This is a genomic window from Janthinobacterium sp. Bl 1 (assembly GCF_058215535.1).
Window position 1 is genome coordinate 1655013 of record NZ_CM177086.1, and the last position, 226281, is coordinate 1881293.

The window sequence follows — 226281 nt, forward strand, 5'->3', positions numbered from 1 at the left end:
TCAAACTGTTGCCGGGCGACCCGCGCGAGGACGCGGCCCTGAACCTGGCCGACGAATTGACGGGTATCACGGCCATGGTGGCCGAGAAGTTCACGAATGAACGCACGGCCGACGGCATCCAGAAAGCGCTGTACCTGACGGTGGGTGGCGTGTCCCTGGGCCTGGAACAGGCCGTCACGCATGAAGGCGACCAGGCCGCGCTCGATTTCCTCGTCGAGCACGGCGCCGAGCACGCGTTCCAGGTGGGCTTTCGCCTGATCAAGGAACTGTCGCAGCTGCCCGAAGACGCCCTCGTCGGCGAATACGACCAGGATCCCGTCTATCTGCAGCGGCGCCTGCGCGAGCTGTTCATCGATATTTGCCAGGCCGACCCGAACCAGAACTGGGCCGGCTATGAAAAGTATGCAGTGCAGTTACAACAGCGCAAGGAAGTGCAAGCCGTCGTGCGCCTGGCAAGCTGGCTGCGCCGCCACCACGACAACGGCCCCGTCAGCGACAGCGACTTGAATGCCGAGGGCGTCATCGCCCTGGCCATCATCTTCGCCATCGAAGGCGGCGGGCGCATCATCGCGCGCACGGGTCAAAAGGAATTCGAGCGCTTCGTGCGTTCCGTGCGCAAGAACAAGCCCGACTTCGAGGAAGGCTGGGCCGCCCTGGTGGCCAAGGTTCCCGTGCAGCACCATCCGGTATTGCTCGACCGTATAGAGTCGTACCGCCGCAGCTGCACCGTCGTGCATAAAATCCTCACGCGGGCCAGCATGAAAAGCCTGTTCGAGGACCTGGAAAATTATGCGGGTTCGGAGCTGGACGCGGATTATTCGTGACCGCTGGTGTCGGATTACGCCCTACGGGCTAATCCGACCTGCGACTTGACGCATGCGATTGTCAGATTACGGCCTGCGGCCTAATCCGACCTACGCCGACCTACGCAGACCTACGCCGGCCTCATCCGGCCTATTCTTTCCTTCCCAGACCTACGCCGGCCTCATCGGCCTATTCTTTCTCTTCCATGGCCGCTTCCTCGGCCAGTTTCACAAACGCCGCGACCAGCGGCGACGTCTCTTCTTCCCGTTGTGCAAGCAATAAACTGGTCGTCGCCTGCGGGTCGGCGATCGGGCGGTAGCACACGCCATCCATGCGGATGCGGTCGAACGATGCGGGCAGCACGGAAATGCCGCAGCCGGCCGCCACCAGGCCGATGATGGTCGACGCCTCGCCCGCTTCCTGCGCCACCTGGGGCACGAAGCCGGCCGCCTTGCACAGGCGGAATATCTGCGGATAAATCCCCGTGCCCGCATCCTTGGGGTACATGACAAAGCCTTCGCCCGCCATATCGGCAATGGCAATCGCGTCCTTGGCTGCCAGCGCGTGGGCGACGGGCAAGACGAGGAACAGCGGGTCCTGGCGCAGTTGCGTCAGCTTGATATCGGATGGGTACGTCGTTTCCGGCGGGCGCACGAAGCCCAGATCCATCGTCCTGCCCGAGATCGCTTCGAGTTGATGCAATGTCGCCATTTCATGCAGGGTCAAGGTGACGTGCGGAAATTGCTGGCGGTAGCGGTTGATGACGGTGGCGAAGTAGGGCGTGAACGGCGTGGAAAAGGTAAAGCCGATGCGCAATTCGCCTGCTTCGCCCCGCTGGGCCCGGCGCGCCGTGACGGCCGCCTCTTCCGACAGGGCCAGGATGCGCCGCGCATCGTCGAGGAAAAGACGGCCTGCTTCCGTCAGCCGCACGGAGCGCTTGTTGCGCTCGAACAACTGCGCCCCCAACTCCGCTTCCAGCGCCTGGATTTGCTGGCTCAGTGGCGGCTGGCCGATGTGCAGGCGCTCGGCCGCGCGCGTGAAGTGCAATTCCTCGGCGACGGCGACAAAGTAACGGAGGTGGCGCAGTTCCATATTTGTCCAGTAATCGTTTTAAAGTATGAGTTGGGCCTTGAATATATATTGGACGATATGAGTTGGCAATCCTAAGATGAAGACTCGCTCCTCTTTGAAACATGGCCATGTCTGATTCATCGCTTGCTTACGCCTCTGCCGCCACCCCGGCCGTTCCTGTTCCCCCTCCCGCGCCCCGCACGGCCATCGCCAAAGGTACGGCGGAATTCAAGCGCAGCAACCGCGCCCTGTTCTTTGGCGGCTTTTCCACCTTCAGCTTGCTGTACTGTATCCAGCCACTGTTTCCGCTGCTGTCGCACCAGTTCCATCTGACGCCCGCGCAAAGCAGCTGGTCGCTCTCCGTGTCGAGCGGCTTGCTGGCCATCTCGCTGGTACTGCTCAGCGCCGTCTCGGACCGTGTCGGCCGCAAGCCCTTGATGGTGGCGTCGATGTTTTCCGCCGCAATCCTCACGATTTTGTCCGCGTTCGCCCAGGATTATGCACAGTTGCTGGCCATCCGCGCGGCGCTCGGCATTGCCCTGGGCGGCATGCCGGCAGTGGCCATGGCTTACCTGGGCGAGGAAATCGAGGGCCCGTCCTTGGGCCTGTCGATGGGACTGTATATTGCCGGCAGTGCGTTTGGCGGCATGTCGGGACGGCTGGTCGCTTCCATGCTCAGCGATTTCCTGTCGTGGCGCTGGGCCTTGGGCGTGCTGGGCGTGGCTGGCGTGCTGGCGGCGGCGGAGTTCTGGCGCAGCCTGCCTGCGTCGAAAAATTTCGTGCCCAGTACAAAGGGTTGGAACGCCTTGCCGCACGCCATCCGCCAGCATTTTTCCGACCGGGGCTTGCCGTGGCTGTTCTGCCTCGCGTTCGTGCTGATGGGCTGTTTCGTCAGTCTGTATAACTACATCGGCTACCGCCTGCTGGCTGCGCCATTCGGCTTGCGCCAGAGCACGGTCGGCTTGCTGGCCTTTTTGTACCTGATCGGCATCTTCAGCTCCGTCTGGGCGGGCCGCCTGGTGGACCGGCTGGGGCGCCGGGGCGTGCTGTGGATCATGCTGTCGGTGATGCTGTCCGGCATTTTATTGACCCTGTTCGATTCGCTGCCGCTGATCGTCATCGGCATGGCGCTGGCCACCTTCGGTTTCTTCGCCTCGCACTCGATCGCCAGCAGCTGGGTCAGCCGCCGCGCCCGCGCGCCGCAGGCCCTGGCCTCGGCCTTCTACCTGTTGTTCTATTACCTGGGTTCGAGCCTGATCGGTTCCGCCTCGGGTATGATGTGGGGCTTCGACGGCTGGACGGGCGTGGTCATCATGCTGGGTCTGTGCCTGGGCGGCGGCGTGCTGATCGCCTTGCGCCTGCGCCATTTGCAGCCGCTGGGGGCGCGCGAAGCGGCGGGCTGAGTCCGGCTATTTGGGACATATGCCGATCATCGTTTCCCCCTGCTTGCCGGCGCCCGTGGTCACGCACAAGCTGCCCAGCGCGCTGGTGATTTTATACGTGCGGCTGCCCCTGGCCTCATTGGCACCGATTTCCTCGATCTTTGACGCCTCGTACCATTTCGGCGGCACGGCCGCGTAGGCTTCGGCAAAGCCCTGCTGCATGCGCTTGTAGCCCGTGTCGTCGAATTTCTCCCCACCCCGTTGCGGGAATTCTTTGCGTAAATCCTTGTCGATCTTGCCCACGTCGCGCTTGGCTTGCGCCAGGATATCGGCCGCGCTCGGTGGCGGGACGAGCGTGATCGCTTCCGGCGTTACTGGCGTTGGCGGCTGCTCGATGGCGGGAGCGGGCAGGGGGCGGCTGACGGGAACTGGCATTGGCAGGCGCGGCACTCTTGCTGCCGCTGGTTTTGGGCCGGGCAACGGTGCGGGTACGGGCTTGGGCGGCGCCGGGGCGGTGTAGCGCAGCCAAGTGATGGCCGGGCCCTGCGGCAGGTTCTCGTCCGTGACGGCGTGGGGCCGCGACTGCAAGACGATATACGCGAAGCCCAGGTGCAGCAGGACGATCAGCAGCAGGCCTGGAGCGCGGCGGGGCAGGGACGGCAACGAGGTCATGGGTGGCGTGATGGTTCAGGTACGCCAATGTATCTGAAGGATTTGATAATTATCTAAAATGTCACAAGCGCTTACAAAAAAGTGCCGCATGGAAATTTCGACCTTGTCGCGGCCAGCGGGGAACCCTGTGCCGGCTTGACGATCCAACTACAGACACTGTGGGAGGAGACATCATGATGCAGGTTAAGGAAGTGGCACGGCGCTTTGGCCCCCTCGAACACCCMACCGCCCAGGCCGCCCACCTGTGCGGCCAGCAGCAGGGCATGCCGATGGACTTGAAGGATTGTATCAACCAGCTGGACCAGCAAAAGAGCGCCGTGCGGCAAGCCATCGACACGCAAGACGATGCGCGCATCCGGCAAGCAGTCGATCAGATGGAATCGCTGGGCGACCGCGCCAAGCGGGCGTGCGGCACGGCGACCAGCGTGACGCCGGAAATGAAGAGCGCCGTGCTCAAGGTGCACGATGAGTTGTCTGACTTGAAGCACCAGATGCACTAGGCATTGGCTCTTGCGCGTCTTGTCTTGTCTTACATCTGGCGGAACAGATGCGCATATAAAGGGCTGACGCGCAGTTGCGCGGGGTGCTGGCGCAGGGTCAGCGACAGCTTGCCGGCTTCGTCACGCACGGCCGTGGCGATGGCGCTGGCGTTGACGATGGTGCCCCGGTGGATTTGCCAGAATTGTTGCGGGTCCAGCTGGGGCAGCAGCTCCTTCAGGCTCGTGCGTATCAGCGCTTCGCTGTCCTGGCACACGACATTGATGTATTTGTCCAGCGCTTCAAAATACACGATGTCGGCCAAGGCGATCATGCGCACGCTGTTGCCGACGGCCGCCCGTATCATCTGCAGGCGCGGCGCGGGCGGCAGCATGGCTTGCAACTGGCTCAGCAGGCGGGCCATGTTGTCGTCGCTGGCGGACTGGGCTGCCCGCGTTGCCGTGGCGGTCGTCGCTGGCGCTGAGGCTGCTGCTGTTGCTGTTACTGCAGCGTTGCCGCTGCCGTTGCCAACACCTTTGCCAACGCCGCTGTCGCGCAAGCGCTGCTGCAAGCGTTCCACCGTCTTGCCCAGGCGCGCATCGTTGACGGGTTTTAAGACGTAGTCGGCGGCCGCATGCTCGAAGGCGGCCAGCGCATATTCATCGTAGGCGGTCACAAACACGATGTGGGGGAACGCGATGCCGTCCGGCCATTGCTCTGCCAGTTCTTCGGCCGCTTCCAGGCCCGTCTTGCCTGGCATTTTGATGTCGAGAAAGAGGATGTCTGGCTGCAGCGCCAGGCCTTGCCGCAAGGCTTCCACGCCGTTGGGGCAGGTGGCAACAATATCGAGTTCCGGCCACAGCCGCTGCAAGGCGTGTGCGAGGGCGGCGGCGAGTATGGGTTCGTCTTCGGCGATCAGGGCGCGCGGGGTGGGGCTGGTCATGGCGTGGGGCTCGCGGTGGTGGAGTGAATCGGTAATTGAAGGCGGGCGATGACGCCTGCCGGCGTGTCGGCGTCCAGTGACAGGCTGGCGGTATCGCCATGCATGCCGCGCAGGCGTTCGCGGATATTCGCCACGCCCAGCTGCGTGCCTTTGGTCTGGCCCGGATGGTCGAGGCCCAGGCCATCGTCGCTGACGGTGAGCAGCAGCACGCCGCCATCCGTGGACGCCTGCACGTGGATGTGGCCGCCTTCGATCTTTGGTTCCAGGCCATGCTGGATGGCGTTTTCCACCAGCGGCTGCAACAGCATGGGCGGCACCTTGATTTGGCGCAAGGCTGCGGGCAAGTCCAGCGTAAAGCGCAGGCGCGCGCCCATGCGTATCGACATCAGGCCCAGGTAGGCTTGCATCAGGGAAAACTCCTGTTCCAGGGTGGTGGACTCGGCGCGCGAGGAAGAGAGGGTGGCGCGCAAGTACTGGATCAGCTGGTCGAGCAGCAACTGGGCGCGGTCGGGGTCAAAGCTGATCAGGCCCTGCAGGTTGGCCAAGGTGTTGAACAGCATGTGCGGTTCGATCTGCGCCTGTAGCAATTGTAGTTGCGCCTGCATGGCCTGGCGCGCCACGGATTCGGCGCGGGCTTTTTCCTCGGCAGCCGCCATTTGCAGGCGGGCAATCTTTTCTCGGCTGGAGAAAAACAGCACGGCGCCGCCCGTGGCCAGCAGGGTGAATACGAGTGTGCCCATCATTTGCGTGGGCAGCAGGTTTTCGAAGCCGCCCACGTCCACACCCGTCAGCCAGCCGAACAGGAGCAAACCCAGCATTTGCGCAACGGGCACGGACAGCAGGATGATGAGCATGAAGGGCAGGAATCTGGGCCGCTGGCCTGCACCCCATAATGTCAGGCGCATGCCGTCGATCAGCAGGAAGGCGATCGTGCCGATGCACATCGAGGCGACCAGGTTTTGTCCAAAATGGCTGCCTGGATTGAGCATGAACGTAATGACCAGCGCGCAGATCACGTTCAGCACCACCGCGTAGCGCGCGTCGAGCAGCATGCGGTAGTAGGGGAAGCGGCGCCTGGCGGGGGCTTCGGCGAAAGGGACGTCGGATTTCATGGAAGTGTCTGCTGGTAGCGATGGGGCATTGTGTGCCAGCGCAGGCCAGCGCGCAACCGGGCTGCGACGAAACGGGGCTGGCGGGGCGCCAATCGCTGCGGCGGGCCGTCAAACGGCGGCCGCTTTACTTTTCAGCATTGGCACGCGATAGTATGGCAAGACTGTCTTGACTCGACAGACCTCCTTAAAGGAATACCATGTGGCCTTACCCACGCACCCTCGCCCACCGCGGCGGCGGCACCCTGGCGCCTGAAAATACCGTGGCCGCCTTGCGCTGCGGCCTGGCCTACGGCTACCGCGCCGTGGAATTTGACGTCATGCTGGCGTCCGACGGCGTGCCCGTCGTCGTGCACGACCCCGAGCTGGGCCGCACCGTGGCGGGCAGCGGCCATATCAGCGATTACACGGCCGCGCAGCTGGGGACGATGGAAGCGGGCGCCTGGTTTGGCGCCAAATTCGCGGGCGAAGGCGTGCCCACGTTCGAGGCCGTGGTGGCGTATTGCAAGGCCCAGCACATCTGGATGAATATCGAAATCAAGCCGGCGCCCGGTTTCGACGCCCAGACAGGGATGGTGGTGGCGCGCGCCACGCGTGGCTATTTTGCAGAGGAAATCGCCGCTGGCGAATTGCTGCCGCTGCTGTCGTCGTTCAGCATTGGCGCGCTGGAAGCGGCGCGCCAGGCGGCGCCGGAACTGGCGCGCGGCTGGCTGGTCGAAGAAATACCTTCTGATTGGGCGAAAAAGGCAAAGGAACTGGACGTCGTGGCCATCCATTGCGACCACCAGCCACTGACGCCGGAACTGGCGCGAGAGGTCAAGGAGGCGGGATACGGGCTGTTCTGCTACACCGTCAACACGCCCGAACGGGCCAGCGAGCTGCTGGCCTGGGGCGTGGATGGGTTTTGCACGGACAGGATCGATATTATTCCATCCATGGCGTAGGTCGGATTAGGCGCGCAGCGCCGTAATCCGACAACATTGTTGGCGCCGCTGGTGTTGTCGGCTTACGCGCTTGCGCGCTAAGCCGACCTACATTTCAAGCAGCTTAGAAAGTCACGCGCATACCGATGGTCACATTACGCCCCATCAACGGCGCCGCATTCTTGATGAACGAGGTGTGGCTGTACGCCAGTTCATTCGTCAGGTTGTTCGCCTTGATATAGAACTGGGCTGGCGTCGTGCCGATGCGCGTGTCGTAGTTGGCGGAGAGGTTCAGCATGTTGTAGCCCGGCGTTGCCGTCTCGAACGCGGCCACTTTATCCTGCTTGCCCACGCGGTAGAACTCGGCCACGCCGCTCCATGCCTGCCAGTTGGCGTCGAACTTCACGCCGAAACGCTGGGCCGGGATGCGCGGCAAATTGCCACCGCCGTCGGCCAGCTTGGCCCGCACGTAGTCGCCGAACACGCTGGCGCCGAACATGGGGTTCAGCTGCTGGCGGATCTGCCCTTCCACGCCCGTAAACGTGGCGTCGCGCTGGGCGTACTGGATCAGCTGGAAGCCTTCGTGGCTGTCCAGGGTGGAGCCGAAGATGTAGTTATCGACCTTGTTGCGGTAGGCGCTGGCCGAGAACGTCGTGGCGCCTGCATATTTGCGCAAGGTCAAGTCGATATTGTTCGACGTTTCCTTGCCCAGGTTTTCATTGCCCAGCTCATACGTGGCCGTGGCCATGTGCACGCCGTGCGCATACAGTTCCTCGGCGCTGGGCAAACGGTGCGTGCGCGAGATGGTCGAACCGAGCGAATACTGGGGCGCAAATTTCCACACGGCACCCAGGGAGACCGAGGTGCCCTTGGCGCTGCGGTCTTGCAAGGTGGCGCTGTCGACCGTGATGTCTTGCCATTCGTGGCGCAAGCCCGCCTCGAAGCGCCATTGGTCGAGCTTGTATTCCTCGACCAGGAAAGCCGCGTGTTTCTTCGTGACCGTCGGCGCCACGTACGCTTCTTCGCCCAGGGCGGAGAAATCGCGCTTCGACGTTTGCAGGCCGACCACGCCGCGCCAGCCGAAGACGGGATGGTGTTCCATTTCCAGGCGCGCATCGTGGCCCTTGTTCTTGAAGGTGGTGGCGATTTCCGTGCCTTCGATTTCATCGTGCTTGTAATCGGTGAACGAAGCACGCAGGCGCAGCTTGGCGAAGCCGGGCACGGGATCACGCAATTCGCCGCGCACGTCCCAGCGTTCGCTCTTCAGCTTCACGTAGGGAACGGCACGCTCTTCGCTTTCGTGGTCATGTTCTTCTTCATCACCGTGGTCATGGCCTTCGTGGCCGCCGCAATGCAGGTGCGTGCCGTGCGGGTGGCAGCTTTCGAATTCATGGTTGTGGCCAGGCAAGCCGTATTCCGCGTGCTGGCTGGTGAAGGCCAGGCCCAGGAAGCCCCGCTCGCCCACCCACGACACGCCCACGCTGCCCGTGTCCGTCTTGTTGTAGCTGCCGCCTACTTTCGAGCCGCCTTCCCAGCCGCTGCCGACCTTGTATTCTTTTGCATCGCGCTTGACGCCTTCCGCGTGGAAGGCGATGTTGCCGGAGCCGCCGGTCACCTCAAAGGCGCCCGCCTTTTCGCGCGCGGCCGAGTTGGCGCGCACTTCCGCGCTGCCTTCAAAACCTTTCGCCGGCACGCGCGTGGGGATTTTCTTGTCGATCACATTGACGACACCGCCGACGGCACCACCGCCGTAGGCCAGCGCGGACGGGCCGCGCAAGACTTCAATCTGTTCCGACAGCATCGGCTCGGCCGCGACGGCATGGTCGGGGCTGATGGTCGACGCATCCTGCACTTCGGCGCCATCGGACAGCACCTTGACGCGCGGGCCATCCATGCCGCGGATGATGGGACGGCTGGCGCCGGCGCCGAAATGGCTGGACGTGATGCCGGGCTGGCCGGCCAAGGTTTCGCCCAGGGTCGCTTCGCGGGCGCGCACCAGTTCCTCGCCTTCGAGTACGGTAACGGGCGTGCTCATGTCGTCGCTGCCCAGGGCCAGGGCGCTGGCCGAGACGGTGACGGCGGGCAAGGTTGTCGCCTGCTGCGCCAGTGCGCTGGCGGGAGCGGCAAAGGCCAGCATGATGGCCAGCGCGAGGGGAGTGGGTTGGTGAGGGCGGACGGACATGGGCAAGAGTTCCTTATCGGCTATCGGTGTTGGCAGGGTTGGGGCAGCGCGTGAAAAGGAAATGCCTGCCCTAAGTTGATAATGATAACCCATTATCATTACCGTGTGACAGTTTTTCCGGACAGTAGATACAGGTGGATGGTGTATTCTGTCGGCTATGGAACGCACAACACGTCAAAAAACCGCAATTCAAGCCGCCATCGAGTCGGCCCAGCGCCCCTTGTCGGCGCAGGAAATCCTCGAACAGGCCAGCTTGCAAGTGACGCAGCTGGGCATCGCCACCGTTTACCGCAACTTGAAGTCCCTGGTGCTGGAAGAAAAGGTGCACGTGGTGACCTTGCCGGGCGAAAACCCTCGCTACGAGTCGAACACGGCGGCCAATCACCACCACCACCATTTCCAGTGCACCACGTGCCAGCGCGTGTTCGACGTGCATGATTGCCCGGGCGACTTGAAACGCATGGCGCCGCAAGGCTTTGTTGTCGAGCGCCACGAACTGACCCTGTACGGCCGCTGCGCCGACTGCAATGCCGCCGCTGGCGTCACGGGGGCCGCGGCCGCCAAGGCCAAGCCCGCGCCACACGCCTGCGCCAGCCACCACGACCCGGCCTGAGCGGGCGGGGCGGCATGCGTGGGCAGGCTTGCAACAATGCTGGCTGCCCGGCGCCAATTCCCGTACCTAGATCACGTATAATCTTCCCTTTAAAGCTGCCGCCACTCTTTGCCAAAAAAACATGAAATCAACTGAAATCCGCGACAAGTTCCTCAAATTTTTCGAGTCCAAGGGCCATTCCATCGTCCGTTCCAGCTCTCTGGTGCCAGGCAACGATCCGACCTTGCTGTTGACGAACAGCGGCATGGTGCAATTCAAGGATGTGTTTACGGGCACGGACAGCCGTCCCTACACGCGCGCCACCTCGGTGCAGCGCTGCGTGCGCGCCGGCGGCAAGCACAACGATCTGGAAAACGTCGGCTACACGGCGCGCCATCATACTTTCTTTGAAATGCTGGGCAACTTCAGCTTCGGCGACTATTTCAAGCGCGATGCGATTCAATACGCGTGGGAACTGCTGACCAAAGTCTATGGCTTGCCGGCTGACAAGCTGACCGTCACCGTCTACATCGAAGATGACGAAGCCTACGATATCTGGGCGAAAGAAATTGGCGTGCCGCTTGATCGCATCATCCGCATCGGCGACAACAAGGGTTCGCGCTACGCATCGGACAATTTCTGGCAGATGGCGGACACGGGCCCATGCGGTCCGTGCACGGAAATCTTCTACGACCACGGCGCCGACATTCCTGGCGGCCCACCGGGCTCGCCTGACGAAGACGGCGACCGCTTCATTGAAATCTGGAACCTCGTGTTCATGCAGTTCAACCGCGACGAAGCGGGTGTCATGCACAAGCTGCCGAAGCCTTGCGTCGACACGGGCATGGGCATGGAGCGCCTGGCCGCCGTGCTGCAGCACGTGCATTCGAACTATGAAATCGATCTGTTCCAGCACCTGATCCGCGCCGCCGCGCGCGAAACGGGCGCCACGGACCTGGAAAACAAGTCGCTGCGCGTGATCGCCGACCACATCCGCGCCGCCGCCTTCATGATCGTCGACGGCATCATCCCGGGCAGCGAAGGCCGCGCGTATGTTCTGCGCCGCATCATCCGCCGTGCCTTGCGCCATGGCCACAAGCTGGGTCAGACGAAACCGTTCTTCTACAAGCTGGTGGCCGATCTGGCCATCGAGATGGGCGGCGCCTATCCCGAGCTGGAAGAAGCGAAAGACAACGTCGCCAACATGCTGAAGGCCGAAGAAGAGCGTTTCGGCGAAACCCTGGAAACGGGCATGAAAGTGCTGGAAGCGCAGCTGGCCAAGGATGCCACGGGCATCGATGGCGCCACCGCTTTTACCTTGTACGAAACCTACGGCTTCCCGCCGGACCTGACGGCCGACATCTGCCGCGAACGCAACATCACCTTCGACCAGGCCGGCTACGACGCGGCCCTGAAGGAAAGCCAGGAACTGTCACGCAAGGGCGGCAAGACGCACAAGGACAGCAAGGTCGAGTACACGGGCGAGAAAAACACCTTCGTCGGCTACGATCAATTGACGTTCAGCGGCAAGGTCGTCGCGCTGTACGCGGCCGGCACGCAGGTCACGGAATTGAAGGCGGGCCAGGAAGGCATCGTCGTGCTCGACACGACGCCGTTCTACGCGGAATCGGGCGGCCAGGTGGGCGACCAGGGCGTGATCGCCTCGGGCGCTGGCAGCTTTGCCGTCAGCGACACCCTGAAAATCCAGGCTGACGTGTTCGGCCACCACGGCGTGCTCGAATCGGGCGTGCTGAAAGTGGGGGATGCCGTCTCGGCGCAAGTCGATACGGCCAAGCGCGCGCGCACCATCCGCAACCACTCGGCCACGCACTTGATGCACAAGGCCTTGCGCGAAGTGCTGGGTAGCCACGTGGCGCAAAAGGGTTCGCTGGTCGACCCGGACAAGACCCGTTTCGACTTCAGCCACAATGCACCGATGACGGCGGAACAGATCGCCGCCGTGGAAACCATCGTCAATAAAGAGATCCTGGAAAACCGCGCCACGCAAGCCCACTTGATGTCGTTTGACGATGCCGTCAAGCATGGTGCGATGGCCCTGTTCGGCGAGAAATACGGCGATGAAGTGCGCGTGCTCGACATCGGCAGCTCGAAAGAGCTGTGCGGTGGCGTCCACGTGCAGCGCACGGGCGACATCGGCCTGTTCAAGATCATCGGCGAAAGCGGCGTTGCCGCCGGTATCCGCCGCGTGGAAGCCGTGACGGGCGAGGGCGCGCTGGCGCTGGTGCAAACCATCAACCGCCGTCTGGTCGAAGCGGCCAATGCCCTGAAGGCGCAGCCGGAAGAACTGACTGCCCGCATCGGCCAGGTGCAGGACCACGTGAAGGCGCTGGAGAAGGAACTGGCCGCGCTGAAATCGAAACTGGCTTCGGGCCAGGGCGATGAACTGGTCACGCAAGCCGTCGATGTCAACGGCATCAAGGTGTTGGCGGCCGTGCTGGACGGCGCCGACGTGGCCCGTTTGCGCGAAACCATGGACAAGCTGAAGGACAAGCTGAAAACGGCCGCCATCGTGCTGGCCAGCGTGGCGGACGGCAAGGTCAGCCTGATCGCCGGCGTGACGGCGGACGCGACTTCCAAGGTCAAAGCGGGCGAGCTGGTGAACTTCGTTGCACAGCAAGTGGGCGGAAAAGGCGGCGGACGCCCCGATATGGCGCAGGCTGGCGGTACCGATCCGAGCGGTCTGGCGAACGCCCTGGCTGGCGTGCCGGCCTGGGTCGGCGAGCGCGTGAAATAAAGCGTAAGCTAGCAGGCATGCGGGGTTTTCGCCCCACAGCCCCTTGAAAACGGCCCGCAGACGGTGTTTGCGGGCCGTTTTGCCGTGTGGAATCTCGTTGTGACACCACAACAGCCGATGAACTATTTTGGTGCAGCGCGTCAATGCCCCTGATTTAGAGTAGTATGTCGAAAATCAGTACAACAAAACAATGGTGGGATATTGATGATGAGCGACACACTACTTGATACCGAGATTATGGAATTTCACAAAGAACTCGACGCGCGAGGCTTGAATTGCCCGTTGCCGATTCTGAAGGCGAAAAAGGCTTTGTCAGAGCTGCAGAGCGGGGAAGTGCTGCGCATCATGGCAACCGATCCCGGTTCCGTGCGCGACTTCCAGGCTTTCGCCAAGCAAACGGGCAATGCCCTGCTGTCGCATGTGCAGACGGGTACCGAATTCGTCTTCCTGATGCAACGCAAATAATTCTGCCAGCCGGGGCCGCCGTGGCGCGGCCTGGTTTTCCTTCCCGAGCCAGCCCTTTTGCTGCCCTGCAGCGTAGCGGCGGACACCCCTGAAATACCCGAAGCTGGATAGTTTAGATGGATTGCTCTAACAAAAAATCGCACGATCGTGCTTAAATTCGGTTCAAGATTCAAATTTCTCTTATAATCGAACGCACAATCAGCACTTGATCCGTCATTTTTATAATTTCCCAAAGGCATAGCTATGAAAGTCTTGGTACCCGTCAAACGCGTGGTCGACTATAACGTCAAAGTCCGCGTCAAGAGTGACGGCACTGGCGTCGATACCGCCAACGTCAAAATGTCGATGAACCCTTTCGATGAGATCGCGCTGGAAGAAGCGATGCGCCTGAAAGAAGCCGGCAAGGTCACTGAAGTGGTCGCCATCTCCTGCGGCGTGACGCAGTGCCAGGAAACCCTGCGCACGGCCATGGCCATCGGCGCCGACCGCGGCATCCTGGTGGAAACGACGACCGAACTGGAACCGCTGGCCGTGGCCAAGCTGGTGAAATCCCTGGCCGAGAAAGAACAGCCGCAACTGATCATCCTGGGCAAGCAAGCCATCGATGACGACAGCAACCAGACCGGCCAGATGCTGGCAGCCCTGCTGGGTTGGCCGCAAGCCACGTTCGCCTCGAAAGTCGTGCTGGAAGACGGCAAAGTCACCGTCACCCGCGAAGTCGACGGCGGCCTGGAAACCCTGGCATTGACCTTGCCAGCGATCATCACCACCGACCTGCGTTTGAACGAGCCACGCTATGTGACCTTGCCGAACATCATGAAGGCAAAGAAAAAGCCGCTCGAGACCGTCAAGCCGGAAGACCTGGGCGTCGACGTTGCGCCACGCCTGAAGACCCTGAAAGTTGTCGAGCCAGCCAAGCGCTCGGCCGGCATCAAGGTCCCGGACGTCGCTACCCTGGTCGCCAAGCTGCGTACCGAAGCCAAAGTCATCTAAGCGGTTTGCCGTCTATCCAGAAAATTACAGGACATACATGGCGATTGTTATTGCTGAACTTACCAATTATCAGGAATAATCATGGTCGCATTAGTTATTGCTGAACACGACAACGCTACCTTAAAGGGCAGCACCCACCACACCGTGACCGCGGCTGCCCAGTGCGGCGGCGACGTGCACGTACTGGTCGCAGGTTCGAACGCATCGGCCGCTGCCGCTGCCGCCGCGCAAATCGCCGGCGTGACGAAAGTCATTGTGGCCGACGCGCCATACTTTGCCGACGGCCTGGCCGAAAACGTGGCCGAGCAAGTGCTGGCCATTGCCGGCAACTACAGCCACATCCTGGCGCCAGCCACCGCCTACGGCAAGAACATCCTGCCGCGCGTGGCCGCCAAGCTGGACGTGGCGCAAATCTCGGAAATCACCAAGATCGATTCCCCTGACACCTTCGAGCGCCCGATCTACGCCGGTAACGCGATTGCCACCGTGCAATCTGGCGACAAGATCAAGGTCATCACCGTGCGCACGACCGGTTTCGACGCCGCCGCCGCCACCGGCGGTTCGGCTGCCACCGAAACCGTCGCCGCCGTTGCCGATGCCGGCAAATCGGCCTTCGTGGGCCGCGAACTGGCCAAGTCCGACCGTCCTGAACTGACCGCCGCGAAAATCATCGTGTCGGGCGGCCGTGGCATGGGTTCGGCCGAAAACTTCCACATCCTGGAACCGCTGGCCGACAAGCTGGGCGCCGCCATGGGTGCTTCGCGCGCCGCCGTCGACGCCGGCTTCGTGCCGAACGACTGGCAAGTGGGCCAGACGGGCAAGATCGTCGCGCCATCGCTGTACATCGCCGTCGGTATCTCGGGCGCGATCCAGCATCTGGCCGGCATGAAAGACTCGAAAACCATCGTCGCCATCAACAAGGATCCGGAAGCGCCGATCTTTGCCGTGGCCGACTACGGCATCGTGGGCGATCTGTTCGAGATCGTGCCGCAACTGGTCAAAGAACTGGGTTAAGTCACACCCCTTCCGGTTTTGTTACTGACAAAGCCACGCCGGCCCGCCCCACACGGCGAGCCGCGCGTGGCTTTTTTCTTGGAGAAAAGAAGATGAGCTATCAAGCCCCGCTGAAAGACATGTTGTTCGTGATGAACGAACTGGCCGGCCTGGCCGAAATCCACACCTTGCCGGGTTGCGAAGACGCCACGCCCGACACGGCCGAAGCCGTGCTGGAAGAGAACGCCAAGTTCTGCGGCGGCGTGGTGGCCCCCTTGAACGGCCCCAGCGACAAGGAGCCGAGCTTCTGGCACGACGGGCAAGTGACGACCTCGAAAGGCTTCAAGGAAGCGTTCAAGGCCTATGGCGAAGCGGGCTGGCAGGGTGTGCAGCATCCGACCGAGTTCGGCGGCCAGGGCTTGCCCAAGCTCCTGGCCACGCCGTGCATCGAAATGCTCAACTCGGCCAGCATCTCGTTCGCCCTCGTCGCCCTGCTGTCGGACGGCGCCATCGAAGCGCTGCTGACGGCCGGCAGTGACGAACAGAAAGCTGTCTACCTGGAAAACCTGGTCTCCGGCAAGTGGACGGGTACCATGAATCTGACGGAGCCGCAGGCCGGCTCCGACCTGGCCGCCGTGCGCACGCGCGCCGTGCCGCAGGAAGACGGCACCTATAAAGTATTCGGCACGAAGATTTTCATCACGTACGGCGAGCACGACATGGCGGAAAACATCGTCCACCTGGTGCTGGCCCGCACGCCGGACGCGCCCGCCGGCGTGAAAGGCATCTCGCTGTTCATCGTGCCGAAGTTCCTCGTCAATGCCGACGGCAGCCTGGGCGCGCGCAACGACGCGCACTGCGTCTCGATCGAGCACAAGCTGGGCATCAAGGCCAGCCCGACGGCCGTGCTGCAATTCGGCGACCACGGTGGCGCCATCGGCACCCTGGTGGGCGAGGAAAACCGCGGCCTCGAGTACATGTTCATCATGATGAACGCGGCCCGCTTCGGCGTGGGCTTGCAAGGCATCGGCCTGGCCGAGCGCGCCTACCAGCAGGCCGTGGCGTTCGCCAAGGACCGCGTGCAGTCGCGCGACCTGGCCGGTCCAGCTGGCCCCGTTTCCATCATCCACCACCCGGACGTGCGCCGCATGCTCATGTCGATGCGTTCGCAAACGGAGGCGGCGCGCGCGCTGGCCTACGTGGGCGCGGCCATCAGCGACGTGGCGCACCACCATCCCGATGCGGATGTGCGCGCGGAAAGCCTGGCAACGTATGAATACCTGGTGCCCGTGATCAAGGGCTGGGCCACGGAAATGTCGCAGGACGTCACGCGCGATGGCGTGCAAGTGCATGGCGGCATGGGTTTCATCGAAGAAACGGGCGCCGCCCAGCATTACCGCGACGCCAAGATTCTCACCATCTACGAAGGCACGACGGCCATCCAGGCGAACGACCTCGTGGGCCGCAAGACGGTGCGCGACGGCGGCGCCGTGGCGAAGGCCATCATCGCCCAGGTGCGCGCCACGGAAGCTCAGTTGGGCGAGCTGACGGGCGCCGACTTCCAGGCCATGCAGCGCCACCTGGCCGAAGGCAGTGCCGCGTTGGAAGCCGTGGTCGAGTACGTGGTGGCGAACATGAAGACGGACATCAAGGCCGTGTTTGCAGGCAGCGTGCCGTACCTGAAACTGGCCGGGATCGTGCTGGGCGGCTGGCAAATGGCGCGCGCGGCCGTGGTGGCGCAGCAAAAGCTGGGCGAAGGCAGCGGCGACGCCGCGTTCTACAAGGCGAAAATCGCCACGGCCCGCTTCTTTGCCGACCACATCCTGTCGCAAGCGCCAGGACTGCGCGCCACCATCATCGACGGCAGCGCCGGCGTGATGGCGCTGTCGGAAGAGCAGTTTTAAGTTGCATCCTTGCCGATGACTGCCGGCTGAATGCAAAAAGCGCTGGAGATCACTCTCCAGCGCTTTTTTTAACCCCAAAAGCAAATTCCGGGGTCGTACCCTCAGGGTACGACCCCAGGCCTTGCTCTTGGGTTCAGCTTACCTTCTGGCAATGCCATTACCCGAATTGCGCACCAAGTCGCCAGCCGCCAGCCCTGGATCCTGGTCAAACGCGAAGTCAGCCTTGGCGCCCGTTTCGTATTGCACGGTGACGGTCCACGTCTTGGCGTTCTTCATGTGGCCTTCGACTTGCTTGCCTGCGTAAGCGCCGCCAGCGGCGCCGGCCAGGGTGGCCAGGTCCTTGCCGCGTCCGCCGCCGACCTGGCGGCCCAGCAGGGCGCCGGCCACACCGCCGCCGATCATGCCCAGCGCGCCGCCTTCGCCGGCTTTTTCAGTGACGTTGACTGCCAGCACCTTGCCGCACTCGGCGCAGATCTGCTGGGCTGGCTTGCTGTTCTGGCCTGCATACGAGTTGCCGGCCTTTTGCGCGGCCTTGGCGTTGATGATGGCCTGGTCGTATTCGCCCTTGGCGTCGCGCAGGCATTGCATGCGGGCTTTCGAGCTGGTTTCTTCTGCACACAATTTCTTGTCGTCCGCGTAGCGGGTGCTGGCTTGCTTCGTGTCGTACGCGTATTGCGCCTTCGGCGACAGGTTTTGCGCGAAGGCGGAGGTGCTGAACAGGGCCGTGATGGCGACTGCGAGGATGAGTGGGCGACGAATCATGATCTTCTCCTAGGGGGTGTTAAATGAACCAGTAATGTCGGCATTGTGAATGCAGTATAGAGGAAAATCATGATTGCTTACCAACACTTACATGTGCGTGCTGTGCGCCTTGATGGTGGCGGTTGCCACATGGAAATTAACCGTAGGCGCCGCCTGTGTACAGCAGGTCGAACAGGCGCGCCATGGTGGCGATCAGCACGCCCGCGCCTAGCATCAAGGTAGCGACCAGCACGACGGCCAGGGGCCAGCCCGTGTCGGACGCACGGCCGGAGGCGGCGTTGTAGCGCGCATCCCATTTGTCGTCCGGCATCAGGCCCAGCACCAGCGCTTCCAGGAAGCCGCCCAAGGCGGACAGGGTCAGCGGCAATATCTGGTAAAACCAGTCCGCGTCGGGAAACAGCTGGCGCAGCAGCAAGCTGGCGGGCAGGGCGGCCAGGTGTAGCCAGCCCCAGCGGTCCTTGGCGCCGTGCAGGTAGAAGCGGTGGGCGCCCAGGCAGCCCAGCAAAAAAGCCAGCAGGCTGGTGAATGCCTTGTTCTTGTGCGACTGTTGCAAAATGGTAGCGGTGGTCATGGGACTCCAGAGTTGCTCATCGGTAAAGATTGTCAGTATCGGTCATTCCCTGCCGCAACGATAGCACTTTCGTGCCGTGTTCAGGCGATGCCGTCGCCGCCTGGACGTGGCATCGGCGGCACGATACACGCACGCGCCTATTGCGTCTTCGGCCATGACTGGTCATAATGTTTGATTAGCCCAAATTACACGCCCGTCATCATAACGCTTGCTGCCTGGCGGTAAAGCGCGCTATAATTTGCGGCTTTTTCCGCCTCAGCACACTTTTTGGAAATATTATGGTCGTTATTCGTTTAGCTCGTGGAGGCGCCAAGAAGCGCCCGTTCTTCAACATCGTCGCTACTGATTCGCGCAATCGCCGCGATGGTCGCTTCATTGAGCGTATCGGTTTTTACAACCCGATGGCGCAAGGTGGCGAAGTTCCACTGCGTATCACCGCAGACCGTCTGGCCTACTGGCAAGGCGTTGGCGCACAATTGTCGCCAACCGTTGCTCGCCTGGTAGCTAGCAACAACAAAGCAGCAGCTTAATTAGATCACTGGTTTGACGGTCAAGACTGCATCCGGGGTGAAAGTCCCCGATGACCTGGTACAGGTAGGCTATGTCTCCGGTGCTTATGGCATTGCTGGCGGAGTCAGGATCACTCCTTTCTCCGCCGACGCGGATGCATTATTAAGCGTCAAAACCTGGTGGTTTGATAAACCGACCTTGCATGATGTTCAAGTCAGGCAAGCGAAGTTACACGGCGGCGACGTCGTGGCCCAGCTGGTGGGTGTGGTCGGGCGGGATGCCGCAGAAGCGCTGAAAGGCGTCTCTGTGCAAATTCCGCGTAGCCATTTCCCGACGCTGACGGCCGATGAATTTTATTGGTCCGATCTGATCGGACTGACAGTCGAGAATTTGCAAGGCGAGTGCCTCGGCACAGTGCACGACATGATGAGCAATGGTCCGCAGTCGATCTTGCGCGTTACGCCCGTCGCCACTGCTGATGAGACCGTTGAAAAGGCGCCTGAGCGCCTGATCCCGTTTGTTGGCCAGTTTGTCATTAACGTTGACAAGGCCGCCAGCAAGATCACGGTCGACTGGGGCCTCGATTATTAAACCGCCTGCGCTTAACAATGCGCCGGGCAAACTTTGCAGGATGGTGAACGATGCAATTTGATGTCGTGACCCTGTTCCCGGAAATGTTTGCCGCGCTGACGCAGTCGGGTGTGACCCGGCGCGCCTTCGAGCAGGGGAAATGTGGCTTGTCGCTGTGGAATCCCCGTGATTTCACGACCGACAATCACCGTACCGTGGATGACCGCCCGTATGGCGGCGGCCCCGGCATGGTGATGATGGCCCGTCCCCTCGAAGCGACAATTACTGCCGCGAAGCAACGCCAGACCGCATTGGGACTGGCGGCGCCCCGCGTGGTGTTCATGTCGCCGCAAGGCCGTCCGTTGACGCACGAGCGCGTCACGCAGCTGAAAGCCGAACCTGGTTTGGTGATCCTGTGTGGCCGCTATGAAGCCGTGGACCAGCGTTTGCTGGACCGTTGCGTCGACGAGGAAATCAGCGTCGGCGACTTCGTTTTGTCGGGCGGTGAATTGCCTGCCATGGCGCTGATGGATGCGGTGATCCGCCTGTTGCCGGGTGTCTTGAACACCGAGGCATCGGCCATCGAGGACAGCTTCGTCAATGGCTTGCTCGATTCGCCGCACTACACGCGGCCGGAAACATATGAAGGCATGGCCGTGCCGCCCGTCTTGATGGGTGGCAATCATGCCGAGATCGTCAAGTGGCGCCGCCAGCGCATGCTGGAAGCGACCGCGACAAAGCGGCCTGACCTCTTGGTCAGTGCGCGCGCCGCCGGCTTGCTCAGCAAGACCGACGAAAAATTCTTGGCCAGCCTGTAAGCCGTCTCCGGACGGCCAGCAGGGTGGCCAGTAGTGCCGGGCATGTTGCCCATATTGTGTTACCCATCCTCTACCGGGCGGATACTTGCTATCCACAGTGCGCCGGCATGATGGTTTTCGGAGTGTTAAAAATGGACTTGATTCAACAATTAGAGCAGGAAGAAATTGCTCGTCTGGGTAAAACCATTCCTGAATTCGCACCAGGCGATACCGTTATCGTCAGCGTCAACGTAGTCGAAGGTACGCGCAAGCGCGCCCAGGCTTACGAAGGCGTCGTTATCTCCCGTCGTAACCGTGGCCTGAACTCGAACTTCATCGTTCGCAAGATCTCGTCCGGCGAAGGCGTTGAGCGTACGTTCCAACTGTACTCGCCGCTGATCGCTTCGATCGAAGTGAAACGCCGTGGTGATGTTCGCCGCGCCAAGCTGTACTATCTGCGTGAGCGTTCGGGTAAATCGGCGCGTATCAAAGAAAAATTGCCAAATCGCCGCGTTGTGGCGAAAGCAAGCGCGTAATATCAGCGTCTGCGTTGGGAAAAGGGTACCGTATGGTGCCCTTTTTTTTATGGTGACACCTCGCCAAACCTGCTGCGCGTCGGTATAGGCAGCCTGCGATGCTCACTGTGCTAGAGCACGGTTGCGCGTCTCGGCTACCTCTTCCTTCCGCTCGCGACGGTTTTGCCAGGTGCTTTTAATCATGAGGGAGGGGCCATGGCCACCATCGCATTTGATCCCAAACAACTTGCCATCGATTCGATCGCCGGCGAGGCGGCGCTGGACGCCGTGCGCCTGACGCCGGACTGGCTGCGCCAGCGCCTGGCCGAACAGCCCGACTGGCAGCCCGAGATTACCCAGGATTTCCTTTCCGCCCGCGCCGTGCCCGTGCGCGCCGCCGTACTCATTCCCCTCGTGCAACGCCCGCAAGGCTTGACCATCTTGCTGACCATGCGCACGGACCACCTGAGCAGCCATGCGGGGCAGGTCAGCTTTCCCGGCGGGCGCAGCGAAGCCTTCGATGCGTCGCCTATCGCCACGGCCCTGCGCGAAACGGAAGAAGAAGTGGGCCTGGCGCGCGAGCACATCGAAGTGCTCGGCTGTTTGCCCGACTACCTGACGGGCACCGGCTACCAGGTCACGCCCGTGGTGGGCCTGGTGACGCCGCCGTTCGAGCTGCGCGCCGATCCGTCGGAAGTGGCGGAAATCTTCGAAGTGCCGCTGGCTTTCCTCATGGATGGCATCAACCATCAGCGCCTGTCGGTGGAATTGCCCGGCGGACGGCGCTCGTTCTACGCCATGCCGTACGAGCGCTTCTACATCTGGGGCGCCACCGCCGGCATGCTGCGCAATCTGTTTCACCTCTTGCGCGCGTAAAATGGCGTCCCGCACGTAATAAGTTTGATTCCAGCACTGCACTGCGCTATCGTAGCGGGCATTGCGGTATTGCTGAAAAAGACAAAAAGGACGTTTGATGACATTTCTCTCCATACTTTGCGCATTGCTGATCGAGCAGCTCAAACCTTTGCGCGCGGACAATCCGATCTACGCCGAAATCAAGAGCCTGGCAATGCGCATGGAGACCTGGTTCAATGCCGGCCACGCCAACCACGGCCGCATGGGCTGGTTCCTCATGATCGGCGTGCTGATGGTGCCGACGGCAGGCATTTACTGGCTCTTGCAGCATTATCAGCTGACCCTGCTGGCCTTTGCCTGGAACGTCCTCATCGTCTACCTGACCCTGGGCTTTCGTCACTACAGCCATTACTTTACGTCCATCCAGCTGGCCCTGAGCGCCGGCGACGAAGCGACCGCGCGCACCTTGCTGGCCGAGTGGACCAAGCTCGACACGGTGGGCATGGAAGCGAGCGAAATCGCCCGCATCGCCGTGGAAAAAGCCCTGGTCACCACGCACCGCAACGTGTTTGGCGTGTTCTTCTGGTTCCTCATGCCGCTGGGCCCTGCCTGCGCCGTGATGTACCGCGTGGCCGAATACCTGGCGCGCGCCTGGAACGAGCCCGAGCACATGCGCAATGAAGCATTCGGCCAGTTCGCCGCGCGCGCCTTTTACTGGATCGACTGGATCCCCGTGCGCCTGACGGCCGTGGCGTTTGCCGTGGTCGGCAATTTCGAGGATGCCATCTATGCCTGGCGCAATTTCGCCCAGCGCTGGCAGGACGAGGCCATCGGCATCATCCTGACGGCAGGCGGCGGCGCCATGGGCGTACGCCTGGGCACGCCAGCGGAAACGGCGGCCCGCGTGTTCGTCACGCCGGACATGGCCGTCGATGACAGCGACAGCGAAAGCGATATCCTGCCAGGCGAAGAGCCGGGTGCACGCGCCTTGCAGAGCACGGTGGGCCTCGTCTGGCGCGCCTTGCTGCTGTGGATGCTGCTGCTGTTGCTGATGTCGGGCGCCGTTTTCCTCGGCTGACGCGGGCGCACACGCGCCATCCATGCGCCTTGCGCGTGGAACAAGGTTAAAATAGGGGCTGGCGCGTGATGCGTGCCGGCCCCTGTTTGCATCGTCAGGGCAGATCGAGGTAGAACCCAAGTCTTCTATAAGATATAATACTGGCTTACCGCAGCAAACGTAGTTGAATTACCAGCCCGGCCTACCCGCCGGGGCCATTCACGCAATCCAGTCCCGACAAGCCACATGGCCGAGTTATCTCAAAAAACAGGGGAACTCTCAGACGAGTTCTTCATCCTTGGTCTCACCAGCAATGGCAAGCAATTCCGACCCAGCGATTGGGCCGAGCGCCTTTGTGGAGTGATGTCCTGTTTCAATCCCGAAGGCGGCGGGCGCAATGCGCACCTCCAGTATTCGCCCTACGTGCGCCCGACCGTCGTCAATGGCGTCAAGTCGGTGGTGGTCAACACCAAGCTGCGCGAGATCGAGCCGATGGCGTTTCACTTCGTGCGCGAATTTGCCAAGGATAACGACCTGCAAATCGTCGAAGCCTGCTTCCTGCCGCCCCCCGAAGAAAAGTAAGTCGTTTCAATTGATGTGCCTCAAACCCGCCACGGCGGGCTGGCGTAGCGTGGCCACTCTGCCTCAAACGGAGTGGCGACATGCGTATCGGCGACATCTGTACCCTGCACACCATCCATTGCCAGCGTGACACCAGCGTGCAGGACGCGGCGCTGCTGATGCGCCAGCACCATGTGGGCGACCTGATCGTGGCCGAACAGCCAAACGGTGAACGCGTGCCCATCGGCATCCTCACCGACCGCGACATCGTCATTTCCGTCATCGCCCTGGGCCTCGACCCGGCCAGCCTGCTGGTGGGCGACATCATGAGCGCGCAGCTGCTCACGGCCAGCGAAGACGAAGACGTCTACGACATCATCGAACGCATGCGCATCAACGGCATCCGCCGCCTGCCTGTAGTCAACAGCCTGGGCGCGCTCTCGGGTGTCGTCAGCATCGACGACCTGCTGGCCTTCCTGGCCGAAGAGATGGCCGAGCTGGCGCGCATCAGCAGCGGCCAGCTCGTACATGAAAAGCGCACGCGCAAATAAGTCCGCATTGCGCAATTCCAATCAAATCCTCGTTACTGGAAAATGCTACAGTCGCTGCTCGTTCAACGGGAAGCGTTCATGCATTATCTGGCCAAGGCACTCTGGTATATCGAATCGCATTATGCGCAGAATCTCTCGCTCGGTGACATCGCCCGCGTGGGCGGCGCTTCGCCATACCACCTGACGCGTGCGTTTGGCCTGGCCACGGGCCACTCCGTGATGCGCTATGTGCGGGCGCGCCGGCTCAGCGAGGCGGCGCACGCGCTGGCCCAAGGCGCGCAAGACATCCTCGCCGTCGCCCTGGAAGCAGGCTACAGTTCCCATGAAGCATTTACGCGGGCCTTTCGCGACCAGTTCCATGTCACGCCCGAAAAAGTGCGGGCCCAGCGCCACGTCGCCAACCTCGCGCTGGTGGACGCCATCAAAATGGATGTGGCGCCAGGTGTACCCCTGGAAGCGCCCCGTTTCGAGCAGGGACCCGCCTTGCTGGTGGCGGGACTCGTCGAACGCTATCGCGCAGAAACGGCTGCCGGCATCCCCGCCCTGTGGCAGCGCTTTCTGCCCCATGTGGCGCCCGGCCAGCTGGTGTATGGCGTGTGCTGCAACAATGACGACGCGGGCAATTTCGATTACCTGTGCGCCATGCGGGTCAGTGACTTTTCCCAGGCACCCGATGGCTGGACGCGGCTGCGCATCGCCCCGCGGCGCTATGCCGTGTTTCATCACCGCGGGCATATTTCCACCATCCGCGCCACCTGGCGCACGGTGTGGAACGAGTGGCTGCCCCAGTCGGGGCTGGAAGTGGCCGACGCGCCCGACTTCGAACGCTACGACCGGCAATTCGATCCCGCCAGCGGTGTTGGTGGCGTGGAAATCTGGCTCCCCTTGAAAGCATGAGCATGCTCAATACCTTGTCTGCACCAGCCCTGTTCGCCGGTGGCGCCGCGCTGCGCCAGCGCCTGCTGCAAATTGCCGCCGCGCTGGCTGCGGGTCTGCCTTTGTATTGGGTGCTGGGGCCGCAGCCGCTGGGCTGGCTGGCCTGGTGCGCGCCGCTGCCCGTGCTGTGGCTGGCCCTGCGTTCGTCGCGCCGCGATGCGGCCTGGATGACGTTGCTGGCCGCCATGCTGGGCTTGTCATCGAACCTTACTTATTTCCGCCTGCTGATGCCCTTGCCGGCCGTGCTGGCCACGATCACTGTCAATGCACTGCTGTGGCTGCTGGTGGTGCTGGCCACGCGGCGCCTCGTGCTGCGCTATCGGGCAAGCTGGACCGTGCTGGCGTATCCCGTGCTGTGGGTGGCCGTCGATACCCTGATGGCGGCCTTGCTGCCCGATGGTAACTGGGGCAGCCTCGCGTATTCGCAGGCGGATAACCTTGCCGTGCTGCAGGTGGCGGCCCTGGCGGGCGTGCCTGGCCTGCTGTTTTTATTGTGCCTGGCGCCGTCCGCGCTGGCCTTGTTGCTGGCCGGTGGCCGCGCGTATGCGCCAGCGGCGGGCGTGACCGTGTTGCTGCTGGCGGCCGCATTCGCCGGTGGCGCCTGGCGCGTGCAGGCGCTCCCGGTATCTGGCGGGCCGCTGGCGGGGCTGGTGGCCATCGATGACTTTATCGGCCCGGCCACGCCGCCGGCGCGCGCGCAAGCCATCTGGGACCAGTACGCGCGCCACGTCGAACAGTTGGCCGGGCAGGGCGCCAGGCTGGTGCTGTTGCCGGAAAAGATAGCGGTGCTGGCGCCTGCGCAGGCGGATGCCGTGCAGCAGCGTTTCCAGGCGCTGGCGCGCAACACGGGCGCGTGGATCACCGTGGGTGTCGGCGTGCAGGACGCTGCCGGCCGGCGCAACCTGGCCTGGTTGTTCGCGCCCGATGGTGCCGCGCCCGTCAGCTATCAGAAACATCATCTGGCGCCGCCCGAGCGCGAGTTTCTTGCCGGCGGCGCGTTTGCCGTGCAGCCGGTGGCTGGTCTAGCCATGGGCCTGGCCATCTGTAAAGATATGCATTTCGCGCCCCTGGGGCACGCGTATGGCGCGGCCGGGGCGCAAACGATGCTGGTGCCGGCCTGGGACTTCCAGCTCGACGCCTGGATGGGCGCGCGCATGACGGTCGTGCGCGGCGTGGAAAACGGTTATGCCGTGCTGCGCGCGGCGCGCGAGGGCGTGCTGACGGTCAGCGATGCGTATGGCCGCGTGCTGGCGGAGCGCGCCAGCAGCGCCATGCCGGGCAGCACCTTGCTGGTGCCGCTGCCGGCGCACCCGTCCGTCTCTACCTGGGCTCGATGGCTGGGACCGTTGTTCGGCTGGCTGTGCGTGGCGTTGGGTGCGATGTTGCTGTGCGTGGGCCGCCGCGCCGCGTCCGCCGTCTGACGGTTAACGCCACGTTTTGCTGCAATGCGCAAAACCGCATTGCGCAGCCTTCTTTTATATTCCGCGCAGGCTGCTACATAATCGCCGACTATGATTGCACCATTGCCGTGCATATTGAAACGCGATGCCGGCATATATATTGCACCGCAATAAGTGGTGTTATCTGGTATTGCTGAAATGGCGCGGCTGGTATTAATTGGTACTTAATTCAGCCACGAAGTCATACATATCGCCGCGGAAGTAGGAGCGGCAAAATTCCACGGCGCGGCCATCGCGTAAAAAGCCCAGCCTTTCCACCGACAAGCCCGCGTCGCCTTCCTCCGCCTGCAGCAGGCTGGCCTGCTCCCCCGTCAATAAAAGCGCGCTCAGCCGCTGCAAGGCGCGCACGGGCCGGTTGCCCGCCTGTTCCAGCGCGTCGTACATCGATACGTCGACGGCGTCGAGCGCCGGCAGGCAACTGGCGACGATGGTCGCGTATTCGAGGCACATCGGCACCTCGTCCGCATAGCGGATGCGGTGGAAACGGTACACGGGCGCGCCCGGCGACAGCCGCAGGCGCAAGGCCTCTTCCGGCGTCACGGTGCCCTCTGCGCGTTTGAGCCACACGCTGCGCGGCGTGCGTCCGCGCGCGCGCATGTCTTCGGAAAACGAGGTCAGCTTGGCGAAGTTCTTCTCGATGCGCGTATTGATGAAATTGCCCGAGCCGGGACGGCGCACCAGCAAGCCCTCGTTGACGAGGCCATCGATGGCCTTGCGCACGGTGATGCGCGAAACGGCCAGGTCGCTGGCCAGCTGGCGCTCGGCCGGCAGGGCTTCGTCGGGGCCGAGGATGCGCTTGTCGATCGCTTCGCGCAGCGCGCGCTGCAGTTGCTGATACAGGGGCAGGCTACTCGTCTGCCCCAGGCCTTGCATGATGTGAGCCAGGGTTGTCATACGCTGAGGGTCTCCGTTACGGCGCGTTGCAGACGCGCTCTGTATCTGTTTTGTGTCGCTGGATAATACCAAAAAAGACCGTTCTAAAACCAATTTCAATTATCAGGCCGGCAATTTATGCGTGATCCCGCTGGTATTTAACGCGCCCATACGGGCTACAAATTGATTTCGGTGAAGTGGTCTGTGTGATTCAAACAACGTTATAAAAAAAAAGTTGCAACTGGTAGTGTTCTGGTATTGGATAGTAGTATATTGGCGTTGAATTGGTTTTGTAAGTGGTTGTGCCGAAGGGTCTGCAGCATGCCGCGAGAGTAGGCGGGCTGGAAAGAAGACCTACGTTAAAAATGAAAAGGTTCCAATCCTGGGGCCTAAATCAAGGGGGAGTACATGAAACGCAATTTGACACCTGCAGCTGCCGTCGTGAAATCGGGCTCGCGTAGCCGTACGCCGATCGCTGCGGCCGTTGCCGTGATGGTCGCCGGTCTGTCCTTTTCGGCGCAGGCGCAGGAAGCGCCCGCCGAAGACGTGGCCACCGTGGTGACGGTGACCGGCGTGCGTGCCTCGCTGGAAAAATCGCTGAAGCAAAAACGTAATGCGGATTCCGTGGTGGAAGTGGTCACAGCCGAAGATATCGGCAAGATGCCAGACCGTAACGTGGCTGACGCGATCCAGCGCCTGCCAGGTGTGAATACCCAATCGTCTGCCGGTGGTGAAGGCGGCTTCGGCGAAAACGACCGCGTCAGCCTGCGCGGCACCAGCCCCAGCTTCCAGCAAACCCTGTTCAACGGCCACGCCATCAGCACGGGCGACTGGTTCGTGCTGAACCAGTTCGGCGGCAACGTCGGCCGCAGCAGCAGCTTTTCCTTGCTGCCTTCGGAACTGGTGAGCTCGGTTGTCGTGCACAAGAGCGCCACCGCCGACCTGCCTGAAGGCGGCGTCTCGGGCGTGATCGACGTGATTACCCGCCGTCCGCTGGAATTCAAGAACCGGATCACGGCAGAAGGCTCGATCCAGGCTTTCCACAATGACCTGGCCGGCAAGACCGACCCGCAGTTCTCCGGCCTGGTGAACTGGAAAAATGACACGAATACCCTGGGCATCATGGTGCAAGGTTTTTCGCAAAAATCGACCGTGCGCCGCGATGGTCAGGAAATCCTTGGCTACACGCCGATTGCCGCAGGCAGCAATGCGGCCAAGGCCCATCCTGAACTGGCTGGCGTGAAAGTGCCGACCTTTATCGGCGCCAGCCTGTTCGAGCAAAAGAAAACCCGCGAAGGCGGCGCATTCGACATCGAATTCAAGCCCAGCAAGGACTTGACCCTGGATGTGAACGGCTTCTACTCGCAATTGAAAGCACCGCATCAAAACACCAACTGGCTGGCTGCGCCTGCCAACTCGATCAACAGCACGGACGACGGCGTGTCGACCGGCCAGGTGCCGACCAATTACACGGTCAAGAATGGCACGCTGACGGGCGCCACCTTCGCCAGGAACTCGGGCGAAGTCGATAATATCTACCGTCCTGACGCTGGCGGCGAATCGTACTATCTCGATTTCAACTTCAAGTACCGCGCCACCAAGGACCTGACACTGACGGGTAAACTGGGCAAGACCCATGGCGTCGGCTATGACCGCGACGATGTGTACTACCAGAACAACGTCGATGGCGGCATGGTGTATCAATTGAATGGCTTGAGCCCGGCCAGCGTTTCCTATCCTGGCGGCACTACCAACAAGCCAGGCTCGACGGCATGGGCCGGCGGCGGCGAATCGCGTTCCGTCGATCAGGAAAAATATGCCCAGATCGATGCGGAGCTGCGCCTGTCTTCCGGTATCTGGGATTCGGTCAAGTTCGGTGGCCGTTTGACCGATCACAAGCGCGATGCAGAGCATCCGTTTGAAACCCGTCCGGGCGCCCTGGGCTTCTCGAATCCGGGCCCAGCGTGGAATGGCTCGATGTACCCGAGCGACTTCGCCAACAACCTGGGCGGCAACCTGTCGAGCAACTACTTCAAGTACGACGGTTCGGCACTGGGCGCGTGGGGGCCGCATCCTGGCAACCGCCTGTTCGATCGTGCGAATCGCCATAACTGGACCGACGAATTCAAGCTGAAGGAAAAAACCTCGGCTGTCTACGCCATGGCTAACTTGACGGGCGACAACTGGAGCGGTAACTTCGGCCTGCGCGCCGTCCACACCAAGCAGTCGACCCTGGTAAATCAGGCCGGTGGCCCGATCACCGGTTCCGACTGGGGCCCATACTCGCAGCATCTGTATGAGCGCAGCTACAACGACTACCTGCCGAGCGCCAACATCAAGTTCGATGTGCGCAATGACCTGGTCGTGCGCGCCGCCGTGGCCCGCACCATCGCCCGTCCCGACTACAGCGCGCTGGGCGGTTCGGTATCGCTGAACGACGACGCCTTGAGTGGCAGCGGCGGCAACGTCAACCTGAACCCGGTCAAGTCGGACAACGCCGAGGTCAGCGCCGAATGGTATTTCGCACCGAGGTCGGCTTTCTCGGTGGGCCTGTTCTACATGGACCTGAAATCGGTCGTGTCGAACGGTACCGTCAACGCCACGTACTTCAACAGCAAGCGCAACGCCAATGCCGTGTACCAGATCACGTCGCCATTCAATACCAGCGGCAAGAACAAGGGCGCGGAATTCAGCTACCAGCAACCGCTGTTCGGCGACTTCGGCATCCTGGCCAACTACACCTATGCCGACGGCAAGCTGGACAATGGTGATGAACTGGTCAATGCATCGCGCAGCACGTACAACCTGACGGCCTTTTATGAAGCCAACGCCCTCAGCGCACGCCTGGCCTACAACTACCGTTCTGCTTACAAGGCGGGCGTGGACCGTGGCGCCAGCCAGCACGTTGCCGGCGCGGGCGGCCTGGCCGGTTCGCTCAACTACAAGATCAACGAACACTTCACGATCACGTTCGATGCGCTTAATTTGACGAACACGACCATCAAGATGTACGCGGAAAACAAGGATCAGCCACGCGCTTTCTATAGCAACGGCCGCACCTTCTACCTGGGCCTGCGCGCCAAGCTGTAAGCAAGACGATCCGGCCTGATGCGATCGTGTCAGGCCTGGTCTTCCTCGGTCTTTTCAAGGCAAGTTCCTGTTTCGGGAGCTTGCCTTTTTTTTCGACGCCCACTGACAGGGCACCTGCCGTCTGTACTCATATAAAACCGTTCCGCTACCGTGGCGGACATCTATAACGAGGAGTCTATGAACAGTCGTTTGCAACCCGTATTGCACCCCATCGCCGCCGCTGCCGCCTTGCTGTCCATGAGCATGGCGGCTCAGGCGCAGCAGGCCCATCCCGCCGCTCCGCCGATGCAGGAAGTCGTCGTCACCGGCATCCGCGCCTCGCTGGAGCAGTCGCTGAGCCAGAAGCGCAACAGCGATTCCGTGATCGACGTCGTCAGCGCGGAAGACATCGGCAAGCTGCCCGACAAGAACGTAGCCGACGCCGTGCAGCGCGTGCCGGGCGTAAATATTTCCTCGTCGGCCGGCGGCGAGGGCGGCTTCTCGGAAAATGACCGGGTCAGCATCCGCGGCACCAGCCCCAGCCTGACGCAAACCCTGATCAACGGCCATGCCGTGGGCACGGGCGACTGGTTCGTCACGGACCAGGTGGGCACCGTGGGGCGCAGCGTCAGCTTTGCCTTGCTGCCGTCGGAAATCGTCAGCCGCGTCACCGTGCAAAAGAGCGCGCAGGCGGACCTGGTGGAAGGGGGCGTGGCCGGCTCCATCAATATCGAGACGCGCAAGCCACTCAGCTTCAAGCAGCCATTTACGGCCGAGCTGGCCGTGCAGGCCATCTATGCGGACTTGCCGGGCAAGACGGATCCGCAAATGAATGCCCTGTTCAACTGGAAGAACGAAGCGAAGACCATGGGCGTGCTGTTCCAGGTGTTTTCCGAAAAACGCCACGAGCGCCGCGATGGCCAGGAATTTTTCGGCTATGGTGCCATCGACGCCAACAGCCCGGCCGCGCAGAAATATCCGGAACTGGCCGGCGTGCTGGCGCCGCTGGGCATCAACTCGGCCCTGTTCGAACAAGTGCGCAAGCGCCAGGGCGGCAGCGTCGACCTGCAATTCAAGCCGACTTCCGATCTGATGCTGGACGTCAACGGTTTCTATTCCAAACTGGATGCGGCCAATTACAACCGCAGCTTTTATAACCAGCCCGGCGCCAACCTGAATGCCGTCGACAATGACGGCAAGCACGTGGGCGTGATTCCCAGCAAGTTTACGGTCAAGAACAATACCCTGGTGGTGGCCGATTTTCCCGCGTCGCAGTTTCCTGCTGCCACTGCCACCACGCCCTATAACGGCCAGCTGTATCCGGCCCTGGTCGACCAGATATACCGCCCCGGTTCGAACTCGTCGACCGCCTACATCGACTTCAATGGCAGCTACCGCGCCAGCGAGCGCTTGCGCATCACGGGCAGCCTCGGCTACACGCGCGGCATTGGCGAGACGCCCGTCGACCTCGGCTATGAGGCGGGCTTGACGGGCGTGGGCGTGTCGTACCAGCTGAACGGCCTGTCGCCGGCCAGACTGAATTTTCCGGGTCTTGATATTTCCAAGTTTTCCAACGTGGTCACGGCATCGGCCTGGGGTTCGCATGTGGAAACCCTGGATACGGAAAAATATGGCCAGGCCGATGGCGAGCTGAGCATGGATTATGGCGTGCTGGAGTCATTGAAGTTCGGCGCGCGCTACGCGGAACACCACCGCAATGTGTCCTGGCCGGAAAACCGCAGCTGCGCCGTGTGCGATGGCACGACGAATGCGCCCTTGCCGAAGTGGAATGGCGGCACCTATCCCGGCGATTACGGCAAGGGCCTGGGTAGCAGCGCGCAGGGCCGATACTGGCAGCTCGACCCGGCCGATCTGGTGGCGTGGGCCAACAAGTACGACAATTCGGGCGGGCCGAATTCGCGCAACTGGCCGGCCGAGCTGGACGTGAAGGAAAAGGATAGCGCGGCCTACATCATGGCCAACCTGGCAGGCAACAAGTGGCGCGGTAATGTGGGCGTGCGCGTCGTGCGCACGCAGCAGACGACGGTGACGAACGTGCCAGGCGGCGAAAATCCTATCGGCCAGGAAAACATCTTCGGTACCTACACGCCCACCGTCGTCAAGCACAGCTACACGGATGTACTGCCGAGCGCGAATATCAAGTTTGACTTGAGCAAGGACCTGGTGGCCCGCGCGGCTGTGGCGAAAACCATGGCGCGTGCCGATTACAGCGCACTGGTGGGCGCCGTCAACCTGAACGACCAGCTGCTGACGGGCACGGGCGGCAATCCGGACTTGAAACCGATACGCTCGACCAACTACGACGCCACCCTGGAATGGTATTTCGCGCCGAAGGCCATGCTGTCCGTGGGCGCTTTTTACATGGACATGAAATCGTACGTGACGTTTGGTACGGCGCCCGTGAGCTACTACAATAATACCTTCAAGAAATTCAACACCTATGTGATCCAGTCGCCGACGAATATCGGCGCCAAGAACAAGGGTGTGGAACTCAGTTACCAGCAGGGCTTGTGGGGCGGTTTCGGCGTGGTGGGCAATTACACCTATACGAATGGCAAGGCGGACGATGGGGCCGCAGTCGTGGGCAGCTCGCGCGGCACCTACAACCTCGAAGGCTATTACGAGGATGAGCGCCTGAGTGCGCGCCTGGCCTACACCTACCGCTCCAGCTTCCTGGCCGGCCTGTTCAGCAGCTCTCCCCAGTATGTGCATGGCGTGGGCAACCTGGCCGCGTCGATCAACTACAAGATTGACGAGCGCTATTCGTTGACCTTCGACGTGCTGAACCTGAATAACCCGGTGCTCAAGTATTACGGCGCCAACCAGGACCAGCCGACGGCCCTGTACTCGAATGGACGTCAATTTTATTTTGGCTTGCGCGCCAAGTTATAGGTTTTTTTACCGGCTTTCCGCCACAAGCGGGGAGCCGATTTTTATCTTTTGGAATTGTTTGACCATGACTATTGTTTCTCAACGCTACCTCGCCCTCGACGTCCTGCGCGGCCTGACCGTCGCCCTGATGATCGTCGTCAATACACCGGGCGACTGGGGCAGCGTGTATGCGCCGTTCCTGCATGCCGAATGGCATGGCTTTACGCTCACGGACCTCGTCTTTCCCAGCTTTCTGTTTGTCGTCGGCAATGCGCTGGCCTTTGCGCTGAATAAATATGAAAACCTCGGCCATGGCGCCGTGCTGGGCAAGCTGTGCCAGCGCAGCGCACTGATCTTTTTACTGGGCTTCTTGCTGTACTGGTTTCCCTTCTTCAAGATCGACGATGCGGGCCAGTTCGCCTGGTCTCCGCTGTCGCACACGCGCATTCCCGGCGTGCTGCAGCGCATCGCCGTGTGCTACCTGGCCGCGGCCCTGATCCTCCATTACTGGAAGACGCGGGGCGCGCTCGTCTTCAGCGCCTGTGCCTTGCTCGGCTACTGGGCCATCCTCGCGGCTTGGGGCGACTACAGCTTGCACGGCAACGCGCCGGCCAAGCTCGATTTGATCTTGCTGGGTGACAGCCATTTGTACCACGGCGAAGGCATCGCCTTCGATCCGGAAGGCATCCTCTGCACCTTGCCGGCTATCGTCAATGTGATTGCCGGCTACCTGGCGGGCAGCTTCGTGCGCCGGACGGCTCCGGCGCAACTGCGTGCCGCGCTGTATCGGCTGGTGGTGGCCGGCGTCATCTGCGTGGCCGTGGCCCTGTGCTGGAACGAGGTATTCCCGATCAACAAAAAGCTGTGGACCAGCTCTTACGTGATGCTCGGTATCGGCCTGGACTTGCTGCTGCTGGCGCTGCTGATGTTCTTCATCGACGTGCGCAAGGTCACGGGCTGGACCTACTTTTTTGAAGTCTTCGGCAAGAACACGCTGTTCATTTACCTGGTGTCGGAAGTGCTGGTGATCATCGCGTTTACCGTGCGCACCGGTGGCGGCAATCTGTACCAGTGGCTGTACCAGCAGTGGTTTACGGGCTGGGCGCCGGCACGCGTGGGCTCCTTGCTGTTTGCCGTCAGCTTCATGCTGCTGTGCTGGCTGATCGCCTATTTCATGGACAAGCGCAAGATCTACATCAAGGTCTAGAATTTCAATTTCAGGCCGTAGCGCGTGGCCACGGCCGTCAACAGCAGCATCAGGGCGGTGACGGCGGCCGCGTTCCACAGGCCGGCCGCGCCGCCCGTTCCCAGATACGGCCACCAGAAGCGCGGCAGGTGCAGCACGGCCGCCAGTTGCTGCCACAGGTCGGGCACGACGTAGGCGAACAGGGCATTGGTGCCAGCGGGCAAGAGCACCACGGCCCAGGCACGCCAGCGCCACACGTCGATGACGACATAAAACACGAGGAACAGGGCCAGGATGAGGGCGCTGCACACGAGCGTGTAGGATTCCGTCGCCGCGATCTTGTTGATGTGGTGATACGGCCGCAGCAGCATGCCGGCCGCGAACATGCCCAGCGCGAACCACGCCATGAAGCGGATGCGCTGCCCATGGCTCAGGGCGGCGCCCCGCAGGAACAGCTGGCCGACCAGGGTGCCGGCCAGCACGTTGGCCGCCGTCGAACCGAGCACTTGCGGCACGTTGACGAAGGTGTTGATGCCTGCCGGCAGGAAATCGAGGCTGCCCGCCGTGCCGCCCATGTACAGCGCGAGCAGCAGGGCAAACATGCCCATCAGGGCCATGCCGTTGCCCCGGCACGCCAGGTACAGCAAGCTGCACAGCAAATAGGACCAGCCTATCATGCCGAGGATGCCCCACCACGACGGTTGCAGCCAGGTGCTGGAAAATTCCGCGTTCAGTTCGCCGCGGAACGTCGCCAGCAGGAACAGCATCAGGACGCCGCCCACAGCCAGCTCCAGCTTGCCCGCGCCCTGGCGCCACAGCAGGATCATGGCCACATAAAACAGCAGGAAGTACAAAGCCTGCGGCAGCGGCGCCGCCTGCGCATCGTAGCGGTAGGCGTTGGCCAGCACGACGCCGGCCAGCATCAGGCTGGCGGAGCGCCACAGCAGGCGCCCCAGCAAGGCCGGCGTGACGTGGCCGCAATGGCGCTGCAAGGCCAGCGGTATGGCCATGCCGACCATGAACAGAAAGCCGGGAAAGACCAGGTCGGGCATGGTGATGCCGTCAGCGCGGGGACCCGCATGTTCGAGCCACCAGGCAATGCCGGGCATGCCGGCCAGGTAGTTGACCCAGATCATGATGACGATCACGCAGCCGCGGAAGGCGTCCAGGCTGGTCAAGCGTTCGGCGGCGGTGGCAGCGGCTGGCGGCATGGAAGAATGAAAAAGGTCGAAAAAAAAGCAGCCCCGGCGTGAGCCGGGAACTGCCTTGCGCATGCTGGCGGGAGCGGGAATTACTGTGCCGCTGCTGCCGGTGCCGCCGCTGCCGTGGCAGGACGGTTCAGCCACAGGATCCAGTAGCGGGCCAGGTCGCCCACGCCGTCGCCGCCCTTGACTGTTTCCAGTACCTTTATGGCATCGTCTTTCTTGCCAGCCATGGCGTAGGAATAACCGAGGCGCAGCTTGGCGTCTTCTGGACGCTTCAGGCCGCCCTTGGCGATGCCTTTCTCGATCAGGTCGATACCTTTGTCGAACTGGTCCATCGTCACGAAGGCGTAACCGAGGTTGATCAAGCCCGTGCCATCCTTGCTCTTCATGGCCGATGCTTCGCCGCTGGCGATGTTTTTCGCATCGTCCGCGGCAGCCTTGCTGGCCTGGTCACGCAGCTTCTTGTGCTTGGCGGCACTCGCGCCCGTACCCAGCACGCCTTTGGCAAAGCCCGCGTCCAGCACTTTTTTCGCTTCCGTCGGGAAGGCGTTTTGCAAGGCGATTTCAGCCATGTCGCTGTAATCTTGCGGCGGCATGGTGCCCACGGCCTTGAATTGCAGGCGCAGCACGTCGAGTGCGAAGCGGTCGGAATAGCCGGCCTTGCCTTGCAAGCGGCCCAGCAGGTCGCTCCAGTAGTCGTCCGACGGGTAGTAGCGCACCAGGTTTTCCATGGCGATCAGATAGGTGGCCGGATCCTTGCTTTTCGAGCCCGTGTTGGCCAGCAATTGCAGTTCTTCGATGGTCGGCGTCTTGCCCGCTTGCTGCTTGGCCGTCACGTCAGCCATCAGTTCCTGTTTCGCGCGCGCGAAATCATTGCTGAAGTAATAGGCGCGGATGATGTAGGGACGCACGGTGGCTACGTCGCCTGTTGCCGTTTGGTAACGGGTGAACCATTTGATGGCGTTCGGGTAATCCTTGGCGTTGTAGTGATAGTTGGCCAGCGCCTGGATGAAGTCGCCTTCCGATTTCTTGTCCAGCTTGCCCGATTCGATGACCGCTTCCAGCGCCGTCATGGCCATAGGCGCATTGTTGGTGGTCGAGGCCAGCGCCACGCGCAGGCGGTTCAGCACGAACGTTTCATACGGCGTCAGGGCCGGAATGGCGGCCGCCTGGTCGATGCGGCTTTGCACGTCGGCGTAGTTTTTGGCATCCATCGATGCCTTCACGGCGGTCGGATCAAGCAGCTTGAACACTTCAGGGCGTACCGAATCGGCCGGGGCGGCAGCAGCGGCGGCGGCTGGCTTGGCATCCTGCGCGTGCGACAGGGATGGCAGGACATTGAGGCCGATGGCGGCCAGGAGCAGGCTAAGGCGTGCAAGACGGAATTGGGACATGGGTTATCCTTCAATCAATAACAAAAATACGCACCGGCACTGGCAGCCGCAACATCGTGTAGTAGCATTGCCAGAGGGGCAAGGAAGCTCGAAAAAAATACATTCTGCCAGTCTGTCTGCACAAGTCAAACAGAAGCGGCATGATACAAAACGGCTATTGTCACATAAACGGCTGAGCGGGTGCGGCAAACGTGCGCGCCAGGGCTTGCCCTTTGGCATCGAACAGCAGGCAGCGCTGTGGCGGCAGGTGCAGGCGCATGGCGTCGCCCGCGTGGCGCAAGCCTTCTTCGGCCGGCAGCTTGACGGCCAGCATCTCGTTCACGCCCGGCATGCTGGCGTAAACGATGGCCACGTCGCCCAGGTATTCCACATGGCTGACGGCCGCGTCGACGACGTTGCTGCCCGGAGTGCCCCCGTGCTGCAGGCTGACATGCTCGGCGCGCACGCCCAGGGTCAGCTGGTCGCCCGGCGCCACGCCATTGCCCTGCGCCTCGACGTCGATGACGGCGCCGCCGGGCAGGCGCACGGCCACGGAACCGGGGCCGCTGGCGACGGCCTCGCAAGCGATGAAGTTCATCTTCGGCGCGCCGAGGAAGCCGGCCACGAACAGGTTGCCGGGATTGTTATACAGTTCGTGCGGACTGCCCACCTGTTCGATGCGTCCGCCGTTGAAGACGACGATGCGCTCGCCCAGGGTCATGGCCTCGACCTGGTCGTGCGTGACGTAGATCATGGTGGTTTTCAGTTCCTGATGCAGGCGCGAAATCTCCACGCGCATCTGCACGCGCAACGAGGCATCGAGGTTCGACAGCGGTTCGTCGAAGAGAAAAACCTTGGGCTTGCGCACGATGGCGCGGCCGATGGCCACGCGCTGGCGCTGGCCGCCCGACAGGTCTTTCGGCTTGCGTTTCAACAGCGGTGTGATCTGCAGGATGTCGGCCGCGCGCTCGACGGCGGCGCGCACCTCGGCCTTTTTATGCCCGGCCAGGGAGAGGGCGAAGGCCATGTTCTCGTACACCGTCATGTGCGGGTACAGGGCGTAACTCTGGAAGACCATGGCCAGGCCCCGCTCGGCCGGCGCGATGTCGTTGGCCAGCTGGCCGCCGATATGCAGCTCGCCATCCGTGATGTCTTCCAGCCCCGCGATCATGCGCAGCAGCGTCGATTTGCCGCAGCCGGACGGTCCCACGAAGACGACGAATTCGCCGTCGCGGATATCGAGGTCGATGCCGTGGATGACGGGGTGCTTGTCGTCGTACAGCTTGACGATATTTTTTAATGCGATATGTGCCATGAAGTGCTTCTATCCTAGCTTGCGCTGGCCGGTGCAGAGGTGGTACCGGCGTCAGATGGGTCGGATGTATCCTTCGGGCCGATGCGCATGAAGCGCGACAGGATCAGCACGGGCACGGCCGACACCAGCACCCACAGGAAAAAGGTCTTGTAGCCGAGCGCCGTCTGGATGTCGCCGCTGATCATTTTGAACAGCACGAAGCCGAGCTGCATCACGCCGGTGGCGAACGCATAGTGGGCCGTCTGGTACTTGCCCACGGAGACCACCTGCATCATGAACAGGATCAGGCCGACGAAGCCGAAGCCATAGCCGAACATCTCGACGCTGAGCGCGACCGTGATCAGGGTCAGGTCGGTCGGCATGCTGTGGCTCAGGTAGTAGAACACCAGGTTCGGCAAGTTCATGGCCAGGATCAGGAAGAACATGGCGCGCTTGAGGCCCAGCCACGACGTGAAGTAGCCGCCGCCGATGCTGCCCAGCAGGAAGGCGACGGTGCCGGCCGTGCCGTACACGGCGCCCACTTCCGTCGTCGACAGGCCCAGTCCTCCAAGCTCGCGCGCTTCGCGCAGGAACAGCGGGCCGATGGTCTGCACTTGCGCTTCGCCCGCGCGGAACAGGATGATGAAGGCGATCATGCCCCAGATGCCGGGCTTTTTCAGGAAGTCGACCAGCACGTCCCACAGGGTGCGGCTGATGCCAGCCACGCTCTTGTCGGCCACGGTCGCGTTGCGCACCTGCGGCAGCGCCCACAGGTGGTAGGCGGCCAGCGACAGCATCATGGCGCCGATGATCAGGAAGATCACCGACCAGGCGGGCTTGATACCGATTTTCTTCTCCAGGTAGCCGGCCAGGATCACCAGGCCGCCCAGCGAGATGAACTTGCCCGCATTGAAGAAGGCGCCTTGCCAGCCCGCGTAGGCCGCCTGCTGCTTGTCCGACAGGCTGGCGATATACAGGCCGTCGCAGACGATGTCGTGCGTGGACGAGGCCAACGCGGCGGCGAACAGCACGGCGATGCAGGCGGCGAACCACAGCGGCGTTTGCAGCGCCAGCGCGATCAGGCCCAGGCTCAGGCCGCCAAGGAACTGGAACAGCACCACCATGGTCTTCTTGCTCGACGCCAGTTCCAGGAAGGGACTCCACAGCGACTTGAAGACCCAGGCAAAGCCGATCAGGCCCGTCCAGCGGGCGATCTGGTCGTTCGGCACGCCCATGCTCTTGAACATCAGGCCGGCCACTAGGGCCACGGCGTAGAACGGCAAGCCCTGGGCGAAGTACAAGGTGGGCACCCAGGTGATCGGGCTGCGTGCTTTTTTACTGATGCTGATGCGCTGGTCGTGCATGGAGGCTTCCTTATCGAGAGACGTTTTCATTTGACTGCGCCGTCCATGCCGCGCATGAAGAAGCGTTGGGTAAACAGGAAGGCGAGCAGCGTCGGCACGATGGTGATCAGGGTGCCGGCCGCGATCACGCGCGTGCTGCTGCCGAAGGTGCCGCGCAAGTACAGCACGCCCACCGACAGGGGGAATTCATCGGGTTTGCTCATGACGATGGAAGGCCAGATGTATTCATTCCACGATTCGACGGCCGTCAGGATGCCGACGGTGGCCAGCCATGGCGTGATCAAAGGCAGCATGATGCGGCTGAAGATCACCCACTCGGATGCGCCGTCGACACGCGCCGCATCGATCAGGTCTTGCGGCACTTCCTCGAACGCCTGCTTGAGCAGCAAGATGGCTACGGCCGTCACCACGTTGGGCAGGATTACGCCCGTGTAGGTATCGACCAGGCTCATTTGCGTGATGGTGATGAAGTTGACGAGGAAGTTGACCTCGGACGGCAGCACCAGGGTGGCCAGGATCAGGCCGAACACGAGTTTGCGGCCGCGGAATTTCAGGCGCGCCAGCGGATACGCGGCCAGTGAACACAGCAGCAGTTTCCAGAACACGGTGAATACGGCGATCAGCACGGAGTTTTTGAAGAACGACCAGATCGGGATGGCATTGAACACTTCGATGAAGTTGTCCAAGGACGGCGCCTTCGGCCAGAAGGTGGGCGGGAAGGCGAAGATATTACCTTCCGTGGAAATGGCTGTCACCAGGGTCCACCAGAAAGGGAAGACGCAGACGACGGCGATTGCGCACAGCACGGCATAGTGGCCAGCGTATTGGCCAATGAGCTGCAGGCGCGTTTTCAGGGGGCGGGAACGGAGTTTCATGGTCATTCCCGGTTAGCGGTGCTTCGGTTTCAGATAGCGCAGGCACAGCAGGGCGATGGCGATGCAGCACAGCGAGACGACGAAACTGGCCGCCAGCGCGCGCGGCAGTTTCAAGTGTTTGAGGCCCTGGTCATACGCGTAGTACAGCGCCGTGAAGGTGGAATTCATCGGGCCGCCCTGGGTCAGTACGTCGACTTCCTGGTACGCCTTCAGGGCCGCCAGCACGGACAGGATGGAGCACAGCATGATGGTGGGGCGCAGCATCGGCACGGTGATTTTCCAGAAACGCTGCCAGCGGTTGGCACCATCGAGCATGGCCGCTTCCTGCATGTCCGACGGTATCGATTGCAGGGCCGCCAGATACATCACCATGTACCAGCCCAGGCCGCGCCACAGGGTGACGAACATGACGGCAAACAGGGCCAGACTGTCGTTCGACAGCCAGCCCACGGGCGCGTTCACCAGTTTCAACGTCATCATTACGTAGTTCAAGGCGCCCTGTTCATGGAACATGAAGCCCCACATGATGCCGACCACGGAAACGGTGGTCACCACGGGCACGTAGAAGGCGGCGCGGAACAAACGGATGCCGGGCAGGCGGTTGTTTACCAGCACGGCCAGCACGATGGCGCCCACCTGCACGAAGGGCACCATCAGCAAAAACATCAGCGAGTTTTTCAGGCCCGAGACGAACATCTCGTTGTTGAAGATGTAGCGGAAGTTGTCGAGGCCGACGAAGCGCGTCTCGCGTATCAGGCTGTAGTCGGTAAACGCCAGCACGGAGCCATAGCCGACGGGCCAGAAGGAAAAGGCGGCCAGCAGCAGCAGGGCGGGAGTCAGGAACAGCCAGGCTTGCACGGTGTGGCGGTGGGCGAGTTTCATGATGTCCTCAGTGGCGCGGCAGGGTGGCCAGCTTGCGGTTCCAGATGGCGACGGCCTGGTCCAGCGCCTGCTTCACATCCTGCTTGCCCGTGACCCCGGCTTCGACGGCTTTCACGAGCGAGCGGCGCAACTCGTCGTAGTCGTCGATGCCGGCCACGTACAGGGTGCGCGAGTGATTCATCGACAGGGCGCCGGCAGCCACCGCATTTTCGGCCGCATCCGCGTTTTTCGGCGTGGACAGGAAGAACGGATCGGCCGCCGCTTTCACGGTGGTGGGAAAGACGCTGGCCTGGCGCGCGAAGGCCAGCTGGTTCTCGTCGTTCGTCAGGAAGCGCGCGAACTTGCCGACCGACGGCAACTGGCGCGCAGGCACGCCTTTCGGGATGGCGAAGTGCACGAGCCAGCCGCCGTCGGCGATGCCGGTGGGGCCCAGCGGCGCGGGCGCCACGTCGGTGATGGCGTAGATGTCTTTCGCGTCGCCGCGGATGCGCTGCATGGCCGTCGGCGGCGCCAGCAGCATGCCCAGGCGGCCGCCCTTGTAGGCGTCGATCACGGCCGGGAAATTGTCTTCGGCGAACAGGCTTTCTTTCAATAAGCCACCGACCTTGTACGTGTCGGCCAGTTTCTGCACCAGCGCCACGTGCTGCGGCGAATTGAAGACGGCACGGTTGTCGGTGATGACCGCCAGGCCCTGCTGCATGAACAGGCCGTCGATCTTGGACAGGGCGGGGGCGATGCCGGCCTTGCCCGTGCGTTGCGCGATCTGGCGTGCGTACGCCAGCTGTTCATCGAGGCTGGCGGGGCCACGCTTAAGGCCCGCCTGCTTGAAGATGGCGGTATTGAAGGCGATCACCGCGACATTGCTGTACATGGGAAAACCGTAGGTGCGGCCCTTGAAGCGCAAGTCGTCCAGGGCGCTGGGAATGTAGCTGGCGCGCGCTTCCCCGATCAGGCCATCGACGGGGGTGAGCAAGCCATCGCGCGCAAATTCGTCGGCCCAGGGCACGTTCAGGCTGACCAGCGCGGGCGGCGTGCCGGACACGATGCGCGTGACCAGCTTGGTCTGGATGATGTCCCAAGGGAAGTCGATCCATTCGATCTTGACGCCGGGATTCTGCGCCTCATAGCGCGCCACCACCGCATTGAAATACGGCGTGAACTTGGGCTTCATGCTGAAGGTCCAGAATTCGATTTTCTCGGCAGCCCATGCCTGCGGCGCGAGCAGGCCCGCGCAGGCAACAACCGCCAACAGTCTCTTGATCGTCATTTTTATCCTGGAGCGTGGCGCTCCAATGTCCATGAGTCCGCGGCGCGGGTACATGCCCTTGCCATCGCTTATATTCGGGTGCTTCTGACGGCAGCCGCGCCCCGTGCCGGGGGCGTAGCTGCCGGGTAGTGACTAGTTGGTCTTGGTGACCTTGCTCAAGTGACGCGGCGCGTCCGGGTCCATGCCGCGCGCGGCCGACAGTTTTGCCGCCATCACGTAGAAGGATTGGATGGCGACGATCGGATCGAGGTCCGGCGTGGCCGCCACGGGCAGGGTCAGGTCGCGCTCGGCCACGTCGGCGGGCGCCGCCAGCAAGACCTTGGCGCCGCGGCCGCGCATCTCTGTGGCCAGCTGCAGCAGGCCGGCCTGGGTCGGGCCGCGCGTGGCGAAAATCAGCAGCGGGTAGCCGTCTTCGATCAGGGCCATCGGGCCGTGCTTGATTTCGGCGCCGCTGAACGCCTCCGCCTGCAGGGCCGAGGTTTCCTTGAATTTCAGGGCCGACTCCAGCGCCACGGGGAAGCTGATGCCGCGTCCGACGACCATGATGTTGCGGGCCGGGGCCAGCACGTCGATCGCCGGCGACCAGTCGACGCGGGTCGCTTCGAGCAGCGCCTCGGGCAGCGCTTCCAGGCCGCCCAGCAGCTCGGGATCGTTCTGCCACTGCGCCACCATGCGGGCACCGGCGACCAGGCTGGTAATAAAACTCTTGGTGGCGGCGACGCTTTGTTCCTTGCCGGCGCGCAGGGGCATGGCCCACTCGGCGGCGTGCGCCAGCGGCGAATCGATGTCGTTGACGAGGGCCACGGTGGTGGCGCCGCCGTCGCGGAAGTAGCGGATCGGCTCGACCACGTCAGGGCTCTGGCCCGATTGCGAGATCGAGATGGCCAAGGTGTCGCGCGTCACCAGCGGCGACTTGTTCAGGGTCACCAGCGACATCGGCAACGAGGCGACGACACGGCCAAGGCGCGCCATGATCAGGTAGGCGACGTAGTTGCAGGCGTGGTCGGAGCTGCCGCGCGCGATGGTCAGCGCGGTCGAGAACGAGGTGCTCCTCAATTTGCGGCCCAGTTCCGCGTAGCGTTCCGAGTCGCTGGCCAGTTGCAGGGCGACGCATTCGGCGGCGGAAATGGCTTCTTTAAGCATCATTGAGGTCACAGATTTCTCCTTCTATATACACAGCTTTGAGTTTGAGATCGCGATCGAGTACCACCAGATCGGCGTAAGTACCGGGGGCCAGCCGGCCGCGTTCTTCCAGGCCCAGGTAATCGGCGGCGTTGGTCGACACGCGCTTGGACGCGTCGGCCAGGTCCAGTCCCAGTCCCACCAGGTTGCGCAGCGCCTGGTCCAGGGTCAGGGTGCTGCCCGCCAGGGTGCCGTCGGGCAGGCGCACGCCGCCCATGCATTTCTGCACGGCGTGGCGGCCCAGCATGTATTCGCCGTCCGGCATGCCGGTGGCGGCGGTCGAATCGGTGACGCAGTACAGGCGCGGGATGGCGCGCAGGGCCACCTTGATGGCGCCCGGATGCACGTGCAGCAGGTCGGGGATCAGTTCCGCGTATTCGGCGTGCGCCAGGGCGGCGCCGACCATGCCCGGCTCGCGGTGGTGCAGGCCGCTCATGGCGTTGAACAGATGCGTGAAGCCCATGGCGCCGTGCTCGAGCGCGGCCACGCCGTCTTCGTAGGAGCCGAGCGTGTGGCCGATCTGCACGCGCACGCCGGCGTCGGCCAGCGCGCGCACCAGGTCCAGGTGGCCGGCGATTTCCGGCGCCACGGTGATGACGCGCAGCTTGGCCAGCGTTTGCAGGCGTTCGATTTCAGCCAGCGTGGCGGCGCGCGCGAAGTTGGGCTGCGCGCCGAGCTTGCCGGAATTGATGTACGGGCCTTCCAGGTGGGCGCCCAGCACGCGCGCCGTGTTCGGGCGGCGGTGGTTGGCGGCGATGCCGATGGCCGTCAAGGCCATGTCGATGTCTTCCGGCGGCGCCGTCATGGTGGTGGCCAGCAGGCTGGTGGTGCCGTGGCGCGCGTGGATGGCCGCGATGGTGTAGACGGCTTCTCCGCCTTCCATGATGTCCTTGCCGGCGCCGCCATGCACGTGCAGGTCGATAAAGCCGGGCAAAATATAGTCGTCGCTATTGCCCGACGGGTGGAGGGAATTGCCCTCGATGCTGTCGACCCGCTCGCCGAAGGCGATGGCGCCGTGGATCCAGCCGCCTGGGGTAAGGATATTGCCTTTGATAGTGCTGCTCATCTGCGCGACTCCGCTACGAATTCATAATAATCACTGCGGCAATACGAGTGGGTCAGTTCCACCGCTGCGCCGTTGTCGAGATAACTGACACGGGTGATGTGCAGCATGGCTTCACCCGTCTTGATATTGGCCAGCTTGGCCTGTTCCGCCGTGGCGTTGACGGCGCGGATATGCTGCAGCGCGCGCATCGGGATGGTGCCGCGCGACTCCAGGTAGCCATACAGCGAATCGGTCACCTGCTGCGGGTCCGGCATGTACAGCGCGGGAATGGTGGTCGTCTCGATCGCCATCACCACTTCGTCGGCCGTGCGCAGGCGGCGCAAACGCGCCACCGGCATGTGCGGCGACAATCCCAGCGACAGCAGTTCCAGCGGCGCGGCCGAGCCGATGTCGCGCTGCAGCCAGCGCGAGCCGGCCGTAAATCCCCGCTGGCGCAATTCTTCCGAAAAGCTCGTCAGGCGCGACAGCGGCTGTTCCAGCTTGGGCGTGATGTAGGTGCCCGAGCCGCGCTTGCGCGTCAGCATGCCCCGGTCGCACAGCATGTCGATGGCCTTGCGCGCCGTGACGCGCGAAATTTCCAGGATGTCCGACAGCACGCGCTCGGAAGGCAAGGCCTGGTTGGCGCGCCAGTCGCCGCTGGCGATGCCGTCCGACAGCATGTTCGCCAGCTGCATGTAGAGCGGCGTGTCGCTGGCCGGATTGGGTTTGAAGGTGGACAGTTTGGCCAGCATGGTCATTGCTCCTGCAAGTGCTTGCGTATCAGGCGCAGACCGCCTGCGGCCGAGTCGCCCTGTGCCGGCACGACCAGTTTCAACAGTTCCGTCGGCAGGTAGCCCGACAAGGGCGCCGCCAGGCCGCCGCACAGGGCCACGGGCAAGGCGCCGGTCGGGTCGAGCGCCCTGGCGATCAGCGCGATCTGCCGGCCCGCGTCGACCAGGATGGTGTGCGCCACGGCATTGCTGGCCGCGTGTTCGAGCACCAGCCGTGCCAGTTGCGCAAAATTGGTCTGGCTGGCTTCGGCCAGCCACACTTGCATGGCGTCGCGCTGGCCGCCGCAGGCGTCGATGACGGCCGTGGCGAAGGCGCTGCCGGGCACGCGCCCGTCGACCACTTGCTGCGCATGGTTGATGGCGCGCATGCCGATCCAGGCGCCGCCCGCCTCGTCGCCGGAGGGGAAGCCCCAGCCGCCCACTTCATGGCGGCTGCCGTCCGCGTGCAGCACTTCGCCCACGCTGCCCGTGCCGATGGCAACGATGGCGCCCGGCTGGCCCGCATGCGCGCCCAGCAAGGTGGTCAGGGCATCCGATTCCAGCGCCACAAAGGCGTAGCCGGGATTGTGTTCGACGAAGCTGGCGGCCCACTGCTTGTTGTGCACGCCGGCCAGGCCCAGGCCGATGGCCATGCGCTGCAATGACGGCTGCTCCAGGCCGGCCGTGCGGAAGGCCGCGGTGACGGCATGCGCCACGGAGCTCCAGGCCCGTTCGATGCCCAGCCCCAGGCCGGAGGGGCCGCTTTGTCCCTGTGCCAGCTCCTGGCCGTCGAGGCGCGCCAGGCGTACGCGGGTACCGCTTCCCCCGCCGTCGACGCCGATTATGTATTCGATCATGGTGTGCAGTCCCGCGTTTGGTTGAGTGCGCCTGTCTCGGTTCTTTTATTTGTCGGGCGGCGAAAAAGCTGAAGGCACTATATTGTCGCCCCGATGGCTTGTCAACAGGTATTTAAGTGGTATTGATAATTGCGTTGCGCGGCGTCGCGCCATGCCCGAGGATTTGATGGCAAGTTATTGTTATTAAAGGAGTTTTTGTGGATGTTGAATGGTATTGAAATTGGCCTTGTTTAATGCCAATTTTTTGCAACTGGTCTGTTGTTGGGTGTGTGATATTGCTTGTATGCATGCTTGGCAAGGGGCGCCATGAAGAGTAAAGTCCGCCTTTTACACCTGAGTTGGAAGAGCATGATGAACGACAAGGCAGCAAAGAGCGAGTACTGGGACGACTGGCAGCAAGAGGCGCTGGCCGCCGGTGTGTCGGCGCCACTGGCCGCGCTGGGCATGGAAATGATGCGCACGCACCGCAAGAACCGCTGGCCGAAGGATTTCCTGGGCCGCGAAAGCGATGGCCCGGTCATGATCGAAATGTGCCTGGAAGATGAAGCGGAAACGGAATTGTTCTTTATCGAGAACCTGTATCCCTACGATGCGGCGCTGATCGAAAAGACGCGCCGCCGTCTGTGCCTGCACTGATCGTGCGCTGACGTGTGACTGGAACGGCCGCCTTGCGCGGCCGTTTTCACGTCAGGTGCTGAATTTTTCGCTGCTGGTGGCGCTGCTGACGCGCATGCGCAGGCTCAGCAGCATGATGGTGACCAGCAGCAGCGAATGCGGGCCCGGTTCATGCGAGCCAGGGACGCGCCGGCTGGCGTCCGGCGAATGGAAATGGGCCAGCCGCGTGGCGAGGGTGGCGGGCGCCGTCTGGTAGGCGGCCATCTGAAGCGGCGGCGTGCCTGCCGCATGCGCGTTGCCAGCGGCCCAGAGCGACAGGGCCGCGCCCAGCAAAATCATTGTTCTCATCATATTGCCTGTTTCCGCCGAGGGCTGTAAGTTGATTACACATGGTCGTGCCGTATGCCGGCCATGTCCTGTCCCCAGTTTGTATGCTTGTTTCCGTGCTGGTCACGCCGCACCGAAATGATATCTATTTATAAATTGCGTGTATTAAAACACAATAAAATAAAAATGCAAACGTCTTTTTGCAAATAAGCGCATGCGCTGCCCGTACTTGCCGGGCGGTGTCAATTGCATGGGGGAAATGACGTGGCATTTTCATGGGGGAGTGTCATAATGGCCCAGGCATTTCCGCCCAGGCATGGAGTAGATGATGAGCAAGGCACAGGACAGCAAGAAAGAAGCCAAGAAGGAACCGGCCAAGACCATGAAGGAAAAGAAGGAAGCCAAGAAGGTCAAGAAAGAAGAGCGCAAGCGCTGATCATGCGCGTGCGCCGTTCATTGATGCGCCCGTGGCGTGCGCCGGCCCTGCTGGCGGCGTTCGCCCTGCTGGCCTGCGGCGTGCCCGTGTCCGGCGTGCTGGCGCAGCAAAAGCCGCCGCCGTCCACGTTCGGGCAAGTGGTGGGCAATGCCGTGCTGTGCATCGACCAGATCGACAACAAGGCCTTTTATGCGTATCTGCTGACAGCCTTCGGCCCCGCCTACAAGCATGAAGGGGGCGCCTACTGGTTCCGCACGGACGCCACCTTGTGGGGCGCGCCGATTACCGACGTGATTGTCAGCGACGATACCAGTCCCCTCGTCTTCATGGGCGTGGTGGCGGACTCGACGCCGGAAAAGCTGGAGCCGGCCATTCGCGGCGTCTCGGGCCTGCGTTTCAATAAACTCGACAATTCCGCCTTTCCTGTCCGTGGTTCCGTGCCTGGCAGTAAAATCGTCTACTTCCGTAGCAAGGCGAAAGTCTATTGCGCCAAATACAAGCCGTTGCCGCCCGCCCGCACCCGATGAGGGTATCGGCTTGCCGCCGCGCATTTTGATCGTTTCATCCGCAGGGTCTCCATGTACACGCATTATTTCCAGCTCAAGCAATCGCCGTTTTCGATCGCCCCCGATCCGCGCTACCTGTTCATGAGCGAACGCCACCGCGAAGCGCTGGCGCATTTGCTGTATGGCGTGGGCAGCGGCGGCGGCTTCGTGTTGCTGACGGGCGAAATCGGCGCCGGCAAGACCACCGTGTGCCGTTGCTTCATGGAACAGATTCCGGAAAACTGCCAGCTCGCGTATATCTTCAATCCGAAACTGTCCGTCGAGGAATTGCTGCTGTCGATCTGCGAGGAATTCCGTATCGCCCTGGCGCCCGGCGTGGCCAGCGTGAAAGGCTATGTCGACGCCATCAATGCGCACTTGCTGGCCAGCCATGCGCAGGGCAAGAACAATGTGCTGATCATCGATGAAGCGCAAAACCTGTCCGCCGCCGTGCTGGAACAATTGCGTTTGCTGACGAACCTGGAGACGAGCGAGCGCAAGTTGCTGCAGATTATCCTCATCGGCCAGCCGGAATTGCGCGCCATGCTGGCCCGGCCTGAACTCGAGCAGCTGGCGCAGCGCGTGATCGCCCGCTATCACCTCGGTTCGCTGACGGCGGACGAGACGGCAAGCTACATCCGCCATCGGCTGGCCGTGGCCGGCTGCGCGGCGCAGACGCCGTTCGCGCCGCGACTGATGGCGCACATTCACGCCATGAGCCACGGCGTGCCGCGCCGCATCAACCTGCTGTGCGACCGCGCGCTGCTGGGCGCCTATGTGGAAAACCAGCCGCAAGTGACGCGCCAGATATTGCGCCGCGCCGCCGAGGAAGTGTTTGCGGAAGAGGGCAAGCCGGCTGCCGGACGGGGCTTGCGCTGGCCGCAGGTGGCGGGCGGCGTGCTGGCCGGCGCCGTGGTCACGGCCGCGCTGGCCTGGCATTTCATGCCGCGCCCGTCCGCCGTGCCTGCTGCGCCTGTCGTGGCCGCCTCAGTACCGGCCGCCTCGGCCGTGGCGGCTGCCGCCGCATCCACGCCCGCGCCAGTCAGCGTGCCGGACCGCAACGCCGTGCTGCGCCAGCTGGCCAGTCTGTGGGGCGAGCAGTTGCCGGCCGGCGATGCTTGTCAGGCGGGCACCCGCGCCGGCTTGCGCTGCCTGCACAGCCGGGGTGGTATCGCCGAGTTGCGCGTGCTGGACCGTCCCGCCATGCTGGCCTTGCGCGATACGGATGGCAGGGAACAGCTGGCGCTGCTGACGCGCGTGCAGGACGGGAGCGCCACCTTGATGCTCGATGGCAAGCAGCAAAGCCTGCCGCTGGCCCAGCTGGCGCAGCGCAGCGATGGCAGTTTCACGACCTTCTGGCGCGCCCCGCGTAGCTGGCGCGATGAAGTGCCGCTGGGCGCGCGCGGTGCCGACGTGGACTGGCTGGCGCAGCGCCTGGCGCAACAGCGGGGCTTGCCGGCGCCGGCCGCCAATCTGCCGCTCGATGCCGAGATGCAAGGTCAGCTGCGCGCTTTCCAGCAAAGCCAGAACCTGCGGGCCGATGGTCTGGCAGGCCCGAAAACGTATATACGCCTGATGCAGCTCGGTGACAACGCGGAGCCGCGCCTGAGCAGTGCAGCTCCTGCCGTGGCAGCGCCCGCTGCGACGGCGATGGTGGCGGGGAAATAAGATGTCCTACATACTTGAAGCACTGAAAAAATCGCAAGCCGAACGCCAGCTGGGCGAGTTGCCGTCTATCCACGCGCCGCAAGTGCAGTTGCACGATGGCGCAGCATCGGGCGCCGCGAGTCGCGCGCCCGTCTGGCTGGCGCTGGGCGGCGTGGCGGTGGCCGTGGCTGTCGCGCTGCTGCTGTGGCAGCCTTGGCAGGCAGCGGCCACGGCGCCGGCGGCCGCTCCTGCCGTGCTGGCCCAGGCCGTGCCCGCGCCGCTGCCGGCAGTCGTCCCGCCAGCAGGCCCTGCGCCAGTGGCCGTGCCCGTTCCCGTGCCGCCAGCGGCCACTGCCGCGCCCGTGCACCATGCCAAGCCCGTGGCGGAACCGAAGCCGGAGGCGCCAGTCCCCGCTCCGGCGCCGGCCGTGCCCGTACCTGCGCCGGCGGCCGCGGCCGAAGAAACCGTGCCCGGCATGCGCGACTTGCCCGAGCCGATACAGCGGCAGATTCCCCCGGTCGCCATCGGCGGCTATATCTATTCGAAGAATCCGGCCGACCGCCTGCTGCTGATCGACAAGGTCCTGCGCCACGAAGGCGAGGAGCTGGCGCCGGGCCTCGTGCTGGAAAAATTGCAGCCGAAGGCGGCCATCTTCAGTTTCAAGGGCTACCGCTACCGCGTGCCATACTGAGTTGTTGTGCATCAAGGCCGGGTAACAGTAGCTGAACCATACTGGCCTGGCCTGGTCGAACCAGGGTCGCTGCGACCGTGTGCGCGGCCGGGGAGTTCCGATGATTGCTGCCGCAGCGGGTGAGGGTGCTTTTGATGCGCATGGCCTGGGAAACCTGGCGCGCATCGACCATATCGTCGTGCTGATGATGGAAAACCGATCGTTCGATCACATGCTCGGCTACCTGAGCCTGGAAGGCGGGCGCGCCGACATCGACGGTTTGCAGGCCGGCCATGCCAACGTGCATGCGGGCGTGAGCTACCCCGTGCACCATTTGCGGCGCACGGCCTTTGGCCCGCAGCAAGACCCGTCGCATACGGGCATGTCGGTGGCGCAGCAATTGCAAAACAATAATGGCGGCTTTGTCGGCGATTATGCGCAAACGCATCCGGGCGATCCCGACATCGGCCTGGTAATGGGCTACTACAATGGTGCCGACTTGCCCATGTACGATTTCCTGGCGCAGCAGTTCTGCGTTTGCGACCGCTGCTACAGTTCGGTGCCTGGCGCCACCTGGCCCAACCGCCTGTATGCCATCAGCGGCAAGGCGGCCGGCAGCCGCGACAGCAAGCGCGTGCCCCTGTATACGAACAAATCCTTCGTGCGCCACCTCGACCGCGCCCAGGTCAGCTGGAAATTTTATTCCGCCTGGAAGCCCTGGAGCCTGGCGCTGACGGACGACCATTACCGTTCGTCCGAGCTGTACGAACCGTTCGGTTCCAGCACGCGCCGCTATGGCTTCATCGGCGATGCGCTGGCGGGCGCCTTGCCCTCGGTCAGCTGGATCGATCCGCATTTTTTTGAGGGTGACGATCACCCGCCGGGCGATATCCGCGCCGGCCAGGCGTTCGTGGCGCAGGTCTACCAGGCCCTGTCGCGCGGGCCGGCCTGGGCGCGCACCTTGCTCATCCTCAGCTATGACGAGCACGGTGGCTTTTTCGACCATGTGCCACCTGGCCCCGCCATCGATGACGATCCCGCGTTTCGCCAGTATGGCGTGCGCGTGCCCATGCTGCTCGTGTCGCCGCTGATCGCACCGGGCAGCGTCAGCCACGAGGTATACGACCACACGTCGATCATCAAAACCATTCTGCAGCGCTTTTGCCGCAGCGCCGATGGCGCTTTGCCCCAGATGGGCGCGCGCGTGGCGGCCGCCAGCGGCCTGGGGGTCGTGCTGACCCTGGCGCAAGCGCGCGCGGCGCCCGCCGTACCCGCTGCTGTGCTGGCGCAGCGCGCCGCATGGGAAGCGGATGTGCGGGCGCAGGACTTTACGCCGCTGGCGCCCGCTTGCCAGCCTGATGGCGAGGTGGCCGCCGCTGCCGCCGTACCGTTCCAGTCCGATGCCGAGGCGGGCGCGATCGCCGCCCACCGGCAATTGGCCCGCACGGCCAGAAATGCGCAGGCGGGCAATAGTAAAACGGCGAGTAAAACAGCGGGCAAAACGGCGGGCGCGACAGCGCCGAAGCCGGCGGGCAGGCGCCGGCGGCAGGGCGGCAAGACGGCGCCCGCCGGTACCGTGAATGGCGGAAAACCCTGTGCCGCTTGACCTGGGCGGTGACTCGGGCAATGCGCGGGGCCGGCGCCGGCGGTCGCGCCCGTGGGGCTGCGTATAATCATTCCTTCTCAATCAAGGAGTGACCATGCACGATGCGATGCCCGCCCACCCGGTACTCGGTGTGATCGGCCGTTCCGGTAGCGGCAAGACGACCCTGCTGGAATTTGTGGTGAAGGAACTGGCGGCGCGCGGCTTGCGCGTCAACCTGGTCAAGCACAGCCACCATGACCTGGCGCTGGAGCCGCCGCAAAAGGACAGCGCCCGCCTGCGCATGGCGGGGGCGGCGGAAGTGCTGGTGGCGTCGCCGTACCGTTTTGCCATCGTGCACGAGCTGCGCGGCGCGCCCGAGCCGAGCCTGGCGCAGCAACTAGCCCGCATGGGATCGGCTGACCTGACCTTGGTGGAGGGTTTCAAGACGGACCCCATCCCCAAGCTGGAAGTGTTCCGCCCGGAAGTGGGGCAGGCACCCCTGTATCCGCATGACCCGCATGTGATCGCCGTCGCCTCCGACAGTCCGGCGCCGGCCGACCTGCGCGAGGGCGTGCAATGGCTGGACTTGAATGCGCGCGAGCACGTGCTGGCCTGGCTGCTGCTGCAGTTGGAAAATAAGCTGGAAAAATAAGCTAAAGGTTTGCCGGCGGCATCCGTTAACAAGGGTAGAACCTCATTGGAGAAACGTATGGACGTCGGAAGCATTGCTCAACTGTCAACCACGATGGCGGAGACAGGCACGCGGCAAGCCGTCGGCTTGACTGTCCTGAAAAAAGCCCAGGATATCCAAAGCTCGACTGCCACTGCCTTGCTGGCAGCGCTGCCACCGGTGCAGGCGGCACCTAGCCTGCCGGCTCACCTCGGCAACCGCATCAATACGACTGCCTGAGCGCAGTCCTGCGGCGCCCGCTTGGCGCTCGCGCTATCTACGCCCACACCACCGTCATCGACGGTGGCGCGTGGGCGTTTTTGTCTGTCTTCCTTCCGTCTTCCTTCCCATCACTGCCAGCTTGACTGATTGAACATGGTTCGCCATGGCACGGCCGATTCAGTAGAATGGCGTCCATCACCTCGTGTTGCTCATGGTGCAGCCGGGGCGTGCCGTGACTGAATAATTACTTACCGATTACTTTGACCCAGCAAGAGGAATCCCATGAATAAACGTCAAGCTCTCATCGCCGCTGCCCTCGCGGGCATCTGTGCCGGCGCCACCATCAACGCGGCCGCGCACGACGGTCCGGCCCCTGGCGACAAGGAAAAATGCTATGGCGTGGCCAAGGCGGGGCAGAACGATTGCGCTTCGTCCGATGGCGCGCATTCCTGCGCGGGTCAGGCCGAGGCGGACAACCTGCCTACCGAATGGGCCTATGTTGCCAAGGGCACGTGCGAACAGGCGGGCGGCTCCGTCAAGCCCATCAAGGCCGGCAAGGCTGCCAAACCGGCCACGCAGCCGTAAGCACCCGCCGCCCGCCCATGCCGCCGCCCATCCAGACGCTTGCCGGCGTCGGCCTGCGCGCCGCGCATTACCGCGATTTTCTGGCGCGCCGGCCCAGGGTGGGCTGGCTGGAAGTGCACACTGAAAACTATCTGCAGCCGTCCGGCTGGGACTGGCACGTGCTGCAGACCCTGCGCGAGGATTACCCGATCAGCCTGCATGGCGTGGGCCTGGGCCTGGGCTCCGCACACGGCTTTTTGGAAGCGCACCTGCAGCGCGTGCGCGCCGTGGTCGAGCGCATCGAGCCGACCCTCGTGTCGGAACACCTGTGCTGGGGCGCCGTAGCGCAGCAGCAACTCAACGATCTGTTGCCGCTGGCCTTGAATGGCGCCGCCCTCGATTTGCTGTGCGCCAGAGTGGGGCGGGTGCAGGATGTGCTGAAAAGGCCGATCTTGCTGGAGAATGTCTCTACTTACCTGCGTTTTGCCGACGATGCCATGAGCGAGGCGCAATTCCTGGCGGAGCTGGCGCGCCGCAGCGGCTGTGGATTGCTGCTCGATATCAATAACCTGTATGTGAACCAGTGCAACCACGGCGAGGACGCCATGCTTGCGATGCAATCCATCGCGCCGGGCAGCGTGGGCGAACTGCACCTGGGCGGCCATCTGCTGACGCCGCACGCCGTGGTCGACCACCATGGCGCCGCCGTGGCCGAGCCCGTCTGGGACTTGTATGCGGCCGCCTTGCTGCGCTTTGGCGCCATTCCCACCCTCGTCGAATGGGATACGCACTTGCCCGCCCTCGATGTCTTGCTGGGCGAGGCGGACAAGGCGCAGGCCATGCTGGCGCGCCATGCGCCGCAGCCACCATGGCAGGGAGCGGCGCTGCTGTCCCCGCCGTCCCCGCCGCCCGCGTCGCTTGACGCGCTGACAGCCGGCCAGCAAGTGTTTGCCACGGCCTTGCTCGATACCGCGGCAGCCCTGCCATCGCTCGCGGGAGAATCGGTGCCGCAGCGTTATCGCCTGTATCGCGGCAGCTTGAGCGCCACCTGGCGCCGCACCCTGGGCCACGTCTATCCCGTCGTGCTGGCGCTGGTGGGCGAGGCATTCTTTGGCGGACTGGCGCGCGCGTATGGCCGGAAGATGCCATCCGATAGCGCCGATTTGAATCAGTTTGGCGCGCGTTTCGCCGACTTTCTCGCCGCGTTCCCGCCCGTGGCCGACTTGCCCTACCTGCCGGACATGGCGCGCCTGGAGTGGGCCTTGCACCTGGCCCACTACGCGGCCGATGCTCAGGGCCTGGCGCCCGAGTCGCTGGCCGCCCTGCATCCCGATCAATTGGAAACGCGCTGTTTTGCCTTGCATCCCGCTTGCGCCTTGCTCGCATCGAACTGGCAAGTGGCGGCCCTGTGGCAGGCGCATCAGGAAGGTGAAGGGCAGGGGATGTTTCCGCAAGATATGCAGGTGGCCAGCTGGGCGCTCGTATGCCGGTCGCGCTGGAAGGCGCAGGTGCTGGTACTCGATGCGGCGGCGCATGCGGCCTTGCTGGCCTTGCGGCAGGGACAGGCGTTTGGCGCCGCGCTCGATGCGGCATTCGCGCTGGACCCGGCATTCGACTTGGCCGCACACTTGCGCCAGTGGCTGGCGCATGCGGTGTTGACGGCGTAACGGTTTATTCGAAGGCCCGCAGCAGGCGCGCTTCGCCCGTCTGATCGCGATACAGGGCATTCGCGGCCAGGGTGGCGTCCATCATGCGCGTCACTTGCTCTTCTTCAAAGCGGGCCAGCTCGGCAGTGGCCGCGACGAGGGCCAGTTCCAGCCTGGCGCGCGCGCTCTGGTACAGGCTGCTGGTGTATTTGTCTGTGTTACGCAGCAATTCTTCCGCGTTTTCTATGACCTGGCGCAAGTCGCCGATCAGGCGTTCCTGGCTGCGCGTACCTTGTTCGGGATGGTCCATGGCGCTCCCCTTCTGCAATCGATATTTTATCTGGCAATAACGACGTGTTTGCAGCTTGATGCAGGCAGCCGGCTGGCGGGGTGCTGGCTGGACGGATGGGGCCGCTTTCGCGCCCCATGCCGGGGTCAGACTGGAGCGACGACCGTGATACGGATATCGCCCACGCTGACGACCTGGCCGGCGCGGATCTTGGCGGTCTTGCGCAATTCCTTCTTGCCATCGACCTTCACCACGCCGCTATCGACCATGACCTTGCCTGCGCCACCGCTGTCGCACAAGCCGACCAGCTTCAACAGCTGGTTCAGCTCGACGAACTCGGATGTTAAATCAAAGCTTACTTTTTGCATTGTATCCCTTATTGCAATGATGTGTTTTCAACACTTGATGACGACCTCAACTAACTCGTAGTTTACCTGAAGCCGCCAGCAATGCAGGGTGGAAGTCAGCTTTTGTTGGGGCGCGTCATCTCCAGGGGCACGATCCACGCACTGAATTGCTCTTCCGTTACAAAGCCCAGGGCCAGCGCCGCTTCCTTCAAGGTCGTGCCTTCGTGCTGGGCCTGCTTGGCGATTTGCGCCGCCTTGTCGTAGCCGATATGCGGCGCCAGCGCCGTGACCAGCATCAGGGAACGCTCCATCAGTTCGGCGATGCGTGCGCGGTTCGGCGCGATGCCGTGCGCGCAATGCTCGTCGAAACTGCGCATGCCGTCGCCCAGCAGGCGCGCGCTTTGCAGGAAGTTGTGTGCAATCAAGGGCTTGAAGACGTTCAGCTCGAAATTGCCCGAGGCGCCGCCCACCGTGATGGCCACGTCGTTGCCGAACACCTGGCAGCACAGCATGGTCAGCGCTTCGCACTGGGTAGGATTGACCTTGCCCGGCATGATGGAGCTGCCCGGCTCGTTTTCGGGGATCGTGATTTCGCCGAGGCCGGAGCGGGGGCCGGACGCCATCCAGCGCACGTCGTTGGCGATTTTCATCAGGGCCGTGGCCAGGGTTTTCAGTGCGCCGTGGGCGGCGACGAGGGCGTCGTGGGCGGCCAGCGCGGCAAACTTGTTGCTTGCCGTTTCGAACGGCTGGCCCGTCAGGCGCGCCAGTTCTTGCGCGATGCGGCCGGCAAATTCCACGTGGGCATTCAAGCCCGTGCCGACGGCCGTGCCGCCGGCGGCCAGTTGCAGCAGCGGCGGCAGCGATGCCGTGATGATGTGTTCGGCGAAGTCCAGCTGCGCCACGTAGCCGGAAAATTCCTGGCCCAGGGTCAGCGGCGTCGCATCCTGCAAATGGGTGCGACCGATCTTGACGATGTCGGCAAATTCCGTCGCCTTCGCATCCAGGGTGGCGCGCAGCTGGCGCAGCGGCGGCAAGACCGTGTTGGCGACGGCCAGGGCGGCGGCCACGTGGATGGCGGTCGGGAAGATGTCGTTCGAGGACTGGCCCAGGTTGACGTCGTCATTCGGGTGCAGCAGGCGCTCGGCGCCCCGCAAGCCGCCGATCAGCTCGGAACCGCGGTTGGCCAGCACTTCGTTCATGTTCATATTGCTTTGCGTGCCAGAGCCCGTCTGCCAGACGGCCAGCGGGAATTCCGCGTCGTGCTTGCCGGCCAGTACTTCGTCGGCCGCCTGCGTGATGGCAACGGCTTTCTTGCCATCCAATAATCCCAGGTCCAGGTTGACGTGGGCGGCCGCGCGCTTGACGGTGGCCAGGGCGGCGATCAGTTCAGGCGGCATCTTTTCCGTGGAGATATGGAAGTGCTCGAGCGAGCGCTGCGTTTGCGCTCCCCACAGCCGGTCGGCGGGTACGTCGATCGGGCCGAAACTGTCGCGTTCGGTTCTGCTACTCATGACATCCCTTTCATCGATAGAGGTGGATCGAGTGTACTCCAGGCGTCAAAAAGACACAGGATGATGCTGTATTGCATCATTTTTACCCGGGGCCATCTATATTTTTGCGATTTCCTGCCGTTAAAGACAGGCGAGTCCCGATTATTTATCCTGTTATCAAAGCGATCAGTCCATGCAGAGCAGCATCCTTCCCCGTTGGTCTTTGATCGCGTGCGCCGCCGCCAGCCTGGCCTTGCCGCCTGTGGTGGGCGCGGCCGAACTGGGCGAGATGGCCGTGCTGTCGCATGTGGGCCAGCCCCTGCTGGCCGAGATCGAACTGACTGCCCTGGCGCCCGAGGAGACCAACGGCGTGGCCGTGCGCCTGGCCTCGCCCGATGTGTACCGCGGTGGCGGCATCGGCATGGACCCGGCCCTGCAGACGTTGACGATCAGCCCGCTGGAACGCGGTGGGCGCCGCTATGTGCGCGTGAGCACCCGGCAAGCGATCCAGGCGGGCCACGTGCATCTGTATTTATTGCTGGGCAATGGCAGCGGCGCCGTCGTGCGCCTGGGCACCCTGTGGCTGACGCCGGCGCCGCCCGCTGCCGCTCCCGTCAGTGCGCCAGTCCGGCCTGCCGTTCAGGCGCCCGTGCCAGCGCCGTTGCCGTTACCACGTCCTGTACCCGTCGCGCCGTCGCCCGACGCCGCCGCGCTGGCGGCCCGCGCGCGCGCCGAGGGTCTCGTGCGCCCGCCGCGCGTGTTCSWTCCGCCKCCGGCSGCGCCCACGCCGGCGGCTACGGTGCAGCAGCGCCCGGCACCGCCGCGCCGCGCCACGGCGCCCGTGGCCGCTTGCGCGCCGCAAGCCGATATGGAGCAGGCGCAAGCGTGCGTGGCGCTGGATGAGAAAAACACGGCTCTGAATGCAAAGCTCGGCGAATTGGAGGGCAAGATCGGGGCCTTGCAAAAGGCGCTGGCTCTGCCCGCCGCTGCCGCTGTGCCAGCCGCCGCGCCCGTCGAAGTGGACGTGCCCCATGCCAAGCCCAAGCCCCTGCATGCGGCGCCCGCCGCTGACAAGGACAAAAAGGCGGGCGGCAACGGCCTGTTGTGGCTAGGTATCGGCACCTTGCTCTTTCTGTTGTTGACGGCCGTCATCGTGTATGTCGTGCGCAAGCGCAGGCAGGCGGCGGGGTCCTGCGCGCCATCGAAATACTGGGTCTTGCTGCGCAAGCCGTTTAGCCGCAAAAAGAAGGATGTGCCCGTGCTGACGGAAGCCGTGGAAGAAGGTGGGGCGGCCGAGCCCGAACCGGAGCCGTTCTCGCGTTAAAGACATGGCAAGACGGCGCCGAAATTTGATGTAAAAAAAGATATTGAAAAAATACATGGAAACGCCGGCCAATCACGTTGCCTGTTTTTCAAAGATGGTGCTATGATGAATTCAGTGGACTTGCTCTACGACAAAACAGCCCCAGCCTGGCGCAGTCACCAACGATAGCGTGGCGCGGCAAACAGGTGTAGCGTTGCATAAACGCCTGGGTCTGGAAGCGGTTCGCGATGCCGACGATGTGCTCGCGAACGCCGGATGCAACCGGCAGCGAGGCGACGCCAGGAGATACCTGGGGCTCGCCTTCCCAATTCCCCCTCCTTGCTTTCCGGGTGCCGCAGATGGCGCGCTCGCTGGCATGGCGGCAGACGTAAAAAAAGCACCCGCGGGTGCTTTTGTCGTTTCTGGTGCGGCTAGACTTACATGCGTGCGCGCGAACCCTGCATGGCGTTCGGCAACTGCGTCATCCATGGTTCCGTGATGGCGCGGATTTCGCGGTCATTGGCCAAGATTTGCTTGAGCAAGTCGATCTTGCGCAGGCGCGAGGCACCGGCCAGGGCGGGCACCTTGCCCGTCATGGTCGCGCTGGCGGCGCTGGCGCACTGGTTTTCCAGGGTATCCAAGCCATCCCAGTCGCTCGAACGTGCGGCCACGACCATTTTATTGGTCATTCCTGCAATATTTTCGTACATCGAGAGAACGTCGTTGGAGGTCATGAGCACACCCGTAACTAGTGAATGGATTACCGCTTGTCCAGATTAACGGCAGCTCCAAGGGGAACTTGAGGGTATTTTTGGAAAAAAAGTGAAAATAATTTAGATGATTGCTTGGCTGCTGCCGGAGTCGCCCGTCAAGCCGCATTGCCTGCTGGCGTCGTGGTGGCAGGGGAGCGTGTTGCGGCGCCTCAAAACGCGTTATGATTTTGCACACTACTGTCGTTACTTTGCCTGAAAGGATCACCATGCGCGTTGTCACTGCTGCCGCTTCCTCTTTCCCTGCTTCCTGGCGCAAGCGCGCCATGGTGCTGGCCCTGTCCTGCATCGCGCTGGCCGGGGGCGCTGTCCACGCGCATGCACAGGAGGCGGCCGCCAGTCCCGCCGTCGCGATGGCGGCGCCCACGGCTGTCTTGCCCGGCGACGATTTCTATGACTACGTGAATGGCGACTGGCTGCGCAGCACGGAGATTCCCGCCGACCGCAGCAGCTGGGGTTCGTTCGCCATCCTCGCCAACGCCACCAACGAGCGCATCATCGCCCTCGTCGAAGGCCTGGCGGCGGTGCCGCAGGCCGATGCCTCCGCGCGCCAGGTCAGCGATTTTTACCGTTCCTGGATCGATGAAGCGGCTATCGAGGCAAAAGGCTGGGCGCCGATCAAGCCGCTGCTGAAGAAGATCGATGGCATACGCGACCAGGCAGGACTGGCCCGCGCGCTGGGCGAGAGCCTGCGCGCCGATGTCGACCCGCTCAACGCCACCAATTTTTATACGGAAAACCTGTTCGGCCTGTGGGTGGCGCAAGACTTGAACGACACCACGCGCAATGTGGCCTATCTGCTGCAGGGCGGGCTGGGCTTGCCCGACCGCGCCTTTTACCAGAGCGACAACGCCCGCATGCAGGGCTTGCGCACGGGCTATCAGGCGCATATCGCCGCCATGCTCAAGCAGGCCGGCTACAGCGATGCGCCGGCCCGCGCCGCGCGCGTGTTTGCGCTGGAGCAGCAAATTGCCGCCAGCCACGCCAGCCGCGAGGATTCGGCCGATGTCGCCAAGGGCAATAACGCGTGGCGCGCCGCCGACTTCGCCAGCAAGGCGCCTGGGCTGGACTGGAAAGCCTTCTTCCAGGCGGCTGGCCTGGGCCAGCAGACGGATTTCATCGTCTGGCATCCGACGGCCATGACGGGCAGCGCGGCCCTGGTGGGTAGCGTGCCGCTGGCCACCTGGAAGGATTTTCTGGCCTTCCACGCGATCAACCATTTCAGCACGACCTTGCCGAAGGCGGCCGCCGACCAGCGCTTTGCCTTCTATGGCAGCGCCCTGAGCGGCACGCCGCAGCAGTCGCCGCGCAGCAAGCGCGCGCTGGCCGCGACGAATGCGGCCCTCAGCGACGCCGTCGGCAAGCTGTACGTGGAACGCTATTTCCCGCCTGAATCGAAAGCGCGCGTGCAGGACATGGTGACGAATATCGTCGCCGCCTTCTCGCGCCGCATCGACAAGCTGGACTGGATGGCGCCGGCCACCAAGGCGCAGGCGCAGGAAAAACTCAAGACCCTGTACGTGGGCGTCGGCTATCCGGAACGCTGGGAGAATTATGCGGGCTTGCGCGTGGTGCGCGGCGATGCGCTGGGCAATGTGCAGCGGGCGGAGCAGTTCCATTACCAGCAGGAGCTTGCCAAGCTGGGCCAGTCTCCCGACCGCAAGGCCTGGGCCATGCCGGCGCAGCTCGTCAACGCCGTCAACCTGCCGCTGCAAAATGCGCTGAACTTCCCGGCCGCCATCCTGCAGCCGCCGTTCTTCGATCCGGCGGCGTCCGACGCGGCCAACTATGGCGGCATCGGCGCCACCATCGGCCACGAGATCAGCCACAGTTTTGACGATCAGGGCGCCCAGTTCGACGCCCAGGGCAAGCTGCGCGACTGGTGGACGCCAGCCGACCTGGCGCATTTCCAGTCGGCCTCGAAGCAATTGGTGGCGCAGTTCGCGGCCTACAAGCCGTTCCCCGACCTGGCCGTGAATGGCCAGCTGACCCTGAGCGAAAACCTGGCCGACCTGGCCGGCGTGGCGGCCGCGCATGATGCGTTCACCCTGTCGCAGCAGGGCAAGCCGGCGCAGCCGGGCGCGGACCGCGACTTCTTCACCGGTTACGGCGTCAGCTGGCGCAGCAAGGCGCGCGAAGCGGCGGCGCGCCAGCAAATCCTCACGGATGGCCATGCGCCGGCGCAATACCGCGCCGCCACCGTGCGCAACCTCGACGCCTGGTACCCGGCCTTCGACGTCAAGCCGGGGCAGCAGCTGTACCTGGCGCCGGAACAGCGCGTGCGCGTCTGGTAGCAAATGGTGACGGTGCCGGCACGCAGCGCGCCGGCACCGTAAAATGGCGGAACATATCGACAGGACCGCCATGAAGCCGACCCCACCGCAAGATCAGCAAGACCCCATCCACGCCATCACCGAACGCACGCTGGCCCATTACGACGCCAGCGCCGAGCAGTTTTTCGAAGGCACGCGCGACCACGACGTCAGCCAGAACATCAGCGCGCTGCTGAACGCCATCGGCCGCCCGGCGCCTGTGGAGATTCTCGACCTCGGCTGCGGCCCGGGCCGCGACCTGAAAGCGTTCACGGCCATGGGCCACCACGCCACCGGTGTCGACGGCTGCCCCCGCTTCGTCGAGATGGCGCGCGCCTACAGCGGCTGCACCGTATGGCAGCAGGATTTCGTCGACCTCGACTTGCCTGCTGCGCAGTTCGACGGCGTGTTCGCGAATGCCGTGCTGTTCCACGTGCCCAGCGCCGTCCTGCCCGGCGTGCTGCGCGCCTTGTACGCGTGCCTGAAACCGGGCGGCGTGCTGTTCAGCTCGAATCCGCGCGGGCAGAACCAGGAAGGCTGGAACGGCGCGCGCTACGGCAGCTACCACGACGAAGCGACATGGGCCGCGTACGTGCAGGCGGCCGGATTCAGCCTGGTCGAGCAGTACTACCGCCCGCCCGGCTTGCCGCGCGAGCAGCAGCCTTGGCTGGCGACGGTATGGCGCAAAGCGGGCTGATTTCGCGTCATTAGCTGATTTTTGGCATGTGTTAGGGACCGTACATAGTTTTTCCGACCTCAAGCGTAGTATGGGCACATCGACACGCAGCAAGCAGTTTGCAACGGCGTGTGAGCCGCAGTACCGGCCCTTCGGCGCCGGACAACAGATGTACCAACTACAGTGAGGATCCATCATGAACAAAGATCAAGTCGAAGGTAAACTGAAGGAAGTCGGCGGTAAAATCCAGGAAGCCGCTGGCAAGGTCGTCGGCAGCGAAGAACAGCAAGCCAAGGGCCTGGCAAACCAGGTCGAAGGCAAAGTGCAGAAGAAGGTCGGCGACGTGAAAGATGCGGTCGAGACCGTCACGCGCAAACCGTAATCTGACGCACGCATAAAAAAAACCGCCGCCTGTCGCGAGACAGGCGGCGGTTTTCATGTGTGGGCGCGCTTTACTTCGCTACGCCCAGGTTCTGCTTGAAGAACATCTCGATCTTCTTGTACACGTGGCGCTGGCCCGCGCGCGACGAGATGCCGTGCTTGGCGCCCGGATACGTCATCAGGTCGAATTGCACGCCGCGGTTCACGAGCGCGTCGATCAGGCGCGTGCTGTTGCTGAACAAGACGTTGTCGTCAGCCATGCCGTGCACCAGCAGCAGCGGCGACTTCAGGCCGTCGAGGTGGGCGAACACCGTGCTGGCCTTGTAGCCATCGACGTTTTCCTTCGGCATGCCGAGGAATTGCTCCGTGTAGTGGGTGTCGTACAGCGACCAGTCGGTGACGGGTGCCACCGAGACGCCCATGGCGATCTTGTCGGACGCTGCCGACAGCAGGCGCAGGGTCATGAAGCCGCCGTAGCTCCAACCGAACACGCCGATGCGTTTGGCATCGACGAAGCTTTGCTTGCCCAGCCAGTCGATGCCCACCAGTTGGTCGGCCACTTCGGCCGCGCCCAGGTTGTGGTAGATGGCGTCCGTGAACGCGCGCTCGCGGCGCGACGAACCGCGGTTATCGAGGCGGAAGACGACAAAGCCCTGCTGCGCCATGTACTGGTCGAAGTTGTTGCCCCAGCGGCGAGCCACGTGCTGCGAGTGCGGGCCGCCATACGTCGACAGGTAGACGGGGTAGCGTTTGCTTGCGTCGAAGTTCGACGGCTTGACGATGGAGTAATACAGCGTCTGGCCATCGTTGGCCTTCAGGGTGCCGTACTCGGTCGGCAGGTGGTCCGCCTTGTATTTTGCGTACGGGTGGCTCGCGTTCAGCGCGTTTTCTTCCAGCCAGCCCACCATCGCGCCGTCAGGACGGCGGATGCTCACCTGCGGCGGCGTGGCCGGGTCGGAATACGTGTCGACGAAGACCTCGCCATTGCGCGAGAACGTCGTGTCGTGCCAGCCATCGGCTTTCGTCACGCGCTGCGGCTTGTCGGCCGTGCTGCCGTCGAGCGCCAGCGCGTAGGTCTGCTTGTCGATCACGGCGTCGCGGTTCGACGCGACAAACACCTTGCCGGTTTTCTGGTTCACGGCCAGCACGCTGTCGATGCCCCATGCGCCGGACGTGACCGGGTGCAGCAGCTTGCCGCTCATGTCGTACAAATACAGGTGATTGCGGCCCGTGCGCTCGGACGACCACAGGAAGGTGCCGTTCGAGAGGAAGCGCAGGTCGTCATGGATGCTGACCCAGGTCTTTGACGTTTCCGTCAGCAAGGCGCGCTGTGCCAGCGTGCTTGCATCGACGGCGACCAGGTCGAGGGTCTTCTGGTCGCGCGACTGGCGCTGGTACACGAGCGACTTGCTGTCCGCGCTCCAGTCGGCGCGCACCAGGTAGATGTCCGGGTTCGTGCCCAGCTCCACCTGGCGCTGCGCGCCCGTTTCCGGCGAGACGATCAGCAGCTGCACCAGCACGTTCGGGTCACCGGCGGCAGGGTAGCGCTGCTCGACGACGTCCGTGCGGTCGGCGAAGATTTCAAAGCGGCGCACGACGGGGACCGGCGCTTCGTCATAGCGTTTGTAGGCGATGGCGGAATCGTCCGGGGCCCAGTAGTAGCCGGTGCGCTGGCCCATTTCTTCCTGCGCCACGAATTCGGCTTCGCCGTTGCGTATCGTGCCCTTGCCATCGGTGGTCAGCTGGCGTTCCTGGCCCGACTTCAGGTCGATCACATAGATGTTCTGGTCGCGCACGAACGAGACGTAGCGGCCTTTCGGCGAGATTTTCGGATCGAGCACATTGCCCTTGGCGACCAGGCGCGCCTTGTCCGGATGGGCCGCGTCGACCAGGTACAGATTGCCGGCCAGCGGCACCAGCAGCTGCTTGCCATCGGGCGACCAGCTGTAGCTGAGAATGCCGTTCAGGCTGGCCGTGCGCTCGCGTTCGCGGCGCGCCTGCTCTTCGGGCGAAATCGTTTCATTCGGCACCAGCGCCTTCGAGTCGACGAGGCGGTGCGTGCTCTTGTCCTTCAGCTTGAATTCCCACAGGTCGAGCTGGAACTGGTTGTCGGCGCGGCCGCGCAGGAACGTGACGCGCTCGCCATCGGGCGAGACCTTCAGGTTGCGCACGCCGGGGCCGGCCAGCGCCGGATCGGCGTGGATGCGTTCCAGGGTCAGCTTTTCAGCCGATGCGGGAACGCTGGCCATCGCGGCCAGAAAACAAAGAATAAAACGCATGGATGTCTCGGTAGTTGGAAGGATGAAGGGCACTGCATGCATAGGCGAAGTTGAGCATTGCCTAAGCGTAAGACGATACCAGAGCGTGCCTCTTTATGCGATAGCCCCGGCCACGGAATATGGCCTTGCCTGCCGTATTTCCTTCGTGAAAAATATCCAAGCGCCACCCATTCCATGGCGCTTTACGCGGTTCAGGCCAATATCGACCCCGCGACGATGGTCAGGCAGGCGCCGCCTATCCAGGCTTGGCCATCGCGGAAGCTGACGGACACGCGGCCGTCGCGCTGCAGGCAGGTGCCTTGGCGGACAGTGTAGTCGCCGCCTGCCAGCAACTGCGCGATGCAGGCGTTGGCGCTGCCCGTGACGGGGTCTTCCACCAGTGCGCCATGCTCGCTGAGCAGCGCGCGCACTTCGTAATCGGCTGGCCCGCCCGCAGCGTGCGGGCCGTACAGCGCCAGGCCGTCCGCTCCGGCTGCGGCCAGCAAGGCCGTCAGCGCGGCGATGTCGGCGCGCACGGCCAGGCAGGCGGCGGCGCTTGCCAGCGGCACGCACAACCAGCGGATGCCCATGTCGACGACGGTGCCGGCAGCGGCTGGCGCACCGGCCAGCGCGGTTTGCAGCAGCGGCAGCAGCGCCGGGTCGAGCGCGCGCGTGGTGCACGTCGGCGCCTGGAACGCCAGCACGCCGCCCGCCTGCCGCTCGATCTGCACGAGGCCGACGCCGCATTCCTGCACGATGCGCGCGTCTTTCGGCTGCATGCCAGAGTCGAGCAGGGCGTGCGCCGTGCCCAGGGTCGGGTGGCCGGCGAACGGGAATTCCATCTCGGGCGAAAAAATCCGCACGCGGTAGTCGGCAGCGGGGTCGCGCGGCGCCAGCACGAAGGTGGTTTCCGACAGGCCCGTCCAGCGCGCGATCGCCTGCATCTGCGCGGTATCGAGGCCATCGGCGTCGAGCACGACGGCCAGCGGATTGCCCATGAACGGCACCTTGCTGAAGACATCGACCTGCTTGAAGGGGCGTGGCTGGGGCATGGCGGATTCCTTGAAAGTTAGGGCGCTTCGCGCAGGCGCTGCAGCGACAGCCGGTTCAGATACCAGGTCAGCAGCACGGCGGCCACCGTCAAGCCAGTGACGAGGCCGATCCAGAAACCGGCGGCGGCCATCGGCTCGGCCGGCGACCAGATGAAGCCTTGCGGCGCGAGGCCCAGCACGTAGCCGATCGGCAGCGAGAAGCCCCAGAAGGCCAGCAGCTGGATCAGCATCGGCTGGCGCGTCACCTTGTAGCCGCGGATGGCGCAGGACGTGGCCACCTGCGTCGCGTCGGACAGCTGGAACAGGGCGGCAAACAGCAGCAGCTGCGCGCACAGCGCCTGCACCTGCGGGTCCGACGTGTAGGCTTGCGCGATCTGGTGGCGGAAGATGGTGATGACGGCGGCCGAGACGATGGCCGCCGTCAGCGACATGGCCACGCCCACCCACGAAATGAAGCGGGCCTTGCGCAAATTGGCTTCACCAACGGCATGGCCCACGCGCGTGACCAGCGCGATGCCGAACGTGAGCGGCACCATGAAGACGACGGACGAGAAATTCAGGGCAATCTGGTGCGCCGATACCTGGATCACGCCGAAGCGGGCCACCAGCAGGCTGATGACGCCAAAGGCGCTTACTTCGGCAAAGTAGGTGACGCCGATGGGCAGGCCCAGGCGCAGCATGGGGCCGATGGATGACAGCTCGGGCCATTCCCAGTGCGTGAATGGATACGTGGCGCGGTAGGCGGGCGCGATCCTGATCCAGGCCAGCATGGCCAGCAGCATCATCCACACGCAGCAGGTGGTGGCCACGGCGCAGCCCACGCCGCCGAGTTTCGGCATGCCCCAGTGGCCGTAGATCAGCAGGTAGTTGACGAAAATGTTCAGCGCCAGCGCGGCCAGCGCGATCACCATCACGGGCTTGGTCTGGTTGATGCTGGTGCTGTAGCCGTACAGCGCGCGGTAGGCGGCGAACGGCGGCAGCGCGCAGCTGATGATGTGCACGAACAGCTTGGCCTTGGCTGCGACGGCCGGTTCGAGCATCAGATGGTCGAACACGAGCGCCGCCATGTTCGTCAGCAGACAGGCGACCAGTCCCACGAGCAGCGCCTTCCACAGCGACTGGCGCACGATGTGCGGCACCCGGTCGTGGCGCGCGGCGCCGATTTCATGCGCCACCAGGGTATTGATCGCCATCATGATGCCGCTCACGGTGACGAGCACGATGGACCAGATGGCCGCGCCCAGCGACACGGCCGCCAGTTCCTCGGGATTCGTGTGGCCCGTCATCGCCACGTCGGCCGCGCCCATGCCGACGGTGGCCAGCTGGCCGATCAGGATGGGCCAGGCCAGCTTCCACAGCGACGAGACTTCAGTGCGGATGGCGGGCAGGGTGAACGAGGTAGTGTGTGGCATGGGTGGAAAGCTTGACTAAACACAAGATTCTACCGGCATTCGCCCTGCTTGTCCGCCGTGGCGCCCCGGGCGCTCGGGCACGGTAATCATTTGTTACAGCTAAATGGGCCAGTCGCGGATAGACTGCGCGCTCTATTTGGCAAAATGACCAAATAGTCAACCGCAGTACCCTGACTATGGAGCAAGACCATGTTGAGACAAGCCTTGAACTGCGCCCTGTTGCTGGGCGTCGCCATGACGGCCGAGCTGGCCGGCGCCGGCGAACTGACCCTGTATTCGCGCGACGATTATCACGGCCGCTCGCAGACCGTGCGCGATGCCGTCGCCGACCTCGAAGACGTCCGTTTCAACGACACGACGCAAAGCATCCGCGTGCGCTCGGGCCGCTGGGAAGCGTGCGAGGAAGCCGATTTCCGCGGCGATTGCTTCCTGCTCGAGGCGGGCGAGTATCCGTCGCTCGACGACCGTGCCAACAAAATCACGTCGCTGCGCGAAGTGCGCGGCGGCTGGGATGGTCATCCGGGCCGCGATCGTGACCGTGGGCGAGACCGGGACGGCCGCTGGGAACGTGACCGGGAGCACGGCCATTTGCCAGGGCGCTCGCTGGGCGGCGAACTGACCTTTTACACGCGCGACGATTTCGCTGGCCGCAGCTTGAGCGTGCGCAACGCTTCAGCCGACTTGCGCGAGCGCGACTTCAACGACACGGTGCAAAGCGTGCGCGTGCGCTCCGGCTATTGGGAAGTGTGCGAGGACGTGGGCTTCCGTGGCCGCTGCCGCACCTTGGAACCGGGCGAGTACGCGAGCCTGGAGCGCATGAGCAACCGTATCTCGTCGGTGCGCGAAGTGCGCTGATGCGGGTCAGTTAGTATCTCAAATTGCAATAACCGGTTCGCGCAGGGCCGGCTATTGCTTTTGGTAACAATTTATTGTGCTTTTCCCATACTTTGTTACACCGTTTTTTCTACGGATGGCTACACTGACATCAGTTGTCATGTCGATCACTTGCCTTTGCCGCCACCGGAGACCTTCTCATGAATCGCCCGTTCGCCTTTGCTCTGCTGTGTGCCAGTTCGCTGTTTGTCCATCTCGCGGCGCAGGCCGGCGAGATCCGCCTGTACACCGATGACAATTTCAAGGGAAGGGTCGTGGTCTTGCGCGATACGACGGACGACCTGTCGCGCGTCAATTTCAATGACACCGTCTCGAGCATCCAGGTTGAATCGGGCAGCTGGGAAGTGTGCACGCATGGCGATTTCAAGGGAGATTGCAAGACCCTGGAAAGGGGCGACTACCGCTCGATGCCGGGCATGAACGATAAAATTTCATCCGTGCGCGAAATCGGCGGCGGGCAGGGCAGCGGTAGCGGTGGACGCCGCGCGGCGCTGGAGCTGTACGCCGGCGGCGGCCAGCGCGGCGCGTCGGCCGGCGTGAATGCGGACCGCGACGACCTGGTCGACATCGGCTTCAACGACCGCGCCAGCAGCGCGCGCGTCGAGTACGGCTACTGGCAGCTGTGCAGCGATTCCAACTACCATGGCAGCTGCCGCGTATTCGGGCCTGGCAGCCACGATGACCTGGGCAGCCTGAATGGGCGCGTGTCATCGGCGCGCCTGGTCGATCCGCGCGAGGAGAACCGTCCGCAAAATGACGAGGGCCTGGTGGTGCTGTATGGCCGCGCGTTCCTCAAGGGGCGGGGGCTGCAGGTGAACCGCGACGTCAGTGACCTGGTGCTCCTGAACTTCAACGACCAGGCCGAATCCATCGCCATCAACGAAGGCACCTGGGAAGTCTGCACGAACTCGCAGTTCAACGGCACCTGCGAGCGCATGGGGCCGGGCAAGTATGAAGTGCTGGACACGGCGCTCGACAAGCGCATTTCCTCGCTGCGCCGCCTGTACTGAAAGCGCGACCGGACCTTCCCCGCAGGCTGGCACTTGTTACAATGGCATCCTGGCGTTTTGCCAGGCAAATCATCACCAAAGAATGAAGAATGGAGTTAATCATGACGGGCCCTTTCAAACACACGCTGGCATGCGCGGCCACCTTGCTGCTTTCGCTGGGGGCCCATGCGGCCGCCTATGCGGGCGATATCACCTTGTTCGAAGACGTTGATCTGCGTGGCCGCGCAGTGAACCTGCGCGAGACGACGGACGATCTGTCGCGCATGGGCTTCAACGACAAGGTGTCGAGTATCCTGGTGCGCTCGGGTACCTGGGATGTGTGTACGGATGCCGGTTTTCGCGGCAATTGCCGCACCCTGGGGCCGGGCGAATACCGCTCGATGCCGGGCATGAACGACGCCATCAGTTCGGTGCGCGAGTCGGGGCGCGGCGATGGCACCAATCCGGGACGTCCCGGACGCGATCTCGACCGCGGCCATGGCGGCGGCTATGGCCGTGGCGGCACCCTGGAAGTGTATTCGGGCGCGGGCCAGAATGGCGGCTCGGCGCGGCTGAACCGCGACACGGACGATTTTGTCAGTATCGGTTTCAACGACCGCACCAGCAGCATCGTCATCTATAACGGCTACTGGCAGCTGTGCAGCGATTCGAACTACAACGGCGTATGCCGCATCTTCGGCCCTGGCCGCCACGACGACCTGGGACGCGGCCTCGATGGGCGCGTCTCGTCGGCGCGCATGGTCGACGAGCGCGAAGCGCGCCGCCAGCAGCAGTACGATAACCAGTACCAGCGGCCGCAGTACGATCAGCCGCAATATCCGCAATACCAGCAGCCGCAGTACCAGCAGCGCGGCGCCGTGCTGCTGTTCCCCGAAGCGGGCATGCGCGGCGAACCGCTGGCACTGGACCGCAATGCGGAAGACCTGGTGCGCTACAACTTCAACGACCGCGCCTCGTCCATCGTCGTCAACGAAGGCCAGTGGGAAGTGTGCAGCGATTCGAACTTCCATGGCCGCTGCGAAGTGATCGGGCCGGGAGAATATGGCCGCCTGAACGCCATGGAAAACCAGATTTCCTCGCTGCGCCGCGTACGCTGATTTCTTCCTGCGCCATGCAGACAGGCCGCCTGCCGGGTTGATCCCGCCAGGCGGTTTTTACATTCGCTGCCGTGCGCTGACATTTGCTTGCCCTTTGTTACACTCGCCGCCTGCCGCCTGGTCTACACTGGCGAAAATGTCATCAGTATTGGAGTTGTCATGGTTTTATCTTTCCGGCCCGCGCTGTTGTGCGCCGCCACCTTGCTCGCCCCCCTTGCCGCATCCGCAGGCGAAATCACCTTGTTCGAGGACGCCGGTTTCCGCGGCCGCCCCGTGACCCTGCGCTCCGACACGGGCGACCTGTCGCGCATGGGCTTTAACGACAAGACCTCGAGCATCATCGTGCGCTCGGGCACGTGGGAAGTGTGCAAGGACGCCAATTACCGTGGCAACTGCCGTACTTTCGGACCTGGCCGCTACGGCAGCATGCCGGGCATGAACGACGCCGTTTCCTCCGTGCGCGAAGTGGGCCGTCCGGGCCATGGCGGCGGCGATCACCGACCGTATCCGCCACGCCCGCCGCGTCCTGAGCCGGATCGCCCCTATCCCGGTTATCCGGGCCACGGCGGCGGCCACCGTCCTGACGCGAATGGCGCCGTGCTGCTGTTCCCCGATGCCGGCATGCGCGGCCGGCCCGTGCGCCTGGACCGCGAAGTGCACGACTTGAGCCGCTATGGCTTCAATGACCGCGCCGAATCGGTCGTCGTCAATTACGGCCGCTGGGAATTCTGCGTCGACGCCAACTTCCGCGGCCGCTGCGTGGTGATGGGACCTGGCAGCTACGGCCGCCTGCACGGTGGCCTCGACCGCCGCATTTCTTCGGTGCGCCGCGTGCGCTGATCCCGCCGCCGGGCGGCGCTGTATTGTGCGCACGCTGCCCTTTGACCAATTCGTGTACTCTTCCCATAGGCACTTCAACCATGGGGAGCAGGCACGGTGGAATACAAGGACTACTATAAGGAACTTGGCGTCGAGAAGACGGCGTCCGAGGCCGATATCAAGAAAGCGTACCGCAAGCTGGTGCGCAAATACCATCCCGACGTGAGCAAGGAGCCGGACGCCGACAAGCGCACCAAGGCCCTCAACGAGGCCTACGGCGTGCTGGGCGACGCGGAAAAGCGCGCGGCCTACGATGAACTGGGCCGCAACCCTGGTGCACAAGGCCAGCCATTCCGGCCGCCGCCGGACTGGGGTGCCGGCTACGAATCGTCGGGCGCCGATGACAGCGATTTCTTTGCCGACCTGTTCGCCCACGTGGGCGGACGGCGCCGCGCCAACAGCACCTTCCAGATGCAGGGTGAGGACAGCCACGCCGCCATCACCATCGACCTGCAGGACAGCTACCAGGGCGCCAAGCGCCACATCGTCATGCGCGTGCCCGAAGCGGATGCGCAAGGCCACGTGGTGACGCGCGAGCGCACCCTGGAAGTGACGATACCGAAAGGCGTCACGGAAGGCCAGCAGCTGCGCATGAAGGGGCAGGGCAATCCCGGCAGCGGCGGCGCGCCCGCTGGCGATTTATACCTGGAAATCCGCTTCCGACCCGATGCGCGCTACAAGGTGGAAGGGCGCGACGTCTTCGAGACGGTGCCCGTCACGCCATGGGAAGCGGCGCTGGGCGGCGACATCGACGTGCCCACGCCATCGGGCACGGTGACCGTCACCGTGCCGCCCAATTCGCAGACGGGGCGCAAGCTGCGCCTGAAGGGGCGCGGCATTCCCGCCACCCAGCCGGGCGACCTGTATCTGCTGCTGGAAGTGGTGCTGCCGCCGGCGAACGACGACAAGGCGCGCGAACTGTATGCAACCATGGCGCGCGAGATGGCTTTCAATCCACGCCAGAAGCTGGGAGGCTAAATCATGACAAACAAGGTAATTGGCGAATTGCTGGAAGACCGTGCCCTGAGCCTGGAAGAACTGGCGCGTGCCTGCGCCGTGGAGCCGGACTGGGTGGTGCAGCACGTGCGGACGGGCGTGCTGCTGCAGGACGGTCCGCCGGCGGGACAACTGACGGCCTGGCGCTTCACGAGCCTGGACCTGGTGCGTGCGCGCCGCCTGCATGAAATCGAATCCGTGTTCGACGCGAACGCCGAACTGGCAGCGCTGGTGGTCGACCTGTCGGAAGAAGTGGCGCGCCTGCGCCGGCGCCTGCACGTGCTGGGCGTCGAGTAGTCCTCAGGCAGGGGCGCCGTGCCGCTGCACGGTGATCCTGCCAATATAAAACTGCCCATCGACGACCACGCGGTGCGGTATGCCGGCCACGTCGAAGCCGGGACCGCCGTCTTCCATCCACTCCTGCGCCAGCGAATCGAACTGCTGCGGCGTCATGCGCAGCATCTGCGCCGTGATGACGAAACGCGCGCCAGGTTTTTGTTTGTTGACGAAGTCGTCGATGCCGGCCATGGTGAGTCTCTTCAAGGTTGTATCTGAATTCGGGGTCAGACCCGTCGGGGCAACCAGTCCCAATGGGACGGGTTGCGATTCCGCAGGGACTGACCCCAGCACTTGTTTGGGGTTTGCTGAGGCATGATACCTGTCCCCGCGCGCATCTAAAACCCCTGCACCAGCAACGGCAACTGCTCCGCAAACCGCTCCGTCAGCCACTTGCCCGCCTGCCCCGGCGGCGTGTCGGCGCGCTGGATCAAGTAAATCGGGTAATTCTCGCCATTGTCGACGGCCAGCGGCAGGTGCACCAAACGGCCTTCGGCCAGGTCCTCGCGCACCATCGCTTCGGGCATGTTGCCCCAGCCCAGGCCCGCGCGCAGCAGCGCGTGCTTGGAACCGAGGTCGCCCAGGCGCCAGTTGCGCAATCCCAGCACGCCGAAATCCTGGCCCTCCGTCAGCACGCTGCGGTCGCTGAGCACCAGCTGCACGTGTTCGCGCGCCACGCTCGAGGCAATCGGCCCTGCCAGCTGCGCCAGCGCGTGGCTGGGCGCGGCCACGGGAATCAGGCGCACGTGGCCGACGGCCATACGCTCGAAGACGCTGGCCGTGGCCGTCATCCAGCCACCGAGGCCGATGTGGCAGCTGCCATCCATCACCAGTTGCGCCACGGCGCCCATCGCTTCGATGCGCAGGCGCAGGGCGACGGTGGGGAACTGCGCCTGGAACGCCTCGAGCACGCGCACCAGCACGCAGGTGGGAAACATCACGTCGACCACCACCGACACTTCCGCCTCGAGCCCGCCGGCCAGCGCCTTGGCCCGCGCGCGCATGCCGTCGACCTTCAGCGCCACGGCCCGCGCGTCGGCCAGCAGGGCCTTGCCCGCGTCCGTCAGCGTGGGCTTGCGCTTGCCACGGTCGAGCAGCACCACGTTCAGCTGTTCTTCCAGGTTGGCGATAGTGTAGCTGATCACCGATTGCGTGCGGTGCAGCTGGCGCGCCGCGTGGGCGAAACCGCCCGCGTCGATGACGGCGACAAAGACGCGCAACTGGTCGAGCGAAGGCTGGCCCGGTTCTCTCATGATAACTCCATATCTAAAAATTCGATGCTAACCATTTATATTTACATGGTTTCATCGATAGTAGACCCGAACTATGATGTGTGCAAGTGCAGCAAACGCCGCACCCCCATCTATCGATCTTGAAGGAGTGCATCATGGCAAACGTACTACACATCAATAGCAGCGTGCGCAACAGCGGTTCCCTGTCGCGTCAACTGTCGGGCGAGTTCATCGCCAAACTGGCCGCGCAAGGCGACACCATCGTCGTGCGCGACCTGGCCGCGCAACCGGTGCCGCACCTGACGGAAGAAGTCATGGGCGCGTTCTTCACGCCAGCCGAGCAGCGCAGCGCGCAGGCGGCAGCGGCCGTGCAATTGTCCGATACCCTGGTCGATGAATTGCTGGCCGCCGACGTGCTGGTGCTGGCCGCGCCCATGTACAACTTTTCCGTGCCCTCGACCCTGAAGGCGTGGATCGACCACGTGGCGCGCGCTGGCCGCACCTTCCAGTACACTGCCAATGGCCCCGTTGGCCTGGCTACGGGCAAGAAAGCCGTGATTTTCACGGCCAGCGGCGGCGTCTACAGCGAAGGCCCGGGCGCCGCGTATGACTACCTGAGCACCTATCTGCGCACGGCGCTGGGCTTCATCGGCATCACGGACATCGAATTCGTGCAAGCCGAAGGCGTGGCCATGGGCGAGGATGCCGTCACCAGCGCGATCGCCAAGGGCCGCGCGTCGATCGAAGCCCTGGCTGCCTGATTTCCGCCTTTTGACGGATTGCCAATCTGTTATGGTTGACATAAGCTTGCCGGCGGCACGCCCCGTGCCAGGCCGGCGAGCCGTTCGCCATGAAAGTCCCTCATGCACCACAAGTTGGCAAGCGCAGTATTGTTCGGATGTTCCTTGTTTTCAGCAGGCGTTGCGCTGGCGCAGACGGCACCCGTTGCGCCGCCCCACGTGGGCCGCCACGCGTCCACGCCCGAGGATATCCGCGCCATTGAAAAAGTCGTCGCCGACTTCCAGGCGGCCCTGATCGCCAAGGATGTCAAGCTGCTGTCGTCGCTGATGCTGCACACGAACATCCTGTTCGCCTCGCCGGCCGATGACGCTTTCATCCAGAAAATGCGCGACACGACGGACGTCCACTTCGACGGCGTCGCGGCGGCCGGCTACGTCGGTTTCGCCAACTACATCAAGCGCGAACCCCTGCGCACGGAAGAAAAATTCTACAACGTCAAGATCACCCAGGACCGCCATGTGGCGTGGGTCAACTTCGACTACGAATTCCTCGTCGGCGACAAATTGTCCAACTATGGCGTCGAAGCGTGGCAGATGGTCAAGCGCGATGGTCAATGGAAAATCCTCAGCGTCGTCTGGTCCATGCATGCCGCGGCCGAGGCGGCGAAATAGGGCAGGCGCCTGCGGCGTTCAGTACAGAGTTGCCTTCTCATAATTTTTTCGCATCGTCTATACTTTCAGTGGGCGTGCCGCCATGCCTCAAGATGAGGCAGGCGTTCAAGTTTTTCCCTGTGCCGCGTAATAAAAAGCAGATAAGTGAGTCAGTATCCTGAGCAAGCGCGATTGCATGTATTCCAACCCTACGCCGGGTAGGGCCGTTGAGACAGGCTACCCGGGGATGTCATTTTTGGAGCAAACATCGTGCCGATAAAGTACGTTGATACGTATGAAATAAATTACACGGCGGAACCCTTACGCGGTTGCAAACTGTGGGGCGCCTATGTGTCCCTGTACACCCCCTCGAACAATCCCATGCACAGGAACAATATCGTCAAAAAGCACCGCGTGCTGGCCGATCATCCGTTTTCGACGGAAGCCGAAGCCGTCAGCGAGGCGGCCGAGGTGGCATTGAAGCTGGTCGAGCGGCGCCAGCGCCGTTATGTTTTCCATCCCTGATGCCACTGCGCCGCATCCTGCAGCGCGCGCCAGGGCAGGATCTGCACTCTGCCGGAATGCACGGCTTCCAGTTCCACGTGCGTGACGGGTTCATCCGGCGTGGCTGCGGCGCACACCTTGATGACGAGAAAATGTTTTTCCTTGTTGACGGGTGTCACCGCTGTCCATTTGCTGTTGAGTAATTTGTTTGGACGCAAGTTATTGCGATGTGGAAGGTGCATGGCGGGCCCGGGATTGGCGTGATGGCGATGTTGCCATTATCATGCAAGTTCCCGCCACGCACGAGGATCGCCATGAAACGCCAGTTGCACCTGCTCGTCATCGACCCGCAAAACGATTTTTGCGACTTGCCCGCCGAATGGCTGCCTGCCGGCACAGCACCGGCCTTGGCCGTGCCCGGCGCCCACGCCGACATGCTGCGCGTGGCGCAGCTGATCCGTGAAGGAGGCAATGGCTTGACGCAAATCAGCGTGACGCTCGACGCCCACCACCGCTACGACATTGCCCACCCCGCCTTCTGGCGCACGGGCGATGGCGGCGCTGTGCCGCCGTTCACACAGATCACGGCCCAGCAAGTGCGCGACCGCTTGTTCCTGCCTGCCGCCAGCGATGCCTTGCCGCGCGCGCTGGCTTACCTCGACGCCTTGCAGAAGGCGGGGCGCTATCAATTGATGGTGTGGCCCGTGCACTGCGAGATCGGCAGCTGGGGCCAGAATATCCACGCGGCCGTGCGCACCGCCTACAACGCGTGGGAAGTGGATCACCTGCAAGTGGTTGCCAAGCTGAGCAAGGGTTCGAATCCGTGGACCGAGCATTACTCGGCCGTCATGGCGGAAGTGCCCGATGCGCAGGATGCGGCCACCCAGCTCAACCTGGATTTCCTCGCCACTTTGCTGCCGGCGCAGCAGATTTATGTCACCGGCGAAGCGGGCAGCCACTGCGTGAAAGCCAGCACCGAACACATCGCCGACTACCTGGAAGCGCAGCAAGGCAAGACGGCCTTGTCGCGCCTCGTCTTGCTGACGGACTGCATGAGCCCCGTCACGGGCTTTGAAGCACAGCAGCGCGACTTCCTTGCAGCCATGCACGAGCGCGGCGCGCGGCTGGCGACATCCGCCGACGTCTTGCCCGAGTTGTTGGCAAACGCAGGCGATTGAGGCTGTCCTGCAAGCGAACCCTGCTGAAATGCTTGCGGTGGCGTACTATTCTGGCTTCAGGAAGTTGGAGAAAACACACATGACCCCGATAGTGCGCAGTTTGCTGGAAACCGATCTGTATAAATTTACAATGTGGCAAGCCTTGCTGCACGGTCATCCGAATACCCATACCGAATACGAATTTGTCTGCCGCAACGCCACCGCCTTTCCCCTGGCCGAACTGAAGGGCGAGCTGGAAGAACAGCTCGACCACCTGTGTTCGATGTCGTTTGCCGACGACGAGTTGGCCTATCTGCGCACCCTGCGGTTCATGAAGAGCGACTTCGTCGACTTCCTGACGGTGTTCCGTTTCCAGCGCAAGTTCATCGACGTGAGCACGGATGGCGACACCTTGCTCGTGCATGCGGCCGGGCCGCAGGTGCATGTGATGGGCTTCGAGATTTTCGTGCTGTACATCATCAATGAACTGTATTTCCGCCGCTTCGACCTCGATGCGGCCATGCGCGAAGGGCGCCACCGCCTGGGCTTGAAAGTGGAAGCCGTCAAGGAATTCGGCAAGCTGCCGCGGCGCAAGCATCCATTTGAATTTTCCGACTTCGGCGTGCGCCGGCGTTTTTCCGGCGCCTGGCACGACGAGGTGGTGCAGCGCCTGGCGCGCGAAGTGCCCGAGTATTTCAAGGGCACGTCGAATGTGTACCTGGCGAAAAAGCTCGGCATCGTGCCGATCGGCACCATGGCGCATGAATACATGCAATCGTTCCAGTCGTTCGGCGTGCGCCTGCGCGACTTTCAAAAGGCGGCGCTGGAGGACTGGGTGCAGGAATACCGGGGCGACCTGGGCATTGCCTTGACGGACGTGGTCGGCATGGATGCTTTCCTGGCCGACTTCGACCTGTATTTCGCCAAGCTGTTCGATGGTTTACGCCACGATTCGGGCGATCCCGTCGAGTGGGGCGAGAAGGCGCTGGCCCACTACGCGGCCCTGCGCATCGACGCCAATACCAAGCGCCTCGTGTTTTCCGATGGCCTGGACCTGGACAAGGCCTTTGCCCTGTACCAGCACTTCGCCGACCGCATCATGACAGGCTTTGGCATCGGCACCAATCTCACCAACGATGTCGGCTTGACGCCACTCAACATCGTCATGAAACTGGTGCGCTGCAATGGCCAGTCCGTGGCGAAACTGTCCGATTCGCCGGGCAAGACCCTGTGCAAGGATGAGACCTTCCTCGCGTATCTGCGACAGGTGTTTCACCACCCCGCCGTCCAGGCGCCTGTCTAGTGGGGCRTCACCACTGTATCCATGTGTTCGACCTGTGGCGGTGCGGCGAAAAATTCACCGACCAGGCCGCGCCATGCCTGGAAGTCGTCGCTGCCGCGGAAATGTACGGTATGGTCTTCCAGGGTTGTCCAGCCCACGACCAGGCGGTAGGCATCGCCATTTTCGATCGAGCGCTCCAGGCGCATCGACTCGCAGCCGCGTGCGCGCTGGAACAAGGGGACGGCTTTCGTCACGGCCGCTTCGAAGGCAGCGTGCGTGGCGGATTTGATCTGGATGTGGGCAATTTCAAAAATCATGACAAGTTCCGGTTTTGAAAGAAAGAACGCAGATCTTGCCACAGATTGTGCCCGCTTGCGGATGGCGATGGGGCCGCTGCCGTTCAGCTCTCGCCGCCGTCCCTGTCCAGCGCTTGCTGCAAATAGGCTTCCAGCTGGGGCACGTTCATGCTGGCGACATCCCTGGCCAGGGCATGACTGAGCCGTTTATCCACCTGGGCATCGAGGCTTAGACGCAACTGCCCCAGGAACTTGGGCGCGGCGACCAGGCACAGCTTGTTGTAGCGCTGTTGCTGCAAGCCCTGTTGCAGCACTTGCGCGATATGCCGTGCAAACTGTTCGTTCGCATGCTCGACCGGCGTCACCCGCGGCTCGGTCGTGTGCGCCTGCGTGCCCGCCTGCGTACCGGCGCGCATGCCGCTGCCGAAGCGTCCGCTGGCATCGCTGTTCAAGGCGTTCTCGTTTTCACGGCCCGCCGGATTGACAAAATCTTGCAGCTCGCCCAGCTGGTTTTGCTGTCCCAGCGCAAACAGCCGGGCCCGGCTGCTGTCGGCCACTACCACCCATGTGACGTCCATGCTTGTTCTCCTTGCTGTGCGCGCCGGCTAGCGCGACAGGGCCGCCATCGCGTCGTGCCTGTCCTGGTCGCAGCGGGCCGTGCGCTGTTCGATATCGCTGCCGCCACACGCTTGCACGATGGCGTGCGCGCGCTGCTGTTCCTCGGCGTGGCGCGTGGCCACCACCAGGCGGACCATGCCGCGGAACGCCGTCTTGCCGTAGTTGCGCCGGTACATATGGTTGTCGCCGCCGAACAGGGCATTGATCGCCCGTTCCAGCCGGCTGGTGAGGGTGTCGCAATTGCCGACCGTGAAATTGCCCTGCACGGGGCCAGCCTCGTCGTCGCCCGCGTCCAGCTGCACGGCGTGAGAAGGGAAACCTTCGGCCAGCAGCCGGTTGCGGGCGCGCTCGGCATCGGCTAAATGGTCGAAGATACGTATCAATGTAGTGCTGCTGTCCATGGCCCTGCCTTTCAACGAGGTGTGCTTGATTTGACCTGCGAGGCCGCAAATAATTCCGCCTCAGCCTGTAAAATCCTCGATCAAGGCGCAAAAGTTTGATAAATATCCAGTATGGCTGCCAAGTCGCGCTAAGATACGTCTTGCGGGATCAATCTTTCATAGGAGAACCAAATGGCAGCGAAAAAAATTCTGTTTTTGACCGGCGATTTTGCAGAAGATTATGAAACGATGGTGCCGTTCCAGGCCCTGCTGATGCTCGGTCATACCGTGCATGCCGTCTGTCCCGGCAAGAAAAGCGGCGAGACGATCAAGACGGCCATCCACGATTTCGAGGGCGACCAGACCTACACGGAAAAGCCGGGCCATCTGTTCACCCTGAACGCCAGCTTCGACGAGATCGACCCTGCCGACTATGACGCCGTGATGATCGCCGGCGGCCGTGCACCGGAATACCTGCGCCTGAACGAGAAAGTCATCGCCGCCGTGCGCCATTTCGCCGAGGCGGGCAAGCCTGTCGCGGCCGTCTGCCATGGCGCGCAATTGCTGGCTGCCGCCGACGTCATCCGTGGCAAGCGCATTTCCGCCTATCCCGCTTGCGCACCGGAAGTGAAACTGGCGGGTGGCACGTATGCCGATATCGCCGTCACGGACGCCGTCACGGATGGTCAGTTCGTCACGGCGCCCGCCTGGCCCGCGCATCCGGCCTGGCTGGCGCAGTTCGTCAAGCTGCTCGGTACCGAGATTCATTTGTAACCTTCACCAGCCCGGCAGGCCGCAGCGCTTGCCGGGCGCCCCACTTTTCAGATTCGAGTTCTTCATGCATGCGCCGCGCAGTCAACCTTCCCGCAAACAACTTCCAGCGTCGCGCTGGCGCCAGCGCCGCCTGGCGCAAGCCGCATCGGGCCTGAGCGCCGCGCAGGAACGCCAGCTGGCCACCCTGCACGAGATTTCCACCTTGCTGGCGGGACAGCACGCCATCGATGCGCTGTGCCGTGGCTTCCTGCGCCACGTGATGGAGTTCGCGCAGGCCGAGGGCGGCACCGTGCGCATCCTCGATCCGCAGCAGGACACCGTGCACATCATCGTGCACGAGGGCATTTCCGAGGCCATGGTGGAAGAGGAACACTGCATCCGCAACAACGATTGCCTGTGCGGCGCGGCCGTGGCGCAGGGCGTGATCCAGATCCGCGATTTCCGCCAGGTCGAAGCCTTGCAGCGCTACCGTTGCCAGGACGAAGGTTTCATTGCCATCGCCGTCTTCCCCATCCTTGCGCGCGAGCAGGTGGTTGGCAGTTTTTCGCTGCACTTTGCGCGCCCGCAAGCCGTGCAGGCGCAGCAGCAGGGCTGGCTGGAAACCCTGGGCCAGAGCCTGGGCATCGCCATCGAAAACCAGCGCCTGATCGCGCGCGAAAAGGAATTTGCCGTCGCGCGCGAACGCAGCCTGCTGGCCGAAGGCTTGCATGACAGCATTGCGCAAAGCCTGAACTTCATCAGCCTGCAAGTGCAGATGCTCGACGACTCCGTGCGCCGGGGCCAGCTCGACGAAGCGGCCGAAGTGTTGCCGCTGATGCGCATGGGCGTCGAGCAAAGCTACCAGGACGTGCGCGAATTGCTCGTCAATTTCCGCACGCGCTGGCATGGCAGCGACCTCGAAAGCAAGCTGTCGGAAGTGCTGGCCAAGTTCGAGCTGCAGACGGGCGTGATCGGCACCCTGGAAATGAGCGGCAACGGCGCGCCGCTGGCGCCCGAGCAGCAGTTGCAGATCCTGTTCATCGTGCAGGAAGCGCTGTCGAATATCCGCAAGCATGCGCAGGCGAGCAACGTGGCGCTGCGCGTGGACAACGGGCGCGATTTTGCGCTGCAGGTGCGCGACGATGGCGAAGGCTTCGCCGCCAACCTGCGCGACAAGAAAACGGAATTGCAGATCGGTTTGCGTATCATGCAGGAAAGAGCCGAGCGGCTCGGTGCGCAATTTGCCATCGACAGTACGCCCGGCGGCGGCACGACGATCTCGCTGGCCTTGCCGGCAGCCCGGCGCCAGGCCGCGTAACAAATGAATCATCTTTATCAGGCAACAAACACGTGAACGCACCAATCAAAATCCTGCTGGTCGACGACCACACCTTGCTGCGCAGCGGCGTCAAGCTGCTGCTGCAGCGCAATCCTCAATTCCAGGTGGTGGGCGAGGCATCGAACGGGCTGGACGGCGTGCGCCTGGCGGCCGAACTGCAGCCCGACGTGGTGCTGATGGACTTGAACATGCCCGGCGTGACTGGCGTCGAGGCGCTGCAGCTGATCTTGCAGGACCTGCCGCAGATGGTGGTGCTGATGCTGACCGCGTCGGAAAACGCGGCCGACCTCGGTGCGGCCCTGCGCGCGGGCGCACGCGGCTACTTGCTGAAAAATATCGAAGCCGAACAGCTGGGCCAGGCCATCTGCCGCGCCGCCGCTGGCGAATCCGTGATCGCCGACGCCATGACGGCCAAGCTCGTATCGCAGTTCCGCGCGGGGCAAAACGCGCCCCAGGAAGACTATGACAAGCTGACGCCGCGCGAACGTGAAGCCATGGCTTGCCTGGCGCAAGGACTGAGCAACAAGGAAATCGCGCGCCAGCTCGACGTGGCCGAAAGCACGGTGAAAATCCACGTGCAAAACATCCTCAAAAAGCTTAAGCTCAGCAGCCGCGTGCAGATCGCCGTCTACGCCGTCGAGCGCGAGTTAAGCAAATAGAGATCAAACAAAGCGCAAATAGTGGGCAAGGAATCCGCGATTGTTTGATCTGCATGGCGTTCCGGCCTAGACAACCCTAGTTCCTTTGACGTATGGCCTTGACCGTGCCTGCGCATTACACTCTTAGTCATTCGCTAATCTAATAAGAGAGTGTCATGCATAAGGTCAACGTCGATGGCTTGCTGTCGAGCCAGGCTCTGTTCCGCCATATTTCCCCTTCGCAATTAGAGCAATTGCGCCAGGATGTCGTACGTGTCGAAGTGGAAAAAGGCAAAGTGCTGTTCCGCAAGGGCGAAGTAGCGGAAGGCGCCTACGTGGTGGTCTTCGGCCTCGTCAAGCTGAGCGTGTTTTCCATGGAAGGGACCGATAAGGTACTGGAACTGATCCGTCCGGGCCAGAGCTTCGGCGAAGCCATGATTTTCCTCGATGAACCATATCCGTTCTGCGCCGAAGCGCTTGAGCACTGCCTGCTGCTGCGCATTCCGCCGCACGCGCTGCTGCGCCTGCTGGACCAGTCGCCCCGCATCGCGCGCCAGATGATGAACAGCCTGTCGCACCACCTGATGGGTTTCATCCGCAACGTGGAGCGCTGCTCCGTGCAGAACGCCACCCAGCGCGTGGTCGAGTATTTGCTGCAGGCCTCGGACCAGCAGCGCTCGAACGAAGTCAAGCTGGATCTGAAGAAAAGTTTATTGGCATCGTTCCTGAATCTGGCGCCCGCCACCCTGTCGCGCGTGCTGCACCAGCTGACGGACTTGCACCTGATTAAAGTCAGCGGTTCGCTAATCCAGATCCAGCCCGATGCCTTGAAAACCTATCGCCATGGTTCCGCCACGGCCATGCTGAACTAAGCGTTGATCACTCAGCTTTTTCAGCAGGCAAGGTCAGCCGCCAGAACAGCAGGGCGAGCAAGCTGACCGCCGCGCCCAGCGCGCATACCCCATGCCAGCCCGCCAGCGCATACACGCTGGTGGCGGCAATCGCACCGAGTCCGCTTCCCACCGCATAAAACAGCATGTAGCACGCCACCAGGCGGCTGTGCGCGTCGCTGTCCTGCTTGAAGATCAGGCTCTGGTTCGTCACGTGGATGGCCTGGCCCGCCAGGTCCAGCGCGATGATGCCGACGATCAAGGGCCACAGGGCCGCACCGGCAAAGCCCAGCGGCAGCCACGCGGCCAGCAGCAGCAGCAGGGCGGCGCCCGTCGTCCACTGCGCGCGGCCCTTGTCCGCCATGGCGCCCGCGCGCGCCGCGCCCAGCGCGCCGATCACGCCGACCAGGCCAAACGCGCCGATGGCCGCATGGCTATAGCCTTGCGCCGTCAGGGGCAGCACCAGGGCGCTCCAGAAAATATTGAAGACAGCAAACATCAGCAGGGCCAGCGTGCCGCGCACGCGCAACACCTTGTTGTGCAGCAGCATGTCCAGCATCGAGGCGAGCAGGGCGCCATACGCGAGCTTCTGGCCTTGCGACTTGGCCGGCGGCAGCATGCGCCACAGCAGCAGCAACAGGGCACAGGCGATGGCGGCGGAAACAAAATACACGGCGCGCCAGTCGGCCACATCTGCCACGACACCGGACAGGGTGCGCGCCAGCAGCAAGCCGATCACCACGCCGCCCTGCGCCATGCCGACGACTCTTCCCCGCTCATGGCTGGCCGCCGCGCTGGCCGCGTAGGCGATCAAACCCTGCGTCATGGCCGTGCCCAGCAAGCCGACCATCAGCATGCCGCCCAGCAAGGCTGCCGTGGAGCGGGCGCAGCCCAGCGCCACCAGGGTGATGGCCAGCATGCCCAGCTGGAACAGGGTCAGCCGGCGTCGGTTCAGCATGTCGCCCAGGGGCACGAGCAGCAGCAGGGCCAGCGCGCAGCCGATCTGCGTGGCCGTGATGACCATGCCGCTGGCCGCTTCCGTCATGCCGAACTCGTGCGCCAGGGTAGCGAGTAAAGGTTGGGCGTAATACACATTGGCCACGCTGAGGCCGGCCGCCGTGGCAAACAGCCAGACGAGGGTGGGAGGGAGTGTTGTCGTGATGGGGGAGTTCGTATCGCGCATGGTCTTTTATGTGGTTTCAAATTAAAACTAGTTGGAGTCTACGCCGAGAAGTTTTAAAATGCAACCACTCAATCCTGGAGAATGCCCGTGGCCAAGCGCAAGAGCCTGAAAACCGACCCCTGTCCCGTGGCGCGCGCGCTCGACGTGATCGGCGAGCGCTGGTCGCTGCTGATCGTGCGCGACGCCTTCGACGGCATGCGCCGCTTTGGCGAGTTCCAGAAAAGCCTGGGCGTGGCGAAGAACATCCTGGCCGACCGCCTGCACACCTTGGTGGAAGAGGGCATCTTTACGGTTGCGCCCGCCTCGGACGGCACGGCCTACCAGGAATACGTGCTGACGCAAAAGGGGCTGGCGCTGTTTCCCGTCGTCGTCGGTTTGCGCCAGTGGAGCGAGGCGCAATTGTTTGAAGCGGGCGAGGCGCATTCGACCTTGTTGCAACGTGATACGCACGCGCCCGTGTGCAGGATGGACGTGCTGGCGCCGGACGGCCGCGTGTTGCAGGCGGGCGACACGATCGTGCACAAGGTGGAGCAGAAAATGGAACCTGACGCATGAAGCGCGTGGCCGTGCTGGGTGGAGGCATCACGGGCGTGACGACGGCGTATGCGCTGGCCAAGCGGGGGGCGGACGTGACCCTGATCGAACGCCACCGCTATGCTGCCATGGAAACCTCGTATGCGAACGGCGGACAATTGTCGGCCTCGCACGCGGAAGTGTGGAACCACAAGGCAACGATACTGAATGCCCTGAAATGGATGGCGCGGCGCGATGCGCCCTTGCTGCTTCATCCCTGGCCCAGCTGGCACAAGCTGAGCTGGTTTGCCGAGTTTCTCGCCGCCATGCCGGCCTACGAGCGCAACACCATCGCCACGGCCCGCATGGCGATCGCCGCGCGCGAACATTTGTTTGCGTGGGCGCAAGCGGAAAACATCGACTTTGATCACCGCCGCGCCGGCATTCTGCACGTCTACCGTGACAAGGCCGGCTTCGAGCGGGCGGCCGGCGTCTCGCGCCTGCTGGCACAGGGCGGCTTGCAGCGGCGCGCTGTCACGCCGCAGGAAATGCGCGCCGTCGAACCGGCTTTGCAGGGCGACTTCTACGGCGGCTACTACACGGACAGCGACTCCACGGGTGACATCCACAAGTTCACCAGCGGCCTGGCCGACGCCTGCGTGCGCCTGGGCGTGGCCTGCCGCTATGGCGAGGAAGTCACGGCGCTGGCGCGCGAGCACGGCAAGGTGCGCGTCGCCATGGGCGCAGACAGCACCCTGTTCGATGCCGTCGTCATCTGCGCGGGCACGGCCAGCCGTGCCATGGCGGCCATGCTGGGCGACCATGTGAACGTGTATCCCGTGAAAGGCTATTCGATTACCGTGCAATTGGATGACGCCGCCAGCCGCGCGGCCGCGCCGTCCGTCAGCCTGCTCGACGACGCGACCAAGCTGGTCAGCAGCCGCCTAGGTGAAGACCGGCTCAGGGTGGCGGGCACGGCGGAATTCAACGGCATCAACCACGACATCCGCGCCGACCGCATCCGCCCGCTGCTGCAATGGGTCGAGCAGTGCTTTCCTGGCGTGAATACGCGCAAGGTCGTGCCCTGGGCCGGCTTGCGTCCCATGCTGCCCGACATGCTGCCAAAAGTGGGGCCGGGCAAGGCGCCGGGCGTGTACTACAACACGGGCCACGGCCACCTGGGCTGGACCCTGGCGGCCGCCACGGCGGAGATGGTGGCGACGATGGTGGATGGCGCCTAGTTCTTCGGCAGCAGATCGCTGAGCGCGGCGCGCCCCTTGACGGTGAGGAAGGGGCCGACCTTGCTGTAGGGCAGCAGGAAGTCGTTTTCGCAGCCGCTGCCGTTCGGGTCTTGCCAGAACGATACGCCTTCCGGCTTCAATGACAGGTGGAAGCGGCCGCGGCCGTCATAATCCGTGCCCTTGCATTCGGCATCGATCTTCACGTCCTTGAACAGGGCCTGGCGCAGGCGGTCCGGCAATTCGGCCTTGTCGTCGCCATCGCTGGCGCTGGCGCCAAACCAGTTCCACACGTCCGTTTCCTGGCCCGTTTTCACGTCCCAGGTGCGGAACTTGATGGAGATGCCGCTGGCGCCATAGCCGGCCGCCCAGCGGTAGAACTTCACCGTCACCCAGCGCGGCGACCAGTAGGTGGGATCTGCATACACTTCGTCTTCCGTCGTGAAACCGTTGCGGCCCAGGTATTCGCGGCGCGTGGCATAGAAGTCTTCCAGGTCCTTCTTGTTCTTCGCCAGTACGGTGCGCAGCTGCGCGTTGATTTTCGCCACGCCATCGCCGGGCGCCATCAGTTCCACGGTGATGGTGTCGCCCACTTGCAGGTTGCGGTATTGCTTGCCTTCGAAGGTGACGGGTTTGCTCACCTTGGTGCCGGGAAAATCTTCCAGCGCCAGGTTGTAGGCATCGCTGGCGCAGGACGGATGGTCGCGGTCGCCCGCCGCTTCCAGCAGGGTCAAGGCCAGGGGCAGGGTCTTGCCGCTTTTCGGGTCCGTCCAGGTGCCGGTGACCTTGTCGCCCTGCGGCGCGTTCAGCGACCACGTGCCCGTCGTATTGCCCTTGGCGTCGAGTTCCTGCCACAGCGTCTTGCCGTTCGGTTTGGCCAGCATGATCGGCGTCTTGTAGCGCGTATAGTAATAATTGCCGCTGCGGTCCGCACCTTGCGTGGTGCTGGGCTGGTTGAAGCAGGCGACGATATTGGCCTTGCCCACGGTGCCCTGCCACACCCCTTGCACGGGCGGCTCGGCGGCCATGGCGGCATTCAGGGCGGGCAGGGTCAGGCAAGCAAACAGAAAGCGGCGCATCGGTTAATCCTCTCGTGGGCGAAGGCCGATTCTACATGGCCGCGCCCACGAGATGCCACACCTGAACCTATGCGCCGGGGCGCTCCTGCGCCACGACAGCCATCGCCACGCCCAGGTACTGCAGCATGGCTGCGTCGACGAAGCTGCCCTCCATCAGACGCGGTTCCTGCTGGTGCGCCTGGCGGAACTTCAGCTGCGTGGCCGGGTCTGTGCCCGCGTAGGAGCGGAACAGTTCCAGCCACTGCCGCGCCAGTTGCAGCACGGCCGGATTGGTGGGCGGCGTGCGCGCATCGATGGCGGCGCGCACGGCGGCAATGAGGGCTGGCCACTCGCCCGAACGCCTGCCGTAGTTGGCCACCAGATGCGCGTATTCGTGCTCGTCGAGGAAGGGCCGGTACAGCGCCATGCGCGAGGCATTGAAGGCGGCGAGGATGAACTGCATCAGGTCCGCGTCGATGCTGGTCGTCGCCTGCATCGATGGCTCCTGCGCATGCATGTCGTTCAGGCGCGCGAACAGGCCCGGGTGGGCACCCGTGTCGCGCACCAGTTTGACCATCCATTCCGTGGCCAGCGCCTGCGCTGGCGCATCGCCGGGGTCCGCGCCCGCGTCCCTGACGGCGCGCACTCTCATTACCAGCGCTTTCCATTCCTGTTCCACGGCCGCATCGGACAGCAGCGGCAGTTGTTGCAGTTCTTCGTGACTAAAGTATTTGTCGTACATGGTCATCAACTCCATAGTGGTGAGCCACTCGGCCAGTTCCGGCGCCTGCCCCTGCGTCAGTTGCGTTTGCAGGGTGCGCAGGCGTTCACGCAGGGTGGAAGCTTGTGCGATCTGGCGCTCCAGCATGGCGATTTGCCGCGCCACGATGGAGGAGAGCGGCAGCTCCGGGCCGGCGAGGGCGTTGGCGATATCGGCCAGCGACAACCCGAATTTGCGCAGCGCCATGATCCGGTGCAGCCGGTCCATGTCGCCGTGCTGGTACAGGCGATAGCCAGCTTGCGTGCGCACCGAAGGCGAGAGCAGGCCGATGCTGTCGTAGTGGTGCAGGGTGCGGATGGTCAGGCCCGTGAGCCTGGCCAGTTCACCGATTTTCAACAGCATCGTCTTCTCCTTGTCTTCAGTGCGTACCAGCCACGATGGCGCCTGACGTAACGTCAGGGTCAAGCAGGAATGTAGCAGAGGCCTTGAAAAAACCCGCAAAAGAATCCGTTGACCTTCATTTTTTTGTACGGTATATTTATAAAACCGAACAACAGCTACAGCAAAACAAACGGGTTCGGGCCAGGCGGCATGACGGAGTAATCGTTGTGCGGCGCAGCAAGACGCGCCATTGGCAGGGCTGGAAAGACAATCCGCACAGACGGATTTTTTTCACAGTTGGTTTGTACGTTAAATATAATATGCCACCGGCAAGATCCGGGCGGCGAGAGAGACGACCATGATGAAAAGTATCGTTTGCGATACCCCCGGCAGTTTGCGCATGGAACAGCGCCCCGTGCCCGTGCCCGGCGAGGGTGAAGTGCTGCTGCGCATACGCCGCGTCGGCATCTGCGGCACCGACATGCATATCTTCCGCGGCACCCAGCCTTTCCTCAGCTATCCGCGCGTGATGGGGCATGAATTGTCCGGCCATATCGACAGCGCGCCAGCCGGCTCGCGCCTGGCCGTGGGCGACCAGGTCTACGTGATGCCCTACCTGTCATGCGGTACTTGCGTGGCCTGCCGCCAGGGCAAGACCAACTGCTGCACCCGCATCGAAGTGCTGGGCGTGCACCGCGACGGCGGCATGACGGAATACCTGGCGCTGCCCGAGCGCTTTGTCTTCAAGACGGAAGGCATCTCGCTCGACGACGCCGCCATGATCGAATTTCTCGCCATCGGCGCGCATGCCGTCAAGCGCGGCGCGGTCGATGCCGGCAAGCGCGTGCTGGTGGTGGGCGCCGGCCCGATCGGCATGGCCGTGATGCTGTTCGCGTCCTTGAAAGGCGCCGACGTGACGGTGCTCGACGGCCGCGCCGACCGTTTGCAGTTCTGCCGCGACGCGCTCGGTATCACCCGCACGGTGCAGTTGGGCGACGGCGACAAGGAGCAGCTGTCGGACGCTACCGGCGGCGAATTCTTCGACGTGGTGTTTGACGCCACCGGCAATATCGCCGCCATGGAACGGGGCCTGGACTTTGTCGCTCACGGCGGCGCCTATGTACTGGTGTCCATCGTGCGCGACCGCCTGTCCTTTTCCGACCCTGAATTCCACAAGCGCGAAACGACCTTGCTGGGTAGCCGCAACGCCACCGTCGACGATTTCGAGGAAGTGGTGGCGGCCATGAAGGCGGGCAAAGTTCCCACCGCGCTGCTCAATACCCACCGCACCACGCTCGACGAATTTACGGGCGTGCTCGATCGCTGGATGCAGCCCGAGGCCGGTGTCATCAAGGCCATCGTCGAGGTCTGAGATGAACGATCTCAACCCCATACTGCAATTTGGCACCAGCCGCTTCCTGCAGGCGCACGCCGACCTGTTTGTCAGCGAAGCGGCGAAGACAGGCGAGGCGCTGGGCCATATCACCATCGTGCAAACGACCGGCAGCGCGCAGGGCGCGGCGCGGGTGGCGGCGTTTCGCCAGGCCGGCGGCTACCCGGTGCGCATCCGCGGCTGGCATGACGGCGCGCAAGTCGATGAAGAGCGCCGCGCCGACACCGTCACGCAGGCGTGGCAGGCCGGCAGCGACTGGCGGCAAGTGCGCGATGCAGCCGTGGCCGCACGCGTGATCATCTCGAATACGGGCGACACGGGCTACCAGCTCGATGACGGCGACCACGCCGGCATGCTCGATGGCGCGACCGTTCCCGCCAGCTTTCCCGCCAAGCTGCTGGTGCTGCTGCATGACCGCTTCCTGTCCGGCGCCGCGCCCGTCTCGATTTTTCCGTGCGAACTGGTGGCCGACAACGGTCATGTATTGCGCCAGGTGATCGTGACATTGGCGCAGCGGTGGCGCTGCGATGCCGCGTTCATCGGGTATCTGCAAACGGGCTGCCTGTGGATCAATTCCCTCGTCGACCGCATCGTTTCCGAACCGATCGAACCGATAGGCGCGGTGGCCGAACCCTATGCGCTGTGGGCCATCGAGGCGCAGGAAGGCATGCTGCTGCCGTGCCGCCATCCGCAGCTGGTGGTGACGGACAGCCTGCGCGAGTATGAACAGCGCAAGCTATTTTTGCTCAATCTCGGTCACACCTATCTGGCGCAGCTGTGGATGGAACGGGGCAGCCCGGCCGGCATGACGGTGCGCGAGGCGATGGACGATGGCGCCATGCGCGCCGCGCTGGAAGCCCTGTGGCACGAGGAAGTGCTGCCCGTGTTTGCCGCCATGGGCGCACGGCACGGTGACGCCGCGCTGGCCTATGTGGCGCAGGTCAGGGAACGCTTCGGCAATCCCTTCCTCGCGCACCGCCTGGCCGATATCGCGCAGCACCACGCTGGCAAGATTGAGCGGCGCATGGCGCCCGTGGCGGCGCTGGCGCGGCAGCTGTGTCCCGCCCTGGCGCAGCCGCGCCTGCGCGCCATGCTGGCGCCGGGAGCGCAGCCATGAACGCCCCGCTCAGCGCAGTTGTTTCTTTTTTAGCATGCCGATCCAATCCGATATCGACTAAAATGGCCCACTCATCCACTTTCCCTTTCGCTGGCATAGCGCGTTCATTCATCCATGTCCAAACCCGCCACCGTCTTCAAGCGCAGTACCAATCTGCTGTTGCAATTTCTCGCCGAGAATGTCGCAGTGGGCGAGATGCTGCCGACGGAGCAGTTTCTGACCACGATCTGCCAGGGCAGCCGCACGGCCATCCGCAGCGCGATCGCCTACCTGTCGACGCGGCGCCTGATCGCCAGTCCGGCGGACCGGCGCCTGCTGCGCAAACCCATACCGGGCGACTACTTCGATATCTCCGAATTGCAGTCGGGGGCCGAGCGCATCCAGCAAGTGCTGATGGAGCGCGTGTACCAGCGCGACATGCCGCCCGGCGCGGAATTTTCGGAAGCGGAGCTGGCGCGCGAGGCGGGCGCCAGTACCGTCAGCGTTCGCGAATTTTTGATCGGCTTTTCGCGCTTCGGCCTGATCGAAAAGAAACCGCGTGGCGGCTGGCGCCTGTGCGCGTTCGACCGCTCGTTCGCCACGGAACTGGCGGACATGCGGCGCATGTTCGAGATGGCGGCCGTGGAGCAGTTTGCGCACCTGCCGCATGGCGATCCGGCGTATGCGGAACTGGCGCGGCTGATCAGGCAGCACGAGAAGCTGGCGGCCAGGATCGACACGCGCCACAATGCGTTTCCGGCGCTGGACCGCGAGTTCCACACCTTCTTGATCGGCCTCTTGAACAACCGCTTCGCGCAGGGCTTCTACGATATCGTCTCGTTCGTGTTTCACTATCACTACCAGTGGGACAAGGGCGAGGAAAAGGGCCGCAACAAATACGCGGTGCAGGAACACCTGGCCATCCTGCGTGCGCTGGCCGAGCACGACGTGCCGAAGGCGCTCGAGGCCATGCGCTCGCACCTCGATTCCTCGCGCAGCACCATGCTGTCCTCGATCGGCACGCGGGAAAAACTGAGCCAGCCGGCCGCCTAGCCGTCTTTGCCGGGGAGGGTGCGCCATGAGCCTCGCTTCCCAGCCTAGCAGCCTGCTGCTGATGTCGCCCGAGGATAACTGCCTGATCGCCAGGACAGCCCTGGCCTGCGGCGACGTCGTCGCCATCGACGGCGTGCCCGTCACCCTGGCGCAAAACATCCACATCGGCCACAAGGTGGCGCGCCGCGCGCTGGCCGTGGGCGACAAGGTGCTGCGCTACGGTGCCCTGATCGGCAGCATCACGGCCCCCGTCGCCATCGGCGAGCATATCCATACGCACAACCTGGCAAGTGATTACATCCCCACGTTTACCCTGGGCCAGGACGGCCACCATTTCCTGGACAAGGACGACCAAGCATGAACGCTCCCGTAACGACACCCGCCCTGTCGGGCTACCTGCGCGCCGATGGCCGCAAGGGCATCCGCAATATCGTGGTCGTGGCCTATATGGTCGAATGCGCGCACCACGTGGCGCGCCTGATGGTCAACGCTTTTCCCGGCCAGCCCGTGCACCTGATCGGCTTTACGGGTTGCTTCCCCAACGAATACGCGGACCAGGTGATGCGCCGTTTGCTGACGCACCCGAACGTGGGCGCCGTGCTGCTGGTCTCCCTGGGCTGCGAAGGCTTCAACAAATATGGCCTCTCCAGCGCCGTGGCAGACAGCGACCGTCCCGTGCACACGATCACGATCCAGGAAAACAGCGGCACGCGTCCCAGCGTGAGCAGCGGCGTCGAGTGGATCGGCTGGGCCCTTGAGCACCTGGCGCAGCAGGAGCGCGTGCCGATGGGGATCGATGAGCTGGTCGTCGCCACCATCTGCGGCGGCTCCGACAGCACCAGCGGCATCAGCGCCAACCCGGCCGTCGGCGTCGCGTTTGACACCCTGATCGCCGCCGGCAGCCCCTGCATCTTCGAAGAGACGGGCGAACTGGTGGGCTGCGAATACCACATGCAGCGGCGCGCCGTCAGTCTGGACCTGGGCAACGCCATCGTCGAAACCGTGGCCAAGGCCGCCCGCTACTACACCATCATGGGCCATGGCAGCTTCTCGCCGGGGAACGCCGATGGCGGCCTGACCACGCAGGAAGAAAAGTCGCTGGGCGCCTACGCCAAGAGCGGTTCCTCGCCCATCGTCGGCATTTTGAAACCGGGCGACCAGCCGGCCGGCGGCGGCCTGTACCTGCTCGACGTGGTGCCGGACGGCGAACCGCGCTTCGGTTTTCCGAACGTGTCGGACAACGCGGAAATCGTCGAACTCATTTCCTGCGGCGCCCACATCACCTTGTTTACCACGGGCCGCGGTTCGGTGGTCGGCTCGGCGATCTCGCCCGTCATCAAGGTGTGCGCCAATCCGCAAACCTTCGAGCGCCTGGCCGACGACATGGATATCAATGCCGGCAAGATCCTCACGGGCGAAGCCACCCTGGAAGAAGTGGGCGCGGAGATCGTCGCCGCCGTGCTGAACGTCGCCAACGGAGAATTGAGCCGCTCGGAAGACCTGGGCCACCAGGAATTCGTGCTGACCTATAAACAATTCGACGCGGTGGGGCCAGGCTGTTTCCCGCTGCGCGCCGCTTGAGAGCCGAGTCCATGGATGTCACACAATTGCGTACCTTGCCGCGCGGGGGCCTGTCGCTGCCCTGCATCGGCATGGGTTGCGCCCCGATAGGCGGCTTGTACCAGCCCGTCAGCGACGCGCAGGCGCGCGCCACCTTGGATGGCGCCTGGGACGCCGGCGTGCGTTTCTTCGACACGGCGCCGTTCTATGGCTATACCCAGTCCGAACGCCGTCTCGGCGCGGCGCTGCGCGAGCGGCCCCGCCATGAATTTGTGATCAGCACCAAGGTGGGACGGCTGATGCGGCCCGACGCCTCCGTGCGCCCCGGCGACGACGGCTTTGCCGCGCCGCTGCCGTTCCGTCCCCATTACGACTACACGTATGACGGCGTGCTGCGTTCCCACGAGGACAGCCTGCAGCGGCTGGGGCTTGACCGGATCGATATCCTGTTCGTGCACGATATCGGCAAGGCCACGCATGGCGAACACGATCAGCAATACTGGCGCCAGCTGACGACCGGCGGCGGTTTTCGCGCCCTCGATGAACTGCGCGCCAGCGGCCAGGTGAAAGCCGTAGGCCTCGGCGTCAACGAGTGCGAGATCGTGCTGCGCGCGATGGCGGAATTCGACCTCGATTGCACCCTGCTGGCCGGCCGCTATACCTTGCTGGAGCAGGCTTCGTTGTCGCCGTTGCTGGACGCCTGCGTGGAACGCGGCAACGCCATCGTGATCGGCGGCCCGTTCAACTCGGGCGTGCTGGCCGGGAACGGCAAATTCAACTACGCCGATGCGCCGTCCGCGATACTCAAGCGCGTGGCGCGCCTGGACGCCGTCTGCCGTGACTTTGGCGTGCCGCTGCAAGCTGCGGCACTGCAGTTTCCGCTCGCCCATCCGGCCGTCGCTTCCTGCATCCCGGGCGGCCAGGACCTGGCGCAGCTGCGGCAAAACCTGGACTGGTTCGCCACGCCGCTGCCCGACGCCCTGTGGCTGGCGCTGCGGGACGCGGAGTTGATCGATGCGCGCGCGCCGCTGCCTGCGGGAGTGGCCGCATGATGCGCATCGACGCCCACCAGCATTTCTGGCAGTTGGCCGCGCGTGCCGGCAGCTGGCCGCCGCCATCGTTGGCCGCCATCCACCGCGATTTTGCGCCCGCCGACCTGGCGCCGCTGCTGGCTGCGCACGGCATCGCCGGCACCGTGCTGGTGCAGTCGCTGCCGTCAGCTGCCGATACCGACTACCTGCTGGCGCTGGCGGCAAAGACCAGCTTTATTCGCGCCGTCGTGGGCTGGGCCGATTTGCTGGCGCCTGATGCGCCAGCCAATATCGCCCGCCTGGCGTCGCAGCCGAAGTTCAAAGGCTTGCGCCCCATGCTGCAGGATATCGATGACGATCAATGGATCGCCAATCCCGCGCTGGCCCCGGCCCTGGCCGCGATGGTGGAACACGGCTTGCGGCTGGACGCGCTGGTGCTGCCGCACCACTTGCCCGCGCTGCTGCATTGCGCCCGCGCTTATCCGCAGCTGGTCATCGTGATCGACCATGCGGCCAAGCCGCCGATCGCCGATGCCGGCTTCGGCACCTGGCGTGAAGACATGGCGCTGCTGGCCGCGCTGCCGAACGTGCACTGCAAACTGTCCGGGCTGGTGACGGAAGCGCGGCCCGGCTGGAACGTGGACGACCTGCGCCCCTATGTCACCCATGTGCTGGACGTGTTCGGCTCCCGGCGCGTGATCTGGGGCAGCGACTGGCCCGTGGTGGACCTGGCTGGCGGTTATGCGGCGTGGCTGGCCGCCAGCGAGGCGCTGCTGGCGCATCTGGGGCAAGAAGACAGGGACGATATTTTCGGGCGCAATGCGTGCCGGTTTTATGGTTTTGAATGAGGTGGCTGGCTTGTTGGCTTACGCCAGGCCGTCTAAGCCAACCTACGTTCCGCGTCAACTGTATTGGTAGGTCGGCGTAAGCCAACAAAAAGGAGTCGCAATGCAAAGAATGGGCATGGTCATCGGCATCGCGCCGGAGCGCATCGCTGAATACAAAACCCTGCACGCCGCCGTCTGGCCGCAGGTGCTGGCCAGACTGGCTGCCGCGCATGTCAGCAATTATTCGATCTTCCTGCGCGAGCCGGAAAACCTGCTGTTCGGCTACTGGGAATACCACGGCGAGGATTTTGAGGCCGACATGGCGACGATTGCCGCCGACCCGGAAACGCAGCGCTGGTGGACCTTTTGCGCACCGTGCCAGGAGCCGCTGGCTTCGCGTGCCGAGGGCGAGCACTGGGCGATGATGGAGCAGGTATTCCACGTCAGTTAGCAAAAATCCGGGGTCAGACCCGCCGGGTCTGACCCCAGCCGTTAAGGTGTTGGGTTAAAAAATAAAAGGAGACAAAATGACCGCCAGACTACAAGGCAAAATCGCCCTGCTCACCGCCGCCGGCCAGGGCATCGGCCGCGCCACGGCCGAAGCGTTCGTGCGCGAAGGCGCCACCGTGATCGCCACCGATATCAACCAGGCCCAGCTCGACGCGCTGAAGGAAGCAACGGGTTGCGCCATCCGCCGGCTCGACGTGACCGATGGCGCGGCGATCACCGCGCTGGCCGACGAGATCGGCCCCGTCGACATCCTGTTCAACTGTGCCGGCTTCGTCGACGGCGGCACCATCCTCGACTGCGACGATGCGGCCTGGGACCGTTCCTTCGACATCAACGCGCGCTCCATGTACCGGCTGATGCGCGCCGTGCTGCCCGGCATGCTGGCCAGGGGCGCCGGCTCCATCGTCAACATGTCGTCCGTGGCGTCGAGCGTGAAGGGCGCGCCGAACCGCTTTATCTACGGCACCTCGAAGGCGGCCGTGGTGGGCATGACCAAGTCGGTAGCGGCGGACTTCGTCACGCGCGGCATCCGCTGCAACGCGATCTGCCCCGGCACCATCGAGTCGCCCTCGCTGAAGGAACGCATTGCCGCACAGGCGGCAGCGACGGGCGTGAGCATCGATGAAGTGCAGGCGGCGTTTGTCGCCCGCCAGCCGATGGGCAGAGTGGGCCGGGCAGAGGAAATCGCCGCGCTGGCCGTCTACCTGGCTTCGGATGAATCCGCCTTCACCACCGGTATGACTCACGTCATCGACGGTGGCTGGTCTAACTAAGGACACCGACCAGTTTAACTCATGAAACTGATGCGATATGGCGCCAAGGGCGCTGAAAAACCTGCACTGATCGATGCCGATGGCGTCGTGCGCGACCTGTCCGGCGTGCTGTCCGATATCACGGGCGCGACCCTGGGCAAGGATGGCCTGGCGACCCTGGCCGCGCTCGATATCGCCAGCCTGCCGGTGGTGGCGAATCCTGGCCGCATCGCGCCGCCGTGGAAGGGCGTAGGCAAGTTTTTGTGCGTGGGCCTGAACTATGCCGACCATGCGGCCGAATCGGGCATGGCCGTGCCGGCTGAACCGGTGCTGTTCATGAAAGCCACCAGCGCCATCATCGGCGCCAACGATGCCGTGGTGATGCCGCAGGACTCGAAGAAAAGCGACTGGGAAGTGGAACTGGGCGTGGTGATCGGCACCACCGCGCGCTATGTGAGCGAAGCCGATGCGCTGTCGCACGTGGCCGGCTATTGCGTGGTGAACGATTTGTCCGAACGCGAGTACCAATTGGAGCGCGGCGGCCAGTGGGACAAGGGCAAGGGCTGCGATACCTTCGGCCCGATCGGCCCCTGGCTGGTCACAAGCGACGAAGTGGCGGACCCGCAAAACCTGGGCCTGTGGCTGGAAGTGAACGGCAAGCGCGTCCAGGACGGCAATACCAGAACCATGGTCTTCGGCGTGGCCAATCTGGTCAGCTACATCAGCCGCTTCATGACCTTGTACCCGGGCGACATCATCAGCACCGGCACGCCGCCGGGCGTGGGCATGGGCCAGAAGCCGTCGGCCGTGTACCTGAAGCCGGGCGACACCATGCGCCTGGGGATCAGCGGCCTCGGTGAACAGAGCCAGACCGTGCATGCGTGGAATCCGGAACTGATCGACAGTTAAACGAGTAGCAGACCGGCGCGCCGCCAAGGTGCTCAGACATCGGCGCGCCGGCCTATGGCAGTGGAGTGGAGGAGACACACCATGAATGAATCCGAAGAGATACTGGCCCTGAACAAGGTCAGCAAGCGCTTTCCCGGCGTGCTGGCGTTGGACAACGTCAGTTTCAGCCTGCGCAAGGGCGAAGCCCACGCGCTGTGCGGCGAAAACGGCGCCGGCAAGTCCACCCTGATGAAGGTGATGAGCGGCGTGTACCAGGCCGACGAGGGAGAACTGGTCTACAAGGGCAAGGTGTGCAGTTTTTCCTGCAGCGTGGATGCGGAGGCGGCCGGCATCGCCATCATCCACCAGGAACTGAACCTGATCCCGCACCTGAGCGTGGCCGAGAATATTTTTCTCGCGCGCGAACCGGTGCGCGGCATTTTCATCGACCGCAAGAAAATGCGTGCCGATGCACAGGCGCTGCTGGACCGTTTGAAACTGCGCATCGACCCGCGCCAGCTGGTGAAAAACCTGTCCTGTGCGCAGCAGCAGATGGTGGAAATCGCCAAGGCCCTGTCGCTCAATACGGAAGTGCTGATCATGGATGAACCCACGTCGTCGCTGACGGAAAGCGAGACGGGCCAGTTGTTCGACATCATCAATGAACTCAAGCGCAACGGCGTCAGCGTGGTCTACATCTCGCACCGGCTCGAAGAGATGCAGCACATCATCGACAGGGTGACGGTGCTGCGTGACGGTAAATTCGTCTGCACCGACGATTTTGCCGCCACCAGCCTCGACGCCATCGTGGCCAAGATGGTGGGCCGCACCCTCGATGAAAAATTTCCCGACCGCGTCTCGACGCCGACGGATGAAGTGCTGCTGCGCGTGACCGATTTGCACCGCAAGGATGTCTTCGGCCCGCTGAGCTTTGACTTGCGGCGCGGCGAGATCCTCGGCTTTTCCGGCCTGATGGGCGCAGGGCGCACGGAAGTGGCGCGCGCCATCTTCGGCGCCGATCCGCTCACCAGCGGCGCCATCCACCTGGGCGACGTGGCGGTGACTATCGACAGCCCCATCGACGCCATCGGACACGGCATCGCCTACCTGTCGGAAGACCGCAAGAGCCACGGCCTGGCGATCCGCATGTCGGTGGCGGCCAATCTCACCTTGACGAATGTGTCGGGGCTGGCGAACCGTTTCGGCTTCATCGATTTCGCCAGGGAGGAAGCGGTGGCGCAGCAGTACATCGCGGCGCTGGGCATCAAGACGCCGACCTCGAAACAGATCGCGCGCAATCTCTCGGGCGGCAACCAGCAAAAGATCGTCATCAGCAAATGGCTGTACCGCGAATCGAAAATCATCTTCTTCGACGAACCCACGCGCGGCATCGACGTGGGTGCCAAGTTCGCCATCTACCAGCTGCTCGACAAGCTCGCGTCGGAAGGCATCGGCGTGGTGCTGATCACGTCCGAGCTGCCCGAGATCATGGGCATGACGGACCGGGTGGCCGTGTTTCATGAAGGGCGCATCAGCGGCATCGTCAATACGCGCGAGTCGTCGCAGGAAGAGATCATGCATCTCGCATCGGGCCGCCAGGCAGCAATGCATTAACATCAGAAAGCCACAAGAAAATGAATAAAGAACTGATTCAAAAATTCGCCGCGCTGGGCAGCCTGTCCTTGCTGTTGTTGGTGTTTTCCCTGACCAGCAACGCCTTTTTCTCCGTCAGCAACGGCATGAGCGTGGCCTTGCAAGTGACGTCGATCGCCTACCTGGGCATCGCCGCCACCTGCGTCATTATCACGGGCGGCATCGACTTGAGTTCCGGCTCCGTGCTGGCGCTGGCCGGCGTGGCCGCCGCGCTGCTGGTGAAAAGCGGCGTGCCCGTGCCCGTCGCCATGCTGGGCGGCGTCGTGGTGGGCGCCATGTGCGGCGCCGTCAACGGCTTTTGCATCACGCAACTGAAGCTGCCGCCCTTCATCGCCACCCTGGGCATGATGCTGATCGCACGCGGCCTGGCGCTGCAGGTGACGGGTGCGCGCGCCATTTCCGGCCTGGGCGAGTCGTTCGGCGAACTCGGCAACGGCGTGCTGTGGCGCATCGAGCGCGACACGGGCGGCACCTTTCCCGAAGTCGTGTTTCCCGGCATTCCGTATCCGGTGGTGCTGATGGTGGTGATCGCGGTGGCCGTCTCCATCATGCTCAGCCGCACCACCTTTGGCCGGCATATCTATGCCGTCGGCTCGAATGCGGAAGCGGCGCGCCTGTCCGGCGTGAAGGTGGGCCGCGTGACCCTGCTCGTGTACACCCTGTCCGGCGCCTTGTCCGGCCTGACGGGTTGCGTGCTGATGTCGCGCCTGGTGACGGCGCAGCCGAACGAGGGCGTGATGTACGAACTCGATGCGATCGCCAGCGCCGTGATCGGCGGCGCCTCGCTGATCGGCGGCATCGGCACCATTTCCGGCACCGTCATCGGTTCCTTCGTCATCGGCATCCTGCGCAACGGCTTGAACATGAACGGGGTATCGAGCTTTATCCAGCAAATCATTATCGGACTGGTCATCTTGCTGACCGTCTGGATCGATCAGAAGCGCAACCGCGCCTGAAGCAGCAAGCAGCACGCATGAAGTCAATCTACTAAATCTATAATTATTACATGAGGACGACAATGAAAACCATCAAAGCCATGTCGCTCGGTCTGTTGACCGCAGCATTTGCCCTGAGCGCCAGCGCCACCTTCGCCGCGCCGGGCGAGATCGCCGTGATCGTCAAGACGACCAATTCCAACTACTGGCAAAACGTCAAGAAGGGCGCCACGGCCAGCGCGGCAGACGCCAAGGGTTACAGCCTGACCTTCCAGGGTCCGGCCTCGGAATCGGCCATCGCCGACCAGGTCAGCATGGTGGAAAACGCCGTCACGCGCAAGGTGGCCGGCATCGTGCTGGCCGCGTCGGACCCGGACGCGCTGGTGCCGGCCCTGAAGAAGGCGTGGGAAGCGAAGATTCCCGTCGTGCTGATCGATTCGCTGGTGGCCGACAGCGGCAAGCGCTATTACCAGTCCTTCCTGTCGACGGACAATGAAGCGGCCGGCGAGCAAAGCGCCAAGGCTCTCATTTCGCAGGTCGGCAAGACGGGCAAGATCGCCGTGATGTCGTATGTGGCGGGCGCCGGTTCCGAGACGGGCAGGGTGGGCGGCTTCAAGCGCTATATCGAAAAGAATTCGCAGCTGCAGATCGTCGGCACGTACTACTCGCAGTCGCAGATGGCCACGGCGCTGAACCAGACGACCGACGTGCTGGCCTCGAATCCTGACTTGAAGGGCATCTTCGGCGCCAATGAGCCGACGGCCGTGGGCATGGGCCGTGCCATCGCGCAGGCGGGCAAGGCCGGCAAGGTGATCGCCGTGGGCTTCGACGGCAATGAAGACCTGAAAAACTTCGTCAAGGACGGCACCCTGTATGCGACCGCCGTGCAGGGTTCGTACTCGATGGGCGCGCTGGGCGTGAAAACCCTCGTCAGCCTGATCGAAGGCAAGAAGGTCGCACCGTTCGTCAACACGGGCGTGGTGATCGTCACCAAGGCCAATGTGGAACTGCCGGAAGCGAAGAACGTCTTGTATTGAGTTCCATATTGCGTATCAGCTGATCGTCAGGCGCTGCTTCAATTCATTGAGCAGCGTGCCGGTCTTGGTGGTCAGCTGGCGCGCCAGCGGCCACGCGAGGGACAGCGGCAAGCCTGGCGTGGCGCAGGCCGGCAGTACTTCGACGATGGCGCCGTTGGCCAGGTGCTCGTGCACGAGCCAGGTCGCCTGCTGCGCGATGCCCAGGCCGGCCAGCACGGCGGCCGTTTGCGCTTCTGCGTCCCCCACCGTCAGGCGCGGACTGACCGTTCGCCGTTCCACCCCGTGCTCGCCAGCAAACAGCCATGGCGCCGCCGTGCCGTCGCCGCGGCCATAGGCGATGCAATCGTGGCCATCGAGATCCGCGATCACAAGAGGCGTGCCGCGACGCGCCAGGTAGGCGGGCGCCGCGCAAAAGATCAGGCGCTCTTCGCCCAAGGGCATCTGCCCCAGCGTTGGCGGCCAGCTGCCCGGTGCGCCGATGCGCACGGCGATATCGATGCGCTCTTCGAACAGGTCGGCAAAGCGGTCGCTGAAGGCAATCGACGGCTGCAGCTGCGGATATTTTTCGCACAGATCAATCAGCGCCGGCATCACGCGCATGCGGCCGTACGACGCGGGCACACCGATGCGCACCTTGCCTGCCAGTTCCCCATCCTGCTCGGCCAGCACGTTTTCCGCCTCGACCAGTTCCTGCAGCACGCGCTTGCAGGTGGCGTAATAGGCATGCCCCGCGCTGCTCAACTGCAAACGCCGCGTGCTGCGCTCGAACAGGATCACGCCCAGGCGGGCTTCCAGGCGCGCCACGCTCTTGCTCACGGCCGAGCTGCTCAGGTGCAGCTCTACGGCCGCCCTGGTGAAACTGCCGGCATCAGCGGTGGCAAGAAAAGGCGCGATGCCTTTCAAGTGTTCGGACATGATTGCAGAATATTTTTCATGAATAAGGTGAAATACTATCGCGGATAAGAATTTCTGTCCGCTATATCATGGCTTTTTACACAGGCATGGGAGTACGCATGAACAAGCACGCATTGATTATCGGCGCCAGCGGCGTTATCGGCAGCAATCTGGCCACGCACTTGCTGGCGCAGGGCTGGCAGGTGACGGGCGTCTCGCGTGGCCGCACGCCGGTTCCCGCCGGTTGCGCATGCCTGCCGCTCGATGCCACGGATGGCGCGGCGGCCAGCGCCGCCCTGGCGGGCTTGGACGCCAGCCACGTCTTTTTCACGGCCTGGGCGCGCCAGGCCAACGAGCAGGAAAATATCCGCGTCAATGGCGCCATGGTCGCCAATGTGCTGGCCGCGCTGGGACCCGCCGGCCACTTGCGCCATGCTGCGCTGGTCACTGGCCTCAAGCACTACCTGGGACCGTTCGACGCCTATGGCAAGGGCAGCGTGCCCGTCACGCCGTTCCGCGAAGAGCAGGGCCGGCAAGCGGTCGAGAATTTTTACTATGAGCAGGAAGACCGGCTGTTCGACGCGGCCGCGCGGTACGGTTTTACGTGGAGCGTGCACCGCCCGCACACCATCATCGGCTACGCGCTGGGCAATGCCATGAACATGGGCCTGACCCTGGCCGTGTATGCGAATCTGTGCAAGGCCGGCGGCCAGCCCTTCGTCTTTCCCGGTTCGCCCGCGCAATGGCACGGCTTGTCCGACATGACGGACGCGGGCCAGATCGCACGCCACCTGGCGTGGGCGGCCGACAGTCCCGCCGCGCGCAACGAAGACTTCAATATCGTCAATGGCGACGTGTTCCGCTGGAAGTGGCTGTGGCCGCGCCTGGCCGCTTATTTCAGCGTCGAGGCGGCCGATCTGCCCGAGGCGATGGCGCCGCTGGCCGACCGCATGCAGGACGCACCCGCGCAATGGCGCGCCATCGCCGAGCAGCACGGCCTGGTGGAGGCTGACGTCGGCCGCCTTGCTTCCTGGTGGCATACGGATGCCGACCTGGGGCGGCCGATGGAAGTGATGACGGACATGGGCAAAAGCCGCAAGGCGGGCTTCCTCGATTATCAGGATACGCAGGATGCCTTCTTCAATCTGTTCGACAAGCTGAAGGCGGAGCGCGTCATTCCGCGCTGACCTGGTTGCAGCCAACCATGTCGTCGGCTTACGCCGTTCCGGCTAAGCCGACCTACTGTGCCATCGTGGTAGTGTGTAGGTCGGCTTAGCGCGCAAGCGCGTAAGCCGACATCTTCACATGCTATTCGGGCTTGCGCCGCTCCTGCGCCCGCTGCCACTCCAGCCCCGGGCGGTCGACGCGAAATTGCAGCAGCCGTCCCTGCACGACTTCCGTCACGTAGGCCGTACGGCCATCGGGGCCACCGAAGGTGATGTTGCTGGGCTTGGCGCCGGGCACGCTGATCTCGCGCAGGATGCGCCCTTGCGGCGACAATTTCACCACCGTGCCCTTGCCGTAGCGCGTCACGTACAGGTTGCCGTCGACGTCCACGCGCATGCCGTCCATGCCGAAATCGTCGAATTTGATCAGCAAGCGTTTGCCGCTCAGGCTGCCGTCCGCGGCGATGTCGTACATCCAGATATTGCGCTGCACGCTTTCATTTACATACAAGATCTTGCCGTCGGGGCTGACCTCGATGCCGTTGGCCGTGCCCATGGTGTCGAGCGCCAGGGTCACCGTGCCGTCCTGCGCGATGCGCCACACGCGGCCCGTGTTTTCCTTCCAGTTCGGGTCGCTCGCATACAGCACGTCGTCGGCCGTGATGGTGATGTCGTTCGGCTGCGTCATGCGCGGCTCGCGCGCGTGGATGGTGAGCGCGCGCGTGGCCGGGTCGACCAGGTAGATTGTGTGTTCCATGTAGTCGGCCAAATACATCTGGCCCCGGCTGCCGAAGCGGATGCCGTTGGCGATGCTGGTGCCGGGCAGGGTCAGGTACACCTCGCCAGTGCCGCCGGGACTGACCTTGCCGATGGTTTGCTGGCGCGCAAAGTTGACGGCATAGATATTGCCATCCGCATCCACGGCCGGGCCTTCGATGCCCCTGGTAAAGGAATGCGCGGGCGTGAGCGTGGTGGCGAGAAACAGCGCCTCGTGCGCGGGCGGGCTGGCGCAGGCGGACAGGTTGGCCAGCGCGGTGGCCAGCACGGCCGTGCGCAGCGACGGCAGGGCGTATCGGGTATGGGACATCAGTGTTCTCTGTGTGGCAAAGGTGGCGTATGTTACCCGACGCGCGCCGGCCGGGGCGCCTGGCTAGGCTGCCACGACGACGAGGTCGGGAAAGTCGTCTTGCCAGCCGTCCCACTCGTCTTGCAGGTGGGCATGCATGCCGGCGCGTTCCTGCGCCTGCTCAAAGGTGTCCGCGCTGGCCAGCAGGAAGCGGGCGATGGCGCGCAGGGTGGCCGGGTCGGCCTGGATGGTCACGTCGGAACAGCGTTGCGGGCGTTCGGACGGCGCGTCTTGCAGATAGCAGTGCAGCGATAAATGTGTGGTCATGGGTGTCAGTTGTCGATGGGCACCGCACATGATGCCATGCGCGCGCGGTATCTGTGAGGTGAACGAGCGGCAATTGACGCCGGACGGGCGGAATGGAAAAAGATGCGCGACAGGACTGCGCAATGGCCGGGTTGAGGCGTATGATGGAAATACAGATGTGGTTGCCGCAAGGCAGTGTGACCGATGCCGGCCGCACATCTTGCCGTGTTTTTTTCGTGGTTTTGGCAGTAATGACAACGAGGAGACATCATGGACAAACCCGAATTCATCCTGGCCGCCAAGGCCATGGAAACGCTGGAGATGTATCAAACGTTTTATGGCCACTCCAGCGAATACCAGGCGCACCAGCAGGAAGTACTGAAACTGCTGCGCCACAAGGGCGCCTCCCTGCTCGTGTCCGAGCATGGCCCGGCGAAATTCCTGCTGGCCTTTGCCGATGCGCTGGAAGCGGCCAGCTTGCCGGGCGAGTATGTGCCGCTCAGCCGCAGGTAGGGCGAGCCCGTCCCGGCAGGGGATGCAAATATCTGCCGGGATAGTCCCTAGCCGCCGTTTCCCCCGCCGCTCAGCGATACCCTGGGCAGGCGCACGGTAAATATCGTGCCGCTTTCCAGGCTGGACTCGGCGCCGATGGTGCCGCCATGCGCGCTGGCGATTTCACGCGCGATAAACAGGCCCAGGCCGATACTGGTGGCATTGGGTGCCTTGTGATCGTCGGAAATGGCCAGCTGGACCAGCGGATCGAAGATGCTCTTCAGCGACGCTTCCGGGATCTGGCGGCCGAAATTCTTCACTTGCACCACGGCCGTATCGGCATCGCCGCAAGCCGTGATGGTCACCGGCTGGTCGTCGGTGCGGTATTGCGCGGCATTGTTGAGCAAATTTGAAAACAGCTGGGCCAATCGGGCCGCATCGAAGTCGCCGATCATCTCGCCCGTAGTACTCAGTTCGAACTTGCATTGCGGGTGAGCGGCCGAGGCATCCTCGACGGATGTCTTGCAGATTTCCCCCAGGTCGCCCAAGGCGGGTGAAATGGGCATGTGTCCTCCCAGCTGCGTCCTGGCGAACTCCAGCAGATCGTTGACCATGGTTGTCATGGTGGCCGCGCTGCGGGCAACCCGTGCACCGATCTGTACCGTGGAAGCGGAGGTCGCGCTCGGCCTGCTCAGCAGCGCACCGGCCATCGTCATCGTGCTCAGTGGGCTGCGCAGATCGTGGCTGAGGATGGCGAGAAAGGTATTGCGGGTGCGGTCGCTCTGCTGCGAGTAGCGTATGGCCGATTCCTGCAGCGCCTGGTCTATCGCTTCATTGAAGCGCAAGATGTCGTCCGTTGCCGTTTTCGACGTCACCGATACCTGTGCCATCCACAGGCGCAGCACGCTGGCCCGCATCGCGCGAAATTCCGCCGTCAACTGCGGCAGCGTGAAGCCGATCTGCTGGCGCAGCGAGCCGTGCGTGGCGGCGGCCGTTTCCTTGCCCGTTATTTCCGATACGCCCGTGGTCGATTTCTTTTTTCGCTGCGCCGCGTTCTCGATGACATCCATGTCGCGCACGATGGTTTGCAGCATCTGCTTGGCATGATCGCGCAATTCCGCTTTCGAGATGGCGGCCCCCGGAATGGGCAGCGACCTGGCGAAGAGTTCCCACTCTTCCAGGATCGGCTCCAGATGGCCGGTAATAAAGCGCGATAGTTTCACGGTGGACCAATGCGTTGATGGAAGAGGAGCCAGTGTACGCTGTTGAGCTGAGGGATGGGGGATTGGGTTCTGCTCTGGGTGTCATATGCAGGTAGAGTCGCTCAGGCGGAAGAATTCGGCTGGATGTGCGCCGGTACAAGGAGGAGGGCCCTGGTTGTAGCTGTGCCAGGCAGCGCCCAGGCTAGCAGATTGCTCCATACATCCCTTTTCCCGTACGCAGGTCGAGTCCGAAATAGCATTGGTATGCCGCCCCTTTTGTATGAACGCAGGCAATATCTCCCCTGCGCCGCTCACGGTAGTCAGCCGAGGAACTACATGCTTGCTCCTGTTTCACATCGGGGCCGAGCTGGGCAAACAGTTCCCGTGCCAATTCCCCTTTGACCATGATTGCCACTTTCCGGTCGTTTCGCGTGGGTGGCAGCATTTCGGACAGCGTTCCGCCGTAGATCTGATAGTCACCACTCAAGGGCCTTGGTTCGCCAGTCCACGCCCGCTGTTTGTCGGCCGCGTGTGCCGTTGAGAACAGAGCGAGCGCTATGGCGCAGCATGCAAGCCGAGTAGTCATCCATGCTCCCTGATTTCAATATGAAGATGGTCGTCGTGTCCTTTCAGAGACCGCACGCGCCCGCCACCGATCGTCTTTTGTATCTCTTCATCGTTAAAGAAGACCTTGGTGACCATTGGGTGCCGCAGAAACAGCTGTATCAATTTGATAGTGGCGCTCCGGTCATACACGCTATCAAAGCGCGACACGCGTGCGGACTGGCCTTGCAGTTTGTCCTTCCGCACGGGGCGTAGATCCATTTCAATGCCTTTTCTGTGGCTGACATGCTTGTCGTACGCTAATCCTTCGGCGATGCTGATATTCCCGATACCAAATTTCCTATCATCAATTGCCTGCCATTCTCGTTCGATGTAAAAGATCAGGGATAGCAAGCTGGGGTGCGCATATTGGGCCATATGGCCGGAATGTGGCATCCGGTGCAGATTGCCATAGACGTAATACCCGGCATCTTCTGGAGCCTGGGGCAATATAAAAAACCCGCGCTTATCCCTGGGCTGAACTTCAAGCATGGTCAACTCCGCTACGCGCAACGGTGGGGGAGTTGGCATTGTTTCGCATTTCTTTCCACCCGGAATTGCGGCATCGCAAACAATAGCGAGCTGGAACCGGATTCTCCGACGCCATGGCGGTAACTTTTTTATATCGTGTTTGTGACGATGTGTGAGTATGTCGCTGTCTATTTGGTGCACACTTTGCCGGATATAAATCCGGGAGTGCCGCCATGACCAGGTCACGCAGCTTGCCGCCACGATTGTTGGGAGCAGGCTTCCGTGGCTTTTCCCTGCTGCCGCTGGCTATCTCATTTGTCGTGCTGGTGTGCCTGTCGCTGCTGGCGATCCAGTTATGGACGACCTTGCGCGCGCGGGAGGGGCAACTGCTTGAAGCGTCCCGTGAAAGTGCCAATCTGGCGCAATCTGTTGCGCAGCATGCCTACGACACCATCAAGGAAGCCGATACGGTGCTGGTCGGACTGGTGGAACGGTTGGAAACAGACGGTGTTGCCGGTCTTGAACTGACCCGTATCCACAAATTACTGGTCAACCGTGTAGCCGAGTTGCCCCAGTTGCACGGCATCTTCATCTATGCCAATGATGGCAGCTGGCTTGTGAACTCTCAGAAAACGTTGTTGAGCAATCTGAATAATTCCGACCGAGATTATTTCAAATATCACCGAACGCATGCTGATCGGGGGCCGTATGTCGGACCTCCCGTGCGCAGCAAATCGACGGGACACTGGATAGTCACGGTATCGCGGCGGATCAATTTGCCTGACGGAAGTTTCGGCGGCGTGGCGCTGGCGACCATCGACATGAATTATTTCCGGCTGTTTTATGAACGCTTTTCGATAGGAAAAAAAGGCGCTATTTTCATTGCGAATGGAAAAGGTATTCTTTTATTGCGAAGGCCGTTCGATGAGAGTTTGCTGGGGCGCGATATTTCAAAGTTTCCGATATTTCATGATTACCTGCCCAAAAGTCCCGTTGGCACGGCCGTGGTCCAGTCGCGGGTCGATGGCGTGACGCGTATCAATAGCTATCGAAGAGTCGAGGAATACCCGCTGGTGGTCTCTGCCGCATTGTCGCAGGATGAGGTCCTTGCTTCATGGCGTCTTGATACGATGATTCAAAATACGGTGGGTGGCGTGCTGGTACTGCTGATCGCGTTCATCGGATACCGTGTGGTGCGGCAGATCGATTTGCGGGTCAAGAGCGAGGCGGGGCTGGTCGAGGCGCGCAATGAACTGGAAATGATCAATGAAACCCTGGCCCGCCTTGCCAGTCAGGATGGATTGACGGGACTGGCGAACCGGCGCCACTTCGACCAGTCGCTGCTTGCCGAGTTCAGTCGTGCGCAGCGTGAAGGCAGCTCACTTGGGCTGGTGTTGATCGATGTCGACTTCTTCAAGCAATACAACGATATCTATGGCCATGTGGCCGGCGACGAGTGCCTGAGAAAAATTGGCAAGGTGGTCGGCTACAGCATGCGCAGGCCGGGCGACCTTGCGGCGCGCTACGGCGGGGAGGAAATGGTCATTTTATTGCCAGGAACGGAACTGCCGGGGGCATTGGCGGTGGCGGAAGGCGTTCGCCAGGCCGTGCAATCGCTGGGAATCGAGCATAGCGGCAGTCCTCCCGGCGTGGTGACGGCCAGCGTCGGCGTGGCGGCTTTTATACCGATGCATCAGGAAAACCGTCCGGTCGAGCTGGTTGAACTTGCTGACAAGGCACTGTACAAGGCCAAGGCATTGGGGCGAAATCAGGTCTGTCATGAATCGTCTAGTGAAATTGCCGCCGAGCAGGCCGCGACTGCTTTTGCGTTTCGATAGCCATTTTTGAAGATGGATGGGCGGGCGCGGCTTTGCGCTGCGTCCTGTGCGGCGCGTGCGCCAGCCTTGTCCATGTACAATCGGCAACATCCGGATCGACGTATCCGCCATCTCATTGCGGAGTACGCTAGAGCGTGACACAAACATTGCAAACCTGGCTGCTGGCCTGGCGGGAAGCCTTCACGTGCGTCGGCCTGGGACTGCGCGATGCGCGTCATGCGGGCCTGTGGTGGCGCTCCGCGCTGTGGTGCATGGCGGTCGTGGCCCTGTGGCTGGGACTGTATAGCTACTTTGGCCGTTTTTTTGTCGAGCTGAGCGCGATGCTGGCGCTGGTGTCCGTGACCGGCTTGCTGGGCCTGGGCGTGATGGATGGCGTCGGGGCGCTGGCCAACGGGCCTGCCACGGTGTCTCAGATGGGCAATATCGCTGGCGGCCTGGGCAGCGCTGCCAAGGCCATGCTGTCGATCGGCCAGATCGCTCTGGCATTGCTGGCGCTGGCTGCTTTTTTCTATGTGATGGTCTTTATCGTTGGCGCCATCGGCACGGCGCGCCTGCCGCTGCGCTGGCTGTTGCTGGAGCGCGCCAAAGCGGTGGTGGCGCGGCGCTATATCGGGTGGCAGTCGCCAGCCGGTTTGGAGTTGTCTGCCGCGCACCCCGCCTGGCGGCGTCGCCTGTTGCTGCTGCTTTCCCTGCTGATTCCGGTGTGGGCCATGTGCGTGCTGATCTCGCATTTGCTGGCCTGGAATGTCCAGATGATCTACGGCGCGGCGGCTGAAGAGGTGCTCGGCGCGGAACAGCAAGCGGCCTTGCGCCGCGCACAGCGTCCGGCGATTTTCGCCCTGGGACTGCTGCTGTGTTTGCTGATGCTCGTACCGGTTCTTAATTTACTGCTGCCAGCCTTGCTGTGCAGCAGCGTTTGCCATTTGCAGCGCCGCGGCTGGCGCGCAACGGGAACGTCAATCAAGGTGGAGTGAAGATGACTGAAAACGCAAGACGCGGCACCCTCGAGCGCGCGATTGAAATCGCCGCCGCCACCCACGCCGGCCAGACGGACAAGGGCGGCGCGCCGTACATATTGCACCCCTTGCGCGTCATGCTGCGCGTCGCCCCCGGCGCCCAGCAGATAGTCGCCGTGCTGCATGACGTGGTGGAAGACAGCGACGGCAAAGTCACCTTCGACGACCTGGCGCGCGAAGGATTTTCCCAGGAAGTCATCGACGGCGTGCGCGCCGTGACCAAGGCCGAAGGCGAGTCGTATGAGGATTTCATCGCCCGCGCAGCGTTGAACCCGGTCGGCAAGGCCGTCAAGCTGGCTGATCTGGCTGAGAATAGCGATTTGTCGAGGATAGATAGGCCGACGCAGAAGGATTTGGAGAGGGGGGAGAAGTATCGGCGGGCTATTCAGCAACTTATGTCGCAGCAATGATTCTTGAGTGGAGAGGCCGTGATCGAATGTTTAATTTAGCCTCGGCGCACGTGTGAGGATGTTGGTACAAGGTTGAGGTCTTGTGCAAATGGCGAAACTGATCCCGGTCGCCGATACTTCTCTTTTTCCTGTGCGCGGGTTTGTTGATGCTCATACCGGTACGCAGTGAACGCGAGCTGAGGCGTCACGCCATTGGAAGCTGGCATACCATGACCACCATTCCAATGGAAACCTTGTCCGTTTGAAATGGAATTTCACCACGTTCTTGAAAACCCTGTTTCGCGTAGAAGCGGCGAGCATTTAAGTTGGTTTTGAGCACATCTAACCATATCAATCTCTCCCTGCGCTCCATCGCCAGATCATGAATGTAGCTCAAGAGCTGCTTTCCATAACCGCGTCCAGCCTCGGATTTGAGGAAGTATATCTTCTGCAGCTCCAGGCCCACTTCGCCGCTGATAGGCGCCGGCTTCGACAAGTTGACCTTGGCGAAACCGACGACTTTTCCGCTTTCATCGGAAGCGACAAGCCAGACTTGGTTCAATGAAGTCAGCGAATTCTCAAGTGTGCTGGGAGAAAAATCCTGGTCCAGGAAATCCGATATTCCGGTAGCGGACCAAATATCCGAAAAATGCTCACGGTAGGTCTGGCAGCCGATTTCCTGTAGAGCGCGCACGTCTGCGATTTCAGCTTTACGGATATTAATCATATTCTTTCGGTTTGGTCAGAAATGGAGATGCAATGATATTGTAAATTGCATCATTTCGTTGGGACTTTGTGGGCAGAGTCGTGCGGTGAACAGCGGAACGAGAAGTCCGATCCGCCATTGGTACACGACCTGAGCGACTGATGTTGTCGTTAGGAAAAGCCGCCTGCGACGCAAAAGCTAGTCAGATAATCGGAGAGGGTTGCGCTTGCAAGCGCAACCCGGTTTTGCGGCGCCGAGCTGCGCTCGCCGAAGGCCCCGCAAAACCCCCGCGTCCGTACCGGACGCGGACGCGACGCCCGCGCTCTGCATGCATGGAATAAATAAAAAGGGCCTCCCCGCCAAAACGGGGAAGCCCTTTTTATTTATTCAGTGGTGGAGACGGCGGGAATCGAACCCGCGTCCGCAAGCACTCTACAGACAGTTCTACATACTTAGCACTATCATTTAATTTAACTCAGCCAGCACGGATGTGCACGTTATGGGCAAGCGAGTTACCTATTATTTAGTCGGACGCTAAGTAACCCAGCATACGACGAGTCCCTGTAAATGACTCTAGAGCTTTTGACGGCCCACCCCAGGGACGAGGTGTTCTAGAGCTAACAGCGATTAAGCTGCCAGTGCGTACGAGTTATCGTTTGCAGTTAAGTTTTTTCAGGTTGTATTTACGAGGTAGCCCGCCCTCGGTATGCCCTGCGCTGCTTTGCAACCCACGTCGAAACCAGGTCGTCCCCACAGAACCTTCATTGTAGCGCAATCTGCCCACTCTTGCATGATGCATTCGCGGTAAGGAGCGAGGCAGCTTTGAATCGCTTGAGCCAGACGAATTGGAGGGGCTTGTGCTGGCAGGCACAAGCCGGTTGTGCGGCGCCGGGCTGTGCCCGCCGAAGTCCCGCACAACCCCCGCGTCCGCAAGCACTCTACAGACAGTTCCACATACTTGGCACGATCATTTAATTTGACTCAGCCAGTACGGATGTGCAGGTTATGGGCAAGCGAGTTACCTATTATTTAGTCGGACACCAAATAACCCAGCATCAGACGAGCCCTGTGGTGACTCTGGAGCTTTTGACGGCCCACCCCAGGGACGAGGTGTTCTAGAGCTAACAGCGATCAAGCTGCCAGTGCGTACTAGTTATCGTTTGCAGTTAAGTTTTTTCTGGGTGTATTTGCGAGGTAGCCCGTCCTCGGTATTCCCTGCGTTGCTTTGCAACCCACGTCGAAACCAGGTCGTCCCCACAGAAGCTTCTGTGTAGCGCAATCTGCCCACTCTTGCATGGTGCATTCGCGCCATAGACGTAAGGGGGCTGACCCGCCGGGTCAGACCCCAGCTTTCCACTGCGGAAAGTGCTGCTCCTCAAGCCGCCAGCTGCCGCTCCTGCGCCGCCTTCACCACGCCAGTCACCAGTTCCAGCAAGGCCAATGGCGTATCGAGCAAATGGTCGGCGTTCCAGTGCTGCGGCTCGACGGGGCCGCAGTAGCCCCAGGCGCAGGCTACCGTGCGCATGCCGGCGGCGCGGCCGGCCTGGATGTCGCGCAGGTCGTCGCCTACGTACCAGCAGTCTTCCGGTGCCAGGTCAAGGCGGCGTGCCGCTTCCAGCAGGGGGGCAGGGTGCGGTTTCGGGTGGGGCATGGTGTCGCCCGAGATCACGCAGCCGGCGGCGCCCAGGCCGATCTGGCCGACCAGCGGGTCGGTGAAGCGGGCGGCCTTGTTGGTGACCACGCCCCAGGCCAGGCCCAGAGCTTGCAGGCCTTCCAGCATGGCGGGGATGCCGTCAAATAAACGGCTTTCCACGGCCAGGGCCGCTTCGTAATTGTTCAGGAAGTCGTCTTTCAGGGCTTCGTAGCCGCTTTCGCCAGGAGCTATGCCATACGACGCGCCTATCATGCCGCGTGCGCCGGCCGAGGCCGTGGGACGCAGGATGTCATACGGGGTCGGCGCCAGGCCGGCGCGCGCGCGCAGCAGGTTGATGGCCGCCGCCAGGTCGGGCGCGGTGTCGGCCAGGGTGCCGTCGAGGTCGAACAGGATGGCGCGCGGGGCTGGCAGATGGTCAGTGATCATGGCGGGCAAAGTGTGTCAAGTGGGAATGAAAAATGGCGGCCGCAGCCGCCTTGTATTGTGCGTGATGGTTACAGCGGCCGGGTGCAGGCCACCAGGTAATTGACGCTCGTATCGCTATTAAGTGAGTAAATCTTGGTCAGCGGATTGTAGCCCATGCCGCGCATGCTGTTGACGTCCAGGCCGGCGCTGCGCAGGTATTGCGACAGTTCGGCCGGGGTGATGAATTTGTCATAGTCGTGCGTGCCTTTCGGCAACAGGCGCAGCAGGTATTCGGCGCCCAGGATGGCGAACAGATACGCTTTCGGGTTGCGGTTCAGGGTCGACAGGAACACGTGGCCGCCCGGTTTGACCAGCGCGGCGCAAGCCTTGACGATGGCGGCGGGGTCCGGCACGTGCTCGAGCATTTCCATGCACGTCACGACGTCGTACTGGCCCGGCTCTTCCTCGGCCATGGCTTCGGCGGCGATCAGCTTGTAGCGTACCTTGGCGCCCGATTCCAGGCTGTGCAGGTCGGCAACTTTCAAGGCCTTGTCGGACAGGTCGATACCCGTCACGTCGGCACCCTTGCGGGCCATCGATTCGGCCAGGATGCCGCCGCCGCAGCCGATGTCGATCACGCGCTTGCCGGCCAGCGGCACTTTCGCGTTGATCCATTCCAGGCGCAGGGGGTTAATTTCGTGCAGGGGACGAAACTCGGAAGTGGGGTCCCACCAGCGGTGGGCCAGCTCACTGAATTTTTGGATTTCGAGAGGGTCGGCGTTCATAGGTCGAATAATAGCGGCAATTTTACAATTGGGCAGCCACGGACGAAAAAAAACCCCGCCGTGGCGGGGTTTTTCATGCTGTTCTTGACTTGCGCGATGACTTGCGGCAAGTCCAGGAGTTCAGCTATTACTTGTTGCGGGTACCAACAACTTCGATTTCCACGCGACGGTTTTTCGCACGGCCTTCGGCAGTTTTGTTATCAGCAACAGGTTGTTTTTCGCCTTTGCCTTCGGTGTACACGCGGTTGCTTTCAACGCCTTTGTTGACCAGGTAGGCTTTGACAGCATCAGCACGACGTACCGACAGTTTTTGGTTGTAAGCATCGGTGCCGACGGAGTCGGTGTGACCCACAGCGATGATGACTTCCAGGTTGATGCCACCCAGTTGTGCGGCCAGCTCGTCCAGCTTGGACTTGCCTTCTGGCTTCAGCGTAGCTTTGTCGAAATCGAAGAATGCATCAGCAGCGAAGCTGACTTTTTCCGAGGTAGGAGCAACTACGACTGGCACTGGCACGACTGGTGCTGGTGCTGGAGCAGGTACGACTGGTGCTGGAGGAGCCACGCATTTGCCGTCTTGCAGGGTTTCTGGCTCTACGCACAGTGGTACGTCGCAACCTGGCACTGCGTCAGCAGGTGTCCAGTAGCCGGTACGCCAGCACAGGCCGAATGGGTCACGCACGATTACGCCGCGGGCATCTTGCACGTAAGCGCTTTTTGGGCTTGGTGCTTTGATGTCAGTGGTAACTGGCGCGAATGGTGGGGAGGTTGGGGTTTGGGCCGAAGCCGAGCCAGCAATCACTGCGGATGCAGCGAAAAACAGCGTTACAAATTTATTCATTCTTTTTTCCTTTCGGGGGGTGATATCCGCAGAACAACACTGCGCTACTGGTGCTACGTGCCAAGATTTTATCATGTAGACCATATGCGCTCGTTTCAGATTGCGAAACTAGCAATTAACTTCCCAGTCATTTTGCCACACGCATCAGGGGCACACGACCGTGGTTAAATCAAAGCTTGCCCGATTTTAGACCGTGCGTTGTTTTTGCGCAACGAAAATGCCCATTTGTAACGCATCTGTAACAATTGATCGCTTTTCTTGCCACTTTTAAGGGCAGGTGGCTTGAACTGATATTGCCATTGTGCATTATCGACAGGGCAACATGCACGGCCCTGGTGCAAACTGTCAATCTTGCCGGTATGGCCAATTTGTACAGGTAGCTGGGCGCGCATGCTAAAATCGTGCGCTTGACTGTTAAGAGTGTCGAGCAAATGCCCACGGCGGCACTGCACGGCCAGCACGTACCCTTGCGGTACCCGTACTGGCCGCGCCGCCAGCCCGCCGATTTGTTCAGGCACTCTGCGACATGGAAGCCGGGCCACGCCAGCAGCGCGCGGCGCGGCATCCACGACGACAGCCACCCAGGATATGCAGTATTGCGTCATACATTGCGTAACAGATAAGTTAACCACAGCCTGAGATCAGTCGAACCGCCAATGGATCAATTCGCAAAAGAAACAATTCCTATTTCCCTCGAAGAAGAGATGCGCAAGAGCTACCTCGATTACGCCATGAGCGTGATCGTCGGTCGCGCCTTGCCCGATGCGCGCGATGGCTTGAAGCCAGTGCACCGCCGCGTCTTGTTCGCGATGCATGAAATGAATAACGTGTGGAACCGCCCTTACGTCAAGTGCGCCCGCGTGGTCGGCGAAACCATGGGTAAATACCATCCCCACGGCGATGCCTCGATCTACGACACGCTGGTGCGCATGGCGCAAGATTTTTCGCTGCGCTACATGCTCGTCGATGGCCAGGGCAACTTCGGTTCCGTCGACGGCGATGGCGCCGCGGCAATGCGTTACACCGAGTGCCGCCTGGACAAGATCGCCAGCGAGCTGCTGGCCGATATCGACAAGGATACCGTCGACTTCCAGCCCAACTACGATGGCAAGGAAAAGGAACCGACGGTCTTGCCGACGCGTATCCCGAACCTGCTGATCAATGGCTCGTCCGGTATCGCCGTCGGCATGGCGACGAACATTCCGCCACATAACATCACCGAAGTCATCGACGGCGCGCTGCACGTGCTGCGCAATCCCGAGTGCACGATCGATGAATTGATCGAGCTGATCCCTGCGCCGGACTTCCCGACGGCGGGCATCATCTATGGCGTGTCCGGCGTGCGCGACGGCTACCGCACGGGCCGCGGCCGCGTCGTGATGCGCGCCAAGACGCACTTCGAAGAATACGGCAAGGATGGCGGCCGCATCGCCATCATCGTCGACGAGCTGCCATTCCAGGTCAACAAGAAATCCTTGCTGGAACGTATCGCTGAAAACGTGCGCGACAAGAAGCTCGACGGCATTTCCGACATCCGCGACGAATCCGACAAGTCGGGCATGCGCGTGGTGATCGAGCTGAAACGGGGCGAAGTGCCGGAAGTGGTGCTGAACAATCTGTACAAGCAGACCCAGTTGCAAGACACCTTCGGCATGAACATGGTGGCACTGGTCGATGGCCAGCCCAAGCTGCTGAACCTCAAGCAGATGCTGCAATGCTTCCTGTCGCACCGCCGCGAAGTGGTGACGCGCCGTACCGTGTTCGAACTGCGCAAGGCGCGCGAACGCGGCCACGTGCTCGAAGGCCTGGCGGTCGCGCTGGCCAACATCGATGACTTCATCGCCATCATCAAGGCCGCGCCGACGCCGCCGATCGCCAAGGTCGAGCTGATGGCCAAGGCCTGGGATTCCTCCGTCGTGCGCGAAATGCTGGCCCGCACGGGCGACGGCACGACGCCGGGCGGCGTGGACGCCTACCGTCCGGAAAACCTGCCGAAGCACTACGGCATGCAGACGGATGGCCTGTACAAGCTGTCGGACGACCAGGCGCAGGAAATTTTGCAGATGCGCCTGCAGCGCCTGACCGGCCTGGAACAGGACAAGATCGTCAACGAGTACAAGGACGTGATGGAACATATCGCCGACTTGCTCGACATCCTGGCCAAGCCGGAACGCGTCACCGTCATCATCACCGATGAAATGACGGCGGCGAAGAACGAATACGGCGCAGGCAACAAGGACGTGCGCCGCTCGCAGATCGAGTTGAATGCGACCGACCTGGAAACGGAAGACCTGATCACGCCGCAGGACATGGTCGTGACCCTGTCGCACACCGGTTACATGAAGGCCCAGCCGATCACCGAATACCGCGCGCAGAAGCGCGGCGGCCGCGGCAAGCAGGCGATGGCGACGAAAGAGGAAGACTGGATCGACCAGCTGTTCATCGCCAATACGCACGACTACATCCTGTGCTTCTCGGATCGTGGCCGCATGTACTGGCTGAAGGTATGGGAAGTGCCGCAAGGCTCGCGCAATTCGCGCGGCAAGCCGATCGTCAACATGTTCCCGCTGCAGGACAACGAAAAGATCACCGTGATCCTGCCGCTGTCGGGCGAGAACCGCACGTTCCCGGAAGACCATTATGTGTTCATGTCGACCAGCCTGGGCACCGTCAAGAAGACGCCGCTGAAGGACTTCAGCAATCCACGCAAGGCCGGCATCATCGCGGTCGACCTGGACGACGGCGACTTCCTGATCGGCGCGGCGCTGACCGACGGCCAGCACGACGTGATGCTGTTCTCCGATTCGGGCAAGGCAGTGCGCTTCGACGAAAACGATGTGCGTCCGATGGGCCGTACGGCGCGCGGCGTGCGCGGCATGAACCTGGAAGAAGGCCAGCACGTGATCGCCCTGCTGGTGGCCGAGAACGAGCAGCAGTCGGTGCTGACGGCAACGGAAAACGGTTACGGCAAGCGTACGCCGATCACCGAGTACACGCGCCATGGCCGTGGCACGAAAGGCATGATCGCCATCCAGACCAGCGAGCGCAACGGTAAAGTGGTTGCCGCGACCCTGGTCGATACCAGCGATGAAATCATGCTGATCACCACCGGTGGCGTCTTGATCCGCACCCGCGTGTCGGAAATCCGCGAGATGGGCCGCGCGACACAGGGCGTGACCCTGATCGCCGTGGAAGACGGCACCAAGCTGTCGGGCCTGCAGCGCGTGGTGGAAACGGATATCGACGAAGTCGAGCTGACGACGGAGGCGGATGCCGCGCCTGCGCCGGCAGCGGCTGAACCAGCCGATCCGGTCGATCCGGCCCAGCCGGAGTAAGATGATTGGGGCTCTTTCGGGAGCCCCAATTGCTATTGGCGCGTGCTTATGCCGCCAGCAGAATTGCGTAGGTCGGCTTGGCCCGTCGGGCGTAAGCCGACAGGTCTTCCGGCCGCCACCCTTTTACCAGTCATTCAAGACCCCGCATGCCATGAGAAAAATCGTCGCCACCTTCTTTGCCGCGTTTTCGCTGGCCTTCCTCGCGACCCTGCCGGCCCTGGCCCAGAGCACGCAAGCCACGCCCGCGCGCCAGGCGGCGCCCAGCCCCGCCATGAAAGTGGCCGTGCGGCGCATGCTCGACGCGATGCAGTTCCCGCAACTGACGCGCAGCATCTTCGACCAGATGCTGCAATCGGTGCCCGCCATGATCCGCCAGTCGGCGCAGCAGCAAATCAACAGCAACCCGAAACTGGACGAACAGCGCAAGGCGCGGGCGCTGGCCAGCGCCGAGGAAGAAATCCCCCTGGCCATCGCCACCCTGACGCAGGTACTGGCCGACCCGACCCTGATCGACGAGCTGGGCGACGAAATGGTGCCCCTGTATGCGCGTTTTTACACGGTGCAGGAAGTCGAGCAGCTGACGGCCTTCTACAAGACGCCGCTGGGCCGCAAGATGCTGGCCACCATGCCGCAACTGTCCGCCGAATCGATGGCCATCAGCCAGCGCGTGCTGATCCCCCGCGTGAATGCCGTGCTTGACCAGGTCATGCGGGCGGCCACGCAGTCGCCCCAATAAGATTTTCATTTTAGCTAAGGACCGTATCGTGACCCATAGCTACCATTTTTCCGCCGGCCCCGCCGTCCTGCCCAAGGAAGTGCTGGCGCAAGCGGCCGCCGAGATGCAGGACTGGCATGGCAGCGGCATGTCGGTGATGGAAATGAGCCACCGTGGTCCCGAATTCATTTCCATCTACAAGCAGGCCGTGGCCGACCTGCGCGAACTGCTGGCCGTGCCCGACAACTACAAAATCCTGTTCCTGCAGGGCGGTGGCCTGGGCGAAAACGCCATCATCCCGATGAACCTGGCGGGCCTGGCTGCGCAGCAGCCGGCCACCGTCGACTTCGTGCACACGGGTTCGTGGTCGGGCAAGTCGATCGAGGAAGCGGCCAGGTACGCCAACGTCAACGTGGCCGCGTCGTCCAAGGCTGCCCATTTCACGGGCGTGCCGCCAGTCTCCGAATGGAAGCTGACGCCTGGCGCCGCCTACCTGCACATCTGCACCAATGAAACCATCGACGGCGTGGAATTCCAGCAGGCGCCGAACGTGCCGACAGGGACCACCATCGTGGCCGACATGTCCTCGCACATCCTGTCGCGCGTGATCGACGTGTCGCAATATGGCGTGATCTTCGGCGGCGCGCAGAAAAATATCGGCCCGGCCGGCCTGACCCTGGTCATCGTGCGCGAAGACTTGCTGGGCAAGGCGCTGCAGATCTGCCCGTCCGCCTTCGACTGGACCATCGTGGCCGAACATGAGTCGATGTACAACACGCCGCCCACCTACGGCATCTATATCGCCGGCCTGGTTTTCCAGTGGCTCAAACGCCAGGGTGGCGTTGCGGCCATGGAACAGCGTAATATTGAGAAATCGGCTCTGCTGTACGCAGCGCTCGATGCGGACGACTTCTACCAGAACCGGGTCGAGCCCGCATACCGCTCGCGCATGACCATCCCGTTCTATCTGCGCGATGAAAGTCTGAACGACGCATTCCTGGCTGGCGCCAAGCAGCGCGGCCTGCTGCAACTGAAGGGCCACAAGTCCGTCGGCGGCATGCGTGCATCGATCTATAACGCGATGCCGATCGAAGGCGTGCAAGCCCTGGTCAATTATTTGAACGAGTTTGCCGGACGCTAGAATGCCTGCCAAAAAGTCCAAGGCGTTGTTGCATTGCCTTGTCGTACATTCGTACTGCCAGCGGCAACGCGCCTAGCCCTGATCATTTTGTCCGGCATTCTCATGAGCAAGCGCGCCGGCCCGCCGCCGGCGCAGGCCGTGCGGCCATGATTGAAGTACAGCTGACGAAACAAACCACCATGACCGATAAATTGAAACCGCTGCGCGAACAGATCGATGCGATCGACGCGCAAATCCTCGAACTGCTGAACCGCCGCGCGCAAATCGCCCAGGAAGTGGGTCACGTGAAGGCCGAAACGCAGGCGCCCGTGTTCCGTCCCGAGCGCGAAGCGCAGGTGCTGCGCGGCGTGGCCGAGCGCAATCCCGGTCCTATGGGCGACCGCGAAGTGCAGACCATCTTCCGTGAAATCATGTCGTCCTGCCGCTCGCTGGAAAAGCGCGTGACCGTGGCGTATCTGGGCCCGGCCGGCACCTTCAGCGAACAGGCCGTGTATCAGCAGTTCGGCAGCGCCGTCGAAGGCTTGCCGTGCGCGTCCATCGATGAAGTATTCCGTTCCGCCGAGGCAGGGACGGCGGACTTCGGCGTCGTGCCGATCGAGAATTCCTCGGAAGGCGCCGTCAACCGCACGCTGGACATGATGCTGCAGACTAGCCTCATCATCAGCGGCGAGGTGGCGATCGCCGTGCACCACAGCCTGATGACGAAGAGCGGCAACATGGATGGCGTCACGTCCATCTGCGCCCATTCGCAGGCGCTGGCGCAGTGCCAGGTGTGGCTGAACCAGAATTATCCGCACATCGAGCGCCGCGCCGTGGCCTCGAACGCCGAGGCGGCCCGCATGGCCGGCGAAGATGGCACGGTGGCGGCGATTGCCAGCGAACTGGCGGGCGCGCAGTACAAGCTGGGCGTGGTCAAGGGCCATATCCAGGACGACCCGCACAACCGCACGCGCTTTGCCATCGTGGGCACCTTGCAGACGGCGCCGTCGGGCAAGGACCAGACTTCGCTGGTATTGGCCGTGCCGAACAAGGCGGGCGCCGTGTACCAGTTGCTGGCGCCCCTGGCCAAGCACGGCGTGTCGATGACGCGCTTCGAGTCGCGCCCGGCGCGCATGGGCAGCTGGGAGTATTATTTCTATGTCGACGTGGAGGGCCACGTGCACGATGCCGCCGTGGCCCAGGCGCTGGCCGAGCTGCAGAGCAATGCGGCGTTTTTCAAGGTGCTGGGGTCGTATCCGGTCAGTCTGTGACTTCGATTGATGCCTGTGGTGGTGTCGGATTACGCTGCGCTAATCCGACCTACCCGACATACGGTAAGCTGTAGCTTGGGTTAGCGCAGCGTAACCCAACAAACCACCTCCATTGACTGCCATTCATTCACCAACTTTTAAAGAACACCATGTCTAAAAATATCGGTCCAGAATACGTCCGCGCCATCGCCCCTTACCAGAGCGGCAAGCCGATCGCGGAAGTTGCGCGCGAATTCGGCCTCGACGAGGCAGCCATCGTCAAACTGGCGTCGAATGAAAACCCGTACGGCATGCCGGAGTCGGCGAAGCAGGCGATGATCGCCGCCATCGACGACCTGGGCCGCTATCCGGACGCCAACGGCTTCGACTTGAAAGCCGTGCTGTCCAATCGCTACGACGTGCCGGCCGACTGGATCACCCTGGGCAATGGCAGCAACGACATCCTGGAAATCGCCGCGCACGCGTTCGTGCAGCATGGCCAATCCGTCGTGTACTCCCAGTACTCGTTCGCCGTGTACGCGCTGGCCACGCAAGGCCTGGGCGCGCGCCACATCGTCGTGCCGGCGCAAGCCTATGGCCATGATCTGGACGCGATGGCGGCGGCGATTGCTGACGATACGCGACTGGTCTTTATCGCCAACCCGAACAACCCGACCGGCACCTTCCTGACGGCCGCGCAGCTGGAAGCCTTCCTGCAAAAAGTGCCGGCGCATGTCGTCGTTGTGCTGGACGAGGCCTACAACGAATTCCTGTCGGCCGGCGACCAGTACGAGTCGACGGCGTGGGTGCGCCAGTATCCGAACCTGGTGGTGTCGCGTACCCTGTCGAAGGCCTACGGCCTGGCCGGCCTGCGCATCGGCTTTGCCATCGCCCAGCCCGTGCTGACGGACCTGATGAACCGCATTCGCCAGCCGTTCAACGTCAACTCGCTGGCGCAGGCGGCCGCGATTGCCGCCCTGAACGACAAGGCCTTCCTCGAGCAAAGTGCGCGCAACAACGCGGCCGGCTACCAGCAGTTCACGGAAGCGTTCGCGCAACTGGGCCTGGAATACGTGCCATCGCACGGCAATTTCGTGCTGGTGAAAGTGGGCGACGACGATGAAGCGGGCGCGCGCGTGAACCTGGCGCTGCTGAAACAGGGCGTGATCGTGCGTCCCGTCGGCAGCTATGGCTTGCCGCAATGGCTGCGCATTTCCATCGGCCTGCCGCAGGAAAACACCATCTTTATCGCCGCGCTGACGAAAGCGCTGGCCTGACGATATGACGACGCCTGCACTGAACAAGGTAGTGATCTTTGGCGTAGGCCTGATCGGGGGCTCGTTCGCGCGCGCCCTGAAACACGCGGGCGCGGTGCCAAGCGTTGTCGGCATGGGCCGCTCGCCGGCGTCGATGGCGCGCGCACTCGAACTTGGCATCATCGACGCCATCGGCGGCGACATGGCGCAAGCCTTGCATGGCGCAGACCTGGTGCTGCTGGCCGCGCCCGTGGCGCAGACGGGCGCCATCCTGGCATCCATCGCGCCGCACCTGCAGCCGGGCACCATCGTCACCGATGCGGGTAGCACGAAGAGCGACGTGGTGGCGGCTGCGCGCGCGGCGCTCGGTGGCAAGGTGGGGCAATTCGTGCCTGGCCACCCGATCGCGGGGCGCGAGACGAATGGTCCCGATGCCGCCATCATCGACCTGTATCAAGGCAAGAAGGTGGTGCTCACGCCGCTGGCGGAAAACGCCGTGGACGACGTGGAGCGCGTGGCGGCCGCGTGGCGCGCCTGCGGCGCCATCCTGCACACCTTGAGCCCCGAAGAACATGACAAGGTGTTTGCCGCCGTCAGCCATCTGCCGCATCTGCTGGCCTTTGCGCTGGTCGACGACATCGCCAACAAACCGCACGCGGGCTTGCTGTTCCAATACGCGGCCAGCGGCTTTCGCGACTTTACGCGCATCGCCGGCTCATCGCCGGAAATGTGGCGCGACATCAGCCTGGCCAACCAGCCGGCGCTGCTGCACGAACTGGACGCCTACCTGGCGCAGTTGACGACCTTGCGCGCCCACCTGGCCGCGAACGACGGCGCCGCCATCGAGGGCGTGTATGCGAACGCCCAGCACGCGCGGCAGCAATGGATCGAGGCGATTGAAACGGCGGAAGTGCCGGCCGCGCCCACACGATAAATACTCAAGGATTCCAGCATGACCCAGACCAAGTACTACCCCCACCATATCGATCTGAAACCGGTGATGCATGCCGAAGGCACGGTGCGCCTGCCCGGCTCGAAAAGCATTTCCAACCGTGTGCTGCTGCTGGCCGCACTGGCCAAGGGCACGACGAAAATCATCGACCTGCTCGCCTCCGACGACACCTTCGTCATGCTGACGGCCTTGACGTCGCTGGGCGTGAAATGGACGCAGGATGAATTGACGGGCGACCCGGCCACCGCCCACCAGGTGCACCACGTGGAAGGTTGCGGCGGCGTGTTCCCGCACCACGAGGCGGACCTGTTCATGGGCAACGCCGGCACGGCGATCCGTCCGCTGACGGCGGCCCTGGCCGTGATCGGCGGCGACTACACCCTGCATGGCGTGTCGCGCATGCATGAGCGCCCGATCGGCGACCTGGTCGACGCGCTGAACGCCGTCGGCACGCAGATCGAATACACGGGCGAGCAGGGCTTCCCGCCGCTGCGCATCCGCCGCGGCCACATCCACGCGCAGCGCATCGCCGTGCGCGGCAACGTGTCGAGCCAGTTTTTGACGGCCCTCCTGATGGTGGCGCCGCTGATGGCGCGCGACCATGCGGTGACAATCGACGTCACGGGCGAGCTGATTTCGAAGCCGTACATCGAGATCACCCTGAACCTGATGCGCCGCTTTGGCGTGACGGTCGAGCATGACGGCTGGCAGTCGTTCACCGTGCAGCCGGGCCAACAATACCAGAGCCCGGGCACGATCCACGTGGAAGGCGACGCGTCGTCGGCCTCGTACTTCCTGGCGGCCGGCGCCATCGGCGGCGGTCCCGTGCGCGTGGAAGGCGTGGGACGCGACAGCATCCAGGGCGATGTGCGTTTCGTCGAAGCCTTGCAGCAGATGGGCGCGACCATCACCATGGGTGAGAACTGGATCGAGGCCCGCTCGAACGGTGTATTGAAAGCCGTCGACATGGACTTCAACCACATTCCCGACGCGGCCATGACGATCGCCGTGGCGGCCCTGTACGCGGACGGCACCAGCACTTTGCGCAATATCGCCAGCTGGCGGGTGAAGGAAACGGACCGCCTGGCCGCCATGGCCACGGAGTTGCGCAAACTCGGTGCCGAAGTGGAAGAGGGCGCCGACTACCTGCGCGTGACGCCGCCGGCCGAGATCGCCGCCGCCACCATCGACACCTATGACGACCACCGCATGGCCATGTGCTTCTCGCTGGCCTCGCTGGACGGCGCCGCGCGCCGCGGCAACGACATGCGCATCAACGACCCGAAATGCGTGGCCAAGACCTTCCCCGAGTATTTCGCCGCGTTTGCGGGGATTGCCAAAGACAGTCTTATTTAACCGAAGGCAACTTTGGGGTCAGACCCGTCGGGGGACTTACTCCGAAGGCAATGGGGTCAGACCCGTCGGGTCTGACCCCAGCTCTTGTTTTTGGGTTTAGTTTTTTTAAAGTGACAAAATAATGCCGACCTCCCACATCCCAGTCATCGCCATCGACGGCCCCACCGCTTCCGGCAAGGGCACGGTGGCGCACCGCGTGGCCGACAAGCTGGGCTTTCATTACCTCGATTCGGGCGCGCTGTACCGCCTGACGGCCTTGAGCGCGCTGCGCCGCGGCACGGACTTGCGCGACGAGCATGCGCTGGCCAAGCTGGCCGAGCACTTGCCTTGCCACTTTGCCAATGGCGAGATCCTGCTGGCGCAGGAAAACGTCACCGAGCAGATCCGTGCCGAAGAAGTGGGCAATACGGCGTCGAAGATTGCCGTGTTGCCAACCGTACGCCAGGCCCTGGTCAGCTTGCAGCTGGGTTTTCGCAAGACGCCGGGCCTGGTGGCCGACGGGCGCGACATGGGCACGGTGATCTTCCCGCACGCCCAGTTGAAGGTGTTCCTGACGGCCAGCGTCGAGGCGCGCGCGCAACGGCGTTACAAGCAATTGATAGACAAGGGTTTTTCTGCTAATATGGAAGACCTTCTGATGGATTTGCAGGCGCGGGACGAACGTGATACTCACCGTGCGATTGCGCCGCTGGTCCCCGCGGAAGGGGCGCATGTCCTCGATACGTCGGAAATGACGGCAGATGTTGCCGTCGAAACCGTGTTGAAATGGTATGCCGCCGCAGCAAAATAGCGTGTTGTTGTGCTATGTGGTGCCCGTTGACGGCTCCTGGCCTGTCCGGGTGTGTCAAAAACCTAACCCAGTTTAAGTCGCATCGTGCGATCTCTGCTGGATAACCTGTGTGAACCCTATGTCTACTGTTACAACTAACGAATCTACCGGTATGGAAAGTTTTGCTGCGCTCTTCGAGGAATCGTTGTCGCGTCAAGATATGCGCTCCGGCGAAGTTATTTCCGCTGAAGTCGTGCGCCTCGACCACAATTTCGTGATCGTGAACGCTGGCCTCAAATCCGAAGCATTCATCCCTGTCGAAGAATTCAAGAACGACCACGGCGAACTGGAAGTCAAAGTTGGTGACTTCGTTTCCGTGGCGATCGAATCGCTGGAAAATGGTTTCGGCGATACCATCCTGTCGCGCGATAAAGCCAAGCGTCTGGCTTCGTGGCTGGCTCTGGAAAAAGCAATGGAATCGGGCGAAATCGTCGTCGGTACCGTCAATGGTAAAGTCAAAGGCGGTCTGACCGTGTTGACCAACGGCATCCGCGCATTCCTGCCGGGCTCGCTGGTTGATACCCGTCCTGTCAAAGACACGACCCCATTCGAAGGCAAAACCCTCGAATTCAAAGTGATCAAGCTGGATCGCAAGCGTAACAACGTGGTTCTGTCCCGCCGCGCCGTCATCGAAGCTTCGATGGGCGAAGAGCGTCAGAAACTGATGGAAACGCTGAAAGAAGGCACGGTCGTGACCGGCGTCGTCAAAAATATCACCGACTACGGCGCGTTCGTGGATCTGGGCGGTATTGATGGCCTGCTGCACATCACCGACCTGGCATGGCGCCGTGTACGTCACCCGTCGGAAGTACTGACGGTTGGCCAGGAAATCACCGCCAAAGTCCTGAAATACGATCAAGAGAAAAACCGTGTTTCGCTGGGCGTGAAACAACTGGGCGACGATCCTTGGACCGGTCTGTCCCGTCGTTACCCACAAAGCACCCGTCTGTTCGGTAAAGTAACGAACCTGACCGACTACGGCGCGTTCGTTGAAGTGGAACAGGGTATCGAAGGTCTGGTACACGTTTCCGAAATGGACTGGACGAACAAAAACGTTGCTCCTAACAAAGTTGTCCAACTGGGCGACGAAGTAGAAGTGATGGTTCTGGAAATCGACGAAGAGCGTCGTCGTATCTCGCTGGGTATGAAACAGTGCAAAGCCAACCCTTGGGATGACTTTGGCGTTACCCACAAGAAGGGCGATAAAGTCCGCGGCGCGATCAAATCGATCACCGACTTCGGCGTGTTCATCGGCCTGGCCGGCAACATCGACGGTCTGGTGCACCTGTCCGACCTGTCCTGGACCGAAACCGGCGAAGAAGCCGTGCGTCGCTTCAAGAAAGGTGACGAACTGGAAGCCATCGTTCTGGCCATCGACGTTGAGCGCGAGCGCGTTTCCCTGGGCGTCAAGCAACTGGAAGGTGACCCATTCAACAACTTCGCAGCCATGAACGACAAAGGCTCGCTGGTAACCGGTACCGTTAAATCGGTTGAGCCTAAAGGCGCCGTGATCCAACTGTCCGAAGAAGTTGAAGGCTACCTGCGCGCTTCCGAAATCTCGCGCGACCGCGTTGAAGATGCTGGTACGCACCTGAAAGTCGGCGACACCGTCGAAGCTATGGTACTGAACATCGACCGCAAAGCCCGTGGTATCCAACTGTCGATCAAAGCGAAAGACAACGTTGAAACCCAGGAAGCTATGCAGAAGATGGCAGCTACCGACAACAACGCAGCTTCGGGCACCACCAGCCTGGGCGCCTTGTTGAAAGCTAAGTTCGATAACAAGAACTAAGACTTCGCGGATACTGGCAGATGACAAAGTCCGAGCTGATCAACCGCCTCGCTGAGCGTTATTCTCAGCTGGTGGCGAAAGATGCGGAGTATGCCGTCAAGACCATTCTCGATGCGATGACCAACGCCCTGGCGACCGGTCAGCGTATCGAGATCCGCGGTTTTGGCAGTTTTGCCCTGAACAGCAGGCCCCCGCGCATCGGCCGCAACCCGAAATCCGGCGACAAGGTGATGGTTCCCGAAAAACGGGTACCCCACTTCAAACCGGGCAAACAGTTGCGCGAGCGCGTGGACGCGATGGTCGGGCAACCGATTATCGAGGATTAATCGTCTGCTGGAAGGCGGACAATAAAGAGCGGCGTCCTTGGATGCCGCTTTTTTTTGTTAATATGCTGTAGAGCACTGCTCAAACCTGCTGCGCGGCGCGCTTTGCGGCCGGCGATGCTCACCGTACTTCAGTACGGTTGCGCTTCTCGGCCACAAATCACTGCCGCTCGCTACGGTTTGATCAGCACTCCACGTTTGCGCCATTTGCCATTTGCCATGTCGCACGGGCATTTTTTTGTTCTTTCTGGACCTATCGATGAAAATCATCTCCACCATCGTTGGCTGTGTTCTTTTCGTCCTGTTCTTCAGTTTTGCGCTGAAGAATGCGCAGGTTGTCGACCTGCATGTTTTCCTCAATTATGAAATTCGCGGCCCCCTGGTCCTGATGCTGCTGGGCTTTTTTGTCGCTGGCGCGAGCCTGGGCGTACTGGCCCTGACGCCGACCGTGTTCCGTCACCGCCGCGAAGCGACCAAGCAAAAAACCACCATTGCCGCGCTGCAGACCGTCGGCGTGGCCAGCAATGTCCAGCCGCAACCGGACAGCGTGAGCGCGCAGTAAGCGCCGCCGTCGCTCCTATCTCTCTTACTCGAATAAAAACAATCGCATGGATTTTGAACTCTGGTGGCTCTTGGGTATCCCGATGTTTTTCGCGCTGGGCTGGATTGCCGCGCGTGTGGACATTCATCAACTGGTGTCCGAATCGCGCAGCCTGCCGCGCAATTATTTCAAGGGCTTGAATTTCCTGCTCAACGAGCAGCATGACAAGGCCATCGACGCCTTCATCGAAGTCGTCAAGCTGGACCCGGAATCGGCCGATATGCACTTTGCGCTGGGCAACCTGTTCCGCCGCCGCGGCGAAACGGAGCGCGCGATTCGCGTGCACCAGAACTTGCTGGCGCGCCCGGACCTGCCGCTGGAACAGCAGGGCCATGCCGCCTATGAGCTGGGCATGGATTACCTGAAAGCAGGCTTGCTGGACCGCGCCGAAGAAACCTTCAACAGCCTGATCGACACGCAATATGCGGCCCAGGCACGCCGCGCGCTGCTGGAAATCTATCAGCGCGAAAAGGAATGGCCACGCGCCATCGAAGCGGCCGTGGGCTTGCAGGAATCGGGCGCCGGTGCGCGCCAGAAGGAAATCGCCCAGTTCTATTGCGAACTGGCGCATGACGCGCTCGTGCACATGAAGCCGGACGACGCCATGCCGCTGCTGGAAAAAGCCCTGCAGACGGACCGCAAGAGCGTGCGCGCCACCATCCTGACGGGCGACGTGCTGCTGGCGCGCGGCGACGTGGAAGGCGCGCTGACCACCTGGCGCCGCGTGGAGCAGCAAAGCGTGCCGCACGTGGCCCTGGTGGCGCAGCGCCTGATGGATGGCTACACCAAGCTGGGCCGTGCGCAGGAAGGCGTCAACCTGCTGCGTTCCTACCTGGAAGAGGCGTCGTCGATCGACCTGATCGAAGTCGTCTTCAAGGCCGTCATCGAGCTCGACGGCGTGGAAGCGGCGAAGCAGCTGGTCAGCGCCGAGCTGCGCCGCACACCGACCTTGCTGGGCCTCGATAAACTGCTGGAAGCGCGCATGATGGATGCGCCGGCCGCGATCTGGTCCGAGCTGTCGATGGTGAAAAACCTCGTGCACGGCTACACGCAGAAGCTGGCCCGCTACCAGTGCAGCCACTGCGGCTTCAAGGCGCGCCAGTTCTACTGGCACTGCCCTGGCTGCAACAAGTGGGAGACTTACCCACCACGCCGCACCGAAGAACTCAATGTCATGAACTGATTCGTACACGTCACCTTGCCCTGAGCAATGTGGCGTGTACTTCTATGTAAGACCTGCTTTTTATCCATACGGTACATCCATGAAAATCACTATTATCGGCACCGGCTATGTTGGCCTCGTGACCGGCGCCTGCCTGGCGGAGCTGGGCAACGACGTCTTTTGCCTCGACCTGGACGCACAGAAGGTCGCCTTGCTCAACAGCGGCGGCATTCCCATCCATGAACCGGGCCTGGAAGAAGTCGTGGCACGCAACCGCGCCGCCGGGCGCATGACCTTTTCCACCGACATTGAAGCGGCGGCCGCACACGGCGTGATGCAATTCATCGCCGTCGGCACGCCGCCCGATGAAGACGGCTCGGCCGACCTGCAATACGTGCTGGCCGCCGCGCGCGGCATCGGCAAGTACATGACGGACTTCAAGGTCATCGTCGACAAGTCGACCGTGCCCGTCGGTACGGCCGAAAAAGTGCGCGCCGCCATTCAGGGCGAACTCGATGCGCGCGGCGTGGCCGCCACGTTCTCGGTCGCGTCGAACCCGGAATTCCTCAAGGAAGGCGCGGCTGTCGAAGACTTCATGCGCCCCGACCGCATCGTCATCGGCGTCGACGCCACGCCGGAAGGCGAACGCGCGCGCGAATTGCTGAAAAGCCTGTACGCGCCGTTCAACCGCAACCACGAACGCACCTACTGGATGGACGTGCGCTCGGCCGAATTCACGAAGTATGCGGCCAACGCCATGCTGGCCACGCGCATCTCGTTCATGAATGAACTGGCGAACCTGGCCGACAAGGTGGGCGTCGACATCGAAGCCGTGCGCCACGGCATCGGCTCCGACCCGCGCATCGGCTACAGCTTCCTGTACGCCGGCTGCGGCTATGGCGGTTCGTGCTTCCCGAAAGACGTGCAGGCGCTCGAGCGCACGGCGCGCGGCCACGGCCAGGAATTGTTGATCCTGCGCGCCGTCGAAGCCGTCAACGACCAGCAGAAGCAGGTGCTGGGACGCAAAGTGGTTACTCGCTTCGGCGAAGATCTGACGGGCCGGCATTTCGCCGTGTGGGGCCTGGCCTTCAAGCCGAATACGGACGACATGCGCGAAGCGTCGGCCCGCGTGCTGCTGGCCGACTTGCTGGCGCGCGGCGCCACCGTGGCCGTGTACGACCCCGTCGCCATGGCCGAGGCGCGCCGCGTGCTGCAGCTGGACTTGACGCCGGAGCAGTTGGCGAAGGTACGTTTTGCCGACAGTTCGAAGGATGCGCTGCAGGATGCCGATGCGCTGGTCATCGTGACCGAATGGAAAGCCTTCCGCAGCCCGGACTTCGAGCAGGTCAAGGCGCGCCTGAAGCAGGCCGTGATCTTTGACGGGCGCAACCTGTTCGAGCCGGCCGTCATGGCCGAGAACGGCATCGAATACCACGGGATCGGTCGCTCGATCCTGACGCGCGCATGAGCGCCCAAGAGGTGGTCGCCTTGACGGCGCCGGCCGCATTGGCCCAGGTACGCCTGCTGGTGGTGGGCGACGTGATGCTGGATCGCTACTGGTTCGGCGATGTCAGCCGTATTTCGCCGGAAGCGCCCGTGCCCATCGTGCGCATCGAGAAGCGCGAAGAGCGCCTGGGCGGTGCTGCCAACGTGGCGCGCAACGCGGCCGCGCTGGGAGCGAAGACGAGCTTGCTGGGCGTGGTCGGCGACGACGAGGCCGGCAGCCAGGTCGAACGCCTGCTCGAGGGCGGCGGCATCCACAGCTATCTGCAGCGCGATGCGGCCATTTCCACCATCATCAAGCTGCGCGTGATCGGCCGCCAGCAGCAGATGCTGCGCATTGATTTCGAGGATGCGCCCAGCGATACGGTGCTGCGCGACAAGCTGGCGCAGTTCAATGCGCTCTTGCCGCACTACGATGTGGTGATCCTGTCGGACTACGCCAAGGGCAGCCTGGTGAACGTGGCCGAGATGATCAAGGCGGCACGTGCGGCCGGCAAGATCGTCATGGTCGACCCGAAAGGCGATGATTTCAGCCGCTATACAGGAGCGTCAGTGCTCACTCCGAATAAATCGGAACTGCGCCGCGTGATCGGCAACTGGAGCACGGAAGAGCAATTGACGGAACGCGCGCAGCAGATGCGCGCGCAGCTGGGCCTGGACGCCTTGCTGCTGACCCGTTCCGAAGAAGGCATGAGCTTGTACACGGCCGATGAGGTGCTGCACATGCCGACCGATGCGCGCGAAGTGTTCGACGTCTCGGGCGCCGGCGACACAGTGATCGCCACCATGGCGGCCATGCTGGGCGCCGGCATGGGCCTGGGCGAGGCCGTGCGCACGGCCAACCGGGCCGGCGGCATCGTCGTCGGCAAGCTGGGCACGGCCACCGTCACCCGCGACGAGCTGTTCCCGCAGTAACTATGTTGTATCACCTGCGCCAGGCCGTTTGATCTGGCGCAGGTTTTCCCCTCCTTCCGCTGTCCAGTCTTGTCAACCGTATCACGCCACAGCCGTTAAAGCCGTTAAGGCGCTGCTCTTCCCTTGCGTTCGAGTCATCTTGAAACCACACCACGGAGAGATACCCATGTTCAAAAAAATACTGCTGGCCATCGCCACCTTGATTGCGACGATGGGCTTTGCCTTTGCCCAGGTTGATGTCAACAAGGCGGACCAGGCGGCACTCGACAGCGTCAAGGGCATCGGCCCCGTCACGTCGAAAGCCATCATCGATGAACGTGCCAAGGGCGGCGCCTTCAAGGATTGGGCCGATTTCGAAAGCCGCGTGAAGGGCATCGGCCCGAAAAGTTCCGTGAAGCTGTCGGAAGCGGGCTTGCAGGTGAATGGCCAGTCCATGTCCGGCGCGCCAGCGGCGCCCGCTCCGGCGGCGAAAGCTGCCCCGGCAAAAAAGGAAGCTGCTGTGAAGGAAGTTGCAGCGAAAGAAGCCGCACCGAAGCCAGCTGCTGCGACCGACACCGCTGCGGCGCCAGCCAAGACAGCCGCTGAAACGAAGAAAGAAGCTGCTGCTGCGAAGAAAGAAGCCAAGGCCGCCGCTGCCGCTGCGAAAAAAGAAGCAGCCGCCGCCAAGGTCGTCCCTGCCGCCGCCACTGCGCCAGCCGCCGCCGATGCCGCCCCCGTGAAAACGGCTGCCGAAATGAAGAAGGAAGCTGCTGCCGAGAAGAAGGCGGCTGCTGCCGCCAAGAAAGAAGCCAAGGCTGCGGAAGCGGCTGCGAAGAAGGAAGCCAAGCTGGCTGCGGCCGATGCGAAGAAGGCAGAAGCCGAGAAAAAGTAAGCGTGTTGCTGTAAGGCGTGTTGCGCGGTGGTGCCGCGCAGCACGAGAAGAAAACCCCGCGTGGTACCGGCCGCGCGGGGTTTTTTTTATGTGGCTACAGCTGCGACTCGATCGGCAGCCAGCGCATCACGGACACCAGCATGCGGCGCCAGAAGCCCGTTTCCGGATCCTGCGCCCACACTTTGGCGGGCTCTTCGGTTGCGTCGGACCAGCGCAGGGCACCGTTGTCGAGGAATAAACGGTAGCTGGTGTCGCTCGCCGTCGAGTGCAGGAACAGCGTGCGCATGTCCGCCGCCAGCGCGGCATCGTCGAACAGCACGCCCATTTCCGTGTTCAGCTGGGCCGAGCGCGGGTCGAGGTTGAAGGAGCCGACGAAGCCCCGCTGGCCATCGACCACCACGGCCTTGGTATGCAGGCTGGCGCGGCTCGAGCCCATCAGGCTGATGCGCTTGCGGTGCTGGGTCTTCAATTCAAACAGGTCGACGCCACCGCCCAGCAGCATCTGGCGGTAGCGCGCATAGCCCGCATGGACGAGGGCCACGTCGGTGGCGGCCAGCGAGTTGGTCAGTACCTGGACCTTGACGCCGGCGGCGACCTTGTCGGCCAGGGTCCGCGTCAGTTCCGTGCCGGGCACAAAATAGGGTGAGGTCAGCAGCGCTTCCTCGCGCGCGTCCGTCAGCAGGGGCAGCAAGCTGTGCATGAGCCAGTGCTCGCTGCGCTGCAAACTGGCGATGGGCGCGGCTTTTTCCGGCGGGTCCGACAATACTTGCACTTGGGTACTCCAGTGCAGGCGCACGCGGCCATCGAGGTGGGCCTGCAGCTGGCCCGCATCGGTCAGCTGGCGCAGGTAGGGAGAAGCGCCCAGTTCGCCCGTGAGCGCGTCGAGGCGGGCGCGCACAGCCTGCAGTTCAGCCCCACCCGCGTCCTTGCCCTCGTGCAAGGCGCCGATGGGGATGACGGCGCGGCTGTTCCAGAAGCGGTCGAAGATGTCGCTCGTCTGTTGCACGGCGGGCCCCACCAGCAGCAAGTCGGCATCCTGGAAATTGACTTGTTCGGCGGCATCGAAGTATTCGTCGCCGATATTGCGCCCGCCGACGAGGGCGACCCTGCCGTCGACGATCCAGGCCTTGTTGTGCATGCGCCGGTTCAGGCTGACGGCGCGCAAGGCCATTTCCACGGCGCGCATCCAGATGCCGTCGCGGTTGCGGCCCGGATTGAAGATGCGCACGTCGATCAGCGGATGGCTGTCGAGCGCGAGGATGGCCGCGTCCTGGCCTCGTGCGTTGATATCGTCGAGCAATACGCGCACGCGCACGCCGCGGTCGGCCGCGCGCAGCAGTTCGCGCACCAGCAGGCGTCCTGTGACGTCGTTATGCCAGATGTAGTATTGCAGGTCGAGGCTGCGGCCCGCTTCGCGCGCGCTCAGGGCGCGCAGGGCGAACGCTTCCAGATTGTCGTCGATCAGGGCCGTGCCGCTGTGGCCCGGGCGTTGCGCCAGCTGCGGCGCCAGCACGCGGTCGAGCAGGGTGGCATCGATCGCCACGGGCAAGGCCGTGCCCGGCGCGCCCAGCGAGCGTTCGGCGAAGCGCCCGTAGCTGTACAGGGCGGCGATGCTGAGCACGGCAAACAAGGTGGCCAGCAGCAGCAATTTGACGAGCATGCGGCGCACCGTCAGTGGACCGCGCGCAGGCTGCGGCGTGCGGAGTGAAGGGTGGTCAGGCGCATGCGGTGTCTTTCGTGAGCGGGGCAACAGCCGATTGTAGCAGTTTCTATAACGCACGATTTTCATCCAGGAACATCCTTGCCTGCCGTCAAAAATGCGAGAATGGCCAGCTCAACCAATCGTCGGGGGATGCACGCATGGTAAAGATTTTGACGGCAATGACGGCAGCCCTGCTGCCGGCGGGCGCGGCGGCGGCGCCGGGCGCCGAACCGGCCCAGCAGCAGATACGGCTGGTGGTGGCCGACATTTCGCCACAGCGCATCGAGGCGCATGTGCGCAAGCTCGTGGGTTTCCAGACGCGCCACACGATGTCCGATACCGTGTCCGACACGCGCGGCATCGGCGCGGCCAGGCGCTGGATCAAGGCCGAGCTTGAGCGCTGTGGCGCGCAGGCGGGCGGACGGTTGCAGGTGGCGTTCGACAGTCATATCGCGCCCGTGTCAAAGCGCATTGCGCGGCCGACGGACATCGTCAACGTGGTCGCGACCTTGCCCGGCAGCCAGCCGCAGTCGGCCGGACGTATCTATGTCGTCAGCGGTCATTACGACTCGCGCGCCACCGATGTGATGGATGCGCAGAGCGACGCGCCCGGCGCCAACGATGACGCATCCGGTACGGCGGCCGTGATCGAGATGGCTTGCGCGATGGCGCGCTACCGCTTCGACGCCACGATCGTCTTCATGGCCGTGGCGGCCGAGGAACAGGGGTTGCTGGGTTCCGGCCATTGGGCGCAGCAGGCAAAATTGAAAAATCTCAACATCGCCGGCATGCTCAATAACGACATCATCGGCAGTTCGCGCGCGGAAGACGGCACGGTTGATGGCGGTCAGGTGCGCCTGTTTGCCGAGGGCATCCCGGCCGTGAAAGAGATGAGCGACGGCGTGCGCGCCCTGGTGGCGACGGGCGGCGAAAACGATTCGATTTCGCGCCAGCTGGCGCGCCATGTGAAACAGGTGGGCGAGCGCTATGTGCCCGGCTTTACGGTCAACGTCATCCAGCGCGCCGACCGCTACCTGCGCGGCGGCGACCATATGCCCTTCCTCGCGCAAGGGTACGCGGCGCTGCGTTTCACGGAACCGCACGAGGATTTTGCCCATCAGCATCAGGATGTGCGCGTGGAGAACGGCGTGCAGTACGGCGACTTGCCGCAATTCGTCGACTATGACTACGTGGCGAAAGTGGCGCGCGTGAATGCGGCGGCGCTCGCGTCACTGGCCCTGGCGCCGGCCGCGCCCGCCGGCGTGCAGGTGCGCACGGCCCAGCTGGAAAATGCCACCTCGCTGGTCTGGCAGCCGAATACGGAACCGGACCTGGCCGGCTACCGCATCGTCTGGCGCGCCACGACGGCCGACCAGTGGCAGGGCGCGCAGGACGTGGGCAATGTCACCGAGGCCAGGGTGAAGCTGTCGAAAGACAACTATTTCTTTGGCGTCCAGGCCATCGACCGCGACGGCAATGTCAGCGTGGCCACGTACCCCATGCCCTTGCGTTAGGAACCGTTGACGGGCTGGCGCGCAAGAAAGCCGTGAATCTGGGAAACGACGGCCGCGCCTTCACCAACGGCGGCGGCCACGCGCTTGGTGGAGCCGGCCCGCACGTCGCCGATGGCAAAAACGCCCGGCACGCTCGTTTCCAGCGCGGCCCGGTCCGGCAAGTCAGGTGGATACACAGGGTGGCCATGGGCGCGGCATTCTGCGCGCGTGACGTCGAAGCCCGTGCGGATAAAGCCCTGTTCGTCGACGGCCACGGCGCAGTCGTGCAGCCAGTCCGTGTTCGGATCGGCGCCAACAAACAGGAAGACGCGGCGCACGGCGCAATCGCACTCCTTGCCCGTCTGGTTGTTGCGCCAGCGCACCTCTGTCAAGCCATCGTCGTCGCCTTCGAGGGCGATGATTTCCGTGTGCGTATGCAAGATGATGTTGGGCGTGGCGGCGATGCGCTCGATCAGGTAGCTCGACATGCTGGCCGCCAGACCTTCGCCGCGGATCACCATGTGGACCTTGGCGGCGTGGCCGGACAGGAACACGGCCGCCTGGCCGGCCGAGTTGCCGCCGCCGACGAGGATGATTTCTTCCTGCCGGCACAGCTTGGCTTCGATGGGCGAGGCCCAGTAATATATGCCCCGTCCCTCATACGTTTTCAGGTTGGCCAGCGAGGGGCGGCGATAGCGCGCGCCGCACGACAGCACCACGGTGCGAGCGCGCACCTGCGTGCCGTCGCACAGATTGACGCGCAGGGGCCAGGTGTCGCACAGCAAGTTGGCGGCGCTGGCCGGCGTGGCGATCTCGACGCCGAACTTTTGCGCCTGCACGTAGGCGCGTCCCGCCAGCGCGCGGCCGGAGATGCCGGTGGGAAAACCCAGGTAATTTTCGATGCGCGCGCTGGCGCCCGCCTGGCCGCCGTACGCGCGCTGCTCGAGCGCCAACACGGTCAAGCCTTCGGATGCCGCATACACGGCCGTGGCCAGGCCGGCGGGTCCGGCGCCCACCACCAGCACGTCGAAAATCTTGTCGCCGGACAAATCGGGCAGCATGCCCAGGCAGCGTCCCAGTTCCGCATTGCCGGGATTTTTCATGATCTTGCCGTCAGGGCAGATGACCAGCGGCCATTCCTGCGGCGTGGGCTGGTAGCGCTCGGCCAGCGCGGCGGCGGCCGCATCCGTGGCTGGATCGAGCACCGTGTGCGGGTGGCCATTGCTCGACAGAAAACTTTGCAGGTGAAACAGATTGCCATTGCCGCGCGGTCCCACCAGCACGGGGCCGCCTGAATTCGATTCGATCAGCGCCACGCGGCGCAGGATCAGGGCGCGCACGATGCGTTCGCCCATTTCCGCTTCCGCGACGATCAGTGCGCGCAGGGATTCCGAACTGATGTCGAGCAATTCCACGTCACCGACGGCGCTGCCGTTGACGAGGGTGGGGCGGCCCGACAATTGCGCCACCTCGGCAATGAAGTGACCGATGCCCACTTCGCGCAGCACGGACGCCTGTCCCAGCACTTCATGGCGCTTGATGCTGACCCGTCCGGACAGTATGACCAGCATGCCGAAGCTGCTGCTGCCTGCCTCGAACAGCGTCTCGCCATCGGCAAAGTGATGACGCGTGCCATAGCGCTGCAAGCGCTGCAGTTCGAGCCCGTTGAAGACGGGCGAAATCTGGTGGCTGCGGCCGTGCAAGTCGAGCGTGGGGAACTGGACGGGATCGTCCTGCGTCGTTTCGGGAATGAATTCGGGTGTGCTGCTGGCCATGGCGAGTCCGTTCGGAGACTGAATAAGCAAATAACAAAAATAACTAATAGTGACGAGTCTAGCGCATGCGGCGCGCGCCTGCCGCAATATCCCTTGTGCACGCCCGGAAATGGCAGCGCGGCAGGCGCCATGCGGCCGGTGGCGGCGCAGCCGGACGCGCAAACGGGCCCCTATGCGGCCACCGATCAGCGATACGCGGGCCAGCATCTCATATTAGAATGGGTCTTTGTTGACTCCACTCAAACAGACACGATGGCTTACAAGACACTTGAAGATACGATAGGCAATACCCCGCTGGTGCAGCTGACGCGCTTGCCGGGCGCCGATGCGCTTGCGCGCAACAACGTCATCCTGGGCAAGCTGGAGGGCAATAATCCGGCGGGTTCCGTGAAGGACCGCGCGGCCATGTCCATGCTCAAGCGCGCTGAAGAGCGCGGCGTCATCAAGCCTGGCGATACCCTGATCGAGGCGACCAGCGGCAATACGGGCATCGCGCTGGCCATGGCCGCTGCCTTGCGCGGCTACAAGATGCTGCTCTTGATGCCCGACAACCTGAGCGTGGAGCGCCGCCAGAGCATGGCCGCCTACGGTGCCGATATCTTATTGACGCCGAGGACGGGCGGCATGGAATATGCGCGCGACCTGGCCGAACAGATGCAGAAGGATGGCCGCGGCGTGATCCTTGACCAGTTCGCCAACGAAGACAATTCGCGCGCCCACTATGAAAGCACGGGCCCGGAAATCTGGCGCGACACGGAAGGCCGGGTCACGCATTTCGTCAGCGCCATGGGCACGACGGGCACCATCATGGGTGTGTCGCGCTACTTGAAGGAACAGAATCCCGCGATCCAGATCATCGGCGCCCAGCCCGAGGAAGGTTCGCAGATTCCCGGCATCCGCAAGTGGCCGGAAGCGTACTTGCCGAAAATCTACGACAAGTCGCGCGTGGACCAGGTGGAATACGTGAGCCAGGGCGTGGCCGAGCGCATGGCGCGCAGCCTGGCGGCGGAAGAGGGTTTGTTCTGCGGCATCTCGGCAGCCGGCGCGTGCGAAATTGCGCTGCGCATTTCACAGACGGTGGAAAATGCGACCATCGTGTTTGTCGTGTGCGACCGCGGCGACCGCTATCTCTCGACCGGCGTGTTTCCTGCTTGATGCAGGACGCCCAACCAAACCTACTGCGCGGTGCGCTTTGCGGCCTGCGATGCTCACCGTACTAAAGTACGGTTGCGCTTCTTAGCCACAAATCACTGCCGCTCGCTACGGTTTTGTCGGGCGTCAATACAGCTTGGGAAATAAGGTAAGACGGGAAAATAATGTCGGCCAGAACGGCCTGAGAACTGCTGGAAATACCCCCTCCCCATGGCGGGGAGGGAAAACCTGCAAAACTGGCAGGATCAGCCTTGTGGCGTTTCGCCTTCTTTTGGCTTGAATTGCTTGTCGCTGATACGGAATTTGTTACGACGGTCACCCATCAGGTAACGCAGGTCGCGGATGCTCAGGTCGCTGACTTCGTGCATGCGGATCAGCAGCGATGCGCCGACCGGCAGGCGGTGGTGGCGGATTTTGCTGATGACCGGTGGCGCCACTTCCAGCGCGCGGGACAAGGCTGCGTCGTTTTTCAGGCGCAGGTTTTCGATCAGGGTATCGAGCAGTCTGTTTGGGTTGTACTGAAGCAGATCGTCGGAGTCCGAATCGCTGTTCATATCAATGCCGACTTGGTTTGTCATGATGTTATTGTTCCTTCTGTAGTTGCACTGCAAAGTAAAAAACACTCGGAGCTCGCTCTTGCTGCGTTCATGTTCATTCTTTACTAAAAGGAACGAATTCACACACGGTACGATCCGGGATACAGTTTTTCATGATATATACACAATTGTACAACAGGATTCAGTTTCAGGCTGGAAAGCCCGGTAATCTTGCGTGGTACAGAATGAGTGTTGTCTAGCTGCAACACCTATTTATTCTTTATTATGCTCTATGATAGAACAAAAATTGTACTTTGACAAAAGTTAAGTATAAAACCATTACTGCATTCCGTGCCGCACAAAGGCTGGCGAGCGAGGCTGGCACATGTTATCGGCCCTACCATAGACCTGTTTGCTGGTCGATTCAATATCCCTTACGCTTTCTTACAAGTAATATTATAACTTTACACTGACTTTCGGTTAGCGTGCGCGCACTTGACTGATGGCTTTGCCCAAATCAATCACGGACATGGCATAAAAATAACTTCTGTTGTACTGAGTTATAGCAAAGAAGTTATTGGTTGCCAAGTGATACTCAGTTGCTTCGGAACCATTTTGCAAGTCGATCAGGCCGAACAACATGTTCTGAGGCGTGGACGGGGCGGCTGTCACGCCGGCTTCCTGTAATTCTCCCAGCCGGTACTTGGCTTGCAAGCCCTGGCCGATGAATTTTTCCCACGCGCGGCTGGCCGAGACGGTGACGGGATAGGTGCTGACGGCCGGGTCATCGCGGCGCCAGCCGTGCTCGACGAGGAAGTGCGCGACGCTGCCGATGGCGTCGGATGTGGAATTGCGCAGGTCGATGTGGCTATCGCCATCGAAATCCACCGCATATTTCATGATGCTGCTCGGCATGAACTGTGGCAGGCCGATGGCGCCCGCATACGAGCCGAGCAGGGTCAAGGGATCGATGCCATCCTTGCGCGCGTACAGCAGCGCATTTTCCAGCTCCCCCTTGAAAAATTCCATGCGCGCGGCCCGGGTCGGGCTTTCCGGATAGGAAAACGCCAGGGTCGTCAGCGCGTCGAGCACGCGGAAGCGGCCCGTGTTGCGTCCATATACAGTTTCCACGCCGATGATGCCGACGATGATCTCGGCCGGCACGCCATATTCGCGTTCGGCGCGTGCCAGCGCTTCCGCGTTCTCTTCCCAGAATTTCACGCCCGCATTGATGCGCACCGGCTCGATGAAGCGGGCGCTGTACGCTTGCCAGTTCTTCGGCTTGCCGGGCGGCGCGGGCTTCATCAGTTGCACGGTCGACTCGACATAGCGGACCTTGCCGATCAGGGTGTTGAGTTCGGCGCGGTCAAAGCCGTGTTTGGCGGACATGTCGTCGAGGAAGGCGCGGACTTCTTTCCAGTTGGCATAGTCGACAAATTCGCCTTCGAAGTCGAATTTCGCCGGTGCCTTTTTTGCTGCTGCCTTGGCGAGCGGCGCCTTGGCCGCGCGCACGGCGCGGGCGCGGTCGGCAGCGGAAATATTGCTGTTTTCGCCGGCGTGCGCGGTGGCCAGGCACAGGGGGAGGGAGAGGAGCAGGGACAGGGCGGGGTATTTGATCGGTAACAAGGAGCGTCTCATCGGCATTGGGTTAACAGGCGGCGCAAGGTGCGCCGCGCGCGGAGTTGTTCGTCTGGGCTGGCATTACCATACTTCATCGCGGCATAGATTGCCAGAAACTGTGCGATGGCGGCATGCATCTCGGGCGTAGTCTTGCCCGCGGCCAACCGCGCAGCATAACCGTGCGGGCCTTCATGCGGCGCACGGCTGTAGCCGCGCCGCGCCTGCTGTCGGCAAAATTGCGCGTACAGGACATCGAGCGGATCGCCTTGCCGCGACTGCCGCCACCAGACCAGTGTACCTGCCACGGCGGACAGCAGGGCCAGCACGGCGCACGCGAGTGCCAGCTTTTTCGCCGGCAGGTTTTTCAAGCCATCGAGTATGGCGCGCTGGCGCTGCGGCGTGGTGTCGAGCACCCAGCTGCTCCAGGCGTGCTCGGCCTGCTGCCATTGCTGGCGCCACGCGGCAACCGCCCCTTGCGCGCCGCCATCGAGGCCGGCCAGGGCGCGCCACGCCGTCAGCGGCGACGGGGCCGGCGGCAAGGCGGCATCGAGATTGCGCTCTGTGCGCAGGGGCGCGACGGCGCTGGTGGGATCGATGCGCACCCAGCCCCGGCCCGCCAGCCACACTTCGCTCCAGGCATGGGCGTCGGACTGGCGCACGGCCAGGCTGTTGTCCGTACCGTTGCGCAAGCCGCCTTGGTAACCGGTGACGACGCGCGCGGGGATGCCCATGGCGCGCATCAGCACGACAAAGCTGCCCGCGTAATGTTCGCAAAAGCCCGCCTGCGTGCCAAACAGGAAGTCGTCGACGCCCTGCTTGCCCAGCAGCGGCGGCTGCAGGGTGTAGCGGAACGGTGCGCGGCGGAAGTGCTCAAGCACGGCGGCAATGGCGTTGGCCGGCGCCAGCGCCTGCGCGCCATGGCCGCGCAGGGCACGGGCCCAGGCCACGCTGCGCGGGTTGCTGCCAGCGGGCAAGGCCAGCCATGGCTGCTGCTGTTCTGGCGACAGGTTTGCCTGCAGCCGGTAGCGGAGCTGGGAACTGACGCGGTAACGCACGGTCGAAGTAATAGGCTGTATGGTCAGCACTTCCAGCGCGGACGACACGACGTACGGGTTGCCGGGCAGGCGTTCGATGCTGCGCGGCACATCGAGCGCGAAGATGCGCCGCTGGCCGCTCGCTTGCAAGCTGACTTCATAGCGGCTGGGCTGGCCTTCCAGCGCGATGTCTATCCGACTGTCGCTGGCAGGCGCGCGCCCCTTCGCGCCCCGCCGCGTCCAGGTGGCGCCGTCGAAGTCGCCCAGCACGACGCCGCGCCAATACAGCTGGTCTTGCGGCGGGAGCTGTGTGGAAAATCGCGCCGTGAAGACGGGTTCGCTTGACAGGGCCAGCGAGGCGATGGCGCCCGGCTGCATGCTGTCGGACAAGCCCGTGCGCGCTTGCGCGCCTTCCGGTGCCGTACCCCACAAGGGGCCGTCCACGCGCGGCAGGGCAAGAAACATCAGGGCCGACAGGGGGATGGCCAGCGCCAGCATGCGTCCCAGCAAGCCCAGCCTTTGCGTCAGGCGCGGCTGCACGGCGCCGTACTGGGCCGACAGCAGGGCGGCCAGCAGGACGACGACGGTGGCCAGCATCCAGGCGGCGCTGAGGATGTCTTGCGCATGGAAGAAGTTCGCCAGCAGGAGGAAAAAACTGAGGAAAACAAACACGAAGATGTCGCGCCGGCCATGCATTTCCAGCGACTTCAAGGCCAGCAGCAGGGCCAGCATGGCCACGCCGGGATCGCGTCCCAGCACGGTGCCATAGCTGGCGTAGACGCCGGCGATGCCCAGCAAGGCCAGCGGCGCTAGCACGGTCAGCTGCGGCTGGCGGCTGCCCCGCATGGTGATGACGGCGCGCCACAGCAGGAGCGCGGCAGCGGCGGCCGACAGCCACGGGGGCAGGTGCAGCACATGCGGCGCGAGCACCATAGCTGCGGCCAGCAACAGCAGCACAATGTCGGCCTTGTCACGCGGCAAGTTGCTCAGCCAGGTCTTCATGGCGTTGCCTGCGCTGGCGGAAAATCGTGCCGCAAATCGTGCGGCGAACCGTCTGGCGAACCGTGCAGGGCCAGTGCGCGCAGACAGGCGTCGCGGTGGTGGGCGCCCAAGGCTGGCGCCACAGTCAGCGCGCCCAGGCGCAAGCCATATGGGAGGCCCGTGCGTTCCGCCTGCAGCACCCAGGCGGCCAGGCGCGACAAACGCGCTTCCGGCGCCAGCGCGTGCAGGGCGGCATGCTCAAGCACGATGCTGCCATGGGCTGCGCCTGTTGGCGTGTCGGCGGCAGGCTGGAACTGCTTGCTGAATACATGCTCGCCGTCATGGCGGGCGATCTGGCGCCAGGCCAGGCGGTGCAAGGGATCGCCGGGCTGGTAGGCGCGCACGCCCGCCAGTTCCAGCGCGCCATCGGGCAAGTCTGGCGAATCTGGCGAGCCTGGCCTCTGTGCTTGCCGTACCGTACCGACAGGCAAGGGTAGCGGCGGCGCATTGTGTTCGGGCTGCGGATACACGAGCACGCGCGCTTCGGGCTGCCAGTGGCACCAGGCAAGGAACAGACCGAGCGGAAAACTGCCGGACAGGCGCACGGCCGGGGCAATCAGCCATCCCCGCTGCGGCGCGGCCACGACGATGTTGACGGCCGTTTCACCGTGGGCGGCGATGTCAGCCAGGCTGGGCGCTGCCGCCGAACCGCTTATGGCCACGTGGATCGCATGGCGCGGGCGCGCGCTGCGGTTGATCAGGCGCAAGGTGAACGTGGCGTGACTGCCCGCGAACACGGGCTTGCCCGGCGTGGCGGCCAGCGCCAGGCCCGCCAGATTGCGGCTGGCAAACAGCATGTCGGCAATGGTGCAGGCGGCCGCGAAATACGTGAGCGCATAGCCCAGGCCCAGGCGGTAATTGACGGCGGCGATCCACAGCGCCAGCAGCAGCGCGGCAAACGCCAGGCCCGCGCCCGAGGGACGGATGTGCACGCGCTGCGCGCCCAGCCAGGGGCGCGGCGGCAGCCATTGGATAGTACGCCAGCGCATGCCGGTCAGACGGGAATACTCAACAGCATGTGCTGCAGCAGGCTGCGGCTATCGGCGGACCCTTGCGCCGCATGCAGACGGTGGGCGCAGACGGGCAACAGCACGGCTTGCACATCGTCGGGCGTGACGTGGTCGCGTCCAGCCAACGCGGCCCAGGCGCGCGCCGCCTGCAGCAGGGCCAGCGCGGCGCGCGGGCTCAGGCCATCGGCAAACACGCCCGGCGCGCGCGTGGCATGCACGAGGGCCAGCACATAGTCGACGACGGCGACTGACGCGTGGATGGCGCGCAGGCCCGCTTGCGCCTGCAGCAATTCTTCCGCGTTCATTACTGCCGGCAAAGTTTGCAGCATGGCGCGGCGGTCGGCGCCCAGCAGCAGCGCCCGTTCCGCGGCCGCATCGGGATAGCCCAGGGTCACGCACATGAGAAAACGGTCGAGCTGCGATTCTGGCAAGGGGAAGGTGCCCAGCTGGTGCGCGCAGTTCTGCGTGGCGATGACGAAAAACGGTTGCGGCAGCGCGTGCGTGACGCCGTCGAGCGTCACTTGCCGCTCTTCCATCGCTTCGAGCAAGCCCGATTGCGTCTTCGGCGTGGTGCGGTTGATCTCGTCTGCCAGCAGCACTTGCGTGAACAGGGGGCCAGGATGAAACACGAAGCTGCCACTGCCCCGGTCATACACGCTCATGCCGGCCACGTCGGCGGGCAGCAGGTCGCTCGTGAATTGCTGGCGTTTCCATTGCAGTCCCAGCGAGATGGCCAGCGCGTGGGCCAAAGTCGTCTTGCCTACGCCGGGCACATCTTCGATCAGCAGGTGGCCGCCGGCCAGCACGCAGGCGAGGGTCTGGCGGATCTGCAGGTGTTTGCCGACGAGAACTTCGCCGATCTGCTGTGCGGCCTGGTGTATTTTCGAAAACATGCTATTTCTATCACAGTAAGACGGATTATTTAATTTACAATCGCTTTGGCCAGGTCAAGCCGTGCCGCCCGCCCGTGCCGTGCACGTGGTAGATTAGTGCAGTAGCGGCACAGACCGGCCAGTGATTTTATGCGAGAACGCGCAGGGCGAACAGGAATGCCATGCAGTGTTCCCGGAGAATGGACAGAGACAGAGGTAACCAGTACAGCGCATGAGCACAGCCATTTATACCCATCCCGATTGCCAGCGCCATGAAATGGGCGACTGGCACCCAGAATCGCCGGCCCGCTTGCAGGCCATCAATGACCAATTGATACTCGCGCACATCAGCGACCTGGTCGAGCACCGCGACGGCGTGCGTGCGCAATTGTCCGATATCGAGCGCAACCACAGCGCCACGGCCATCGGCCTCGTGCGCGACAATGTGCCGCAGGAGGGCGACTATTATCCGCTCGACGGCGACACCCTGCTCAACGCGCACAGCTACGAGGCGGCGCTGGCCGCCGCCGGCTCGGCCGTGGCAGCCACGGACGCCGTCATCGATGGCGAGATCAGCAACGCCTTTTGCGCGATCCGCCCGCCCGGCCACCATGCGCGGCCCAGCGAACCGATGGGTTTTTGCCTGTTCAATAATGTCGCCATCGCCGCCAAGCATGCGCTCGACGTGCGGGGGCTCGAACGGGTCGCCATCGTCGACTTCGACGTGCACCATGGCAATGGCACGGCCGAGTCCGTGGCAAATGATCCGCGCATCCTGATGGTGAGCTTTTTCCAGCACCCGTTTTATCCGTACAGCGACGTGGAATCGTATACGGACACGCGCGTCAACGTGCCTGTGCCGGCCCGCTCGAAGGGCGACGCCGTGCGCCAGCTGGTGCTCGACCACTGGCTGCCGGCGCTGCACCGCCAGCAGCCGCAGATGATTTTCATCTCCGCCGGTTTCGATGCCCACCGCGAAGACGATGTGGGCGGCATGGGCCTGGTGGAGGCCGACTATACGTGGATGACGCAGCAGATGATGGTCGTGGCCAGCCAGTATGGCAAAGGCCGTATCGTCAGTTGTCTCGAAGGGGGCTACAACCTGTCGTCCTTGGGCCGCAGCGTGGCGGCGCACGTGAAGGCGCTGGCGGAACTGTAAGGGCCCCGCGCGCTACAGCAAGGTGGGGCGGCTGCCGGAATGCGTGTGGCGGTGCGTCTGGTAGTCGAGCGCGTCGCCGGCCATGAAGCGGTGCCAGGCTTGCGTGTAGACGAGCGATGATTTATCCGCATCAAAACTGTCGAGTTGCAACATGTCGCGGTGGTGCTTGATTTCATTAACCAGTTGGTCATACAGCATTTGCAAGCCATAGCTGTCGGCGCTCTGGCGTTTCAGGCGCTCTTCCAGCTGCGCCACTTGCTGCTGCAACTGCCGGCATTCCTTCTTCCAGTCATTGCGCGGCACGCGCTCGGGCGCCTTGCCAGTGTGTTCCATCATCATATCGAGCTATTCCCCATCGCCTATCTCCCTGCATCTGGCGGGAGCCAGCGTGGAAAATTATTGCTTTTCATTTAAGAGGCGATATTAGAGCACACTTTTTTATTACTCTCAGTAAATAAAAGAATCCTTGTGGAAATACTTGATATGGTTTCCAGCGCGCGTATCACTGGCGCAGTGCCCCTGCGGGCGCGGCTTGCGCCATGTTGCCGTCATCGGCATACGTGAGGGTCAGCAGGGTGTTGTCGTCCCAGCTCTGGTCGTGCAGCGGCGGCACGTAGCGCTGGCGGTCTTCCGTGATGCGGACGTCCAGTGTACGCTCGCCCGAGCGCGCCTGCACGGCAAGCAGCTTGCGGAACACGGGATACGGCACGTGGATCAGCGACGAGTGGCACGGGCCGCCGGCCATGCGGAACAGGTTGCGCCGGACGAAGGACAGCTGGTCCTGCTCGACGGCCCAGCGTATTTCGCATTCCAGGCGCAAGTCGCCCAGGCGGCGCACGTTCGCGGGCAGACCCGGCGTATGGATGTCGGCGCGCCAGCGCAGGGTGTCGCGCTTCTTGTTACTGATCAGGTCGGCATTCGCGTCGTAGGCGGTCTTGTCGCGCGTCAAGGTGAAGCCGCCGTCCGCCGCCAGCGGTACGGGGATCGACAGATTGTCGGCCGACAGGTGCAGGGTCACGCCATCGAGTCTGGCCTTCGGCGTGGCGGGGATCAGCATGAAGCGCAGCGGCGCGCCCGGCGCCAGGCGCTGGTGGTCGGCATACGCGTCAAGTCCCTTGAGCATGGTGCGGTAGGGGCGCAGGTCGGGATCGCGTGTGCCTTGCACATCGACAATCTGCTGCATTTCCTGCTGCACTGCATCGCCCGGCGCCGCCGCTTGTTCCTGGGCCATGGCGGGCAAGAGGCAGGCGCAAAGGGGGGCGAGGAGGAAAAAACGGGGAAGATGCATGGAATGCGTGCCAGGTAGAACTTGCAATGGGGAAACCGGCCAGGCTGGACGGACTGCGGATCTTATCATTCGAGTAACTGCCAAATTATCACCAATTGTCTCGTTCGCGTCGCACGGCTGGCGTTGGCGGTGGAAAATGGGACGTCGTGGCGGCAACCACGTAAAATAGCGGATTGACTGAACGATTTTGAAAGCAAGAGCATGGCGATACAATGGTACCCAGGACACATGAACGCGGCCCGCAAGAAAGCGGCCGAAACCATGGAAAACACCGATCTGGTGATTGAAGTGGTGGACGCGCGCCTGCCGGCAGCCAGCTGCAATCCCATGGTGGACGAGCTGCGCCTGTTCCGCCAGCGCCCTTGCCTGAAAATCCTCAACAAGACCGACCTGGCCGACCCTGCCGCGACAGCCGCCTGGGTCGCGTATTTCAATGCCCAGGAAGGCGTGACCGCGTATGCGATGACGACCAAGAAGCCGGGCGACGTGGCGCGCATTCCGGACCTGGCCAAGTCGCTGGCGCCGCACCGCGGTGTGCCGACGAAGCCGCTGCGCATCATGATCATGGGCATCCCCAACGTGGGCAAGTCGACCCTGATGAACGCGCTGCTGAAAAAGCGCGTGGCCAAGGTGGGCGATGAGCCGGCCGTGACGAAGATGCAGCAAAAGCTGTATCTGGACAAGAATACCATCCTCGTCGACACGCCCGGCATGCTGTGGCCGAAGATCGCCATCCCCAGCGATGGCCTGATGCTGGCCGCCAGCCACGCCATCGGCTCGAACGCGCTGATCGAAGAGGAAGTGGCCGTCTTCCTGGCCGAGGAGTTGCTCAAGCGCTACCCTGACTTGCTGGCAACCCGCTACGGCACCAAGGTCGGTGAAGTCGATGCCATCGGCGTGGTCGAAGGCATCGCCGCCAAGCGCGGCTTCCGCATCAAGGGCGGCGACTACGATTTCGAGAAAGCGTCGCACACCTTGCTGCTCGATTACCGCAGCGGCATCCTGGGACGCATCTCGCTGGAAACGCCGGACACGCGCGCCGCCCTGATGGCCCAGCACGCGGCCGAGATGGCGGAAAAAGCGGCCAAGGCGGCCGAGATCGCTGCCGAGAAGGCGAAGAATGCGGCGCGCGGCAAGCGCGGTACGTAATGAACTAAAAGACGCTTGTTAGCGGCTTTTTTAAATTCTGGGCTCAGACCCCCGGTGACGTTGGCGCTGAACCAGCCGTTAGCGGTGTCGAGGGACTCGGCGTCCCCGTCTGACCCCGGCTCGTTGCTAATTTCCGCCAGTCGCTCCAAACCTAAAACTGGTCACCGCCAGCGCCCCAAAAAAATCCTCCTCGTGATACGCCACGTGCGCCGCTTCCTGCTCGGCGGCGCCGAGCGCCACCATCAGCGGCAGCAGATGGTCTTCCTGCGGATGGGCCTGGCGTGCGCCCGGTGCCTGGTCCCAGGCCAGCAGCTGATCCAATCTCTGTTCCGGCGGCAAGGCCATCGTCTGGCGCAGCCAGGCGTCGAACTGGTGCGAGGCGACGGCGCCCGTCTGGCCGAACTGGCGCAGGTTATGGTAAGACAGGCCGCTGCCCAGTATCAGCACGTCCTGGCGGCGCAGGCTGGCCAGCGCCCGGCCCACCTCGATGTGGGTGAGTGGGTCGTAGCCGTGTTTCAGCGACAGCTGCACCAGCGGCACGTCCGCCTGCGGGTAGATGGGAAACAGGGCGCTGAAGGTGCCATGGTCGAAACCGCGCTCGTGGTCCAGGCGCGCCGGATGGCCCGCTGCGTCCAGCAACTGTTTCACCTGCGCCGCCAGTTCCGGCGCGCCCGGTGCCGGGTACTGGATTTGATAGGTGTGCGGCGGAAAGCCCGAATAGTCGTAGATCATGCCCGGCCGGGGGCTGGCCGAGACGAGAAATTGCGGTCCTTCCCAGTGTGCCGTGACGACCAGCACGGCTTTCGGATGCGCGCCGATCTGGCGCGGGATATCCTGCAGCGACGCTTCGAGCACGTCGTAGCGGCCGCCGAACTGGTCTTTCATGAACGGCCAGGGGCCGCCGCCGTGCGACAGGAAATAAGTGGGGAAGGTGTGCTCTTGCATGGCGGCTCCGTAGTGGAATGGCTGATGCTATCGATGATAGTCATGCCCAGCCAGTTGATCAAGATCGCCATTATTGATATATCATTTCCATTTTGTTGATGATCGGGCAGTCATGGATACCTTGCGCAGCATGCGCGTGTTTCGCGCCGTGGTGGAGCTGGACAGTTTCGTGCGCGCCAGCGAGCGCCTCGATCTGTCGCCGGCCATGGTCAGCAAGCACGTGATGCACCTCGAGCGCCACCTGGGCGCGCGCCTGCTGAACCGCAGCAGCCGCCACCTGAGCCTGACGGAAATCGGCAAGGTGTATTTTGAACAGTGCCGCGACATGCTCGACAACCTCGACGAGGTGGAAGCGACGGTCGGCCGCACGACCGTGGTGCCGCGTGGCATGCTGCGCCTGAGCGCGCCCGTCTGGTTCGCCAACGCCATCTTTACGCGCACCCTCGTGGCCTACCGCGAGCGCTTTCCGGAAGTGACGTTCGACATCGACTTGAGCGGAAGAGTCGTCAATCTGGTGGAAGAGGGCTTCGACCTGGCCCTGCGCGTGAGCCAGGCGCCATCGCCAGCCCTGATCGCCCGGCCCATCGGCAGCATCGCCTTTCACCTGGTGGCCGCGCCCGCCTACCTGGCGCGCGCGGGCCAGCCGCAGCTGCCGCAAGACCTGGCACAGCACGCCATGATCAGCTATTCGCTGCTATCGAACGGCAACGAATTGACGTTCGATGGCCCGCAGGGACGCGAGACGGTGAAATTCTCGCCCGTCCTGCAATGCAATAACGAAAGCCTGCTGCACGCGGCCGCGCTTGACGGCATGGGCATCGCCCTGCTGCCATCGTGGCAGACGGATACGGACCTGGCGGCGGGGCGGCTGGTGCGCCTGTTCGACGCTTATCAGCTGGCGGGCGGCAGCGTATATGCCGTCTACACGAGCCGCCGCTACCTGTCCTCGAAAGTGCGCACCTTCATCGACTTCCTCGCCGATGAAGGGCGCCTGGGGGCTTGATTACGCAAGCGAGCGCTTGACGCCGATCAGCGCGAACAGGCGCGCGCTGCGCATCCACGCCAGCACCAGCACCGCCAGCTGCGTTGCCAGCAAGCCGGCCACGATGGCCAGCGGGCCCGGGCCGGCCAGGTTCAGGCGCGCCACGCCCAGCAGCGCATACAGGGCCAGTCCCAGCACGGTGATGGCGAGGTAGATGGCCAGGCAGGCCAGCGGACGCCGGCGCAGCATGCCGAGGCCCCGCCACCACGCCTTGACGGCCGACGTGCGGCGCCGGTCGATGGCCAGTGCCGCGCGGCCCGCATCGAGCGTGGCGCAGGCCAGCAGGAACAGCACGCCCGCGAACAGCAAGGCCAGGTGACGGGCCAGGTCGGCGTCCGCTTCCAGGATGGCTGTCGCCGCGTGTTTGTCGGCCAGTTTCAGCGCACCGGCGCCGATTATCAGCGCCAGGCCCAGCGGCACGATGCTCCACAACAGCATGCGCAGCATGCGGCCGTATGCGCTGAAGGCGCCCGTCAGCAGCGCGCCGAAGCCCAGTGGCGCCGGCGCGCGCGCGGCCGTCACCACCAGGCCGCTCAGCAGCGGCGACAGCAGCAGGGTCAAGACGACGCCGGCGATGGCGGCCTGGCTGATGGCGGCGCCATTGCGGCTGGCATTGGCTGCCAGGTCGGCGAGGGTCATCAGGTCGAGCTGCTGCGCCAGGGCCGCCGCATGCACGGCCTGATCGAGGCTGGCGCTCAAGGTGCGCCAGAGGGGGATGACGGCAACGATGGTGGGGATCAGCAGCAGGCCGGCCCACAGCAGCAGCAAGCGCCATTGCAGGGCGGCGCGGCTGGCGCGCGTGGTCAGTGCCAGGCCGCTGGCCCGTGTCGTGGAAGTGGCGCTCATACGGTGGCAATCAGGGAAAAGAGGTATTGGAAGGCGGCGGCGAGGTCGAAGCTCCAGCGCCGCGCGGCGGACTTGTCGGCTTTCAGGGTGCGGCTGTCATCGAGCTTGTTGACGTCGAGGTAGTGCACGCGGTCGGGGTCCAGTTCGGCCGAGACGGCCTTCACGGGCTTGCTCCAGGTGTAGCGCTGCCACAGCTGGTCGTTGTCCCACACCACGCGTTCGGAGGTGCCGTCGGCGAACTTCACCAGCAGCACTTGCGGCACGGGCGCGCCGCGGCGGCGCAGCACCACGCTGGTCAGATACGGATACGGACCCGTGCCGGGCTTGGCGTCCGGGTGCGCCTTGTCCCACGCTTCGCGCACCTTGTCCTCTTCTTGTTCCAGCGCCTCGGACGTGCGTTCCACGCGCTTGCCGTTCACCAGCGCCAGGCCGGCCAGCGGCGTCTGCTCGTCGCTGGTGAAGCTGCCGATGCGGTCGTCGATATTCGCGCTGGCATACACTTGCTGCGCGAAGACCTGTTCCACGATGCGCCGCTGGCCCGTCGCTTCGGCCAGTGCTTCGCGCAAGTCGGCCACGCTCGGGTGGCGGAATTTCCACTGTTCATAGTAGGCCTTGAAACCCCGTTCCATGGCCTCGCTGCCGATGCGCGCTTCCAGGTCGCGCAGGGTGGTGGCCGTGCGGCTGTACACGGGTCCCACGCCCTGCAGGCGGTCCCACGCGTTCTGGCCCAACGGGTCGGCCGCATCCTGGCGCGGTGCGGCCGTGCGCTCGAATTCGAAGACCTTGAAGGCGGGAGCGAAGCCGAGGCGCTTGAGCAGGGGCGTGGTGGCGTGGATATCCTGGCCGCGCGCGCGCAGCATGCGCTGGTCCCAGTACTCGTTCAAGCCTTCGTCGAGGATAGGTTCCTCGAACTCGTTCGAAGCCAGGATGCCGTAGAAATAGCCATGGCCGAATTCATGGATGGTGACGAAATCGAGGCCGAATTCGGCCGCCGTCTTCGGCTGCAGGCCGGCGTAGCCCGAGGCCGTGAAGAAGGTCGGGTATTCCATGCCGCCCGCTTCGGCCGCGTTAAACGGCGGAATCACCACCGTCAGGGTCTTGTACGGATACGGACCCAGGGTGCGCGAAAAATACGTGAGTGTATCCTTGGCCGCCTGCAGCGCGGGCGCCGCGTTCGACGCGTACTCGGGCGGGTACAGCACCTTGATGGCCACGGGCGGGCTGCCAGGGCCGCTCCAGCTGCCCAGCAGCGGCTGCGCGCTGCGCTTGTCGGCCGTCCAGGCGAAATCGTGCACGTCGCCCTGCACGTAGTGATGCGTCAGCATGCCGTTCTTTTCCTGCGGCGCGCCCTGCAGCTCGCCCGTGGCGCCCACCGTGTATTCCTTGGGCACGGTCAGCTTCACGTCGTAGTGGCCGAAGTCGGCGTAGAACTCCGAGTTCAGGTGGAATTCATGCGCGTTCCAGCGCGGCGCCGTGGCGCCCCGTTCGCCGGGCAGTTCCAGCACGGCGATCTTGGGGAACCACTGGCCCACCAGGTGGAAGCTGCCGAAATAGCCGGTGCGCGCGATGACGCGCGGCAGCTGGTCGAAGAAGCGGATGTCGAGCGTCGTCTCGGCGCCCGGCGCGACGGCCTGCGGCAAGTCGACGCGCACCACCGTGCGGTCGGTGGCCGGGCCGTTGTCGGGCTGGACGAAATGCCAGGGCGCCCTGGCGCCGTTCTGCGTCATGCTGCGCAGTTCGATGTAGCCCCACTCGCCGTCGCGCGTGTCGACGCCCGAGCGGAAGCCCGTGTCGAGCTTGCGCTTCTCGGTGAAGAAGGTCGAATGCTCGCCTTCGAACGCGTTCAGGTACAGGTGCAGGTAGACGCTGCTGACGGCTTGCGCGCTGCGGTTGCGCCAGCGCAGTTTCTGCTGGCCGTCTATCGTGTGCTTGACGGGATCGAGCGTCGCTTCGATCTGGTAGTCGACCACGCGGTCCGACAGGGTCGCTTGCGTACCCGTGCGCGCGCCGCCCCAGGCGTTGCTGGCGCTGGGCGTGGTGACGGCCGACGCATGCGGCGAAGCGAGGGCGATGCCGTCGGCCGATGGCGCCAGCGGCAGGGGCGCGCTGGCGGGCTTGCCCTGTTCCGGCTGGGCGAACAGGTCGGCTTGCAGGGCCAGGCCGGCCAGCAGCAGGGCGGCGATGGAAAGGGCTTTGAACTTGCCCGGGATGAGGGAAATGCGGCGGCGCGTTGTGCTACGACTTTCCATGCGTGACTCCCACAGTGACTTCTGATTGATGATCTTCAAATGCAGTCGGCTGCGCCCAGGATCGCCGGGCGTTCCTGAATATACCTGTAAAAATTACAAATAAGCAATAAATTGTGCAGGCAGCCTTGCCGGCGGTTGCGGCGCCACGCGCCGTGCGTATAATGATTCGCTTTTGCCATCCCCCCTGTTGCCGTGCGTGCGCGCCCCGGTGGCGCACCCAGCTTTCCGCCATGATGCCTGCCCCTTCCGCCCTGACCATCGCCACGCGCACCTTGCTGTTGTGCGCCCTGGCCATGCCGGCGTGCGCGCAGGAAGGCGTGGAAGGCGGCGCGGCCGGCGTCACGCATGGCGACTTGTCCGCCGAACTGGCGCAGGGCGGCCAGCACAGCGTGCGCGGCGCCCTGTCGCGCGATCAGGGCGGCATGGTGCTCGACGTGGCCATCGACGGCCTGCGCAACGGCAATTACCGCGATGGCAGCGTGTTTCACCAGCGCGGCTTCAACGGCGGCGCGGAATGGAAGCTGCGCCAGGGCCGCTTCGGTTTCAGCGCCGACCAGCTGAACCAGGACACCCGCTATCCGGCGCCCGAGGCGCCGTTCCTGGCCTTGCTGGCGGCCCGTCCGGAAGACCTGTACCGCTATGAAGTGCGGCGCGCCAGCGCCTTCGTGCAGCGCTATGTGGGCAGTTTCGAGCTGGGCGTGGAACTGTCGCAGCGGGAAAAGCGCGCCACGGCCCACTATGCGGGCGAGGACGGTAGCAGCGAATCGACATACAGCAGCCGCCGCCGGCAGCTGGCGCCCCGCCTGCGCCATTACGGCAAGGTGGGCGGCGTGGGCACGGATACGGAAGTGGGCCTGGACCTGATGCAGTGGCAGCGGCGCTCGGGCCGCGCGGGCGATGCGCAGCGCCGCCAGTATTCGCGCGCGCTGCTGCTGCGCGAGGAGCTGGCCTTCGGCGGTGCGTATGCGCCGCGCCTGCTGCTGGGGCTGCGGCATGAACAGTTCCAGCTCGACCCGGCCGACATGCCCGCCGGCGGCAGCGACTGGGAAAACCAGAATGCCTGGGACGTGCAGGGCAGCCTGCAGCTGCGCCCGCAACTGAGCGTGTATGCGAAGGCCGCGCGCAGCTACCGCATCGACGACGATGGCTATACCCGCGCCGGCTACCGCCCGCTGGCGGGACAGCTGCGGCGTGAAATGGAAGTGGGCGCCACCTTCGGCGATGCGGCGCGCAGCGCTTCCGTGCGCGTGTTCAGCGAGCGCCTGAGCAACCAGATCGTCTTCGACCAGAACCTGGGCCAGCTGGGCTTTGCGGGCAACCTCGATCCCTCGCGCCGCGACGGCGTCGCCATCGAAGCCAGCATGGCGCTGGCGCGCGACTGGCGCCTCGACGGGGAGTTGCGCCAGGTGCATGCGCGCTATGACGATTACGCCTACGACGGCCCGGACATCGCTCTCGTGCCCAAGACCCTGGCCAGCCTGCGCCTGTACTGGACGGGGCAGGGCGGTGCCAGTGCCGACGCCGGCGTGCAATGGCTGCGCGCCCTGCGCTATGGCCCCGATTTCGCCAGCAGCTGCCTGGCGCAAGTGCCAGCGTTTGCCACCGTGGACGGGCGCTATGTGCGCAAGCTGGGCGCCTGGGAGCTGGAATTGGCTGGCAGCAACCTGGCCAACCGCCGCCATTACGGCGATGCGCCGGGCTGCCGCTCCAGCATTTACCTCAATGACGCGCGCCAGTTGCGCGTGTCGGCGCGCTACCATTTTTGAGGCAGGGGCGCGGCGGGGCTTAAATGCGGCTTAAGCGGGCGCAAACGGAGCGGATAAAAGCGCTTTTTTTCCGGCCGGGCGACATCGTCCGCCGCAAAAAGTGGTAATCTCGCCCCGTTCACGACCACTTATGATGAAGGATTTATATGCGTTTTCTGCGTTTCTTGCGTCCCCTGCTTGCCGCCGTCACCCTGGTGGCGGCCACTGGCGGCGCCATGGCGGCCGATACCGGCTTTACCACGCTCACGACGCCAGTGCGCACGGACACGGGCAAGAAGGTGGAAGTGGTCGAGTACTTCATGTATTCGTGCCCTCACTGCTACGTGCTTGATCCGCTGATGCACGACTGGGTCAAGAAGCAGGGCGACAAGATCGCCTTCCGCCGCGTCCACCTGGCCGCCACCGGCCCGAAAGACCCGCAGGCGCACGCCTATGCCACGCTTGAAGCGATGGGCCAGCTGGACCAGTTCCACGACAAGATCTTCCGCGCCATCCACGTCGAGCGCAACCGCCTGAACCGCGATGACGCCATCCTCGACCTGCTGGTCAAGAACGGCATCGACAAGGCGAAATACATGGACATGTTCAACTCGTTCGGCGTGCAGACCAAGCTGAAACGCAACGAGCAGTTGATCACCGCCAGCAAGATCGAGAGCGCGCCGACCATCGTCATCGATGGCCGCTTCGTGACGTCGCCGGCGCAGCTGTCGCGCCCGGGCCAGTCCGAACCGCAAACCCAGGCGGCGACCCTGCGCGTGATGGATGAACTGGTGGCGCGCGTGCTGAAAGAGCGCGCACCGGCGCCAGCGAAGAAGTAAGCGGAGACCTCATGAAACAGCTGCCCTGGACCCTGTGCGTACTGGCCCTCGCCCTCGTTGCGTGGCTGGCGATTGCCATCGTCAACGTGGAAAACCAGCGCAATGCGCTGGCCAGCAAGGCTTGCGTGGACCCCGCGTTCAAGAACGAGGTCGATGCGAAATGCCTGGCGTCCGTGCAGTCGCGCGAACACTGGTGGCAGCACCTGACTTACGCCATGACGCATTTCCGAAATTGAATGTGTCAGTACGAAAAACCCGCCGCGTGCGGGTTTTTTTTCGTCCGCGTATGATGAAGCCACAACTATTCAGGAGGGACGATGAAGGAAGTGATCTTGATTACCGGTAGCAGCCGTGGCATCGGCGCGGCGACGGCGCTGCTGGCGGCGCGCCAGGGCTATGCCGTGTGCATCAACTATGTGCGCGACGCGCAGGCGGCCGACGCGCTGTGCGCGCGCATCGTGGCCGGCGGGGGCGAGGCCATCGCCGTGCAGGCCGACGCGAGCGATGAAGCGGACGTAGCGCGCCTGTTTGCGGAAGTCGATGCGCGCCTGGGTACGCTCACGGCGCTGGTCAACAATGTGGGCGTGCTGGAGCAGAAATGCCGGCTCGTCGACATGTCCGCGCAGCGCCTCGAACGCGTGCTGCGCACCAATGTGATCAGTTATTTCCTGTGCTGCCAGCAAGCCGTGCGGCGCATGTCGACGGCCCATGGCGGGCACGGCGGACGCATCGTGAACGTGTCGTCGGCGGCGGCCCGCCTCGGCTCTCCAGACGAATACATCGACTACGCGGCCTCGAAAGGCGCCGTCGATACCCTGACCCTGGGCCTGGCGAAGGAAGTGGCGGCCGAAGGCATCCGCGTCAACGGCGTGCGGCCCGGCATCATCTATACGGAGATTCACGCGTCAGGCGGCGAACCGGGACGGGTGGCGCGCCTGGCGCCCGGCGTGCCGATGCAGCGGGGCGGCCAGCCGGAAGAAATCGCCGACGCCATCGTGTACCTGCTGGGGCCGGGCGCCAGCTATGTGACGGGCAGCATCCTCGACGTGGCGGGCGGGCGCTGATCTTCAACTCCTGCAAGTAATTGCTTCAAGTGCAGGGCCAATTATCAAGCGCAGCAAGCGGGTCCAGAATGACGGTGTGCCATGTGCACGCCGATCAACTCATTTGGAACTACTATGTCTGCTTTTGCCCCCGCCATCCTGGCCCTGTCGTTGCTGGCCGCCGCGCCAGTCCATGCCGCCATGGATTTGCCCATGCCGGCCCACCTGTCCGGCGCGAAAGCCGATGCCACCGTGGCGCTGGCCGCGCGCCGCTATGCCGCGTTCTGGGAAAGCGGCGACCAGGCCCTGGCGCGGCTGGCGCTGGCCGACGATTTCACCGACCGTACCTTGCCCGCCGGCCGGCCGCAGGGCTTGGCCGGTCCGCTGCAGGCGTCGCAAGTATTCCATGCGGCCGTGCCGGATTTGAAGGTCGCCATCGAGCAGATGCTGGTGGCGGGCGACCGGGTTACCTTGCGCCTGCATTTCACGGGCCGCTTCACGGGCGTCTTCCCCACGCCGCAGGGCCCCTTGCAGGGGCAGGGGCAAGCCATCGATTTCCATGCATTTGATTTGTACCGCGTGAATGGGCAAGGGCGCATCAGCGACAACTGGCACCTGGAAGACAATCTGACCCTGCTGCGCCAGATGGGTGTGCTGGCGCCGTGAGGATGGCTGGCTAGCCGTGCGCCGGCAGGGCGGCGAATTGCTGCAGCAGGAATTCGACGAGCAGGGCGACGCGCGGCGGCTGGAAGCGGCTGCGCCGGTACAGCAAGTTCAGGGGGACGCTATCGGCAAAGTAATCGTCTAGCACCGTCTGCAAGCGCCCCGCGCGCAGGTCGTCGCCGATGTCGAGCAGCGATTTGTAGGCATAGCCATGGCCGGCCACGGCCCAGCGGCGGATGATTTCGCCATCGTTGCTGTGCCAGTCCCCTTGCAGGCGCAGGCCGTGGCGCTTGCCGTTTTCGCGGTAGCGCCACTCCTGCGTCGCGCCGTCGCCGGCCGTGAGCACGAGGGTCGGCAGCGACGCCAGGTCGCGCGGCGCGGCCGGCACGCCGACCCTGGCGGCCAGCGTTGGCGCCACGCACACGACGCGCCGGCCCGGGTGCAGCAGGCGCGCCACCATGTCGCTGTCGGGCAGCTCGCCGTAGCGGATGGCAAGGTCGACGTCGTCCTGCACCAGGTTGGCCGTGGCGTCCGTCAGGGTCAGCGCATGGCGCACCTGCGGGTGCAGCGCGGCAAAGCGGTCAAGCATGGGCAGCAGCAGCTGGCGGCCGATGTCGGACGGCGCCGAAATGCGCACCATGCCGCGCACGGCGCCGCCGCCCGCGTGCAAGCCGTCTTCGGCCTGCGCCAGCAAGTCCAGCGCCTGTTCGCTGTAGTGGCGGTAGTGCAGGCCTTCTTCCGTCAGGCGCAGCTGGCGCGTGGTGCGCTCGAACAGGGTGGCGCCCAGCGCCGTTTCCAGGCGCGCGATGGCGGCGCTGGCGGCGGCCGGCGACAGGCCGTGCTTGCGGCCGGCAGCGGAAAAGCTGCCCAGCGCCGCGGCGTCGAGGAACAGGGCGATTTCCGCCAGGCGTCCGGCGCCGCCGCGTATCATGCCGGGTGCGCGGCCGCTGGCTTCGGCGCAGGCGCCGAATGGGGCGTCACCACCACGGTGCACGTGGTGCCGGCCACCAGCAATTGTCCCTTTGGCTGCTCGTCGATGTGGATGCGCACGGGCACGCGCTGCGCCAGGCGTACCCAGTTGAACGTGGGGTTGACGTCGGCCAGCAGTTCGCGGCCCGTGGCGGCGTCGCGGTCGGTGATGCCGCGCGCGATGCTCTCGATGTGGCCGTGCAGCGTGCCGCCGCTCATCAGATTCATTTCCGCCTTGTCATCCTGCGCCAGCATGCCCAGCTTGGTCTCTTCGAAGTAGCCGACGACGTAGTAGGAGGCGCTGTCGATAACGGCCAGCTTGGCCGCGCCGACGGCGGCGAAATCGCCCTTGTGCACGTTCAGGTTCGTCACGTAGCCGCTGACGGGCGCACGCACGGTGGTGCGTTCCAGGTTCAATTGGGCCAGTGCGCGGGCGGCCACGGCGGCCTGCACTTGCGACGTGGCCGAGGTGGCGGCGAACGCCGCGCTTTCGCGGCTTTCCGTCGAGATGATGCTGGCGTCAAGGCCTGCGCGGCGCTGGGCTTCCTTGCCGCGGTGGGCCTGTTCCGTTTTTTGCGCGGCCAGCACGGCGTCGGCCTGCGCCAGCGCGCTCGCATAGCGCTCCTTGTCGACGACGAACAGGATGTCGCCTTTTTGCACGACCTGGTTGTCGCGCACCAGCACGTCCGTGACGGTGCCGGCCACGTCGGCGCTGATGTTGACGATGTCGGCCTTGATGCGGCCGTCGCGCGTCCACGGCGACTCCATGTAGCGGTCCCAGACGGTCTTGCCTATCCACAGGGCGGCTGCCAATAGCAGCACGGTGATTGCATAGCGGGTCAGTTTGCTTACCATGTCGGCAGCCTTTCCTTGATCGGGTTGAACAGTTTTTTTATTTGTAAAGCGATAGCGCCAGCGCGCCGAAGATGGCGATGAAGATGCACAGCCGCGCCAGCGACGGGTGCCACACCATGCGGTACACGCCCAGCCAGCCCAGCACGCGGTCGAGCAGGGTTTGCAGGGCTATGCTGAGGAGGAACAGGGGCAGCAGGGTAGGAATCAAGATTCCGAACAGGGCGAATTCACGCGGCATGGTGGTCTCCGGCGCCAGGCGCCATGTGGTCGAGCAATGAGGTATAGATCGAGTGCAGGTCGGCCAGCGCCGTCTGCAGGCGCGCGCTGCGCTCGCCGGTCGCATCGGCTTCCGTCTGGGCCGTGCGCACCACGGCGCCCGCCTGCAGGGTGGCGGCCAGTGCCGCCTGCAGTGCCGTATCGCTGCGCGTGCGCAGCCAGCTGGCGATGTGGTCCACGCATTGCTGCAGCGCGTGGCGCGTGGCGCCTGGCCTGGCCGTCGCGATCAGTTCGCGCAGTTCGATCACGGAGTGGCCGATTTCCAGCAGGGTCAAGGCCTGGCGCACGACGGCGCGCGTGGCTTCTCCCGGCGCCGGGCCGGCCGCCGCATTGAGCTGGCTGAGCAGGTCGCGCACGCGGTTGTCGAAACGGTGTTTGACACGGCGTGCGGGCGCCGTGCATGCATGCAGCGCTTCGCGCCACAGGGCACGGCCGATGTGGTCCTTGTGGCCCATCGTGTGCTCGGGCAGCAGCACGGCAAACACGAGGGCGGCCAGCATCAGGCCCACGATCAGGGCCATGCCCGTGTTGAGAAAGGCCGCGCCATCGACGTGCATCACATTCGTCGGCGCCATCTGCGTGATGAAGGTCGACACGCCCAGGCCCACGCCCAGCTTGGCCGGATTCGTCATCAGGTACAGGCCGACGGCGAGAAACGGCGTAAAGCTCAGTACCAGCATGGGGAAGCCGTCGCCGTGCACCAGCACGAAGTACACGCAGACGAGCGACAGCGGCATGGCGATGAGGAAGCCCGCCAGCACCTGGCGGATCATCATGATGGGGCGCGGCGAGGACGAGGCCAGCGCGCAGAACACGGCCGCCATCAGCATCGCCGTGCTGGCGTAGGGCCAGGCGAGGAAGTAGGCGCCCAGCGCCAGCAGGGCCAGGCTGATGCCGGCGCGCGCGCCGCTGGCGAGCACCAGCGCGGGCGGCGTCTTCGGCGCATACGCCTGCGGCGTGCTCACGTCCAGCGGCGTGTCGTGCACGAGGCTGAAATACACTTCGTGAAAGCGGCTCATGTCGCGCGCGAAGCGCTCGAGCAGCTCGCACACGGTGTCGAAGTCGATGCGCTGCGCATGCGCGATGGCCGCGCCATCGATGTCCGCGCGCGCCTGGCCCAGCGCCGTTTGCAGATGCCGCTGCATGGTGTCGAGCGAGTCTTGCGACGGCGTCGCTTGCAGCGCCTCGGCGACGATGGCATACAAAGGCGCACAGGCCTGCATGACCTGTGTTTCGCCATCGCGCTGCAGGCGGTCGAACAGGCGGTGGAAAGTATAGAAGGTGGTCAGCGCCGTCATGAAGGTGGCGTTGAAGGCGTGCAGCTTGCGGTTTTGCGCACGCACGTGACTGACCTTGCTGGTGACTTCGAACAGGGCGGCCGAGCGGCCCAGTTCCAGCGCCGCCACGTCGGCGGCAAACTGCAGATGCGTCAGTTCCACCTGCGCCGGCGTGAGCTTTTGCTGTAGCACGTCCTGGCAAAAAGTGAGGAATTTGCCGTAGCGCGCCTGCACCGTGCGCATCACCTGCGTGCCCTGGTGGCGCGGCAGCAGCACGCTGGAGACGGCTGCCGAGCAGATGATGCCCAGGCTCACTTCAGCCACGCGCGTGACGGCCAGCGAGAAGACCTGCATCGGCTGCTCGATGGCGGGCAGCACGATCATGCAAGCCGTGTAGCCGGCCAGTACGTACACATACGACTGGGCATTGCGGTGCAGGGCCGAGCCGCTCGTGCACAGGCCCACCCACAGGGCCAGGCCGGCGAACAGCAGCACGGGCTGCTGCGGGAACAGGCCGATCAGGGTCAGCGCGGCCGTGCAGCCGAGCAGGGTGCCGCACAGGCGGTAAAAGCTTTTCTCCAGCACCATGCCGCTGCTGGGCAGGGCCAGGATGATGGTGGTGGTCATCGCCGTACTCGGCGAATCGAGGCCCAGGCGGTAGGCCAGCCACAGGGCGCAGAATGCGGCGATCAGGGTCTTGCCGACGTAGATCCAGCGTTCGCCTTCCGTCGCGCGCCAGTCCTGCAGCGCCAGCGCCAGCCAGCGGGCCGCCCGGGTCAGGGGGCCGTCTATAGGTGTTGATGCTGTGGCTGGCGTCATCGATAGGCTATCAGTTCTGGTTGTTGAGATTGTTCAAATTGCGCAGCTGGCGCATGTACAGCTTGTCGAGCACTTGCAGCTCTTCTTCCGTAAACCCTTCGTACAGGGCCGAGGTTTCCTGGTACACGTCGGGCAGCGCCGTTTCGATCAGCGCGCGGCCCTTGTCGGTCAGCGAGATCATCACCGAGCGGCGGTCGCCGGGACGCGTGCCCCGATGGATCAGGCCGCGCGTTTCCAGGTCGTTGCACACGCGCGTCAGGTTGGCCGGCTTTTCATGGCAGGCCATGCCCAGGGTGCAGGCGTTCGACGTTTCGTCGTCCGTGCCGTACAGCACGGCCAGCACCATGTAGCTGGCATCGACCAGGTCGTGCTTTTTCAGCGCGGCATTGGTCAGGTCCTTCATGCCTTTTTGAATGTGGTACGTCATGCGCAACAGGCGCATCAGTTCCATGGGGAAGCCTGGCATGCGCGTGCGGATGTTTTGCAGCCGCTTGGCGGTGGCGTCAAAAGCGGTCATGTCATATTCCTTCATGTGTGAATAAAGTTCCGATTGTATCTTGTTGAGCTAGGGCAATGCCAGGATTGCAAGCTTATATGCCGCCTCCCAGTGCATTCATCAAGGAAACGTAGAGATCAAGCTCGCGCGCCCCATTTTGCGCCTGCTGCTGTTCTTCCGCCAGCAGCGCCACTTGCGTGTTGAGCATGGCGATGGCGTCGCTCATGCCCGCCTTGTAGGCCTTTTCCGCCAGGTCGCGTGCGCGCTGCGCCGTGGCCAGCGCCTGCGCGGTCAGCTGGTGCTGTCTGGCCAGCGATTGCGCCTTGGTGACGGCGTTGGCCACGTCCGACATGGCGTTGATGACGGTGGCGTTGTATTGCTCGACGGCGCCGTCGTACACGGCTGTCTGGCTGCCCAGCTGGGCGCGCAAACGGGCGCCGGCAAAGATGGGCAGGCTCAGCGCGGGCGAAGCGCCGCGGATCTGCGAGTTGGCGTCAAGAAAATGGCTGAAGCCGAAGGCCTGGAAGCCGGCAAATGCCACCAGGTTGACGTTCGGGTAGAACTCGGCCTTGGCCGCGTCGATGCGCTGCGCCGCCGCTTCCACCCGCCAGCGCTGGGCGGCGATGTCGGGACGGCGGCCGATCAGGTCGGCCGGCAGGGCGGCGGGAATGGCCAGCGGCTGGTCCAGGCGCAGCACGGGGCGCGTGAGCGCCGCGCCCGCTGCCGGGCCCTTGCCCGCCAGGGCCGCCAGCTGGTTGCGCAGCAGAGCCAGCGATTCGGCCGACTGTTCCAGCTGGCGCCGGCCTGCGGGCAAGGTGGTTTCGATCTGCGCCACGTCGATGTCCGTGCCGATGCCGGCCGCCTTGCGCTGGCGCGTGATGTCGAGGATGCGGGCGCGCTGCGCCAGGCTGCGTTCGATCACGTCCTGCAGCTGGAATTCATACGACAGCTGGATGTAGGTGCGCACCAGCGCCGTTTCCAGTGCCAGGCGGGCCATCTGCGATTCGGCCGACGCCATCTGCACGTCGCCCAGAGCGGCGGACAGGGCGGCGCGGTTGCGGCCCCACAGGTCCAGGTCGTACGAAGCCGTGACGGTGGCCTGGTTGCGCCATGCGTAATTGCCGGCCAGCGGCGCCGGCGTGCTGCCGTGCTGCGAATACAGTTCGCGGTTGATGGAAACAGCCGCATCGGCCTGCGGCCGGGTCTTGTCCTCGGCGGCACCGGCCAGCGCCTCGGCCTGGCGCACGCGCGCCTGGGCGCCGCGCAGAGTGGGGCTGTCGGCCAGGGCCTGGTCCATCAAATGGTTCAATTGGGGGTCGTGCAAGTCTTGCCACCATTGCGTACGCGGCCAGGCAATCGCTGCGCTGGCGGCGGCATCCATGGCCTGGTTCGCCTGCAGCTTGCTGGCGTCGAGCATGGCCGATTGCGGCGCGATATGGCCCATGTCGGCGCAAGCGCTCAAGGCAAGGATCAGGCTGGCGGCAAGCAAACGGCGGTGCAGGGGCATGCAGAAACTCCGGAAGAAGGTGTTGGGGTGATGCTGACAGCTCGCCGCGGTGAGCGCCGGGAGTGGCCCGGGTGCTGCGCCGCAACTGAGTTGTTACTGACTGAAACCGGCTGACTGGTTTCTTATTGCACGACGTGTTTTGCCGTTTGCGCGACGTCAAAGTCCGCTTCCGTTTGCGGGATCAGGCCGGCTTTGCGGGCGGCGTAGAACTCGGCCATGACTTGCTCGCGCGTCACCTGGCTGGCGGCGGTGGCCGGCGTTTTCGGGTAGTCGACTTCGCTGGTGGCGATTTCGCCGGCGTTGCGGGCACGGACGTATTCGGACGTGACTTGCTCGCGCGACAATTGCTGGCCCGTGGCGGCAGGCGCGGCGCTTTGGGCGAAAGCCGAGGTGGCGGCGGTGATGGCAAACAATGCTGCGATGAGGGTTTTGGCTTGCATGATAAGACTCCAAAATGTGCGTGATGGCTGGGTGGATGGGCCGGATCGCCACGTACCGGTCGGTTCGGCGGCATGGCGCTGGTGGGCGCCGTGCCGCCGATGAAGCAGTTTCTGGATGAGAAGATGCTTACTTGAATTAACTATAGCAATGAATAGTACATTTGTGAAGTAATTTATGAAAATAGTTGTGCACCGCCGCATTCCCCGGGGGAAAAGCCGTGCAGGCGTGCGCCGCTGGCCGGGCCAGGGGAGTAAGATGGTTTTTTTGTTAACGGAGGCCGCCATGAGCAGCAGTTCACTCGATCCGGACAATTTGCCCGTCATCCCCGACCGCGTCCTGGGCAGCGGCCATGGCAAGGGGGCGCTGGGCCCCAGCGACAGTTCCGACAGCGGCAGCGACATGCAGGGCGTGCCGGGCCAGGACCCGGAAGAGCTCGATAGCGACAGCGATGCTGCCGGCACGGGCGAGCGGGCCGGCGTGGAGCCGCGCAATACGGCGCCCGATGGCGGCGACATCGACGTCGACCATGTGGAAAGCCTGGCGCCCGTGCGGCCTGCAGAGGAGGGCGATGCCGAGTCCGACGCTCCCCGGGCGCCAGCGCCGCGCCCCTGATGCCAGTGGCTGGCCGCAAATTGCCGCCGCTGTGGCGCCATCAGCGTAAAATGGCGGCAAGGCGGCGTGTGCGCCGCCATGGCCAGCCGGCCGGTACAGGATAGGATGTCAGAGGATGCAAACGCAGATGTCGGAAGAGAAAGAAAAAGACTTGATGTCGATGTACCGCGAGACGCGGCCACGCGAGTTTTTTGGCGAAAAAAGTAATACCAACCACCTGGCCTGGAGTTTGCTGGTGGTCTTGCTGGCGCTGGCGTTCTGGCTCGTCGTGGCCCTGGCGGCGGCGGAAAATCAGCGCTATGCACTGGAAACGAAGGCGTGCCAGGATCACGTGTTTCCTACGGAAATCGACACGTCTTGCCTGAAACAGGTCAAGTCGCGCGATCACTGGTGGCAGCACGTGGGCCATGCGCTGGTGCGGATGGGCGCCTGACCCTGGCGCAAGCTGGCTGAACCTGGCGGCGGCGAGGGCCGCTGCGGTGATGGAGCGATAGTGCGGGAGGCGTCATGCCACGCGATCACTCGCGCGAGCAGCCGCAATGGCTGCTCGCGCGCCACAGTGCCTTGACGGCGCGCCAGTTGCTGCGCGCCTATGGCTTGCTATGCCTGTTTTCCCTCGTCATTGCCGCCGCCTTTGCGCTGCGCGGCCTCTGGTACATTCCCGTTTTTTCCTTCGCCGAATTGATCCTGGTGGCCGCCGCCCTGCTGCATTACCTGCGCCATGCGCGCGACTATGAACACATCGTCCTGCGCGACGGCGAGCTGATCATCGAACAGGTCAGCGGCGGGCGTTGCCGGCGCCACCACTTTTCCCCATGGCGCACGCGCATCGCCGTGCCGCAATGGCCGCGCCAATTGATACACATCAACGATATCTGTGATGCTACCCGGCACGTGGCGGTGGGTGTGTTCGCCACGCCCGAACGACGCCGGCAAGTGGCGCAGGAACTGGGCGCGTTGCTGCCGCCTTATTTGGGCCCGTAAAACTGGAAAGTCTGTACCACCAGCAAGGTGGTGGGGAAGCCTGTGATGGTCTTGAACTCCTTCACGCCCGTGATCTTGTAGGCGCCGGCCTGGAACTCTTCCCCTTCCGCCCAGCTGTGATCCTTCATGGCAAACTGCAGCAGGCGCTTGTCGTTATAGCGGTAGCTGAAGATGGTGTAGGCGCCGACGCGGCTGGTGACGACGAAATTTTCATCCTGCGCGTCGGCGATGAGCAGGATGCCCGGATAGCGCCCGATGCCCGCTTCCTCGTTCTGGATTCTCAGGATCACGTCGGTAAAACTGCATTCGGCGTCGCGGATCTTGTCGCGCTTCGTGGCGATCTTCATCACCTCGTCGTAGCTCTTGTTATGCACGATAGACCATTGCGGCGAGTCGCAATAATTGGCCGCGTGGACGTTGGCCGCGCAGGACAGCAGCAGGCAAACGGTGATGGCGGGGATGGCTTGCATGGAACCTCGTGGTGGATGTTGGCGGCGGCGGCAGTCTACCTGCCCGCTGCCGCCGCCACAAGCACAGGACGGTGATCAGGTGGCCCGCGACGGACCTTCCCACAGATTGATATGGCCTTCGCGCGCCTGCACGTCGATGGCGGCCAGTTCGTCGGCCGTGAACGACAGTTGCTGCAGCGCGGCCACGTTTTCGCGGATTTGCGCGCTGCTGCTCGCGCCGATCAGGGTCGAAGTGACGCGCGGATCGCGCAGCACCCAGGCCAGCGCCATCTGCGCGAGGGTTTGCCCCCGTTGCGCGGCGATCTGGTTCAGCGCGCGCACGCGGGCCAGATTTTCCGCGCTCAGGTGCTGTTGCGTCAGCGAACCGCCGCCGGGACGGTTGACGCGCGCATCCTGCGGCACGCCATCGAGGTACTTGTCGCTGAGCAGCCCTTGCGCCAGCGCCGTGAACGTGATGCAGCCGATGCCTTCCTGCTGCAGGGTATCGAGCAAGCCGTCTTCCTCGATCCAGCGGTTGAGCATGTTGTAGGCGGGCTGGTGGATCAGACACGGCACTTTCCATTCCTTCAGCAGGGCGGCCGCCTCGGCCGTCTTTTGCGGCGAATACGACGACAGGCCCACGTACAGCGCCTTGCCCTGCTGCACGGCAGTGGCCAGCGCGCCCATGGTTTCTTCCAGCGGCGTGTCGGCATCGTAGCGGTGCGAGTAAAAGATGTCGACGTAATCGAGGCCCAGGCGACGCAAGCTCTGGTCCAGGCTGGCCAGCACGTATTTGCGCGAACCGCCGCCCTGGCCATACGGCCCCGGCCACATGTCCCAGCCCGCCTTGGTGGAAATGATCAGCTCATCGCGGTAGGGCAGGAAATCGTCGCGCAGCAGCTTGCCGAAATTGCTTTCCGCGCTGCCATACGGCGGGCCGTAGTTATTGGCCAGGTCGAAATGCGTGATACCCAGGTCAAACGCGGTGCGCAGCATGTCGCGCTGCGATGCCAGATTGTTGCTGTCGCCAAAGTTATGCCACAGTCCCAAGGACAGCAGCGGCAGTTTCAGCCCGCTGCGCCCGCAGGTGCGGTATTGCATGCTGTCGTAGCGGTTCTCGGCGGCGTGGTAGGTCATGGCATCTCCTGGTTGAATGAAGCGCTTATTTTCGCGCAAAATCAAGGTCCGTGTGCGTGCGCCGTACGCGCGGCCGCACGCGCCTTACAATGGGCGATCAGGAGTCTCGCAAGGAGCGGTCATGGAAATTGAATTGAAATTGTTGCTGGCGCAGCAAGATGTACCGCGTTTGCGCTCGCACCCGCTGCTGGCGCAATCCACGCAAGGTGAGCCGCAACTGCTGCGGATGCACGATATCTATGTCGACACGCCCGATCTGCAGCTGTGCCGCCACCAGGCGGGCTTGCGCGTGCGCCAGGTGGACGGGCGCTGGGTGCAAACCCTGAAGGCGGGCGGCACCGTCAGCGGCGGTTTGCACAGCCGCCACGAATGGGAAGGCGAGGTGCCGGGGCCGCAACCGGACCTGGCCGCGCTCGATGCGGCCATCGGCCGCAAGCAGCCCATCCGCGCGCTGCTGCGCCAGGACGCCATCCGCGACGCCTTGCAGCCCGTGTTCAGTACGCGCATGGAGCGCACCGTATGGCAGTTGCGCACGCCGCAGGGCGACCAGATCGAATGCGTGCTGGACCAGGGTGTCATTGAAAGCGGCGCGGATGGCGCCGATGGTACCGCGCGCAGCGTGCCCGTCAGCGAGATCGAACTGGAATTGAAGCAGGGGCAGGCGTCCAGCCTGTTCGACGTGGCGCTGGCCCTGCTGCAAGACGTGCCGCTGCAGCTGGGCCACATGAGCAAGGCGGAGCGCGGTTACCGGCTCGCGGCGTCACAGCCTCTGCAGGCGGTCAAGGCGCAGCCCCTGGCGCTGGACGACGGCATGTCCGTGGAACAGGTATTCCTGGCCATCGCCAGCAATTGCCTCGAACAAGTGAGCGGCAACCAGGATGGCGTGGCGGGGGGCGAGGACGTGGAAAGCGTGCACCAGATGCGCGTGGGCCTGCGCCGTTTGCGCTCGGCGCTGGGCATGTTCAAGTCCCTGCTGGTGCTGCCCGATGCCTTGAAGGGCGAACTCGAGTGGCTGGGCGGCGCGCTGGGCGAGGCGCGCGACTGGGATGTGTTGGCGGACAATACCCTGGCACAGCTGGACGGTGTAGCGGCCACGGATGCGGCGGCGCTGGCGGAGGCGGCCCACGCGCAGGCGCGCCTCAAGCACGAACTGGCGGCCCAGGCCGTCACCTCGGCGCGCTACACGGCCTGCATGCTGGGCTTGCAGCGCTGGCTGCAGGCGCGCGCCTGGCGCGACAGTTGTGCCGTGCGCCAGTTGCGGCGCCTGGATGCGCGCGTTTCGCCATTTGCCCGCGCGACCTTGCGCAAGGACCAGCGCCGCCTGATAAAGCGTGGCAAGCGTTTGCTGCATGCCACGCCGCAGCAGCGCCACCGGGTGCGCATCGCGGCCAAGAAGACGCGCTATGCGACGGAATTTTTTGCCTCGCTGTTTGCGGGCAGGGCCGTGAAACCGTACGTGGGGCGGCTGTCGGCCTTGCAGGATGAACTGGGCTGGCTCAACGACGTGCAGGTAGCCGACCGGCTGCTGCAGGAATTGCTCGAAGTTCAGGCTGGCCAGACCGGCCAGGCCGACCAGTCGGCCCAGGACCGGTTGCGGCTGCACGCGGCCTTCGTGCGCGGCTATCTGGCGGCGCGCGCGCAGGCGCAAGGCAGCGATGGCCGCATGCACAAGGCCTGGCGGCGCTTCAAGGCGGTCCGCTTGCCAGCCTGAGCCCCGGCTAGGCCAGCAGACGTTGCAACTGGCGTTCGAGGATGGCCAGCGGCGACTTGTGCGGGGCCGCCATGGCGTGCACGGGCAGCAGCCAGGTTTGCTCCAGCGCATGCTGTCCCCGCAGGGCAGCGTGCGATACCGTGTCGCTGAAGACGATCCACGTCTGGCCCGGCGCAAACGCATGCGTGTGCTGTTCCACCTGCGCCTGGTAGCCGAGGTCGGCCTTCATGGCGTCGTGCAGCTGCAGCATGTAGTGGTCGTAGGCCGTGCGCCGCGACTTGGTGACGCGCAGCCATTGCAGCAGGGCTGCCAGCACCGGTTGCGGACGTTTCGCGACGGGCAGGAAATGCTGCGCCACCTGCTCGAATGGCGCGCCCAGTTTCCACACGCGGGGTGCGTCGCGCGGATGGATGTTGGTGAAGACGCGCAGGATGCGCCGGCCCTGCGTGGGCGAGGAGGGAAAGCTGTCGACGTGCAGGCGCGTATCGTCCTTGCGCCACGAGGTCACCCTGCCGGCAATTTCCACGGGGCGAAAGCTGCCCTTGCCTTGCTGCAGGTGGAGCCAATAGGCAGGCAGCAAGCCGGCCAGCAGGCGCTGCGTGTGCCGCGCATAGCGCTGCATCAGCGCGGCCAGCAGGGTCGCATCGTAGGCGTCGCCGTGGCCGCGCACGCCGCGCGCCGGTTCCCAGCTGATGTTCTTGGCGCTGCCGGCGCTACCCACGGCGCCGTTCAGCAGCGCATGCTCTTCCTGTCGCAGGGGAAAGCCCAGCGCGGGCAGCAGCAGCACCTGCCCATCTTCGAGTGCCTGCTGCGCCGCCGCCTGCTGTGCGGCGCTGCCGCTGGCGTCCCACCGGTCCAGGGAAATATCGATGAGTTTGCTCATGGCACAAACGGGTAAGACATCGGAGCGGCCAGTATGGGCGCTTGCCACCCGCTCCCGTTTGCGCTGGCGCAGATGCAGTTCACGGTGTGGCGCGATCGCGGTTCACATAGAACCAGCCCGGCGGCCGGCGCGCCCTTAGTAAGCGAGGCGGCCTGGCACGCTCACTTCGATCTGCGTGCCGGCGCCGGGCCGGCTGTCGATGCGCAGGCTGGCCGCGATGCCGGCGGCGCGCTCGCGCATGCCGACCAGGCCCCAGTGGCCGGGCCGCTGGCCCGCCTGTGCGACGGCGTCATCGAGGCCACAGCCGTCGTCGCGCACGCGCAGGGTGAATGCCTGCTCCGCATAGTCGAGTTCCAGCACGATGTTGGCCGCTTCGGCATAGCGCGAGGCGTTGAACAGCGCTTCGCGCGCGATCGCATAGATCTCGTCATGCACGCGCGGCTGCAGGCGCCGGCAGGTGCCGCTCACATGCACGGTAAACGCGTGCGCGCGGTGCTCGGCCAGGCCCTTGCCGAATTGCTGCAGCGCCAGACGCAGTTCGTCCGGTTCGGCCGAGGCGCGCAAGTCCATGATCTGGTCGCGCCCTTCGATCAGCAGCTGGTCGGCCAGGTTGAGCGTGCCATCGAGGCGCGCCCGTTCGCGCGTGCCTTTGGGCAGCATGTCCGCATGCGCATGGAACGACAGGATCAGGCCCTGCACGCTTTGCAGCAGGGTGTCGTGCAGCGAACGGGCGATGCGCGAGCGTTCGGCCAGGCGCTCCTGCAAGCGCTCCTGCAGCCGCTCCTGCATGTTGCGCGTCAGGTGGCGGATGCGCAGCACATAGCCGCCGTACAGCAGCAGCGCGGCGCCCAGCGCCAGCAGCACGATGAACCACGGCGTTTGCACGAAGGCGGGCGCGATGACGATGTCTAGCCCCGCTCCTTGCGTGTTCCACACGCCGTCTTCGTTGGCGGCCGTGACCTCGAAGCGGTAGCTGCCGGGCGCGAGGTTGGTATAGTAGGCTTCGCGGCGTCCCACGGCCTCTTGCCAGCCCGCGTCCACGCCCGTCAGTTTGTAGCGCAGGCGCACGCGTTCCGGCATCGACAGGCTCAGGGCCGTGAAGCCGATCTGCAGGGTCTTGCTGCCTTGCGGCAGGTGCTGCGGCTTGCCATCGTCCAGTGCGTAACGCACGCCATTGGCCAGCAAGCTGTGGATCTGCACGGGCGGCGCCAGGGCGTTGCGGCGGATATGCAGCGGGTCGAGCATGCCGATGGTGGCCGAGGTGGAAAACCACAGCTTGCCATCGGGCGCATGGATCAGCGACGGCACGGGGCGCAGCTGCGAGGCATGGCCCTGCAAGCCGTCGAGCGCGTCGAAGCGTTCCGAGGTGACGGCGCTGCCATCGCGCATCCACGCGGCCAGGCTGGCGGCGCCGATATGGGCTATGCCGTCCGCGCCATGCAGCCACAGGTCGCCGTCCGGCAGGCGCACGATGCCCGACACGCCGCGAAACACCGCGCCGCGCGCGCCGCGCAAGGTGTGGAAGCGGCCGGCGCGGTACAGGGCCACGCCGTTTTCGCCGCCGGCCCACATCGCGTCGCCATCGCGGTATAGCTGCAGCACGGTGCCCACTTGCAGGCCCTCGGCGGCGCCAAGCCGCCTGACGGCGCCCGCGCGCTGGCCGTCGGCCACCAGGCTGATGGTATTGTCGGCATGGCCCAGCCAGACGGTGCCGGCGCCATCCATCGCCATGGCCGTCGTCAGTACCGTCGGCAAGCCCGAGAGGCCTCCGTTCGCGTTCCATTTTCCTTCGTTCAGGCGAAACAGGCCGCCGCCGGAAAACGAGGCCCACAGGGCGCCCGAGCGGTCTTGCTGCAGCGCCTGCGGATCGAGTCCCTGCACGGGCGTCGCCACGCGCGTCATGGCGCCGTTGCGCGCGCGGTGGTGGAGTTCCTGCTCGTTGCCCAGCCACAGCGTGCCGTCGGGCGCCCAGTGGCTGGCCGCCAGCGCCCCTTTCAGGATCACTTTTTTCATCCCGTCGGCCGTAAAGCTGCGCACGTCGCTGACGTAGTCGCCGATCCACACGTCGCCGTCGGGCCCTGGCAGCATGCCGGGATGGTCGAAGGGCACGGCAACGGCCAGGGTCTTCAGGCGGTTCGGCCGCAGGCGGTCCAGGCCCGTCGAGGTACCGAACCACAGATTGCCTTCGTGGTCCTGGAACGAGGTTTGCGGCAATGGGCCGCTGATGCCGTTCTGGCGCGTCAGGCGCTGGGCCGGCAGGCTGGGGCCGGAAGGGTCGAACTTGCGTTCGATGCCGTCGGGCTGCATCAGCCACATGATGCCGGCGCGGTCGAAGCGGATGCTGTTGCCCCTGGCGTCGGGCCGGATGGGCGCATTGGCGCGCGGCGCGCTGGTGCGCACGCGGTAGTAATTGCTTTGCGCATCGACGGCCCAGATGGCGCCGTCGGGCGCTTCATCCATGCCGGTGAGGATGGTGCGCGGCCAGGCATGGGAAAAGCGTGTCTCGCCCGGCTTGCGGAAATAGGCGCCATGCATGGTGCCCATCCACTGCGTGCCGTCGCGCGCGAACAGGATCTGGTACACGCGCTTGTCGGGCAGGCCCACGTTGGCCGCTTGCGCAACGAAGCGGTCCGCGCCCGGCGCCAGGCGCGCCGCGCCATCGCGCGTGCCGACCCAGATGGCGCCGTCGGGTGCCACTTCGATATGGAACACGGCGCCCGGCGGCAAGCCGTCCGCCTCGCGGTAGGTGCGTGTGCCATCCTTGCGAAAGACGCTGACGCCGCCGAGGCGGTAACCGACCCACACGGCGCCGTCGGCCGGCGTGGCCAGGCCCAGCACATTGCTCGACGGCAGGCGGTGGCCGTACACGCTGTCGACCCTGTCGAAGCGCACGCCATCGTAGCGGTACAAGCCGGTGGCCGTGGCGATCCACAGCCAGCCATCCTTGCCCTGGGCGAATTTCAGCACATCGACGGGCGCGCCTTGCAGGGCGCCCCAGGCGTTGTGCGTGTAGTCGGACAGCAGGGGCGATGGGGCGGCCGCGCACGCGTGCAGGTGGCACGCCAGCAGGGGCAGGATCAACAGGCGGCGCAGCAGGCGGGCGGACATCGTGGCAGACGGAGATAGCGGTGGCGGGGCAGTGATTGTAGCGCAGCGCCGTGCCTTTCAGCAGGCAAAAAAAAGCCTGCGCGGGGTGGCGCAGGCTTCTTTTCGCCCTACGTTGACAAGGTTCCGCGCTTACGCGAAGTTCTTGGCAACGAAGTCCCAGTTGACCAGGCCCCAGAACGTTTCCACGTACTTGGCGCGCAGGTTGCGGTAGTCGATGTAGTAGGCATGTTCCCAGACGTCGCAGGTCAGCAGCGGCTTGTCGCCGGTGGTCAGCGGGCAGCCGGCGTTCGACGTATTGACGATGTCGACGGAACCGTCGGCTTTTTGCACCAGCCAGGTCCAGCCCGAACCGAAGTTGCCCACGCACGACTTGGTGAATTCTTCTTTGAACTTGTCGAACGACGACCATTTGGCGTTGATCGCGTCAGCCACGGCACCGGCAGGCGCGCCGCCGCCGGCCGGCTTCATGCCGTTCCAGTAGAAGGTGTGGTTCCATACCTGGGCTGCATTGTTGAAGATGCCGCCCGACGATTTCTTGATGATTTCTTCCAGCGACAGGTTCTCGAACTCGGTACCCTTGATCAGGTTGTTCAAGTTGGTGACATACGCCTGGTGATGCTTGGCATAGTGGTATTCCAGGGTTTCTTTCGAAATATGCGGCGCCAGAGCGTCCATTTCATATGGCAGTGGTGGCAGAGTATGTTCCATGTGATGTCCCTTTATGGTGAGTGTTCGGAGTCTTCCAGCCTGTGGCCGGAGGGTTGAGCCAAGCTTGCTTGAAGCAGGCATTCTTGCTGAACGAGCCACTATTGTAAAGCGGATGCGCCATTGCTGCAGATTCCGGCACGCGTTGATGGTGCCGGTCGCGTAGTGATTCTCGTTCAGCCTGAATCGGGCGGAAAAGTTCCCAGCTGCAAGCCTCAACGGATGCGCCGGGTGGTTTCCCTGACGATCAGTTCCAGCGGTGGAATGGCCGCCTGCACGGCTTCCCCATTGATCAGGCCCAGCAGCGCTTCCGTGGCGATGCGGCCGATGTCGTACAGGGGCTGGTGGATGGTCGTCAGCGGCGGCGTCGTATAGGACGAGCCGGGCAAGTCATCGAAACCGACGAGCGAGATATCGTCGGGCACGCGGATGCCCTTGCGGTACAGGCACAGGCGCACGCCGTAGGCGGACAGGTCATTGGCGGCGAAGACGGCGCTGAATTGCTGCTGCGTATCGAACAAATGGTTCATGGCCAGCATCCCGCTTGCCTCATGGAAATCGCCTTCCACCATCAGCTTCGGGTCGATGGCGATGTCCGCTTCGCGCAGCGCGCGCTGGTAGCCCGTCAGGCGCTCGGCCGCATCCGTGTTGTTGGCGGGGCCGGCCACGAAGGCGATGCGGCGGTGGCCCAGTTCCACCAGGTGGCGCACGGCCAGGTAGGCGCCGTATTCGTTGTCGAGCTTGAAGCCGATGGCGCTTTTCGTGGCCAGCAGGCGGCCCGTCGAGACGATGGGCCGCTGCTGCGAGAAATCGAGCACGCTCTCGTCCGAGATGCGCCCCGACAGCAGGATGATGCCGTCAACCTTCCGCGCCAGCAGCAAGCGGATGCGGTCCGCCTCTTCCTGCGCATTCCAGTGCCCGCTGACGATGACGGACGCGTAGCCCGTGTCCTTCAAGCCGTCGTCCACGCCGCGCAGGCTTTCGTCGAAGAAGGGGCTGGAAATATCCTGCACCACGATGCCGATGGTCATCGAGCGGCCCTTCTTCAGCCCCTGCGCCATCTGGTTCGGCGCGAATTTCATGTGCGCGATGGCCGCCAGCACGGCGTCGCGCTTGTCATCGGACACCCTGGCCGTACCATTGAGGATGCGCGAAACGGTGCTGGGCGACACGCCGGCCTGGCGGGCCACGTCGAGCAGGGTGGAAGGGGGAGCAAGGCGGGCGCTATCGTTCAAGGTGATTCCTGGGTATCAAGATGACTGGTTCTCAGTGCTCTGAAAACCTTTTCATCGAAAGATTACCATAAATGCCTAAAGGGGACGGTAGGTCGGCGTAGGTCGGGTTAGCCCGCAGGGCGTAAGCCGACACAGCGTAGCCAACAATGCGCAGGAACCATGCCTTTGCCGCCAACGGTGTTGTCGGGTTACGCGCTTGCGCGCTAACCCGACCTACGCTTGAAAACGTTTTCACAAAAAACAACAGCCTCTCAAAATGGCGGATTTTTGTGTCCTTTCATAGGAGAACACGCGCCATGACGTACATCTCGCCGCGCTGCCCTCAATAAAAATGACAACTTTTTCGGTTGACTTGATTTTCTTTGCGGTGTTAAATGGACACATGTTGTGAAAACGTTTTCAAGATAGAAGACGCTCAATAAACGGAGATGAAATAATGAAGTCAAGCATCCTTGGCGCCGCCCCTTTGGCAGCGCTGACTCTGGCCGCCAGTGTGGCCGCCGCGCCCGCAGCCGTCCCGCCGGCCGCCGCCCTGCCGGCGCTGGCCCCGGCCACGATTACCGTCGCCTCGTTCCCCGACCTGGACCGCGCCGTGAAAACGGCCTTGCCCCTGTGGGAAAAACTGTATCCGCAAGTGAAGGTCAAGCTGGTCAGCCTGCAGATCGACGACCACCATAACTCGATGACGACGGCGCTGGCGGCCGGCGCGCGCCTGCCCGACGTGATGGCCATCGACTTTCGCTACGTCGGCAGCTTCGCCGAATCGAAGGGCATGGAAGATTTGCTGCAGCCGCCATACGGGGCAGGGCAGTACCGCGCCCAGTTCGTGCCGTTCACGTTCGTGCAGGCGACCAGTTCGCGCGGCACCCTGGGCGCCATGCCGGCCGACCTGGGACCGGGCACGCTGTTCTACCGCAAGGACTTGATGGACAAGGCGGGCATCAAGGAAACCGATCTGACGCAGTCGTGGGAGTCGTATATCGCCGCCGGCAAGAAGCTCAAGGCCGCCACCGGCACCTATCTGCTGGCCGGCGCCAGCGACCTGGCCGACATCGTCATCCGCGCCAACCTCAAAGACGGCGAAGGCATCTACTTTGGCGACAAGGGCCAGGTGCTGGTCGACTCGCCCCGCTTCGTCAAAGCGTTCGAACTGGCCAAGGCGGCGCGGGTCGCCGGCATCGATGCGCGCACAGTGGCCTGGACGGGCGAGTGGGCCGAAGGCTTCAAGCGCGACAAGGTGGCCAGCCAGATGATGGGTTCGTGGTTGAGCGGCCACCTGGCCAAGTGGCTGGCGCCCGATTCCAAGGGCCAGTGGCGCGCGGCGAACCTGCCGGCCGGCGCGCTGGCGTCGTACGGCGGCTCGTTCTACGGCATTCCGAAAAAGGCGGCGAATAAAACCCAGGCCTGGGAATTCATCAAGTTCATGACCGTCAACAAGGATATCCAACTGCACTCGCTCAAAGAGATCGGCGCCTTCCCCGCCCTCAAGGCCGCGTATGCGGACCCGATGATGGACGAGCCGCAGCCGTATTTCGGCGGCCAGAAGACGCGCCTGCTGGCGCGCGACACGGCGGCGAAAATCCCCGTCATCCGCGTCGACAAGTTCGACGCCGTGGCGCGCGACATCGTCAACATGGAACTGGAAAGCGTGCTGGCGCAAAACAAGGATATCAAGACGGCCCTGGCCGACGCCAAGGCCCTGATCACCCACCGCGCGCGGCGCTAGGAGCAGCATGACTACCTCCATGCCTTGTACCGATGGCGCGCCCGCTGCTGCGGCGGCGAGGCCCGCCAGGAAACGCTTCAACATGAAGAAGTGGGCGCCGTATATTTTCATCAGCCCCTTCTTCATCCTGTTCGCCGTCTTCAGCCTGTTCCCGCTGCTGTTTTCCATCTATCTGTCGTTCAACCAGTGGGAAGCGGCCAGCGGCGTGGAAGCCATGCAGTGGGTGGGCCTGGACAACTACAAGTACGCCTTGAGCGACCCGTGGTTCTTGCGCTCGCTGGGCAATACCGTCTGGCTGGCGCTGGCCTCGGGCGTGCCGCAGCATCTGGTCGCCATTCCGCTGGCAGCGTTCATCCACAACAGCTTCAAGCGCTCGCGCAACCTGGTGATCGGCATTTACTTTTTACCGTTCATCACGTCCAGCGTGGCCATCGCCATGGTCTTCAATACCCTGTTCTCGCGCGACTATGGCCAGATCAATGTGCTGATCCAATGGTGCGCCAGCCTGCCGTTAATCGGCGGCCTGTTCCCGGTCGAATCGATCGACTGGCTGGGCAGCTCGCTGTTCATCAAGCCGGCCGTCGCCTTCGTGATCTTCTGGCGCTACCTGGGCTGGAACCTGGTGCTGTATCTGTCCGCGTTGCAGGTGATCCCCAAGGATCTGTATGAGGCGGCCACCATCGACGGCGCGTCGAAACGCCAGCAATTCTGGTACATCACCTTGCCACAGCTGCGCCCCATGATCTACCTGGCCGTGACCCTCACCATCATGGGCAACCTGCAGCTGTTCGAGGAACCGTTCGTGCTGGTGGCCGAATCGAGCGGCGTGAGCCAGTCGGTGATGACGACGGCCATCTTCGTCTACAAGACGGCGTTTTCCTCGGGCGACTTCGGCACGGCGTCGGCCATTTCCTGGCTGCTGTTCCTGATCATCGCCAGCACCACGTGGGTCAATAACCGCATTTTCAGCCGCAACGAACGCAATGAGCGCAATGAGCGCAAGGAGGCCCGATGAAAACCACCCGCTGGACGGCCTACGCCATGGTGGCCATCGGCGCCCTGATCATGGTCGCGCCGTTCTACTTCATGTTCGTCTTCGCCACGCACACGAGCGCCGAGATCTACAGCCTGCCGCCACCGCGCTGGTTCGGCACGGCCCTGCTCAACAACATCGAGCTGCTGCAGGAGCGCCTGCCGTTCTGGCGCAATATCGGCATCAGCCTGTACGTGGCCCTGATGACGACGGCCCTGACCTTGTTCTTTTGCTCGCTGGGCGGCTATGCGTTCGCCATGTATGAATTCCGCTTCAAGCGGCCCCTGTTTACCCTGGTGATGGCGTCGATGATCATCCCCTCGTTCATGAACATGATTCCGACGTTCATGCTGATGGATTTCCTCGGATGGCTGGACCAGCCGCGTGCCCTGTACGTGCCTGGCGCGGCCGGCGCGCTGGGTATTTTCCTCATGCGCCAGTACATCGGCACGGCGATCCCGAAGGATCTGATCGAGGCGGCGCGCATCGACGGCTGCGGCGAATTCGCCATCTACTGGCGAGTCGTGCTGCCGCTGATCGGTCCCGCCATGGGCACCCTGGGCCTGATCACCTTCATCAACTCGTGGAACAATTTCATCACGCCGCTGGTCGTCATGCGCTCGGTCGAGAACTACACGATCCCGCTGGCCCTGCGCAGCATGCAGGCGCCGAACAACACGGAGTGGGGCGCGCTGATGACGGGCGCCGCCATCGCCGTGCTGCCGCTGCTGCTGATGTTTTTTGTCGCCTCGAAGCGTTTAATTGAAGGACTGACCCAGGGCGCCGTCAAAGGCTAGCACTTCTTTTCATCCACTCACACTGACATGACCACCATGCATAACGACGATATTGACACCAACTTTCCCGCCACCTTCACCTGGGGCGTGGCCACCAGCGCCTACCAGATCGAGGGCGCCGCCGCCATCGACGGCCGCGGCCCCTCCATCTGGGATACCTTCAGCCACACGGATGGCAAGATCATCGACGGCAGCAATGGCGACGTGGCTTGCGACCACTATCACCGCTACGCGGAGGACGTGGAGCTGATCGCCAGCCTGGGCGTGAACGCCTACCGCTTTTCCATGTCCTGGTCGCGCGTGCAGCCCACGGGTTCCGGCGCCTGGAACGAGGCCGGCTTCGATTTCTATGGACGCCTGCTCGACGCCTTGGCCGCCAAGGGGCTCGACGCGCACCTGACCCTGTACCACTGGGACTTGCCGCAAGCCTTGCAGGACGAGGGCGGCTGGCTCAATCGCGCCACCTGCTACCACTTTGCCGCCTACGCGGCCGAAGTGGCGCGCCGCTTCGGCCACAAGGTCGCCAGCATCGCCACCCATAACGAACCGTGGTGCACGGCCGTGCTGGGCCACGGCACGGGCCAGTTCGCGCCCGGCATGGCCGACCCGGCCGCCGCCGTGCAAGTGTCGCACCATCTGCTGCTGTCGCACGGCCTGGCCATGCAGGCGATGCGCGCCGTCAATCCGCCCGCGAAACTGGGCATCGTGCTCAATCAATGGACGGCCACGCCGGCCACCGACAGCGCCCAGGACCGCGAGCTGGCCGAACTCGAATATGCGCGCTCGGTGCAGTGGTATATGGACGCCATCTTCAAGGGCCGCTACCCGGCCCTGGCCCTGAAACACGTCGACGCTTCTGCTTTATCCATCTTTGAAAACGATTTCATAGATATCAAGCAACCCATCGATTTCCTTGGCGTGAACTACTACACGCGCGCTTTCATGAGTGCCGAGACGCCGCCGCGCAAGCCCGAGTGCAAGCTCGGTGTCAACGACATGGGCTGGGAAACCTACCCGCAAGGCTTGACGGAACTGCTGGTCGGCCTGCACCGCGAGTACCGATTGCCGCCCGTCTACATCACGGAAAACGGCATGGCCGTGGCCGACAAGCCCGTCGACGGCAAGATCCATGACGCGCCGCGCATCGAGTACGTGCAGCTGCACCTGGACGCCTTGCGCGCCGTGATCGCGCAGGGCATCGACGTGCGCGGCTATTTCTACTGGAGCCTGATGGATAACTTCGAGTGGAACTCGGGCTACGCCAAGCGCTTCGGCATGGTCTACGTCGATTACGCCACGCAGCAGCGCAGCTTCAAGGACAGCGCCCTGTGGTACCGCGATTTCATCGCGGCCCAGCGCGCATCCCACGCCGCCGTCCTGGCCGAGGAGCACTGACATGGCCGCCATTTCCCTGCGCGGCATCCGCAAGACCTATGGCGACGGCCCGGAAATTGTCAAGGGCCTGGACCTCGATATCCATGACGGCGAATTCATGGTCTTCGTCGGGCCGTCCGGCTGCGGCAAGTCGACCCTGCTGCGCATGATCGCGGGACTGGAAGACATCAGCGCGGGCCAGCTGCGCATCGGCGACTTGCTGGCCAATGACGTGGCGCCGGCCGAGCGGGGCATCGCCATGGTCTTCCAGAGCTACGCGCTGTACCCGCACATGACGGCGCGCGACAACATGGGTTTTGCCTTGAAACTGGCGGGCAAGCCGGAAGCGGAAGTGCGCGCGGCCGTCGGCAAGGTGGCCGAGATTTTGCAGATCACGCACCTGCTCGACCGCAAACCGAAAGCCTTGTCAGGCGGCGAACGCCAGCGCGTGGCCATCGGACGCTCCATCGTGCGCCAGCCCAAGGTGTTTTTGTTTGACGAACCGCTGTCCAACCTCGACGCGTCCTTGCGCGTGCAGACGCGCATCGAGCTGGCCAAGCTGCACCAGGAACTGGGCACGACGATGATTTACGTGACCCACGACCAGGTCGAAGCCATGACCCTCGGTGACCGGGTCGCCGTCTTCCATGGCGGCCACCTGGAGCAGGTGGGGGCGCCGCTGGACCTGTACCGCCATCCGGCCAGCCAGTTCGTGGCCGGCTTCATCGGCGCGCTGCGCATGAACTTCTTGCCGTGCGCCGCCGTTCCCGCGCTGGCCAGCCAGCTTGGCGGCGAGGCGGGCATGCTGGTCGGCATACGTCCCGAACACCTGCGCCTGGTGCCGCGCCACGAAGGCTATGGCGCCACGGTGACCCTGATCGAGCAGCTGGGCGACGCGCAAATCATTCACGCGATGCTGGACGGCAGCCCGCACGCGGTGGCCATCAAGCTGCACGGCGAGGCGCGCCACACGCTGGCGCAGGGCAGCGCCATCGGCTTTGCGCCGGAAGAGGGCCATGCCTTTCTATTCGACACGGCCGGGCGCGCCGTGGCTACCCATTGACCCCGCACGGAGGCGACATGACTTCAGATTGACACCCAAAAAATGTGCAGCAATAGCCAAAGAGCTATGTGATCATCAATCAACCAGCGGTACAGGAGACAACAACAATGCAACAGCTCAAACGCAATACCATCGCCCTCAGCCTGGCGCATGCGACCTTCGCCCAGTTCATCTTGCTGGGCAGCGGCGCCGCCATGGCCCAGGAGGCTGCCGCCACCGACGCGGCAAAGCCGGCAGCCGAACAGATGGACCGCATCGTCGTCACGGCCACGCGCCGCAATACCTTCGTGCAGGAGACGCCGCTGGCCGTCACTGCCTTCAACCAGGACACCCTGCAAAACAACCAGGTCAAGGATCTGGCGTCGCTGGCCACCATGGTGCCGAGCCTCGTCGTCGAGCAGCATGGCGACTCGGGCGGCGTGCACGTCTACATGCGCGGCGTCGGTTCGGCCAACCACACGGAGCTGGGCGACCCGGCCGTCGCTTTCTATGTCGACGGCGTGTATTCGCCGCGTCCCCAGGGCGCCACGGCGCTGATGTACGATTTGTCGCACGTCGAGGTGGCGCGCGGACCGCAGGGCACGCTGAACGGCCGCAATTCCACGGCCGGCGCCGTCAACCTCGTGTCGGCCGCGCCTAGCACGGCCAAGTTCATGGGCTCGGCCGGCATCACGGTGGGCGACAAGCGCCACCTGCAGACGCAGGGCATGATCAATATCCCGTTTTCCGACGACGTGGCGCTGCGCATCGCCGCCATCAAGGATAGCCACGACGGCACGGTGGACTTCCGCCGCGGCTCGAACGTCATGCCGGGCACGGCCAAGTATGGCGCCGGCGACCAGATGGGCGTGCGCGCCTCGCTGCTGTGGAAGTTCACGCCGCAGCTGCGCGGCACCTTCATCGCCGACTACTTTCTCGACCAGGGCGCCGGCAACGTCTACCTGGCGGCCGAACCGAAACGGGGCGAGAAGCTGCGCTCGGCCCTGATCGACACGCCGGGCACCCTGGACCAGTCGATTTTGACCTACAAGGGCAAGCTCAATTACAAGCCGACGGACGCGCTGGACTTCACGTACCTGGGCAGCTGGAGCCGCTACAAGCGCCAGAACAGCAACGACTCGGATGCGGGCCTGTTCCCCGGCTTCAAGTCGGAAAACCGCACGGACTGGGCGCAGTTCGACAGCTATTCGCACGAGCTGCAGGCGCGCTCGGACGACGACGCGCCGTTCCAGTGGGTGGCCGGCCTGTTCCTGTTCAATGAAAAGAACAAGGTGCGCTTCGATATCGACCGCAGCCAGATTTCGCAGGCGGCAGTGCAGCAGGATATCGCCAACGGCGCCGTGATCTTCGTGCAGCCGACCGTGGGCCAGTATGCGTCGTCGATGTCCTTCATCCAGGGCGACCGCCAGCTCAAATCGAAGGCCGTGTTCGGCCAGGTCAGCCAGCAAGTGACGGACCAGATCAAGCTGACGGCCGGCGCGCGCTACACGAAAGACCATAAATTCGACGTCGGCGGCAAGAACTGGGCATGCCCGAACTGGCCGGCCAACACGCCGCTGGGCACCACGGTCCTCACTGCCGACCAGCTGCGCCAGCTCGTCACGCCGGGCACGGGCCTGGCCAACACGCACAATATCGGCCCGGGCGGCGCCATTACGGCCGCCACCTGCGGCAGTGCGCCAGGCGACAATACGGCCGACCTGAAATACGGCCAGGCCACCTGGCTGGGGCGCATCGAGTACAAGCTGCGCCCGGACATTCTGCTGTTCGGTTCCGTGACGACGGGCTTCCATTCGCCGGCCATCGGCGACGGCGGCGCCACCACCAAGCCGGAAAAGCTGACCAGCTATGAAATCGGCTTCAAGTCGGACTTGCTGAACCGCGAACTGACCCTGAACCTCGACGCTTTCCTGATGAAGTACAAGGACAAGCTCGAGTCGCAGGTGGTCAACAGCGTGCTGGCCAACTTCAACGCGGCCGGCGCCACCGTCAAGGGCCTGGAAGCGGAATGGGTGTGGCGGCCAACGAAGGTCGACCGCCTGACGGGCAACGCCACCTGGTTGAAAGCCGTGTACGACGACTTCATGTCCTGCGACGTCGATGCGGCGCGTGCGAATGGCCAGTCCTGCGGTTCGACGGCGCCATTGGTGAACGTGGGCGGCAGCACCATGAAGCATGCGCCGAAGTTTTCCACGACCGTCCAGTACGAGCATGATTTCAATGTCGCCGGCGGCCAGATCACGCCGCGCGCTTCGGTGCACTATGAAACCATGTCGTACGTGGGGGCGGGCGCCTTCAACGGCGACGTGCCGGGCCATGCCGGCGTCAAGCGTCAGGAAGCCTACACGACCCTGGACCTGAGCCTGCGCTTCCAGCCGGCGAACAAGGCCTACACGGTGGAAGCGTTCGTGCAGAACGCCACCGACAAGGCGGTCAAGCTGGACGTCAATGAAATCTGCACGGACGTGGGCATGCCTTGCCAGCCCACGCAGCAGATCTACGGCGCCTTCTACAACGCGCCGCGCACGTTTGGCGCGCGCGTGTCGATGAAGTTTTGAGTCAGGTAGTGTGAAAGAGCAGTTGCGGTAGCAGTCCACTCAGTAGGGAAGGTGTTGGGCCGGGGTTCTTCCCCGGCCTTTTTTATTCTAACGCTTATTCCAGGCTGGCTTGCACGCTGGCGATGCCGACCTGCGCGCTGCCTTCGGCCAGGCGCACGTTGACGTTCTGGCGCACCTGCAGCTGCGCCGGCGAGCGCACGATATTCCCCTTTTCATCGCGCAGGATGGCGTAGCCGCGTTCCAGGGTGCGCTGGGGATTGAGCAGTTCCAGCTGCGCCGCCAGGCCGTCGAGGCGGTGGCGCCGCTGGCCCAGCTGCTGCTCCATGGCCGCGCCGCTGCGGCGCTGGGCTTCCACCAGCCGCGCGCGCGATGCCGTGACGTCGGGCCGCAGGTTGGCCCAGCGCGAGCGCAGGCGCTCGAGCGCGTACCGCGACTGGTTTACGGGCGCGCGCGCCGCATGCGTCATGGCCGTCGACAGGGCCAGCAGCTGCAAGCGCTGCTGCTGCAGCTGCGCCTTCGGGTTGAGCAGGCGGCGGCTGTGGCGGTCCAGGGTTTGCGCCGCATCGTCGAGGCTGTGGCGCATGGCGCGGCGCAGGTCGGCCGCATCAGCGCGCAGGGATGCCATCCAGTCGGCGCGCGGCGTGGCCGCCAGTTCGGCCGCCGCCGTCGGCGTGGCCGCGCGCAGGTCGGCCGCGAAGTCGGCGATGGTGAAATCCGTCTCGTGGCCCACGCCGCTGATCACGGGCATGGAACAGTCGGCAATCGCATGCGCGACGGCTTCATCGTTGAACGACCACAGATCCTCGATGCTGCCGCCGCCACGGCACACGAGCAGCACGTCGCACTCGGCCCTTGTCGATGCCGTGCGGATGGCGTGCGCGATTTTTTCCGGCGCCTGCTGTCCCTGCACGGGCGTCGGGTACAGGATGATGGACACGTGCGGCGCGCGGCGCTTGAGCGCGATCAGCACGTCGCGCAGGGCGGCCGCCTGCGGGCTGGTGACGATGCCGATGCTGCGCGCGAACATGGGGATGGCGCGCTTGCGTTCCTGGTCGAACAGGCCTTGCGCGGCCAGCTTTTCCTTCAGGCGCTGGAACGCTTCGTACAGGGCGCCCACGCCGGCGCGGCGGATGGCTTCCACGTTGATCTGGTAATCGCCGCGCGCGCCGTACAGGGTGACGAGGGCGCGCACTTCGACCTTGTCGCCTTCGCGCGGCGTGAAGCCCGCGTACTGGGCGCGGCCGCGGAACATCACGGCGCGCACTTGGGCGCCATCGTCCTTCAAGGTGAAATACCAGTGGCCGGAAGCGGCGCGCGTGAAGTTGGAAATCTCGCCGGCGATCCAGGTCAGGGGGAACGAGCGCTCGAGCAGGCGCGCGACGGCCTGGTTCAGGGCACTGACGGTCAGCACGGGTGGGGCGGCAAAGCCGCTGTCAGTCGGGTTGTCGGTCATCATAAAGCTGGGAGCGGGAAGGGAACTGTCCACATATTATCGGCGAGGTCATGCTTATGTCATATATCGCGCAAAACAACAAGTTCTATTTCTAAGTAATTGATTTCATGACGAATTCCCGTATGCCTGATTTGCGTGCACAGGGAAAAAATCCTTTAATATCAAGCACATCAGTGTAGCCCCTGCCACTTACGCACAAAGTTATCCACAGAAAGTGTGCGGAACTTTTTGCCTTGGACAAACATGGCCGGGCTGGCCCTGATTGAGCGATAAAAGTGCCTTGCTACATTTTTGCGCACGGAAATAAAGTGCCTATGAATCAAGCGCTTAGTATGCCATGCATGGCCTTGCGCACAATCTTATCCACAAAAAATGTGCAGAACTCTGGCGCGGCACCGGATTTATCCACTGGAAGGCCTATGGCATGGCTTGCCTTAATTTTGCGCAGCATAAAAATAGTCATATAAATCAAGGGTATAGCATCGCACCGTACGCCTTGCTCACAATCTTATCCACAGAATGTGTGCAAAACTGCATAAACCGTTTCGTGGTTTGTCCGGGTTTTCCACCGTGTGATCATGCCAAATTGCTGCCTTATTTTTCAGCAAAGAAAAAAATCCCTTTAGAATCAATGCTCTTGCATGGAGTCAATCGGCTTGCTCACAATCTTATCCACACTTTATGTGTGGAACTGCGCTGGCGGTGGAAAACTGCCGTTTTGACGTGGAATCGGGCCGTGAAAAACACGCTTTTCAGCCAATGCCACATTTTTATGCATGGTAATAAAAACGATATAAATCAATGTACTTGGCGCGTATCCGTACGCTTGCGCACAATCTTGTCCACAGATTGTGTGCAGAACTTTGACGGCCTGTCTGGTGCCGATTGCTCGCTGTCTGCCACTTTTTTATGCACTGATTTAATTTCCTTTAAAATCAATGACTTGATTGAATTCCTCGGCTTTGCGCACAATCTTGTCCACAGTAAATGTGCAGAACTCTTCAGATATTGACTTATTGACATTGACTACTGTCGATAAGCTGCTATGCCTGTATTTTGCGCAGCACGATAATATCCATGTAAATCAAAGACTTGTGTGCTGGACTTCATGCTTGCTCACAATCTTATCCACACAAAGTGTGCAAAACTGGGCGCCCGCCTGCGCGGTGGGGACAAGTGCCATGCAGGCGCCACTTGCCGCCGGCGCGGCAACGCGCTACATTGCGCCATTCCTGCGCGCACGTACAATCGGTCTTTGGCGCTCGGTACAATACAGGCTGTTCGGGCGTTCCATCGCCTTCCCTTTACCAGGAGTTTCTTTTGCTCGCTATATTTCAAGCCGCTGGCTGGCCCATCTGGCTGTTGTTGATCGCTTCCATCGTTGCCCTGGCCCTGATCATCGAGCGCCTGCTGTATTTGCGCCGCGCCAAGATCCTGCCCCGCAAGCTGTTCGATGAAGTGGTGCAGGTGTATCGCAGCGGTAAGATCACGCCGGACACGGTGGCCAAGCTGGAAGACAATTCGCCGCTGGGCGTCGTGCTGGCCGCCGCCTTGCGCAATGTCGACGCGCCGCGCGAGGTGATGAAGGAATCGATCGAAGAGGCGGGCAGCGGCGTGGCCCACACGCTGGAACGTTTCCTGACGACCTTGGGCACCATCGCCACCCTGGCGCCACTGATGGGCCTGTTCGGCACGGTGGTGGGCATGATCGAAATCTTCGGCTCGCAAAACGCCAGCGGCTCGAATCCCGCACAATTGGCGCACGGTATCTCGGTGGCCCTGTATAACACGGGTTTCGGCCTGGCCATCGCCATGCCGACCCTCGTCTTTTACCGCCACTTCCGCGCCCTCGTCGACAGCTTCGTCATTGACATGGAGCAGCAAGCGGTCAAGTTCGTCGACATCGTCCACAGTGGCCGCAAATGAACTTCCGCAAAGGCAAGGGGCGTGAAGACCCCGAAATCAACCTGATCCCGTTCATCGACGTGCTGCTGGTGATCCTGATCTTCCTCATGGTCAGCACCACCTACAGCAAGTTTACGGAGCTGCAGATCACCTTGCCGACGGCCGACGCCGAGCAGGCGAAAGAGAAGCCGCAGCAGATCGACGTCACCATCGATGCCAAGGGCAATTACACGGTCAACCGCGAACCGGTCTCGTTCCGCGACGTGGCCGGCCTGGCCGACGCCTTGCAGAACGCGGCGAAAGCAGCCAACGGCGGCAAGGCGCCCGCGCAGACGCCCGTGGTCGTGGTCAACGCCGACCAGTTCGCCATGCACCAGATGGTCATCCACGTCATGGAAGCGGCCCGCCTGGCCGGCTATGAAAAGCTGACGTTCGCGGCGCAGGCGGGTGGCAAGTAAGCGTCGAGCGTTACCGGCAACGGCGTAGCCGACAAACCCGCCGAGCCTGWCCKACCCCCTTTACTCATCTCTCCATGCCCACACCTTCCCCCGCCAAGCTTGAATCCACTCTCACCCGCGCCTGGCTGACGCGGGGCCCGCTGGCGTGCGCGCTGTGGCCTGTCTCCCTGCTGTTCGGTGCCCTGAGCGCCGTGCGGCGCGGACTGTACGGGGCAAACATCATCAAATCCGCGCGCCTGCCCGTGCCCGTCGTCGTCGTCGGCAATATTTTTATCGGCGGCACGGGCAAGACGCCGCTGACGATCTGGCTGGTGCAGGCCTTGCGCGACGCGGGCATGCGTCCGGGCGTCATTTCGCGCGGCCATGGCAGCGCCGACCGTTTGCCGCGCGCCGTCACCGCTGCTTCCACGCCGCAGCAGGTGGGCGACGAGCCGCTGCTGATCTTCCAGCGCGGCGGCTGCCCCGTGATGGTGGGACGCGACCGCGCGCAAGCGGGCAGGGCGCTGCTGGCCGCGCACCCGGACGTCGACGTGCTGGTGACGGACGATGGCTTGCAGCATTACGCCTTGCAACGCGACGTGGAAATTGTGCTGTTCGACGGCCGCGGCGCGGGCAATGGCTGGCTGCTGCCGGCGGGGCCTTTGCGCGAATCGCCGCGCCGCCGGCGCGACGTGACGGTGATCAATGCGCCCGAGCTGGCGCCGGCACTGGTGGCCAGGGTCGCGCCGCAGGGCGGGCTGGTGGTACAGATGCTGCTGGCCGGCGGCGTGGCCGAACGCATGGTGAACCGCGGCGAAAGCGTGGCGCTTGCAACCCTGGCGGCCAGAGGCCAGCGCATCGTGGCGGCGGCCGGCATCGGCAACCCCCAGCGTTTCTTTGCCATGCTGCGCGGCGCCGGATTGGACTTCATGGAACTGCCCTTGCCCGACCATCACGACTTCCTCGACCAGCCATTTGCGGCGCTCGACACGGATGTGATCTTGATCACCGAGAAGGATGCAGTAAAATGTGCGCAAATTGAATATCTCAAAGATGACCCGAGACTGTGGGTCGTCCCCGTCAGTGCGCGCATCGATAGCGCGCTGGCCCAACAAATTGTGGAGAAATGTCGTGGACGCTCGACTGCTTGATATCCTGGTCTGCCCTGTTTGCAAGGGTCCGCTTGAACACGATAAGAAGGCGCAGGAACTGATTTGCCGCGCCGACCGCCTGGCCTATCCGATCCGCGATGGCATCCCCATCATGTGGGCGGACGAAGCGCGCACCCTGCAAGACGCAGTGGAATAACGATGGCGTTCATCGTCATCATCCCGGCCCGCCTGGCCTCGACGCGCCTGCCGGGCAAGCCGCTTGCCGACCTGGGCGGCAAACCCATGGTGGTGCGCGTGGCCGAGCAGGCAGCCCTGTCGGGCGCCGCGCGCGTCATCGTCGCCACCGACCACGAATCCATCCGCGCCGCCTGCGTCGCGCATGGCGTGGAAGTGTGCATGACGCGCAGCGACCATCCGTCGGGCACGGACCGCATCGCCGAAGTGGCGCGCACGCTCGAGCTGCCGCTCGATGCCGTCGTCGTCAACCTGCAGGGCGACGAACCCTTGATCGATCCGGCCTTGCTGGCCGCCTGCGCGGCGCAGATCAGCACCGCCGTCCCCATGGCCACGTGCGCCCATCCGTTGCACGATGTGGCCGATACGTTCAACCCGAACGTGGTCAAGGTCGTGCTGGATAAAAATGGCCGCGCCTTGTATTTCTCGCGCGCGACGATTCCGTGGCACCGCGACGGCTTCGCGCAAGCGAAAGACAGCTTGCCGGCCGGCTATGTGCCGCTGCGCCATATCGGCCTGTATGCATACAGCAATGCATTCTTGCAAGAATATCCGCAATTGTCCGCGTCGCCGCTGGAAGCGATCGAGGCGCTGGAGCAGTTGCGCGTGCTGTGGCATGGCGTTGCCATCGCCGTGCATGTCACGGACTCGGCCCCGGCCGCCGGTGTCGACACGCCGGAAGATCTTGCCAGGGTGCAAGCCCACTACGGTGCCCTGTAAGCGCGTTACCCGTAAAACGGCAGGCGTGCAAATAAAGTTTTGTGCGCCTGCAGTAAAAACCACATTTTGAAACGTCTGCCTCGCGAATTGCTGGCTTTGATCAATCAGGGCATAGCAATTCGATAGCAAACTGGCGTTCCGGGGATTTTTTGTGGTAAGTTTCGTACGGAAAGATAGCCTTGGCAACACCATCTAAAAATAATTACACATACCACCATCCAAAATCTGTTTTTTAGGAACTTTTCAATGCGTCTGATACTTTTAGGAGCACCCGGTGCCGGCAAGGGCACCCAAGCTAACTTCATCAAAGAAAAATACAATATTCCACAAATCTCCACGGGCGACATGCTGCGCGCGGCGATCAAGGAAGGCACGGAACTGGGCCTGGCAGCGAAAAAAGTCATGGATGCGGGCGGCCTCGTGTCGGACGACATCATGATCGGCCTGGTCAAGAACCGCCTGCAGGAAGCCGATTGCGCCAATGGCTATCTGTTCGACGGCTTCCCGCGCACCATCGCGCAAGCGGACGCCATGAAAGATGCCGGTATCAATGTCGACTACGTACTGGAAATCGACGTGCCTGACGCGTCGATCATCGAGCGCATGGATGGCCGCCGCAGCCACCCGGGTTCGGGCCGCGTATACCACGTCAAATTCAATCCGCCAAAAGTCGACGGCGTCGACGACATCACGGGCGAGCCCCTGATCCAGCGCGACGACGACAAGGCGGAAACCGTCAAGAAGCGTCTGGACGTGTACCACAACCAGACCAAGGTTTTGCTCAACTACTACAATGACTGGGCCAAGTCCGGCCTGCCAGGCGCGCCGAAATACCGCCGCATCGCCGGCGTCGGTCCGGTCGAGCAAATCCGCGACAGCGCATTTGCCGCCCTGGCGGAATAAGCAGTGTTTGAAAAGCGGACCTCAGTGTCCGCTTTTTTTGTGCCCGCGCTTCAGGCGGGCGCCGTATCGTTTTCGTGGTTCAGTTTTTTTGCAGGTCGTGTTTTCCTGGCTGCGCGTGCCTACCCGGTGCGGTCTGCAGCTGTTGGCAATGACGTCGGATAAAAACAGAAGGGGACGATATGGCAGCCAGTTTGTGGTTTGCGGTAGCCTGCGGCGTGGTCGCAGTCATTTACGGTTTGGTGTCGCGTAGCTGGATTCTGAGGCAGGATCCCGGCAACGCGCGCATGCAGGAAATCGCGCTGGCCATCCAGCAGGGTGCGGCCGCCTACCTGGCGCGCCAGTACCGCACCATCGCCATCGTCGGCGTGGTGCTCCTGATCGCCATCTATCTGCTGCTTGGCCTGCATACGGCGCTGGGCTTCCTGATCGGCGCCGTGCTGTCGGGCGCCTGCGGCTTCATCGGCATGAATGTCTCGGTGCGGGCCAATGTGCGCACGGCGCAGGCGGCCACGCATGGCATCAACCAGGCGCTGAACGTGGCCTTCAAGGGCGGGGCGATCACGGGCATGCTGGTCGTGGGACTGGGCCTGCTGGGCGTGACCCTGTTCTACTGGCTGCTGGTGACGACGGGCGCGCCCGGCCTGACCCAGCATGATTTGATCAAGCCGTTGATCGGCCTGGCCTTCGGCGCCTCGCTCATTTCCATCTTCGCGCGGCTGGGCGGCGGCATCTTCACCAAGGGCGCCGACGTGGGCGCGGACCTGGTGGGCAAGGTCGAAGCGGGCATCCCCGAGGATGATCCGCGCAACCCGGCCGTCATCGCCGACAACGTGGGCGACAACGTGGGCGACTGCGCCGGCATGGCGGCCGACCTGTTCGAAACCTATGTCGTGACCCTGATCGCCACCATGCTGCTGGGCGCACTGCTGATGGCCGAGGCAAGCAGCACGGCCATCATCTACCCGCTGCTGCTGGGCGCCGTCTCCATCCTCGCTTCTATCGTCGGCTGCTCGATGGTCAAGACCAAGCCGGGTGCGAAGATCATGTCTGCCCTGTACACGGGCCTGTGGTGGGCGGCCGGCCTGTCCCTGGTCGGCTTTGCCGTCGTCACGTGGCTGCTGTGGCCCGACGACGCCATGCGCTACAAGATGCTGGGCGCCACCGTCGTCGGCATCGTCCTCACGGGCCTGATGGTGTACATCACCGAGTACTACACGGGCACGGACTTCAAGCCCGTGCGCCACATCGCCGAAGCGTCGACGACGGGGCACGGCACCAACATCATCGCCGGCCTGGGCGTGTCGATGAAGTCCACCGCCTATCCGGTGCTGGCCGTCTGCATCGCCATCCTCGTCTCGTATCAATTGGCGGGCCTGTACGGCATCGCCATTGCCGCCACGGCCATGCTGTCGATGGCCGGCATCATCGTCGCGCTCGACGCGTATGGCCCCATCACCGATAACGCGGGCGGCATCGCGGAAATGTCGGGCTTGCCCGACTCCGTGCGCGCCATCACCGACCCTCTGGATGCCGTCGGCAACACGACCAAGGCCGTCACCAAGGGCTATGCCATCGGCTCGGCCGGCCTGGCCGCGCTGGTGCTGTTTGCCGACTACACGCATGCGCTCGAATCCGTGGGCCAGCACATTACCTTCGATTTGTCGAACCCGATGGTCATCGTCGGCCTCTTCATCGGCGGCCTGATACCGTATTTGTTCGGCGCCATGGCGATGGAAGCCGTGGGTCGCGCGGCGGGCGCCGTGGTGGTGGAGGTACGGCGGCAGTTCCGCGACATCAAGGGCATCATGGAAGGCACGGCGCGGCCCGAATACGACAAGGCCGTCGACATGCTGACGGCGTCGGCCATCCGCGAAATGATCGTGCCCTCCTTGCTGCCCGTGGTGGTACCCATCGTCGTGGGCATGCTGTTGGGACCTGCGGCGCTGGGCGGCCTCCTGATGGGGACCATCGTCACGGGCCTGTTCGTGGCCATTTCGATGACCACGGGCGGCGGCGCCTGGGACAATGCGAAGAAATACATCGAGGATGGCCACTTCGGCGGCAAGGGTTCCGATGCGCACAAGGCGGCCGTCACAGGCGACACGGTGGGCGACCCGTACAAGGACACGGCCGGTCCGGCGGTGAACCCCTTGATCAAGATCATCAATATCGTGGCCCTGCTGCTGGTGCCGCTGCTGCCGGCCACGGGCTGGCTGGCGGTCAAGGCGCCGGCACCCATCCACGCGCCCGTGCCGCCCATCCTGGTGCCGGCCACACCGGTGCAAAGCTTGCCGGCGCAATAAACCCCACGCCAAACAGCCCCGTTCCCAGGGGCTGTTTTTACGTCGGGCATGTCAAAATTTCCTGATTTCCATATCTCGCGCGTATCAAAAGTGAGCAAATGTTACAGCGCCTTGCCTGCGCCAGCCGTCTGCCAATAATGAAGGAATCACTTCAGGCAGCAGAAGGCAGGAGGCATCATGGACAAGGCAGACAAACGGCGCTGGCTGATGCGGGGGCTGGCCGTGGCGGTGGGGCTGGCGCTGGCCGGCAGCGCCTGGGCCGATCCGGGCAGGCATGGCCGGCACGGTGGACACGGCTTCCACGGCCATCATGGTCATCACGGACACGGCCATTTCCGTGGCCGCTCGCATGTCGGCGTGTGGCTGGGTTCTAGCTGGGGCTATGGGCCGGGGTGGTACGGCGACCCGTGGTACCGCCATCCGTACGGACGCACGGTCGTGGTGCAGCCGCTGCCCGTCGCGCCGCCCGTGTATGTCGAGCAGGGCGGGGTGCCGACGGCGCCGATGTGGTACTACTGCCGTCAGCCGCAAGGCTATTATCCCTACGTGACAAGTTGCACGCTGCCGTGGCGCGCTGTGGCGCCAGGCAGCGTGCGCTGAAGGCGAGGTGCGACATGAACGGGAAAACAGGCGCAGTGTGTGGGGGCGTGCTGGCGCCCCTTGTGCTTGCGGCATGCACGGTGATGCCGCAAGGGCCGTCGGCCATGGTGTTGCCCGGCACGGGCAAGAGTTTCGCGCAATTCCAGGGTGATGACGCCCATTGCCGCGGATATGCGCAGGCGCAGCTGGGCGGCAGTTCGGCGCAGCAAGCCGCGGCCGACAGCGGCGTGCGCAGTGCGGCCCTGGGCACTTTGCTCGGTGCGGTAGCTGGTGCCGCCATCGATGGCGGCCATGGTGCCGGCGTGGGTGCCGGTACTGGGCTGGTCTTTGGCGCGCTGGCGGGCACGGGCGCGGCCGACAGTTCTTCGTATGGCATGCAGCGCCGCTATGACTACGCCTACCAGCAATGCATGTATGCGAGCGGCCACAAGGTGCCCGTGGCCGGGCAGATGCTGAGCAGCGTGCCGGCCAACGCCGCCACGCCGCCGCCCGGTACGCCGCCGCCCCGCTATTAGAAGCGCGACGTCAAACCGACGAACATGCGCCGTCCCGGCACGTAGTAGTCGACCAGTCCATCGGCCAGCGGGCCTTTCTTGAACAGGTTTTCCACGCCGCCGCGCACGGTCCATTGTGGCGTGATCTTGTACGACACGACCGTGTCGACGATGGTGTAGGCCTTGTTGGCCGCCTGGCCCGCATCGAGTTCCTTGCCCGTGTACTGGGCCGATACTTCGCCGAACAGCTGGTCGTTGACTTGCCAGCCCAGAGCCGAGTACCACGACAGTTTTGGTGTCGACAGCAGGTTGGCGCCCGTCGTCAGGTTTTTCGCTTCCGCCATGTAGGTCACATTGTTACGCCAGTTCAGGTTTTTCGTCAGCGGGATGGTGGCCGTCGCTTCCACGCCGCTGGTACGCGCTTTCTGGATATTCGTCATCTTGGTCCACCACTGCTTCTGGTAAAAGCCCAGCGGCGCGTAGTCGATCTTGTTCTTGAAATCCGTGTGGAAGTACGTCACGCCCACGTCCCAGCCATTCTGTTCCCACGCCACGCCGATCTCGCCGGCCGTGCTCGTTTCCGGCTTCAAGTCCGCATTGCCGGCCATGTAGCAGCCGCCCGTGATGTAGCCCAGCGGTTTCAGGCTGCCGCAACCGCGTCCGCCCGACTGCGTGGCCGCTGCTGGCGAGTTTTCCTTCAGGCTCGGGGCGCGGAAGCCTTGCGACACGCCACCCTTGATGGTCCAGGCGGGGGCAGGGTGGTACACCAGGTACAGGCGCGGGCTGTAATGGTTGCCGAACTTGCTGTGGTGGTCGAGGCGCAGGCCGGCCGTAGCCGTCAGGTTCTCGCGCAGGAACAGCTGGTCTTCCGCAAACAGGGCCGACGTTGTGCCGGACAGGGTGGCGCCGCTGACGGGGTTGCCCAGGTAATCGGTAGGGATGGTGCCGATGGTGTCCGTGTTCGTCAGTTCCTGGTGCTTCCATTGGCCGCCCATCACCAGCATCTGCTCGATGCCGCCCCAGCCGACGCGTTTTTCCAGGCTGGCGTCGAGCGTGCTGTCCTTGGATTTCGCCACCGTGCCGACGACTTCGTTGTCGAAATCGTTGTGGTACAGGTTGACCATGGCCTTGCCGAAGTCCCAGCGGCCTTCATAGCCGATGCTGGCGCTCTTGCGTATCAGTTTGCTCGCGCCCCAGGCGCCGAACAGCGGGTAGCCGTCCGCGTCGAGCGTGGTCGAATCCGTCGATTGCTGCTTGCCGTAGCTGGCGTCCAGCGTCAGGTTCTGTTTCTTGTCCAGCGCCCAGCTCAGCTGGCCCGTGACAGTCTGGTTGCGTTCGCCGCCGATGCCGCCCGATTTGCCGATGGCTTTTTCATCGGGATTCTGGCGCGTCTGGCCCACGCCCAGGCGCATGCCGACCGTGTCCGACAAGGGGCCGGCCAGGTTCACGCCCAGCTGGTGCGCCGTGCCGCGGCCGCTGTCCTGCGGCTGCGTGTAGTTGGCCGTGGCCGAACCGTTCCACTTGCCCGGCACCTTGCGCGTGATGATGTTGATCACGCCGCCCATGGCGTCCGAGCCGTACAGCGAGGACATGGGGCCGCGCACCACTTCGATGCGCTCGATCATGTCGGGCGAGATCCAGTTCAAGTCCTGGCGGCCCAAGTCCGGGCGGTAAGCCGTGTCGGCCGAGCTGCCCACGCGCTTGCCGTCGACGAGGATCAAGGTGTATTTGTCGGGCAGGCCGCGCAGCTTGATCTTCGATTCTTCGCCTACCGGGCTGGTGCCGCCCGTCACGCCGGGGATGCGGCGCAGCAGGGTGTTGAGGTCGTACACGGGCTGGCGCTCGATTTCCTCGCGCGTGATGACGCTGATGCTGGCCGGCGCATCCTTGATGTCGATGGCCGTGCCGGACGCGGTGACGACCACAGTGTTCATGGTGGGATCGGCGGCCACATTGCCTTCGGCCCAGGCGCTGCTGACGGCCAAGGACAGCAGGCAGGGCAGGAGCAGGGTGGCGCAATGGCGGGGACGGGCGGGAATGGCGGCTGGGACTGTGAAGGTTGCGAAGGCGGGACTGCGCTTGGTCATGGTGAACTTTCCGGATGTTGTTTTTTCCTGGCTGCCTTCCGGGTGGCTCGGGTATGAATGATTGAAAATGCAATAAACTGCGCTCTCATTCTGTCAATGAGAATAAGAATCGTTCTTATTGTAATGCTATCCTGGCAAGAAGGAAAGTGATGAAAGGAAATAAAACACCGTTGCAGCATATGCATGGCATCTGGCGCCGCGTGTGCCAATAATGAAAGCGGTATGATCGATGCATGGGGAGGTGGCATGAAGACGATGATCAAAACCATACCGGCGCTGGCCTGCGCCCTGCTGCTCGCTGGCGGCCATGCAGGCGCTCAGGAGCAGGCCGCTTCCGATGATCTGCCCGTATGCCAGCTCGATCCGCGCGACAGCAGCAAGCTGGCCGTCGAGCCATGCCGCCCGGCGCCGCCCGTGCAGCCGCGCCGTTCCGTGCCGCAGGTGATTGGCCGCATGCCGGGGCAGCCTGCGCCTCCCGTCGTGCCCATGGCGCCCCTGCCGCCCAGCCCGGCCGTGCCCATGCCCCGTGCGCCGCAGCCCATCGGCGCCTGCGACACGGGCGGTTGCCGCGATGCCGCCGGCGCGCGCTACAACGGCGCGGGCAACGCCACGCTCGATGCCAACGGGCGCATCTGCCACCGCAATGGGGCGTTCTTGCAGTGTCTCCAGGCCGGTCATAGGCTCGTCCTCCAACTTTTCGCGCGTCGCGCTAAAAAATGGCTACAATTGTCGCTGACGTTACGTTTACGTAAACGTAACTATGGCACCATGTAACCATCAGGCGCCGGGAACACGGCCCTTATCACTCAGGAGATTTCATGCAGATTCAAGACAATGTATTCATCATCACGGGCGGCGCATCGGGCTTGGGCGCGGCCACGGCGCGCATGCTGACGGCGGCCGGCGGCAAGGTCGTGCTGGCCGACGTGCAGACGGAGGCGGGCCAGGCGCTGGCCGCTGAACTGAATGGCGTGTTCGTGCAGTGCGACGTGACGTCGGAAGAAGACGGCCTGGCCGTGGTGGCCGCTGCCATCAAGCTGGGCACCTTGCGCGGCCTCGTCAACTGCGCCGGCGTGGCGCCGGCCGTGAAAACCGTGGGCAAGGATGGCCCGCATCCGCTGGCCCTGTTCCAGAAAGTCGTCAACATCAACCTGGTGGGCACCTTCAATATGTGCCGCCTGGCGGCCGACGCCATGGCCAAGCAGGATGCCACCGTTGAAGGCGAGCGTGGCATCATCATCAACACGGCTTCCGTGGCCGCCTACGATGGCCAGATCGGCCAGGCAGCCTACGCCTCGTCGAAGGCGGCCGTGGTCGGATTGACCCTGCCGATGGCGCGGGACCTGTCGCGCAACGGCATCCGCGTGATGACGGTGGCGCCCGGCATTTTCGAAACGCCGATGCTGCTGGGCATGCCGGCCGAAGTGCAGGATGCGCTGGGCAAGATGGTGCCGTTCCCATCGCGCCTGGGCAAGCCCGGCGAATACGCGCAACTGGTGAAAGCCATCGTGGAAAACGTCATGCTCAATGGCGAGACGATCCGCCTGGACGGTGCGATCCGCATGCAGCCGAAGTAAGCCCTAGGCGAGGGTGCAGCGCCGTGGCCGGCATTTGAGGTAGCATACCCGGGAATCTTTACCGGAGTAAGCATGATCACATTGAAGCCGCTGGCGCTGAGCCTGACCTTGCTGGGAGCACTCGCTGCCAGTCCCGTATTTGCCGAGGTGCCGCAAAAGGCGCCGGAAGTCGCCACCGCATATGCGGAAAAATCGGGTTGGGCGGCGCAGAAATTCATGGTTGCCGCCGCCAATCCGCTGGCTGCCGATGCCGGCTACCAGATGCTGAAAAAGGGCGGCAGCGCCATCGACGCGGCCATCGCCACGCAGCTGGTACTGACCCTGGTCGAGCCGCAATCGTCGGGCATCGGCGGCGGCGCCTTTTTGCTGTATTCCACGGCCAAGGGCGTGCAGGCGTTCGACGGGCGCGAAACGGCGCCGGCCAACGCCGATGAACACTTGTTTCAGAATGCGGACGGCAGCCCCGTCTCGCGCGCCACGGGCGTGGTGGGCGGGCGTTCCGTGGGCGCGCCGGGCGTGCTGCGCATGCTGGAACTGGCGCACAAGGAACACGGCAAGCTGCCGTGGGCGACCCTGTTCGGCCCCGCCATCAAGCTGGCTCACGGCGGCTTTCCCGTCAGCCAGCGCCTCAACGGCTTGCTGAACTGGGACCAGGCCTTGAAGCGCGACCCTGTCGCCGCCGCGTATTTCTATGACAAAGAGGGCAAGGCCTGGCCCGTCGGTCACGTGCTGAAGAATCCGGAACTGGCGCGCACCCTGCGCGAGATCGCCCGTGGCGGCGCCGACGCCTTTTACAACGGCCGCATCGCGCGCGACATCGCCGCCAAGGTGGCGTCGCACCCGACCAACCCCGGCAAGCTGACGGCGACCGACATCGCCGGCTACCAGGCCAAAGTGCGCGAGCCCGTCTGCAGTGATTACAAGGCCTGGACCGTGTGCGGCATGCCGCCGCCATCGTCGGGCGGCATCGCCATCGCGCAGATGCTGGGCATGCTGGAAGTGAAGGATATCCGGCCGTATGCACCCGTCGACGGCGTGCTCGATGCGCAAGCGATCCACCTGTTCTCGGAAGCGGGACGCCTGGCCTACGCGGACCGCAACCGCTACGTGGCCGACACGGACTTCGTGCCACTGCCCGGCAATGGCGTCGCTTCGATGCTCGATAAAACCTATCTGGCGCAGCGCGCCGCGCTGATCGGCGAAAAATCCATGGGCAAAGCCAATCCCGGCACGCCGCCCGGCATGCAGGTGGCGTGGGGCATGGACAACGCCTTGCAGCGCCCGTCGACGTCGCACCTGGTGGCCGTCGACGCCTTTGGCGGCGGCCTGTCGATGACCACCAGCGTGGAAGACGCGTTCGGTTCGCGCCAGATGGTCGACGGCTTTTTGCTCAATAACCAGCTGACGGATTTCTCGTTCGATTCGCGCGATGCGGATGGCCCGATCGCCAACCGCGTCGAAGCGGGCAAGCGTCCGCGCAGCGCCATGTCGCCCACCCTGGTATTTGAAAAGGGTACGCACAAGCTGGTGCTGGCGACGGGTTCGCCCGGCGGCTCGTCCATCATCAATTATGTCGCCAAGGTCCTGGTCGGCACTATGGACTGGGGCTTGAACGTACAGCAGGCGATCAGCCTGCCGAACTTCGGCAGCCGCAACGGCCCGACGGAACTGGAAAAGGGCCGCGCGCCGGCAGCGCAAGTCGAGGCGCTGCAGGCGATGGGCCACGAGGTGCGCGTGATCGAACAGAACTCGGGCTTGCAGGGCATCATGCGCCTGAATGCGCATGGCAAGGATTTCTGGTTTGGGGGGGCGGATCCGAGAAGAGAAGGGATGGTTCGCGGAGATTAATCACCCCCGAATCTTTTCCACAAAGCATCCAGACCCTGCTAATCTGCCGGCATGGGAATGCAAAATAAAACAGGCTTGATACTCACGGGAGGAGGCGCCCGCGCCGCCTACCAGGTGGGCGTGCTGCAGGCGATTTCAGCGATACTGTGGGAAGCGGGCTGGGCACCGGCGCGCAACCCCTTCGACATCATCTGCGGCACCTCGGCCGGTGCCATCAACGCCACGGCGCTGGCCTGCCGTGCCGATAATTTCGGCGAAGGCGTGCAAAAGCTGCTCGACGTGTGGCAGCACATCGAAGTCGAGCAAGTGTACCGCGCCGATTCGCTGGGCGTGATCCGCTCGGGCGCGCGCTGGCTGTCCCTGCTGTCGTTCGGCTGGCTGCTGCGCCAGTGGCATGCATCGCCGCCCAGTTCCCTGCTCGACAATACCCCGCTGGTCAGCCTGCTGCACCGCATGCTCGACCTGCCGCGCCTGGACGCGGCCCTGGCCGACGGCTTGCTGCATGCGCTGGCCGTGACGGCGTCGTCGTATTCGGGCAGCCGCCACATGACGTTTTACCAGACGGCCGAGGATATCGCGCCCTGGGTGCGCACGCAACGCCTGGCCCTGCCGGACCAGATCGGCGTGGAGCATTTGCTGGCGTCGGCCGCCATCCCCTTCATCTTCCCCGCCGTGCCCCTGTACGTGGGCGGCCAGCGCGAATACTGCGGCGACGGTTCCATGCGCCAGCTGGCACCGATCTCGCCGGCCATTCACCTGGGCGCGAACAAGGTGCTGGTGGTGGGTGCGGGACGCATGACGGAACCGGCGCCCGCCGCGTCCGAAGCGGCGCGCTACCCGAGCCTGGCGCAGATCGCCGGCCATGCGCTGTCGTCGATTTTCCTCGACGGCCTGGCAGTCGACATCGAGCGCCTGAACCGCATCAACCTGACCCTGTCGATGCTGCCGCCCGAGTTGCTGGGCAAAACGGCCTTGCGGCCGGTGGAATTGCTGGTCATCGCGCCGTCCGAGCGGCTCGACGCCATCGCCAGCCGGCATATCGGCAGTTTGCCGCGTCCCATCCGCACCATGTTGTCGGGCATCGGCGCGGCCGAAGCGCGGGGCGCGGCGCTGGCATCGTATTTATTGTTCGAATCGACGTATACTAACGAGCTGATCCGTCTTGGACAGCGCGATACGCAGGCCCGCAAGGACGATGTACTGGCGTTTTTTGGTTCTTGAGACGGCCCTTGGAGCGGCGTGCGGGTTTTTCGCGTTTTTTTTGACAGGACGATTGTGCGGGTATTTCGACGTGTTTGCGATGTTGCCTTACTGTTAATTCTACTGATGGGAGGTCCCGCCATGGCGGGGCCTGCGCCCACCCTGCGTTTCGACCAGCTCAGCGTCGACCAGGGCCTGGCGCAGGAATCGGTGCTGGCCATCGCCCAGGACCGGCAAGGCTATATGTGGTTCGGCAGCCAGTCCGGCCTGAGCCGTTACGACGGCTACCGCATGGTCGTCTACAAGAATATCGAGGGCGACAAGACCAGCCTGGCCGACAACTGGGTCGGCGAACTGCATGTCGATAGCCAGGGCCAGCTGTGGGTGGGCACGGACAATGGCCTGGACCGCTTCGACGCCGCCAGCCAGACCTTCATCCATTACGGCCCGGCAGAAAAGAGCAAGCGGGGCAACGGCAACCGGCATATCCACGCCATTCTCGACGATGGCGCGCGCGGCTTCTGGATCGCCACCTCGGACGGCTTGCAGCATTTCGATCCCGCCACGGGCCGTTTCCGCACCTGGCACCATGAAGAGGGCAACCCGCACAGCCTGGGCGACAATGAAATCAAGGCACTGGCGCTGGATGCGCAACAGCGCCTATGGATAGGCACGGTCACGGGCCTGGACATGCTGGCGCCGGGCAGCGAGCGCTTCGAGCATTTCGCCGTCGATGCGACGCCCGGCTCGAAGTACAACGTGATCCAGTCGCTGCTGATCGACCGCCAGCAGAACCTGTGGATCGGCACCATGGCCGGTGCCGAGCGCTGGCGCCTGGGCGCCGCCGGCCAGCCGCCGCAATCGAGAGTGCGCTTGGGCGAGAAACATGGCTTTTCCGCCATCCGCGTGGCCAGCCTGTACCAGGATGTCGACGCCACCGTCTGGCTGGGCAGCAATGCCGATGGCCTGTTCCGCTGGCTGCCCGAAAGCGACACCTTCCTGCAGTACCGCCACCAGACGGGCGACAAGTTCAGCGTCGCCGACAACCAGCTGTCATCGTTGTACCGCGACCGCGCCGGCACCTTCTGGGTCGGCTCCTGGTACAACGGCGTGAGCCGGGTCGACCTGGGCAGCGGCGGCTTTTCGCGCATGGCGCGCGCGCCCGGCGATGTGGGCGCGCTGGCGGACAAGAAAGTGCGCGCCGTGGCCGACGCGGGCGACGGCAAGCTGTGGCTGGCCACCAAGGGCGGCCTGAAACTGTACGACACGCGCGACGGCAGCTCGCGCCTGTTCGACCTGCACAGCGCGCCCGGCATGTCGCGCGACGAGCAGGTCACGACCCTGTACAAGGCGCCGGACGGCGTGCTGTGGGTGGGCGGCTCGACGGGCTTGCACCGCTTCGATCCGGCCTTGGGGCGTTTCTTCACCATGCGCTTTGCCGCCGGCGATCCGAACAGCGATACCATCCGCAATATCGTCAGCGACCGCAGCGGCATGCTGTGGGTGTCGACGCGCGGCGGCGTGCACCGCTTCGACCCGGCCAGCAAACGTTTTACCACGTACCGCCACGACCCGGCCGACCCGAACAGCCTGTCCGACAATATGGTGCGGCCCGTGCTGGAAGACGGCAAGGGGCGGCTGTGGATCGGTTCCTTCCACGGCCTGGACTTGCTGGACCGCGCCAGCGGCCGCTTCCGCCATTTCCGCCACGACCCGCAAAATCCGCAGAGCCTGAGCCACGACGAAGTGCATTTCCTGCACGAGGACAAGCGCGGCGTGCTGTGGGTGGGCACGGCCAATGGCCTGAACCGCATGGACATCGACGCCAAGGGCGAGATCCGTTTCCGGCGTTTCCTGCGCAAGGACGGCATGGCCGACGATGCCGTCGCCAGCATCCTCGGCGACGACAACGAGCAGCTATGGCTGAGCACGAATAGCGGCATCACGCGGCTCGACATGCGCAGCGGCCTGTTTCGCAACTACGACAGCGCCGACGGCACGGTGGAAGGCTCGTACTTCGATGGCGCGGCCCTGCGCGCATCGGACGGCACCATGTATTTCGGCGGCTTCAACGGCATGACGGCGTTCATGCCGCAGGATATCCACGACAACCGCGTGCCGCCGCTGGTGGCCGTCACGGAACTGCAGATCTTCAACAAGCCGGTGGCCATCGGCCGCGGCGAGTTCGCGCATGTGCTCAAGACGGCCATCGACCATACGCGCGAGCTGGTGCTGACCAGCCGCGAAAGCGTCTTTTCGCTGGAATTCGCGGCCCTGCATTTCGCCGCGCCCCAGCGCAATATGTTCGCCTACCGGCTTGAAGGCTTCGACCAGGACTGGGTCATGACGGATGCGGGCCGGCGCTTTGCCACCTACACCAACCTCGATGCGGGCAACTACGTGTTTCGCGTCAAGGCGGCCAACAAGGACGGCGTGTGGAACGAGAGCGGCGCCACCCTGGCCATCACGATTCTGCCGCCGTTCTGGAAAACTTGGTGGTTCCGCACCCTGATGGCGGCGCTGCTGCTGGGCGCCGTGTATGGCGCCTACCGCCAGCGCGTGCGCACGCTGCGGCGCCAGCAGAACGAGCTGGAAAAACTGGTCGGCGAACGCACGGCCGAGTTGCAGAGCAAGGAAATCGAAGTGCTGGCCCAGTCGGAAAAGCTGGCGCAGGTGAACAGCAGCCTGACGAAAAACGAGGAAAGCCTGCGCCAGGCCAAGCGCAAGGCCGAAGATGCGACGCGCCAGAAGTCGGAATTTTTGGCCAACATGAGCCACGAGATGCGCACGCCGCTGGCTGGCGTGATCGGCATGCTGGGCTTTGCCCTGCGCGACGAGCAGCTGCACGACGCCACGCGCGAGCAGATCCTGCGCGGCCAGGCCAATGCCCAGTCGCTGCTGGTGATCATCAATGACTTGCTCGACTTTTCCAAGATCGAGGCGGGCAAGCTGAGTATCGAAAACATCGACTTCGCGCTCGGCGCCGCGATCGAGACGGTGGTGACCCTGTTCGAGGAGCAGGCGGCCGCGCGCAGCATCGGTTTCTCCATCGATTTCGCGCCCGACCTGCCGCCTTTCGTGGTGGGCGACCCGACTCGCTTGCGCCAGGTGCTGGTCAACCTGGTCGGCAATGCCTTTAAGTTCACCCAGCGCGGCGGCGTCAGCGTGTGCGTCGAGCGGGCCGGCGTGGCCAGCGGCAGGGGCGGGCGCCGTGTCAACCTGATTCGTTTTACCGTCAGCGACAGTGGCATCGGCATCGATGCGGATGCGATGGCGCGCCTGTTCCAGAAGTTCGAGCAGGCCGATGCCAGCACCACGCGGCGCTACGGCGGCACGGGCCTGGGCCTGGCCATCTGCCGCCAGCTGGTCGAACTGATGGATGGCGAGATCGAAGTGGCCAGCACGCCGGGGCAGGGCAGCACGTTTGCCTTCACCTTGCCGCTGGCCGATGGCGTGGCGCCGCCGCTGGTACCGCAGGTGGCGCTGGCGCCGCACAGCCACCAGCTGCGCGTGCTGTGCGCGGAAGATTTCCCCACCAACCAGATCATCATCCGCGTGATGCTCGAGGAACTGGGACACCGGGTCGATGTGGTCGCCAACGGCGTGCTGGCCGTGGCGGCCTGCGTGCATACGCGCTACGACTTGATCCTGATGGACGGGCGCATGCCGGAGATGGACGGCGCCACGGCGACGCGCTTGATCCGCGTGGGCGGCTGGCCGGACCAGCCCGTGCGCGACCAGGAGCTGATGATCGTGGCCCTGACGGCGAACGCCAGCGAAGAAGACCGCAGCCGCTATCTGGGCGTCGGCATGGATGATTTCCTCAGCAAGCCGGTCGACGAGGCGGCGCTGCATGGCTTGCTGGCGCGCGCCATCGAGCGCCAGTTGCAGCGCGGTTTCATGTTGCCGCGCATGCCGTCGAACGCGCCGCGCGGCGCCGCGCGGGGACAGGCCGAACTCGATGCCCTGTTCGGCATCGCGCCGGCAGTTCCTGTTCCGGCGCCTTCCCAGTCGATCCGCAGCGGCGAGCTGCAACGGCGTATCCGCGTCGCCTTCGTCGCCGACCTGGAAGGGCGTTTGCGCGAACTCGACGACGCTCTGGCGGCGCAGGACAAGGATAGCGCCGGGCGCCTGCTGCACGGCTTGAAGGGCAGCGCCGCCTATCTCGATGAAACCCAGCTGCACATGCTGTGCACGGAAATGGAAGAGGCGGCGGATGGCGGACGCTGGACGCAGGTGGCCCTGCATTTGCCGCAATTGCGCGCACTGTTGGCGCAAATAGCCGTTTCGGGTCAAGAAATGTAAAATAGGCAATGCCGGCCATCGGGCGCTCGGCGAAACTGGGTAGAATACGGCCAGGCACCTTGACGCTGCCGCCAATGGAGAAAGCAATGAAAGTACTGGTGGTTGACGATGATGTCGTGTCGCGCATGGTATTGATGCATCTGATCGACAGCTGCGGCGTGCACGATATCGTGGAAGCCGAAGATGGTGCGGCGGCGTGGGAGCAGCTTGAAGGCGGCTTGCGTCCCTCGCTGTGCTTTTGCGACTTGCGCATGCCGCGCCTGTCCGGCATGGAGCTGCTGCAGAAAATCCGCTCCGACAGCGCGCTCGACGCCATGCCGCTGGTGCTCGTCTCGTCGGCCAATGACCAGGACACGGTGCGCGACGCCGTGCAGGCCGGCGCCGCCGGCTACATCGTCAAGCCCTTCCAGCCGGAGCAGGTGCGCCAGCATATCGATGCATGCTTCGACGTTTCCGCCTTGCCGGCCGAGGCGCCGCGCGACACCTTGCAGCGGCTGGGCATCGACAGCGAACGCCTGCTGGCCTATCTGACGGGCTTCCAGGGGCAGATCGGCGCCGCCAGCGAACAGGTAGACGCCTTGCTGGCGCGCGGCGAACCGGCACAGGCGCGCCAGCAGCTGGAACGGCTGCACCTTGGTTGCCGCACCTTGGGACTGCATGGCGCGGAAGCCGGCATGAGCGCGCTGTTGCAATCGGCGGTGCTCGATGGCGACCAGATGCAAACGGCCCTGGCCGCGCTGGCGCGCAGCGTGGCGCAGCAGACGCGTTTGCTGCTGCAACAGGACAGAGACGACTGAATTTGCTGTTTTCTGCTTGCCGGAAAAATACTTTAGGTTTAAAGTATCTGCTTCCGGGCCATGTGCACGCGCCCGCTACCCGCCAGGATGAGCATGAGCAGCGACCCTTCGCCTACGACCGCATCTCCCCAGGACGACTTTGCGCGCACGCATTTGCCGCCGCGCGCACTCTGGCCGCAGCTATGCCTTGATCTGCCCGAGCTCCAGTATCCGGCGCGCCTCAATTGCGTCGCCACGCTGCTCGATGCGGCCGTGGCCAACGGCGGCGAGCGTACCGCCATCCTGGCCGACGGCCAGCGCTGGACTTACGCCGAGCTGGCGCGGCAAGTCGACCGCATCGCCCACGTGCTGCGCAGCGATTTACGCCTGATCCCCGGCAACCGCGTGCTGCTGCGCGGCGCGAATACTCCCATGATGGCCGCCTGCCTGCTGGCCGTGCTGAAAGCCGGCTGCATCGCTGTGCCCACCATGCCGCTGCTGCGCGCGCGCGAACTGTCCACCATCCTCGCCAAAGCGGAAGTGAATGCCGTGCTGTGCGCGCAGGGCTTGCGCGCAGAACTCGATGGCGTGCCCGGCTTGCCGGCCATGCTGTGCTTTGGCGCCGCCGATGCGGAACTCGAACAGCGCATGGCGGCCCACGATGCGCCGTTTGCCGCGCACGACACGGCCGCCGAAGACGTCTGCCTGATCAGCTTTACCTCGGGCACGACGGGCATCCCCAAAGGCACCATGCACATGCACCGCGATCTGCTGGCCATCTGCGACTGCTTCCCCCGCTCCATGCTGCAGGTACGTGCCGGCGACATCTTCATCGGCACGCCGCCGCTGGCGTTCACCTTCGGCCTCGGCGGCTTGCTGCTGTTCCCCCTGCGCTTTGGCGCGGCCACCGTGCTGCTGGAAAAACTCACGCCCGACGGCCTGCTGCGCGCCATCGGCGCTTATGGCGCCACCATCTGCTTCACGGCGCCCACCTTTTACCGCCAGATGGCGCCCCTGGCCGCGCAGCACGACTTGCGCAGCCTGCGCTTGTCCGTGTCGGCCGGCGAAGCGCTGCCGCTGGCCACGCGCGACGCGTGGCAGGCGGCGACCGGGCTGGCCATGACGGACGGCATCGGCGCGACCGAGATGCTGCACATCTTCATTTCCGCCACGGGCGAGGGCATACGCCGCGGCGCCATCGGCAAGGCCATTCCCGGCTACCAGGCGTGCATCGTCGATGATGCGGGCGTGCCGCAGCCGCCCGGCGTGACGGGCCGCCTGGCCGTGAAAGGCCCCACCGGTTGCCGCTACCTGTCCGACCCGCGCCAGCGCGATTACGTGCAGAATGGCTGGAACCTGACGGGCGACACCTTCGAGATGGATGCGGACGGCTATTTTTATTACCGCTCGCGCAGCGACGACATGATCGTCTCGGCCGGCTACAACATCGCCGGCCCGGAAGTGGAAGAGGCGCTGCTGCGCCACCCGGCCGTGGCCGAATGCGGCGTGGTCGGGCGCGCCGATGCCGAGCGTGGCCAGATCGTCGAGGCGCACGTGGTGCTGAAAGACGGCAGCCAGGCCAGCGAGGCGCTGGCGGCCGAACTGCAGGACTTCGTGCGCCAGCAGATCGCTCCCTATAAATATCCGCGCGCCATCCGCTTCCTGCCTTCCCTGCCGCGCACGGAAACGGGCAAGCTGCAGCGCTTCAAACTTCGCACGGACACCCCATGAATATTGTCTGCATCGGCGGCGGCCCCGCCGGCCTGTATTTCAGCCTGCTCATGAAAAAGCAGAACCCGGATCACCGCATCACCGTCATCGAGCGCAACCGCCCGTACGACACGTTTGGCTGGGGCGTCGTGTTTTCCGACCAGACCCTGGGCAACCTGGCCAATGCGGACGAGCCGACTGCGCGCGCCATCCTGCAGGCGTTCAACCACTGGGACGATATCGAGATCCACTTCAAGGGCGAAACCGTGCGCTCCGGCGGCCATGGCTTTTGCGGCATCGGCCGCAAGCGCCTGCTCAACATCCTGCAGGCGCGCTGCGAGGAGCTTGGCGTGCAGCTGGTGTTCGAGACGGAAGTGCAGGACGACCAGGCCATCGCGAAGCAGTACGGCGCCGACCTGGTGATCGCCAGCGACGGCTTGAACAGCCGCATCCGCACGCGCTATGCGGCCAGCTATCAGCCCGAGATCGACCAGCGCCATTGCCGCTTCGTCTGGCTGGGCACGCGAAAGAAGTTCGAGGCGTTCACGTTTGCCTTCCGCCAGACGCCGCACGGCTGGTTCCAGGCGCATATCTATCAATACGATGGCGACACTTCCACCTTCATCGTCGAAACGCCCGAACACGTGTGGCGCGCCGCGGGCCTGGACAGCATGAGCCAGGAAGAGGGCATCGCCTTTTGCGAAGCCCTGTTTGCCGAAGAACTCGACGGCCACGGTTTGCTGAGCAATTCGCCGCACTTGCGCGGCTCGGCGCAGTGGATCACCTTCCCCCGCATCGTCTGCCGGCAATGGGTGCACCGGCAGGATGGCGTGCCCGTCGTGCTGATGGGCGACGCGGCCCACACGGCCCATTACTCGATAGGCTCCGGCACCAAGCTGGCGCTGGAAGACGCGATCGAGCTGGCGCGCTGCTTCGGCCAGCATGCCGAGAGCGGCGCGGCGCTGGCCGCCTACCAGCAACTGCGCGCCATCGAGGTGCTGAAAATCCAGAGCGCGGCGCGCAATTCCATGGAGTGGTTTGAAAACGTCGAGCGCTACAGCGCCATGGAAGCGCCGCAGTTCGCCTATTCCATGCTCACGCGCAGCCAGCGCATTTCGCATGAAAACCTGCGCCTGCGCGACCCCGCGTATGTGGCCGATTATGAACAGTGGCTGGCGCGGCGCGCGGGCGAGCAGGCCGGCGTGGAGATGGGGGACGAGCCATTGCCACCCATGCTCACACCGTTCCGGTTGCGCGGCGTGCTGCTGAAAAACCGCATCGCCGTCTCGCCCATGGCGCAGTACAGCGCCGTCGATGGCGTGGCGGGCGACTACCATCTGATGCACCTGGGCGCGCGCGCCATGGGCGGTGCGGGCCTCGTGTTTGCCGAGATGACGTGCGTGTCGGCCGATGCGCGCATCACGCCCGCCTGTCCCGGCATGTACAGCGAAGCGCACACGCAGGCCTGGCGGCGCATCGTCGATTTCGTGCATGCGAACAGTGATGCGAAGATCGCCCTGCAGCTGGGCCACGCGGGGCCGAAAGGCTCGACGCGGCCCATGTGGGACGGCATCGACCTGCCTTTGACCGAGGATAACTGGCCGCTGCTGGCGGCCTCGGAACAGCAATACCTGGCGGGTGTGTCGCAAGTGGCGCGCGCGGCCACGGAAAGCGACCTGGCGCGCATCGAACAGGACTTCGTGCGCGCCACCCTGGCGGCGGCCGTCGCCGGATTCGACTGGCTGGAACTGCACTGCGCGCACGGTTATCTGCTGTCGAGTTTTATCTCGCCGCTGACCAACCGCCGCACGGACGAATATGGCGGCAGCCTGGAAAACCGCTGCCGCTATCCGCTGCGCGTGTTCCGCGCCATGCGCGCCGCCTGGCCGCAGGATAAACCGATGAGCGTGCGCATCTCGGCCCACGACTGGGTCGAAGGCGGCATCACGCCCGACGACGCGGTCGTCATCGCGCGCCTGTTCAAGCAGGCCGGCGCCGACCTGATCGACTGTTCCTCGGGCCAGGTCAGCAAGCTCGAACAGCCCGTGTACGGACGCATGTTCCAGGCGCCGTTCGCCGACCGCGTGCGCAACGAGGCGGGCATCGCCAGCATGGCCGTCGGCTCGATCTTCGAGGCCGACCACGCCAACAGCATCATCGCCGCCGGGCGCGCCGACCTGTGCGCCGTGGGCCGGCCGCACCTGGCCAACCCGGCCTGGACCCTGACGGAAATGGCGCGCATCGGCTACAGCGGTGCCGGTGCGGCGTGGCCAAAACAGTACCGGCCTGGCCAGCAGCAGCTGGAACGCAATCTGCAGCGCGAACGCCAGCTGGCCGCCGCCAATACGGGCCTCACCCCGCAACAGGTGGCCGCGCGGCTGCTGGAAGGATGACATGAGCAAGGAACAACTGGATGGCGCATTGGCCGACAAACATGCGCTGGTGACGGGCGCCGGCAGCGGCATTGGCCTCGCTTGTGCGGGCGCCTTGCTGGACGCGGGCGCCAGGGTTACCCTGGCCGGGCGCGATGGCGCGCGGCTGGCGCGCGCGCGCATGCAGCTGGAAGAGGCGGGCCACGCGGGCAGGGTCGCCATCTGCGTGCTCGACGTGGCCGTGGAAGCATCCGTGCAGGCAGGGTTTGCGCAGGCCGCCGCGCATTTCGGCCGCGTCGACATCTTGATCAATAACGCGGGCCAGGCGCATGCGGCGCCTTTCGGCAAGACGGATGCCGCCATCTGGCAGCAGATGCTGGCCGTGAACCTGACGGGTGTGTACCACTGCTGCCAGGCGGCCATGCCGGCCATGCTGGAAGCGGGCTGGGGGCGCATCGTCAACGTGGCGTCGACGGCGGGCCTGAAGGGCTACCGTTACGTCAGCGCCTATGTCGCTTCCAAGCACGGCGTGATCGGCCTGACGCGCGCGCTGGCGCTGGAAGTGGCGCCGCGCGGCGTCACCGTCAACGCCGTCTGCCCCGGCTACACGGAAACGGAGATGGTGGCGCAGGCCGTGCAAAACATCGTGCGCAAGACGGGGCGCGGCGAAGACGCGGCGCGCGCGGAACTGGCGGCTGGCAATCCGCAGCAGCGGCTGGTGCAGCCGCAGGAAGTGGCCGATGCGGTGGCGTGGCTATGCCTGCCCGCATCGTCCGCCATGAATGGACAATCGATCGCCGTCGCCGGCGGCGAAGTCATGTAACTGAATGAAGACCATGGATAAAGAACCCGAAAATCTGCACGACGAACCCGTGCTGGACCTGGCCAGCCGGCTGACGCAGGACCACCACCAGTCGCTGAAATTGTGGCTGCGCATGCTCTCCTGCACGGTCAAGATTGAAAACGAGGTGCGCACGCGCTTGCGCGCCACCTTCGGCATCACCTTGCCCCGTTTCGACTTGATGGCGCAGCTTGAGCGCTTTCCCGACGGTTTGCGCATGGGCGAACTGTCCAAGCGCATGATGGTCACGGGCGGCAATATCACGGGCATCACCGACCAGCTGGAGCAGGAAAAACTGGTGGTGCGCGTGGTCGATCCGAAGGACCGGCGCTCGTACAGCGTCAAGCTGACGCCAGCGGGCCGGCGCGCCTTCGACGAGATGGCGCGCGTGCACGAAGGCTGGATCGCCGAACTGCTGCACGGCGTGACGCCCGATGACAAAACCCAGTTGATCGACCTGCTGTCGCACATGAAGCAGCAGCTGAATGACACCTCGATAAAGGACTGACCATGCGCCACCTCCCCGGCCAGCCGCAAGACCTGCCAGGCAACCGTGCCAGCCTGGCCCATTACGCGGCGCGGCATTTTCTGTTTGCCGTCGACGCAGGCGTTGCCACACTGACACTGCACCGCCCTGAGCGCAAGAATCCGCTCACTTTTGACTCGTATGCGGAATTGCGCGAGCTGTTCCGCGCGCTGGCCCATGCGGACGACGTCAAGGCCGTCGTCATCACGGGTAGCGGCGGAAATTTCTGTTCGGGCGGCGACGTGCACGACATCATCGGCCCGCTGACGAAGCTCGACATGCCCGGCCTGCTGGCGTTTACCCGCATGACGGGCGACGTGGTGAAAGCCATGCGCGCCTGTCCGCAGCCCATCATCGCCGCCATCGACGGCATTTGCGCGGGCGCCGGCGCCATGTTGGCACTGGCTTCCGATATCCGCATCGGCACGGCGCGCAGCAAGACGGCCTTCTTGTTTACCCGCGTGGGCCTGGCCGGCTGCGACATGGGCGCCTGCGCCTTGCTGCCGCGCGTGATCGGCCAGGGCCGCGCCGCCGAGCTGCTGTACACGGGACGCTCCCTGGCCGGCGCCGAGGCAGAGCGCTGGGGCTGGCTCAACCGCCTCGTCGAACCGGAGGAGCTGGCAGAGGCGGCGCAGCTGTTCGCCGCCGGCCTGGCCAGCGGCCCCACGTTCGCGCACGGCATGACGAAAAAAATGCTGCAGCAGGAGTGGAACATGGGCGTCGATGAAGCGATCGAGGCGGAAGCGCAGGCGCAAGCCATTTGCATGGCCACCAACGATTTCCACCGCGCCTATCACGCCTTCGTGGCGAAGGAAAAACCGCAGTTCGAGGGTAAATGAAATACGCGACACCACTTACCTGGAATGGCCGTTTTTCGAGGCGCATCATGCACAGCTTGAGTCCGAGCTCGATGCGTGGGCGGCGCAGCACCTGGGCGACGCGCATGATACCGACGTCGATGCGGCTTGCCGCGCGCTCGTGGCGCAACTGGGGCAGGGCGGCTGGCTTGCGCATGCTACGGGCACCGATGGCAAGATCGACACGCGCGCCATTTGCCTGATGCGCGAAACCCTGGCGCGCCACGATGGCCTGGCCGATTTCGCCTTTGCCATGCAGGGGCTCGGTTCGGGCGCCATCGGCCTGTTCGGCAGCTTGGACAACAAGGCGCGCTATTTGCCGGACGTGGCCAGCGGCAAGCGCATCGCGGCCTTCGCCCTGTCCGAACCGCAGGCCGGCTCCGACGTGGCAGCCATGGCGTGCGCCGCGCGCCGCGACGGCGACGAGTACGTGCTCGATGGCGAAAAGACGTGGATATCGAACGGCGGTATCGCCGACTTTTACGTGGTGTTCGCCCGCACGGGCGAGGCGCCCGGTGCGCGCGGCATCAGCGCCTTCATCGTCGACGCCGACAATCCCGGGCTGGAAATCGCCGAACGCATCGCCGTGATCGCGCCACATCCGCTGGCGCGCCTGCGCTTCAATCACTGCCGCGTGCCCGTGTCGCAGCGTTTGGGCGATGCGGGGCAGGGCTTCAAGGTGGCGATGGCGACACTCGACGTGTTCCGCACGTCGGTGGCCGCCGCCGCCCTGGGCTTTGCGCGGCGCGCGTTCGACGAAGCGCTGCGCCACGCGACGGCGCGCCAGATGTTCGGCCAGACCCTGGCCGACTTCCAGCTGACGCAGGCGAAATTGGCGCAGATGGCCACCGGCATCGACTCTGCCGCGCTGCTCACCTACCGCGCCGCCTGGCAGCGCGACCAGGGCCGCAAGGTGACGAAGGAAGCGGCCATGGCCAAGCTGACGGCTACGGAAACGGCGCAGCAGGTGATCGATGCGGCCGTGCAACTGTTCGGCGGCATGGGTGTCGTCAGTGGTCACCCGGTCGAGCGCCTGTACCGCGAAATCCGCGCTTTGCGCATCTACGAGGGCGCCAGCGAAGTACAGCAATTGATCATCGCGCGCGAATTGCTGCGCGAGGCGGCGGACGCATGAGCAGCCTGAAGCGCATGAATAACGAGGAAAACAATATGCAGGTTTTACAACCACCGGGGTGGGCCAGGCCGCGCGGCTATGCGAATGGCATCGCCGCCAGCGGACGCACAGTGCATGTCAGCGGCATGATAGGCTGGGATGCGCAGGGCCAGTTCCATACTGACGACTTCGCGGGACAGGTGCGCCAGGCGCTGCAAAATATAGTCGCCGTGCTGGCCGAGGCGGGCGCCTTGCCCGAACACATCGTGCGCATGAACTGGTATGTACTGGACAAGAAGGAATATGTGGCGGCATATCCACAAATTGGTGTTGCCTACAGGGAAATCATCGGCAAGCATTTCCCGGCCATGACGGCGGTGCAGGTGGCGGGGCTGATCGAGGACAGGGCGAAGGTCGAGATCGAGGTAACGGCGGTATTGCCTGGTTGAATTTTTTTTGTTAATATTGCACTTTTTGCGATAAAATAAGGAATATAAAAACATTATCTGTTATGTTATATTTAGCAACCGGAAAATACACCGGTTCCAAATACTGACAGTCGAGGTAGCAGATGCAAAACAAATTCAGAACGACAAGTGCCTTCCTGCTGGCGGTGGCTGGCGTGGGTTTCTGCTTGAGTGCACAGGCCGCCTCCGGGCCTTCGCTGCTGTCTCCTGCCTATCAGGGACAGCTGGAAAGCTGGCTTGGTGAAGGCCGCCTGGCGCTCGAATCGATCTACAGCAAGGCGGCGGGCGACACGTCGCTCGATTTTCACAAGGCATCCGATGGCAAGGGACGGACCTTTTCCATCATGGAAGCGACTAATACTTCGGGGCAAACCTGGCTTGTCGGTGGCTACAATCCGCAAAGCTGGAGCTCCACCGATGGCATGCATGTGACCATGGATGACAGCCAGCGCACGGGTTTCCTGTTCAATCTGACGGCGGGCTTCATGCTGCCGCAATTGAAGCAGTATTTCAGCGGCGATAGTATCGGCAGCGGGCAGACGTTTAACGACAGCGATTATGGCCCTACCTTTGGCAGCGGGCATGATCTTTACGTGCCGAAGGATTTGACGCATGGCGGCGGCTCTTTCCTATATACCTATAACTTTCGCGGGCAGCCATCGACAGGTATCAGTTTGCTCGATGGCTCTACCTGGCAAGCTAACGACGTGACCTTTGGTGCGATTCAGATATTCACGATCAGTGCTGTGCCTGAACCTGCCACCTATGGAATGCTGCTGGCGGGCGTGGGGCTGCTGGCGCTGCTGCGTCGGCGCAAGGCGACTGCGGCCAGCTGAGCGGGGCAGTAGCGCAGATTTCATGTCGCGTTTGCCAGGTTGTTCATGGAACGCGCGAGCCTGTATAATCCCGCTTCGCGTGTCGCCATCGTACAATGGATAGTACAAGGTCCTCCTAAGACTTAAATGCAGGTTCGATTCCTGCTGGCGACACCACATTCCACGCAGCGCGCGTCGGCGGCCCGGGTCCATACGGGTAGCAATTTACTGATCGATGGCGATTGAAGTCCCAGTTATCGGTACAATGCGTGCTTCATTCATCCAATCGGCGGCTGTTTTGCACACCACGCGGTGTGCGCGAGACGGCGCCCGAGCACTCTTACTCATTATGGCTGTCATTTCTCTTTCATCGGCGCAACTTGCGTTCGGTCACGTCGCGCTGCTCGATCACGCGGAATTTTCACTGGAAACCTCGGAACGGGTCGGCTTGATCGGCCGCAACGGCACGGGTAAATCCTCCTTGCTGAAAGTCATTTCGGGCAAGTTCAAGCTCGATGATGGCTTGTTGGTGATGCAGCAAGGCATCAAGATCGCTTATGTTGAGCAGGAACCGCAATTCGATCCTGAGATGTCCGTGTTCGATGCCGTCGCTTCCGGCATGGGCGAATCGCAAGAGTGGCTGAAGGAATACGATGCGCTGACGGGACAGTTTGGCCAGGGCAATGACGACGAACTGATGGAACGCATGCACGACATTCAGGTCAAACTCGATGCGGCCGATGCATGGAGCTTGCCGAACAAGGTGGAAACCGTACTCGACCGTTTGAACCTGACGGGCGACATGCTGATGAAAACCCTGTCCGGCGGGATGCAAAAGCGCGTGGCGCTGGCGCGCGCGCTGGTGTCGGCGCCCGACGTGCTGCTGCTCGATGAGCCGACCAACCATCTGGACTTCAGCTCCATCCTGTGGCTGGAAGGCTTGTTGCGCGACTTCAAGGGTAGCGTGCTGTTCATTACCCATGACCGCTCCTTCCTCGACAACGTCGCCACGCGCATCATCGAACTCGACCGCGGCCGTTTGCTGTCGTATCCGGGCAACTTCACGGCTTACCAGACCCGCAAGGCGGAGCAGCTGGAAATCGAAGAAGTGGAAAATGCCAAGTTCGACAAGTTCCTGGCGCAGGAAGAAGTGTGGATACGCAAGGGCGTCAAGGCCCGCCGCGTGCGTGACGAAGGCCGCGTGCGCCGTCTGGAAGCGCTGCGCCTGACGCGCAATGCGCGCCGCGAACAGCAGGGACAAGTCAAGCTGGACGTATCTGCCGGCGAACGCTCGGGCAAGATCGTGGCGGACCTGGAAAACGTCTCGAAGATCTATGGCGACAAGGTCATCGTCAAGGATTTCAGCGCCACCATCCTGCGCGGCGACAAGGTCGGCCTGATCGGCGCCAACGGCGCCGGCAAGACTACCTTGCTGAAAATGATCCTCGGTCAGGAAGAGTCGGACACGGGCACCATCCGCCTCGGCACCAAGCTGCAAGTGGCGTATTTCGACCAGATGCGCACGCAGCTGAACGAAGAAGCGAACCTGATGGAAACCATCGCGCCGGGCAGCGACTGGGTCGAGATCAATGGCCAGCGCCGCCACGTGATGACCTACCTGAACGACTTCCTGTTCGCGCCGGAACGTGCCCGCTCGCCCGTCAAGTCGCTGTCTGGTGGCGAGCGCAACCGTTTGCTGCTGGCGCGCCTGTTCGCCAAGCCGGCCAACGTGCTGGTGCTCGATGAGCCGACCAATGACTTGGATATCGATACCCTGGAATTGCTGGAAGAGTTGCTGGAAGAATACACCGGCACCGTCTTCCTCGTCAGCCATGACCGTACCTTCCTCGACAACGTGGTCACGCAAGTGATCGTCGCCGAAGGCGAGGGCAAATGGCGCGAATTCGTCGGCGGCTACACGGACTGGGAGCGCGTGCGCACCTTGCCGATCGCCACGGCGCCCGCCAGCAAGCCGGCCGTGAAGGTCGAAGCTGCCGCCCCTGTTGCCAAGCAGAAAAAGCTCAGTTACAAGGAACAGCGCGAACTGGAAGAGTTGCCGAAACTGATCGCCAAGCTGGAAGACGAGCAATCGGTACTGGCCGCCGAACTGTCGCATCCGGACTTCTACAAGAAGACGCCAGCCGAAGGCAAGCGCCTGAACGCACGCGTGGCCGAGATCGAAGGTGAACTGCTGGAAGCGTTGGAAAAGTGGGAGCAGATCGAGGCGCGCAGCAATGCCTGATTAGTTTCTTGTATCCTCTGTTGTAATTTAAGTTAGGATTACTTGCCACGGCAACGGTTCTGCTTGATATAATTATATAATTATATTTTTTACATCGGAGGATGCATGTTTGTTATCAAAAACACGCGCTCCGGACCACGGCGTCCGGCGCGTGGTTCCACCTCCGGTGCGCATCAGCATGTTTGACCGCGCCGCCTTGCCCCGGGTAGCGCCATTCCTCGCCTACCTCTCCTTTATCTTTATCGCCGACATGCTGGGCCGGGCGGGCTTTGCCGCGCAGGATCTGCGCTGGCTGTATGCCGTCAAGATCGGCGTTGTGCTGGGCATGTTGTTGTATTGGCGCCGCAGTTACACGGAACTGGCCTGGGTGCCATTGGGCGCGCGCGCGCTGGCCGTGGCGCTGGCGACCGGCGTTGTTGTTTTTCTGCTGTGGATCAACCTTGATGCAGGCTGGATGACGATCGGCAGTGCCGACGGCTTCGACCCCCGCAATGGCGGCCAGATCGAATGGAGCCTGGTCGTGCTGCGCATCGCCGGCGCGGCGCTGGTGGTGCCCGTAATGGAAGAGCTGTTCTGGCGCTCCTTCCTGCTGCGCTGGATCGATGCCCCTGACTTCCTCCGGTTCAATCCGCGCCTGGCCAGTGCCAAGGCCTTTGTTATCAGCGTGGTACTGTTTGGCTTTGAACACAATTTGTGGCTGGCCGGTATCGTTGCCGGCGCCGCATATAGCTTGCTGTACATGCGCAGCCAATCGCTGTGGTCGCCCATCCTCGCCCATGGCGTGACGAATGGCGTGCTGGGCCTCTGGATTGTTTCCGGTGGACACTGGACTTACTGGTAATATTGCCAACTAACTGTTTGCTCTTTCAAAGACAATGCCCATGTTGAATTCCTTGCCTCATAGCCCAGCGTCTGCCGGGCAACCCAGAATGCAACGCAACCGATTGGCCCTGGCCATGGTGCGCATCTTGCCCACCTCGCTGATGCTGCTTGGCGGCGCGACCTGCAGCGTACCGGCGTGGGCGGCGATCAGCGACACGATTTCCCCCTTCATTGCGACAACTTATTCATATGATAATAACTTGTTCCGGCTGGACGACAGTGCTGCCGGTTTCGACGGTACGCGTTCCGATACTTCGCGCCAGGTGCAAGCGGGATTTCTGGTTAGGCGGCCGATCGGGCGGCAACTGTTGACGGGCCAGGTAAAGTGGTCGCGCGTCTATTTCGATCACTTTGATCAGCTCGACTATACGGGCAAAGATTATCTCGCCGATCTGGAATGGCATATCGCCAACCATCTCGAAGGCCATGTCGGCGGCAGTTATTCGCAGACCTTGACGCCGTTCAGCGACTTGCAAAGCACGGAGCGTAACCTGCGCACGATACGCCGTGAATATGTCAATGGCGGCTGGCGCTTCCATCCCAGCTGGCGCGTGCGCGGCGGTTTTTCGCGTGATAAATATACCTACGATTCCATCGCGCAGAAAATTTCGGAGCGCCAGGAAGATGCGTACGAGCTCGGCCTTGATTACCTGCCGGCCAGCGAGAGCCGCATCGGGGTCCAGTTGCGCCATCTCAAAGGCACATATCCAAACCGGGCCAGCCTGGCAGCCTTTGGGGTGGAGCAAGGGTATGAACAGGATGAGGTCAAGGCCAATATCTATTGGCGCTTCAGCGGCATTACGCAAGTGCAGTTGCTCGGCGGCTGGGTGAAGCGCAAGAACCAGCTGTTCAGCGGGCGCGATTCCAGTGGCGCCAATGGACGCGTGATCGTGTATTGGGCGCCGCTTGGAAAAGTGCGGTTTACTGGCAGCTTGTGGCATGAGTTTGCCGCTGTGGAAAATTCATTGATTACCAGCAGCTTGAATAACGGCGCCAGCCTGGCGGCGGCCTGGGACATTTCCGCGAAGGTCAGGATGGATGCCCAGGTGCGGCGCGAGAAGCGCGATTTTTCCGCCGCAAGCGGCCTGTCCTTGCCTATCGATGTCAGCGATACGACACGGACCGCGACCGTGGGCCTGACTTATGCGCCACGGCCGAATATCCAGCTGGGCGTCAACGCCTTCCGCGATGCACGCAGAGGCGCTCCGCTCATCAATACCAGCAGTTATCACGCCAACGGCATTTCCTTCAATGCCAGTGCCCAGTTCTGAAGAGCATCATGACGGTTAATGATATACCCTTGATTTCGTTTTTCCAGCGCATACTCGACCCATTGATCATCATGGGCACGCTGTATCTGCTGGCCGCCTTGTCAGGTTCGCCATTTACCGGTTACTCGCTGGTATTGATGATCCTTGCATTCTTTATTTCATCATCCGTATTCCAGTATGTCGATCCCTATCGTACCTGGCGCAGCGGTCGCATGCTGGCCTATGCCCGCGATATTTTTGTCAGCTGGGGCATCACGGCCCTGATCCTGGTATTCCTGGGCTCGGCGACAGGACTGGCGTTTCATTTTGACCGCGAGCTGGTACTGGCCTGGTTCCTGTTGACGCCGTTCATATTGCTGCTCAGCCATCTGGCCGCGCGGCGCATGGTGGCCGATCCCGGGCGCGACAGCGAAGTGCGCTCCGTCGTCATCATCGGCGCCAATGACGCCAGCCTGAAGTTTGCCGCTACCGTCGAGCGTAATCCGAACCTGTTCATGAGCGTGCGCGGTTTTTTTGACGACCGCACCGATGACCGCTGGCCCGAGACGATGCGCGAGCCCATGCTGGGCAGGATGGCCGATATCGCTGCCTATGTGCGCGAACACAATATCAAGATGATATTCATCAGCCAGCCTATTTCAGCCCAGCCGCGCATCCGCAAGATGCTCGATGAACTGCAGGATACGACGGCATCCGTGTATTTCTTGCCGGATATTTATATCTTCGATTTGATGCAGGCGCGCTTCGACAATGTGGGCGGCATGCCGGTAATCGCCATCCGCGAGTCGCCGTTTACCGGTTTTAACAGCATGGTCAAGCGGGGCAGCGACATTGTGTTGGGCTTGTTGATCCAGATCATGCTGCTGCCAGTAATGCTGCTCATCGCCATCGCCGTCAAGGTAACGTCGAAGGGGCCGGTGATTTTCCGTCAACGGCGCTATGGCCTGTATGGCGAAGAAATTATCGTCTATAAATTCCGCTCGATGACGGTCAGCGAAGACGGCGACAAGGTGGTGCAGGCAACCAAGAATGATCAGCGTGTGACGCGCATTGGCGCTTTTCTGCGCCGTAGCTCGCTCGATGAATTGCCACAGTTCATTAATGTTTTGCAGGGACGCATGAGTATTGTCGGGCCCCGTCCGCATGCCGTGGCGCACAACGAGCAGTACCGCAAGTTAATCAAGGGCTACATGCTGCGCCACAAGGTCAAGCCCGGCATTACGGGCTGGGCCCAGGTCAACGGTTTGCGCGGCGAGACGGAGACCCTGGACAAAATGGAAGCACGCATCCATTTTGACCTCGATTACCTGCGTAACTGGTCGCTGTGGCTCGATTTGTGGATCATCATGCGAACGGTGAAAGTCGTGCTGAAGCGTGACAATGCGCATTGAGCGACAGGCGGAGGGAAAATGATCTGCAATTTAGTTTGCGCTCAATCAATACGCGATAAAATATGTGTAATAGGTAGCGTTGGGCGCAGTCAGGTATAACCCAGGTGGAAGGAAGCTCGGTGATACGCAAACCGTACACGGCAGAGTGCGCTGGCGATGCATGCTCCTGGCAGCTATGGCTACCCATTGGCGGGCAACCTGCCCCATCACTGTTGCTCAGCGGACGTTGTTTGCGACCTGTTGGGCTCTTTAATCGGCCTCATCCTCGCCGTCATACACTGTTAGCGGCCGTAAGCTCAGCCGCTTGTCACCAAGATATATTACGAAGGCCAAGGCGCTATCGCTCTTAAACGATCCACATTGAAGAACATTTTCTTAGTGCAACTTATTTTCTAGTCGACAATGGAAATAGTTGTATTAAAAGCTTCTTAATAGATTTTTAAGCAAATTGTTTCCATTTTGGCTTGCATCTTGTGTATCATATTTACAATATTAATAATTGTTTGCATGGCTTGCTAGTCGCTGGTGGCTTGTGTCATTTTGGTAAAAAATATCTTTTTTACCATCGCGCTGCGTTGCAGTAAATTGCATTTTAAATAATCAATCCGAAGGAGTAATCTTGAATCATTTTCGCAACTATCGTTTGACCATGCCCAAACCGGCTGCCAACACCCGATTGTTGTGCGCGGTGCTGGTCCTTTTTGCTGCTGCCGGATTGTCCGCTTGCGGAGGTAAGGAAAAAAAGGCCGGTCAGGCATTGGCGAGCGTCAACGGCGAGGAAATCACAGTGCTGCAATTGAATGAAGAATTGCAGCGTGCCAATGTTCCTGCGGTACAGCAGGAAGCGGCAAGCAAGCAATTGCTGGAATCGTTGATCGACCGCCAATTATTGCAGAACGAGGCGATCAAGGACAAGGTCGACCGCGATCCGAAGGTCGTGCAAGCCGTTGAGCGGGCCAAGGCGTTGATCGTTGCCCAAGCCTATATGCAAAAACGTATAGGCACCATCAACAAGCCCTCGCCGGCGGAAGTGGAAGATTACTTTAACAAGAATCCACAGTACTTTACCCAGCGCAAGCAGTTCGACATGCGTGAACTGATTATTGCCTCGGCCGACATGAACGACGACTTGAAAAAAGCGATGGATGCGGCGAAAACGCTGGAAGAGGTTGCGGTATGGCTAGATGCCAACAAGGTCAAATATGCCCGTACGCAACTGTCTCGCACCAGTGCTGATCTCGCTCCTGAATTGAGCAGCAAACTGGCCGGGATGCCAAAAGGCCAGTTGTTCATTATCCGCGAAGGTGATCGCACCCTGCTGATTTCCCTGGCCGACATCAAGGATAACCCGGTGACGCTGGCGCAAGCGGCGCCACAGATCGAGCAGTTCCTTTTCAATAAGAAGAACAAGGAAGCAGCGGACGCCGAGTTGAAGCGTTTGCGCGCCAGCGCCAAGATCGAGTATCTGAACAAGACGGACAAGCCGGCTGCGGCGTCCGCCTCAGCCGCTGTTGCCGCTTCGGCGCCAGCGGTGGCGGCGCCAACGGCACCAGCGGCCGACAGTAGCGACGTGAATGCGCGCGGCGTGGCAGGCCTGAAATAAGAGCGGGCAGGGATCTTTCGGATTAATAGAAGTTTTTAAAAGGATAGAGCAAATCATGAAACGACTTGCGATGTGGGCAGCCGCCGTACTGATGGCTTGCAGTGTTGGTGTGGCAGGGGCCGCCGAAGTGTTGCTCGGCGCTGGCGATGTATTGAAAATTTCCGTGTATGGCAGTCCTGACCTGGGTTTGGAGACGCGTGTCAGCGAGGCCGGCAGCATTACCTTCCCGCTCGTTGGCAGTGTCGCTGTAGGGGGCTTGTCCGTTGCCGCTGCAGAAAAGAAACTGGGGCAGGCACTGGAGAGCGGTGGTTTCCTGCGCAAGGCGCAGGTCAATATCATTGTCACTGCCTTGCAAAGTCAGCAAGTTTCCGTGCTGGGGCAAGTAAATCGCCCGGGCCGTTATCCGATTGAAGGCAAGCGCAGCCTGCTCGATATCCTCGCCATGGCTGGCGGCCAGAACACGGATGGAGGTGATGTCGTTAGCCTGATCCGCAAGCGCGGCGGCACAACCACCAAGGAAACCATTGATATCGTCGACATGATGCGCAGTGCCGATCTGGCCCGCGACTTCGACCTGACCGGCAACGATGTGCTGTACGTCGAACGCGCACCGCGTTTCTACATTTACGGCGAAGTACAGCGTCCCGGGGCATTTCGCCTGGAACGTTCGATGACGGTCTTGCAGGCTCTGTCCGTTGGTGGTGGTTTGACGCAGCGCGGTACCGAACGTGGCGTACGCATCAAGCGCCGTGATGCGGCAGGTGTCATGCAAATACTCGACGCCAAGCATGACGACATCATCCAAATCGATGACGTGGTGTATGTCAAAGAAAGCTGGTTCTAAGTTGAGTGGTGCCGGCGCTATGGCCAGGCTGGCTTTGTTTATTAATATGAGAGTTGACCATGAATTTCCACCAGTTTCTACTCGTCTTGCTTGCCCGCAAACGGATTTTACTATTCACTTTGCTTATCACAGTCGGGGCGACGATGGTGGTGAGCCTGTTGTTGCCCAAGACGTATAAAGGCACGGCATCCCTGCTGATCAACTACAAGGGCGTCGATCCCGTCACGGGTCTGGCATTGCCGATGCAGTTGTTACCAGGTTATATGGCGACACAAATCGATATTATCAGCAGCAAGAATGTGGCGCTGAAGGTAGTGGATAATCTGCGTCTGGCGGAAAATCCTGCGGTCGTTGCCCAGTTTAATGAAGCCACGCAAGGTAAAGGTACCGTGCGCGATTGGCTGGCGGATCTGCTGCTGGCGAAGCTCGAAATCGTGCCGTCGCGCGAAAGCAGCGTGGTCGATATCAGTTTCAAGGGTAACGATCCGCAGTTTGTCGCCGTTATTGCGAATGCATTTGCCGATGAATACCAGAAAACCAGCATTCAGCTGAAAGTCGATCCCTTGAAAAAGGTGGCTGTGTATTTCAATGAGCAAACGAAGCTGCTGCGCGACAGTCTCGAAGTGGCGCAAAGCCGCTTATCGAAGTACCAGCAGGAACATGGCATCGTCAGCGTCGATAACCGTCTTGACGTCGAATCGAACCGCTTGAATGACCTGTCGGCACAGCTCGTGGCTGCACAAGGCCAGGCGATGGAAGCATCCTCGCGTCAGCGCATGGCCGAGGGCAATGCCGGTTCCGATTCGCCGGACGTGGCGTCGAACCCGTTGGTGCAGAATCTGAAGCTGAGTTTGGCAACGGCCGAATCGAAGCTGGCCGAGATGGCGCAGCGCTTGGGGCGCAATCATCCCCAATATGAAAGCCTGAACGCCGAAGTCGAGCGCATGCGCCGGGAACTGGCGGATGGCACGCGCGTGACGTCCAATTCGGTCAGCAAGAATGCCGGGATCCTGCAACAGCGCGAAGGTGCCGTGCGTGCGGCGCTGGCGGCGCAAAAGGACAAGGTTCTGGAATTGAACCGTACCCGCGACGAAATGGGCGTCTTGCAAAAAGATGTGGAAAGCGCGCAGCGCGCCTTCGATATCGCCTCGCAACGCTTCTCGCAAACCCGTATTGAGGGGCAATCGGAGCAATCGGATATCTCCCTGCTCAATCCTGCCGTGGCGCCGATCAGGCCGGCCGGCCCGAAAGTGATGTTGAACACGCTGTTGGCCTTGTTCCTGGGCGGCTTGCTGGGCGTGGGGTTTTCCTTGCTGGCCGAGATGCTGGACCGTCGCGTACGTTCAGAAACCGATTTGAGCGATTTGTTGCAATTGCCTGTACTCGGCTCTATCGACTGGAGCGCGCCGACGCGCCCGCGCTTGAACCGCTTCAAATCGTTGTTGCCTCGCAGCTTGCGTCTTAATTAAGTATTGGAAATAATATGAATCCAGCATTGCAACCGCTAGTAGCCGCGGCGCCGCGGACAGCCGATTCCAGCATCGGTGGGCTTTTGCTCGCATCAGGTAAGATCACGCCGGAAAGTGCCGAACGTGTTCTGCGCATGCAAAAGGAATTGGGCATCCGTTTTGGCGAAGCTGCCCAGCGCCTCGGTCTGGTGACGGAGGCGGATATCCAGCAAGTCCTCGCGCGCCAGTTCGACTATCCCTATCTGCAACAGGGGGAGGGCAAGTATTCCGACAAGCTGATCGCTGCTTATCAGCCGTTCAGCCCGCAAGTGGAAACGCTGCGCGCCATCCGCAGCCAGCTGATGCTGCGCTGGATGGCGTTGGGCCGCAAATCGCTGGTGGTGGTTGGCGTCAACGATGGTGACGGCACCAGCCTGTTCGCGGCCAACCTGGCCGTGGTGTTTTCCCAATTGGGCGAACAGACTTTGCTGGTCGACGCGAATCTGCGCAACCCGAGCCAGCACGAGATCTTTGGCCTTGCGGGACGCCAGGGCTTGTCGGATATCCTGGCTGGACGTGCCGAGCGCGATGTGATTACGCGCATTGAATCGTTCGTCGACCTGTCCGTGCTGGGCGCCGGCACCTTGCCGCCGAATCCCCAGGAACTGTTGAGCCGTCCAGCGTTTTCTTCCTTGCGCACGGAACTTGAGTCGTCATATGACGTGGTGCTGTATGACTCGGCGGCATTTTCGCTGGGCTCCGACGCTCTGGCGCTTGCCGCCCGGACGGGCGGCGTCCTGCTGGTGGCACGCAAAAATCACACGCCTGTCGGCGACATCAACGCCATGACCGAGCAGATGCTGCACAGCGGTGCACAGGTGATCGGCTCGGTACTGGTCGATTTCTGATGAATACCAGCACTCGGCTGAACCTGGCATCTGCCTTGCCGCGGCGCGACCAGTTGCTGGAATGGTTGCCTATTGTTATTGGTTTTGCGGCGCTGTATATCCCATCATTTTATACCTTGTTTACTGGTATCTGGATGACCGAAGAGCAGGCGCATGGTCCCATTATCCTGGTACTGTCGGTTTGGCTCATCTGGCGCCAACGCGAGCAGATATTGGCTGCTGCCGAGCATGACCGTGCACCTGTAGCCGGCTGGCTGCTTTTTATCGCCGCGCTGCTGATTTATATCGCCGGTCGCTCGCAGCAGATTCTTGCCTTCGAGATTGGCTCATTCGTCATGCTCACGGCATCCATCCTGGTGCTCAAGCTGGGAGTGGGCGCGCTACGCGCCGCTTGGTTCCCATTCTTCTTCATGCTGTTCATGATTCCGTTGCCAAGCTCGGTCGTCAGTACCTTGACGTTGCCAATGAAGATGGCCGTGTCGTATGTGTGCGAGCATATCCTGTTTTGGGCCGGCTATCCGATAGCACGTACAGGTGTGATCCTGCAAATTGGCCAGTATCAGCTGTTGGTCGCCGATGCTTGCGCTGGACTACAAACCTTGCTCACGCTCGAAGCCTTGGGGTTGTTTTACTTGAACCTCGTGCGCCATACCTCGGCTATCCGCAATATCGGTCTGGCGATCCTGATTATCCCTATTTCCTTTACGGCCAATGTCATGCGCGTC

At 63.2% G+C, this 226281-nt stretch carries 212 protein-coding genes, 1 tRNA gene and 2 other RNA genes (2 of these 215 running past the window's edge); 140 read left to right on the forward strand and 75 right to left on the reverse strand.

The annotated features are described in order from the left end of the window. Nucleotides 1–824, forward strand: partial view of a hypothetical protein gene (locus AC4BCN_RS07420; RefSeq protein WP_034759925.1) — the 3' portion only. Its footprint begins 49 nt before the window's first position; 824 of the gene's 873 nt are visible here — the last part of the coding sequence; its start codon lies off the left edge, out of view; its stop codon occupies nt 822–824. A 169-nt stretch (nt 825–993) separates the two neighbouring features. Here AC4BCN_RS07420 and AC4BCN_RS07425 read toward each other — a convergent pair whose 3' ends face one another. Next, the gene (locus AC4BCN_RS07425) at nt 994–1896 is read right to left on the reverse strand and encodes a LysR substrate-binding domain-containing protein (protein WP_034759912.1); all 903 of its coding nucleotides are present in this window, start codon (nt 1894–1896) and stop codon (nt 994–996) included. Between the two features lie 107 nt (nt 1897–2003). On the opposite strand from AC4BCN_RS07425, the gene AC4BCN_RS07430 reads away from it, so the two are divergent. Further along, entirely contained in the window at nt 2004–3278 is a 1275-nt protein-coding gene (locus tag AC4BCN_RS07430) for an MFS transporter (protein ID WP_490492911.1), read from the forward strand. A gap of 6 nt (nt 3279–3284) precedes the next feature. Here the strand turns inward: AC4BCN_RS07430 and AC4BCN_RS07435 are convergent, their stop codons facing one another. After that, nucleotides 3285–3929: a hypothetical protein gene (locus tag AC4BCN_RS07435; RefSeq protein ID WP_490492912.1), complete on the reverse strand. Its 645-nt coding sequence runs from the start codon at nt 3927–3929 to the stop codon at nt 3285–3287. Between the two features lie 173 nt (nt 3930–4102). Between AC4BCN_RS07435 and AC4BCN_RS07440 the strand changes: the two genes are divergently transcribed. Beyond that, complete coding sequence (locus AC4BCN_RS07440) at nt 4103–4429, forward strand: hypothetical protein (protein WP_490492913.1); 327 nt, start codon at nt 4103–4105, stop codon at nt 4427–4429. 29 nt (nt 4430–4458) lie between these two features. On the opposite strand, the gene AC4BCN_RS07445 is transcribed toward AC4BCN_RS07440, so the two are convergent. Both AC4BCN_RS07445 and AC4BCN_RS07450 read right to left on the reverse strand, forming a co-directional pair. Continuing rightward, the gene (locus AC4BCN_RS07445; protein ID WP_338681006.1) at nt 4459–5349 is read right to left on the reverse strand and encodes a LytR/AlgR family response regulator transcription factor; all 891 of its coding nucleotides are present in this window, start codon (nt 5347–5349) and stop codon (nt 4459–4461) included. Then, nucleotides 5346–6461 carry a sensor histidine kinase gene (locus AC4BCN_RS07450; RefSeq protein ID WP_338681008.1) on the reverse strand — a complete coding sequence of 372 codons (1116 nt, stop codon included), beginning with the start codon at nt 6459–6461 and terminating at the stop codon, nt 5346–5348. The genes AC4BCN_RS07445 and AC4BCN_RS07450 overlap by 4 nt, the downstream gene beginning before the upstream one ends. Before the next feature lie 197 nt (nt 6462–6658). On the opposite strand from AC4BCN_RS07450, the gene ugpQ reads away from it, so the two are divergent. After that, a complete protein-coding gene (gene ugpQ, locus AC4BCN_RS07455; protein ID WP_490492914.1) occupies nt 6659–7402 on the forward strand; it encodes a glycerophosphodiester phosphodiesterase in 744 nt (247 codons plus the stop codon). Nucleotides 7403–7505: 103 nt separating this feature from the next. Here the strand turns inward: ugpQ and AC4BCN_RS07460 are convergent, their stop codons facing one another. Then, the gene (locus AC4BCN_RS07460; RefSeq protein WP_490492915.1) at nt 7506–9563 is read right to left on the reverse strand and encodes a TonB-dependent receptor domain-containing protein; all 2058 of its coding nucleotides are present in this window, start codon (nt 9561–9563) and stop codon (nt 7506–7508) included. A gap of 157 nt (nt 9564–9720) precedes the next feature. Between AC4BCN_RS07460 and AC4BCN_RS07465 the strand changes: the two genes are divergently transcribed. From AC4BCN_RS07465 to AC4BCN_RS07490, 6 genes are all read left to right on the forward strand, one after another. Further along, nucleotides 9721–10176 (forward strand): Fur family transcriptional regulator, encoded by a 456-nt coding sequence (locus tag AC4BCN_RS07465; protein WP_034759891.1) that lies wholly within the window; start codon nt 9721–9723, stop codon nt 10174–10176. Nucleotides 10177–10297: 121 nt separating this feature from the next. Next, on the forward strand, nt 10298–12910 hold the full coding sequence (gene alaS, locus AC4BCN_RS07470; RefSeq protein WP_490492916.1) for an alanine--tRNA ligase: 2613 nt from the start codon (nt 10298–10300) through the stop codon (nt 12908–12910). A gap of 207 nt (nt 12911–13117) precedes the next feature. Then, nucleotides 13118–13375, forward strand: a complete 258-nt coding sequence (locus AC4BCN_RS07475; RefSeq protein ID WP_225317265.1) for a sulfurtransferase TusA family protein — start codon at nt 13118–13120, stop codon at nt 13373–13375. A gap of 243 nt (nt 13376–13618) precedes the next feature. Continuing rightward, nucleotides 13619–14368: an electron transfer flavoprotein subunit beta/FixA family protein gene (locus AC4BCN_RS07480; protein WP_034759884.1), complete on the forward strand. Its 750-nt coding sequence runs from the start codon at nt 13619–13621 to the stop codon at nt 14366–14368. 81 nt (nt 14369–14449) lie between these two features. Continuing rightward, a complete protein-coding gene (locus AC4BCN_RS07485; RefSeq protein ID WP_490492917.1) occupies nt 14450–15382 on the forward strand; it encodes an electron transfer flavoprotein subunit alpha/FixB family protein in 933 nt (310 codons plus the stop codon). Nucleotides 15383–15474: 92 nt separating this feature from the next. Beyond that, the gene (locus tag AC4BCN_RS07490) at nt 15475–17265 is read left to right on the forward strand and encodes an acyl-CoA dehydrogenase (protein WP_490492918.1); all 1791 of its coding nucleotides are present in this window, start codon (nt 15475–15477) and stop codon (nt 17263–17265) included. Between the two features lie 138 nt (nt 17266–17403). On the opposite strand, the gene AC4BCN_RS07495 is transcribed toward AC4BCN_RS07490, so the two are convergent. Beyond that, nucleotides 17404–18027: a glycine zipper 2TM domain-containing protein gene (locus tag AC4BCN_RS07495; protein WP_034759873.1), complete on the reverse strand. Its 624-nt coding sequence runs from the start codon at nt 18025–18027 to the stop codon at nt 17404–17406. A gap of 136 nt (nt 18028–18163) precedes the next feature. After that, the gene (locus tag AC4BCN_RS07500) at nt 18164–18598 is read right to left on the reverse strand and encodes an NINE protein (protein ID WP_070303694.1); all 435 of its coding nucleotides are present in this window, start codon (nt 18596–18598) and stop codon (nt 18164–18166) included. Between the two features lie 278 nt (nt 18599–18876). On the opposite strand from AC4BCN_RS07500, the gene rpsP reads away from it, so the two are divergent. The 10 genes from rpsP to AC4BCN_RS07550 all read left to right on the forward strand — a co-directional run bounded on the left by rpsP (nt 18877) and on the right by AC4BCN_RS07550 (nt 26371). After that, nucleotides 18877–19128, forward strand: a complete 252-nt coding sequence (rpsP, locus tag AC4BCN_RS07505; protein ID WP_010395524.1) for a 30S ribosomal protein S16 — start codon at nt 18877–18879, stop codon at nt 19126–19128. Between the two features lie 13 nt (nt 19129–19141). Further along, nucleotides 19142–19699, forward strand: a complete 558-nt coding sequence (gene rimM / locus AC4BCN_RS07510) for a ribosome maturation factor RimM (protein ID WP_139090249.1) — start codon at nt 19142–19144, stop codon at nt 19697–19699. A 50-nt stretch (nt 19700–19749) separates the two neighbouring features. Then, nucleotides 19750–20496 carry a tRNA (guanosine(37)-N1)-methyltransferase TrmD gene (gene trmD, locus AC4BCN_RS07515; protein WP_046685326.1) on the forward strand — a complete coding sequence of 249 codons (747 nt, stop codon included), beginning with the start codon at nt 19750–19752 and terminating at the stop codon, nt 20494–20496. Between the two features lie 131 nt (nt 20497–20627). Continuing rightward, nucleotides 20628–21011: a 50S ribosomal protein L19 gene (gene rplS / locus AC4BCN_RS07520; RefSeq protein ID WP_010395528.1), complete on the forward strand. Its 384-nt coding sequence runs from the start codon at nt 20628–20630 to the stop codon at nt 21009–21011. Nucleotides 21012–21206: 195 nt separating this feature from the next. Next, nucleotides 21207–21866: a CoA pyrophosphatase gene (locus AC4BCN_RS07525; protein WP_456148709.1), complete on the forward strand. Its 660-nt coding sequence runs from the start codon at nt 21207–21209 to the stop codon at nt 21864–21866. A 97-nt stretch (nt 21867–21963) separates the two neighbouring features. Further along, nucleotides 21964–22923, forward strand: a complete 960-nt coding sequence (locus AC4BCN_RS07530) for a CobD/CbiB family protein (RefSeq protein ID WP_490492919.1) — start codon at nt 21964–21966, stop codon at nt 22921–22923. Between the two features lie 225 nt (nt 22924–23148). Beyond that, nucleotides 23149–23484, forward strand: coding sequence for a DUF3579 domain-containing protein (locus tag AC4BCN_RS07535; RefSeq protein ID WP_029496213.1), 336 nt, complete (start codon nt 23149–23151; stop codon nt 23482–23484). An 80-nt stretch (nt 23485–23564) separates the two neighbouring features. Then, nucleotides 23565–24014 (forward strand): CBS domain-containing protein, encoded by a 450-nt coding sequence (locus AC4BCN_RS07540; RefSeq protein WP_070303693.1) that lies wholly within the window; start codon nt 23565–23567, stop codon nt 24012–24014. 78 nt (nt 24015–24092) lie between these two features. Further along, nucleotides 24093–24911 carry an AraC family transcriptional regulator gene (locus AC4BCN_RS07545; RefSeq protein ID WP_490492920.1) on the forward strand — a complete coding sequence of 273 codons (819 nt, stop codon included), beginning with the start codon at nt 24093–24095 and terminating at the stop codon, nt 24909–24911. After that, the gene (locus AC4BCN_RS07550) at nt 24908–26371 is read left to right on the forward strand and encodes a nitrilase-related carbon-nitrogen hydrolase (protein ID WP_490492921.1); all 1464 of its coding nucleotides are present in this window, start codon (nt 24908–24910) and stop codon (nt 26369–26371) included. The genes AC4BCN_RS07545 and AC4BCN_RS07550 overlap by 4 nt, the downstream gene beginning before the upstream one ends. 192 nt (nt 26372–26563) lie before the next feature. On the opposite strand, the gene AC4BCN_RS07555 is transcribed toward AC4BCN_RS07550, so the two are convergent. Further along, the gene (locus AC4BCN_RS07555) at nt 26564–27304 is read right to left on the reverse strand and encodes a GntR family transcriptional regulator (RefSeq protein WP_034759852.1); all 741 of its coding nucleotides are present in this window, start codon (nt 27302–27304) and stop codon (nt 26564–26566) included. Between the two features lie 387 nt (nt 27305–27691). Between AC4BCN_RS07555 and AC4BCN_RS07560 the strand changes: the two genes are divergently transcribed. The 3 genes from AC4BCN_RS07560 (at nt 27692) to AC4BCN_RS07570 (ending at nt 34451) form a co-directional block, all read left to right on the forward strand. After that, entirely contained in the window at nt 27692–30373 is a 2682-nt protein-coding gene (locus tag AC4BCN_RS07560) for a TonB-dependent receptor (protein ID WP_490492922.1), read from the forward strand. Nucleotides 30374–30550: 177 nt separating this feature from the next. Next, nucleotides 30551–33265 carry a TonB-dependent receptor gene (locus AC4BCN_RS07565; RefSeq protein ID WP_490492923.1) on the forward strand — a complete coding sequence of 905 codons (2715 nt, stop codon included), beginning with the start codon at nt 30551–30553 and terminating at the stop codon, nt 33263–33265. A 64-nt stretch (nt 33266–33329) separates the two neighbouring features. Then, nucleotides 33330–34451: an acyltransferase family protein gene (locus AC4BCN_RS07570; RefSeq protein ID WP_490492924.1), complete on the forward strand. Its 1122-nt coding sequence runs from the start codon at nt 33330–33332 to the stop codon at nt 34449–34451. Here AC4BCN_RS07570 and AC4BCN_RS07575 read toward each other — a convergent pair. The 11 genes from AC4BCN_RS07575 to AC4BCN_RS07625 all read right to left on the reverse strand — a co-directional run bounded on the left by AC4BCN_RS07575 (nt 34448) and on the right by AC4BCN_RS07625 (nt 46544). Further along, nucleotides 34448–35641, reverse strand: a complete 1194-nt coding sequence (locus AC4BCN_RS07575; protein ID WP_490492925.1) for a DUF5009 domain-containing protein — start codon at nt 35639–35641, stop codon at nt 34448–34450. The genes AC4BCN_RS07570 and AC4BCN_RS07575 overlap by 4 nt on opposite strands. 80 nt (nt 35642–35721) lie before the next feature. Beyond that, entirely contained in the window at nt 35722–37029 is a 1308-nt protein-coding gene (locus AC4BCN_RS07580; RefSeq protein ID WP_139090255.1) for a tetratricopeptide repeat protein, read from the reverse strand. Between the two features lie 160 nt (nt 37030–37189). Continuing rightward, nucleotides 37190–38323, reverse strand: a complete 1134-nt coding sequence (locus tag AC4BCN_RS07585; RefSeq protein WP_490492926.1) for an ABC transporter ATP-binding protein — start codon at nt 38321–38323, stop codon at nt 37190–37192. 14 nt (nt 38324–38337) lie between these two features. Then, entirely contained in the window at nt 38338–39666 is a 1329-nt protein-coding gene (locus AC4BCN_RS07590) for an MFS transporter (RefSeq protein WP_490492927.1), read from the reverse strand. A gap of 26 nt (nt 39667–39692) precedes the next feature. Further along, nucleotides 39693–40541 carry a carbohydrate ABC transporter permease gene (locus tag AC4BCN_RS07595; protein WP_436482744.1) on the reverse strand — a complete coding sequence of 283 codons (849 nt, stop codon included), beginning with the start codon at nt 40539–40541 and terminating at the stop codon, nt 39693–39695. A 12-nt stretch (nt 40542–40553) separates the two neighbouring features. After that, nucleotides 40554–41423 (reverse strand): carbohydrate ABC transporter permease, encoded by an 870-nt coding sequence (locus AC4BCN_RS07600; protein ID WP_490492928.1) that lies wholly within the window; start codon nt 41421–41423, stop codon nt 40554–40556. A 7-nt stretch (nt 41424–41430) separates the two neighbouring features. Beyond that, nucleotides 41431–42690, reverse strand: a complete 1260-nt coding sequence (locus tag AC4BCN_RS07605; RefSeq protein ID WP_490492929.1) for an ABC transporter substrate-binding protein — start codon at nt 42688–42690, stop codon at nt 41431–41433. Nucleotides 42691–42822: 132 nt separating this feature from the next. Continuing rightward, nucleotides 42823–43836: an SIS domain-containing protein gene (locus tag AC4BCN_RS07610; protein WP_139090262.1), complete on the reverse strand. Its 1014-nt coding sequence runs from the start codon at nt 43834–43836 to the stop codon at nt 42823–42825. Then, nucleotides 43826–44938 carry an N-acetylglucosamine-6-phosphate deacetylase gene (gene nagA, locus AC4BCN_RS07615; protein WP_139090264.1) on the reverse strand — a complete coding sequence of 371 codons (1113 nt, stop codon included), beginning with the start codon at nt 44936–44938 and terminating at the stop codon, nt 43826–43828. Before nagA ends, AC4BCN_RS07610 begins: the two co-directional genes overlap by 11 nt. Beyond that, a complete protein-coding gene (locus tag AC4BCN_RS07620) occupies nt 44935–45669 on the reverse strand; it encodes a GntR family transcriptional regulator (RefSeq protein ID WP_046685618.1) in 735 nt (244 codons plus the stop codon). Before AC4BCN_RS07620 ends, nagA begins: the two co-directional genes overlap by 4 nt. 2 nt (nt 45670–45671) lie before the next feature. Beyond that, nucleotides 45672–46544 carry a glucosamine kinase nucleotide-binding domain-containing protein gene (locus AC4BCN_RS07625; protein WP_490492931.1) on the reverse strand — a complete coding sequence of 291 codons (873 nt, stop codon included), beginning with the start codon at nt 46542–46544 and terminating at the stop codon, nt 45672–45674. Nucleotides 46545–46892: 348 nt separating this feature from the next. Here AC4BCN_RS07625 and AC4BCN_RS07630 point away from each other — a divergent pair, with 348 nt between their 5' ends. Further along, nucleotides 46893–47180: a hypothetical protein gene (locus tag AC4BCN_RS07630; RefSeq protein ID WP_034759823.1), complete on the forward strand. Its 288-nt coding sequence runs from the start codon at nt 46893–46895 to the stop codon at nt 47178–47180. A 51-nt stretch (nt 47181–47231) separates the two neighbouring features. On the opposite strand, the gene AC4BCN_RS07635 is transcribed toward AC4BCN_RS07630, so the two are convergent. Then, nucleotides 47232–47510, reverse strand: a complete 279-nt coding sequence (locus AC4BCN_RS07635; RefSeq protein ID WP_490492932.1) for a hypothetical protein — start codon at nt 47508–47510, stop codon at nt 47232–47234. 414 nt (nt 47511–47924) lie between these two features. On the opposite strand from AC4BCN_RS07635, the gene AC4BCN_RS07640 reads away from it, so the two are divergent. From AC4BCN_RS07640 to bufB, 8 genes are all read left to right on the forward strand, one after another. Next, on the forward strand, nt 47925–48449 hold the full coding sequence (locus AC4BCN_RS07640; protein ID WP_139090270.1) for a hypothetical protein: 525 nt from the start codon (nt 47925–47927) through the stop codon (nt 48447–48449). Nucleotides 48450–48500: 51 nt separating this feature from the next. Continuing rightward, a complete protein-coding gene (locus tag AC4BCN_RS07645; protein WP_490492933.1) occupies nt 48501–50135 on the forward strand; it encodes an ExeA family protein in 1635 nt (544 codons plus the stop codon). 1 nt (nt 50136) lies between these two features. Beyond that, the gene (locus AC4BCN_RS07650; RefSeq protein WP_490492934.1) at nt 50137–50805 is read left to right on the forward strand and encodes a general secretion pathway protein GspB; all 669 of its coding nucleotides are present in this window, start codon (nt 50137–50139) and stop codon (nt 50803–50805) included. 100 nt (nt 50806–50905) lie between these two features. Next, nucleotides 50906–52390, forward strand: coding sequence for an alkaline phosphatase family protein (locus AC4BCN_RS07655; protein ID WP_490492935.1), 1485 nt, complete (start codon nt 50906–50908; stop codon nt 52388–52390). A 94-nt stretch (nt 52391–52484) separates the two neighbouring features. Next, nucleotides 52485–53021: a molybdopterin-guanine dinucleotide biosynthesis protein B gene (gene mobB, locus AC4BCN_RS07660; RefSeq protein ID WP_128140331.1), complete on the forward strand. Its 537-nt coding sequence runs from the start codon at nt 52485–52487 to the stop codon at nt 53019–53021. A gap of 57 nt (nt 53022–53078) precedes the next feature. Next, nucleotides 53079–53279, forward strand: a complete 201-nt coding sequence (locus tag AC4BCN_RS07665) for a YjfB family protein (RefSeq protein WP_086141004.1) — start codon at nt 53079–53081, stop codon at nt 53277–53279. A 264-nt stretch (nt 53280–53543) separates the two neighbouring features. Continuing rightward, nucleotides 53544–53846, forward strand: a complete 303-nt coding sequence (locus AC4BCN_RS07670) for a BufA1 family periplasmic bufferin-type metallophore (protein ID WP_128140330.1) — start codon at nt 53544–53546, stop codon at nt 53844–53846. 17 nt (nt 53847–53863) lie between these two features. Beyond that, the gene (bufB, locus tag AC4BCN_RS07675; protein WP_490492936.1) at nt 53864–55492 is read left to right on the forward strand and encodes an MNIO family bufferin maturase; all 1629 of its coding nucleotides are present in this window, start codon (nt 53864–53866) and stop codon (nt 55490–55492) included. A gap of 4 nt (nt 55493–55496) precedes the next feature. Here the strand turns inward: bufB and AC4BCN_RS07680 are convergent, their stop codons facing one another. From AC4BCN_RS07680 to fumC, 3 genes are all read right to left on the reverse strand, one after another. Then, nucleotides 55497–55781, reverse strand: a complete 285-nt coding sequence (locus AC4BCN_RS07680; RefSeq protein WP_034759786.1) for a hypothetical protein — start codon at nt 55779–55781, stop codon at nt 55497–55499. 125 nt (nt 55782–55906) lie between these two features. Next, complete coding sequence (locus tag AC4BCN_RS07685) at nt 55907–56128, reverse strand: RNA-binding S4 domain-containing protein (RefSeq protein WP_035825476.1); 222 nt, start codon at nt 56126–56128, stop codon at nt 55907–55909. 95 nt (nt 56129–56223) lie between these two features. Beyond that, a complete protein-coding gene (gene fumC, locus AC4BCN_RS07690) occupies nt 56224–57618 on the reverse strand; it encodes a class II fumarate hydratase (RefSeq protein WP_490492937.1) in 1395 nt (464 codons plus the stop codon). Between the two features lie 172 nt (nt 57619–57790). Between fumC and AC4BCN_RS07695 the strand changes: the two genes are divergently transcribed. Then, complete coding sequence (locus tag AC4BCN_RS07695) at nt 57791–58921, forward strand: type IV pilus assembly protein FimV (RefSeq protein WP_490492938.1); 1131 nt, start codon at nt 57791–57793, stop codon at nt 58919–58921. A gap of 416 nt (nt 58922–59337) precedes the next feature. Here AC4BCN_RS07695 and AC4BCN_RS07700 read toward each other — a convergent pair whose 3' ends face one another. Continuing rightward, a complete protein-coding gene (locus AC4BCN_RS07700) occupies nt 59338–59634 on the reverse strand; it encodes a flagellar protein FliT (protein ID WP_058051172.1) in 297 nt (98 codons plus the stop codon). 245 nt (nt 59635–59879) lie between these two features. On the opposite strand from AC4BCN_RS07700, the gene AC4BCN_RS07705 reads away from it, so the two are divergent. From AC4BCN_RS07705 to AC4BCN_RS07715, 3 genes are all read left to right on the forward strand, one after another. Further along, nucleotides 59880–61964, forward strand: a complete 2085-nt coding sequence (locus tag AC4BCN_RS07705; RefSeq protein ID WP_490492939.1) for a M13 family metallopeptidase — start codon at nt 59880–59882, stop codon at nt 61962–61964. Between the two features lie 70 nt (nt 61965–62034). Continuing rightward, the gene (locus AC4BCN_RS07710; protein WP_490492940.1) at nt 62035–62679 is read left to right on the forward strand and encodes a class I SAM-dependent methyltransferase; all 645 of its coding nucleotides are present in this window, start codon (nt 62035–62037) and stop codon (nt 62677–62679) included. A gap of 175 nt (nt 62680–62854) precedes the next feature. Then, a complete protein-coding gene (locus AC4BCN_RS07715) occupies nt 62855–63040 on the forward strand; it encodes a CsbD family protein (protein ID WP_034759763.1) in 186 nt (61 codons plus the stop codon). 70 nt (nt 63041–63110) lie between these two features. Here AC4BCN_RS07715 and AC4BCN_RS07720 read toward each other — a convergent pair whose 3' ends face one another. The 3 genes from AC4BCN_RS07720 to AC4BCN_RS07730 form a co-directional block, all read right to left on the reverse strand. Continuing rightward, nucleotides 63111–65318 (reverse strand): S9 family peptidase, encoded by a 2208-nt coding sequence (locus tag AC4BCN_RS07720; RefSeq protein ID WP_490492941.1) that lies wholly within the window; start codon nt 65316–65318, stop codon nt 63111–63113. Between the two features lie 191 nt (nt 65319–65509). After that, nucleotides 65510–66349: a PhzF family phenazine biosynthesis protein gene (locus tag AC4BCN_RS07725; RefSeq protein WP_490492942.1), complete on the reverse strand. Its 840-nt coding sequence runs from the start codon at nt 66347–66349 to the stop codon at nt 65510–65512. A gap of 17 nt (nt 66350–66366) precedes the next feature. Then, a complete protein-coding gene (locus AC4BCN_RS07730) occupies nt 66367–67761 on the reverse strand; it encodes an MATE family efflux transporter (RefSeq protein WP_490492943.1) in 1395 nt (464 codons plus the stop codon). A 189-nt stretch (nt 67762–67950) separates the two neighbouring features. Between AC4BCN_RS07730 and AC4BCN_RS07735 the strand changes: the two genes are divergently transcribed. The 6 genes from AC4BCN_RS07735 (at nt 67951) to AC4BCN_RS07760 (ending at nt 72934) form a co-directional block, all read left to right on the forward strand. Next, complete coding sequence (locus AC4BCN_RS07735; RefSeq protein ID WP_490492944.1) at nt 67951–68616, forward strand: beta/gamma-crystallin; 666 nt, start codon at nt 67951–67953, stop codon at nt 68614–68616. Nucleotides 68617–68795: 179 nt separating this feature from the next. Beyond that, on the forward strand, nt 68796–69665 hold the full coding sequence (locus AC4BCN_RS07740) for a beta/gamma crystallin family protein (RefSeq protein WP_338681052.1): 870 nt from the start codon (nt 68796–68798) through the stop codon (nt 69663–69665). Between the two features lie 101 nt (nt 69666–69766). After that, a complete protein-coding gene (locus AC4BCN_RS07745) occupies nt 69767–70762 on the forward strand; it encodes a beta/gamma crystallin family protein (protein ID WP_490492945.1) in 996 nt (331 codons plus the stop codon). A 159-nt stretch (nt 70763–70921) separates the two neighbouring features. Beyond that, nucleotides 70922–71602: a beta/gamma crystallin-related protein gene (locus AC4BCN_RS07750; protein ID WP_490492946.1), complete on the forward strand. Its 681-nt coding sequence runs from the start codon at nt 70922–70924 to the stop codon at nt 71600–71602. A gap of 96 nt (nt 71603–71698) precedes the next feature. After that, complete coding sequence (locus AC4BCN_RS07755; protein WP_490492947.1) at nt 71699–72619, forward strand: DnaJ C-terminal domain-containing protein; 921 nt, start codon at nt 71699–71701, stop codon at nt 72617–72619. 3 nt (nt 72620–72622) lie between these two features. Beyond that, on the forward strand, nt 72623–72934 hold the full coding sequence (locus AC4BCN_RS07760; protein ID WP_070303663.1) for a chaperone modulator CbpM: 312 nt from the start codon (nt 72623–72625) through the stop codon (nt 72932–72934). Nucleotides 72935–72937: 3 nt separating this feature from the next. On the opposite strand, the gene AC4BCN_RS07765 is transcribed toward AC4BCN_RS07760, so the two are convergent. Together AC4BCN_RS07765 and AC4BCN_RS07770 are read right to left on the reverse strand one after the other, a co-directional pair. Continuing rightward, the gene (locus AC4BCN_RS07765) at nt 72938–73165 is read right to left on the reverse strand and encodes a hypothetical protein (RefSeq protein ID WP_338682243.1); all 228 of its coding nucleotides are present in this window, start codon (nt 73163–73165) and stop codon (nt 72938–72940) included. Nucleotides 73166–73311: 146 nt separating this feature from the next. Next, nucleotides 73312–74226: a LysR family transcriptional regulator gene (locus AC4BCN_RS07770; protein WP_219329268.1), complete on the reverse strand. Its 915-nt coding sequence runs from the start codon at nt 74224–74226 to the stop codon at nt 73312–73314. A 134-nt stretch (nt 74227–74360) separates the two neighbouring features. On the opposite strand from AC4BCN_RS07770, the gene AC4BCN_RS07775 reads away from it, so the two are divergent. From AC4BCN_RS07775 to AC4BCN_RS07785, 3 genes are all read left to right on the forward strand, one after another. Continuing rightward, on the forward strand, nt 74361–74966 hold the full coding sequence (locus tag AC4BCN_RS07775; RefSeq protein ID WP_490492948.1) for an FMN-dependent NADH-azoreductase: 606 nt from the start codon (nt 74361–74363) through the stop codon (nt 74964–74966). 144 nt (nt 74967–75110) lie between these two features. Beyond that, entirely contained in the window at nt 75111–75617 is a 507-nt protein-coding gene (locus tag AC4BCN_RS07780; RefSeq protein ID WP_490492949.1) for a hypothetical protein, read from the forward strand. Between the two features lie 360 nt (nt 75618–75977). Then, entirely contained in the window at nt 75978–76121 is a 144-nt protein-coding gene (locus tag AC4BCN_RS07785) for a hypothetical protein (protein ID WP_254798474.1), read from the forward strand. Here the strand turns inward: AC4BCN_RS07785 and AC4BCN_RS07790 are convergent. Next, on the reverse strand, nt 76103–76342 hold the full coding sequence (locus tag AC4BCN_RS07790; protein ID WP_034759713.1) for a TIGR02450 family Trp-rich protein: 240 nt from the start codon (nt 76340–76342) through the stop codon (nt 76103–76105). The two genes, AC4BCN_RS07785 and AC4BCN_RS07790, sit on opposite strands and share 19 nt — an antisense overlap. 72 nt (nt 76343–76414) lie before the next feature. On the opposite strand from AC4BCN_RS07790, the gene AC4BCN_RS07795 reads away from it, so the two are divergent. Then, nucleotides 76415–77278 carry a cysteine hydrolase family protein gene (locus tag AC4BCN_RS07795; protein ID WP_490492950.1) on the forward strand — a complete coding sequence of 288 codons (864 nt, stop codon included), beginning with the start codon at nt 76415–76417 and terminating at the stop codon, nt 77276–77278. Between the two features lie 79 nt (nt 77279–77357). Further along, entirely contained in the window at nt 77358–78560 is a 1203-nt protein-coding gene (gene pncB / locus AC4BCN_RS07800; RefSeq protein ID WP_046685285.1) for a nicotinate phosphoribosyltransferase, read from the forward strand. Here pncB and AC4BCN_RS07805 read toward each other — a convergent pair. The 3 genes from AC4BCN_RS07805 to AC4BCN_RS07815 form a co-directional block, all read right to left on the reverse strand. After that, entirely contained in the window at nt 78557–78856 is a 300-nt protein-coding gene (locus tag AC4BCN_RS07805; protein ID WP_490492951.1) for an antibiotic biosynthesis monooxygenase family protein, read from the reverse strand. The two genes, pncB and AC4BCN_RS07805, sit on opposite strands and share 4 nt — an antisense overlap. An 83-nt stretch (nt 78857–78939) precedes the next feature. Further along, the gene (locus AC4BCN_RS07810) at nt 78940–79413 is read right to left on the reverse strand and encodes a host attachment protein (protein WP_490492952.1); all 474 of its coding nucleotides are present in this window, start codon (nt 79411–79413) and stop codon (nt 78940–78942) included. Between the two features lie 27 nt (nt 79414–79440). Then, entirely contained in the window at nt 79441–79854 is a 414-nt protein-coding gene (locus AC4BCN_RS07815; protein ID WP_490492953.1) for a hypothetical protein, read from the reverse strand. Between the two features lie 171 nt (nt 79855–80025). Between AC4BCN_RS07815 and AC4BCN_RS07820 the strand changes: the two genes are divergently transcribed. From AC4BCN_RS07820 to AC4BCN_RS07835, 4 genes are all read left to right on the forward strand, one after another. Beyond that, a complete protein-coding gene (locus AC4BCN_RS07820) occupies nt 80026–80607 on the forward strand; it encodes a DJ-1/PfpI family protein (RefSeq protein WP_058051378.1) in 582 nt (193 codons plus the stop codon). Between the two features lie 64 nt (nt 80608–80671). Continuing rightward, complete coding sequence (locus tag AC4BCN_RS07825) at nt 80672–81904, forward strand: GAF domain-containing sensor histidine kinase (protein ID WP_485882202.1); 1233 nt, start codon at nt 80672–80674, stop codon at nt 81902–81904. 32 nt (nt 81905–81936) lie between these two features. Continuing rightward, nucleotides 81937–82584, forward strand: a complete 648-nt coding sequence (locus tag AC4BCN_RS07830; protein ID WP_490492954.1) for a response regulator — start codon at nt 81937–81939, stop codon at nt 82582–82584. A 155-nt stretch (nt 82585–82739) separates the two neighbouring features. Further along, nucleotides 82740–83435: a Crp/Fnr family transcriptional regulator gene (locus tag AC4BCN_RS07835; protein WP_034759676.1), complete on the forward strand. Its 696-nt coding sequence runs from the start codon at nt 82740–82742 to the stop codon at nt 83433–83435. A 7-nt stretch (nt 83436–83442) separates the two neighbouring features. Here AC4BCN_RS07835 and AC4BCN_RS07840 read toward each other — a convergent pair whose 3' ends face one another. After that, nucleotides 83443–84636, reverse strand: a complete 1194-nt coding sequence (locus AC4BCN_RS07840) for an MFS transporter (protein WP_490492955.1) — start codon at nt 84634–84636, stop codon at nt 83443–83445. Nucleotides 84637–84723: 87 nt separating this feature from the next. Here AC4BCN_RS07840 and AC4BCN_RS07845 point away from each other — a divergent pair, with 87 nt between their 5' ends. Both AC4BCN_RS07845 and AC4BCN_RS07850 read left to right on the forward strand, forming a co-directional pair. Beyond that, nucleotides 84724–85191, forward strand: a complete 468-nt coding sequence (locus AC4BCN_RS07845) for a winged helix-turn-helix transcriptional regulator (RefSeq protein ID WP_490492956.1) — start codon at nt 84724–84726, stop codon at nt 85189–85191. Next, nucleotides 85188–86390: a D-amino acid dehydrogenase gene (locus AC4BCN_RS07850; protein WP_490492957.1), complete on the forward strand. Its 1203-nt coding sequence runs from the start codon at nt 85188–85190 to the stop codon at nt 86388–86390. Before AC4BCN_RS07845 ends, AC4BCN_RS07850 begins: the two co-directional genes overlap by 4 nt. On the opposite strand, the gene AC4BCN_RS07855 is transcribed toward AC4BCN_RS07850, so the two are convergent. Beyond that, nucleotides 86387–87466: a hypothetical protein gene (locus AC4BCN_RS07855; RefSeq protein ID WP_490492958.1), complete on the reverse strand. Its 1080-nt coding sequence runs from the start codon at nt 87464–87466 to the stop codon at nt 86387–86389. The genes AC4BCN_RS07850 and AC4BCN_RS07855 overlap by 4 nt on opposite strands. Before the next feature lie 67 nt (nt 87467–87533). Further along, on the reverse strand, nt 87534–88568 hold the full coding sequence (locus tag AC4BCN_RS07860) for a MerR family transcriptional regulator (protein WP_490492960.1): 1035 nt from the start codon (nt 88566–88568) through the stop codon (nt 87534–87536). A gap of 340 nt (nt 88569–88908) precedes the next feature. Between AC4BCN_RS07860 and AC4BCN_RS07865 the strand changes: the two genes are divergently transcribed. The 13 genes from AC4BCN_RS07865 (at nt 88909) to AC4BCN_RS07925 (ending at nt 101282) form a co-directional block, all read left to right on the forward strand. Then, nucleotides 88909–89919 (forward strand): zinc-binding alcohol dehydrogenase family protein, encoded by a 1011-nt coding sequence (locus AC4BCN_RS07865; protein WP_034760300.1) that lies wholly within the window; start codon nt 88909–88911, stop codon nt 89917–89919. A gap of 1 nt (nt 89920) precedes the next feature. Beyond that, complete coding sequence (locus tag AC4BCN_RS07870) at nt 89921–91057, forward strand: mannitol dehydrogenase family protein (RefSeq protein WP_490492961.1); 1137 nt, start codon at nt 89921–89923, stop codon at nt 91055–91057. Between the two features lie 114 nt (nt 91058–91171). Beyond that, a complete protein-coding gene (locus tag AC4BCN_RS07875) occupies nt 91172–92089 on the forward strand; it encodes a GntR family transcriptional regulator (RefSeq protein WP_456148750.1) in 918 nt (305 codons plus the stop codon). Between the two features lie 25 nt (nt 92090–92114). Beyond that, nucleotides 92115–92450: a UxaA family hydrolase gene (locus tag AC4BCN_RS07880; RefSeq protein WP_070303651.1), complete on the forward strand. Its 336-nt coding sequence runs from the start codon at nt 92115–92117 to the stop codon at nt 92448–92450. Beyond that, nucleotides 92447–93670 (forward strand): UxaA family hydrolase, encoded by a 1224-nt coding sequence (locus AC4BCN_RS07885; RefSeq protein ID WP_490492962.1) that lies wholly within the window; start codon nt 92447–92449, stop codon nt 93668–93670. The genes AC4BCN_RS07880 and AC4BCN_RS07885 overlap by 4 nt, the downstream gene beginning before the upstream one ends. Before the next feature lie 11 nt (nt 93671–93681). Further along, nucleotides 93682–94701, forward strand: coding sequence for an aldo/keto reductase (locus AC4BCN_RS07890; RefSeq protein ID WP_490492963.1), 1020 nt, complete (start codon nt 93682–93684; stop codon nt 94699–94701). Continuing rightward, the gene (locus tag AC4BCN_RS07895) at nt 94698–95528 is read left to right on the forward strand and encodes an amidohydrolase family protein (RefSeq protein ID WP_490492964.1); all 831 of its coding nucleotides are present in this window, start codon (nt 94698–94700) and stop codon (nt 95526–95528) included. The genes AC4BCN_RS07890 and AC4BCN_RS07895 overlap by 4 nt, the downstream gene beginning before the upstream one ends. Before the next feature lie 100 nt (nt 95529–95628). Further along, nucleotides 95629–95958, forward strand: a complete 330-nt coding sequence (locus AC4BCN_RS07900) for an L-rhamnose mutarotase (RefSeq protein ID WP_490492965.1) — start codon at nt 95629–95631, stop codon at nt 95956–95958. A 76-nt stretch (nt 95959–96034) separates the two neighbouring features. Next, nucleotides 96035–96790: an SDR family oxidoreductase gene (locus AC4BCN_RS07905; RefSeq protein WP_034759659.1), complete on the forward strand. Its 756-nt coding sequence runs from the start codon at nt 96035–96037 to the stop codon at nt 96788–96790. A 21-nt stretch (nt 96791–96811) separates the two neighbouring features. Next, entirely contained in the window at nt 96812–97678 is an 867-nt protein-coding gene (locus tag AC4BCN_RS07910) for a fumarylacetoacetate hydrolase family protein (protein ID WP_490492966.1), read from the forward strand. Between the two features lie 81 nt (nt 97679–97759). Continuing rightward, nucleotides 97760–99271 carry a sugar ABC transporter ATP-binding protein gene (locus tag AC4BCN_RS07915; RefSeq protein ID WP_252867047.1) on the forward strand — a complete coding sequence of 504 codons (1512 nt, stop codon included), beginning with the start codon at nt 97760–97762 and terminating at the stop codon, nt 99269–99271. A gap of 20 nt (nt 99272–99291) precedes the next feature. After that, nucleotides 99292–100266, forward strand: a complete 975-nt coding sequence (locus AC4BCN_RS07920; protein ID WP_034759656.1) for an ABC transporter permease — start codon at nt 99292–99294, stop codon at nt 100264–100266. 62 nt (nt 100267–100328) lie between these two features. Continuing rightward, the gene (locus AC4BCN_RS07925) at nt 100329–101282 is read left to right on the forward strand and encodes an ABC transporter substrate-binding protein (RefSeq protein ID WP_139090333.1); all 954 of its coding nucleotides are present in this window, start codon (nt 100329–100331) and stop codon (nt 101280–101282) included. A 15-nt stretch (nt 101283–101297) separates the two neighbouring features. Here AC4BCN_RS07925 and AC4BCN_RS07930 read toward each other — a convergent pair whose 3' ends face one another. Continuing rightward, nucleotides 101298–102197 carry a LysR family transcriptional regulator gene (locus AC4BCN_RS07930; protein WP_490492967.1) on the reverse strand — a complete coding sequence of 300 codons (900 nt, stop codon included), beginning with the start codon at nt 102195–102197 and terminating at the stop codon, nt 101298–101300. Nucleotides 102198–102295: 98 nt separating this feature from the next. On the opposite strand from AC4BCN_RS07930, the gene AC4BCN_RS07935 reads away from it, so the two are divergent. After that, nucleotides 102296–103363, forward strand: a complete 1068-nt coding sequence (locus AC4BCN_RS07935) for an SDR family oxidoreductase (protein WP_490492968.1) — start codon at nt 102296–102298, stop codon at nt 103361–103363. 121 nt (nt 103364–103484) lie between these two features. On the opposite strand, the gene AC4BCN_RS07940 is transcribed toward AC4BCN_RS07935, so the two are convergent. After that, the gene (locus tag AC4BCN_RS07940; RefSeq protein WP_490492969.1) at nt 103485–104429 is read right to left on the reverse strand and encodes an SMP-30/gluconolactonase/LRE family protein; all 945 of its coding nucleotides are present in this window, start codon (nt 104427–104429) and stop codon (nt 103485–103487) included. A 63-nt stretch (nt 104430–104492) separates the two neighbouring features. Next, the gene (locus AC4BCN_RS07945) at nt 104493–104735 is read right to left on the reverse strand and encodes an Imm32 family immunity protein (RefSeq protein ID WP_128140295.1); all 243 of its coding nucleotides are present in this window, start codon (nt 104733–104735) and stop codon (nt 104493–104495) included. Nucleotides 104736–104984: 249 nt separating this feature from the next. Between AC4BCN_RS07945 and AC4BCN_RS07950 the strand changes: the two genes are divergently transcribed. Continuing rightward, entirely contained in the window at nt 104985–105227 is a 243-nt protein-coding gene (locus AC4BCN_RS07950) for a hypothetical protein (RefSeq protein ID WP_070303981.1), read from the forward strand. Nucleotides 105228–105274: 47 nt separating this feature from the next. On the opposite strand, the gene AC4BCN_RS07955 is transcribed toward AC4BCN_RS07950, so the two are convergent. Then, entirely contained in the window at nt 105275–106429 is a 1155-nt protein-coding gene (locus tag AC4BCN_RS07955; RefSeq protein WP_490492971.1) for a sensor histidine kinase, read from the reverse strand. A gap of 561 nt (nt 106430–106990) precedes the next feature. Further along, nucleotides 106991–107503, reverse strand: coding sequence for a M74 family metallopeptidase (locus tag AC4BCN_RS07960; protein WP_490492972.1), 513 nt, complete (start codon nt 107501–107503; stop codon nt 106991–106993). A 212-nt stretch (nt 107504–107715) separates the two neighbouring features. On the opposite strand from AC4BCN_RS07960, the gene AC4BCN_RS07965 reads away from it, so the two are divergent. The 3 genes from AC4BCN_RS07965 (at nt 107716) to AC4BCN_RS07975 (ending at nt 110746) form a co-directional block, all read left to right on the forward strand. Beyond that, nucleotides 107716–109320 carry a diguanylate cyclase gene (locus AC4BCN_RS07965; protein ID WP_490492973.1) on the forward strand — a complete coding sequence of 535 codons (1605 nt, stop codon included), beginning with the start codon at nt 107716–107718 and terminating at the stop codon, nt 109318–109320. Between the two features lie 134 nt (nt 109321–109454). Then, a complete protein-coding gene (locus AC4BCN_RS07970; protein WP_490492974.1) occupies nt 109455–110294 on the forward strand; it encodes a hypothetical protein in 840 nt (279 codons plus the stop codon). 2 nt (nt 110295–110296) lie between these two features. Further along, the gene (locus AC4BCN_RS07975; RefSeq protein WP_490492975.1) at nt 110297–110746 is read left to right on the forward strand and encodes a GTP pyrophosphokinase; all 450 of its coding nucleotides are present in this window, start codon (nt 110297–110299) and stop codon (nt 110744–110746) included. Between the two features lie 184 nt (nt 110747–110930). On the opposite strand, the gene AC4BCN_RS07980 is transcribed toward AC4BCN_RS07975, so the two are convergent. The 7 genes from AC4BCN_RS07980 to AC4BCN_RS08010 form a co-directional block, all read right to left on the reverse strand. After that, nucleotides 110931–111452 carry a GNAT family N-acetyltransferase gene (locus AC4BCN_RS07980; RefSeq protein ID WP_072454422.1) on the reverse strand — a complete coding sequence of 174 codons (522 nt, stop codon included), beginning with the start codon at nt 111450–111452 and terminating at the stop codon, nt 110931–110933. 370 nt (nt 111453–111822) lie between these two features. After that, nucleotides 111823–112183: a transfer-messenger RNA gene (gene ssrA, locus AC4BCN_RS07985) on the reverse strand. Between the two features lie 169 nt (nt 112184–112352). Continuing rightward, nucleotides 112353–112679: a transfer-messenger RNA gene (gene ssrA, locus AC4BCN_RS07990) on the reverse strand. Between the two features lie 127 nt (nt 112680–112806). Further along, entirely contained in the window at nt 112807–113511 is a 705-nt protein-coding gene (locus tag AC4BCN_RS07995) for an HAD family hydrolase (RefSeq protein WP_490492976.1), read from the reverse strand. A 68-nt stretch (nt 113512–113579) separates the two neighbouring features. After that, nucleotides 113580–114275: a bifunctional 2-polyprenyl-6-hydroxyphenol methylase/3-demethylubiquinol 3-O-methyltransferase UbiG gene (ubiG, locus tag AC4BCN_RS08000; protein ID WP_034751812.1), complete on the reverse strand. Its 696-nt coding sequence runs from the start codon at nt 114273–114275 to the stop codon at nt 113580–113582. Nucleotides 114276–114402: 127 nt separating this feature from the next. After that, a complete protein-coding gene (gene ompA, locus AC4BCN_RS08005) occupies nt 114403–115113 on the reverse strand; it encodes an outer membrane protein OmpA (protein ID WP_034751810.1) in 711 nt (236 codons plus the stop codon). Nucleotides 115114–115277: 164 nt separating this feature from the next. Beyond that, entirely contained in the window at nt 115278–115718 is a 441-nt protein-coding gene (locus AC4BCN_RS08010) for a hypothetical protein (protein WP_490492977.1), read from the reverse strand. A gap of 51 nt (nt 115719–115769) precedes the next feature. On the opposite strand from AC4BCN_RS08010, the gene gyrA reads away from it, so the two are divergent. From gyrA to AC4BCN_RS08085, 15 genes are all read left to right on the forward strand, one after another. Next, complete coding sequence (gene gyrA / locus AC4BCN_RS08015; protein ID WP_128140252.1) at nt 115770–118448, forward strand: DNA gyrase subunit A; 2679 nt, start codon at nt 115770–115772, stop codon at nt 118446–118448. Between the two features lie 151 nt (nt 118449–118599). Beyond that, the gene (locus AC4BCN_RS08020; RefSeq protein WP_331777441.1) at nt 118600–119184 is read left to right on the forward strand and encodes a DUF2059 domain-containing protein; all 585 of its coding nucleotides are present in this window, start codon (nt 118600–118602) and stop codon (nt 119182–119184) included. Nucleotides 119185–119212: 28 nt separating this feature from the next. Next, nucleotides 119213–120304: a 3-phosphoserine/phosphohydroxythreonine transaminase gene (gene serC / locus AC4BCN_RS08025; RefSeq protein ID WP_490492978.1), complete on the forward strand. Its 1092-nt coding sequence runs from the start codon at nt 119213–119215 to the stop codon at nt 120302–120304. 179 nt (nt 120305–120483) lie between these two features. After that, complete coding sequence (gene pheA, locus AC4BCN_RS08030; RefSeq protein WP_485882642.1) at nt 120484–121554, forward strand: prephenate dehydratase; 1071 nt, start codon at nt 120484–120486, stop codon at nt 121552–121554. 149 nt (nt 121555–121703) lie between these two features. Further along, complete coding sequence (gene hisC, locus AC4BCN_RS08035; RefSeq protein WP_490492980.1) at nt 121704–122810, forward strand: histidinol-phosphate transaminase; 1107 nt, start codon at nt 121704–121706, stop codon at nt 122808–122810. Nucleotides 122811–122814: 4 nt separating this feature from the next. Beyond that, entirely contained in the window at nt 122815–123723 is a 909-nt protein-coding gene (locus AC4BCN_RS08040) for a prephenate dehydrogenase (RefSeq protein ID WP_490492981.1), read from the forward strand. 18 nt (nt 123724–123741) lie between these two features. Next, nucleotides 123742–125097 carry a 3-phosphoshikimate 1-carboxyvinyltransferase gene (aroA, locus tag AC4BCN_RS08045; RefSeq protein ID WP_490492982.1) on the forward strand — a complete coding sequence of 452 codons (1356 nt, stop codon included), beginning with the start codon at nt 123742–123744 and terminating at the stop codon, nt 125095–125097. Nucleotides 125098–125218: 121 nt separating this feature from the next. Then, nucleotides 125219–125887: a (d)CMP kinase gene (cmk, locus tag AC4BCN_RS08050; RefSeq protein WP_046682679.1), complete on the forward strand. Its 669-nt coding sequence runs from the start codon at nt 125219–125221 to the stop codon at nt 125885–125887. A gap of 118 nt (nt 125888–126005) precedes the next feature. Next, the gene (gene rpsA, locus AC4BCN_RS08055; RefSeq protein WP_071650172.1) at nt 126006–127718 is read left to right on the forward strand and encodes a 30S ribosomal protein S1; all 1713 of its coding nucleotides are present in this window, start codon (nt 126006–126008) and stop codon (nt 127716–127718) included. Between the two features lie 20 nt (nt 127719–127738). Beyond that, a complete protein-coding gene (locus tag AC4BCN_RS08060; protein WP_008446215.1) occupies nt 127739–128044 on the forward strand; it encodes an integration host factor subunit beta in 306 nt (101 codons plus the stop codon). Nucleotides 128045–128300: 256 nt separating this feature from the next. Then, nucleotides 128301–128603 (forward strand): LapA family protein, encoded by a 303-nt coding sequence (locus tag AC4BCN_RS08065; RefSeq protein WP_034751796.1) that lies wholly within the window; start codon nt 128301–128303, stop codon nt 128601–128603. Between the two features lie 46 nt (nt 128604–128649). After that, nucleotides 128650–129825 (forward strand): lipopolysaccharide assembly protein LapB, encoded by a 1176-nt coding sequence (gene lapB, locus AC4BCN_RS08070; protein ID WP_128140247.1) that lies wholly within the window; start codon nt 128650–128652, stop codon nt 129823–129825. Between the two features lie 79 nt (nt 129826–129904). Further along, on the forward strand, nt 129905–131272 hold the full coding sequence (locus tag AC4BCN_RS08075; protein WP_072454428.1) for a UDP-glucose dehydrogenase family protein: 1368 nt from the start codon (nt 129905–129907) through the stop codon (nt 131270–131272). Then, nucleotides 131269–132222, forward strand: a complete 954-nt coding sequence (rfaE1, locus tag AC4BCN_RS08080; RefSeq protein ID WP_051991229.1) for a D-glycero-beta-D-manno-heptose-7-phosphate kinase — start codon at nt 131269–131271, stop codon at nt 132220–132222. The genes AC4BCN_RS08075 and rfaE1 overlap by 4 nt, the downstream gene beginning before the upstream one ends. 166 nt (nt 132223–132388) lie before the next feature. Beyond that, nucleotides 132389–133093 (forward strand): ComEA family DNA-binding protein, encoded by a 705-nt coding sequence (locus tag AC4BCN_RS08085; RefSeq protein ID WP_490492983.1) that lies wholly within the window; start codon nt 132389–132391, stop codon nt 133091–133093. Between the two features lie 94 nt (nt 133094–133187). Here the strand turns inward: AC4BCN_RS08085 and AC4BCN_RS08090 are convergent, their stop codons facing one another. Continuing rightward, on the reverse strand, nt 133188–134753 hold the full coding sequence (locus tag AC4BCN_RS08090; RefSeq protein ID WP_490492984.1) for a phospholipase D family protein: 1566 nt from the start codon (nt 134751–134753) through the stop codon (nt 133188–133190). Between the two features lie 200 nt (nt 134754–134953). Here AC4BCN_RS08090 and AC4BCN_RS08095 point away from each other — a divergent pair, with 200 nt between their 5' ends. After that, nucleotides 134954–136309, forward strand: coding sequence for a M20/M25/M40 family metallo-hydrolase (locus AC4BCN_RS08095; RefSeq protein WP_490492985.1), 1356 nt, complete (start codon nt 134954–134956; stop codon nt 136307–136309). Here AC4BCN_RS08095 and AC4BCN_RS08100 read toward each other — a convergent pair. Continuing rightward, nucleotides 136306–138063 carry an FAD-dependent oxidoreductase gene (locus AC4BCN_RS08100; RefSeq protein WP_490492986.1) on the reverse strand — a complete coding sequence of 586 codons (1758 nt, stop codon included), beginning with the start codon at nt 138061–138063 and terminating at the stop codon, nt 136306–136308. The genes AC4BCN_RS08095 and AC4BCN_RS08100 overlap by 4 nt on opposite strands. 252 nt (nt 138064–138315) lie before the next feature. On the opposite strand from AC4BCN_RS08100, the gene cysM reads away from it, so the two are divergent. After that, a complete protein-coding gene (cysM, locus tag AC4BCN_RS08105; protein WP_128140242.1) occupies nt 138316–139218 on the forward strand; it encodes a cysteine synthase CysM in 903 nt (300 codons plus the stop codon). A gap of 242 nt (nt 139219–139460) precedes the next feature. Here cysM and AC4BCN_RS08110 read toward each other — a convergent pair whose 3' ends face one another. The 5 genes from AC4BCN_RS08110 to AC4BCN_RS08130 form a co-directional block, all read right to left on the reverse strand. Next, nucleotides 139461–139793: a hypothetical protein gene (locus tag AC4BCN_RS08110; RefSeq protein ID WP_034751784.1), complete on the reverse strand. Its 333-nt coding sequence runs from the start codon at nt 139791–139793 to the stop codon at nt 139461–139463. A gap of 438 nt (nt 139794–140231) precedes the next feature. Further along, complete coding sequence (gene mltB, locus AC4BCN_RS08115) at nt 140232–141395, reverse strand: lytic murein transglycosylase B (RefSeq protein WP_490492987.1); 1164 nt, start codon at nt 141393–141395, stop codon at nt 140232–140234. Beyond that, entirely contained in the window at nt 141386–143407 is a 2022-nt protein-coding gene (locus AC4BCN_RS08120; protein WP_490492988.1) for a transglutaminase TgpA family protein, read from the reverse strand. Before AC4BCN_RS08120 ends, mltB begins: the two co-directional genes overlap by 10 nt. Then, nucleotides 143404–144435 (reverse strand): DUF58 domain-containing protein, encoded by a 1032-nt coding sequence (locus AC4BCN_RS08125; protein ID WP_490492990.1) that lies wholly within the window; start codon nt 144433–144435, stop codon nt 143404–143406. Before AC4BCN_RS08125 ends, AC4BCN_RS08120 begins: the two co-directional genes overlap by 4 nt. A gap of 5 nt (nt 144436–144440) precedes the next feature. Beyond that, on the reverse strand, nt 144441–145349 hold the full coding sequence (locus tag AC4BCN_RS08130; protein WP_490492991.1) for an AAA family ATPase: 909 nt from the start codon (nt 145347–145349) through the stop codon (nt 144441–144443). A gap of 211 nt (nt 145350–145560) precedes the next feature. Between AC4BCN_RS08130 and AC4BCN_RS08135 the strand changes: the two genes are divergently transcribed. Beyond that, a complete protein-coding gene (locus AC4BCN_RS08135) occupies nt 145561–146487 on the forward strand; it encodes a histone deacetylase family protein (RefSeq protein WP_128140238.1) in 927 nt (308 codons plus the stop codon). Between the two features lie 12 nt (nt 146488–146499). On the opposite strand, the gene AC4BCN_RS08140 is transcribed toward AC4BCN_RS08135, so the two are convergent. Both AC4BCN_RS08140 and AC4BCN_RS08145 read right to left on the reverse strand, forming a co-directional pair. Next, nucleotides 146500–146826, reverse strand: a complete 327-nt coding sequence (locus AC4BCN_RS08140) for a hypothetical protein (protein WP_128140237.1) — start codon at nt 146824–146826, stop codon at nt 146500–146502. Nucleotides 146827–146989: 163 nt separating this feature from the next. After that, on the reverse strand, nt 146990–147775 hold the full coding sequence (locus AC4BCN_RS08145; RefSeq protein WP_485882112.1) for a hypothetical protein: 786 nt from the start codon (nt 147773–147775) through the stop codon (nt 146990–146992). Between the two features lie 201 nt (nt 147776–147976). On the opposite strand from AC4BCN_RS08145, the gene ylqF reads away from it, so the two are divergent. Further along, the gene (gene ylqF, locus AC4BCN_RS08150; protein WP_128140235.1) at nt 147977–148924 is read left to right on the forward strand and encodes a ribosome biogenesis GTPase YlqF; all 948 of its coding nucleotides are present in this window, start codon (nt 147977–147979) and stop codon (nt 148922–148924) included. Between the two features lie 126 nt (nt 148925–149050). On the opposite strand, the gene AC4BCN_RS08155 is transcribed toward ylqF, so the two are convergent. After that, nucleotides 149051–149869: a DODA-type extradiol aromatic ring-opening family dioxygenase gene (locus tag AC4BCN_RS08155; RefSeq protein WP_490492993.1), complete on the reverse strand. Its 819-nt coding sequence runs from the start codon at nt 149867–149869 to the stop codon at nt 149051–149053. 112 nt (nt 149870–149981) lie between these two features. On the opposite strand from AC4BCN_RS08155, the gene AC4BCN_RS08160 reads away from it, so the two are divergent. Then, nucleotides 149982–150872 carry a LysR family transcriptional regulator gene (locus AC4BCN_RS08160; RefSeq protein WP_490492994.1) on the forward strand — a complete coding sequence of 297 codons (891 nt, stop codon included), beginning with the start codon at nt 149982–149984 and terminating at the stop codon, nt 150870–150872. On the opposite strand, the gene AC4BCN_RS08165 is transcribed toward AC4BCN_RS08160, so the two are convergent. Both AC4BCN_RS08165 and AC4BCN_RS08170 read right to left on the reverse strand, forming a co-directional pair. Further along, on the reverse strand, nt 150873–151757 hold the full coding sequence (locus AC4BCN_RS08165; protein WP_456148827.1) for a hypothetical protein: 885 nt from the start codon (nt 151755–151757) through the stop codon (nt 150873–150875). Continuing rightward, nucleotides 151754–154006: a M1 family metallopeptidase gene (locus tag AC4BCN_RS08170; RefSeq protein ID WP_490492995.1), complete on the reverse strand. Its 2253-nt coding sequence runs from the start codon at nt 154004–154006 to the stop codon at nt 151754–151756. Before AC4BCN_RS08170 ends, AC4BCN_RS08165 begins: the two co-directional genes overlap by 4 nt. Before the next feature lie 230 nt (nt 154007–154236). On the opposite strand from AC4BCN_RS08170, the gene AC4BCN_RS08175 reads away from it, so the two are divergent. From AC4BCN_RS08175 to AC4BCN_RS08195, 5 genes are all read left to right on the forward strand, one after another. Continuing rightward, nucleotides 154237–155772, forward strand: a complete 1536-nt coding sequence (locus AC4BCN_RS08175; protein ID WP_490492996.1) for a TonB-dependent receptor domain-containing protein — start codon at nt 154237–154239, stop codon at nt 155770–155772. A gap of 146 nt (nt 155773–155918) precedes the next feature. Beyond that, nucleotides 155919–156590: a thiol:disulfide interchange protein DsbA/DsbL gene (locus tag AC4BCN_RS08180; RefSeq protein ID WP_490492997.1), complete on the forward strand. Its 672-nt coding sequence runs from the start codon at nt 155919–155921 to the stop codon at nt 156588–156590. A gap of 11 nt (nt 156591–156601) precedes the next feature. Continuing rightward, nucleotides 156602–156826 carry a hypothetical protein gene (locus tag AC4BCN_RS08185; RefSeq protein ID WP_070303949.1) on the forward strand — a complete coding sequence of 75 codons (225 nt, stop codon included), beginning with the start codon at nt 156602–156604 and terminating at the stop codon, nt 156824–156826. Nucleotides 156827–156907: 81 nt separating this feature from the next. Further along, nucleotides 156908–157654 carry an SDR family oxidoreductase gene (locus AC4BCN_RS08190; protein WP_490492998.1) on the forward strand — a complete coding sequence of 249 codons (747 nt, stop codon included), beginning with the start codon at nt 156908–156910 and terminating at the stop codon, nt 157652–157654. A gap of 114 nt (nt 157655–157768) precedes the next feature. After that, nucleotides 157769–158299 carry an ester cyclase gene (locus tag AC4BCN_RS08195; RefSeq protein ID WP_490492999.1) on the forward strand — a complete coding sequence of 177 codons (531 nt, stop codon included), beginning with the start codon at nt 157769–157771 and terminating at the stop codon, nt 158297–158299. A gap of 10 nt (nt 158300–158309) precedes the next feature. Here the strand turns inward: AC4BCN_RS08195 and AC4BCN_RS08200 are convergent, their stop codons facing one another. The 7 genes from AC4BCN_RS08200 to AC4BCN_RS08230 all read right to left on the reverse strand — a co-directional run bounded on the left by AC4BCN_RS08200 (nt 158310) and on the right by AC4BCN_RS08230 (nt 164935). Continuing rightward, on the reverse strand, nt 158310–159290 hold the full coding sequence (locus AC4BCN_RS08200) for a LysR family transcriptional regulator (protein WP_223278841.1): 981 nt from the start codon (nt 159288–159290) through the stop codon (nt 158310–158312). Next, nucleotides 159224–160120 (reverse strand): efflux RND transporter periplasmic adaptor subunit, encoded by an 897-nt coding sequence (locus AC4BCN_RS08205; RefSeq protein WP_490493000.1) that lies wholly within the window; start codon nt 160118–160120, stop codon nt 159224–159226. Before AC4BCN_RS08205 ends, AC4BCN_RS08200 begins: the two co-directional genes overlap by 67 nt. A 37-nt stretch (nt 160121–160157) precedes the next feature. Further along, nucleotides 160158–160358 carry a DUF1656 domain-containing protein gene (locus AC4BCN_RS08210; protein ID WP_034751763.1) on the reverse strand — a complete coding sequence of 67 codons (201 nt, stop codon included), beginning with the start codon at nt 160356–160358 and terminating at the stop codon, nt 160158–160160. Next, the gene (locus AC4BCN_RS08215) at nt 160348–162492 is read right to left on the reverse strand and encodes an FUSC family protein (RefSeq protein WP_490493001.1); all 2145 of its coding nucleotides are present in this window, start codon (nt 162490–162492) and stop codon (nt 160348–160350) included. Before AC4BCN_RS08215 ends, AC4BCN_RS08210 begins: the two co-directional genes overlap by 11 nt. Nucleotides 162493–162502: 10 nt before the next feature. Continuing rightward, nucleotides 162503–163009, reverse strand: a complete 507-nt coding sequence (locus AC4BCN_RS08220) for a MarR family winged helix-turn-helix transcriptional regulator (protein WP_034751839.1) — start codon at nt 163007–163009, stop codon at nt 162503–162505. A 73-nt stretch (nt 163010–163082) separates the two neighbouring features. Next, on the reverse strand, nt 163083–164495 hold the full coding sequence (locus AC4BCN_RS08225; protein ID WP_490493002.1) for an efflux transporter outer membrane subunit: 1413 nt from the start codon (nt 164493–164495) through the stop codon (nt 163083–163085). 122 nt (nt 164496–164617) lie between these two features. Further along, nucleotides 164618–164935, reverse strand: a complete 318-nt coding sequence (locus tag AC4BCN_RS08230; RefSeq protein ID WP_490493003.1) for a DUF4148 domain-containing protein — start codon at nt 164933–164935, stop codon at nt 164618–164620. Between the two features lie 283 nt (nt 164936–165218). Here AC4BCN_RS08230 and AC4BCN_RS08235 point away from each other — a divergent pair, with 283 nt between their 5' ends. The 3 genes from AC4BCN_RS08235 to AC4BCN_RS08245 all read left to right on the forward strand — a co-directional run bounded on the left by AC4BCN_RS08235 (nt 165219) and on the right by AC4BCN_RS08245 (nt 166532). Further along, nucleotides 165219–165548, forward strand: a complete 330-nt coding sequence (locus AC4BCN_RS08235) for a hypothetical protein (RefSeq protein WP_490493004.1) — start codon at nt 165219–165221, stop codon at nt 165546–165548. Between the two features lie 115 nt (nt 165549–165663). After that, on the forward strand, nt 165664–165981 hold the full coding sequence (locus AC4BCN_RS08240) for a hypothetical protein (RefSeq protein WP_034782067.1): 318 nt from the start codon (nt 165664–165666) through the stop codon (nt 165979–165981). Between the two features lie 74 nt (nt 165982–166055). Beyond that, nucleotides 166056–166532 carry a DUF2244 domain-containing protein gene (locus AC4BCN_RS08245; protein WP_128140224.1) on the forward strand — a complete coding sequence of 159 codons (477 nt, stop codon included), beginning with the start codon at nt 166056–166058 and terminating at the stop codon, nt 166530–166532. Here the strand turns inward: AC4BCN_RS08245 and AC4BCN_RS08250 are convergent. Together AC4BCN_RS08250 and mgrA are read right to left on the reverse strand one after the other, a co-directional pair. Next, nucleotides 166517–167002 carry a hypothetical protein gene (locus AC4BCN_RS08250; RefSeq protein ID WP_490493006.1) on the reverse strand — a complete coding sequence of 162 codons (486 nt, stop codon included), beginning with the start codon at nt 167000–167002 and terminating at the stop codon, nt 166517–166519. The two genes, AC4BCN_RS08245 and AC4BCN_RS08250, sit on opposite strands and share 16 nt — an antisense overlap. A 75-nt stretch (nt 167003–167077) precedes the next feature. After that, nucleotides 167078–168118, reverse strand: a complete 1041-nt coding sequence (mgrA, locus tag AC4BCN_RS08255; protein ID WP_485882083.1) for an L-glyceraldehyde 3-phosphate reductase — start codon at nt 168116–168118, stop codon at nt 167078–167080. A gap of 121 nt (nt 168119–168239) precedes the next feature. Between mgrA and AC4BCN_RS08260 the strand changes: the two genes are divergently transcribed. After that, nucleotides 168240–169829 carry a CYTH and CHAD domain-containing protein gene (locus AC4BCN_RS08260; RefSeq protein WP_490493007.1) on the forward strand — a complete coding sequence of 530 codons (1590 nt, stop codon included), beginning with the start codon at nt 168240–168242 and terminating at the stop codon, nt 169827–169829. A 7-nt stretch (nt 169830–169836) separates the two neighbouring features. On the opposite strand, the gene kdoO is transcribed toward AC4BCN_RS08260, so the two are convergent. The 4 genes from kdoO to AC4BCN_RS08280 form a co-directional block, all read right to left on the reverse strand. After that, nucleotides 169837–170712 carry a Kdo hydroxylase KdoO gene (kdoO, locus tag AC4BCN_RS08265; protein ID WP_490493008.1) on the reverse strand — a complete coding sequence of 292 codons (876 nt, stop codon included), beginning with the start codon at nt 170710–170712 and terminating at the stop codon, nt 169837–169839. A gap of 135 nt (nt 170713–170847) precedes the next feature. Next, nucleotides 170848–173820, reverse strand: a complete 2973-nt coding sequence (locus AC4BCN_RS08270; protein ID WP_490493009.1) for a sensor histidine kinase — start codon at nt 173818–173820, stop codon at nt 170848–170850. 129 nt (nt 173821–173949) lie between these two features. Beyond that, a complete protein-coding gene (locus AC4BCN_RS08275) occupies nt 173950–174528 on the reverse strand; it encodes a superoxide dismutase (protein WP_034751750.1) in 579 nt (192 codons plus the stop codon). A gap of 212 nt (nt 174529–174740) precedes the next feature. Further along, nucleotides 174741–175760 (reverse strand): LacI family DNA-binding transcriptional regulator, encoded by a 1020-nt coding sequence (locus AC4BCN_RS08280; RefSeq protein WP_128140218.1) that lies wholly within the window; start codon nt 175758–175760, stop codon nt 174741–174743. A 436-nt stretch (nt 175761–176196) separates the two neighbouring features. Between AC4BCN_RS08280 and AC4BCN_RS08285 the strand changes: the two genes are divergently transcribed. The 6 genes from AC4BCN_RS08285 to AC4BCN_RS08310 all read left to right on the forward strand — a co-directional run bounded on the left by AC4BCN_RS08285 (nt 176197) and on the right by AC4BCN_RS08310 (nt 184311). Further along, the gene (locus tag AC4BCN_RS08285) at nt 176197–177486 is read left to right on the forward strand and encodes an extracellular solute-binding protein (RefSeq protein ID WP_490493010.1); all 1290 of its coding nucleotides are present in this window, start codon (nt 176197–176199) and stop codon (nt 177484–177486) included. A 7-nt stretch (nt 177487–177493) separates the two neighbouring features. Then, on the forward strand, nt 177494–178501 hold the full coding sequence (locus AC4BCN_RS08290; protein ID WP_490493011.1) for a carbohydrate ABC transporter permease: 1008 nt from the start codon (nt 177494–177496) through the stop codon (nt 178499–178501). Further along, on the forward strand, nt 178498–179316 hold the full coding sequence (locus AC4BCN_RS08295; protein ID WP_070282696.1) for a carbohydrate ABC transporter permease: 819 nt from the start codon (nt 178498–178500) through the stop codon (nt 179314–179316). The genes AC4BCN_RS08290 and AC4BCN_RS08295 overlap by 4 nt, the downstream gene beginning before the upstream one ends. Before the next feature lie 27 nt (nt 179317–179343). Next, on the forward strand, nt 179344–180711 hold the full coding sequence (locus AC4BCN_RS08300; protein ID WP_128140215.1) for a GH1 family beta-glucosidase: 1368 nt from the start codon (nt 179344–179346) through the stop codon (nt 180709–180711). A gap of 1 nt (nt 180712) precedes the next feature. Beyond that, nucleotides 180713–181753: an ABC transporter ATP-binding protein gene (locus tag AC4BCN_RS08305; protein ID WP_139090417.1), complete on the forward strand. Its 1041-nt coding sequence runs from the start codon at nt 180713–180715 to the stop codon at nt 181751–181753. Nucleotides 181754–181860: 107 nt separating this feature from the next. Then, complete coding sequence (locus AC4BCN_RS08310; protein WP_058050627.1) at nt 181861–184311, forward strand: TonB-dependent receptor; 2451 nt, start codon at nt 181861–181863, stop codon at nt 184309–184311. A gap of 94 nt (nt 184312–184405) precedes the next feature. On the opposite strand, the gene xseA is transcribed toward AC4BCN_RS08310, so the two are convergent. After that, nucleotides 184406–185767, reverse strand: a complete 1362-nt coding sequence (xseA, locus tag AC4BCN_RS08315; RefSeq protein WP_490493013.1) for an exodeoxyribonuclease VII large subunit — start codon at nt 185765–185767, stop codon at nt 184406–184408. 334 nt (nt 185768–186101) lie between these two features. Between xseA and AC4BCN_RS08320 the strand changes: the two genes are divergently transcribed. The 10 genes from AC4BCN_RS08320 to AC4BCN_RS08365 all read left to right on the forward strand — a co-directional run bounded on the left by AC4BCN_RS08320 (nt 186102) and on the right by AC4BCN_RS08365 (nt 194493). After that, on the forward strand, nt 186102–186776 hold the full coding sequence (locus AC4BCN_RS08320) for a hypothetical protein (protein WP_139090420.1): 675 nt from the start codon (nt 186102–186104) through the stop codon (nt 186774–186776). Between the two features lie 308 nt (nt 186777–187084). Then, nucleotides 187085–187690, forward strand: coding sequence for a MotA/TolQ/ExbB proton channel family protein (locus tag AC4BCN_RS08325; protein WP_070224614.1), 606 nt, complete (start codon nt 187085–187087; stop codon nt 187688–187690). Next, nucleotides 187687–188127 (forward strand): ExbD/TolR family protein, encoded by a 441-nt coding sequence (locus AC4BCN_RS08330; protein WP_034751736.1) that lies wholly within the window; start codon nt 187687–187689, stop codon nt 188125–188127. Before AC4BCN_RS08325 ends, AC4BCN_RS08330 begins: the two co-directional genes overlap by 4 nt. A gap of 74 nt (nt 188128–188201) precedes the next feature. Further along, the gene (gene lpxK / locus AC4BCN_RS08335; protein ID WP_490493014.1) at nt 188202–189257 is read left to right on the forward strand and encodes a tetraacyldisaccharide 4'-kinase; all 1056 of its coding nucleotides are present in this window, start codon (nt 188202–188204) and stop codon (nt 189255–189257) included. Beyond that, the gene (locus tag AC4BCN_RS08340) at nt 189238–189414 is read left to right on the forward strand and encodes a Trm112 family protein (RefSeq protein WP_010395789.1); all 177 of its coding nucleotides are present in this window, start codon (nt 189238–189240) and stop codon (nt 189412–189414) included. The genes lpxK and AC4BCN_RS08340 overlap by 20 nt, the downstream gene beginning before the upstream one ends. Before the next feature lie 2 nt (nt 189415–189416). Further along, a complete protein-coding gene (kdsB, locus tag AC4BCN_RS08345) occupies nt 189417–190172 on the forward strand; it encodes a 3-deoxy-manno-octulosonate cytidylyltransferase (RefSeq protein WP_490493015.1) in 756 nt (251 codons plus the stop codon). A gap of 246 nt (nt 190173–190418) precedes the next feature. Next, entirely contained in the window at nt 190419–191075 is a 657-nt protein-coding gene (gene adk, locus AC4BCN_RS08350) for an adenylate kinase (RefSeq protein WP_034751729.1), read from the forward strand. Between the two features lie 179 nt (nt 191076–191254). Beyond that, nucleotides 191255–193378, forward strand: coding sequence for a sodium-translocating pyrophosphatase (locus AC4BCN_RS08355; protein ID WP_490493016.1), 2124 nt, complete (start codon nt 191255–191257; stop codon nt 193376–193378). Nucleotides 193379–193555: 177 nt separating this feature from the next. After that, nucleotides 193556–193978: a hypothetical protein gene (locus AC4BCN_RS08360; protein ID WP_083292778.1), complete on the forward strand. Its 423-nt coding sequence runs from the start codon at nt 193556–193558 to the stop codon at nt 193976–193978. A gap of 14 nt (nt 193979–193992) precedes the next feature. Beyond that, entirely contained in the window at nt 193993–194493 is a 501-nt protein-coding gene (locus AC4BCN_RS08365) for a glycine zipper family protein (RefSeq protein ID WP_139090423.1), read from the forward strand. Here AC4BCN_RS08365 and AC4BCN_RS08370 read toward each other — a convergent pair. Next, nucleotides 194490–196559, reverse strand: a complete 2070-nt coding sequence (locus AC4BCN_RS08370) for a TonB-dependent receptor domain-containing protein (protein ID WP_139090424.1) — start codon at nt 196557–196559, stop codon at nt 194490–194492. The genes AC4BCN_RS08365 and AC4BCN_RS08370 overlap by 4 nt on opposite strands. 246 nt (nt 196560–196805) lie before the next feature. Here AC4BCN_RS08370 and AC4BCN_RS08375 point away from each other — a divergent pair, with 246 nt between their 5' ends. The 24 genes from AC4BCN_RS08375 to xrtB form a co-directional block, all read left to right on the forward strand. Continuing rightward, the gene (locus AC4BCN_RS08375) at nt 196806–197333 is read left to right on the forward strand and encodes a hypothetical protein (RefSeq protein ID WP_490493017.1); all 528 of its coding nucleotides are present in this window, start codon (nt 196806–196808) and stop codon (nt 197331–197333) included. Nucleotides 197334–197377: 44 nt separating this feature from the next. Then, nucleotides 197378–198136 carry a 3-hydroxyacyl-CoA dehydrogenase gene (locus tag AC4BCN_RS08380; RefSeq protein ID WP_490493018.1) on the forward strand — a complete coding sequence of 253 codons (759 nt, stop codon included), beginning with the start codon at nt 197378–197380 and terminating at the stop codon, nt 198134–198136. Between the two features lie 72 nt (nt 198137–198208). After that, on the forward strand, nt 198209–199984 hold the full coding sequence (gene ggt, locus AC4BCN_RS08385; protein WP_490493019.1) for a gamma-glutamyltransferase: 1776 nt from the start codon (nt 198209–198211) through the stop codon (nt 199982–199984). Nucleotides 199985–200035: 51 nt separating this feature from the next. Beyond that, entirely contained in the window at nt 200036–201205 is a 1170-nt protein-coding gene (locus AC4BCN_RS08390) for a patatin-like phospholipase family protein (RefSeq protein ID WP_034751717.1), read from the forward strand. A 120-nt stretch (nt 201206–201325) separates the two neighbouring features. After that, nucleotides 201326–205489 carry a hybrid sensor histidine kinase/response regulator gene (locus AC4BCN_RS08395; protein ID WP_490493020.1) on the forward strand — a complete coding sequence of 1388 codons (4164 nt, stop codon included), beginning with the start codon at nt 201326–201328 and terminating at the stop codon, nt 205487–205489. 86 nt (nt 205490–205575) lie between these two features. Next, complete coding sequence (locus tag AC4BCN_RS08400; RefSeq protein ID WP_490493021.1) at nt 205576–206286, forward strand: response regulator; 711 nt, start codon at nt 205576–205578, stop codon at nt 206284–206286. Between the two features lie 93 nt (nt 206287–206379). Next, nucleotides 206380–207996 carry an AMP-binding protein gene (locus tag AC4BCN_RS08405; protein ID WP_490493023.1) on the forward strand — a complete coding sequence of 539 codons (1617 nt, stop codon included), beginning with the start codon at nt 206380–206382 and terminating at the stop codon, nt 207994–207996. Beyond that, on the forward strand, nt 207993–210368 hold the full coding sequence (locus tag AC4BCN_RS08410; RefSeq protein ID WP_490493024.1) for a bifunctional salicylyl-CoA 5-hydroxylase/oxidoreductase: 2376 nt from the start codon (nt 207993–207995) through the stop codon (nt 210366–210368). Before AC4BCN_RS08405 ends, AC4BCN_RS08410 begins: the two co-directional genes overlap by 4 nt. Nucleotide 210369: 1 nt before the next feature. Beyond that, a complete protein-coding gene (locus AC4BCN_RS08415) occupies nt 210370–211170 on the forward strand; it encodes an SDR family NAD(P)-dependent oxidoreductase (protein ID WP_490493025.1) in 801 nt (266 codons plus the stop codon). A 13-nt stretch (nt 211171–211183) separates the two neighbouring features. After that, nucleotides 211184–211696 (forward strand): MarR family winged helix-turn-helix transcriptional regulator, encoded by a 513-nt coding sequence (locus tag AC4BCN_RS08420; RefSeq protein WP_034751704.1) that lies wholly within the window; start codon nt 211184–211186, stop codon nt 211694–211696. Between the two features lie 2 nt (nt 211697–211698). Beyond that, on the forward strand, nt 211699–212553 hold the full coding sequence (locus tag AC4BCN_RS08425; RefSeq protein WP_490493027.1) for an enoyl-CoA hydratase family protein: 855 nt from the start codon (nt 211699–211701) through the stop codon (nt 212551–212553). A 1-nt stretch (nt 212554) separates the two neighbouring features. Further along, nucleotides 212555–213706: an acyl-CoA dehydrogenase family protein gene (locus AC4BCN_RS08430; RefSeq protein WP_490493582.1), complete on the forward strand. Its 1152-nt coding sequence runs from the start codon at nt 212555–212557 to the stop codon at nt 213704–213706. A 35-nt stretch (nt 213707–213741) separates the two neighbouring features. Then, complete coding sequence (locus AC4BCN_RS08435; protein WP_139090506.1) at nt 213742–214134, forward strand: RidA family protein; 393 nt, start codon at nt 213742–213744, stop codon at nt 214132–214134. A gap of 122 nt (nt 214135–214256) precedes the next feature. Continuing rightward, nucleotides 214257–214988: a PEP_CTERM-anchored TLD domain-containing protein gene (locus tag AC4BCN_RS08440; protein ID WP_490493028.1), complete on the forward strand. Its 732-nt coding sequence runs from the start codon at nt 214257–214259 to the stop codon at nt 214986–214988. An 81-nt stretch (nt 214989–215069) separates the two neighbouring features. Continuing rightward, nucleotides 215070–215144, forward strand: a tRNA-Arg gene (locus AC4BCN_RS08445). 172 nt (nt 215145–215316) lie between these two features. Next, nucleotides 215317–217209, forward strand: coding sequence for an ATP-binding cassette domain-containing protein (locus AC4BCN_RS08450; RefSeq protein ID WP_490493030.1), 1893 nt, complete (start codon nt 215317–215319; stop codon nt 217207–217209). A gap of 151 nt (nt 217210–217360) precedes the next feature. Then, nucleotides 217361–218050 (forward strand): CAAX prenyl protease-related protein, encoded by a 690-nt coding sequence (locus tag AC4BCN_RS08455; protein ID WP_490493031.1) that lies wholly within the window; start codon nt 217361–217363, stop codon nt 218048–218050. Between the two features lie 40 nt (nt 218051–218090). Next, nucleotides 218091–219362, forward strand: coding sequence for an XrtB/PEP-CTERM-associated polysaccharide biosynthesis outer membrane protein EpsL (epsL, locus tag AC4BCN_RS08460; protein ID WP_034751691.1), 1272 nt, complete (start codon nt 218091–218093; stop codon nt 219360–219362). An 8-nt stretch (nt 219363–219370) separates the two neighbouring features. After that, the gene (locus AC4BCN_RS08465) at nt 219371–220753 is read left to right on the forward strand and encodes an undecaprenyl-phosphate glucose phosphotransferase (RefSeq protein ID WP_034751688.1); all 1383 of its coding nucleotides are present in this window, start codon (nt 219371–219373) and stop codon (nt 220751–220753) included. Between the two features lie 619 nt (nt 220754–221372). Further along, nucleotides 221373–222356 carry an EpsD family peptidyl-prolyl cis-trans isomerase gene (locus AC4BCN_RS08470; RefSeq protein WP_419177876.1) on the forward strand — a complete coding sequence of 328 codons (984 nt, stop codon included), beginning with the start codon at nt 221373–221375 and terminating at the stop codon, nt 222354–222356. Nucleotides 222357–222411: 55 nt separating this feature from the next. After that, the gene (epsE, locus tag AC4BCN_RS08475; RefSeq protein ID WP_034751685.1) at nt 222412–223200 is read left to right on the forward strand and encodes a polysaccharide export protein EpsE; all 789 of its coding nucleotides are present in this window, start codon (nt 222412–222414) and stop codon (nt 223198–223200) included. Nucleotides 223201–223259: 59 nt separating this feature from the next. After that, nucleotides 223260–224669: a chain length determinant protein EpsF gene (gene epsF / locus AC4BCN_RS08480; RefSeq protein ID WP_034751682.1), complete on the forward strand. Its 1410-nt coding sequence runs from the start codon at nt 223260–223262 to the stop codon at nt 224667–224669. Nucleotides 224670–224683: 14 nt separating this feature from the next. After that, nucleotides 224684–225556 (forward strand): chain length determinant protein tyrosine kinase EpsG, encoded by an 873-nt coding sequence (epsG, locus tag AC4BCN_RS08485; RefSeq protein WP_338681209.1) that lies wholly within the window; start codon nt 224684–224686, stop codon nt 225554–225556. Beyond that, nucleotides 225556–226281, forward strand: the 5' portion of a protein-coding gene (gene xrtB, locus AC4BCN_RS08490; RefSeq protein WP_034751676.1) for an exosortase B. The gene runs 171 nt beyond the window's last position; the window shows 726 of its 897 coding nt (coding positions 1–726); the start codon lies at nt 225556–225558; its stop codon lies beyond the right edge, outside the window. The genes epsG and xrtB overlap by 1 nt, the downstream gene beginning before the upstream one ends.

Bases quoted from the DNA above. Each gene is read 5' to 3' on its own strand.
- AC4BCN_RS07425 (WP_034759912.1), bottom strand. From the start codon at position 1,896: ATGGAACTGCGCCACCTCCGTTACTTTGTCGCCGTCGCCGAGGAATTG.
- AC4BCN_RS07430 (WP_490492911.1), top strand. From the start codon at position 2,004: ATGTCTGATTCATCGCTTGCTTACGCCTCTGCCGCCACCCCGGCCGTT.
- AC4BCN_RS07435 (WP_490492912.1), bottom strand. From the start codon at position 3,929: ATGACCTCGTTGCCGTCCCTGCCCCGCCGCGCTCCAGGCCTGCTGCTG.
- AC4BCN_RS07445 (WP_338681006.1), bottom strand. From the start codon at position 5,349: ATGACCAGCCCCACCCCGCGCGCCCTGATCGCCGAAGACGAACCCATA.
- AC4BCN_RS07450 (WP_338681008.1), bottom strand. From the start codon at position 6,461: ATGAAATCCGACGTCCCTTTCGCCGAAGCCCCCGCCAGGCGCCGCTTC.
- ugpQ (WP_490492914.1), top strand. From the start codon at position 6,659: ATGTGGCCTTACCCACGCACCCTCGCCCACCGCGGCGGCGGCACCCTG.
- AC4BCN_RS07460 (WP_490492915.1), bottom strand. From the start codon at position 9,563: ATGTCCGTCCGCCCTCACCAACCCACTCCCCTCGCGCTGGCCATCATG.
- AC4BCN_RS07465 (WP_034759891.1), top strand. From the start codon at position 9,721: ATGGAACGCACAACACGTCAAAAAACCGCAATTCAAGCCGCCATCGAG.
- alaS (WP_490492916.1), top strand. From the start codon at position 10,298: ATGAAATCAACTGAAATCCGCGACAAGTTCCTCAAATTTTTCGAGTCC.
- AC4BCN_RS07475 (WP_225317265.1), top strand. From the start codon at position 13,118: ATGAGCGACACACTACTTGATACCGAGATTATGGAATTTCACAAAGAA.
- AC4BCN_RS07480 (WP_034759884.1), top strand. From the start codon at position 13,619: ATGAAAGTCTTGGTACCCGTCAAACGCGTGGTCGACTATAACGTCAAA.
- AC4BCN_RS07485 (WP_490492917.1), top strand. From the start codon at position 14,450: ATGGTCGCATTAGTTATTGCTGAACACGACAACGCTACCTTAAAGGGC.
- AC4BCN_RS07490 (WP_490492918.1), top strand. From the start codon at position 15,475: ATGAGCTATCAAGCCCCGCTGAAAGACATGTTGTTCGTGATGAACGAA.
- AC4BCN_RS07495 (WP_034759873.1), bottom strand. From the start codon at position 18,027: ATGATTCGTCGCCCACTCATCCTCGCAGTCGCCATCACGGCCCTGTTC.
- AC4BCN_RS07500 (WP_070303694.1), bottom strand. From the start codon at position 18,598: ATGACCACCGCTACCATTTTGCAACAGTCGCACAAGAACAAGGCATTC.
- rpsP (WP_010395524.1), top strand. From the start codon at position 18,877: ATGGTCGTTATTCGTTTAGCTCGTGGAGGCGCCAAGAAGCGCCCGTTC.
- trmD (WP_046685326.1), top strand. From the start codon at position 19,750: ATGCAATTTGATGTCGTGACCCTGTTCCCGGAAATGTTTGCCGCGCTG.
- rplS (WP_010395528.1), top strand. From the start codon at position 20,628: ATGGACTTGATTCAACAATTAGAGCAGGAAGAAATTGCTCGTCTGGGT.
- AC4BCN_RS07525 (WP_456148709.1), top strand. From the start codon at position 21,207: ATGGCCACCATCGCATTTGATCCCAAACAACTTGCCATCGATTCGATC.
- AC4BCN_RS07530 (WP_490492919.1), top strand. From the start codon at position 21,964: ATGACATTTCTCTCCATACTTTGCGCATTGCTGATCGAGCAGCTCAAA.
- AC4BCN_RS07535 (WP_029496213.1), top strand. From the start codon at position 23,149: ATGGCCGAGTTATCTCAAAAAACAGGGGAACTCTCAGACGAGTTCTTC.
- AC4BCN_RS07540 (WP_070303693.1), top strand. From the start codon at position 23,565: ATGCGTATCGGCGACATCTGTACCCTGCACACCATCCATTGCCAGCGT.
- AC4BCN_RS07545 (WP_490492920.1), top strand. From the start codon at position 24,093: ATGCATTATCTGGCCAAGGCACTCTGGTATATCGAATCGCATTATGCG.
- AC4BCN_RS07550 (WP_490492921.1), top strand. From the start codon at position 24,908: ATGAGCATGCTCAATACCTTGTCTGCACCAGCCCTGTTCGCCGGTGGC.
- AC4BCN_RS07555 (WP_034759852.1), bottom strand. From the start codon at position 27,304: ATGACAACCCTGGCTCACATCATGCAAGGCCTGGGGCAGACGAGTAGC.
- AC4BCN_RS07560 (WP_490492922.1), top strand. From the start codon at position 27,692: ATGAAACGCAATTTGACACCTGCAGCTGCCGTCGTGAAATCGGGCTCG.
- AC4BCN_RS07565 (WP_490492923.1), top strand. From the start codon at position 30,551: ATGAACAGTCGTTTGCAACCCGTATTGCACCCCATCGCCGCCGCTGCC.
- AC4BCN_RS07570 (WP_490492924.1), top strand. From the start codon at position 33,330: ATGACTATTGTTTCTCAACGCTACCTCGCCCTCGACGTCCTGCGCGGC.
- AC4BCN_RS07575 (WP_490492925.1), bottom strand. From the start codon at position 35,641: ATGCCGCCAGCCGCTGCCACCGCCGCCGAACGCTTGACCAGCCTGGAC.
- AC4BCN_RS07580 (WP_139090255.1), bottom strand. From the start codon at position 37,029: ATGTCCCAATTCCGTCTTGCACGCCTTAGCCTGCTCCTGGCCGCCATC.
- AC4BCN_RS07585 (WP_490492926.1), bottom strand. From the start codon at position 38,323: ATGGCACATATCGCATTAAAAAATATCGTCAAGCTGTACGACGACAAG.
- AC4BCN_RS07590 (WP_490492927.1), bottom strand. From the start codon at position 39,666: ATGCACGACCAGCGCATCAGCATCAGTAAAAAAGCACGCAGCCCGATC.
- AC4BCN_RS07595 (WP_436482744.1), bottom strand. From the start codon at position 40,541: ATGAAACTCCGTTCCCGCCCCCTGAAAACGCGCCTGCAGCTCATTGGC.
- AC4BCN_RS07600 (WP_490492928.1), bottom strand. From the start codon at position 41,423: ATGAAACTCGCCCACCGCCACACCGTGCAAGCCTGGCTGTTCCTGACT.
- AC4BCN_RS07605 (WP_490492929.1), bottom strand. From the start codon at position 42,690: ATGACGATCAAGAGACTGTTGGCGGTTGTTGCCTGCGCGGGCCTGCTC.
- AC4BCN_RS07610 (WP_139090262.1), bottom strand. From the start codon at position 43,836: ATGATGCTTAAAGAAGCCATTTCCGCCGCCGAATGCGTCGCCCTGCAA.
- nagA (WP_139090264.1), bottom strand. From the start codon at position 44,938: ATGAGCAGCACTATCAAAGGCAATATCCTTACCCCAGGCGGCTGGATC.
- AC4BCN_RS07620 (WP_046685618.1), bottom strand. From the start codon at position 45,669: ATGCTGGCCAAACTGTCCACCTTCAAACCCAATCCGGCCAGCGACACG.
- AC4BCN_RS07625 (WP_490492931.1), bottom strand. From the start codon at position 46,544: ATGATCGAATACATAATCGGCGTCGACGGCGGGGGAAGCGGTACCCGC.
- AC4BCN_RS07630 (WP_034759823.1), top strand. From the start codon at position 46,893: ATGATGAACGACAAGGCAGCAAAGAGCGAGTACTGGGACGACTGGCAG.
- AC4BCN_RS07635 (WP_490492932.1), bottom strand. From the start codon at position 47,510: ATGATGAGAACAATGATTTTGCTGGGCGCGGCCCTGTCGCTCTGGGCC.
- AC4BCN_RS07640 (WP_139090270.1), top strand. From the start codon at position 47,925: ATGCGCGTGCGCCGTTCATTGATGCGCCCGTGGCGTGCGCCGGCCCTG.
- AC4BCN_RS07645 (WP_490492933.1), top strand. From the start codon at position 48,501: ATGTACACGCATTATTTCCAGCTCAAGCAATCGCCGTTTTCGATCGCC.
- AC4BCN_RS07650 (WP_490492934.1), top strand. From the start codon at position 50,137: ATGTCCTACATACTTGAAGCACTGAAAAAATCGCAAGCCGAACGCCAG.
- AC4BCN_RS07655 (WP_490492935.1), top strand. From the start codon at position 50,906: ATGATTGCTGCCGCAGCGGGTGAGGGTGCTTTTGATGCGCATGGCCTG.
- mobB (WP_128140331.1), top strand. From the start codon at position 52,485: ATGCACGATGCGATGCCCGCCCACCCGGTACTCGGTGTGATCGGCCGT.
- AC4BCN_RS07665 (WP_086141004.1), top strand. From the start codon at position 53,079: ATGGACGTCGGAAGCATTGCTCAACTGTCAACCACGATGGCGGAGACA.
- AC4BCN_RS07670 (WP_128140330.1), top strand. From the start codon at position 53,544: ATGAATAAACGTCAAGCTCTCATCGCCGCTGCCCTCGCGGGCATCTGT.
- bufB (WP_490492936.1), top strand. From the start codon at position 53,864: ATGCCGCCGCCCATCCAGACGCTTGCCGGCGTCGGCCTGCGCGCCGCG.
- AC4BCN_RS07680 (WP_034759786.1), bottom strand. From the start codon at position 55,781: ATGGACCATCCCGAACAAGGTACGCGCAGCCAGGAACGCCTGATCGGC.
- AC4BCN_RS07685 (WP_035825476.1), bottom strand. From the start codon at position 56,128: ATGCAAAAAGTAAGCTTTGATTTAACATCCGAGTTCGTCGAGCTGAAC.
- fumC (WP_490492937.1), bottom strand. From the start codon at position 57,618: ATGAGTAGCAGAACCGAACGCGACAGTTTCGGCCCGATCGACGTACCC.
- AC4BCN_RS07700 (WP_058051172.1), bottom strand. From the start codon at position 59,634: ATGACCTCCAACGACGTTCTCTCGATGTACGAAAATATTGCAGGAATG.
- AC4BCN_RS07705 (WP_490492939.1), top strand. From the start codon at position 59,880: ATGCGCGTTGTCACTGCTGCCGCTTCCTCTTTCCCTGCTTCCTGGCGC.
- AC4BCN_RS07710 (WP_490492940.1), top strand. From the start codon at position 62,035: ATGAAGCCGACCCCACCGCAAGATCAGCAAGACCCCATCCACGCCATC.
- AC4BCN_RS07715 (WP_034759763.1), top strand. From the start codon at position 62,855: ATGAACAAAGATCAAGTCGAAGGTAAACTGAAGGAAGTCGGCGGTAAA.
- AC4BCN_RS07720 (WP_490492941.1), bottom strand. From the start codon at position 65,318: ATGCGTTTTATTCTTTGTTTTCTGGCCGCGATGGCCAGCGTTCCCGCA.
- AC4BCN_RS07725 (WP_490492942.1), bottom strand. From the start codon at position 66,349: ATGCCCCAGCCACGCCCCTTCAAGCAGGTCGATGTCTTCAGCAAGGTG.
- AC4BCN_RS07730 (WP_490492943.1), bottom strand. From the start codon at position 67,761: ATGCCACACACTACCTCGTTCACCCTGCCCGCCATCCGCACTGAAGTC.
- AC4BCN_RS07735 (WP_490492944.1), top strand. From the start codon at position 67,951: ATGTTGAGACAAGCCTTGAACTGCGCCCTGTTGCTGGGCGTCGCCATG.
- AC4BCN_RS07740 (WP_338681052.1), top strand. From the start codon at position 68,796: ATGAATCGCCCGTTCGCCTTTGCTCTGCTGTGTGCCAGTTCGCTGTTT.
- AC4BCN_RS07745 (WP_490492945.1), top strand. From the start codon at position 69,767: ATGACGGGCCCTTTCAAACACACGCTGGCATGCGCGGCCACCTTGCTG.
- AC4BCN_RS07750 (WP_490492946.1), top strand. From the start codon at position 70,922: ATGGTTTTATCTTTCCGGCCCGCGCTGTTGTGCGCCGCCACCTTGCTC.
- AC4BCN_RS07760 (WP_070303663.1), top strand. From the start codon at position 72,623: ATGACAAACAAGGTAATTGGCGAATTGCTGGAAGACCGTGCCCTGAGC.
- AC4BCN_RS07765 (WP_338682243.1), bottom strand. From the start codon at position 73,165: ATGGCCGGCATCGACGACTTCGTCAACAAACAAAAACCTGGCGCGCGT.
- AC4BCN_RS07770 (WP_219329268.1), bottom strand. From the start codon at position 74,226: ATGAGAGAACCGGGCCAGCCTTCGCTCGACCAGTTGCGCGTCTTTGTC.
- AC4BCN_RS07775 (WP_490492948.1), top strand. From the start codon at position 74,361: ATGGCAAACGTACTACACATCAATAGCAGCGTGCGCAACAGCGGTTCC.
- AC4BCN_RS07785 (WP_254798474.1), top strand. From the start codon at position 75,978: ATGCACAGGAACAATATCGTCAAAAAGCACCGCGTGCTGGCCGATCAT.
- AC4BCN_RS07790 (WP_034759713.1), bottom strand. From the start codon at position 76,342: ATGCACCTTCCACATCGCAATAACTTGCGTCCAAACAAATTACTCAAC.
- AC4BCN_RS07795 (WP_490492950.1), top strand. From the start codon at position 76,415: ATGAAACGCCAGTTGCACCTGCTCGTCATCGACCCGCAAAACGATTTT.
- pncB (WP_046685285.1), top strand. From the start codon at position 77,358: ATGACCCCGATAGTGCGCAGTTTGCTGGAAACCGATCTGTATAAATTT.
- AC4BCN_RS07810 (WP_490492952.1), bottom strand. From the start codon at position 79,413: ATGGACGTCACATGGGTGGTAGTGGCCGACAGCAGCCGGGCCCGGCTG.
- AC4BCN_RS07815 (WP_490492953.1), bottom strand. From the start codon at position 79,854: ATGGACAGCAGCACTACATTGATACGTATCTTCGACCATTTAGCCGAT.
- AC4BCN_RS07820 (WP_058051378.1), top strand. From the start codon at position 80,026: ATGGCAGCGAAAAAAATTCTGTTTTTGACCGGCGATTTTGCAGAAGAT.
- AC4BCN_RS07825 (WP_485882202.1), top strand. From the start codon at position 80,672: ATGCATGCGCCGCGCAGTCAACCTTCCCGCAAACAACTTCCAGCGTCG.
- AC4BCN_RS07835 (WP_034759676.1), top strand. From the start codon at position 82,740: ATGCATAAGGTCAACGTCGATGGCTTGCTGTCGAGCCAGGCTCTGTTC.
- AC4BCN_RS07840 (WP_490492955.1), bottom strand. From the start codon at position 84,636: ATGCGCGATACGAACTCCCCCATCACGACAACACTCCCTCCCACCCTC.
- AC4BCN_RS07850 (WP_490492957.1), top strand. From the start codon at position 85,188: ATGAAGCGCGTGGCCGTGCTGGGTGGAGGCATCACGGGCGTGACGACG.
- AC4BCN_RS07855 (WP_490492958.1), bottom strand. From the start codon at position 87,466: ATGCGCCGCTTTCTGTTTGCTTGCCTGACCCTGCCCGCCCTGAATGCC.
- AC4BCN_RS07860 (WP_490492960.1), bottom strand. From the start codon at position 88,568: ATGCTGTTGAAAATCGGTGAACTGGCCAGGCTCACGGGCCTGACCATC.
- AC4BCN_RS07865 (WP_034760300.1), top strand. From the start codon at position 88,909: ATGAAAAGTATCGTTTGCGATACCCCCGGCAGTTTGCGCATGGAACAG.
- AC4BCN_RS07870 (WP_490492961.1), top strand. From the start codon at position 89,921: ATGAACGATCTCAACCCCATACTGCAATTTGGCACCAGCCGCTTCCTG.
- AC4BCN_RS07875 (WP_456148750.1), top strand. From the start codon at position 91,172: ATGTCCAAACCCGCCACCGTCTTCAAGCGCAGTACCAATCTGCTGTTG.
- AC4BCN_RS07880 (WP_070303651.1), top strand. From the start codon at position 92,115: ATGAGCCTCGCTTCCCAGCCTAGCAGCCTGCTGCTGATGTCGCCCGAG.
- AC4BCN_RS07885 (WP_490492962.1), top strand. From the start codon at position 92,447: ATGAACGCTCCCGTAACGACACCCGCCCTGTCGGGCTACCTGCGCGCC.
- AC4BCN_RS07890 (WP_490492963.1), top strand. From the start codon at position 93,682: ATGGATGTCACACAATTGCGTACCTTGCCGCGCGGGGGCCTGTCGCTG.
- AC4BCN_RS07895 (WP_490492964.1), top strand. From the start codon at position 94,698: ATGATGCGCATCGACGCCCACCAGCATTTCTGGCAGTTGGCCGCGCGT.
- AC4BCN_RS07900 (WP_490492965.1), top strand. From the start codon at position 95,629: ATGCAAAGAATGGGCATGGTCATCGGCATCGCGCCGGAGCGCATCGCT.
- AC4BCN_RS07905 (WP_034759659.1), top strand. From the start codon at position 96,035: ATGACCGCCAGACTACAAGGCAAAATCGCCCTGCTCACCGCCGCCGGC.
- AC4BCN_RS07910 (WP_490492966.1), top strand. From the start codon at position 96,812: ATGAAACTGATGCGATATGGCGCCAAGGGCGCTGAAAAACCTGCACTG.
- AC4BCN_RS07915 (WP_252867047.1), top strand. From the start codon at position 97,760: ATGAATGAATCCGAAGAGATACTGGCCCTGAACAAGGTCAGCAAGCGC.
- AC4BCN_RS07920 (WP_034759656.1), top strand. From the start codon at position 99,292: ATGAATAAAGAACTGATTCAAAAATTCGCCGCGCTGGGCAGCCTGTCC.
- AC4BCN_RS07925 (WP_139090333.1), top strand. From the start codon at position 100,329: ATGAAAACCATCAAAGCCATGTCGCTCGGTCTGTTGACCGCAGCATTT.
- AC4BCN_RS07930 (WP_490492967.1), bottom strand. From the start codon at position 102,197: ATGTCCGAACACTTGAAAGGCATCGCGCCTTTTCTTGCCACCGCTGAT.
- AC4BCN_RS07935 (WP_490492968.1), top strand. From the start codon at position 102,296: ATGAACAAGCACGCATTGATTATCGGCGCCAGCGGCGTTATCGGCAGC.
- AC4BCN_RS07940 (WP_490492969.1), bottom strand. From the start codon at position 104,429: ATGTCCCATACCCGATACGCCCTGCCGTCGCTGCGCACGGCCGTGCTG.
- AC4BCN_RS07945 (WP_128140295.1), bottom strand. From the start codon at position 104,735: ATGACCACACATTTATCGCTGCACTGCTATCTGCAAGACGCGCCGTCC.
- AC4BCN_RS07950 (WP_070303981.1), top strand. From the start codon at position 104,985: ATGGACAAACCCGAATTCATCCTGGCCGCCAAGGCCATGGAAACGCTG.
- AC4BCN_RS07960 (WP_490492972.1), bottom strand. From the start codon at position 107,503: ATGCTTGAAGTTCAGCCCAGGGATAAGCGCGGGTTTTTTATATTGCCC.
- AC4BCN_RS07965 (WP_490492973.1), top strand. From the start codon at position 107,716: ATGACCAGGTCACGCAGCTTGCCGCCACGATTGTTGGGAGCAGGCTTC.
- AC4BCN_RS07975 (WP_490492975.1), top strand. From the start codon at position 110,297: ATGACTGAAAACGCAAGACGCGGCACCCTCGAGCGCGCGATTGAAATC.
- AC4BCN_RS07980 (WP_072454422.1), bottom strand. From the start codon at position 111,452: ATGATTAATATCCGTAAAGCTGAAATCGCAGACGTGCGCGCTCTACAG.
- AC4BCN_RS07995 (WP_490492976.1), bottom strand. From the start codon at position 113,511: ATGATCACTGACCATCTGCCAGCCCCGCGCGCCATCCTGTTCGACCTC.
- ubiG (WP_034751812.1), bottom strand. From the start codon at position 114,275: ATGAACGCCGACCCTCTCGAAATCCAAAAATTCAGTGAGCTGGCCCAC.
- ompA (WP_034751810.1), bottom strand. From the start codon at position 115,113: ATGAATAAATTTGTAACGCTGTTTTTCGCTGCATCCGCAGTGATTGCT.
- AC4BCN_RS08010 (WP_490492977.1), bottom strand. From the start codon at position 115,718: ATGACGCAATACTGCATATCCTGGGTGGCTGTCGTCGTGGATGCCGCG.
- gyrA (WP_128140252.1), top strand. From the start codon at position 115,770: ATGGATCAATTCGCAAAAGAAACAATTCCTATTTCCCTCGAAGAAGAG.
- AC4BCN_RS08020 (WP_331777441.1), top strand. From the start codon at position 118,600: ATGAGAAAAATCGTCGCCACCTTCTTTGCCGCGTTTTCGCTGGCCTTC.
- pheA (WP_485882642.1), top strand. From the start codon at position 120,484: ATGACCGATAAATTGAAACCGCTGCGCGAACAGATCGATGCGATCGAC.
- hisC (WP_490492980.1), top strand. From the start codon at position 121,704: ATGTCTAAAAATATCGGTCCAGAATACGTCCGCGCCATCGCCCCTTAC.
- AC4BCN_RS08040 (WP_490492981.1), top strand. From the start codon at position 122,815: ATGACGACGCCTGCACTGAACAAGGTAGTGATCTTTGGCGTAGGCCTG.
- aroA (WP_490492982.1), top strand. From the start codon at position 123,742: ATGACCCAGACCAAGTACTACCCCCACCATATCGATCTGAAACCGGTG.
- cmk (WP_046682679.1), top strand. From the start codon at position 125,219: ATGCCGACCTCCCACATCCCAGTCATCGCCATCGACGGCCCCACCGCT.
- rpsA (WP_071650172.1), top strand. From the start codon at position 126,006: ATGTCTACTGTTACAACTAACGAATCTACCGGTATGGAAAGTTTTGCT.
- AC4BCN_RS08060 (WP_008446215.1), top strand. From the start codon at position 127,739: ATGACAAAGTCCGAGCTGATCAACCGCCTCGCTGAGCGTTATTCTCAG.
- AC4BCN_RS08065 (WP_034751796.1), top strand. From the start codon at position 128,301: ATGAAAATCATCTCCACCATCGTTGGCTGTGTTCTTTTCGTCCTGTTC.
- lapB (WP_128140247.1), top strand. From the start codon at position 128,650: ATGGATTTTGAACTCTGGTGGCTCTTGGGTATCCCGATGTTTTTCGCG.
- AC4BCN_RS08075 (WP_072454428.1), top strand. From the start codon at position 129,905: ATGAAAATCACTATTATCGGCACCGGCTATGTTGGCCTCGTGACCGGC.
- rfaE1 (WP_051991229.1), top strand. From the start codon at position 131,269: ATGAGCGCCCAAGAGGTGGTCGCCTTGACGGCGCCGGCCGCATTGGCC.
- AC4BCN_RS08085 (WP_490492983.1), top strand. From the start codon at position 132,389: ATGTTCAAAAAAATACTGCTGGCCATCGCCACCTTGATTGCGACGATG.
- AC4BCN_RS08090 (WP_490492984.1), bottom strand. From the start codon at position 134,753: ATGCTCGTCAAATTGCTGCTGCTGGCCACCTTGTTTGCCGTGCTCAGC.
- AC4BCN_RS08095 (WP_490492985.1), top strand. From the start codon at position 134,954: ATGGTAAAGATTTTGACGGCAATGACGGCAGCCCTGCTGCCGGCGGGC.
- AC4BCN_RS08100 (WP_490492986.1), bottom strand. From the start codon at position 138,063: ATGGCCAGCAGCACACCCGAATTCATTCCCGAAACGACGCAGGACGAT.
- cysM (WP_128140242.1), top strand. From the start codon at position 138,316: ATGGCTTACAAGACACTTGAAGATACGATAGGCAATACCCCGCTGGTG.
- AC4BCN_RS08110 (WP_034751784.1), bottom strand. From the start codon at position 139,793: ATGACAAACCAAGTCGGCATTGATATGAACAGCGATTCGGACTCCGAC.
- mltB (WP_490492987.1), bottom strand. From the start codon at position 141,395: ATGCCGATGAGACGCTCCTTGTTACCGATCAAATACCCCGCCCTGTCC.
- AC4BCN_RS08120 (WP_490492988.1), bottom strand. From the start codon at position 143,407: ATGAAGACCTGGCTGAGCAACTTGCCGCGTGACAAGGCCGACATTGTG.
- AC4BCN_RS08125 (WP_490492990.1), bottom strand. From the start codon at position 144,435: ATGCGCTGGCGTACTATCCAATGGCTGCCGCCGCGCCCCTGGCTGGGC.
- AC4BCN_RS08130 (WP_490492991.1), bottom strand. From the start codon at position 145,349: ATGTTTTCGAAAATACACCAGGCCGCACAGCAGATCGGCGAAGTTCTC.
- AC4BCN_RS08135 (WP_128140238.1), top strand. From the start codon at position 145,561: ATGAGCACAGCCATTTATACCCATCCCGATTGCCAGCGCCATGAAATG.
- AC4BCN_RS08140 (WP_128140237.1), bottom strand. From the start codon at position 146,826: ATGATGATGGAACACACTGGCAAGGCGCCCGAGCGCGTGCCGCGCAAT.
- AC4BCN_RS08145 (WP_485882112.1), bottom strand. From the start codon at position 147,775: ATGCATCTTCCCCGTTTTTTCCTCCTCGCCCCCCTTTGCGCCTGCCTC.
- ylqF (WP_128140235.1), top strand. From the start codon at position 147,977: ATGGCGATACAATGGTACCCAGGACACATGAACGCGGCCCGCAAGAAA.
- AC4BCN_RS08155 (WP_490492993.1), bottom strand. From the start codon at position 149,869: ATGCAAGAGCACACCTTCCCCACTTATTTCCTGTCGCACGGCGGCGGC.
- AC4BCN_RS08160 (WP_490492994.1), top strand. From the start codon at position 149,982: ATGGATACCTTGCGCAGCATGCGCGTGTTTCGCGCCGTGGTGGAGCTG.
- AC4BCN_RS08165 (WP_456148827.1), bottom strand. From the start codon at position 151,757: ATGAGCGCCACTTCCACGACACGGGCCAGCGGCCTGGCACTGACCACG.
- AC4BCN_RS08170 (WP_490492995.1), bottom strand. From the start codon at position 154,006: ATGGAAAGTCGTAGCACAACGCGCCGCCGCATTTCCCTCATCCCGGGC.
- AC4BCN_RS08175 (WP_490492996.1), top strand. From the start codon at position 154,237: ATGATGCCTGCCCCTTCCGCCCTGACCATCGCCACGCGCACCTTGCTG.
- AC4BCN_RS08180 (WP_490492997.1), top strand. From the start codon at position 155,919: ATGCGTTTTCTGCGTTTCTTGCGTCCCCTGCTTGCCGCCGTCACCCTG.
- AC4BCN_RS08185 (WP_070303949.1), top strand. From the start codon at position 156,602: ATGAAACAGCTGCCCTGGACCCTGTGCGTACTGGCCCTCGCCCTCGTT.
- AC4BCN_RS08190 (WP_490492998.1), top strand. From the start codon at position 156,908: ATGAAGGAAGTGATCTTGATTACCGGTAGCAGCCGTGGCATCGGCGCG.
- AC4BCN_RS08195 (WP_490492999.1), top strand. From the start codon at position 157,769: ATGTCTGCTTTTGCCCCCGCCATCCTGGCCCTGTCGTTGCTGGCCGCC.
- AC4BCN_RS08205 (WP_490493000.1), bottom strand. From the start codon at position 160,120: ATGGTAAGCAAACTGACCCGCTATGCAATCACCGTGCTGCTATTGGCA.
- AC4BCN_RS08210 (WP_034751763.1), bottom strand. From the start codon at position 160,358: ATGCCGCGTGAATTCGCCCTGTTCGGAATCTTGATTCCTACCCTGCTG.
- AC4BCN_RS08215 (WP_490493001.1), bottom strand. From the start codon at position 162,492: ATGACGCCAGCCACAGCATCAACACCTATAGACGGCCCCCTGACCCGG.
- AC4BCN_RS08220 (WP_034751839.1), bottom strand. From the start codon at position 163,009: ATGACCGCTTTTGACGCCACCGCCAAGCGGCTGCAAAACATCCGCACG.
- AC4BCN_RS08225 (WP_490493002.1), bottom strand. From the start codon at position 164,495: ATGCCCCTGCACCGCCGTTTGCTTGCCGCCAGCCTGATCCTTGCCTTG.
- AC4BCN_RS08230 (WP_490493003.1), bottom strand. From the start codon at position 164,935: ATGCAAGCCAAAACCCTCATCGCAGCATTGTTTGCCATCACCGCCGCC.
- AC4BCN_RS08235 (WP_490493004.1), top strand. From the start codon at position 165,219: ATGAGCAGCAGTTCACTCGATCCGGACAATTTGCCCGTCATCCCCGAC.
- AC4BCN_RS08240 (WP_034782067.1), top strand. From the start codon at position 165,664: ATGCAAACGCAGATGTCGGAAGAGAAAGAAAAAGACTTGATGTCGATG.
- AC4BCN_RS08245 (WP_128140224.1), top strand. From the start codon at position 166,056: ATGCCACGCGATCACTCGCGCGAGCAGCCGCAATGGCTGCTCGCGCGC.
- AC4BCN_RS08250 (WP_490493006.1), bottom strand. From the start codon at position 167,002: ATGCAAGCCATCCCCGCCATCACCGTTTGCCTGCTGCTGTCCTGCGCG.
- mgrA (WP_485882083.1), bottom strand. From the start codon at position 168,118: ATGACCTACCACGCCGCCGAGAACCGCTACGACAGCATGCAATACCGC.
- AC4BCN_RS08260 (WP_490493007.1), top strand. From the start codon at position 168,240: ATGGAAATTGAATTGAAATTGTTGCTGGCGCAGCAAGATGTACCGCGT.
- kdoO (WP_490493008.1), bottom strand. From the start codon at position 170,712: ATGAGCAAACTCATCGATATTTCCCTGGACCGGTGGGACGCCAGCGGC.
- AC4BCN_RS08270 (WP_490493009.1), bottom strand. From the start codon at position 173,820: ATGTCCGCCCGCCTGCTGCGCCGCCTGTTGATCCTGCCCCTGCTGGCG.
- AC4BCN_RS08275 (WP_034751750.1), bottom strand. From the start codon at position 174,528: ATGGAACATACTCTGCCACCACTGCCATATGAAATGGACGCTCTGGCG.
- AC4BCN_RS08285 (WP_490493010.1), top strand. From the start codon at position 176,197: ATGAAGTCAAGCATCCTTGGCGCCGCCCCTTTGGCAGCGCTGACTCTG.
- AC4BCN_RS08290 (WP_490493011.1), top strand. From the start codon at position 177,494: ATGACTACCTCCATGCCTTGTACCGATGGCGCGCCCGCTGCTGCGGCG.
- AC4BCN_RS08295 (WP_070282696.1), top strand. From the start codon at position 178,498: ATGAAAACCACCCGCTGGACGGCCTACGCCATGGTGGCCATCGGCGCC.
- AC4BCN_RS08300 (WP_128140215.1), top strand. From the start codon at position 179,344: ATGACCACCATGCATAACGACGATATTGACACCAACTTTCCCGCCACC.
- AC4BCN_RS08305 (WP_139090417.1), top strand. From the start codon at position 180,713: ATGGCCGCCATTTCCCTGCGCGGCATCCGCAAGACCTATGGCGACGGC.
- AC4BCN_RS08310 (WP_058050627.1), top strand. From the start codon at position 181,861: ATGCAACAGCTCAAACGCAATACCATCGCCCTCAGCCTGGCGCATGCG.
- xseA (WP_490493013.1), bottom strand. From the start codon at position 185,767: ATGATGACCGACAACCCGACTGACAGCGGCTTTGCCGCCCCACCCGTG.
- AC4BCN_RS08320 (WP_139090420.1), top strand. From the start codon at position 186,102: ATGCATGGCCTTGCGCACAATCTTATCCACAAAAAATGTGCAGAACTC.
- AC4BCN_RS08330 (WP_034751736.1), top strand. From the start codon at position 187,687: ATGAACTTCCGCAAAGGCAAGGGGCGTGAAGACCCCGAAATCAACCTG.
- lpxK (WP_490493014.1), top strand. From the start codon at position 188,202: ATGCCCACACCTTCCCCCGCCAAGCTTGAATCCACTCTCACCCGCGCC.
- kdsB (WP_490493015.1), top strand. From the start codon at position 189,417: ATGGCGTTCATCGTCATCATCCCGGCCCGCCTGGCCTCGACGCGCCTG.
- adk (WP_034751729.1), top strand. From the start codon at position 190,419: ATGCGTCTGATACTTTTAGGAGCACCCGGTGCCGGCAAGGGCACCCAA.
- AC4BCN_RS08355 (WP_490493016.1), top strand. From the start codon at position 191,255: ATGGCAGCCAGTTTGTGGTTTGCGGTAGCCTGCGGCGTGGTCGCAGTC.
- AC4BCN_RS08360 (WP_083292778.1), top strand. From the start codon at position 193,556: ATGGACAAGGCAGACAAACGGCGCTGGCTGATGCGGGGGCTGGCCGTG.
- AC4BCN_RS08365 (WP_139090423.1), top strand. From the start codon at position 193,993: ATGAACGGGAAAACAGGCGCAGTGTGTGGGGGCGTGCTGGCGCCCCTT.
- AC4BCN_RS08370 (WP_139090424.1), bottom strand. From the start codon at position 196,559: ATGACCAAGCGCAGTCCCGCCTTCGCAACCTTCACAGTCCCAGCCGCC.
- AC4BCN_RS08375 (WP_490493017.1), top strand. From the start codon at position 196,806: ATGAAGACGATGATCAAAACCATACCGGCGCTGGCCTGCGCCCTGCTG.
- AC4BCN_RS08380 (WP_490493018.1), top strand. From the start codon at position 197,378: ATGCAGATTCAAGACAATGTATTCATCATCACGGGCGGCGCATCGGGC.
- ggt (WP_490493019.1), top strand. From the start codon at position 198,209: ATGATCACATTGAAGCCGCTGGCGCTGAGCCTGACCTTGCTGGGAGCA.
- AC4BCN_RS08390 (WP_034751717.1), top strand. From the start codon at position 200,036: ATGGGAATGCAAAATAAAACAGGCTTGATACTCACGGGAGGAGGCGCC.
- AC4BCN_RS08395 (WP_490493020.1), top strand. From the start codon at position 201,326: ATGGCGGGGCCTGCGCCCACCCTGCGTTTCGACCAGCTCAGCGTCGAC.
- AC4BCN_RS08400 (WP_490493021.1), top strand. From the start codon at position 205,576: ATGAAAGTACTGGTGGTTGACGATGATGTCGTGTCGCGCATGGTATTG.
- AC4BCN_RS08405 (WP_490493023.1), top strand. From the start codon at position 206,380: ATGAGCAGCGACCCTTCGCCTACGACCGCATCTCCCCAGGACGACTTT.
- AC4BCN_RS08410 (WP_490493024.1), top strand. From the start codon at position 207,993: ATGAATATTGTCTGCATCGGCGGCGGCCCCGCCGGCCTGTATTTCAGC.
- AC4BCN_RS08415 (WP_490493025.1), top strand. From the start codon at position 210,370: ATGAGCAAGGAACAACTGGATGGCGCATTGGCCGACAAACATGCGCTG.
- AC4BCN_RS08420 (WP_034751704.1), top strand. From the start codon at position 211,184: ATGGATAAAGAACCCGAAAATCTGCACGACGAACCCGTGCTGGACCTG.
- AC4BCN_RS08425 (WP_490493027.1), top strand. From the start codon at position 211,699: ATGCGCCACCTCCCCGGCCAGCCGCAAGACCTGCCAGGCAACCGTGCC.
- AC4BCN_RS08435 (WP_139090506.1), top strand. From the start codon at position 213,742: ATGCAGGTTTTACAACCACCGGGGTGGGCCAGGCCGCGCGGCTATGCG.
- AC4BCN_RS08440 (WP_490493028.1), top strand. From the start codon at position 214,257: ATGCAAAACAAATTCAGAACGACAAGTGCCTTCCTGCTGGCGGTGGCT.
- AC4BCN_RS08450 (WP_490493030.1), top strand. From the start codon at position 215,317: ATGGCTGTCATTTCTCTTTCATCGGCGCAACTTGCGTTCGGTCACGTC.
- epsL (WP_034751691.1), top strand. From the start codon at position 218,091: ATGTTGAATTCCTTGCCTCATAGCCCAGCGTCTGCCGGGCAACCCAGA.
- AC4BCN_RS08465 (WP_034751688.1), top strand. From the start codon at position 219,371: ATGACGGTTAATGATATACCCTTGATTTCGTTTTTCCAGCGCATACTC.
- epsE (WP_034751685.1), top strand. From the start codon at position 222,412: ATGAAACGACTTGCGATGTGGGCAGCCGCCGTACTGATGGCTTGCAGT.
- epsF (WP_034751682.1), top strand. From the start codon at position 223,260: ATGAATTTCCACCAGTTTCTACTCGTCTTGCTTGCCCGCAAACGGATT.
- epsG (WP_338681209.1), top strand. From the start codon at position 224,684: ATGAATCCAGCATTGCAACCGCTAGTAGCCGCGGCGCCGCGGACAGCC.